This is a genomic window from Methylobrevis albus, from assembly GCF_015904235.1.
Lineage (GTDB): Bacteria > Pseudomonadota > Alphaproteobacteria > Rhizobiales > Pleomorphomonadaceae > Methylobrevis_A > Methylobrevis_A albus.
Map to the genome: position 1 here is coordinate 56,589 of NZ_JADZLT010000051.1, position 194,981 is coordinate 251,569.

Below are 194,981 nucleotides of genomic sequence, written 5' to 3' on the forward strand. Positions count from 1 at the left end.
TATTTCCACGTGCTGCGCCGCCAGCTGACCCGCGACTTCCGCAAGCCGCTGATCCTGATGACGCCGAAGTCGCTGCTGCGCCACAAGCGCGCGACCTCGAAGCTTTCGGAGCTCGGCGCCGACACCTCGTTCCACCGCCTGCTCTGGGACGACGCGCAGTCGAACCCGGACGCCGAGACCAAGCTCGTCGCGGACGACAAGATCCGCCGCGTCGTGCTGTGCTCGGGCAAGGTCTACTACGACCTCTACGAGGACCGGCTGAAGCGCGGCCTCGACGACGTCTACCTGCTGCGCGTCGAGCAGCTCTACCCGTTCCCGGCCAAGGCGCTGGTCGGCGAGCTCGGCCGCTTCCCGAACGCCGAGGTGGTCTGGTGCCAGGAGGAGCCCAAGAACATGGGCGCCTGGGCCTTCGTCGATCCCTACATGGACTGGGTGCTGCGCCAGACCGGCTCGAAGTCGCAGCGGCTGCGCTACGTCGGCCGTCCGCCGTCCGCCGCCACCGCCACCGGCCTGATGTCGAAGCACCTCGCCCAGCTGCAGGCCTTCCTCGACGAAGCCTTCGCCTGACCGGCGCGGCGGCCCGGTGTGGCCGCCGCCGTCCCTGACGACCATCCGCGCGCCGCGCGTCCCGAAAGAGAGCTGAAGACGATGGCTACCGAAATCCGCGTTCCGACCCTCGGCGAGTCGGTCTCCGAGGCCACCATCGGCCGCTGGTACAAGAAGGCCGGCGAGGCCGTGAAGGCCGACGAGCCGCTGGTCGAACTCGAGACCGACAAGGTCACGATCGAAGTGCCCGCGCCTGCCGCCGGCACCCTCGCCGAGATCGTCGTCGCCGACGGCGAGACGGTCGGCGTCGGCGCCCTGCTCGGCGTGATCGAGGCCGCCGGCGCCGCTGCAGCCCCCGCCCCGGCGGCCGCCAAGCCCGCCGCCGCCCCGGCGCCTGCCGCCCCGGCTGCGGCCCCGGCGCCCGCCGCGCCGGCTGCCAAGCCCGCCGCGACCACCATGCCGCCGGCCCCCGCCGCCGCCAAGCTGATCGCCGAGACCGGCGCCAGCGTCGAGGCCGGCTCGGGCAAGCGCGGCCAGGTGCTGAAGGAAGACGTGCTCGCCGCGATCAAGGCGGGCAGCGCCGCGCCGGCTCCGGCCGCCGCCGCCCCGGCCGCTCCGCCGCGCGCCGCGTCGGCGCCGGACGATGCGGCCCGCGAGGAGCGGGTGCGCATGACCAAGCTGCGCCAGACCATCGCCCGCCGCCTGAAAGACGCGCAGGCCACCGCGGCGATGCTGACCACCTTTAACGAAGTCGACATGACCAACGTCATGGCGCTGCGAGGCGCCTACAAGGACGTGTTCGAGAAGAAGCACGGCGTGAAGCTCGGCTTCATGGGCTTCTTCGTGAAGGCGGTGATCCAGGCCCTGAAGGACGTACCGGCGGTCAACGCCGAGATCGACGGCACCGACGTCGTCTACAAGAACTACTACCATGTCGCCGTCGCCGTCGGCACCGACAAGGGTCTCGTCGTGCCGGTGGTGCGCGACGCCGACCTCTTGTCGATCGCCGGCGTCGAGAAGGCGATCGGGGCGCTCGGCAGGAAGGCGCGCGACGGCCAGCTCAAGATCGACGACATGCAGGGCGGCACGTTCACGATCTCGAACGGCGGCGTCTACGGCTCGCTGATGTCGACGCCGATCCTCAACGCGCCGCAGTCGGGCATCCTCGGCATGCACAAGATCCAGGAGCGGCCGATGGTCGTCGGCGGCAAGATCGAGGCGCGCCCGATGATGTACCTCGCGCTGTCCTATGATCACCGCATCGTCGACGGCAAGGAAGCCGTCACCTTCCTCGTCCGCGTCAAGGAAGCGATCGAGGATCCGCAGCGCCTCGTGCTCGACCTCTGAGGGCCGCGGCGATGGAAGCCGGCGCGCTCGCCTCGCCGCTGCTGCCGCTGGTCGGCTGGAGCGTCGTCCTCCTGATCGTGCACGTGCTGCTGCAGTCCTCGGCGGCGACGCGCGAGTTCGGCCGGGCCTGGAACGCCGGACCGCGCGACGAGGCCCTGCAGCCCAAAAGCCCGCTCGCGGGCCGGGCGGCGCGGGCCTCGGCGAATTTCCGCGAGACCTATCCGGCCTTCCTCGGCCTCGCGCTCGCCCTCGCCGTTTCGGGCGAGGGCGGCGGCTGGGCTCTCGTCGGCGCCTGGACGTGGTTCGTCGCCCGCCTTGTCTACATCCCGCTCTATCTCGCGGGCATTCCCTATGTGCGCTCCCTCGTCTGGCTGGTCGCGATGGCCGGGCTCGGGATCATGTTCCTCGTGCTGGTGTTCTGACGCCGGCCCGTTCCGTGCGATCCCTGCGCGACACTGCGAAGTGGTGCCGCGGCCGGAACTCCGGCAGGATCGCGACGACAAACTCCCCTTCGGACCCGAAGAGACCCAAGAGGCTGAGATGTCCGCATATGATCTGATCGTCATCGGCACCGGACCGGGGGGCTACGTCTGCGCCATCCGCGCCGCCCAGCTCGGCATGAAGGTCGCCGTGGTGGAGAAGCGCAAGACGCACGGCGGCACCTGCCTCAACATCGGCTGCATCCCGTCGAAGGCGCTGCTGCACGCCTCCGAGCTGTTCGCCGAGGCCGGCCACGGCTTCAAGAAGCTCGGCATCGACGTCGGCACCCCGAAGCTCGACCTCGCCGCCATGATGGGCCACAAGGACGCGACGGTGGAGGCGAACGTCGGCGGCATCGCCTATCTCTTCAAGAAGAACAAGATCGAGCCCTTCATCGGCACCGGCCGCATCACGGCGCCGGGCCAGGTCTCGGTCACCGCCGAGGACGGCGGCGTGCAGGAGCTTTCCGCCAAGGCGATCGTCATCGCCACCGGCTCCGACGTCGCCGGCCTGCCGGGCATCACCATCGACGAACAGCGCGTCGTCTCCTCGACCGGCGCGCTCGCGCTCGCCGAAGTGCCCGAAAAGCTCCTCGTGATCGGCGCCGGCGTGATCGGCCTCGAGCTCGGCTCGGTGTGGAGCCGGCTCGGCGCCAAGGTCACCGTCGTCGAATATCTCGACCGCATCCTGCCGGGCATGGACGGCGAGGTCGCCAAGCAGTTCCAGCGCATTCTGGCGAAGCAGGGCTTCGACTTCCGCCTCGGCGCCAAGGTCACCGGCGTCGCGGAAGCCGACGGCGGCCTCGGCGTCACCGTCGAGCCGGCAGCGGGCGGCGAGGCCGAGACGATCGCGGCCGACGTCGTGCTGGTCGCGGTCGGCCGCAAGCCCTACACCGACGGCCTCGGCCTCGAGGAGGTCGGCGTCAAGCTCGACGGCCGCGGCCGCGTCGAGACCGACGGCCACTACAAGACCTCGGTCGATGGCATCTATGCGATCGGCGACGTCATCGTCGGCCCGATGCTCGCCCACAAGGCCGAGGACGAGGGCATCGCGCTCGCCGAGATCCTCGCCGGCCAGGCCGGCCACGTGAACTACGACGTCATTCCGGGCGTCGTCTACACCATGCCGGAGGTCGCCTCGGTCGGACGCACCGAGGAGGAGCTGAAGACCGCCGGCATCGCCTACAACGCCGGCAAGTTCCCCTTCACCGCCAACGGCCGCGCCAAGGCGACGCTGCACACCGACGGCTTCGTCAAGGTGCTGGCCGATGCCGAAACCGACCGCGTGCTCGGCGTCCACATCGTCGGCGCCGGCGCCGGCGAGCTGATCCACGAGGCGGCGGTCCTGATGGAATTCGGCGGCTCCGCCGAAGACCTCGCCCGCACCTGCCATGCCCATCCGACGATGTCGGAAGCGGTCAAGGAAGCCGCCCTCAACGTGGACAAGCGCGCGATCCACATCTGAGGGGGCTGCGGACGCTGCAGATCGTCGCTGCTGGAGTCCTCCGCCTATCAATGCGTCATCGCCGGGCTTGACCCGGCGACCCACTGGCACCGCTGCGGATGACGCGCCGGGGAGAAATAATTCAGCCAGTGTAAGCAGATAGAGCGCTGCGAGCGGCGCGGCCATTGGGTTGCCGGGTCAGGCCCGGCAATGACGGCGGAGGGGTATGGGCTGCGGCCGCAGGAGGCGGCAGCTTGAGGGACGTTGATGGCGGCCTGCCGCGTGGTGAGGCCGGGCCCCCTCCCTGTCCCTCCCCCGCTTCGCAGGAGAGGGGACGCAGGAGGATGGATCGCCGGACCAAATCACGCTTCGGTTCGGCGAAACCTTCGTGAGGAAAATGATCTATCGCCCATCGTCCCCTCTCCTACGAAGCGGGGGAGGGACAGGGAGGGGGCAGGCCGCACGGCACGGCAGTTGACAGGGGCTGCTGCACCTGAGCCGAACAGCCGTGGCTCGACCCCGCCCCTCACGCCCGGTCCCACTTCCGCAAGTAGGTCTCACAGATCTCCACCAGCCGCGCCCGGCCGAAGCTCGGGTCGTGGCCGGCGTGGACGATGCTGACGGGGAGTTGCATCAGGCGCTTCAGCGTCGCGGCATAGACGTCGAGGTCGGCGCCGGGGACGTTGTCGACCAGCGGGCCGTTGTAGATGACGTCGCCGGCAAAGAAGATGCCGGTTTCCGCCTCGAACAGGCCGATCGAGCCCGGCGAATGGCCGGGCACCAGCAGCACCTCGAACTGGCGGTCGCCGAGATCGACGATGTCGCCCTCCTCGAGGATCCGGGTCGGCTCGCAGCCGATGCGGCGGTAGCTCGCGATGTCGTAGCCGGCGTGGGGCAGGGCGGTGATCAGGTACTCGCCGAGCGGGTCGTAGCCGGCGTCGACGAAGCACTGGCGCAGCACGGGGTCGATCTCGGCCGAGATCAGCGTCGAGACGCCCTTGGGCACGCGCAGGTCGTCGGCCTCGATCCGGTGCACCCAGCGCTCGGCGAACTCGTGCGTCGCGCCGACGTGGTCGACGTGGGTGTGGGTCGCGAGCGCGATCACCGGCCGGCCGGGGGCGAGCGCGTCGATCAGCGGTTTCATCGGCACGATGCCCATGCCCTGGTCGATCAGCAGGTCGGCGTCGCGGCCGCGCACCAGCCACATGTTGGCCTGCTCGAGCCGGTCGACATAGGGCTCGAGGATCATCGTCAGCGTGTCGTCGACCACCGTGGTCTCGTACCAGCGTTCGGCGACGGGAAGCGTGGTCATGATGGTGTAGCTCCTGCCGTGCCGGGTGGCGCGGCGTGGTGGACGACGTCCGGCGCGCGGCCGGGCTCGAGGAAGGTAACGCGTTCGAACGGCCAGCCGGCGACGAACGCCCGCCAGGCGGCGCGGAACCCGTCGCGGGCGACCGCGTCGGCGAAGCCGGTGCGGAACCAGTGCGCGGCGCAGGCGGCGCCCGGCGCGTCAGGGTCGCGGTAGATGTAGGCCGAACCGACATAGGCGTCGCCCGCCCACAGGCTCCAGGCGAAGCTGGTAGCGATGCGGAACTCGCGCTCGTGCCAGCCGAGGTCGACGGCGTCGTCGTGCCGGGTCAGCCCGCGCGGCCAGTCGCCGCCGAAGAGGCCGAGAAGCTCGGCCTCGCTCTCGGTGACTGCGGCAAAATCCGGCTCGAGGTCGGCGAGGCCGAGCACGGCGAGCCGGATCCCGCCGAGCACCAGAGCCCGCGGCGCCTCGAACCCGGGCACGAGCGGCACGTGGCGCATCAGTCCTTCCGGCTTTCGGCGCCGAGCAGGCGCGGCAGGTCGCCGAACAGGCCGACGAGGCCGAAGACGACGAGGCTGGTGAGCAGGAAGAACACCGAGCCGACCGCCATCGCCGGCGTGAAGCCGCCGCGCAGCGAGTTCAGCATCTTGACGGGGAGCGTCTCCACCGAGAAGCCCGCCACCATGTAGGCGACGATGAACTCGTTGAGGCTGAGCACCATGGCAAAGCAGTAGCCGGCGACGATGTAGGGCAGCACCAGCGGCAGCACCACGGTGCGGAACACCTCCGACGGCCGCGCGCCCATCGTCGCCGCCGCATCGAGCAGCGAGCGATCGATGGCACTGAGGCCGACGCTGATCGTGACGAGCGGCATCGGCGAGAACAGCACGCCGTGCGCGAGGATGGTGTTCTCGATCTTGCCGACGTGGCCGAGCAGCGCCCAGAACAGCAGGTAGCCGATCGCGATGATCACGGGCGGCATCATGAACTGGATGCCGGAAACCAGCGACAGGAGCCGGGCATAGCGGCTGTTCGTCGCCCAGACCGCATAGGCGATCGGCAGCGCCAGCGCGCAGGCGACGAACGCCGACGAGACCGCGATGACGAGGCTGTTGCCGAAGGCGTTCATCCACGCCGTGTCGTTCAGGAAGTAGCCGTACCAGAGGAAGGTCGGGTTTTCCGGCGGGAAGACCAGCCGGCGCTTCTCGTTGAACGACACCGCCGAGACGACGAGGATCGGCAGCGCGAGATAGACCGCGACGAGGGCGAGGAACGCCCGCGCCCCCCACGGGCGGAGATGGGACAGCACAGCGTTCATCGCTTGCTCTCCCCGATCTTCGCCGACAGCAGCACCAGCGCGACGCTCACCACCATCAGCGCCATCGCCATCGCAGAGGCAAACGGCAGGTTGTAGACGGTGAACACCTGGTCGGTGATGTAGACGCTGACCGTCCAGTGCTCGGGCGAGCCGAGCTGGCTCGGCGTGACATAGGCGCCGAGCACGTAGACGAACACGAGCAGCAGCGAGCCGAAGATCGGGATCCGCATCACCGGCAGCACCACGGTGAGGAACTGCTGCCCGGGCCCGGCGCCCATCGTGCCCGCCGCCTCGGTCAGCGACCGGTCGAAGCGCGACAGCGAGGGATAGAACAGCAGGAACGTATAGGGCAGCACGAGATAGACGAGGGCGACCAGCACGGCGCCGAAGCCCGGCTGCAGCGAGATCGGGCTTTCGAGCAGGCCGACGACGACGAGGATCTTTGAGAGGCCAATGTTGCGCGACAGCAGCACCTGCCAGGCGAAGGCGACCAGCACCTCCGACAGCGACAGCACCGTCATCAGCCCGACCAGCCACAGCACCTGCACCCGGCGCGGCTGCCGGGTGACGAAATAGGTGAAGGGGAAGCCAATGGTGACGGCGATCACGGCGACCAGCGCCGAGAGCCACAGCGAATAGAACAGCACGCCGGCATAGCGCGGCTCGAGCAGGCGCAGATAGTGCGTCGCCTCGAAGCCCGGCACATAGCTGCCGCCGGGCACGTTTTCGGCGAGGCTGACGATGGCGAGCAGCACCAGCGGGGCGACGCCGAGCGGCCAGAGCACGGCGCTCGGCAAGATAAGCCCGGTCGGCCAGCGGCGCTTCGCCGGCTCGGCGGCGGGCGGCGCGGCAGCGGCGGCGACCTCAGCCATGACCGGCGAACACCCGGCAGGCGGCGGGGGGCAATTCGGCCGCGACCGCGTCGCCTTCCGAGAAGCCCGGCCATTCGCGCGGCGAGCAGCTGCCGACGAGGTGCAGGTCGCCGCCGTTGAGGTGGACCTCGACCTGCGAGCCGACATTGCGCACGAAGGCGACGTTGAGCCGGATCGCGTTCGCCGGCGCCGCGGTGGCGGCGTGCAGGCGCAGGCTTTCGGGGCGGATCGAGACGGTGACGTCGCGGCCGGCGTTCGCCGGCAGGGCGACGCCGGGGATCGCGGCCCCCTCGACGATGACGGCGCCGTCGCGGGCTTCGGCCTTGATCAGGTTGGTCTGGCCGATGAAGTCGGCGACGAACAGGCTGGCCGGCTCGGCATAGATGCGGCTCGGCGTGTCGATCTGCTCGATGGCGCCCTTGTTCATCACCACGATAAGGTCGGCCATGGTCATGGCCTCGCGCTGGTCGTGGGTGACGAGGATGGTGGTGATCTTCAGCCGCTTCTGCAGCAGCCGCAGTTCGACCTGCAGCGATTCGCGCAGCTTGGCGTCGAGCGCCGACATCGGCTCGTCGAGCAGCAGGAGGCGCGGTTCCTGGGCCAGCGCCCGGGCGATGGCGACGCGCTGGCGCTGGCCGCCGGAGAGTTTTGCCACCGGCCGGTCGGCGATGCCGGGCAGCTGGATCAGGTCGAGCAGCTGGGCGACCTTCTCGTCGCGCCGGCCGCGGTCGACGCCGGCGAGGCGCAGCGCATAGGCGATGTTGCCGCCGACGGAGAGGTGCGGGAACAGCGCCAGCGACTGGAACACCATGCCGAAGCCGCGCTCGTGCGTCGGCAACTGCGAGATGTCGCGGGTGCCGTGCAGCACGCGGCCGCCGCTCGCCTGTTCGAGGCCGGCGACGATGCGCAGCAAGGTGGTCTTGCCGCAGCCGGACGGCCCGAGAAAGCACACCAGCGCCCCTTCGGGCACGGTGAGGGAAACCTTGTCGAGCGCCCTGACCCCGCCGGGGTAGAGCTTCTCGACGTCTTCGATCCGAAGGTCGATCGCCATCCTTGCGCCTTTCGCTGCGCCGCCGCGGCACGGGCCGCGGCGGCGGGTTCGCGTCGAGACGGCTGATCAGGCGGTCAGCATCTTTTCCCAGGTCGACTGGATGAAGTCGGCCTTCTCGAGATAGACCTCGTAGGCCGGCACGATCGGCGTCTGCTCGGAGGAGACGGCGAGGAACTCCTCGTCGGTGAGGTCGGTCAGCGACTTGGCGACGAGCGGCGCGGTGCCGATCTTGCGGCTCATCAGCGCCTGGGTCGACGGCAGCGAGCAGAAGTTGATGAACTCGTGCGCCTCGGCCTCCTTGGTCGAGATCGACGACAGGCACCAGGAGCCGTAGTCGACGACGTTGCCTTCCTTCGGGAACACCGAGGCGACCGGGAAGCCTTCCGAGGCCATGATGCCGGTGACGTCGTGGTAGTACTGGCCGGCCACGACCTCCTCGTTCTGCATGGCGTTCTGCATCACGTTCTCGGCCTTCCACCAGATCTTCACGTTCGGCTTCAGCTCCGCGATCTTGTCGATCACGGCGATGATGCCCTCGTCGGTGCCGAGCGTCGCCGGGCCGTCGAAGAAGGTCTTGGCGGCGATGTCGATCAGGCGGCCGTCGTAGTTGGCGTACATGCCGAGCTTGCCGGCGAACTTCGGCTCCCAGAACTCGGCCCAGGAGGCCGGCGCCGGGGTCACCTGCTCGGTGTTGATGATCATGTTGACGTACCACGACATCGCGCCGACGCCGACGACGCCCGCGCCGCCGTCGAACAGGTAGAGCTTCTCGAGGTTCGAGGTGTTCGGCGCCTTGGTGAGATCGTAGGCCTTCAGCATGCCGATCTTCGAGGCACGGATCATCGCGATCTTGTCGTAGAGCGAGATGTCGGCCGGCACGGCGCCGGCCTTGGTCGCCTGCTCCATGGTGGTGAGCCAGGCCGAGGAGTTCGGCTGCGTCACCGATTCCACCGTGATGCCGGTCGCTTCCTTGAAGGCCGGGTAGACGTTGTCGATGAACGAGTTCTCGAAGTAGCCGCCGTAGGAGCCGACCTTGATCGTGCGTTCCTGCGCGATCGCCGGCATCGGGAAGGCCGCGGCCGCGGCGAGGCCGGCGCCGACCTTCAGGATGTCGCGGCGCGACGCCTTGCCTGTCAGGGCGGACGACGGGGACATGGACTTGTCGAACGTGGTCATGAGCCGTGCTCCTCAGGTCTCTTTTGAGAGGTCGTGTTGTCGGGCAGCTGTCGGCGCGAATGCGGGCATCGCGGGCAGTGCGGTCCGATTTCGTGCAGCAACGACCGTGCCAGCCCGGGCGAGCGGCCATTCCGATCGGTCCGGATCCGCCTGACGTCCCTGAGGGGGCATGATTTGTATGCAATAGCGGCAACGGCGCAAAAATTATGCTCAAACTTTGCGCCCGCTGAACGATTGATCAGGCGGAGGATCGACGGCAGACTGATGGAGTCCGGCGGAAAGACCGTCACGCCTCGCCAAACCGCCTCGCGCGGCCGGCGGCGTGGGCCGCGTTTTCGCGACACCGGCCGCGACCCGTGGGCGTCGCCCGGCCCCAACCATCGGAGAATTGCCGTGCAGACCGCACCCTTGCCGTCGTCGCCCGTCGACGTGACGGGCCTCAACCTGCCCGAAGACCAGCGCGCGCTCGTGTTCGAGGCCGCCACCCTGCCCGTGATCGACCTCTCCGGCCTCTATTCCGACGATCCCGCCGATGTCGCCCGCGTCGCCGCCGAGCTCGGCGCGGCCGGCAAGGGGGCGGGCTTCTTCTACATCATCAACCACGGCATCCCGCAGGCGCTGATCGACGACGTCTACGCCGCGTCGAAGGCGTTCCACGCCCAGCCGCGCGACTACAAGATGAACTATTACATCGGCAAGTCGACGCATCATCAGGGCTATGCGCCCCCGGAAGAGGCGTCGTCCAAGGCAAAGCCCGAGAAGAAGAGCTACCACGAGACCTACGACATCTCGTTCGACGCGCCGGCCGACCACCCCGACTATCTCGCCGGTTACCGCCTGACCGGGCCGCAGGTGTTCCCCGACCTGCCGGGCTTCCAGCCTGCTGTGAAGACCTACTACGAGGCGGTCTACCAGCTCGGTCGCAAGATGCTCGGCGCCTTCGAGGTGTTCCTCGAATTGCCCCCCGGCGAACTGCTGCAGCACGTCAACACGCCGACGTCGCAGCTTCGCCTGCTGCATTACGTCGAGAACAGCGCCCCGGCCGACGCCAACAACATGGGCATCGGCGCACATTCCGACTTCGAGTGCTTCACCATCCTCAACGTCAGCGGCCCCGGGCTGCAGGTGATGAACGCCGAGGACTACTGGGTCGCGGCGCCGCCGCTGCCCGGCACCTTCATCGTCAACATCGGCGACTGCCTCGAGGCGTGGTCGGGCGGCTTGCTGAAATCGACGCAGCACCGCGTCATCAACACCGGCCGCGAGCGCTTCTCGCTGCCGCTGTTCTTCGGCACCGACTACCACACCGTGGTGCAGCCGGTCGGCAAGTACGCCACCGAGGCGGCGTTCGAGAAGTACAAGCCCTTCGTCTCGGGCGAGCACCTGCTCGGCCAGACCATCGGCGGCTTCCGCTACCTGCAGGACCTCGTCGACGACGGCAAGCTGAAGCCGACCTTCTCGGTGCCCGACAGCAACCCCTTCGAGCGCGAGGCGAAGAAGATCGCCGTCTGACCGTAGCGGCCGTGAAAGGAGCCGCACGGCTCAGCCGCGCAGTTCCTCCGGCAGCGCCCGGACCTCGCCCTCGCACCACGGCAGCGTCGAGAGCATCACCCGCCAGCGGCCACCCGCCTCGGCGACGCCGTAGCTGATCTCGCAGTCGAGCAGGGCGGTGAGGGCCGCAACGTCGCCGGCGCTTGCAGCCCGCGCGACGGCGGCGGCAAAGTCGGCCGGCGGCGGGGCGGGGCGGCGGTCGATCGCGGTCATCACCCGGTCGCCGACGCGCACGGTGATGCGGCCGTCGGCCGCCTGGCCCGACGCGTCCGCCGGCAGCGGCCCGGCGATGTCCTGCCACCAGTGCTCGACATAGTCGGCGTGCAGGCCGCCTTCGACCAGTACGCGCCGTGTCCGCTGCCAGGTGCCCTTGTCGGGGCTGGCGCCGGGTGGATGGAAGTCGATCAGCCGGACCCAGCAGCAGGCGTCCGGCGTCCAGCGCAGCGTGCCGGCGAAGGCCTCCTGGGCGGCGAGCGCCGCGGCGGATGCGGAGTCGAGGTCCGCAAAGCCCGCTGGACGGATGGCCTTGCGGGCCGGGGGCACGCGGATGTCGGCAAAGAGGCGCCCGGCCTGCAGCCAGAGCACCTCGGTGCCGAGGTCGCCGCCGCCGTCCGGATACTCGATCGACAGCCGCCGCCACAGGCCGCGCAGGTCGGCGGGAACCGGGCTGTCGCGCCAGGCGGGGGTCGAAACGGGCATCGGTGGGGTCTCCGGGAGGCATATGGATCGCGGGGGCGAGTGATACGCCGGCTAAATGACAGGCGTTTTGCGGACCGGTAGGCCGGTCTCCCCGAAGCTCTAGCAAATCGCGGACCGATGGGAAGTGCCCCGGTTCGCTCGAAACCATCCCGGACCCGGACGAGGTCCGTATCGCCGGGGCAACAGGAGAGAAGACAATGGCAACCGTTCCGCCGCTGGGCGCAAAACCGATGCTGGTCGGCCGCACCGCGCTGATCGTCATCGACATCCAGAAGTCGGCCTTCATGCCGGGCGTCGACGTCGGCATTCCGCTGATGGACGGCTACACCGAGAACACCCGCCGCGGCCGCGTGGTGATCGACGCGGCGCGCGCCGCCGGCATCCCGGTCGTCTTCATCCAGGAAGCGCACCGGCCGGACTACGTCGACTTCGGGCGTGAACTCGACGGATCGGAAGTCGTGCACTGCCTCGAGACCGACGAGGGCACCGAGCTCGCCTCCGAGATCACCGGCTACCGCCCCGGCATCGACTATTTCATCCGCAAGCGCCGCTATTCGGCGTTCTACGGCACCGACCTCGAGATCCTGCTCAAGGGCCTGAAAGCCGAGACGCTGGTGCTGATCGGCGGCCTCACCGACGTCTGCGTCCACTACACCTTCGCCGACGCGCACCAGGGCGACTACTACACCCGCGTCGTCGGCGACTGTGTCGCCGGCTCCAGCCGGGCGGCGCACGAGGCCTCGCTCGCCGCGATGGAGTATCTGCAGACCGGCGCCGTCGTCGATGCCGAGACGATCGCGGCCGCCTTCGTCGGCACCGGGGCGCAGGTACGGCTGTCGGCCTGATCGCGCCGCGGCGCCGGCCGGGGACAACTGCCGGTCGCCGGGGCTTGACCGAGGCCCGCCGGTCTCCGCAGGCTCCAGCGGCGCCCGGCGATTCGCGGGGCCCTGGGGAGGAGCCTTGCGGATGCGGGCGATTGTGAACGCCGTCATCCTGTCCTGGGGATGGCGCCGCCTGATGCTGGCCTTCGTCGCCGGCGCCGTCTCGGCGCTGGCGCAGGCACCGATGAACCTTGCGCCGGTGCTGTTCCTCACCTTCCCCGTGCTGGTGCTGCTGCTCGACGGGGCGGTCGCCCCGGCCGGGCGGGGCGTCGCGCGGCTCCGGCCGGCGGCCGTGGTCGGCTGGTGGTTCGGCTTCGGCTATTTCCTCGCCGGCCTCTGGTGGATCGGCGCGGCCTTCCTTGTCGAGCCGGAGATCTTCGGCTGGATGATGCCCTTCGCGGTGGTGGCGCTGCCCGCCGGCCTCGCGATCTTCTGGGCCGCCGGCTGCGCGCTGGCGCGCCTCGTCTGGAGCGACGGCGCCGGCCGTCTGTTCGCGCTCGCCGCCGGGCTCACCGCCGCGGAATGGCTGCGCGGCCATCTCTTCACCGGCTTTCCGTGGAACCTGATCGGCCAGGCGTTCGGCGCCTTCGACGTCACGGCGCAGGCCGCCGCGCTGATCGGCGTCTACGGGCTGACGCTCGCCGGCTGCGTCGTGTTCGCCGCCCCCGTCCTCTTCATCGACCGCCCGGAGCAGCGCGGCCGCGGCCGCACGGCGATGCTGGCGCTCGCCGGCCTGCTCGTCGCGGCGAACCTCGGCTTCGGCCTCGTCCGCCTCGGCGGCGCGACCGAGCCGCCCATCGACGGCCTCAGCATCCGCATCGCCCAGCCGGCGATCGACCAGAGCCAGAAATGGTCGCCCGAGGGACGGCGCGAGGCGCTGGAGACCTATCTCGCGCTCTCCGAAAGCCACACCGGCCCGGACACGCTCGGCATCATGAGCTTCACCCATGTCGTGTGGCCCGAGACCGCGCTGCCCTTCTTCCTGACCGAGAGCCCCGAGGCGCTCGCGATGATCGCCGAGGCGCTGCCGCCCGGCACGCTGCTCGTCACCGGCGCGCCGCGCGGCGAGGGCGGCCCGGGCGGCCGGCGCTATTTCAACAGCGTCTACGCCCTCGACGACCAGGGCACCATCGTCGGCTCCTACGACAAGGCGCACCTCGTGCCCTTCGGCGAGTACCTGCCGTTTCCCGAACTGCTCAGCGCGATCGGGCTGCGCCAGCTCACCGAGGCGATCGGCGGCTTCACACCCGGCCCGGGGCCGCGCACCCTGTCGCGGCCGGGCGCGCCGCCCTTCGGCGTGCTGATCTGCTACGAGATCATCTTCCCCGATGCGGCGGTCGACCGCGCCAACCGGCCGGGCTGGATCGTCAACGTCACCAACGACGGCTGGTTCGGCACCACCTTCGGCCCCTACCAGCACCTCGCCCAGGCCCGGATGCGGGCGATCGAGGAAGGCCTGCCGGTGGTCCGCGCCGCCAACACCGGCATTTCCGCGATCATCGATCCCTACGGCCGCATTCTCTCGTCGCTCGGCCTCGGCGAGGCCGGCGTCGTCGACGGCGCCCTGCCGACGGCCCTGCCGCCGACGCCCTATGCGCGATTCGGCCGGCTGCTGTTTGTCGGTCTGTTCATCATGGTTCTGGTTGCCGCCGTCGCCGCCCGTGCACGCGGGCGTGGAACCGTTGACACGTTCTGAACCCCGGAGCCACAATCCGCGCGACGGCGCCGCCTGACTCAAGGTTGCGTCGTCGCCTGCCGGAAGCCGGCGCCCGATATCCCGCGAGCCTCGCAGCTCACGGGATGCCGGGCGTTGGCTGGTGAGATACCCGCACGATCAACGATGCGGAGCCACCACGGACCGCAGCCAGTCCGGCACCACCGGGCCGCCCCGGCCCAGCAAAGAGAAGAGAAGAATGGCCAGCAAGAAATCTCCCAACCCGATCGACATTCATGTCGGCAGCCGTGTCCGGCTCCGGCGGATGATGCTCGGTATGAGTCAGGAAAAACTCGGCGACGCACTCGGCATCACGTTTCAGCAGATCCAGAAATACGAGAAGGGAACCAATCGCGTCGGGGCCAGCCGGCTGCAGAACATCTCCACGGTGTTGAAGGTGCCGGTTTCCTTCTTCTTCGAGGACGCGCCGGGCGGCCAGGGCGAAGACGGCGGTTTCGCCGAGGCGCCCCGCTCCTACGTCGTCGATTTCCTGTCGAGCTCCGAGGGCCTTGCGCTGAACAAGGCGTTCGTGCGCATCGAGGACCCCAAGATCCGCCGCAAGGTGGTCGACCTCGTCCAGGCCCTCGCGGCCGGCGCCGACGAGGAGGAGTGACCCGGCCGCGCACCGTTGCCGGCTGCGCTTGATTCTTCTCTCAGGGCTTGCCAGAAGATTGCGCCGCTCCTCACCGGGCGGCGCAATCGTGTTTGCACCGGCGTTTCATAGAGGGGTCTCCCGATGTCCCGGCAAAACTACCTGTTCACGAGCGAATCGGTCTCGGAAGGCCATCCGGACAAGGTCTGCGACCGGATTTCCGACACCGTCGTCGACGCCTACCTCGGCGCCCAGCCCGAGGCCCGCGTCGCCTGCGAGACGCTCGCCACCACCAACCGCGTCGTCATCGCCGGCGAGGTGCGCGGCCCCGCCTCGATCACGCCCGAGGTGATCGAGGCGCTGACGCGCGAGGCGATCCGCGACATCGGCTACGAGCAGGACGGGTTCCACTGGGAGACGGCGAAGATCGAGGTGCTGCTGCACGCCCAGTCCGCCGACATTGCCGTCGGCGTCGACGCCGCCGACAACAAGGACGAGGGCGCCGGCGACCAAGGCATCATGTTCGGCTACGCCTGCAGCGAGACGCCGGAACTGATGCCGGCGCCGATCTACTACGCCCACCGCATCCTGAAGCGCCTGACCGAGGCCCGCAAATCCGGCGAGGCGGCGATGCTCGGCCCCGACGCCAAGAGCCAGGTGACGCTGCGCTACGAGGGCGGCGTCCCGGTCGCGGCGACGCAGATCGTGCTCTCCACCCAGCACCTCGACGAGAGCCTCACCTCCGAGGACATCCGCGCGATCGTCGCGCCCCATATCGAGGCGACCCTGCCGGCCGGCTGGATCACCCCCGGCACGATCTGGCACGTCAACCCGACCGGCAAGTTCGTCATCGGCGGGCCGGACGGCGACTGCGGCCTCACCGGCCGCAAGATCATCGTCGACACCTACGGCGGCGCGGCGCCGCACGGCGGCGGCGCCTTCTCGGGAAAAGATCCGACCAAGGTCGATCGCTCGGCCGCCTATGCCGCGCGCTACCTCGCCAAGAACGTCGTCGCCGCGGGCTTCTCCAACCGCTGCACCATCCAGCTCGCCTATGCGATCGGCGTCGCCGAGCCGCTGTCGGTCTACGTCGACCTGCACGACGGCGGCACCGTCGACCCGGCGAAGGTCGAGGCCACCCTGCGCGACGTGATGCGCCTGACGCCGCGCGGCATCCGCGAGCACCTCGGCCTCAACCGGCCGATCTACGCCCGCACCTCGGCCTACGGCCACTTCGGCCGCGCGCCGGAAGCCGACGGCGGCTTCTCGTGGGAGCGCACCGACCTCGTCGACGCCCTGCGTCGCGCGGTCGGCTGACCGGCGGATGTCCGGCGACGATCGTCCCGATGAGGCGGGCGCAGACGCCGGTGGGCCGCCGGCCCCCGGCTCCGCCTTCTACGGCCGGCGCAAGGGCCGGCCGCTGCGCAGCGAGCAGGCGGCGCGCTTCGACGACCTGATGCCGCGGCTGCGGCTGCCGCTCGAGGCGGCGACGCTCGACGATCTGAAGGCGCTGTTTCCGGGGGCGGTCGCCGCGGTGCGGCTCGAGATCGGCTTCGGCGGCGGCGAGCACCTGATCCACCGCGCGCTTGAGCGGCCCGACCTCGGCTTCATCGGGGTCGAGCCGTTCGTCAACGGCATGGCGAAAGTGCTGATGGAGATCGGCCGACGGGGGATCGAGAACATCCGCCTCGCCGGCGTCGACGCGACCGAGGTGCTGGACTGGTTGCCTGCCGGATCGCTCGAGCGGATCAGCCTGCTCTATCCCGATCCTTGGCCGAAGAAGCGGCATTTCAAGCGCCGCTTCGTCTCGCCGGGCAATCTCGACCGCTTCGCCCGCGTGCTGGTGCCGGGCGGGCTGTTTCACTTCGCCTCCGACATCGACACTTACGTCGACTGGACGCTGCGGCTCACCCGCGCCCATGCGGATTTCGCCTGGACGGCGCGAACGGCGGCCGACTGGCGGCAGCCCTTCGCCGGCTGGCCGGGCACGCGCTACGAGGCGAAGGCGCTGCGCGAGGGGCGCACCCCCGCCTATCTCGAGTTCCGGCGCCGCTGACGGCGCCGATGTTTCCGCGGGCCGGCCGATCGTGGCTCAGACCGGCTCGACCCGGGTGATGCGGAAGGTGTGCATCCGTCCGGCGTCGTCGGCGATCGAGACGTATTCCCCGATCAGGAAGCGCTCGGCGGCGAAGCGGAAGCCGGCCTCGTCGTCGTTGTCGCCGTCGCGATAGTCGAACACCCAGCGGTCGCCCGCGACATGGGCGAGCCGGCCGATGGCGTCCTCGCCGTCCGGCCGGAACCGGCGGACGCGGCAGCGCTCGGCGAAGCTGAGGGCGGCCTCGGCGTCGAGCTGGTCGTCGGGGCCGAGCGGCAGCACGAGATCATAGCCGAAACGCTCGTCACCCGCCGGGGCGCCGGGCTCGCGGGCGAGCTCGAGATGGATGTGATGGAGCCGGCTCGGGGCGGGCTGTGGCAATGCAGTCATGGCGGGACCTCCCTGGATGCGCGAGAGACGAACGCGGCGTGACGGCCTCAGTGGCCGCTGCGCCAGCTGAGCGCGGCGCGGTTGACGAAGCGCACGCGGCGCGCCTGCGGCAGGGCGATCAGGCCCTCGTGCTCGAAATGGCTGAAGCTGCGCGACACCGTCTCGATGGTGAGGCCGAGGTAGTCGGCGACGTCGAGGCGCGACATCGGCAGCTCGAAGCTGCCGCGGCCGCCGAAGCGGGTGTCCATCTCGATCAGGAAGGCGGCGAGCCGCTCCTGCGCGGTCTTGCGGCCGAGCAGCACGACGCGCTCGCGCGCCCGCTCGAAGCCGGCGGCGGCGTGGTGCCAGAGGTCGCGGCCGAGTTCGGGGTCGGTGGCGGCGCGGGCGAACAGCGCACTGCGCCGGACGAGCTGCACGACACAGTCGTCGACCGCTTCGGCCGCAAAGGCGTGCGTCGCGCCCATGTCGAGGCCGAAGACGTCGCCGGCGAGGTGGAACTCGCCGATCTGGCGGCGGCCGTCGGCGAACAGGCGCGTGGCGCGCACGCAGCCCGACACCAGCCGGTAGACGTAGTCGGCCGCGTCGTCCTCGGCGAAGATCTCCGCATTGCGCTCGAAATTCATGCGGGCGCCGCCGAGGCTGAGGAAGTCGCCGAGGCTGGTGCCGTCGTCGTGCGAGGGGGCGAGCGCCGGCCAGCCGGCCGCGGTGACGGCGGCGGGGCGCAGGCGGGCTTCGAGAACGGTGGCGTCGAGCATCGCGGCAGCCTCTCTGTTCGGGACCTGATCGTCGGCGCGGCTGGGATGCCAAGCGGCCGTTGCGATCTGGGTAAACCCGGACGGGAAGACCATCCATTCAGGTCTTGTCCCTAACGGAGAGCCCCTTACGGGGTATCCCGGAGGTGACGCGGCGCTCTGGTGGCTGCGGCGAAGGGCGGTTTCAGGCCGCGAAGGCGGCGATGGCGACCCCGGCGAGGGCGCCGCCGGCGACCGCCGCGTCGTGCAGCGCGAGGCGGCCGCGGGAGAGCCCCGCGACGACGGCGGTCGCCCCGACGGTGGCGAACGACCAGCCGGCGCCGACGAGGCCGAGCGCGAGACCGAAGCCCGCGCCTGTGGTGGCATGGATCCCGATCCCGGCGCCGGCGAGGGCGGCGAGCAGCCCGGCCGCGGCGATGGTCAGCGGCCCGACGCGGTCGGCGAGCGGCCCGGCGACCAGCGCCGGCGCATACATCGCGACGACGTGCCAGGCCATCGCGCCGACGATGCCGCCGGTGGCGATGCCGCAGCCGGCCATGCCGAGCGGCGCCGCCGCCATGCTGCCGGCCATGATCAGCCAGGCGCCGCTCGCGAGCGCCGTCGCTGCGGCGATGCGGCGCCCGGTCCCGGTGGTCCCGGTCGCGGAAGCCGCGTCCGGCGCCCCCTCGTCGACGCGCCAGACCGTCGGCGGCATCAGCGCGACCACCGCGATCGTCGCGACATGCGCCGCGGCGGCGAGCAGGGCGGAGCCGGCGTAGAGATAGGGAAAGCTGAGCGCCTCGGCGGCGCCGGCGAGCGTCGGCCCGGCAATCCCGGCGATCGCCCCGCCGCCGACCACCAGCCCGACGGCCCGGACGCCGCCGATGCGGCCGGCGACCGCGGCCGCGAGGTGGCGGTAGAAGAGGCCAAATCCTTGCGCGAGGCCGAGCCAGAACGCGCCGACGAGCACCATGGAATAGATCGTCTCGGTGATGCCGAGCGCGACGAGGCCGCCCCCGGCCGCGCCGAAGGCGGCGCCGAGGGCGAGGCCCTCGCGCCGGCCGAGGTGATCGACCAGCAGCGCCGCGGGCAGGCTGGCGACGGCGATGCCGACCAGCATCAGCGCGCTCGGCAGCAACAGCCAGGGGCCGTCCACCATCCGCAGCGCGGCGAGCGGCAGCAGGCCGGCGGCGAGCGCCTGCGACAGCGCCGAGAGGCCGAAGCCGAGCCCCAGCACCGCGACGAGGCGCGTCTCGGCCCGCCGCGTGCTCCCGCCATCCGCGGGGCAGGCGCAGAGCAGCCGGCCGCCGCGCAGCGCGCTGGCGGACAGGCTCATCGCGCCCTCAGGTCGTCGTCGGAGAGCATGCGCACCGCCGCGCCCTCCATGTCGTCGTACTGGCCGCCGCGCAGCGACCAGACGAAGGCGGCGAGCCCGGCGAGACCGAGGCCGAGGGCGAGCGGCACGAGGAACACGAGCACGTTCATGAGCGGATCTCCGCGGCAGCGCGGGGTGCGGACGAGGCGGCCGCCGCGGCCGGGCGCCGCGACAGGCGCAAGGCGTTGAGGGTGACGACCAGCGACGAGCCGGACATGGCGAGGGCGGCGACCAGCGGGGTGGCGTGGCCGGCGATCGCCACCGGCACGGCGACGAGGTTGTAGGCGAGCGCGAAGCCGAGGTTTTCGCGCATCAGCCGGCGCGCCCGGCGGCCGACCGCGATCGTCTCGGCGACGGGGCCGAGGCGGTCGCCGAGGAACACCGCGTCGGCGGCGGCCTGGGCGAGGTCGACGGCGGTGACCGGCGACAGCGAGGCGGCCGCGGCGGCGAGCGCCGGGGCGTCGTTCAGCCCGTCGCCGACCATGACGACGCTGCGCCCCTCGCGCTTCAGCCCCTCGATCGCGGCGATCTTGCCGGCGGGGGTGAGGTCGCCGCGCCACGCTTCGACGCCGAGGCGGCGGGCGATCGGGGCGACCGCGCTGCTACGGTCGCCGGAGAGGATCTGCACCGAAAGCCCCATGCGGCGCAGCCGCGTCACGGTCTCCTCGGCGTCGGGCCGCAGCATCTGGTGGATGCGGAGCACGGCGCGGCGCTCGCCCTTCTGCACCGCGATCAGCGAGGCGGTGGGGTCGCCCTGGCCGTCGCTGGCGCGCGGCGCGGGCGCCAATGCCTCGGCGCCGCAGAAGGCGAGGCTGCCGAGGCGCAGCATCTCGCCGTCCACCAGGGCGCTGACGCCGGCGCCGGGCTGCTCGGCGACGCCCTCATAGGGGATCGCCTCGGGGCCGATCGCCTGCAGGCCGCGGGCGAGCGGATGGCGGCTCGACAGCGCCAGCCGGCGCGCGACGGCGAGCAGGTCGGCGGGGACTTCGTGGGAATTCACCGGCTGCGGGTCGGGCAGCGTCAGAGTGCCGGTCTTGTCGAACACGACGGTATCGACGGTGGCGAGGCGCTCCAGCGCGTCGCCGGCATTGAGCAGCACCCCGGCGCGGAACAGGCGCCCGGCCGCCGCGACCTGCACCGCCGGCACAGCGAGCGCCAGCGCGCAGGGGCAGGTGATGATCAGCACGGTGATCGCGATCACCACGGCGTCGTGCAGGCCGATCCCGGCGAGCAGCCAGCCGGCGAGGGTGGCGAGCGCGGTGAGATGCACCACCGGCGCATAGGCGCGGGCGACCCGGTCGGCGAGGCGGACGTAACCCGCGCGCACCGCGCCGGCCCGCTCCAGCAGCCGCTCGATCTCGTCGAGCAGCGTCGCGCCGTCGGCGGCGGTGACGCGCACCGTCAGGCTGCCCATGTGGTTGAGGCAACCGGCATGCACCCGGTCGCCGGGGCCGACGCTGCGCCGGTCGGTCTCACCGGTGATCAGGCTCTCGTCGATCTCCGAGCGACCGTCTTCAATGAGGCCGTCGACGGCGATGCGGTCGCCGGCGCCGACCAGAATGCGGTCGCCGGTGACGAGCGCCCGCGTCGGCACCACGGTGACCGAGCCGCCGTCGAGGCGCTGGGCGGTCGGCGCGCGCAGCGCGGCGAGGTTGCCGGCGACCGCACGGGTGCGCCGCCGCATCGCGTGCTCCATGGTGCGGCCGAGCAGCAGGAAGAACAGCAGCATCACGGCGCTGTCGAAATAGGCGTGTTCGGCGTGGTTGATCGTCTCGACCACCGAGAGGCCGAGCGCCAGCAGCACGCCGAGCGAGATCGGCACGTCCATGTTGAGCCGGCCGCGCCGGATCGCCGCAAGCGCGCTGCGGAAGAACGGCTGGCCGGCGAAGGCCGCCGCCGGCAGCGCGATCAGCGCCGAGATCCAGTGGAAGAAGTCGCGCGTCTCGGGCGTGATATCGGTGGCGTTGCCCGACCACACCGAGACCGAGAGCAGCATGACGTTCATCGCCGCAAAGCCGGCGACGGCGAGCGCCGTCAGCAGCGTGCGGCTCTGGCGCGCCTCTTCGACCTCGGCCCGTCCGGCCTCGAACGGGTGGGCGCGGTAGCCGATGCGCTGCAGCCGGGCGAGGATGTCGGCCGGATCGAGCCGCCCCGGCTGCCATTCGACGGCGAGCCGGTGCGTGGTGAGGTTCAGCCGGGCGCCGACGATGCCGTCGAGATCGGCAAGGCCGCCCTCAATGTCGTCGATGCAGGCGGCGCAGGTGATGTTCTCGACGGCGAGGTCCATGTGCCGCGTGCCGCCGGGGCCCTCGGCGACGAAGCTCGACAGGTCCGTGCTGTGGGTGGGCGCGTCGGCCCCTGGATCTGCTCGCATCATGCCGGCCACCACCCCGGGCGCCACGGCGATCGTCATGGCAGCATCACCCGGTTTTCGGAGCGGAACACCGCCTCGCCGCCGCGCGACAGGCTGAGGCGCGCGATGCGCTGCCCGGCGCCGGCGGGGAGCTCCGCGACATAGCGGCCGGCGCCGTTTTCTTCGAGCGCGACGGTGACGTCCAGCCGGCGGTCGGCCGGGTGCTCGAACGTCACCGCCGCCTCGAGCCCCGCGAGCGGACTGCCCTCCGCGTCGCGGGAATCGACGACGACCGTGCGCGGTCCACCGGCCCGGCCGATTTCGAGCGAGACCTGCCAGTGCCGCTGCGCCTGCGCCGCCGCGGCGTCGACGTCGCTGGAAAAGGCGAGGCCGGCCTTGTAGGCGCTTTCGACCTCGACGCCGCCGAAGCTCGACAGCGCGTACTTCACGAGGAAGAAGTTCGCCGCGAAGATCACTCCGAAGAAGCCGAGCACGCAGGCGAGCACCATGCGGCCGGTGAGACGGCGGCCGGCGTGGCCGGGCCGCTCGCCCCCGGGAAGGGGCACGCGGGGGGCTTGCAGTTGGGTCGGCATGGCTCGGCTCCGCCTGTTCGGGCTGTCGAGGGTCATCTGGTCCGGAAGTTGTCGCCGGCCGTCGCTTGCTCCCCGGTGGTCAGGTTTTCTACAGCGACGGTGATCGGCACGACTTGATCCAGCGCAACGGTCGCCGCGGCCTCGGCGTGCAGCGACAGCACCATGCGCATCTCCCGGGTCTGGTCGCGGCCGACGGTGACGACCGGCACCCCGTCGAGGGTCTCGGCGCCGATCACCTCGACGCCGACCCCCGGCAGGCCGCCGACGACGATGCGCAACTGCGCCGCGGCGGTGGTCTTGTTGACGAGCCGCAGCGTGTAGCCGTTGCGCACGCCGCCGTCGGAGAGGCGGACGAACACCGGGTTGCGGTCGTGGATCACCGCGACGTCGGTGGTGGTACGGGTCGCGAGCGCCGTCAGCATCACCGCGCCGACGGCGACGATCAGCGCCGCATAGAGCACGGTGCGCGGACGCACGATGCGGCGCACCTCCGGCCGGCCCTCGATGCGCGCGCGCACGTTGAGCTCGGTGTCGTAGGCGATCAGCGCCGTCGGCCGGCCGACCTTCTCCATCACCGCGTCGCAGGCGTCGATGCAGAGGCCGCACTGGATGCAGTCGAGCTGCAGCCCGGCGCGGATGTCGACGCCGGTCGGGCAGGCGGCGACGCACTGGCCGCAGTCGACGCAGTCGCCGGCAGGCTGCGCGGCGGCGCGCGCCGCGGTCGCCTTCTTGAACGACATGCGCGGCTCGCCGCGGTCGTAGCGATAGGTGACGTTGAGCGCGTGCTCGTCGGTCAGCGCCGCCTGGATGCGCGGCCACGGGCACATGTAGGTGCAGACCTGCTCGCGCATGTGGCCGGCGAGGAAATAGGTCGTGCCGGTCAGCACCGCGATCCAGCCATAGGCGACCAGCGGCGCGGTGCCGGTGGCAAGCTCGGCGACCAGCGTCGGCGCGTCGGCGAAGTAGAGCACCCAGGCGCCGCCGGTCCACCAGGCGATCAGCAGCCAGATGCCGTGCTTGGCGGTGCGCTTGGCGAGCTTCTCCGCGCTCCACGGCGCCGCGTCGAGCAGCAGCCGGGCGCGGCGGTCGCCCTCCACCATGCGCTCGACGCCGAGGAAGAGGTCGGTCCACACCGTCTGCGGGCAGAGGTAGCCGCACCAGATCCGCCCGGCGACGGCGTTCATCAGGAACAGCGCCAGCGCGGCGAGGATCAAGAGGCCGGTGACGTAATAGAATTCCTGCGGCCAGATCTCGACGAAGAAGAAATAGAACCGCCGCGCCGGGAAATCGATCAGCACCGCCTGGCCGGGGGCATCCGCGCCACGGTCCCAGCGCACGAAGGGCAGCAGGTAGTAGATGCCGAGCGTCACCAGCAGCAGGACGGTCTTGATGCGGCGGAAGCGGCCGTGCACGGCGATCGGCTGGATCTTGCGCCGCGCGAAGTAGAGCGGGCCCTCGTCCGGGTCGCCGCCGTGGTCGGCGTTGCGGTGATCGATCTCGATGGTGGTGGTCATGGTCTTCGCAAGGCCCTTTCGGCCGAAAATCCCTCCCCCTCGTGGGGAGGGTGGCCCGGCCGAAGGCCGGGTCGGGAGGGGTCCAGCGGCGCCTCATGTCGCTGAGAGGCCGCACCCCTCCCGGCTCGCTACGCTCGCCACCCCTGCTTCGGAGCCACGGGTCTCCTCCGCCTGCTGCGCAGCCCCACAAGGGGGAGGGACTATGCCCGAGCCCCCTTGCCCCCTTACTCCCCGCCGCCGAAGGCATGCACGTAGACGACGAGCGACTTCACCGTCGCGTCGTCGAACCGGCCGCCCCAGGCCGGCATCACGCTGGCGCGGCCGTTGGTGACGCCGGCGGCGATGCTCGACTCGTCCGAGCCGAACAGCCAGATCGCGTCGGTGAGGTCGGGCGCGCCGACGTCGCGGTTGCCCTTGCCGTCGTCGCCGTGGCAGGCGGCGCAGTTGTCGGCAAAGACCTGCGCGCCTGCGGCGAGATCGGTCCCGTCCGGCACCTCCTGCCCCGACAGCGAGCGCACGAAGCGCGCGACCGCCGTGATGTCGGCGCGCTCGAGCAGGCCGTCGCGGCCGAAGGCCGGCATGTCGGTGATCCGGGTATCGGGATCGGCCGAGCGGATGCCGTGGCGGATGGTCGTCTCGATCGCCTCGAGCGAGCCGCCCCAGAGCCAGTCGTCGTCGTTGAGGTTCGGATAGCCCTTGGCGCCGCCGCCGCCCGCGCCGTGGCAACCGGCGCAGTTGTCGAGGAAGGTGGTCCGCCCCTGCGCCATGGCGAAGGCCTGCAGGGTCGGGTCGGTGCGGATGGCGGCGAGGTCGGCGGCGTCGATCTGCGCCGTCATGTCGCCGCGCGCCGCCTGCAGCGCCGCGACGTCGCTCGCCACCGCGCCGCGCGACGACCAGCCGATCACGCCGGCGGTGTGGCCGGTGATGAGCGGCCAGGCCGGATAGACGACCATGTAGCCGATGGCGAACACGATCGAGGCGTAGAAGCTCCACAGCCACCAGCGCGGCAGCGGCGTGTTGAGCTCGCGGATACCGTCCCACTCGTGGCCGGTGGTCTCGGTGCCGGTGACGTGGTCGACGGGTTTGTGATCATGGGCGTTCATCGGCTCAGTCCTCGCTAAGCGGCAGGCGGGCGGCTGCGTCGAAGCGGCCCTTCCGGGAGGGGGAGAGCGCGTAGGCGAGCACCACGAGGAAGACGCCGACGAAGTAGGCGAGGCCCCAGGTCTGCGCGAAGTGCGCGAGCATCATGTAGGTGTCGGACATGTCGAAGATCCCTTTCCCGAGCCTTCAGCGCAGGTTGGCCTTGTCGTCGTAGAGTTTGAAATCGACCAGGGTGCCGAGCATCTGCAGGTAGGCGATCAGCGCGTCGGCCTCGGTGATCCGGGTCGGATCGCCGTCGAAGTCGCGGATCTGCACCTTGGGATAGCGGGCCTCGAGGTCGCCCGGATCGGCGTTCGGATCGGCCTGGCGCCAGGCGTCCGCCTTGGCGTCGGCGACCATCGCGTCGTCGTAGGGCACGCCCAGCTTCGCCTGGATGGCGAGATCCTGGCCGAGGTAGTCGAGTTCCAGCGTGCGCTGGGCGAGCCAGGGGTAGGCCGGCATGATCGAGGTCGGCACCACGGCGCGCGGGTCGTCGAGATGCTCGCGCTGCCAGGCGTCGGAGTACTTGCCGCCGACGCGGGCGAGGTCCGGGCCAGTGCGCTTCGAGCCCCACTGGAACGGCCGGTCGTACATCGACTCGGAGGCCAGCGAGTAGTGCCCGTAGCGCTCGACCTCGTCGCGCAGCGTCCGGATCATCTGGCTGTGGCAGTTGTAGCAGCCCTCGCGGACGTAGATGTTGCGGCCGGCGAGTTCCAGCGGGGTGTAGGGCCGCATGCCCTCCACCTTTTCGATGGTGCTCTTCAGGTAGAAGAGCGGGGCGATTTCGACGAGGCCGCCGATGGCGATCACCACCAGCACGCCGATCAGCAGGATGATCGAGTTCTTCTCGAAGACCTGATGCTTCTTCCAGAGCGACATGGGGTGTTCCTCACTCGGCCGGGATGACGGCGGAGCCGACGACGGGGCGTTCGGCCTCCGCCGGCTCGACGGACGTGACCGTCCGCCACAGGTTGAAGGCCATCAGCAGGGCACCGGCGAGGAAAAGGACGCCGCCGAGCGCACGGATGATGTAGAAGGGATGCATCGCCTCGACGGTCTCGACGAACGAGTATTCGAGGAAGCCGAGCGATGTATAGGCGCGCCACATCAGGCCCTGCAGGATGCCGGCGACCCACATAGACGTGATGTAGAGCACGATGCCGAGGGTCGAGATCCAGAAGTGCCATTCGACGAGCTTCAGCGAATACAGCTGCTTGCGGTTCCAGAGCCAGGGAACCAGGCAGTAGATCGCGCCGAACGAGATGTAGGCGACCCAGCCGAGCGCGCCGGAATGGACGTGGCCGATGGTCCAGTCGGTGTAGTGGCTGAGGCTGTTGACGGCCTTCACCGACATCAGCGGGCCTTCGAAGGTCGACATGCCGTAGAAGGCGACCGACACCACCATCATGCGCAGCACCGGGTCGGTGCGCAGCTTGTCCCAGGCGCCCGACAGCGTCATCAGGCCGTTGATCATGCCGCCCCAGGAGGGCATCCACAGCATGATCGAGAAGGTCATGCCCAGCGTCTGCGCCCAGTCGGGCAGCGCCGTATAGTGGAGATGATGCGGACCGGCCCAGATGTAGAGGAAGATCAGCGCCCAGAAGTGGATGATCGACAGGCGGTAGGAATAGACCGGTCGCTCGGCCCGCTTCGGGATGAAGTAGTACATGATGCCGAGGAAGCCGGCGGTGAGGAAGAAGCCGACCGCGTTGTGGCCGTACCACCACTGCACCATCGCATCCTGCACGCCCGACCAGACGATGTAGGACTTCGGCGACCACAGCGACACCGGCAGCGCGGCGTTGTTGCCGAGGTGCAAGACGGCGATCGTCGCGATGAAGGCGAGGAAGAACCAGTTCGCGACATAGATGTGCGGCTCGCGGCGCTTCGCCAGCGTCGCCATGAAGACGAGGAAGTAGGTCACCCAGACGATGGTGAGGAAGAGGTCGGCGTACCACTCGGGCTCGGCGTATTCCTTGCCCTGGGAGATCCCGAGCAGATAGCCGGTGCCGGCGACGACGATGAAGAGGTTGTAGCCGAGCACCACGAACCAGGGCGAGAGATCGCCGGCGAGCCGGGCGCGCGAGGTGCGCTGCACGACGTAGAGCGAGGTCGCCAGCAGCACGTTGCCGCCGAAGGCGAAGATCACCGCTGAGGTGTGCAGCGGCCGCAGCCGGCCGAAGCTGGTCCACGGCAGGTCGAAATTCAGGATCGGGAAGGCGAGCTGAAAGGCGATCAGCACGCCGATCAGGAAGCCGGCGATGCCCCAGAACATCGACGCCACGGTCGCGAACTTGATCGGGCCGAGATTGTAGTTCGGGCGGCCGTCCGGCAGGACCTGCGGCACGGGCTCGGCGGCGCGCGCGCCATAGCGCTTGCCGATCGCATAGACCGAGCCGGCCGCCGCCAGCATGAAGACGACCGCGTGGAAGCCGTAGCCCGGATCCTGGGCCTTGCCGGCGATTACGAAGCAGAGCAGGGCGAGGAGGCCGGCAACGATGCCGAGCCCCGTTTCGCCCCAAGTCGGCTGCTTCCCCGACGAAAGAGAGTGTGCCATCAGCGCCGATCCCGATCGTATTGCAAGGATCCGGCAGCCACCGGATCCTCTCGTGGATTCCGCCGAGCATTAGGGGCGGCCGGCCACCGGCTCCTTGATCTGCGTCAAGCGCCCGGATCGGCGGCGGCAAGGGGCGGCCGCGCCGGCGAAATCCGGCAGCCGCCATCGCGCCGCCGCGAAGCGATCCTGAAATTCGCCGGAATCATCCTTGAAGAAAGCGAGTAACGGACCAGCCGTCCCGGCAAGTCCAAAAAACAGTTCACACCATCTTGAATTGGCGGCGCCCCGGGGCCACCTCGTTATTCGTGGATGTTCTAACGAGGGGATACGCGATGAGACAGTCATGCATGGTGAAACCCGGTTGGAGCCCGATGTCGATCGGACTTATGGTCCTCGGCTTCATCGTGTTCTGGCCGTTGGGTCTGGCAATGCTCGCCTATATTCTTTGGGGTGATAAAATGAACGGACGCTTCGCAACGGCCAAGGCGCGCTTCGATGACGTGACGCGCGACTTCGATTTCGGGCGCGGCACCGCCGCCCGCACCGGCAACGTCGCCTTCGACGAGTACCGCGAGCGCGAGCTCGCCCGGCTCGAGGAAGAGCGTCGCAAGATCGATGCGATGCGCAGCGAGTTCGACGAGTTCCTTCGCAACCTCCGGCGCGCGAAGGATCAGGAAGAGTTCGACCGGTTCATGGCGCGCCACAACAACGTCGGCGACACCCCCGCCTGAATTTCCCCATCTTCCTGACCTCCAGGCCCGGGAGGAGGCGCAAGCCTCCTCCCGGTGTCGTTTCCGGCCCCTGCGGCCGGGCGCAGTCCGGCCGATCGCCCGGTGGCCCGCGCCATCGCGTCCCGCGCCGTTCCCTTCCCCGCCGTCCCGCGCTAGCCTCGCGCCCGAGATGACTCGCGCACTCCCCCGCCTGATCGCCCGCCTCCGCCGCCCTGCGCCGCCGCGTGCCGCGCTGCCGGCGAGCCTTGCCGTCGAGATCGGCGGCGCCGCCGTGGAAGTGGCTCTGCGCGTCAATCCGCGCGCCCGCGCCTATACGCTGCGCCTGAAGCCGCCGGCACACGAGCCTGTGCTGACGTTGCCGTCGAACGGCACCCTCGGGCAGGCGCGCGCTTTCCTCGACCGGCACCGCGACTGGCTCGGCCGTCATCTCGCCGCCAAGCCGGCGCGGGTCGCCTTCGTGCCCGGCGCGCTGGTGCCGCTGCGCGGCGAGCCGCACCGCCTCGTCGCCTCCGGCCGGCTGCGCGGCACGGTGGCAGCCGGCATCGCCGAGGACGGGCCGATCCTCACCGTGCCTGGCGACGCCGGCACCCTCGACCGCCGCGTGCACGATTTTCTGCGCAAGGCCGCCCGCGCCGATCTCGAGGCCGCCGTCGCGCGCCATGCGGCGGCGCTCGGCAAGCGCCCGCGCAAGCTCACCCTGCGCGACACGGTCTCGCGCTGGGGCTCGTGCTCGTCGGCCGGCGACCTGTCGTTTTCCTGGCGCCTCATTCTCGCCCCGGGTTTCGTGCTGGATTATCTCGCCGCGCACGAGGTCGCCCATCTCGCCGAGATGAACCACGGGCCGGACTTCTGGCGCCATTGCGTGCGGCTCTGCCCGCGGACCGAGGAGGCCCGGGCCTGGCTGAAGGCGAACGGCGCCGCGCTGCATCGCTACGGCGCCTGACCGGCGGGGCGTTCCGCCGCCGGGGCGGGTGCCGGTCCTTCGGACCCGGCTGGCCCGCCGGCCGAGTTTCAGAGAAGTGGAGCATCCCGTGTCGCGTTCTCCCGTTCTCTTCGCCGCGACGCTGGTCGTCGCCGCCACCGCACTCGCCGCCGCCGACGGCAATCTCGCCGAGCGCACCCTCGCCGCCGCCGACCGCGCCCGCCTCGCGGACTTCGCCGCGACGCGGGACGCCGTGCTGGACGAGGTCCGCCCCGCCGTCGCGGGCGCCGACGCCCGCACCCTCGCGGCGGCGCTGGAGCCCGAGCCGCAGCCGATCCTCGGCACGGACCTGCGCGGCGACTATCGCTGCCGCACCCTGAAGCTCGGCGGGCCCCTGCCCTTCATCGCCTACGGCTGGTTCGACTGCGCGGTCGAGGACGACGACATCGGCTACCGGCTGGTGAAGACCTCCGGCTCGCAGCGCCTCGCCGGCCATTTCATCGACGCCGCCGACGACCGGCTGATCTACTACGGCGCGCTGCACTACGCGGACGAGCCGGCCAAGGCCTACGGCGACGATCCCGAGCGCGACCAGGTCGGCTACCTCTTCCGGACCGGCGAGGGCCGCTACCGGCTCGAACTGCCGCGCCCGCGCCTCGAATCGCAATTCGACGTGCTGCTGATCGAGCCCCGCTGACCAGGGGGCACCGGATCGCGCCTTTCGCCCGCTTGCCGCCCCGATGCGGGCGCGTCGCGCGCTTCGCCGCCTTGCAGCATCGGGGCGACGCACTATAAGTCGGTGCGTCTCGGGCGGGACGGCCGCGCGGGGCGGCCGGCGCGGGGCATGGCGGGAGCCGGCATGCAGGCGACGCGGTTCGACGTACTCACCATCGGCAACGCCATCGTCGACATTCTCGCCCGGGCGGAGGACGATCTCCTCGTCGCCGAGGGCCTCACCAAGGGCATGATGCGCCTCGTCGACGCCGGCCAGTCGGCGGCGCTCTACGCTCACATCGGCCCGGCGATCGAGGCGTCCGGCGGCTCGGCCGGCAACACCGCCGCCGGCCTCGCCTCGCTCGGTCTCGCCACCGCCTATATCGGCAAGGTCGCCGACGACCACCTCGGCGGCATCTTCCGCCACGACATCACCGCCCAGGGCGTCCACTTCGCGACGACGCCGCTGGTCGGCGGGGCGCCGACCGCGACCTCGATCATCCTGATCACGCCGGACGGCGAGCGCACCATGAACACCCACCTCGGCGCCTGCACCGAGCTCGGCCCCGCCGACATCGACGCGGCCGTCGTCGGCGCCGCCGGCGTCACCTATCTCGAGGGCTATCTCTGGGACCGGCCGAACGCCAAGGACGCCTTCCGCGCCGCCTGCGCCATCGCCCACGCCCACGGCCGCAAGACGGCGATGACCCTCTCCGACAGCTTCTGCGTCGACCGCTTTCGCGCCGAGTTTCTCGAGCTGATGCGCAGCGGCACCGTCGACATCGTGTTCGCCAACGACACCGAGCTGAAGGCGCTCTACGAGACGTCCAACCTCGACGGCGCCGTCGCGCTGCTCCGCGCCGACTGCGCGCTCGCCGCCGTCACCCTCGGCGCCGAGGGGGCGCTCGCGGTGACGCGCAGCGAGATCCACCACGCCCCCGCCTTCCCGGTCGAGCGCGTCGTCGACCTCACCGGCGCCGGCGACCAGTTCGCCGCCGGCTTCCTCGCCGGCATCGCCCGCGGCCTCGACCTCCGCGAAGCCGCCAGCCTCGGCTGCCTCTGCGGCACCGAAGTCATCGGCCACATCGGCCCGCGCCCGGCGGTGTCGCTGAAGGACCTCGCGGGGCAGTCGGGGTTTGTGATCTGAAGGGCTTTTGATGGCGGTGGTAGCGGAGAGGCTGTTACTCGTCCCGGCCGGTCCTCCGGACGGGCCACCCCTGCTCCGAAATCACGGGTCTCCTCCACCTGCTGCGCAGCCCCACGAGGGGAGGGATCCCGTCTCCCTTCCGCGTCCCCTCTGGCCGTCATCCCCGCGAAAGCGGGGATCCAACCATCCGCGCGTGAGGCGTTGGTCGAGGCGCCGGGGCATGGACCGCGAGTCCGCCCATGCGGTGAATTGGATCCCCGCTTTCGCGGGGATGACGGCGGAGAGGACGGGGGACGAGGCACCGCCATCACCCCTCCCGACCCCGCTCCGCGGGGCCACCCTCCCCACGAGGGGGAGGGATGGTGCTCCCCATCCGCTCTGCATCTGGGTCTAAGGCACGGATTCTACAGGGATTTCTGAGAAAACATCCCTCCCCCTCGTGGGGAGGGTGGCCCCGCGAAGCGGGGTCGGGAGGGGTCAGCAGCCTCTCCCCATAAAAAACCTCACCCCACCCAAACCCCCACCGCAATCGCCGCCAGCGCCACCGCCCCGACCCAGATCGCCGCCGTGCGCGAGCGCTCCGCCTGCGACCCGCGCCCCTCGTGCTCCACGGCGAGCCGCAGGGCGAGCGCGTCGGCGCGGGCGGCGAGCTCTGGCAGCGCCGCGGCGAAGCGCACGGCGCCTTTCAGGTCGCGGGCGGCGTCCTCGATCATGCCGCGGGGCCCGAGGTTGCGCTCGATCCAGGCGCGCACCACCGGCTCGGCGGTGCGCCACATGTCGAGCTGCGGGTCGAGCGTGCGGGCGACGCCCTCCACCACCACCATGGTCTTCTGCAGCATGATGAGTTCGGGCCGCGTCGCCATGTCGAACAGCTCGGTGACTTCGAAGAGCTGCGTCAGCAGCCGCGCCATCGAGATGTCCGCCGCTGTGTGCCCCTGCAGCGGCTCGCCGATCGCCCGCAGCGCCTGCGCGAAGCTCGCGACGTCGTGGTGTGCCGGAACATAGCCGGCTTCGAAATGCACCTCGGCGACGCGGACATAGTCGCGGGTGATGAAGCCGTAGAGGATTTCCGCGAGGAAGCGGCGCTCCTTGACCCCGAGCCGGCCCATGATGCCGAAGTCGACGGCGACGATGGTGCCGGACGGGTCGACGAAGAGGTTGCCCTGGTGCATGTCGGCATGGAAGAAGCCGTCGCGCAGCGCGTGGCGCAGGAACGACTGCATCAGCAGCGCGCCGAGCGCCGGCCCGTCGTGGCCGGCCGCCGCGATGCCGTCGAGGTCGGAGAGCTTCAGCCCCTCGATCCACTCCATGGTGACGACCGACTTCGACGACCGCATCCAGTCGACCGACGGCACCCGGAAGCTGGCATCGTTCGCGATGTTCTCGGCCATCTCCGACATCGCCGCCGCCTCGAGGCGGAAATCCATTTCGAGCGCCACCGAGCGGGCGAGCGTATCGACCACGGCGAGCGGCCGCAGCCGGCGCGAGCGCGCGTGGAAGCGCTCGACCAGCCGGGCGACGCGGTAGAAGCCGGAGAGGTCGGCGTTGAAGCGGGCGGCGACGCCGGGGCGCAGCACCTTGACCGCCACCGTGCGGCGGCTGCCGTCCGGCTCGGCGATCTCGGCCTTGTGCACCTGCGCGATCGAGGCGGCCGCGAGCGGCGGGCTGAAGCTCGTGAAGATCGCCTCGACCGGCCGGCCGAGCGCCGCCGCGATCTCGGCGCGCGCCGCTTCCTCGCCGAAGGGCGGCAGGTTGTCCTGCAGCGCGGTGAGCTGGCGCGCGAAGTCGCGCCCGACGAGGTCGGGCCGGGTCGCGAGGAACTGGCCGAGCTTGACGTAGGACGGCCCGAGCCGGTTCAGCGCCGTGGTCAGCCGTTCCGAGCCGCCGCGCCGCGCCGCGGCGCGGCGCTGGATCAGCGCCGCCAGCCGCACGGCGAGCCGGACGCCGAGCGGCACCGGTTCGGGCAGCGGCAGGACGGTGATCACCCCTTCGCGCGCGAGCACGTAGCCGGCGCGTGCCAGCCGCGCGAAATCGCCGAGCGCCATGCGCCGGTCCCTTCCGCTCAGATCTTGACGCCGACGTGGATCGCCGCCACGCCCGCCGTGAGATTGGTGAAGCCGACGCGGGCGAAGCCGGCGTCGCGGATCATCTGCGCGAAGCGCTCCTGGTTCGGGAAGCGGCGGATCGATTCGACGAGGTAGCGGTAGCTCTCCTCGTCGCGCGCCACGACCTTGCCCATCAGCGGGATGACCTTGAACGAGAAGAGATCATAGGCCTTGTCGAGGCCGGGCAGGTCGACCGCCGAGAACTCGAGGCAGAGGAAGCGCCCGCCGGGCCTGAGCACCCGGAACGCCTCGCTGAGCGCCTGGTCGATCCGCGGCACGTTGCGGATGCCGAAGGCGATCGTGTAGGCGTCGAAGCTCTGGTCTGGGAACGGCAACGCCTCGGCGTTGCCCTCGACGAAGTCGATGCCGGCGATGCCGCGCTTGTCGGCGCGCTCGCGGCCGACGGCGAGCATCGAGGCGTTGATGTCGACGACGGTCGGCACCGCGTGGCCGCCCGAGCGCTCGTGGATGCGGAAGGCGATGTCGCCGGTGCCGCCGGCGACGTCGATCACCCTGAACGGCCGCGGACCCTTGCGCGGCGGCGCGAGGCGCGAGACGAACGCGTCCTTCCACAGCCGGTGCATGCCCCCCGACATCACGTCGTTCATCAGGTCGTAGCGCCGGGCGACGTTGTGGAAGACGGCATCCACCATCTCCTGCTTTTCTGCGACGTCGACGTCGCGGAAGCCGAAACTCGCCGTCGATCGCTCCGTCTGGCCGGTCATCGCATCCATCTCCCTCGCAGCGTCCCGGGCGGCCGTGCAGTGCGGCACGGCCCGGGGCGACGGGCCGGACCATAGCCGAAGCCGTCCGGGCGCGCTATCTTGTCGGACGCGGCCGATCCGGCCGGATTGTTTCCGGAACGAGGCCGAAGCCCGACGCGATGCCCGAACTTCCCGAGGTCGAGACCGTGCGGCGCGGCCTGCAGCCGGTGATGGAGCAGGCGGTGATCCGCGCCGTGGAGCTTCGCCGCCCGGACCTGCGCTTCCCGTTTCCCGAAGGTTTCGCGGCCCGCCTCGCCGGCCGGCGGATCGCCGCGCTCGGGCGGCGGGCGAAGTATCTCGTCGCCGACCTCGACGACGGCGCCCACCTCGTCATGCACCTCGGCATGTCCGGCTCGTTCCGCTTCCGCACGGCGGCGGAGGCGCGCACGCTGGTGCCGGCGACCACCTATCATCTGAAGGAAAAGTTCGCCGCGCACGACCACGTCGTGTTCGCCTTCGAGGACGGCGCCGAGGTCACCTACAACGACCCGCGCCGCTTCGGTTACATGACGCTGGTCGAGGCGGGCGGCTTGCCGGCGCATCCGCTGTTTTCCGGCCTCGGGCTGGAGCCGACCGGCAACGCCCTCGGCGGCGCGGTGCTCGCCGCGCTGTTCGCCGGCCGGCGCACGCCGCTGAAAGCCGCGCTGCTCGACCAGCGCCTGATCGCCGGGCTCGGCAACATCTATGTCTGCGAGGCGCTGTTCCGCGCCGCCCTGTCGCCGCTCCGCCTCGCCGGCACGCTGACCGCCGCGGAGGCCGACGCCCTCGCTGCCGCGATCCGCGCCGTGATCCTGGACGCGATCGCCGCCGGCGGCTCGTCGCTGCGCGACTATGTGCAGGCGGACGGCCAGCTCGGCTATTTCCAGCACAGCTTCTCCGTCTACGGCCGCGAAGGCGCGCCGTGCCCGCGCTGCGGCGCCCCGATCCTGCGGACGGTGCAGTCCGGCCGCTCCACCTTTCACTGCGCGGTCTGCCAGACCTGACCGCCGCCCGATCCGCCGCCCAAGGCGGGGGAGGGCGACCGGCCCGCGCCCCGTCCTCGAAAACCGCTCTCCGGGAGATCCGATGCTCTTCGACACCATCGCCACCGAAACAACCGGCCGCGTCGCGCTGATCCGCCTCGACCGGCCGAAAGCGCTCAACGCGCTCAGCGACCAGCTGCTCACCGAACTCGGCAAGGCGCTCGACGCCTTCGAGGCGAACGACGGCATCGGCGCGATCGTGCTGACCGGCTCCGAGAAGGCGTTTGCCGCCGGCGCCGACATCAAGGAGATGGCGACGAAGGGCTTCGTCGACGCGCTCAACAGTGATTTTGCGGCCAAGGTCGACCGGGTCGCGCGCTGCCGCAAGCCGGTGATCGCGGCGGTCGCCGGTTTCGCCCTCGGCGGCGGCTGCGAACTCGCCATGGCCTGCGACTTCATCCTCGCCGCCGACACCGCCCGCTTCGGCCAGCCCGAGATCACCCTCGGCATCATGCCAGGCATGGGCGGCACCCAGCGGCTCACCCGCCTCGTCGGCCGCGCCAAGGCGATGGAGATGATCCTCACCGGCCGGATGATCGACGCGGCGGAAGCGGAACGCGCCGGCCTCGTCGCCCGCGTGGTGCCGGCCGACAAGCTGCTCGACGAGGCGCTCGCCGCCGCCGAAAAGATCGCCGACTTTTCGGCCCCGATCGTGCGGCTCGCCAAGGAGAGCGTCAACCAGGCCGAGGAAATGTCGCTCGCCGACGGGATCCGCTTCGAACGGCGCGTCTTTTATGCGATGTTCGCCACCGAGGACCAGAAGGAGGGCATGGCGGCCTTCACCGAGAAGCGCACGCCCCACTTCAATCACCGCTGAGGCGCCCCGGATCGGCGCCGGACCGCCGCCGGCCTTGCGCTTTGACGGTGAGCCGGCATTGACGCGCCGCGCCCCAGCGACTATAAGCGCGCACCGAAACGGGTGGCGACCTTGTCGCCGCCACGACCATACGTTCCACCCGACTGGACCGAACCGAGCGGCGCCCCGCGAAGGCTGGGCAGCGATGTTTCGTCCGGGCCGGGTCGCCAAGGCTCAAGGAAAGGCTCCTCGATGGCCAATACGACGTCGGCCAAGAAGGCCACCCGCAAGATCGAACGCCGCACGGCGCAGAACAAGGCCCGCCGCAGCCGCATGCGCGGCTTCGTGCGCAAGGTGGAAGAGGCGATCGCCGGTGGCGACCAGGCCGCTGCCGCCGAGGCCCTCAAGGCGGCGCAGCCGGAGATCCAGCGCGCGGCCAGCAAGGGCATCGTGCACAAGAACACCGCCTCGCGGAAGGTCTCGCGCCTCGCCGCCCGGGTGAAGGCGCTCGGCGCCTGACATCGGTCGCGATGGCGGGCGAAGGGTTGTCCGCAGCGCGGACTGAGGCGCCGGTTTTCCGCTACGCATAGAACGCATATCTCTGTCAGAGAGCCCGGCGCCCGTGCCGGGCTCTCTGCGTTTTCAGGCGCTTCGCCGGCTACCCTCTCTGCGCCGGCACTCGTCGGACATGTCAACAAATATCTTTTAAAATCAATGGCCTAGAGAATGGTCGGTTTTCTCTGGGCAGAATCGGGACGCTGCGAGACCGACGCCGCCGAAGTTTTTTCCTGCTGCGCAATCATGGCATCCTGTGTGACCGCAAGGACGCACATTCGGGAATCCACAGGTCCCGCAAGGTGTTCGCTCCACCCTCCCGGCGCCTGTGGACATCCTCCGGCCGGTCCGGCCCCGCGGCGTTAACGAGTCGTCAACTTTCCCGTCTTGCCGCTGGGCGGCGGCCTATGTATCTTCGGAACCAAGATGGACGGGCGGCAAGAAAACGCACGATCAGGTCAGTCACTTCCAGGGTAGAACAAGGTTTCTCGGTCAAGGCCGAAGTAGATCGGGTTTCCAAGGAACAAGGCGACCGGCAGTCCGGAAGACATGGTGGCGGCGACGGCCAGAGGTCGTGCCGCGCCGATCAGTGTCTTCGTTCCCAGACATTCGCAACTTACGGGGCGGCCGGAGTGCTTCCGGTCGAGGTTCAGTCATGGTTGAAGACCGGCGACCCTATGCAGGCGACATCGATGTCGCCGACCTGTGGGCGCAGCTTCAGGCCGGCACGGGGGCGGTCCTCGTCGACGTCCGGACCAGGGCGGAATGGGCCTTCGTCGGCGTGCCGGATCTCGGCAGCGTCGGCCCCGCGCCGGTGCTCGCCGAATGGCAGCGCTATCCGGCGATGGACCGCGCGCCCGAATTCGTCGCCGAGGTCGGCGCCGAACTCGACCGGCGCGGGGCGGCGCCGGGTAGCGGCACGCCGGTGTACTTCCTCTGCCGGTCGGGCGCGCGCAGCGCCGCGGCAGCGGCGGCGATGACGGCGGCGGGCTACGGCCCCTGCTTCAACGTCACCGACGGGTTCGAGGGGCCGGTCGGCCCCGATGGTCATCGCGGTACGGTCGGCGGCTGGAAGGCCGCGGGCCTGCCCTGGAAGCAGTCCTGAGGCGCAAGGCACGCCGGGACGGCCGCGAGTTTCTTCAGTGAACGAGTGCGTAGGCAAGCAGCGTCGGCACCGAATGCGGTCCGGGCGAGGGATTTTTTTCTGCCGGCTCAGGGATCGGCAGGGGCCGGCTGCGCGTCCTCGACAGGGGAGGCGCTGCCGGTGAGGGCAACGGGCTGACGCGCCCGGCGCCGAAACGGGGAAGGCCCGGTTCTTGCGAGACCGTTCTCGCAAGGCCCGGGTCCTGGGTGACGGCCGGACCTTCAAGGCAGGTCCGGCTCCGGTCACGGATGCCCGAACGGGGATCCGCGCACCGGGACGACGGATGGACATGGGATGCACGGTCCCGGCGCGTGGCGGACGCGCGGGTGGTCGGTGCAGGGCACTCAAGGAGGCTTCTATGGCGGGCACGGAACTCTACGGCAGCGAACAGGAACCGGCCCGGGGCGGCGACGGCGACGCCTGGGCGCGGGTTCGTTCCCGGCTGAAGGCCGAGCTCGGCGACGAGGTGTTCTCCTGCTGGTTCGCGGGCATGAACCTCGAGGCGATCGAGAACGGCACGGTGACGCAGTCCGTGCCGAGCCGCTTCCTGAAGTCGTGGATCTCCACCTATTACCGCGACAAGCTCACCGCGCTCTGGCAGGCCGAGAGCGGCCAGGTGCGCAAGATCGAGGTCGTGGTGCGCACCGCCGCCCGCAGCCGCACCGACGCCGTGGTCGAGGCCGCGCCGAAGCTGCCGCTGCGCGCCGTCTCGCCGCGGGCCGACGAGCCGCGCGGCGAGGCCAAGGTGATCCGCCCGGCCTCGTTCGCCGCCGCGGCGCCCGCCCCCGCCACCACCTCAGCGATCGAGGACGCCGCCTCGCCGCTCGACAGCCGCTTCACCCTCGGCACCTTCGTCGAGGGCGCCTCCAACCGCTTTGCCCTCGCCGCCGCCCGCCAGCTCGCCGAGGGTCCGCGCGCCAGCGGCGTCTCCTTCAATCCGCTCTTCGTCCACGCCGCCGTCGGCCTCGGCAAGACGCATCTCCTGCAGGCGATCGCCAACGAGATCCGCGAGAAGCGCCCCGAGGTGAAGGTGCTCTACCTCACCGCCGAGCAGTTCATGTACCGCTTCGTGCAGGCGCTGCAGAGCAATTCGGCGATCGCCTTCAAGGACGCCCTGCGCGGCATCGACGTGCTGCTGATCGACGACGTGCAGTTCCTGCACGGCAAGCAGCTGCAGCAGGAATTCTGCCACACGGTGAATTCGCTGATCGACGGCGCCCGCCAGGTGGTGGTCGCGGCCGACCGGCCGCCGATCGAGCTCGAAACCCTGGACGAGCGCGTCCGTTCGCGCCTCGCCGGCGGCCTGCTGGTCGAGATCGGCGCCCCGGACGCCGCGCTGCGCCGCGCCATCGTCGAGCGCCGCATCGAGATCGCGCGCCTGCAGCATCCGAACTTCACCGTGCCGGAGGAGGTCTCGGACTACATCGTCCGCAATATCGCGACCTCCGGCCGCGACCTCGAGGGCGCGGTGACGCGTCTGCTCGGCCACAACCAGCTCACCGGCGCGCCGATCTCGCTCGCCATGGCGGAAGTGACGCTGAAGGACCTCATCCGCGGCACCGACCAGCGCAAGGTCAAGATCGAGGACATCCAGCGCGTCGTCGCCAAGCACTACAACGTCTCGAAGCAGGACCTCTTGTCGAGCCGGCGCACCCGCTCGATCGTCTGGCCGCGCCAGATCGCGATGTTCCTTGCCAAAACCCTCACCCTGCGTTCGCTGCCGGAGATCGGCCGCCGCTTCGGTGGCCGCGACCACACCACCGTGCTGCACGCGGTGCGCAAGGTCGAAGGCCTCGTCGCCACCGACGAGGCGCTGGCCCAGGACATCGAGATCCTGCGCCGCATGCTGGACAACTGAGGGCGAAGTTCAGGCCGATCTGCCTTCGCGGCTGCCGCCGCGTGAGGGCTTTCAGCGACGGCCCTCCGGGCCGCTCAAGATGCGGACCTGGCCAAATCCAACAGCCGTTGCCCTCCGTCATCGCCGCGCTTGAGCGACGGCCGTCCGGAGAGAGGTCCGAGCGACCGGCGGTCGCCCGGTTTTCAGCCTCACTCCCGTCATCACCGGCCTTGAGCCGGTGACCCACTCGCCTTCCTGAACGGGGTGGCGTTTGCGATGGAATTATTCAAATAAACCAGACTCTTGGCTCGAACCATGCCGCACGGCTATTGGGTCGCCGGGTCAAGCCCGGCGATGACGATCGAGAGGGGGTTCATCGGAGCCGAAGTCCGGCGGGTCAAGCCCGGCACAGGACGACGGCGGGGGTGAAAATGCGGGGCGGGCATCAGGTCCGCTACCCTTCGCCCATGGCCCACTCCCCCTACTGCGACACCGCCGCCGTGTGGTCGGTCTCGAGCCGGAGCGCCGCGGCCATCAGGGCGCGGGTGTAGTCGGACTTCGGCGCCGAAAACACCTCCGCCGCCGGGCCGCTCTCTTCCACGATGCCGCCGCGCATCACCACCACGTCGTTGGCGAGCGCCTTCACGACGCGCAGGTCGTGGCTGATGAAGAGATAGGCGAGGCCGTGCCGCTGCTGCAGGTCGCGCAGGAGGTCGACGACCTGGGCCTGCACGCTCATGTCGAGCGCCGAGGTCGGCTCGTCGAGCATGACGAACTTCGGCTCCAGCACCATCGCCCGGGCGATCGCGACGCGCTGGCGCTGGCCGCCGGAGAACTCGTGCGGATAGCGGTGGCGCGACTCCGGGTCGAGGCCGACCTCCTCCAGCGCCTTGACGACGCGGCGCTCGCGCTCGGCGGCGGGAAGGTCCGGCGCGTGCACGGAGAGCCCCTCCTCGATGATCTCGCCGATCGCCATGCGCGGGCTGAGCGAGCCGTAGGGGTCCTGGAACACGATCTGCATGTCGCGGCGCAGCGGCCGCATCGCCTTGACGTTGAGCCCGCCGAGCTCGCGGCCGAGGAAGACGATCCGCCCCTCCGACGAGATCAGCCGCATCATCGCGAGGCCGAGCGTCGTCTTGCCCGAGCCGGATTCGCCGATGACGCCGACGGTCTGGCCGGCGCGCACCGTGACGTCGATGCCGTCGACCGCCTTGATGTGGCCGACGGTGCGGCGCAGGAAGCCGCGCTTGATCGGGAACCAGACCTTGAGGTCTTTCACCTCCATCACCACCGGCGCGCTGGCGTCCGACAGCGGCGGCTCGCCCTTCGGCGCCGCGGCGAGCAGCTTCCGCGTATAGGCGTGCTGCGGCCGGGCGAACACCTCGGCGGTCGGGCCGGTCTCCACGATGCGGCCGGCGGTCATCACCGCGACCTTGTCGGAGAAATGCTCGACGATGCCGAGGTCGTGGGTGATGAAGAGGATCGCCATGCCGCGGCGCGCCTGGATCTCCTTCAGGAGCCGCAGGATCTGCGCCTGCACGGTGACGTCGAGCGCCGTGGTCGGCTCGTCGGCAACCAGCAGGTCGGGTTCGTTGGCGAGCGCCATCGCGATCATCACGCGCTGGCGCTGGCCCCCGGAGAGCTGGTGCGGATAGGCGTCGAGCCGGCTTTCGGGATCGCGGATGCCGACCTCGGTGAGGAGTTCCAGCACCCGCGCGCGGATCTCCCGCGTGCCGAGCCCGCCGTGGATGCGCAGGATCTCGCCGATCTGCCGCTCGATGGTGTGCAGCGGGTTGAGCGAGGTCATGGGTTCCTGGAACACCATGGTGATCTCGTTGCCGCGCACCTTGCGCAGCTCCTCCTCGTCGGCGGCCAGCAGGTCGCGGCCCTTGAAGAGGATGCGCCCGCCCGGATGCGAGGCGGAGGGATAGGGCAGCAGCTTCACCACCGACAGCGCCGTCACCGACTTGCCGGACCCGGATTCGCCAACGATCGCCAGCGTCTCGCCGCGCTCGAGCGTGAACGACACCCCGTCGACCGCCACCATGGGCGGCGCGTCCGGCCGGGAGAAATGCACGGAAAGATCCTCGACGACGAGGAGAGGCGTGGTCATCCGGCGTCTCGCAGCAACTGATCGACGGTCTCGATCGTGGGAAGGAGGGGCGACAGGCCGAGTTTGCCGGCTATCGTGGCGGCGCGGGTATCGGCGCTCAGGAACACCTCGGCTCCGGCGATGAGCGCGGTCGCGAGATGAACGGCGTCGGGTAGTTTCAACGCCGCGAAACGGGCGCGCAGCAGGGCGGACTCCATCAGCACATGCCGATCGACGGTCCGCACCTCGACGCCCGGCGTAGCCCCGAGGAAGGTCTCGTAGAGCTTGACCAGCCCGCGTGCCCGCGCGTCTTCGGGATCGGTCTCGGTCGCCTTCAGCGGCCCGACGAGAACTTCGGCAAGGGTCAGTTCGCTCGTCACGAGGCCGGGCGCCTGCGTGATCGCGAGCGTGCGGAGGCGGCGCGACACCATGCCGTCATCCTCGAACATGGCAATGACGACGTTGCTGTCGACATAGATGGCCATCCGCCGTCAATCGTCCCACTCGTCGCGCAGCGCCCGCACCCGCGCGACAGCCTCGTCGATGGTGATATGGCCAGTCCGGGGACGCCGATCGAAGAGTTCGGTCAAGCTCGGCCGCGGCCCATCCCGCCGCGCGCCGAGCAGCCCGTAGCGTTCGAGTGTCGCCGTGAGTTCGGCATGCACTGCTGCCGCGCTCTGTCCCGGCGCATCGCCAGTGACGCTCGCCGCGGGCGCGACCTCCGCCACGGTCACCAGCACGCGGTGCTCGGGATCGATGTCGCCGCGGAGATCCTCCGGCAGTGCGCCGGCGAGCATTTCCTTTGCGATGATCCTGTTCACGGCCGCATCCTCCTCGCCTGGCGGCAGTCTACCACGCGCATCCCCGGCCTGGCACGCGGAGCGCCGGCGCTCACGAGCCCCGTCATCGAAACGTCTTGCGCGGGTCGAACGCGTCGCGGACACCTTCGCCGACGTAGATCAAGAGGCTCAGCATCGCGGCGATCACCACGAAGCCGGAGAGGCCGATCCACGGCGCCTGCACGTTGTTCTTGCCCTGGTTCAGGAGTTCGCCCAGCGACGGCGAGCCGGGCGGCAGGCCGAAGCCGAGGAAGTCGAGCGAGGTCAGCGTCGTCACCGAGCCCGACAGCACGAAGGGCATGAAGGTGAGCGTCGCCACCATGGCGTTGGGCAGCACGTGGCGCACGATGATGGTGCGGTTGCGCACGCCGAGCGCCCGGGCGGCGCGGACATATTCGAAATTGCGGGCGCGCAGGAACTCCGCCCGCACCACGCCGACCAGCCGCGTCCAGGAGAAGAGCAGCAAGATGCCGAGCAGGATCCAGAAGCTCGGCACGAAGATCGAGGCGATGATCAAGAGGATGTAGAGCTCGGGCAGCGAGGTCCAGATCTCGATGAAGCGCTGGAACAGCAGGTCGGTCCAGCCGCCGAAATAGCCCTGGATCGCGCCGGCGGCGACGCCGATCACCGAGGAGACCACGGTGAGGATCAGGCCGAACAGCACCGAGATGCGGAAGCCGTAGATCAGCCGGGCGACGATGTCGCGGCCCTGGTCGTCGGTGCCGATCCAGTTCCAGTTGCCGACCGTGCAGTTGATGTCGTCGACGCCTTGCGGATAGCGGGCGCAGCGATCCTCCTTGGACATCATCCACGACGGCGGCGCCGGCGCCGGCACCGGCAGCTCGTTGTTGACCGTGCGGTAGGAGTAGCGGATCGGCGGCCACAGCATCCAGCCGTTCGCCAGCACCTCGTCCTGGATGAACGGGTCGCGGAAATCGGTCACGGCGAGGAAGCCGCCGAACTTCTCCTCCGGATAGTCGATCGTCGCGGGAAACAGCAGTTCGCCCTTGTAGGAGGCGAGCAGCGGTCGGTCGTTGGCGATCACCTCGGCAAAGAGGGTGAGCACGAACAGGATGCTGAAGATCCACAGCGAGACATAGCCGCGGCGGTTCGCCTTGAAGTTCTGCCAGCGGCGCCGGTTCATCGGCGACAGCGCAAAGCGCCGCCGCGGCGAACCGCCGGGGGCGGTGCGGGGAAGCGCGTCGGCGGGCGAAGCGTGCGGGACGGCGGGAGCGGAATTCGGCGCGTCCATCGGCTCAGACCTCCCGGCTCTCGAAGTCGATGCGCGGATCGATCCAGGTGTAGGTGAGGTCGGAGATCAGCGAGATGACGAGTCCCATCAGCGAGAAGATGTAGAGCGTCGCGAACACGACCGGATAGTCGCGGTTGACGACCGATTCGAAGCCGAGCAGGCCGAGGCCGTCGAGCGAGAAGATCTGCTCGATCAGCAGCGAGCCGGCGAAGAACGACGAGATGAAGGCGGCCGGGAAGCCGGCGATCACCAGCATCATCGCGTTGCGGAACACGTGACCGTAGAGCACCTGCCGCTCGCCGAGCCCCTTCATCCGCGCCGTCAGCACGTACTGCTTGCGGATTTCCTCGAGGAACGAGTTCTTGGTGAGGAAGGTCGTGGTGGCGAACGCCGACAGCACCATCGCGGTGATCGGCAGCGCGAGGTGCCAGAAATAGTCGAGGATCTTCTCCGGCCAGGAGAGGCTCGCCCAGTTGTCCGAGGTGAGGCCGCGCAGCGGGAACCAGTCGAAGAAGCTGCCGCCGGCGAACAGGATCACCAGCAGCACCGCGAACAGGAAGCCCGGCACGGCATAGCCGATGATGATCACCCCCGAGGTCCACGCGTCGAAGCGCGAGCCGTCGCGCACCGCCTTGCGGATGCCGAGCGGGATCGAGATCAGGTAGGAGATCAGCGTCATCCAGATGCCGAGCGAGATCGACACCGGCAGCTTCTCGGCGACGAGGTCGAGCACTTCGATGTCGCGGAAGTAGCTGCGGCCGAAATCGAAGGTGAGATAGTTCTTCAGCATCAGCAGGAAGCGCTCGTGCGCCGGCTTGTCGAAGCCGAATTGCCGCTCGAGCTCGGCGATGAAGGCGGGGTCGAGCCCCTGCGCGCCGCGATAGCGCGAACTCATCGCGTCGCCGCCGGGCGCGCCGCCCGGCTGCGCGCCGGCGAAATCGCCGCCGCCGCCGGAAAAGCGCTCGGTGGCCGACACGTCGGTGCCCTGCAGCTGCGCGATCACCCGTTCGACGGGGCCGCCGGGCGCGAACTGCACCGCGACGAAGCTCACGGCCATGATTCCGAGCAGCGTCGGGATCATCAGGAGGATGCGGCGCAGGATATAGGCGGCCATGGGGCTCCTTCGGCCTTGTCGTTCTCGAGGACGGCGCCCTCCGGCGCCGGGTCCGAATCGCTAAAAGAGCAATAGCACGCGCCGCCGCGCCGCAAGAGCCGGTCTCGTCGCCGCGCCGGACCCGTCAGGCGCGGGGAGATCACCCCGGCCGCCTCAGAGCCTGCGCCTCAGAGCCCGCGCCCCAGCGCCTCCGCCTTCGGCCGGTCGAGCCACCAGGTCTCCAGCACGGCGCGGCCATAGGGCGGCTTCACCGGCGGCCGGCCGTAGACGTCCCACCACGCAAACCAGTTGGTCGCCTTGTACCACTGCGGCACCCAGACGTGCATCGCGCGCAACACCCGGTCGAGCGCGCGCGTCGCATGGGTGAAGTCGTCGCGCGTCGTCGCCTCGACGATCAGGGTCAGCAACTCGTCGACGGCCGGGTCGGCGACGCCGGCGAGATTGTAGGAGCCCGGCTGCGCCGCGGAGGCCGAGCCGAAGAACTGGCGGATGAAGCCGTCGGGATAGAGCGGCGTCGAGAAGCGGCCGACCAGCATGTCGTAGTCGAAGTCCCGCTTGCGGGAATTGTACTGCGCCGCGTCGACCACCCGGTAGGTGGCGGTGACGCCGAGCAGCTCGAGGCCGCGAATGAAAGCGTTGTGGTGCGCCTCGAACGAATTGTCGTCGTCGAGGAACTCGATAGTGAACGGCTCGCCGGAAGGCAGCAGCATGCGCCGGCCCTCGCGCCGGCACCCGGCGGCGACGAGCAACTCGTTCGCTGCCTGCAGCACCGGGCGGCGGTCGCGGCCGGTGCCGTCGCTCGCCGCCGGCACGAAGGCCTCGCCGAAGGCGGCGTCCGGAATGCGGCCGCGGAAGCGCTCCAGGATGGCGAGTTCCTCCGGCCCCGGCGTGCCGACGGCCTTCAGCGGCGAGTTCTCGAAAAACGAGTGCGAGCGCTGGTAGCTGCCGAACATGATGGTCTTGTTCGCCCACTCGAAGTCGAACACCATCGCCAGCGCTTCGCGCACGCGCGGGTCGGAAAACTTCGGCCGGCGCATGTTGAAGTACCAGCCCTGGCCGCCGGCCGGGGTGCCGTCCGGCACCTCGTCGCGCTTGACCTTGCCCTCGTTCAGCGCCGGAAAGTCATAGTCGCGCGCCCAGATCCGCGAGGTGAATTCCTCGCGGAAGGTGAGATCGCCCTTCTTGAACGCCTCGAACGAGGCGACGCGGTCGCGGTAGTAGTCGTAGCGCACGACGTCGAAGTTATAGGCGCCGCGGAAGGCCGGCAGGTCCGCGCCCCACCAGCCCGTGACGCGGTCGAAGCTGATCGAGCGGCCGAAGGAGAAGTCGCGCACCTTGTAGGCGCCCGAACCGAGCGGCGGCGTCGACAGCGCACCGCGGAAGTCGCGCCCCTGCCACCAGGTGGCGGAGAAGATCGGCACGCCGGCGGCGAGCGTCAGCGCGACGCTCTTGCTCGCGGTCTCCGCCAGCACGGCGCGTACGGTGTGCGGGTCCTCGGCGGCGATCTCGGCGACGAGGCCGAGTTCCATGGCGATGTTCGGATGCCCGTCGCGGCGCAGCGTCTCGACCGAGAACACCACGTCGGTGGCGGTGATCGGCGAGCCGTCGTGGAAGGTCGCCTCGGGGCGCAGGAAGAAGCGATAGGTCCTGGCGTCCTCCGAGACCTCGATCTCGCGCGCCAGCGCCGGATAGAGGCTGTCGGGCTCGTCGAGCGCGCCGGCCATCAGCGTCGTGAACGTCATGCCCATGCCGAGCGCGCCGTCGCCCTGCAAGACGTAGTTGTTCAGCGTGTTGAAGGTGATCGGATTCTGGTTGTAGAGCCAGCTCGACGTCTGCAGCACGATGGTGCCGCCTTTCGGCGCGTCCGGGACGACATAGTCGAAATGCGGAAAATCGGCGGGATACTTGAGGTCGCCGAAGAACGACAGCCCGTGGCTGCGCCCGGCGCCGGCCTGTACCGGGCGGGCAGGGAAGAGCCCCGTGCCCGCCAGCAGCAGCGCCGCCCCGGCCTTCAGCACCGCGCGCCGGGTGCCGGGAAGGGCGCTGGCCGCCCCGCGACCGATGATCGCCTGCTGCGTCTCGCTGTCCGACGTCATCGACACTCCTGATCCGCTGGGGCCCGGCGGTGGCCCGTGCCCCGCGACCGCGCCGCACCATGACCACCGTCTTCACTATCTGCGGCATGGCGGCGGAGTTGCAAGGGCGGGGAACCGGTCTCGTCGCCTGCCGGTCCCGCCAACCGGTCGCGCGGAGATATCCGGCAAGTCCCCCCCTCCCTGTCCCTCCCCCTCGAGGGGGGAGGGGACGACCACATGACCGCTCGACCGGGCGGGGAGGGGAGCGGCTATTTGGCTCGGACTCGCATTCCCCTCCCCCCTCGAGGGGGAGGGTCAGGGAGGGGGGGACTCACCGCCCATTCCGCGCTCTCGAATCCCTCATCGACACGCAAGACCCGTCGGCGATGTCCCGGAACGCCCGCCGCCCTTACCCGTCCTGCCCGCCCCGCCAGCCGTCGATCACCTCGAGAAACACCGCCCCATACCGCTTCAGCTTCTCGTCGCCGACGCCGCTCACCGTGCGCATTTCGGCCAGCGTCCGCGGCTGGACCGCCACCATCGACCAGAGCGCCGCATCGCCGAACACGACATAGGCCGGCACCGCCTGTTCGCGGGCGAGCGCCGCGCGGATCTCGCGCAGCTTTTCGAACAGGGCGGCCTCCGGCGTGCCGGCGTCGGCCTCGGGCGCCGTGCCGCCGCGGCGGCGGTCGCGCCGGGCGGGGGCGCGGGCGGCGCGTAGCATCACCGGCCGCTCGCCCTTCAGGATCTCGCGCGCGCCCTCCTCCAGCCGCAGCGCGCCGAACGCCTCGTGGTCGACGCCGACGACGCCGAGCGAGACGAGCTGGCGCAGCACAGAGCCCCAGCCCTTGGCGTCCATCTCCCCGCCGACGCCGAAGGTCTTCAGCTTGTCGTGGCCGAAGCGCACCACCTTTTCGGTCGGCTTGCCCATCAGCACGTCGGCGACGTGGCCGGCGCCGAAGCGCTCGCCGGTCCGCACGATCGCCGAGAGCAGCTTCTGCGCCGCCACCGTGCCGTCGAAGCGCTCGACCGGCTCGCGGCAGGTGTCGCAGTTCATGCAGTGGCCGGGATGCGCCTCGCCGAAGTGGCGCAGGATCGCCTGGCGGCGGCAGTCGCAGGTCTCGCAGATGCCGATCAGCGCCTCGAGCTTCGCCCGCTCGACGCGCTTCACCGTGTCCGGAGCACTGCCTTCGTCGATCATCCGGCGCCGGAGCAGCACGTCCTTGGTGCCGAACACCATGAAGGCCTCGGCCGGCAGCCCGTCGCGGCCGGCGCGGCCGGTTTCCTGGTAATAGGCCTCGACGCTGGAGGGCAGGTCCATGTGCGCGACGAAGCGCACGTCCGGCTTGTCGATGCCCATGCCGAAGGCGACGGTGGCGACCAGCACCAGCCCGTCCTCGCGCAGGAAGGCGTTCTGGTTCGCGGCGCGGATGCGGCCGTCGAGCCCCGCGTGATAGGGCAGGGCGCGGATGCCCTTGGTGGTCAGCCACTCCGCCGTTTCTTCGACCGAGCGCCGGCTGAGGCAATAGACGATGCCGCTCGCGCCCTTGTGGCGGGCGAGGAAGTCGATCAGCTGCCGGCGCGGCTCGGCGCGCTCGGTGATGGTGTAGCTGATGTTCGGCCGGTCGAAGCTCGATTCGAAGATGCGGGCGTCTTCGAGCCGCAGCGAGCGGACGATGTCCTCGCGGGTGCGCGGATCGGCCGTGGCGGTGAGCGCGATGAGCGGGATGTCCGGGAACAGCTCGCCGAGCCGGCCGAGCCCGGCGTATTCCGGGCGGAAGTCGTGCCCCCACTGGCTGACGCAGTGTGCCTCGTCGATCGCGAACAGGGCGATGTCGATGCCGGCGAGGAAATCGAGGAAGGCCGGGGTGAGCAGCCGCTCGGGCGTCACGTAGAGCAGATCGAGCGCCCCGTCGCGGGCCGCGTCGCGCACGGCATAGGCCTCGTCGGCGCCGAGCCCGGAATGCAGCGCCGCCGCGGCGACGCCGGCCTGGCGCAGCGCCTCGACCTGGTCGTGGATCAGCGCGAGCAGCGGCGAGACGACGATGCCGACGCCGTGCCGGCAGATCGCCGGGATCTGGAAGCAGAGCGACTTGCCGCGCCCGGTCGGAAACAGCACCAGCGCATTGCCGCCGCCCGCCACATGCTCCACTACCTCGCCCTGCAGCGGGCGGAAGGAATCGAAGCCGAACACTTCCTTCAGCACGGCCTTCGGGCTGCGTCGCGCCGTCGTCGTCCCGGACGGGTCCGGGTCGGCGCGGCGGGCAAGCGGGGTCGATGCGGTCATGGGCTCGCTTCGTCAGGAGGCGGATCGGCGCCGGGGCAAGGGCGCCGGACGCGGCGCGACCTTAGAGCCATTTCGGACCCAAGGGAATCGCAGCGCGGGAGCGGGGCCGCGTCGTCCCCGGCTTTGCGCCCGCCGCACGCCGCGGCCGGCCCCGCGCCCGACCTGCCGCGCGCGGCCAGTCGATCCGCAGATCTACGCATGGCGGCGAGTGGAGGCCGGGTCATCCCGGGCGCCGCCACAGTCCAGCCGGCGCGAGACGCCTTGCTATCGCCCCATTTCGACCGCTAGTCTGTCAAGACAAAGGGCCTGTCGGGGCACTATAGGCTCTTCGGAGGGATACATATGCTTGGACGGCTCCTGCTGACGGTGGCGATGACCACCGGTTACTGCCAGCTTGCGTCCGCCGCGCAACCGTCTGATCCTGCTCCTGAAATTGCCGCCGTGGCCGAGAAGGCCGACCTGCCCGAGATGGCGGACGGCGTGCCGCTGCCCACCGCCCGTCCCGTCCATACCGTGGTCGCCGTGCTCGGCCCGGATCCGGCCGTGGTTGCGGGGGCGAGCGCCCGAATTGTGGCAGCGAGCCTCACCCCCGTGCGTGCGGCCGCCGCTGTCGACAGCGCTGCCGAGGGCGAAGTCGCTGCGCTGGCAGTCGGTGTTCCCGTGCCGCGCCCGGCCCCGGCGCGTGCCGCCGCCGATCCGGTGGTGACGGCCGCGATCCCGGTCGAGCCCGCTGCAAATCCCGTGGAGACGGCCGCGCCTCCGGCCGAGTCCGCCGCGCCGGTCGCCACCGCAGCGCCCGCCGCCGTCGAAGCCGCCCCGGCCGCGATCGCGCTGGCGCCGGCGCCCGCCACCGAGGCGCTGCCCGGCGTCGCCGTGCCGGCCGATGCCGATGCCAGCAGCGGCCACGAGGCCGCCGCCGCCGCGCAGTCCGAACTCGGCAAGGTCGCCGAAGCCGCCACCCCCGGCAGCGGCAAGCCCGATCTCGACCGCCTCATCGCCGCCTATGCCGACGAGCACGACGTGCCCGAGGCGCTGGTGCGCCGCGTCGTCAAGCGCGAGAGCAACTTCAACCCCGCCGCCTACAATTCCGGCAACTGGGGCCTGATGCAGATCCGCCACGGCACCGCCAAGGCGATGGGCTATCGCGGCCCGGCCAAGGGCCTGCTCGACGCCGAAACCAACCTCGCCTATGCGGTGAAGTACCTCGCCGGCGCCTACAAGGTCGCCCGCGGCAATGCCGACCGCGCGGTGCGGCTCTACGCCAGCGGCTACTACTACGAAGCCAAGCGCATGGGCCTGCTCGAGGAAACCGGCCTCAGGGGCGGGGCCGCCGCCGCCCCGGTGCAGACGGTCAGCGCCATCGCTGGCGGCATGTACTGACCGACGCCAGGCCTCCCAACTTCTGATCCTGCTTCCGGCCGCGGTCGACACCGGCGTGCGCCGCAACGTGCCCGGACGGGCGTGGCCGCCAGTCCGCCTACATGATCCGGTGCGGGATCGACGGCTTCGGCTCCAGCCGCGCCCAGTCGGGCCAGCCGACGTAGCGCTCGATCCCGACGATGGCGAGGCCGAGGGCCCCGATCACCACGACCATCATGATCCGGCGCCGCGACGGTGGCCGGCGGATCCAGATGGCCATGCGCAGCAGCAGGCGTTCGATGCTCATGGCGCCTCAATTGGGGGTCCAGGTAGGCTCGTACAACGGTCCGCATATGCAGATTGCATCGCGGGAGTTCCGGCGTCGGGTGCGCGGGCTGAAACGTCTGTGGCCCCCGGGGCCGGTCAGGTCCGGTCCGGGGGCCGAACGATATCGACGTCCTGGAATTCCATCCCGGTCAGCCCGTTCTGCTCCACGATGCGCTTGAAGTCACCATTGCAGAAGACGTCGTAACTGGTCTTCATTGGGCCACTGATCTTGAAGATGGGGGGAAACTCGAACGAGTTTTTGACCTTGAAGCCATACTCGTAGATCTGGCTGATGGTTCCGGTGTCCAGTCTGCGGAATCGCGATCTCCCTTCATCGAAGCAATCGACATAGACGAGGGGGAGATAGAAAACGAATCGCCTGCGAGCGACGTCGAGATAAATGTAATCTCCGAGGATCGCAATTGTCTCGGAGAACAGGCCCCATGCTCGCTCCGAGAAAACCACCGCTCCATAGAAGAAAAATGGCATATCGGGAATTTCAAGTTTCTTGTAACGATCAAACTTGAATTCTCGCCCGGATCTCACGATGTCGAATACTTGACGCAGGTCGAAAAGAGGTTTTTCTTCGACCGGAATGATGGAACGGACGTCGGTGCAGCGCCGCATGCGGTAGGCCTCTTGCGTACCCAACAGAAAACTCCACGGCCGATGGGCGGAAACCGGCCCAAGATGGTCGCCGCTCTCCAGGTTAGCTGTCGCGCAACTTAGTCCATTTCCTTCGCAGAAAACCCATCCGCCGCGATGACACATCCGCAAAGAACGCACCGTTGCGGCGGCGCCGTCATCCATCTGTCAGCTTAGGCGACTAGACCGCCGTCGCGGCCGGACGCAAGGGGCCCGGCGGCCGGAGTGTTTCGGGCAGCGACAGATCCGGGCTAGCGTGCCGTCCGGATCAACGTGGCCGTTGCCGCACCGCCGCCGCCCGGCAGCGCCAGCCCATCCTCTGGACTCCATACGACTGGAACAGCATCGATGAAGATTACGGTCGTCGGCACCGGCTATGTCGGCCTCGTCTCCGGGGTCTGTTTTTCGGAGTTCGGCTTCGACGTCACCTGCGTCGACGTCGACGCCACCAAGATCGCCAGCCTCTCGGCTGGCATGGTGCCGATCTACGAGCCCGGCCTCGAAGAGATGATGCAGCGCAACGTCGAGGAGGGCCGGCTCTCCTTCACCACCGACCTCGCCGCGGCGGTGGCGGCGGCAAGCGTGGTCTTCATCGCGGTCGGCACGCCGTCGCGCCGCGGCGACGGCGAGGCGGATCTTTCCTATGTCTATGCCGCCGCGCGCGAGATCGCCCGCAACATGCAGCCCGAGACGGTGGTGACGATCAAGTCGACCGTCGTCGTCGGCACCTGCCGCGCCGTGCGCGACATCATCGCGGCGGAGCGGCCGGGCGTGCCGTTCTCGGTCGCCTCCAACCCGGAGTTCCTGCGCGAGGGCGCGGCGATCGAAGACTTTCTGCGCCCCGACCGCGTCGTGGTCGGCGTCGACGACGAGCGCGCCAAGCTGCGGATGCGGCGGGTCTACCGGCCGCTCAACCTGCGCGAAACGCCGATCCTGATCACCTCGTTCGAGAACGCCGAGCTGATCAAATACGCCGCCAACGCCTTCCTCGCCATGAAGGTGACCTTCATCAACGAGGTCGCCGACCTCTGCGAGAAGGTCGGCGGCAACGTGCAGGAAATCGCCCGCGGCATCGGCCTCGACAACCGCATCGGCTCGAAGTTCCTCCACGCCGGCCCCGGCTTCGGCGGCTCGTGCTTCCCGAAGGATACCCGCGCGTTCGCCGCCACCGGCCGGAAGGCCGGGGCGCCGCAGCGGCTGATCGAAGAGGTGATCGCGATCAACGAGGCGCGGAAAGCCGACATGGCCGCCCGGGTGCTTGCCGCGCTGCCCGAGCCGGCGAAGTCTACCGTCGCGGTGCTCGGCGTCGCCTTCAAGCCCAACACCGACGACGTGCGCGAGGCACCGAGCCTCGCCGTGATCGGCGACCTCCTCGCCGAGGGCGTTTCGGTGCGGGCGCACGATCCCGAGGCGATGGCCCAGGCCGCCCCGCTGCTGCCCGGCGTCGCTTGGTGCGACAGCCCCTACCAGGCCGCCGAGGGCGCCGACGTGCTGGTGATCCTCACCGAGTGGAACGCCTACCGCATGCTGAACTTCGCGACCCTGAAGACCGTCATGGCCGGCCGCCTGATCCTCGACCTCCGCAACATCTACAAGCCCGACGACATCGCCGGGACGGGGTTTTCGTATCGCTCGGTGGGGCGGCCGACGCTGGAGGGGTGAGGGGCTGCGGGATTTTCGGCGCCTGGCCTGGCGGCGAGCCCCCTGCCTCCCTCGCGAGGGGGGAGGGGACGACTTTCGCACTGCATCGGCAATCCCCCGCTCGAGGGGGAGGATCAGGCAGGGGGAGCCGGCCGGGGAGCGCAAACAGCGCCGAGCGACCTCCTGTTCCGATCAGCGACGCGTCATTGAGCGAGCCGTGATCGCTGCCGCCGGGTGTCGCGCCGGACGAGGTCGCATGGTGTCCTGTCGGGTCAGCGAAGTCCGAGAGACGGGGGTTCTTGCCCCGAATGGGGGGATCGCGTTGCAGGAACCTTCAGGTTGTGAAAATATGCATGAGGCACAATTTATACTAGCGGTTCTCATTGCGGGATCGGAGTTGGATCATGCTCTGCAATTTCCTTGGTCCGAGAAAAGCCGATTTGTCGGCGATACCCCATCGTGCGTTTGAACGGATTTCCAGAATAGTTTTTCTGATGATGCTGTCCGTCATGCTTCATATGACGGAGGCAGCTGCAGCTCCTCCATGGAATGATGACATAAGCGCTGCATACAACATCAGAGCAAACTTGAAATATTTCTCTGGGACGATTGATCAGGCGACGATCGAGGCGGGCGAGCCGGGTTTTGAAAATGGCGAGGCTGCGAACCGAAGCGTCTGGTTCAAGCATCGGGCTCGTGCCGACGGCTATCTGGTCCTGATCTCCTTCACGAATGGCGACTTTTCTCGAACCGGCCCCGGCGTCGGGATCGACGTCTTCAACGGACGCTCCTTCAGGCCTTCCGACCGCATCGTATCGGCGTTCCCCGAGGACTTCCTTTCCAGCATCAAGGTCTCTCGGGTCATGGTCCCCGTTGTGGCGGAGCAGCTGATCTATATCAGGGTAGCTGCCGTCGGACCGGCGAGTACGGTCGGATTTGCGTTTCACATCATTCACACCGACGACGAGGGAGACATTATTCTGCTCCCGATCAGAAGCCATGCGATTGGAACGCAACCGTTACTTCTCCATGGCGAAACCGACTGCTGCGTCTTTGGAAATTTTTGGCCTGTGTTCGCTTTGGTCAACATGACGACCCGGCCGGCTGTCATCAGTTATGCAAAGTATGATTTGCCGACCTCGGCCGTTTACCGCGGTGGTGACCAGATACCGCCCCGGGGCGAGTCGCGGCCGGGCCTGCAGTCGCTCACACTCGGTTGGAATTCGGACAATGTGCGCCGCGGCCAGTCGGGAACCTGGAACTACAAATTTGTGGCGCATGTGACGATGGGGGCCTTGTCCAAACGTCTCGCCGTTGCGATTCCGCTGATCCGATCGCGCACGGATCAGGCAAGGGTGACAACGAGGGCGGACAATACCTTCATCCTTGCGACCCTCGGCAACACCGCGCGCGGCGAGATACACGTGACGAACACGAGCCAGCACATGGCGAAGGGGTGCCGATTCATCAGGGCGCGCGTCGGTCCCGCGGCTTACTTTGCGCCGACCGAGTTCCGGTGGCGTCGTAAGACACCGCCGTCGCCCATCAACGCTGCGGTCGATATTCCGGCGGGCGCCACACGAACATTCGAAATCCTGCTGAATACGAATTTCACCGGATATGCCTTCGGCGCGAAGTTCGACTTCGCATGCGAGAACGCGCCGAACCTCTGGATGAATGCTCCGGCCTTCTCCATCACGTCACTGCCGTGATGGAGCCGCGGCGGAGCGACAGCTGATCGCTGTGTCGTCGAGGTTGGCGTAGCCCCCCTCACACCACCAGCACGTCCCGCCTGAGCTCGTACAGCATCACCCCCGTCGCGATCGCGAGGTTGAGGCTGTCGGCGTGGCCGGCCATGGGTCTTGGCGAGGACGTCGCAGGCGCCGGCGAAGCGGTCCGAGAGGCCGGTCTGTTCGTTGCCCATCAGGACCACGGATCGCATGCTGAACTTCGCGACCCTGTAGACCGTCATGGCCGGCCGGCTGATCCTCGACCTGCGCAACATCTACAAGTCCGACGACATCGCCGGGACGGGGTTTTCGTATCGCTCGGTGGGGCGGCCGGCACTGGAGGGGTGAGGGGAGCTTGTTAGCGTGCCTATGCAGTAAAACTTGGGGGCGTTGGCGAAATCGCCTGAGATAAATACGTATTGCAGCTTTAATCAATATCAGAGAGTAATTGGTACCGACGTGCGAAGAGGCGCGAGAATATTCGTGCTGGACGTGATCGGCATCGGAATTTTTGATGGAGCGCATTCGATTCTTGGAGGCTGATATGAACGCGGAATGGAATTTAAACGAGGGTGACCATTTTTTCGAAAAATCCGTGTCGAAACTCAAGATATTCCTGTCAGCGCTCTTCTGGTTTTCAGCTTGTTATTTTATCTTATCATTTGGTGCCTCCGCCGCGTTACTGAACGATGGGATCAATAGTGCGATCGCCATAAAAAGTAACCTCAAGTATATTGCGGGAACGACGGTCGGGGCGACGGTTGAAGCGGGCGAGCCGGATTTCGAGAACGGCGAGATCGCCTACAATAGTGTCTGGTACAAATACAGGGCAACGAATGATGGATATCTAGTCATTCTTTCCTTCGCGGCTATCAATATAGGTTTAGACGTCTTCGATGGCCCGTCATTTGATCCAAGACATCGATTGGTTTCCGGATTTCGTGAAAATATACCGGGCTTCCCGAGTTCGGTTATAAGATTGCTGACTCCAACGGTTGTTGGAGAAGTTCTCTATATTCGGGTCGCCAATCCCGGTAATACGTCACAGCATCAATTTGGGATCTATTTTCAGCAAACGGGTCAAGATGGAGAAATCTTGGTTATCCCGTTCAGGTCCGCGTGGGCGCCAATGCCTCCATCAATGATCTCTGGTGAATCAGCGGGCCCTATTTTTGCAAATTTCCAGCCAAACTTCATCTACATCAATACGATGCGGAGTGCTGGAAATATTACAGATGCTGGATTTGATATGCCTACCGCCAATGTGCGTCTTTCGGGAGCACGATTACAGGGGAGATCTTCAACCAAACCAGGCGTGCAATTTGGATCCTTGTTATGGGACAACAGCGCGCGTCGGAATGAGATCGGTACCTGGAATTATACGTTTCTCACGAAGATTCGCGTCGGATCAGCGTCGTACAGATTCGGATTTCGTATCCCGCTGTCGCGTTGGAGGGACCGCCAAGTGCAACTAGCACTATCCTCTGAAACTGAAAGGGTGAACGCACTTCTCGGACAGACCGCAAGGCTCGTGGTCTCCGTCAACAACCCATCTGGTGTCTTGGCCAAAAACTGCCAGTTGCTGCACTTCAGAAGCCCCTCGGGCTACGTCCGTCCCTACGAAGTTCGATGGCGGAGGCTGCTTCCGCTCGGAGTGATGAATGCGCCGATAGATATTCCAGCGCGTTCAACCCGGCAGATTGAGATCTTCATCAACACAAATTTTATCGGAGAAGCTAGGCGGCACACGCCATTTTTTGAGTGCGAGAATTCCTCACATAGTCATCAAATATTTCCACAAATAACGATCTATTCCCGCCCCTGATTAGCGTGTCATGTGCGGACAGATCTGGACCTGACGCAAAGCCCGAACGCAGCAGGTAGGGTGAGCGTCGATCTGGGGAATTCAACCTGGCAGAAAAGGCATCTAAAATAAGAATGCCGTCTGCTGGCGTTTAGCAAGATTGCCAATGGCGGCTAAGTTCAATTCCTTGAAAGGGTAGTGAAGCCGTAGATCGGCTAGACCACCAGCACGTCTCGCCTGAGCTCGTACAGCATCACCCCCGTTGCGATCGCGAGGTTGAGGCTGTCGGCGTGGCCGGCCATGGCGATCTTGGCGAGGACGTCGCAGGCGCCGGCGAAGCGGTCGGAGAGGCCGGACTGCTCGTTGCCCATCAGGAGCACCGTCGCCTCCGGCGAGGCGATCCGGCGCCAGTCGGTGGTGCCGGAGAGATGCGTGCCGACCATGCGCACGCCGGCCTTCGCCTTCCAGCCGAGGAACTCGTCGATGCCGGTGCGCACCAGCGGCACGTGGAACAGCGAGCCCATCGTGGCGCGCACGGCTTCGAGCGAGAACGGGTCGCAGGTCTCGCCGATGATGATGACGCCCTTGGCGCCGACCGAATCGACCGTGCGGATCACCGTGCCGAGGTTGCCGGGATCCTTGACGCCTTCGAGCGCCACCCAGACGTCGCCGGCGGCGAGGCGCACCGCGGAGAGCGGCGTCAGCTTCTGGCGGAAGGCGCCGACCACCATCTGCGGGTTGTCGCGCCGGGTGATCTTGCCGAGCACCGCCTCGTTGACCTCCAGCACCATGCCGCCGCGGGCCTTGACGGCGGCGGCGGTCTGCATCACCCGCGCCTCCTGCCGGCCGCGGGCGGCGTAGCAGATCGTGTCGATCGGCCACTGCTCCTCCAGCGCGTCGGTGACGAGCTTCAGCCCCTCGCCGAGGAACAGCCCGGTCTCGTCGCGGTGCTTCTTCATCTGCAGCGCGCGCAGGTTCTTCACCAGCGGATTGGTCAGGCTGGTGACCTGGTGCACCGCACCGCCGAACTTCACGGGGTCGCTCATGTCGCACTCCAGCGCGAGAACATCGAGGTCGAGAGCGCCCGGCCCTTGCCTGTCCCAAGGCCGGCGCCAGCGCCGCTTTCGCGCAGCACCAGTTCGCCCGATTCCAGCCGGCCACCGAGATCGCCGAACACGTCGCCCATCAGCTCGTGCGAGGCGAGGAACGAGGCGCGGATCGAGTAGGCGGTGAGGATCACGAAGGCCGGTCGCGGCGAGAGGATCTTGCGGCAGAGGTCGAGCATGTGCGGCAGGTCGTCGAAGAGGTTCCACACCTCGCCGTCCGGGCCGCGGCCGAACTTCGGCGGATCGAGCACGATCGCGTCATAGCCGGCGCCGCGGCGCACCTCGCGCTCGCAGAATTTCACCGCGTCGTCGCAGATCCAGCGGATCGGCAGCGCGTCGAGCCCGCTCGTCGCCTGGTTCTCGCGCGCCCAGCCGATCGCCTTCTTCGAAGCGTCGACATGGGTCACCTCGGCCCCGGCGGCGGCGGCCGTCAGCGAGGCGAGGCCGGTGTAGCCGAAGAGGTTGAGCAGCTTCAGCGGCCGCCCGGCGTCCCGGATCCGCGCCGCGGCCCAGTCCCAGTGCACCTGCTGCTCGGGGAAGACGCCGACATGGCGGAACGCGGTCAGCCGGCAGACGAACTCGGCCGGGCCGTAGCGCATGGTCCAGGTCTCGCCGGTGCCCGGCGCCTGGCGCCAGCGGCCGGGGCCCTCCTCGTCGACGTCGCCGGTGAAGGCGGCGCCGGCGGCGGCCCAGGTCTCGGGCGACAGCCGGCGTGCGCCCATCGCCTGCGGCTCGGGGCGCACGATGGTCAGCCCGCCGTAACGCTCGAGCTTCTCGCCCTCGCCCATGTCGAGCAGGGCATAGTCGTCCCAGCCCGTGGTCTCGAGCAGCGTGCCGATGGTCTCGCTTGCGGTGCGGGGCCCGCGCGGGCGCGGCGGCGGCCGCTTCGGCGGCGCGGCGGCGGCGGGCTTGGCCGCGCCACGTGGCCGGCCGGCGGCCTCCACGGGGCGTGGTGCCGCCGCGGGCTCCGCCGGACGCCGGGCGCCGTGGTCGGGCGCCTTCTGGCGCGGCTCGGCGCGGGCAGAGGCGGCGGCGGGCTTCGGCGAGCGCGCGTCGCTGCGCCGCTCGTCCGCCTTGGCCCCGCGCGGTTTTGCCCCCGTCGGTCCGGCGGTCTTCGGGCGGCCGTTGCTCGGCGGGCGGGACGGGGGGCGGCGGCTCAAGGGTTCTCTCCGAACGCCGGACCGGCCGGCATTCGCCCTTCCTTAGCCGATGCGCCGGCGCATTTCACCCCCGCGCCGCGCACCGGATGGCGGCGCGCGCGGCGTGGCTCATTCGCCGGCGGCCGAGCGGCGACGCTCGCGCGCCTCGGCGGCGTAGAACTCGCGCTTCGCCTGGTACATCAGGATGTCGGCGCGCTTCACCGCGAGTTCGATGCGCTCGCCGGCCCGCGCGGCGGCAGCGCCCATGGAGAGGCTGAGCGGCATGCCGGGGTAGAACTGGTTGTTGAGCTCGATCAGCTTGTCGATCTTGTCCAGCACCAGCTTGGCGTCGCGCTCGTCGGTGCCGGGCAACAGCAGGGCGAACTCGTCGCCGCCGATGCGCGCGGCGCAGTTCGGCCGCGTCACCGCCTCGTTCAGCACCTCGCCGATGCGGCGCAGCAGCTCGTCGCCGGCGGCGTGGCCGAGCTGGTCGTTGGCGGCCTTGAGACCGTTGAGGTCGGCGATGACCACGGTGACCGGGAACGGCCCCTTGCGCTCCAGCCGGTTGAGCTCGTCGACATAGAACGACCGGTTGTAGAGCTTGGTCAGCACGTCGTGCTTGCCGAGATATTCGAGATAGGCCTCGGCCTTCTTGCGCGCCGTGATGTCGGTGAGCGCCACCTGCACCAGCGACCAGGTCTGCTCGTGCCCGGGCAGCACCGAAAACTGCAGGTGGACGTGCAGTTTGTCGCCGGTGAGGGCGTAGTTCACCACCTCGCGCTGCTGGAACAGCTTGCCGTTCCAGAGGTCGACCAGCTGCTCGCGGAAATGGCTTTCCATGTCGTCGCGGAACACGTCGCCGAGCCGGCGCAGCAGCGTCGGCTTGTCGGGGGCGGCGAACAGCTCCAGCGTATGGCGATTGACGTCGAGGACGCGGATCTCGCTCATGCAGCGCGAGACGAACTCCGGGTGCACGTCGGTGAAGACGCGGAAGTCGGTGATGCCCTGGTCGCGCACCTCCTCGATCAGCTGGCGGACGCGGCTGAAGTCCTCGACCCACAGCGACACCGGCGAATGCTCGAACAGGCCGCGGGCATAGGTTTCGCTCGCCGCCTGGCGCCGGCGGGCCTCCTCGCGCTCGCTGACGTCCTCGGTGGAGATCAGCACGCGGTCCCAGCGCGCCTCGTGGCCGGGCAGGATCGTGGCTTTCAGCTGGATATCGAGCCGGCGGCCGGAAATCGTGTAGTTGACGGCGTTGCTCGTAAAGCTCGACGCGCCCGACCAGAGCTGCACCAGCTCCTCGATGTGGGTCGTCAGCATGTCCTGGCTGAACACCTTGTCGAGGCTGGCGACGAGGTGGTCGAGGCTGTCGGCGCCGAAGAGGCTCAGCGTGCGCCGGTTGACCTTGATCAGGCGGATGCGGGCCGAACAGGCGGCGACCCGGCTGGAGTCTTCGGCGAGAAAGGCCCGCAGGTCCTTGACGCCCTCGGCGCGCCAGCCGTCGAGCAGCTCGCGTACGCCGCTGTAATCCTCGAGCCAGAGGGCCACCGGCGCGAGTTCGAACATCTCGGCGTCGTCGCCGGGGGCCGCCCCCAGTGCGGAAACCGGGGGGACGATCGCGATGGGCTGCTGCATGGTCACCTCAAGCGGGAACCGGGCCGCACCTCGGGCGCGCGGGCGCCGGGTCGATCGTTCCCTGAACATATACGCCAAAAACGCGTGGCGGTTCCATCAAGCTAGGTTGTGCCATGCGCCTGATGCAAGGCATCCGTATCTTCGCGGATGGTGCCTCATGCTAGTGCGAATTGGGTAACCAGATCGTCAACGGACATCCGGCGGCCGCACCGCCGCGTCCGTGCGCGCCGGGGCGGCTGGAAACACGCCCGACATCGGCACGAATCCGGGCAGGCGGCGCACCCGGTCGGTCCAGCGCCGCACCGCCGGATAGTCGATCCGGCCGATGCCGCCCTCCTCCGAAAGGAGGACGTCGGGCAGGCAGGCGACGTCGGCGATCGTGGCGTCGGCGCCCGGCACCAGCCAGTCGTCGCCGGCCCGCTCGGCGAACCAGAGATGCTCGTCGAGCCGGCGAAACTCGCGGTGCGCCGCGGCGCGCAGGGCCGCGGCGTCGGCGGGAACGAAGAAGTTCTCGTGCAGCCGCGCCGCCCCGGCGCTGGCGCCGAGCGATTCGGCGACGGCGAGCCAGCGGTCGGTCTCGGCCCGGCGCAACGGATCGCGCGGATACCAGCGCCCCGACGGATCGCGGGTTTCGGCGAGATGGCGCAGGATCGCGGTGGGCTCGTCGACGACGCGGTCGCCGTCGGCGAGCGCCGGCACCCGGCCGGCGGCGCTGATCCGCCGATAGGCATTGGCTTCGTGCTCGCGCCCCGGATAGACGTCGATCGGCACCGAGACATGGGCGAGCCCGAGCAGGGCGAGCATCAGGCGCGCCTTGTAGCAGTCGGCCGAGAGTTCGAAGTCGTAGAGCGTGAGGCTGGGCGGCATGGCGGGTCCGGGCTGACGGGTCGGTTCGGAACGATGCGGCGCCGGCGCGACGTCAGGCGGCGAGGCGCCCGTCGAAGGCGCGCCGCGCCTCCTCGACCGCCGGCTGGTTGGCGTCGGCCCAGCGCACGAGCTCGCGCAGCGGTCCGAGCAGCGTGGTGCCGAGCGGTGTCAGCGCATATTCGACGCTGGGCGGCGTGGTGGGGAACACCGTGCGGCCGATCAGCCCGTCGCGCTGGAGCTCGCGCAGCGTCTGGGTCAGCATGCGCTGCGAGATGTCGGGCAGCGCGCGGCGCAGTTCACCGAAGCGGTGCGGCCGGCCGGCGAGGGTGATCACGATCAGCGTGCTCCACTTGTCGCCGAGCCGGTCGAGCACGGTGCGGATCGGGCAGGCGGCGAGGTCGGGATAGCGTTGCTTCCAGGCGGTCATGCCGGCCGAAAGTTCACCCGCCGGGGTGGCGGCGGCGGTGAATCCCGCGTCCGCGGCGGTCGCAGCGCCGACGTCGGAGCGGAGGGTGGTTCCCTCGCTGTTACCATGTCCCATGAAACTGCCTCCTTTACGCCGGCGCCCTGATCTCCGATGTAGACGTGGTCTCGAAAAGAGACCAGCACTTTTTCGGGCGCCATGCCCGGCGACCGGCCGTCCGGCGCCGGGATCCGCCAGCAACGAGGACCAGACCCGATGACCGAAACCCTCACCCTGTTCGTCACCGGCGCCGGCGGCCATTTCGGCCGCCGTGTCGTCGATCTGCTGCTCGAGAAGGGCGGCGCGACGATCGTCGCCGGATCGCGTGATCCGGGCAAGCTCGCCGGCCTCGGCGCCGCCGGCGCCGAGCTGCGCAAGGCCGATTTCGACGACGCCGCCTCGCTCGATGCCGCTTTTGCCGGCGTCGACCGCCTGCTGATCGTCTCGACCGACGCGCTCGGCCAGCCCGGGCTGCGCCTCGCCCAGCACCGCGCCGCGGTCGACGCCGCGGTCCGCGCCGGCGTGCAGCACATCGTCTACACCTCGATGCCGCAGCCCGAACCCGGCAATCCTGTGCTGTTCGCGCCCGATCATTACGGCACCGAACAGGCGATCGAGGCATCCGGCATCCCCTTCACCATCCTGCGCAACAGCTGGTACGTCGAAAACCTCTACGGCGTGCTGCCCGGCCTGCTCGCCTCCGGCACCTGGTACACCTCGGCCGGTGACGGCCGCACCGCCTTCGTCTCGCGCGACGACCTCGCCGCCGCCGCCGCGGCCGCGCTGCGCGATCCGCCCGCCGGCAATGTGCGGCTGACCCTCACCGGCACTGCCGCCCTCACGAACCGCGAGATCGCCGCGGTCGTCACCGACGTGTTCGGCAAGCCGGTCACCGTGGTCGACGTCGACGACGCGGCGCTCGCCGCCGGCATGGCCGCGGCCGGCCTGCCCGATTTCCTGATCCCGCTGCTCGTCTCCTTCGACGCGAACACGCGCGCCGGCGGCCTTGCCGAGGTCACCGACGCCATCGAGCGCCTCACCGGCAGTGCGCCGGCGAGCCTCGAGACGGTGCTGCGCCGCGACGCGGCAGGGCTCGGCCTCGGCGGCTGAGCCGCGCGTCGCCGTCGCCCCGCGGCGGTCTCCCGCACCGGCCGGCCCGGCTTTTGCGTCGCACTCGGCCATTGAGCCGGGCGATGCCGGTTGTTAAACATCGCGCGGATGTTCGAACAACTGCGCCGGCGCTCGCCGGGCGGGGGCGGCGCCCCGGGCTGGGGTCCGGCGGGTGCGGGGAGGGATGAATGGCGGAATTCGGTGCGGATCCGGGGATGCTGGGTCTCTGGATCGGGGCGATGGTATTCGCCGGCATTCTCGGCGGGCTGCTCGCCGGCCTGCTCGGCGTCGGTGGCGGCATCGTCATCGTGCCGGTGCTCTACCATGTCCTCGCCGGCTTCGGCGTCGACGAGACGCTGCGCATGAAGGTGGCGGTGGCGACCTCGCTCGCCACCATCATCGCCACCTCGGCGGTTTCGGTGCGCAGCCACCACCGGCGCGGCGCCATCGATTTCGCGCTGCTGAAGACCTGGGGCATCCCGATCTTCATCGGCGTCGTCATCGGCAGCCTCGTCGGCGGCAGCGTCGACGGCCGGGTGCTCACCCTCGTCTTCGCGGTGGTCGCCCTCTTCGTCGCCGCCAACATGCTGCTGCGGAAAGAGGGCTCGAAGCTCTACGACGGCTTCCCGAACCGCATCGTCGCGGCGATCAGCGGTCTCTTCGTCGGCGTCATTTCGGCGATGATGGGTATCGGCGGCGGCACCTTGAGCGTGCCGATCCTCAGCACCTTCGGCTTCGACATCCGCCGCGCCGTCGGCACCGCGGCGGCGATCGGCTTCATCATCGCGATCCCCGGCACCATCGGCTACATCCTCACCGGCCTCGGCGTGCCGGGCCGGCCGCCGTTCTCGCTCGGCTACCTCAACTTCGCCGCCGCGGCGGCGCTGGTGCCGCTCACCATGGCGACGGCGCCGCTCGGCGCGAAGCTCGCCCACACCATGCCGCGCCGGGCGCTGCAGCTCTGTTTCGCCGTCTTCCTCGGCCTCACCTCGCTCCGGATGTTCATGGACCTGCTCTGAGCCCGCTGGCCGCGACACCGGTCTGCGGCACCGGTGAATGGTCCCGGTCGTCGGCAGGGTCTTCAATCCGGCCGGATCGCGTCCTATGACTCTGGCAGGGTGCCGCTTTGCGGCGCCGCAGCCGGGGAGGGGCGGGCGCCGGTGGACGCACGCTGGATCATCGAGGCGAAGTTCGAGCCGCCGCGCGGCTGCCGGCGGCAGATCGAGCGTCGCCGCATCTTCGCGCGCCTCGGCGAGGGCGATCCCGATCCCGTCGTGGTGCAGGCCGCGGCGGGCTTCGGCAAGTCGACCCTGCTCGCCCAGTGGGCGCAGGAACTCGGCCTCGCCGGCGGCCGCGTCGCCTGGCTCAACCTCGACGAGGAAGACCGCGCCGCCGAGCCCTTCGCCGCCTATGTCGCCGAAGCGCTGCTGCGCGCCGTGCGCGAGCCCGGTGCCGGCGCGCCCGGCCCCCACCGCGGCGCGGCCGGCCTGCTCTCCGGCCTGCCGCCGAAGGCGGCGCTGGCGGCGGCGGCGAACGAGGTCGCCCGCAGCGGCCGCCGCGTCACGCTGATCCTCGACGACTACCACCGCGCCGAATGCGAGGGCGTCGACGCCCTGCTGCGCGGCCTGCTCGAACGGCCGGCGCCGGGGCTGCGCATCGTGGTGGCGAGCCGCACGCTGCCGCGGCTCGGCCTCGCCCGCCTCAAGGCCGAGGGCCGGATCTGCCTCGTCACCGACCGTGACCTCCGCTTCAACGACGGCGAGACCAGCCTGTTCTTCACCGCCGAGTCGGCCGCCGAATCGAGCGCCGACCCGGCCGACTGGGCCGCTTTCGCGCGGCTCGCCGAAGGCTGGCCGGTGGCGCTGCAGTTCGCCCGCATGTGGCTCGGCGAAGGCGGCCGGCTCGGCGCGCTCGGCGCCGCGTCCGAGGCGAGCGACCTCGGCGCCTATCTCTCCGAGCAGGTGTTCTCGGCGCTGCCCGCCGACCAGCGCGCCTTCCTGCTCGCCACCGCCTCGCTCGATTTCGTCTCGGAAGACCTCGCCGCGGCGATCGGCATCGCGCAGCCCGGCCGCATGCTGCAGGAGATCGCCCGCTCCGGCCTGCCGCTCGCCGTGCTCTCGCGTGAGCCGCTGCGCCTGCGCTGCCACCACCTGCTGCAGGATTTCCTCGTCGCCCGGGCGCGCGCCGAGGGCGTCGACCTCGGCGCGGTGCACCGGCGCGCCGCCGGCTGGTTCGCCGCGGCCGGCGATCTCGGCTCGGCCGTGCGCCATGCGCTGGCCGGCGACGATCCGGCCCACGCCGCGGCGATCATCGAGGCGGCGGGCGGCTGGCGCCTCGTCTACCGCGGCCACGGCCACCTCGGCGCCATGCTGATCGAGGTGCACCGGCTGCTCGGAGCGGCGGCGGACCGGCTGCCGGCGCTCGGCCTCGGCGCCGCCGTCGTCTGTGCCAAGCGCGGCGACCTGCCGGCGGCCAACGCCCTCTTCCGCAAGGTGGCGGACGGCGACCCGCCCGCGGCGGGGCGCAGCGCCGACGACCTCGCCATCATCGACGCGCTGATCCGGCTCTACTGCGACCAGCCGATCGGCGAGGCGGCGCTCGCCGCCCTCACCGATCTCACCGCCCGGCTCGGCGACGACGACCCGATCGGCCGGGCGCTCGCCACCAACCTCGTCGCCTATTTCCAGCTGCAGAACGGCGACTTCCCGCGCGCCCGCCGCTTCGGCGAGCGGGCGATCCAGCATTTTCGCACCGCCGGGGCCGAGTTCGGCGAACTGCACCTCTACGTCCACGTCGGCGGCGCGGAATTCGCCAGCGGCAACCGCGCCGCGGCCGAGGCGACCTACCGCACCATGGCGGCCCGCTGCGGCCGCGTGCTCGGCGAGGACAGCGATCTTGCCGCCATCGCCGGCGTGCTCGAGGCCGAGGCGCTGTTCGAGACCGGCGACACGATGGCGGCGCGCGCCCGGCTGGTGCCGGCGCTGGCGCGGATCGAGGCCGCCGACGGCTGGTTCGACGTCTTCGCCGCCGGCTATCTCACCGCAGCCCGGCTCGATCTCGCCGAGCACGGCGCGCCGGCCGCCTATGCCGCGCTCGGCCGCGGCCTCGCCACCGCCGAGCGGCGCAGCATGCACCGGCTGACCCGCCTGCTCTCCGAGGAGACGGTGCGGATCGCGACCCTCGCCGGCGACCTCGGCCGCGCCCGCGAGATGGCCGGCCGCCTCGGCCTGCCGATGACGCGGGACGCGCCATTGCCGGCGCCGGTCTCGGCGGTGCGCGGCGACGGGCCCGCCCTCAGCGCCGTCCGCCTGCTCATCGCCGACCGCCGGCCGCAGGCGGCGCTCGCGCTGATCGAGGCGGCGAGCCGGCAACTCCACGCCGGCGCCGCGCCCTTCGCCCGCCGCATCACCGCGCGGTTGCTGCAGGCGGTGGCGACCGCCGCGATGGGCGAGACGGCCCGGGCGGAACTGCTGGTCGCCGGCGCGCTGCGCCTCGCACATGGCGAAAACTTCGTCCGCACCGTGCGCGGCGAGGGCGACCGGGTCGAGACCCTCGCCGCCGCCGCGGTGCTCGCCGACCCCGCGCTCGGCCGCATCGCCGCGCGTTTCTTCGGGCCGGCGGACGCTCAGGTCGCCGGCGGGTTGCCGGAGACGCCCGCGGCCGGATCCGGTCCCGGCGACCCGCCGCTCTCGGGGCGCGAGCGCGAGGTGCTGCTGCTGCTCGCCGAGGGGCTCAGCAACAAGGAGATCGCCCGCCGGCTCGGCGTCGACCCGAACACCGTGAAATACCATCTGAAGCGGCTGTTCTCGAAGCTCGGCGTCGAGCGCCGCACCCGCGCCATCGTCCGCGCCCGCAGCTTCGGCCTGATCGACTGAAGCCGTCGCTGAAGGCCGGGGCCTACCCGAACGGGTAGGTGTGCTTTTTTGCCGGCTACCCGCCGCAGCCGTTGTCGTCGCCCGCCGCTTGGGGTCTGCTCAGGCCTCGGATGCGAGGGACGGGAGCGACATGACGATCGCGCAGACGGTTCCGGCGGGAAGCGGCACGGCCGGCGGCAGCGCCGCCGACGCGGTGACGCACGAGGTGATCACCGGCAAGCTGCTCGCCACCGTCGACGAGATGGCGATCGTGCTCGCACGCGCCTCGATGAGCCCCGTCGTCTACGAGGTGCTCGATTTCGCCTGCGGCATCTGTGACGCCGCGGGCGACCTCGTCGCCCAGACCAACGGCATCACCATCTTCACAGGCACCTTCTCGCACCAGGTCCGCTTCCTGCGCGCGCGCTTCGGCGCCGACATGGCGCCCGGCGACACCTTCCTCACCAACGATCCCTTCGAGGGCGGCACCCACGCCTGCGATTTCGCCATCGTGCGGCCGATCTTCGCCGAGGGCGCCATCGTCGGCTACGGCATCGCCGTCGCCCACCTGCTCGACGTCGGCGGCGCGGTCGCCGGCAGCCTGCCCCCTGACGCGACCTCGGTGTTCCAGGAAGGGCTGCGGCTTTCGGGCGTCCGCCTCACCCGCGGCGACCGCCTGATCGACGACATCGTCCGCATCATCACCGAGAACGTCCGCCTGCCGCAGCTCGCCATGGGCGACGTCAACGCCGAACTCGCCGCCGTGCGCATCGCCGAGCGCCGCCTCGGCGAGACCATCGAAAAATACGGCGCGGCGGCGGTGCAGCGCACCTTCGGCCGGCTGATCGCCACTAGCGAGGCGCGCGCCCGCGCCGTGATCGCCGCGCTGCCCGACGGCGACTACAGCGCCACCGACGTGATCGACGGCGACGGCGCCACCGAGGCGCCGATTCCGGTCTGCGTCACCGTGCGCATCCGCGGCTCGGAGATCGAGGCCGACTTCACCGGCTCCAGCCCCGCCCGCGCCGCGCCGATCAACTGCAGCCGCGGCGCGCTGACCTCGGCGGTGAAGACGGTGATGAAGGCGCTGGTCGCCCCGCAGGAGCCCTCCAACGAAGGCTGGTTCCGGCCGCTCACCGTCACCGCCCCGCCGGGCACCGTGTTCACGGCCGAAAAGCCGTCGCCGACCGGCTGGTACTACGAGGGCGCGGCGATGGCGTCGGAGCTCGTCTGGAAGGCGCTGGCGCCACTCGCGCCGCAGCGGTTCCCGGCCGGCACCTACATGAGCCTCTGCGCCACCTACATCGCCGGCTCCGGCCCGGATGGGCTCTTCGTGCACATCGAGCCGCAGAACGGCGGCTGGGGCGCGACGCGGCACCGCGACGGCGCCAGCGGCATGATCGCGATCACCGACGGCGACACCTACAACTATTCGGTCGAGCTGCTCGAGGCGAAGTTCCCGCTGATGGTCACCCGCTACGACTTCAACGTCGAGGACGGCACCGGCGCCGGCGAACACCGCGGCGGCTTCGGCCTCGTCCGCGACTACGAGATCGAGACCGACGACGCCGTGCTCTACGGCAGCTTCGGCCGCACCGCGACCCGGCCCTGGGGCGCCGAGGGCGGCGAGGCCGGCAGCCTCAACGGCATGGAGGTGCGCCGCGGCGGCAGCGCGCGCCGGCTGACCCGTCCGGCCCGTTTCCAGCTGCAGCGCGGCGACCAGGTCAGCATCGTCACCGGCGGTGGTGGTGGCTGGGGCGCCCCGCAGGGCCGCGATCCCGAACTCGTCGCGCGCGACGTCCGCGACGGTCTCGTCTCCGTGGCGCTCGCCCGCGACACCTACGGCGTCGTCGTCGACCCGGCGACCGGCCGCCTCGATGCCGCGGCGACCGCAGAGCTGAGGAGCGCCCGATGACCCGCATCGCGACCGACGCCGGCGGCACCTTCACCGACCTCGTCGCCTTCGACGAGTTGACCGGCGCGATCCAGGTCGGCAAGGCGCTCACCACGCCGCGCGACCCCTCGATCGGCGTCGTCGACGCCATCGCCCAGGCCGAGGAGGAGGGGCTCGCCACCGCCGAAGCGACGCTGTTCGTGCACGGCGGCACCACGGTGATCAACGCCATCACCGAGCGCAAGGGCGTCGCCACCGCGCTGGTGACGACGCGCGGCTTCCGCGACGTCATCGCCATCGGCCGCGGCAACCGGCCCGACCTCTACAACCTCCATTCCGAACCGGCGCAGCCCTTCGTGCCGCGCCACCTGCGTTTCGAGGTCACCGAGCGCATGGATGCCCGCGGCGAGGTGCGCATCGCCCTCGACCACGACGATCTCGCCGCCGTCGCCGACCGCATCGCCGCCTCCGGCGTCGCCGCCGTCGCGATCCTGTTCCTGCACTCCTACGTCAACCCCGAGCACGAGCAGGCCGCCGCGCGCTTCCTGCGCGAGCGCCTGCCCGGCGTCGCCGTGGCGGCGAGCCACGAGGTGTCGCGGCAGTGGCGCGAATACGAGCGCAGCAACACCGCGGTGCTGTCGGCCTACGTACAGCCGATCATGGCGCGCTACCTCTCCAACCTCGCCGATGCGCTCGGTGGCCGCGGCATCGACTGCCCGGCCTACTGCATGCAGTCGAGCGGCGGCCTCGCCAGCTTCCCGAGCGCCGTTGCGGCGCCGCTGGTGCTGGTGGAAAGCGGCCCGGCCGGCGGCGTCGCCGGTGCGGCGCGGGTCGGCGAGGCGCTCGGCGAGCCCGACATCCTCTACCTCGACGTCGGCGGCACCACCGCGAAATGCTCGCTGGTCAGCGGCGGCCGCCCGGTGCTGAAACCCGACTACAAGCTCGAATGGTCGCGGCTGAAGCCGGGCTACCCGGTACAGATCCCCGTCGTCGACATCGTCGAGATCGGCGCCGGCGGCGGCTCGATCGCCTGGATCGACCCGGCCGGCGCGGTGCAGGTCGGCCCCGAAAGCGCCGGCTCCGATCCCGGCCCCGCCTGCTACGGCCGCGGCGGCACCCGGCCGACCGTCACCGACGCCAAGCTCCTCACCGGCGTCATCGACGCGGAGGGCTTCGCCGGCGGCCGCATCCAGCTCGACGTCGCCGCCGCCGAGCGCGCCTTTGGCCCGATCGCCGCGCATCTCGGCGTCGACGTGGTCGCGGCGGCCGAGGCGGTGATCCGCCTCGCCGAAGCCAACATGATCAACGCGCTGAAGCTCGTCACCATCCAGCGCGGCCACGACCCGCGCGACCTCACCATGGTGGTGAGCGGCGGCGGCGGGCCGATGCACGCCGCGACCCTCGGCCGCGAACTCGGCGTCCGCCGCACCGTGATCCCGCGCTACGCCGGCCTGTTCTCGGCCTGGGGCATGCTGACGGCCCGCCCGCGCATCGACATGAGCCGCACCCGGCTGATCGCGCTCGGGCCGGACGCGATGCCGCGCGTGCAGGCGGTGTTTCTGGAGCTCGCCTGCGAGGCGGCCACCGCCTTCGGTGTCGCGGCGGAGGCCCTCATCGCCGACCGCACCATCGAGATGCGCTACCGCGGCCAGGAGCACGCGGTGGCGACGCCCTATGCCCCCGGCGAGAGCCTCGCCGCGCTGCTGGAATCCTTCCACGCCGCGCACGAGAAGGCCTACACCTTCCGCCTCGACGACACCCCGGTCGAACTCGTCACCTTCCACCTCGCCGCCGAGCTCGAAACCCCGCGCGTCGGCCTGCCCGACATCTCCGCCGAGACCACCCTCGCCGAGGCCGCCTGCGGCAATCGTCCGCTGATCGGCGCCGACGGCCGACTTGCGCCCGCGCCGGTCTATACCCGCGACCTGCTGCCCCCCGGCGCGGAGATCGCCGGGCCGGCGCTGATCGAGGAGGCGACCACGACGACGCTGGTGCTCGCCGGCCAGACCGCGCGGATCGACCGCTACGGCCTGATCTCGATTGCCGAGATCCCGAGCGCCGAAAATCCCGGCACCGAGCGCGACGACCGGGAGGCGGCGGGATGACCACGCCGGCGGCGATCGAACTCGATGCGGTGAGCAAGGTCTATGGCGGGCGCAGCGACGTGCCCGTCGTCGACACCGTGTCGCTGACGATCCCCGCCGGGTCCTTCGTCAGCCTGCTCGGGCCGTCGGGTTCGGGCAAGAGCACCATCCTGCAGATGATCGGCGGCTTCACCGCGCCGACCTCGGGCCGCATCCTGTTCTCCGGCGAGGACGTCACCGGCCTGCCGCCGGAACGCCGGCCCTGCAACACGATCTTCCAGGACCTCGGCCTGTTTCCGCACATGACGGTGGCCGGCAACGTCGGCTACGGCCTCACCTTGCGCGGCGAGCCGGCCGCGCGGCGGGCGACCAAGGTCGAGGCGATGCTCGGCCTCGTCGATCTCGCCGGCTTCAGCGGGCGCCGCATCCATCAGCTGTCCGGCGGCCAGCGCCAGCGTGTCGCGCTCGCCCGCGCACTGGTGCTCGAGCCCTCGGTGCTGCTCCTCGACGAGCCGCTCACCGGCCTCGACGAGCGGCTGCGCCAGCAGCTCCGCGACGAGATCGGCCGCCTGCACCGCCGGCTGGGCGCGACCTTCCTCGCCGTCACCCACAATCAGGACGAGGCGCTGGCGCTCAGCGACGTCGTCGCGGTGCTGCGCGCCGGCCGCATCGAGCAGATCGGCTCGCCGCGCGAATTGTTCGAGCGCCCGGCCAACGCCTTCGTCGCCCGCTTCGTCGGCGCCGACGCCACCATCAAGCCGCAGGCCGTGGAGCCCGGGGCGGAGAGCTGGACCGCCATCGTCGGCGACCGCCGCATCGCCTGCACGCCGCCGCCGCGCCGCGCCGACGCCGGTGGCTACGTCGTCGCGCTGCGCCCCGAGCGCATCCGCGCCGCCGGTCCCGGCGAGACCGGCGACCTCGGCCCCGTCGACGTCGTCGCCGCGACCTACAAGGGCCGCGACGTCGAGGTCGAGACCCGGCTCGGCGACGGCCAGACGCTGAAGTTCCTCGTGCCCGTGCACGGCGGCGCCGCGCCGCCTTCGCCTGGCGCGCGCATCGACCTCGCCTGGACGCCCGACCGCGCGCTGCTGGTGGCCGAGACCCGCGCCGCGGAGGCGTGAGACGAACCCGATCGCCGCCGCGGGCCTCCACCCGGAGTGCACCGCGCGGCGAGGATGACTGAGGCGGCGCAGACCGCCGGACCGGCCGGGCGCGGGACGTCCGGCCTTCGGATGACCAAAAAGGGGACAGCGGACATGAGCAAGCGGAACGACTTCTCCGGCGGCCGCGCCGCCTACGACCCGGCGATGACCCGCCGGCAACTTCTCCAGCGCTCGGCGCTCGCGGCCGGCGCGCTGTCGCTCGGCTCGCTCGGCGGGCTGAAATCCGCCTTCGCCGCGACCGGCGAGATCAACTTCTGGGCCTCGGCGACCCTCGACATCGAGGCGGCCGGCTGGGAGACCTTCGGCGCGGAAAGCGGCCTCGACGTCGTCTTCACCGACAACGGCAACGACCCCGGCCCGGTGGTCGCCCGCCTCGCCGCCGGCAACGCCGGCGAGCTCTTCGACGTCGCCGGCCTGCAGGGCGGCAGCGAGAAGGAACTCGCCAAGCAGGGCCTGATCGCGCCGTGGGATCTGTCGAAGCTCAAGAACTACGACGGCGTCTGGCAGTGGGCGAAGGACATCCCGTACCTGACCCACGAAGGCGAGGTCTACGGCATCCCGACCGTGATCAACGCCGACTCGATGATCGCCCTCGAGGACCGCGTCGGCATCGTCGACAGCTACGGCGTCATCTTCGACCCGAAGCTGAAGGGCAAGACCGCGATGGAGGACGCCTGGATCAACAGCGCGATCTTCACCGCGATGTACCTGAAGGAATCCGAGAACGCCCCGATCGGCGAGCCCGGCAACCTGACGCCCGACGAACTCGGCCTCGTCATGGAATTCCTGATCAAGCACAAGCGCGACGGCCAGTTCCGCACCTTCTGGAGCGGCTGGGAGCAGGGCGTGCAGCTCGTCGCCGACGAGGAAGTCTGGGTGATGACCGGCTGGGAGCCGATCGTCTACGCCGCCCGCGAGCGCGGCATCAAGACCTACTACGCCGCGCCGAAGGAAGGCTACGAGGGCTGGGGCAACAACACGGTGCTGATCAAGGGCGCCGTCGACCGTGGCCTCTCCGACGCCGCCCACGCCTTCACCGACGCCCTGCTCGCCGGCTACTACGGCTGCCAGCTCGGCGCGATGCGCGGCTACTGTGTGCCGACCGACGCCAACGTCGCCTATGCCGAGGCGCACCCGGACGCCTTCGACAAGGCGAAGGTGTCGGAGCTCGCCGAGCACGTGAAGAAGAAGTTCGCCGGCAAGGTCTACTGGCAGAACACGCGGCCCGACAACTTCCAGCTCTACGAGGAGTGGTGGCAGAAGCTGCGCAACGCCTGAGCGCGGCCGGGCCTTCCTGAACGACGACCACCGCCCCGGACCAAGCGCCAGCGGATCGACCGGGGCCAGGGCGAAACCGACGTGCGGGCAGCGTGCACCGGCTTCGCCTGGAACCCGGCCGGAGCAGGGCGAACCGCCCGCCCCGGCCGGGCGAGTTTTTTTCAAGAACGCGGCGCCGGCCGGCACCCGGCACCGCGGCGATGCGGCCCGGCCGCCGGCCGTCATGCGAGGATCCGTTGACGCAAGTTGAAGCCAGCGCCCGCCCGCGACGTCCGGGCCTTCCCCGCCCGCCGCTCGCCGCCCTGCCGGCGGCGCTGCTCGTCGTCGGCCTCGGCCTCGCGCCGCTGGCGCTGATCGCCTTCTGGAGCTTCTGGCGTTTCGATCCGGCGACCTACTGGATCACGCCGGACTATACGCTCGCCTCCTACGCCGCCCTGATGGACACCGGCCGCCTGCCGGTGCTGCTGCGCACCCTCGGCCTCTCCGCGCTGACCGCGGCGCTGGCGACCCTGCTTGCCCTGCCGGCCGCCGCCGTGATCGGGCTGATGAGCGGGCCGCGCAAGGCGGCGGTGCTGATCGCCCTCTTCACGGTGCCGTTCTTCACCAGCGCGCTGATCCGGGCGTTCGCCTGGCGGCTGGTGCTCGGGCGCAACGGCGCCATCAACCAGACGCTGGTCGCGGCGGGCCTGATCGACGAGCCGCTGGAATGGCTGCTGTTCTCGAACTTCGCGGTGATCGTCGGCATGCTCGCGGCCTACCTGCCGTTCGCCGTGGTGCCGCTGGTGCTCGCCTTCGGCCGTATCGAGCCCTCGGTGATCCGCGCCAGCCAGGATCTCGGCGCCGGCTTCTGGACCACCTTCCGCCGGGTGATCCTGCCGCTGGTGCTGCCCGGCGCCGTCGCCGGCTTCCTCTTCGTCTTCGTCGTGGCGCTCGGCACCTCGAGCGAGATCCAGCTGCTCGGCGGGGCGGGCGATTCCAGCATCTCGATCATGATCAACGACGTGATGCGCGTGGTGAACTTCCCGCTCGCCTTCGCGATCGCCACCGTGGTGGTCGCAGTCGCCGTCGCGGTGCTGCTCGTCGCGGTGCGCTTCTTCCGCCTCTCGAAGCTGTTCGAGGATCTCGGCACATGAGCGCCGGCAACGCCTCCGGCGGCATCATTCCGGGCGCGACGGCAGGCGCGCGGCCGCTGTTCTGGGCGGTGACGCTGCTCGGCCTCGCCCTCGTCTACGCGCCGGCGGTCTATCTCCTCGCCGCCTCGCTCAACCCCGGCCGCCAGCTCGGGCTGGTGCCGCCGTCCGAATTCAGCCTCGTCTGGTATCAGGCGCTCGGCGGCGAGCGCCGGCTGCTCGCGGCCCTCGTCGAAAGCCTCTGGATCGGCCTCGCCACCGCCGTGGTCGCGACCCCGGCCGGGCTCGCCGCCGCGCTCGCCTACCGCGCGCTGCAGCGCGGCCGCGGCGCCTTCTTCCTGTTTTTGATGTTCGCGCTGTTCGTTCCCGGCACCATCCAGGGCCTCGGCCTGTCGGTGGTGTTCAAGCTCGTGGCGGTCCGGCCCGGCTGGCTGGCGGTGGCGGCGAGCCACGTGCTCTGGGCGCTGCCGTTCGCCTTCACCGTCTCGTTGATGGGCCTCGCCGCCGTGAAGCCGAGCATGGAGAAGGCGGCGCGCGATCTCGGCGCCGGCCCGTGGCGCACCTTCGCCGACGTGATCTTCCCGCTGGTGCGCGGCGCCGTCGTCTCCGCCTTCGTGTTCTCGTTCCTGCTCTCGTTCAACGAATACGCCCGCGCCTACTACCTCGTCGGCCGCCAGAACACGCTGCCGCTGCACATGTTCGGCGCGATGAACGCCGGCACCTCGCCCACGATCTACGCCTTTTCCGGCCTCGTGCTGTTCGGCTCGATCCTGATCGTCGGTCTGCTCGGCCTGATGATGGGGCGCCGCCGCGGCAGCTGAGATCGGACGACAGGCGTCAACGCCCTTGCCGCGGCCGTCCCGCCGCCGCAAGCTCTCCGGCATCGCCCGTCCCCAGAAGGACCGTCATGCCCCGCATCCTCCCCGGCGATCAGGCCATCGATCCGGCCTCGCCCTACGGCACCGAAACCGAGATGCCGTTCTCCGGCGTGCGCAGCTTCCTGCGCCGCCGCTACACCCGCGACCTCGCGGGCGCCGACTATGCGGTGATGGGCATTCCCTACGATCTTTCGACCTCCGGCCGGCCGGGCGCGCGGCTCGGGCCGGAGGCGGTGCGCCGGGCCTCCTCGCTGATGTCGTGGGGCGAAGTCTGGCCGTGGGACTTCGACCCCTTCGACCGCCTCGCCGTCGTCGACATCGGCGACGTGTTCTACCGCCGCGGCCAGCCGGACGAGATGCTGAAAGCCGCGGAGGCGCAGGCGCGCTTCGTGCTGGACGCCGGCTGCCGCCTCGTCACCATCGGCGGCGACCATCTCGTGACGCTGCCGCTGCTGCGCGCCCACGCCGCCGTGCACGGCCCGCTCGCGCTGATCCAGTTCGACGCGCACCGCGATACGGCCAAGTCGCATTTCCTCGACCACGGCACCTTCGTCCACCACGCCATGCAGGAAGGGCTGATCGATCCGGCGCGCTCGATCCAGATCGGCATCCGCACCTGGTACACCCACGACGACCCGATCACCGTGCTCTACCGGCCCGACGTGCGCCGGCTCGGGGCCACCGGCGTCACCGAGGAAATCCGCCGCGTCGTCGGCGCCGGCCCCGCCTACCTCACCTTCGACATCGACTGTGTCGACCCGGCCTTCGCGCCCGGCACCGGTACGCCGGTGGTCGACGGGCTGACGCCGCCGGAGGTGTTCGACGTCATCCGCGCGCTCGGGTCTCTCGACATCCGCGGCATGGACCTGGTCGAGGTTTCGCCGCCGTTCGACGCCGGCGAGGTGACATCCCTCTTCGCCGCGGCCGTCATCCTCGAGCATTTCTGCGCCGTCGCCGCCGGCCGGCCGGATCGGCGGCACGCGGCGCACGGCCCGGCGGAAGGCGGCGACTGATCTTGTCCGGACCGACGCTGACCATCGATCTCCAGAAGCTCACCGCCAATGCGCGGCTGCTGGTCGGCCGCTGCGCCGCCGCCGGCCTGTCGGTGATGGCCGTCACCAAGGCCACCTGCGGCGCGCCGCAGGTGGCGCGGGCGCTGCTCGCCGGCGGTGCCACCTCGATCGGCGAATCGCGCATCGAGAACGTGCAGCGGCTGCGCCGCGGCGGCATCGTCGCCCCCGTCACCATGCTGCGCATCCCGTCGGTGTCGGAGGCGGCCGCCGTGGTCGAGTGGTGCGACGCCAGCCTCAATTCCGAGGCGGCGGTGATCGACGCGCTGTCGCAGGCCGCGGTGGAAGCCGGCCGGGTGCACGACGTCGTCGTCATGGTCGAGCTCGGCGACCGCCGCGAGGGGGCGGCGGTGGACGACGTCGGCCCGCTCGCCGAGCGCGTCGCGGCGTTGCCCGGCCTGCGCCTCGCCGGGCTCGGGACCAACTTCATGTGCGCGAGCGGCGTCTATCCCTCGCTGAAGGCGCTGGACCTCTTGGCGCGCACCGTCGAGGACGTCGAGGCGCGCTGCGGCTTCCGCCTGTCGGTGGTCTCCGGCGGCAATTCCTCGCTGCTGCCGCTGCTCGACACCGCGCGGCTGCCGGCGCGGATCGACAACGTCCGCCTCGGCGCCTCGCTGCTGATCGGCGAGAACAGCTGGACCGGCGGCCCGCTGCCGGGCCTCGCCACCGACGCCTTCCTGCTCGAGGCCGAGGTGGTCGAGGTCAAGGTGAAGCCGTCGCTGCCGGAGGGTGAGACCGGCCGCGACGCCTTCGGCGAGCGGCGCAGCTTCGTCGACCGCGGCCCGCGCCGCCGGGCGATCGTCAACCTCGGCCGCCTCGACATCGACCCCGCTGGCCTGCGCCCGCACGAGGCCGGCATCGAGGTGGTGACCGCCTCCAGCGACCATCTGATCCTCGACGTCACCGAAACCGCCGAGACCGGCGACGGCGCCGTCATCGGCGCGGTCGGCAGCCGCATCGCCTTCGAGATGGACTATGCCGCGCTGGTGCGCGGCATGCTGTCGCCCTACGTCGCGAAAACCGTCCTCGTCGCCGGCGGCGGCGCGGCGCCGGAGCGCCGTGTCGAAGCGCTGATGCCGGCGGACATCACGGCAGCCGCCGCCACCGAGGCCTTCGCCGAAACGCTCGCCGAAATGGGCTATGCGGCGGCGATCACCCCGCTCGCCGACGCGCCGGAGAGCGAGGCGGCGATCGTGGCGGCGCTCGGTGCGCGCGCGGTGCCGCTGCTGGTGGTCGCGGACCGCACCGGCCTGTCGCCCCTGTTCGCCGCGCTCGCCGCCGGCGGGGCACGGCTCGGCCTGCTCTGGCTCGACGCCCGCGCCAGCGCCGACCCGGACGATGCGGGCGAGGCCGGCGTGCTTGCCCGGGCGCTCGCCGGCGGCGCCGTGGCGATGCCCGAGGCGACGGTGCTGGTCGGACTGCAGGGCGCGTCGCGCGCCGAGCAGCGCTTCGTGCGCGACCACCAGCTGCTCGCCCTCACCATGGAGGATGTCGACCTGCTCGGCGTCCGCGAGGTGATGCGCCGGGCGATCGGCAAGGCGAGCGAAGCCACCGACGGCATCGTGCTCGTGCTGCACGCCAGCGCCGCCAAGGGCATGGGGGCGGCCTCCGGCGACAGCGGCCTCAGCTACCGCGAGTGCTCGCTGGCGATGGAGATGGCCGCCGCCAGCGGCCACCTCGCCGCGCTCGCCCTCACCGGCCTCGGCGACCGCCCGTCGCCGGCCGCCGCCGACGCCGCCTTCGGCTACCTCGCCAGCGCGCTGGGAAAACGCATCCTCGGCGCCTGACGCTCTGTCCCAAGCGGCGCGGCCTGCGTGACAAATCCGACATCATCCGGACAATCGAAAATCCGGTCCGTCCTGCACTTCCCATCGGCACGTCTCGAATTCCCCGTTTCCGGCGCCAAGGTGGCGATCCGGCTTTCACGCCGCGATCGAAGCTCGGCGCTGGACAGGCGTGGCCGCAGTCCCTATTGTCCGGACATATAACGTGACGCTTCGGCGTCGGAGAAGAGCAGACCGGGAGACAGTCCAGATGAAGCAGATCGAAGTCGCCGTGATCGGCACCGGATGGTGTGGCGGTATCCGTGCCGTGACGCTGTCGCGTTCGGCGCTCGTCGACAAGCTGCACATCTGCGAGATCCGCCCGGAGCGGCTCGCCGAGGTGAAGGCGATGACCAACCCGGCGACCGCGACCGCCGACTATCAGGACATCATCCGCAACCCGGCGATCGAGGTCGTCTACATCTCGACGACACCCGAGCACACGCATTTCCCGATCGCCCGCGACTGCCTGAAGGCCGGCAAGAACGTGCTGCTGGAAAAGCCGATCGCGCTGGAAATGTGGGAAGCCGACGAGCTGATCGCGATCTCGCGCCGCAACAACGTCAAGTTCACCATCGGCTACTCGCAGCGCTTCAACCCGAAGATCGCCTACGCCAAGAAGAAGATCAACGACGGCACGCTCGGCAAGGTCGTCAACGTCATGGTCAGCCGGCACCTGTCGCGCAGCCTAGGCAAGAAGATCGCCTCGCGCGTCAAGCTGTCGCCGGCGGCGATGGAATCGACCCACGATCTCGACTTCGTGTTCTGGCTGCTGGAGCCGGCAAAACCCATCCGCGTCTATTCGCAGGGCTCCTACGGCTACATGCAGGCGGTGAACGGCTCCTACGACTGCATGTGGACCACCGTCACCATGGACAACGGCATGCTGGTCGTCGTCGGCGGCGGCTGGAACCTGCCCCCGAGCTATCCGAACTACTGCGCGACCTGGATCGAGATCACCGGCACCGAAGGCTCGTTGATGCTCGACGACACCCAGCGCGACAACTGGCTCAACACGGTGAAGGACGGGACGCAGTACCCGATGTCGACGATGCCAGGCGAGCAGGTCGACCACGTCTTCGCCGGCCAGATGGGCCCCGAGACGATCCACTTCCTCGAATCGGTGATCCTCGACCGGCCGGTGATGGTGGAGCCGGAGCACGCCCGCCTCGTGATGCAGGCCTATACGGCGGCGGATCTCTCGGCCGAGATCAACGAGCCGGTCGACCTGCCGCTCAGCAACCAGTCGATCGCCGCGATCAACGACATCAAGACGGCGAAACTCGCCACCGCCTGACCGTGGGGGTGAGGGAATCGGATCGTATCCAAGCCGGTTCGTCATGGTCCCGCATGGGGTGTCTCGGTGAGGCCACGGCGGCGGCGCGCGCAACATCCCTCCCCCTTGTGGGGAGGGTGGCGAGCGCAGCGAGCCGGGAGGGGTAGCGGCCTCTCAGCGACTTGAGGCGAGGCCGCAACCCCTCCCGACCCGGCCTGCGGCCGGGCCACCCCTGCTACGGAGCCACGCGTCTCCTCCGCCTGCTGCGCAGCCCCACAAGGGGGAGGGACGCGCCAGCCACGACGGCCTCGAACCGTCGCCCGCCCCACCCCGCCGTTGCCATCTTCGCCCCCTTGCCGCCATATGGCGCCATGGCACCCGGCAAGACCTATTTCCACCTGCACCTGATCTCCGACTCGACCGGCGAAACGCTGCTCACCGTCGGGCGCGCGGTCTCCGCGCGCTACGAGAACATCGCGCCGATCGAGCACGTCTACCCGCTGGTGCGCACCTCGCGGCACCTCGAGCGGGTGATCCAGGACATCGAGGCGGCGCCCGGCATCGTGCTCTACACGATCGTCGAGCGCGAACTCTCGGAGCGGCTGGAGCGGGCCTGCCGGGCGGTGAGCCTGCCGTGCGTCTCGGTGCTCGAACCCGTCGTCGACGTGTTCCGCCGCACGCTGAACCTGCCGATCAACGACCGTGTCGGCGGCCAACACGCCCTCGATGCCGGCTATTTCGCCCGCATCGATGCGCTCGACTTCTCGCTGACCCACGACGACGGCCAGCTGCCCGCCGATCTCGAGACCGCCGACATCATCATCATCGGCGTCAGCCGCTCGTCGAAAACGCCGACCAGCATGTACCTCGCGATCAAGGGCCTGCGCGTCACCAATCTGCCGCTGGTGCCCGGCGTGCCGCTGCCCGAGGCGCTGAAGACGGTGAAGCGGCCGCTCGTCGTCGGCCTCGTCGCCAGCGCCGAGCGCATCCAGCACATCCGGCAGAACCGGGTGCTATCGTTCAACCCGACCGACCACGCCACTGACTACGTCGACCGCGCGGCGATCGTGCAGGAGATCGCGATGTCGCGCCGGATCTGCCTCGAGAATTCCTGGCCGATGATCGACGTCACCCGGCGCTCGATCGAGGAGACCGCGGCGGCGATCCTTGCGCTCTACAGCCAACATCGCTACGGCAAGGACCGCCAATTGTTCGACGTCTGACCGACCCGGCGTCCCCCCTGTCCGCCGCTCCGCCCCGCCCCTGGCCCCCCGGGCCAGACCGGCCGACCGCAAAGGCCCGCCGCATGACTCTCGTCCTCGCCTCCAACAGCCAGGCCCGCGCCGCGCTGCTGACCCACGCCGGCCTGATCTTCGAGCGCGTCGCCGCCGAGGTCGACGAGCGCGCGGTGGAGATGACGCTGGAAGGGACGGGGGCTGGACCCGACGACGTCGCCCAGGTGCTCGCCGACGTGAAGGCGATCGACGTCTCCGCCCGCCACCCGGGAGCGCTGGTGATCGGCGCCGACCAGACGCTGTCGCTGCGCGACCGCCGGTTCCACAAGCCGTCCGACATGGACGCCGCCCGGCGCCAGCTCTCGGCGCTCGCCGGCGAGACGCACGTGTTGAGCTCGGCGGTCTCCTGCGCCCGCGGCGGCGAGGTGGTCTGGCGCCATGTCGCCCAGGCGCACATGACGATGCGGCCGCTGTCGCCGGGCTTCATCGCCCATTATCTTGCCGTCGCCGGCGACAACGTGCTGAAGAGCGTCGGCTGCTACCAGCTCGAAACCATGGGCATCCAGCTGTTCGACACCGTCGACGGCGACTATTTCACCATCCTCGGCCTGCCGCTGCTGCCGCTGCTCGGCTTCCTGCGCCGCGAAGGGATCCTCGAGACATGACGACCACCGAGCACGCCATCCCGCAGACCGAGACGACCGCCGGCCCGCGCGCGGCGATCCTCGGCTGGCCGATCGCGCACTCCCGCTCGCCGGTGATCCACGGCTTCTGGCTCGCCGAGCACGGCATCGCCGGCACCTACGAGCGCATCGCCGTGCCGCCCGAAGAGATTGCCGCCTTCCTCGCCGCCTATCCGGAAAAAGGCCTCGTCGGCGGCAACGTCACCGTGCCGCACAAGGAGGCGGCCTACCGCGCCACGGCCGGCCGCACCGACGCCATCGCCACCCGCCTCGGCGCCGTCAACACGCTGTGGCTGGAGGACGGCCGGCTCTGCGGCGGCAACACCGACGCGCACGGCTTCGTCGCCAACCTCGACGAGGGCGCCCCGGGCTGGGACGCCGCCCCCGGCCCGGCCGTCGTGCTCGGCGCCGGCGGCGCGGCGAAGGCGGTGCTGTTCGGGCTGGAATCGCGCGGCTTCGGCCCGATCCACCTCGTCAACCGCACCCGCGCCCGCGCCGAGGACGTCGCGGCGATCTTCCCCGGCACCGTCCGGGCCGCCGGCTTCGACGACCTGCCGGCGCTGCTGCCCGATGCCCGGCTCGTCGTCAACACCACCTCGCTCGGCATGGTCGGCCAGCCGCCGCTCGAGATCGACCTCGCGCCGCTCGCCGCCGACGCCCTCGTCACCGACGCGGTCTACGTGCCGCTGGAGACGCCGCTGCTCGCCGCGGCGCGCGCCCGCGGCCTCGCCACCGTCGACGGCCTCGGCATGGTGCTGCACCAGGCGGTGCCGGGCTTCGAGCGCTGGTTCGGCCTGCGCCCCGCCGTGACGCCGGCATTGCGCGCGCGCCTGCTCGCCGACATCGGCGGATGAGCCGGGGAGGCCCGCGATGATCGTGCTCGGCCTCACCGGTTCGATCGGCATGGGCAAATCCACCACCGCGGCGATGTTCCGCGCCGCCGGCGTGCCGGTGCACGATGCCGACGCGGCGGTGCACCGGCTCTACGCCGGGCCGCTGGCAGAGAAAATCGAAGCCGCCTTTCCCGGCACCGTCCGGGACGGCGCCGTCGATCGGGCGGCGCTCGGCGCCCGCGTGCTCGGCGATGCCGCCGCGATGGCGCGGCTGGAAGCGATCGTCCATCCGGCGGTGCGCGCCGAGGCTGCCGCCTTCCTCGCCGCAGCCGAAGAGGCCGGCGCCGCGGTCGCCGTGCTCGATATCCCGCTGCTGTTCGAGACCGGGCGCGACGCCGAGGTCGACGCCATCGTCGTCGTCACGGCGCCGGCCGAGGTGCAGCGCGCGCGGGTGCTCGCCCGGCCGGGCATGACGGCGGAAAAATTCGCCGCGATCCTCGCCCGCCAGACGCCGGACGCAGACAAGCGCCGCCGCGCCGATTTCCTGGTCGACAGCAGCGCCGGCCTCGCCGCCGCCGAGGCCGAGGTCGCGGCCATCCTCGCCGCCGTCGCCGCCGGCCGGGTGACGCCACGCCGCGCCGCGGCGCCGGCAGTTGGGGACGACGGCGACAGTGCGCCGGCAAAGCACCCCGCCGAGGGTTGAGCCGGGCCGTCCCGGCTGGCAAGGTCCAGGCGAGACCGGACATCCGGTCGGCAGCAGCAGGCGGACCTTGAACGACATGCGCGAGATCGTGCTCGATACCGAGACCACCGGCCTCGATCCGAAGACCGGCGACCGCCTCGTCGAGATCGGCGCCGTCGAGCTCGACAATCTGTTCCCGACCGGCAAGGTGTTCCACGTCTACATCAACCCCGACCGCAGCGTGCCGAAGGAAGCCTTCGCCGTGCACGGGCTGTCGGATGCCTTCCTCGCCGACAAGCCGCGCTTCGACGATATCGCCAGCGATTTCGTCGCCTTCGTCGGCGACGCGCGCCTCGTGATCCACAACGCCCAGTTCGACATGGGCTTCATCAACATGGAGCTGAAGCGCTCGGGCCGGCCGTCGATCCCCGACAGCCAGGTGCTCGACACGCTGACGCTGGCGCGGCGCAAGCACCCCGGCGCCCCGGCGAGCCTCGATGCGCTCTGCAGTCGCTACGGCATCGACAATTCGCATCGCACCCGGCACGGGGCGCTGCTCGATTCCGAATTGCTCGCCGAGGTCTACATCGAGCTGCTCGGCGGCAAGCAGGCCGACCTCGGCCTCGTCACCGCCGCCGTCGCGGCGGGCCGCGCCTCGGCGGCCGCCGGCGTCCGCGCCCGCCGCCGGCCCGAGCCCTTGCCGCCGCGCCTCACCGAGGTGGAAATCGCCGCCCACGTCGCCTTCGTCGCGACGCTCGGCGAGGCCGCGATCTGGAAGGAGTGGCTGCCGCAGCCGGAGCCGGTGGCAGCGGCCGTGGCCGAGGCGGGCTGACGCGCGATCCGGCATCGACATCTCGGGCTCGCGAGAGCCTCAGACGGCGAGGGCGTGCCGCTTTTCGACGCCGCGGTCGAGGTAGCTGTCGAACACCGCCGCGACATGGCGCACCAGCGGGCGATGCTCCGGCGGCACCGTCACCTTCTGCCCGTCGATCGCGACGAGGCCGGTCGCGGCGAGGTCGTGCAGCGCGTCGATCTCCGCTGCGAACACCGACGTCTCCCGGCCGAAGCGCGCGGCGATGGCGCTAAGGTCGACGGCGAGGTCGCACATCACCGCCTCGATCGCCGCGGCGCGCAGCCGGTCGTCGGGCGAAAACGCGATGCCGCGCACCACGGGCAGGCGGCCGGCGGCGATCGCCGCGAGATAGGCCGGCGTCGCCGGCTCGTTCTGGGCATAGCCGCCCGGCGTGCGGCTGACCGACGAGGCGCCGAAGCCGATCAGGGCGGGCGCGTCGTCGGTGGTGTAGCCCTGGAAATTGCGGTGCAGCCGGCCGCCCTGCAGCGCGCGGGCGAGGTCGTCGCCAGGCTTTGCGAAATGGTCGATGCCGATCGCCACCAGTCCGGCGGCTTCCAGCATCCGGCCGGCGACCGCCGCCTGCTCCAGCCGCTCGGCCGGACCGGGCAGGGCGGCTTCCGGGATCAGCTGCTGGTGCCGACGCATCCACGGCACATGCGCATAGCCGAAGAGGGCGACCCGGTCGGGATCGAGCTGCAGTGCAAGGCGCACGGTCTCGGCGATCGACGCTGCGGTCTGGTGCGGCAGGCCGTAGACGAGGTCGAGATTGACCGAGCGCATGCCCGCGGCGCGGAGTTCCGCGGCGGCGGTCGCCGTCACCTCGAAGCTCTGTCGCCGCCCGATCGCCGCCTGCACCACGGGATCGAAGTCCTGCACGCCGAGGCTGGCCCGGGTGAAGCCGAGCCGGGCGAGATGGGCGGCGAGACCGCTGCGCAGCGTGCGCGGGTCGATCTCGATCGCCGTCTCCGCCGCATGGGAGAGATCGAAGGCGGCGCCGAGCGCCTTGAACAGCCGGTCGAGATCGGCATCGGAAAGCAGGTCCGGCGTGCCGCCGCCGAAGTGCAAGTGCCGCACCGGCAGGCGGCGGCCGATGATCGCGGCGACGAGGGTGATCTCCTCGATCAGCGCATCGACATAGCCGGCGATCGGCCGGTAGCTGTTCACGACGCTGGTCTGGCAGCCGCAGTAGGTGCACAGCGCGGCGCAGAACGGCACATGGAGGTAGAGCGACACCGCCGTGCCGTCAGGCAGCGCCGCGAGGCGCTCGCGCTGCACCGCGCCGTCGACGGCGGCCGAGAAATGCGGCGCGGTCGGATAGCTCGTATAGCGCGGCAGGCGCTGGTCGAGCGCGATCGCGGGGCGGACGGTCATCGGCGGCGTCTCCGGGCTGGACGGCATGTCGGCGAAACCTGCCCGCCGGGCCGCGATGCCGCCTTGATCGAGGTCAAGCGAAAGGCTGCGGATGGCTGCGCCGCGGCATCGGCGGTTTGCAAGCGCCGGACGGCTTGCTAAAGGAGGCAGCGGAAGGCCGGCGCGATCCCCGGCCCGCGGAGAGCCCATGCGCACGGCGACGATTGCCCGCAAGACCAGCGAAACCGACATCACCGTCACCGTGAACCTCGACGGCAGCGGCGTCGCCGACATCGAGACCGGCGTCGGCTTCTTCGACCACATGCTGGCGCAGGTCGCGCGGCACGGGCTGATCGACCTCACCATCCGCGCGAAGGGCGATCTCCACATCGACGACCACCATACCGTCGAGGACGTCGGCATCGCGCTCGGCAAGGCGGTGCTGCAGGCGCTCGGCGACAAGAAGGGCATCACCCGCTACGCCGACGTGCACCTGCCGATGGACGAGGCGCTCACCCGCTGCGCCATCGACGTCTCCGGCCGGCCCTATCTCGTGTTCCGCGCGCCGTTCGCGACGCCGAAGATCGGCGGCTTCGACACCCAGCTGGTCGAGGAATGGTTCCGGGCCTTCGCGATGAACGCCGGCATCACGCTGCACGTCGAGACGCTCTACGGCGGCAACGACCACCACATCGCCGAAAGCTGCTTCAAGGCGCTGGCGCGCGCCCTGCGCCGTGCACTGGAGATCGACCCGCGCCAGGCCGATCGCATTCCCTCCACCAAGGGCGCATTGTGAGCACGGCTGTGGCCGGCGCCGCGTGGCCGCGGCCCGGCCGGGGAGGTGATCGATGAAGCTCTATACCGTGCACCTGCCGCCGGAAACGCCGGCCGCGAAGGCCGCCGACAAGGCGCTGTTCATCCGCGACGGCTTCTCGTGGTTCGCCCTCGTGCTGCCGTTCGTCTACGTGCTCTGGCACCGGATGTGGTGGGTGCTGCTCGGCGTTGTCGCCGCCGCGGGCGCGATCGAGGTCGCTGCCCGCGCGGCCGGCCCCGCCGCCGGCACGATCCTCTCGATCGTGTTCGCGCTGGCGTTCGCCACCGAGGCGAACGGCCTGCGCCGCTGGACGCTCGCCCGCAAGGGCTGGCGCTACGCCGGCACCACGGTCGGCGGCTCGCTGGAAGAGGCCGAACGCCGCTTCTTCGAGACCGGCGTCCCAGCAGCCGCCACCGGACGGCCGCTGCCGGCGCCCGCCCAGGCCGCGCCGCGCCCGGGCCTTGCCGCCCGCGATTCGATCATCGGCCTCGGCCCGGGCTTCGCCGGCTCGGCGCGCCCGGCCCGCTGACGGCCGCCGGAGATTTTCGAGAGATCATGACTGTCGCCATCATCGACTACGGCTCCGGCAACCTCCGCTCCGCCTCGAAGGCGTTCGAGCGCGCGGCGCGGGACATCGGCTATGCCGGCGCGGTGGTCGTCACCGCCGATCCCGACGTCGTCGCCCGTGCCGACCGCATCGTGTTGCCCGGCGTCGGCGCCTTCGCCGACTGCCGCCGCGGCCTCGGCGCCGTCTCGGGCATGACCGAAGCGCTGACCGACGCCGTGCTCGGCCGCGGCCGCCCGTTCTTCGGCATCTGCGTCGGCCAGCAGCTGATGGCGGGGCGCGGGCTTGAGAAGGAGACCACCGAGGGTCTCGGCTGGATCCCCGGCGACGTCACGCTGCTTCGCCCGTCCGACCCGGCGCTGAAGGTGCCGCACATGGGCTGGAACACCATCGACCTCACCGACGCCGGCGCGGCGCATCCGGTGCTCGCCGAGCTCTCCACCGGCGAAACCGGGCTGCACGCCTATTTCGTGCACTCCTACCATCTCGCGGCGGTCGACCCGGCGCACGTCCTCGCCCGCGCCGACTACGGCGGGCCGGTGACGGCGATCGTCGGCCGCGACACGATGATCGGCACCCAGTTCCACCCCGAAAAGAGCCAGCGCCTCGGCCTCGGCCTGATCGCGAACTTTCTCGCCTGGGCGCCGTGACGGCGCCGCCGGTCGCCCGGAGCGCGCCGTCCACTTGCCGCGCGGCAGGCCTGCGCGCCGGCGCGGCGTCGCGCCACCGGCCGGCGGCCGCCGCTGCCGACGCCGGGTCCGCTCTTGCCGGCCGCACCATTCCTCCGATGCCCCGCCGGCCGTGAAGGTGACCCGATGATCCTCTATCCCGCGATCGACCTGAAATCCGGCCAGTGCGTGCGCCTGAAGCTCGGCGACATGGCCGAGGCCACCGTCTACAACGACGACCCGGCCGCGCAGGCGCGCGCCTTTGCCGAGCTCGGCTTCCCCTGGCTGCACGTCGTCGACCTCGACGGCGCCTTCGCCGGGGCCTCGCAGAACGGCGCCGCGGTCGACGCGATCCTCAAAGCCACGTCGATGCGGGTGCAGCTCGGCGGCGGCATCCGCGACCGCGCCGCGATCGAGGCCTGGCTGGAGAAGGGTGTCGCCCGCGTCATCCTCGGCACCGCGGCGCTGCGCGATCCGGATCTCGTGCGCGACGCGGCCTGCGCCCACCCCGGCCGCATCGTGGTGGGCATCGACGCCCGCGGCGGCCGCGTCGCCGTCGAGGGCTGGGCGGAATCCTCCGACCTCTCGGCGATCGACCTCGGCCGAAAGTTCGAGGACGCCGGCGTCGCCGCCATCGTCTACACCGACATCGACCGCGACGGCATCCTGAAGGGCCTCAACATCCCCTCGACGCTGGAGCTCGCCCGCGCCGTCTCGATCCCGGTGATCGCCTCGGGCGGCCTCGCCTCGATCGCCGACGTCGAGCGCCTGCTGGAACCCGACTGCGCCATCCTCGACGGCGCCATCACCGGCCGCGCGCTGTATGACGGCCGGCTGGACGCGCGCGAGGCGCTAGCGTTGATCGCGGCCGCAGCCTAAACGCCGCGGCTCGCCTCAAAACGGCTGCCGCGACCGGATCGCCGCCGTCAGCGTGCCCTCGTCGAGGTAGTCGAGTTCGCCACCCACCGGCACGCCGTGGGCGAGGCGGGAGACTTTCAATGGCAGGCCGGCGAGTTGGTCGGTGACGTAGTGGGCGGTGGTCTGGCCGTCGACGGTGGCGTTGACGGCGAGGATGATCTCCTTCACCTCGGGCCCCGCGGCGCGGGCGACGAGGCCGGCGATGGCGAGGTCGTCGGGGCCGACGCCGTCGAGGGCGGACAGCGTGCCGCCGAGCACGTGGTAGCGGCAGTCGACCGCGCCGGCGCGCTCCAGCGCCCAGAGATCGGCGACGTCCTCCACCACCACGATCACCGAGCCGTCGCGGCGCGGATCGGTGCAGACGAAGCAGGGATCGGCGGTATCGACGTTGCCGCAGGTGCGGCAGGTCGTGACCTTCGCCGCCGCCGTCGCCATCGCCTCGGCGAGCGGGATCAGCAGCAGCTCCTTCTTCTTGACGAGCTGCAGCGCCGCGCGCCGCGCCGACCGGGGCCCGAGCCCCGGCAGGCGCGCGAGCAGCTGGATCAGCCGCTCGATCTCGGGGCCGGTGACGCGCCGCGCCGCCATCAGGGTCTCGCTTTCGAAAGTTCGGGACGGGAAATCAGAACGGCAGCTTGAGGCCGGCCGGCAGGTTGAAGCCGCCCGTCACCGCCTGCATCTTCGCCGCCACCGCCTCGTCGAGCTTGGCGCGGGCGTCGGCGTGCGCCGCGACGATCAGGTCCTCGAGGATCTCCGCCTCGTCCGGGTTGAGCAGCGAGGGGTCGATGGCGAGGCGGCGCAGGTCGCCCTTGCCGGCGAGCGTCACCTTGACGAGGCCGGCGCCCGAAGCGCCCTCCACCTCGATCAGCGCGATCTCGGCCTGGGCCTCGCCGATCTTCGCCTGGATCTCCTGCGCCTGCTTCATCATCTTGCCGAGATCGCCGAACATGGCCGTTCTCCGTCGTTTGAGGGGCGGCGGTCCGCCCGGTTGCAGCGTGCGTCTCGCCGTCAGTCGTCGTCGAGGTCGCGGAACATCGCGTCGAGGTCGTAGGCGTCGGGGTCGAAGCCGTCGGCGCCGTAGTCGGGCGGCAGCGGGCCGTCGCCGGGAGCGCCGAGGCCGGGCAGCGGCTCGTCGAGCACCGAGCGCACGTCGACGATCTTGGCGCCGGGGAAGCTCGCGAGGATCGCGGAGACGAGCGGATCGGCGCGCGCCTCGTCTTCCAGGCTGCGCTTCTGCGTCTCGCGCCGCTCCTGCACGGTGGCGGCGCCGTCCTCGCGCGAGACGGCGACGATCCAGCGCCGGCCGGTCCATTCGGTCAGCTTGCGGCCGAGCTCGCCGGCAAGGTTCGGCCCGGCGCCGGGGCCGGGGTTGATCTCGATGCGGCCGTCCTCGTAGCGCACCAGGCGCACGTGCCGCTCCAGCGCGACTTTGAGGCCGATGTCGCGCCGGGCCGCGGCGAGCGCGATGACGTCGTCGAAGGCGGCGAGCACCGGCGCCTCGGCCGGCCGCGGCGCCGCCGCCGGATCGGGCGCGAGCCGGGCGGTTGCGCCGGCCGGTGCGCCCGCGGGGGTCGGCAGCGAGCGAAGTTGCGGCGCGCGGGCGGTCGTCGCCCCGGTCGACGCGGCGGAGGCACCGCCGCCACTACTGCCGCCGGGCGCGGCCGGGCCGCGGCCGGGGGCTGCGCCGCCGCGCATGTCGGCGAGCGCCTTCAGCGCCTCGTCGGGCGTCGGCAGGTCGGCGGCATAGGCGATGCGCACCAGCACCATCTCGGCGGCGGGCAGCGGCCGCGGCGCGGTCTGCACCTCGGCGATGCCCTTCAGCAGCATCTGCCAGGCGCGCGCCAGCACGCGGACGGGCAGGGTGCCGGCGAAACTCCGGCCGCGCTCGCGCTCGGTCTCGGTCAGCGAGGGATCGTCGGCGCTCGCCGGCACCAGCTTGGTGCGCGTCACGAGGTGAGTGAAGGCGGCGAGGTCGGAGAGCACGACGGCCGGGTCGGCGCCGGTGTCGTACTGGTCGGCGAGTTCGCCGAGCGCCCCGGCGATGTCGCCCTTCATCACCATCTCGAAGAGGTCGATGACGCGGCCGCGGTCGGCGAGGCCGAGCATGGCGCGGACCTCGGCGCCGTCGACGCGGCCGCCGCCGTGGGCGATCGCCTGGTCGAGGATGGTGAGCGAATCGCGCACCGAGCCTTCGGCGGCGCGCGCGATCAGGGCGAGCGCCTCGTCGTCGACGACGACGTTCTCGGCGGCGGCGATGCCGGAAAGGTGCTTCACCATCAGCCCGGCGTCGACGCGGCGGAGATCGAAGCGCTGGCAGCGCGACAGCACGGTGATCGGGACTTTCCGGATCTCGGTGGTCGCGAACACGAACTTCACGTGCTCCGGCGGCTCTTCCAGCGTCTTCAGCAGCGCGTTGAACGCCGCCGTCGAGAGCATGTGCACCTCGTCGACGATGTAGACCTTGTAGCGGGCCGAAACCGGCTTGTAGCGCGCGGCATCCGTGATCTCGCGGATGTCGGAGACGCCGGTGTGCGAGGCGGCGTCGATCTCGATCACGTCGACGTGCCGGCCCTCCATGATGGCGCGGCAGTGGATGCCGAGTTCCGGCATCGCCACCGACGGGCCGGAGGCGCCGCCCTCGACCTCGTAGTTGAGCGCGCGGGCGAGGATGCGGGCGGTTGTGGTCTTGCCGACACCGCGCACGCCCGTCAGCATCCAGGCCTGCGCGATGCGCCCGGTGGCGAACGCGTTCGACAGCGTCTGCACCATCGGCCCGTGGCCGATCAGGTCGTCGAAATTCGAGGGGCGGTATTTGCGGGCGAGGACGCGGTAGCCGGCGGCGGGTGCGCCCGGCGTCGCCGCGGCACGGGCCTCGCCGGGCATGGTCGGCGAGCCGGTTCCAGCGGTGTCCAGCGGCCCGGCTGCGCCGGCGTCGTCGTCAGCCGTCACGGCGGCACTCCCGGCTCGTCCGTCGATCTCCGCCGGCACCGCCACGAAAGCGGAGCCCCCGGCCTCATGGCCGCGGGCCTGAAGCCGGCGCTGGCGGAAGGGTGGGAGGCTGACCTGTGACCCGAGCCAGGGCTCGTTGGGGCTGCTTCCTTCCGGACCTGACCCGGTTGGCGAGTGGCACGTCCACCGCCAACCTCCCGACCCTCATATCTCAGCGCCGGACCCCGATTGCAAGAGGCTTGTCCTCGAACCCCGCGGCGTCGATCCCGCGCCCCGCTGGACGCGTCCCGCCGCGGGCGCTAGGAAAGCCGGAGAAACTTCCCCCCGCCGGCCATCCGCCGGAACCCTTGCGAGCCCCCATGCTGAAAGCCCGCGTCATTCCCTGCCTCGACGTCAAGGACGGCCGCGTGGTGAAGGGGGTCAACTTCGTCGACCTGCGCGATGCCGGCGACCCGGTCGAGGCCGCCGGGGCCTATGACGCCGCCGGGGCGGACGAGCTCTGCTTTCTCGACATCACGGCGAGCCACGAGGCGCGCGGCACCCTGATCGACGTCGTCGAGCGCACCGCGGCGCTGTGCTTCATGCCGGTGACGGTGGGCGGCGGCGTGCGCACGGTGGAGGACATCCGCACCCTGCTGCTCGCCGGTGCCGACAAGGTGTCGATCAACTCGGCCGCGGTGAACGACCGCAGCTTCGTCGGCCGCGCCGCCGACAAGTTCGGCGACCAGTGCATCGTCGTCTCGATCGACGCCAAGCGCGTCTCGGGCGCGGGCGAGGCGCCGCGCTGGGAGATCTTCACCCACGGCGGCCGCAAGGCGACCGGCATCGACGCCGTCGATTTCGCCCGCGACGTCGTCCGCCTCGGCGCCGGCGAGTTGCTCGTCACCTCGATGGACCGCGACGGCACCAAGTCGGGCTTCGACATCGCGCTGACCCGCACCATCGCCGACGCGGTGCACGTGCCGGTGATCGCCAGCGGCGGCGTCGGCACGCTCGACCATCTCGTCGAGGGCGTGCGCGACGGCCATGCGACGGCGGTGCTCGCCGCCTCGATCTTCCACTTCGGCACCTTCTCGATCCCTGAAGCGAAAGCCCACATGGCCGCGGCGGGTATCCCGGTCCGCCTCGACGAGGCCGGCGAGCTCGGCGCGGCCTGACACGCCACGGCGAGACGGGCCAAATTGTCCGCACATTGCAGTGCAGCACGTCGCCACGTGCGCACTGCGGCAATCGGCGGGCGGACCCGGATTTCATTTTAACGGCTTTGGGTCTAGGAGTCGTCGCGAACGCCCGCAGGACTTGCGACGAATGAACAATTTCTCTCTGGAAGACCTCGAGCGCATGATCGCCGAGCGAGCGGCCGGGGGCGATCCCGCGTCCTATACGGCCAAGCTCGTCGGCAGGGGCCTGCCGAAGTGCACCCAGAAGCTCGGCGAGGAAGCGGTGGAGACGGTGATCGCCGCGCTCTCCGGCGACCGCACCGAGATCACCAAGGAAGCGGCCGACCTGCTCTACCACCTCCTCGTGGTGCTGATGGTCACCGGCGTCCCGCTCGCCGACGTGCTCGCCGAACTCGAAAGCCGCACGGTGCGGACCGGGCTCGAGGAAAAGGCGGCGCGCAAGCCCGTCTGACGCCGCCACCCGCCACCCCGCACCAAGGACCTTCGACGGCCGGCATGACGACACCTCGCCCCGCCCGCCGCCAGAACGCCCGCCCGCCGAAGGGAACGGACGCGATGGACCAGTTGAACCCGCCGCTCGCCGATCCCCGGATCTCGCCTTACCGGACCTACACCAAGGCCGAATGGGCGGACCTGCGGCAGGGCATGCCGATGACCCTCGACGTCTCCGACCTCGGCCGGCTGCGCAGCCTCGGCGACCCGCTGTCGATCGACGAGGTGGCGATGGTCTACCTGCCGCTGTCGCGGCTGCTGTCGCTCTACGTCGAGGCGACGCAGGGGCTGCACAACGCCACCCAGCGCTTTCTCGGCCAGACCGAGCGCAAGATGCCCTTCGTCATCGGCATCGCCGGCTCGGTCGCCGTCGGCAAGTCGACCACGGCGCGCATCCTCAAAACCCTGCTGGCGCGCTGGCCGTCCAGCCCGCAGGTCGACCTCGTCACCACCGACGGCTTCCTGCTGCCGAACGCCGTGCTGAAGGCCGAAGGGCTGATGGAGCGCAAGGGCTTTCCGGAGAGCTACGACCTGCCGTCGCTGCTCGCCTTCCTCTCGGCGATCAAGGGCGGCGAGCCGCAGGTGCGCGCGCCGGTCTATTCGCACCTCGTCTACGACGTGGTGCCGGGCGAGGAGGTCGTCGTCGACCGCCCCGACATCCTGATCCTCGAGGGTCTCAACGTGCTGCAGACCAGCCGGCTGCCGAAGGACGGCAAGGCGGTGCCCTTCGTGTCGGATTTCTTCGATTTCTCGATCTACATCGACGCGCCGGAGGCCGATCTCCGCAGCTGGTACATCGACCGCTTCATGCGCCTGCGCCAGACCGCCTTCCGCGACCCGCGGTCCTATTTCGCGCGCTACGCCGAGATCTCCGAGGAGGAGGCGACCAAGGTCGCGACCGGCCTCTGGGAGCGCATCAACCTCGTCAACCTCACCGACAACATCCTCCCGACGCGGCCCCGCGCGGACCTCATCCTCGGAAAGAGCGGCACCCACGGCATCGACACGGTGATGCTGCGAAAGCTGTGAGGGGGGGTAGGTTGCGGCAGCGCCGCACCCCCTCATCCGGCCTTCGGCCACCTTCTCCCGCAAGGGGAGAAGGGACTATCTGCAAGACCTTGAATTAGTTACGTTCCCCTGCGCCTGCGGCTCCTTCCCCTTCTCCCCTTGCGGGAGAAGGTGCCCGAAGGGCGGATGAGGGGGCCAGCCTCTCCGCAACCACCAAACTCAGTCCACCTTCTCGGGCTTGCGCAGCCGCTCCGCATGCGCGGCGATCGACTCCAGCGTCGCCTCGACCGCGTCGAACCAGCCGGTCTCGCGGAAGCGGGCGCGGCCGTGTTCGTTGAGGCCGCCGCGGGTCTCGTGGTGGGCGGGATCGACCGTCTCACCGGCGGCGAGCGCCTGCAGCGTCACCTCGGCGAGGCCGTCGTACATCGAGCGGACGTAAGCCGTGGCGGCGTCCTCGGCCATGCCGCGCTTCAGGAGCCAGGCGACGACGCGGTTCTGCATCTCGTAGTGCGACGACATCAGCGCGCTGGCGATGCCGATCGCGTGCAGGTCCGCCTCGCGCGTCGCCACCACGAGGTCGCCGAGGCCGGAAAACAGGTCCTCGACCACCGGGTTTGCCGGATATTGCACCACCGGCCCCTTGCGGAAGCGGATCGGCGGCAGCGGGTTGACGCGAACGACGGCGGCCGCGGGCGCCACCGCCGCGCGCACCACGTCGAGCGGCACGCCGGCGAGGAAGCTCACCACGGTCTGGTCCTCGCGGAACGGCAGCCCGGCGGTCGCCTCGCCGAGTTGGTTCGGCCGCATGCCGAGGAAGACGACGTCGCTTCCCTCGACCACCGCGGCGCTCGACGCCGCCCGGGTGACGTCGGCATGGGCGGCGGCGAGCGCCGTGGAGATCGCCTCCGAGCGCGGCGAGACGAGGATCGCGACGCGGCCGGCGTGCGTCTCCTCGAGGCCGCCGATCACGGCGGCGGCAAGCGTTCCGGTGCCGACGAATCCAAGGCGCAGCATCAGTCAGTCCTCCTCTTGAGGCGAGGGATGGGGTAAAGGGGTCCGGAGACGGGGAAATGCGACAGGCCGGGCGCCGGCTCAGTCGCTCGCGTCGCCCTCGCCGCGGATCCAGCGGCGGAACTCGGCGACGGCGGGCTTTTCGGAGAAGTCGTGGCTGGTGAGGAGGTGAAACCCTTCGCCGGTCTCGATGTCGACGTCGAACGGCCGCACCAGACGCCCGGTGCGCAGGTCGTTCTCGACGAGGAGCTGGCTGGCGAGCGCGACACCCTGGCCCTGCACCGCGGCGTCGAGCATCAGCCCGGAATCGTTGAAGTAGAGCGTCTCGTCGAAGCTGACCCCGGCGATGCCGGCGGCGGCGAACCAGGCCGCCCAGAGGCTGGAATTCACCACCTGCAGCAGCGTGTGCTTGGCGAGATCGCGCGGGCTGACGATCACCGGGTCCTCGCGCAGCAGCGACGGGCTGCACACCGCGAACAGCCGGTCGCGCCCGAGCTTTTCCACCCGGGCGTTCGGCCAGTTGCCGTGGCCCCAGCGGATCGCGACGTCGATGTCCTGGCGGTCGAAGTCGACCGGATCGTTCGAGGCGAGCAGGGTGATCTTGATCTGCGGATTGAGCTGCATGAAGCGCTTCAGCCGCGGCACCAGCCACCGCGAGGCGATCGCCGGCGGGGCGTTGACGCAGAGCACGGTGGGCGCCTTCGGGTCGGCGATGCGGTCGCAGGCGCGGGCAAGCAGCGACATCGCCTCGCCGACGGCGCTGGCGAGCGCGGTGCCCTCGCGGGTGAGTTCCATCCGCCGCGGCATGCGGCGGAACAGGCGCACATCGAGCAGGTCCTCGAGCTGGCGGATCTGCTGGCTGACGGCCGACTGGGTGACGCAGAGTTCCTCGGCGGCGGCGGTGAAGTTGCCGTGGCGGGCGGCGGCGTCGAACACGCGGAACAGGTTGACCGGCGGCAGCCGCATGCTCCGGCGCCCGCCGCTGCCGTCGGAGCCGGCGGGCGCCGGCGCCGCATCGTGCTCCTCGCTGCCGAGGCGCGTCACGTCGCCGGATTTCATGCCGCGTTCCTCATGCCGCTTCCCTGTTCTCCACGGCTGTCATGTCCCGCCCCTCACGCCGCATCCTTGAGGTCGACGTTGCGCAGGTCCACCAGCCCCTCGAGCTGGGGGATCACGTCGCAGCCGAAGCGCTCCATCGAGGCGAGCGTCTCGCGCCGGCCGATGCCGGCAAAACCCATGAAGCAGGAAAGATGCGTCGGCTGCAGCGCGCCGAGTTCCTCGGCGAGCTTCTCGGCGCAGTAGTCGGCCGGGCCGATCACCGCGTTCTCGAGGAAATCGTCGAGCGGCGGCTCGTCGTTGAGCGGCATCAGCCGGAGGAACGGCCCGTCGCGGCTCGGCTGCACGGTCGAGAAGGAGACCGCGGCGCGGGCGAGGTCGCGCACGCACTGCGCGGCATGGCGGGCGTCCTCGGCGTCGTCGGTGACGTAGATGTAGCGCTGCACCGCGAGCGGCATCGTCGCCGGATCGCCGCCCGCCGCCTGCCAGTGCTGGCCGATCTCGTCGCGCGTCGCGGTCGCGGCGGCAAGGCCGCGGTGGCCGAAGCTCATGAACGGCGTATGGCCGCCGCGCGCCATCCGCGCGATCAGCGCGGGATGGCTCGAGGCGACGAAGGTATCGGGCATCGCGAGGCCGAACGGGCGCATCGAGAGCTCGGTGCGCGGCACGCGGTAGTGCGCGCCGGAAAACTCCACGACGCCGGAGGTCAGCCCCTGCTCGAGGATGGTCCAGGCTTCCATCATCCGGGCGTGGCGCTCGCCGGGATCGACGCCGAAGCGGTCGAACTCGTGCGGCTGGTATCCACAGCCGAGCCCGAGCGCGAGGCGGCCGCGGGTCAGCAGGTCGGCGAAGGCCGCCTCCTGCACGAGGCGCAGCGGATCGTACAGCGGCAGCGCCAGCACGGCCGGGCCGAGGCGGATATTGCGCGTCTCGGCGGCGCAATGCGTCACCATCAGCAGCGACGACGGGCAGATCGAGTGATTGGTGAAGTGGTGCTCGGCGAACCAGGCGACGTCGAAGCCGAAATCCTCGGCCATCTTCACCGCGTCGATCGTGGTCTTCAACACGGACGCCGGCGACGTGTTGCGGTCGTAGAGGCCCATCAGGTTGAAAAGCCCCAGCTTCGCCATCACGTCCTGCTCCGCGGCCGAGAGGGCGCCTGGCCCTCTCGCGTTCAAATTGCTTCACCTTCCCAAAGCATAGGCGCCGATCGCGCGGGACCGCAAATTAGTGCTGCTAATGCGGCCCTTAGCCCACCTTCCGCCGCGCCCCGGCAGCGTCTGCGCTTATCGGGATATCAGAATTCATCGTTTGCCGGCTCCGATCCCGGTCGGTGACACTGCTTAACGAAAAGCACGGACCCGCCGCCGGCTCCTCCCGGGAGACCCGGACGGCGACGACCGGCGGCGCAATCCCGGCGCGGGGCGGGACCGAGCGAGGGGCATTCCGATGCAAGGCAAGATGGTCATCGTCACGGGCGGCGGCAGCGGGCTCGGCCGGGCCGTAGCGCTGGCACTGGCGACCGCCGGGGCGTCGGTCGCGATCGTCGAGCTCGACGCTGCCGCGGCGTCGGCCGTGGTGGCCGAGATCGAGGCCGCCGGCGGCGCGGCCTTCTCCGTCATCGGCGACATCACCACTCGCGAGAGCGCCGCGGCGCTGGTCGACGCGGCGGTGGCGAAGGCCGGCCGCATCGACGGCCTCTGCAACTGCGCCGGCGTCTATCCGCGCAAACCCATCCTCGACATCTCCGACGCCGACTGGGACTTCAGCTTCTCGGTCAACGTGCGCGGTCTCTACGATGTCTCCATCGCCGTCATCAAGCACATGCAGGCGGCCGGCGGCGGGCGGATCGTCAACGTCGCCTCGATCGACGCGCTGAAGGCGCATCCGAAGAACGCCCACTACGCCGCGATGAAGGCGGCCGTGGTCAGCCTGACGAAGAGCATGGCGCTCGCTTGCGCCCCCGACAACATCCTGATCAACGGCGTCGCCCCGGCCGGCATCGCCACCGAAAAGGCGAAGGCCGCCGGCTTCCTGCCGGAACTCGCGGCCCAGACCGCGCTCGGCCGCGCCGCCGAGCCGGACGACGTCGCCGACGTCATCGTCTTCCTTCTCTCCGACAAGAACCGTTACATGGTCGGTGAGACGGTGGCGATCAGCGGCGGCTACTTCATCGCCTGAGTGCGTCCGGTCCTGCGCCGGACGGCGCGGGGCAGGGGGTTCAACCACCAAAACGAAAAGTATCCGTCATGCATTTCGGTCTCTTCAACCTCATGGGCCTTCGCGACAATCCCGGCGGCGTCGGCGGTGTCATCGAAGACACGCGCACGATGGTGCGGCTCGCCGAGGACATCGGCTTCGAGATCGCGTGGTTCGCGGAGCATCATTTCACCAACTACTCGGTGAGCGTGTCGCCGCTGATGATGGCCGCCCACATGGCCGGCCTCACCAGCCGCATCCGTCTCGGCGCCGGCGTCGTCGTGCTGCCGCTCTATCACCCGATGCGCGTCGCGCAGGAGATCGCCCTCCTCGACCAGATCTCCGGCGGCCGCGCCGTGCTCGGCGTCGGCACCGGCTACCAGGCCTACGAGTTCGAGCGCTACGGCGCCGACGTTGCCAAGAAGACCGAGATATTCCTCGAATACTGGTCGATCGTCGAACAGGCGCTGACCGAGGGCCGCGCCGCCTTCGACGGCCAGTACATCCAGATCCCCGAGGCGGTGTTCACCGTGCGCCCCGTGCAGCGGCCGCTGCCGCCGATCTACTGCACCTCGCCGCATCCCCCGATCCTGAAGGCGATCGCGAAGTGGGGCGGCATGCCGTTCATCACCGCCGGCTGGCGCGGCTCGAAGGCCCTCGTCGGCATCGCCGGCCAGGTCCGCGACGCCTGGGAGAAGGCCGGCCTCGACGGCGCGACCATGCCGGTGGCGCTGCAGCAGTACGTCCACATCACCGACAGCGCCGACGAGGCGATGGAGGCGGCCGAACGCGCCCGCTACGTCGGCCGCATGGTCTACGGGCTGCGCTCCAACGTGCTCACCCTCGACGGCTCGTTCGTCCAGGCGGCCCCGTTCCCGGACGAGCCGCCGCTCGAGACCTTCCGCGACAACCTGCTGATCGGCGACGCCCATCACGTCGCCGAGCGTCTCGTCGAGGAGATCCGGGCGCACAACCCGGTGCACTACAACTGCTTCTTCCAGTTCGGCGACATGCCCGTCGCCCGCGCCCGCCGCTCGCTGGAGCGCTTCGGCGCCGAGGTGCTGCCGCTGGTCGAGAAGGCCGTCGGCCCGCTGTCGGAGATCGGCCGCCGCGCCGCTCCGATCGCCGCCGAGTGAACGACACCGCGCGGCGGGCCGGGGGCGGCCCGCCGCGCGGAGGACGATTTTCCGCAACCGGTAACGATGCGGCCGCGCGAACGGCCGCACATCACCACGCAGAGGGGTAAGACCATGACCAGAACGCTTGCCTGTACCGCTGCCCTCGCCGCGTCGCTGCTCGCGACCTGCGCCTTCGCCGCCGAGACGCTCGGCCCGGTCACCGACGAGATCGGCGTCGTCAAGATCACCAAGGGCGACCCGATCCTGATCGGTGGCTACTCGTCCCAGTCGGGCGGCGACACCAACCAGGGCATCGACGAGTTGCGCGGCGCCGAACTCGCCATCCTCGACAACGAGGGCACCGTACTCGGCTTCGAGGTGCAGCTCCTCGGCGAGGACGCCCAGTGCACCGCCGAGGGCGGCCAGACCGCCGCCACCAAGATCGCCGGCAACCCGCAGGTCGTCGCGGTGATCGGACCGACCTGCTCGTCCGGCGCCCGCGCCGGTGCGCCGATCCTGTGGAACGCCGGCATGCCGAGCGTCGCCTTCGGCGCCACCGCGCCGGCGCTCACCGCCGCCGACCGCCCGGACGGCTTCAAGGGCTTCCTGCGCGTCGTCCCGAACGACCTGCTCGGCGCCGACTTCACCGCCACCTACGCCTTCGAGAACCTCGGCGTGAAGACGGCCGCCACCATCCACGACGGCAGCCCCTACACCGAGCAGCTCGTCCGCGCCTTCGAGAAGGACTTCACCGAACTCGGCGGCACCATCGTCTCCAGCGAGGCGGTCTCGCCGACCGACACCGATCTGCGCCCGGTGCTGACCCGCATCTCGACCAAGAAGCCGGAACTGATCTTCACCCCGGTGTTCACCTCGACGGTCGGCTTCCTGCTGCGCCAGAAGACCGAGATCACCGATCTCGCGGGCACCCAGGTGATCGGCGGCGAGGGCGTGTTCAGCGCCAACGTCATTGAGGCGGCCGGCCCGAACGTCGTCGGCCTGCGCATCGTCGGCCCGTCGACCGACCTCTTCTCCGACCGCTTCCCGGTCTTCGTCGAGGCGTTCAAGTCGGAGTTCGGCGAGGCCCCGGTCGGCGGCTTCAGCGCCTACGGCTACGACAGCATGCTCCTGACGCTGAAGGCGATCGAGACCGCCGGCAAGACCGACGACGAGGGCAACCTCTACATCGGCCGCAAGGCGCTCTACGACGCGATGATGGCGACCAAGGACCTGCCGGCGCTCACCGGCACGCTCGCCTGCGACGAGTTCGGCGACTGCAGCGCCGCCACCTACGCGATCTGGGAATTCGTCAGCGACGACGCCTCCACCTTCGCACCGGGCGAAAACCCGAAGCGGGTCTACCCGTGACCGCCGCCGCCATCTCGGCGGCGGTTCGGAACCGGACGGCGGACTGGTGGCGGCGGTCGATCTGGGTCGACCATCTGATGCTCGCCATCCGCGTCGTCGTCGCGGTTCTGGTGCTCTGGGGTCTCGCCGGCGGCATTGCCGCCGGCACCTACTCCGCCGCCAACTTCGCCTCCTTCGCCATGTTCGGCCTGACCATCGGCAGCGTCTACGCGCTCATCGCGCTCGGCTACACCATGGTCTACGGCATCCTCAGGATGATCAACTTCGCCCACGGCGACGTCATGATGGTCGGCTCCTTCGCCGGTCTCTTCGCCGCGAGCAGCCTGTCCGGCGCCGGCCTCACCAACGACGCCCCGCTGATCGCGCTGCCGCTGGTGCTCGCCGCCGGCATGGCCGTCGGTGCGGCGGTCTCGGTCGCGATCGAGCGCGTCGCCTATCGGCCCTTCCTGCATGTGCGCTCGCTTGCGCCGCTGATCTGCGCCATCGGCCTCTCCTTCGTGCTGCAATATGGCGCCCGCGGCCTGTTCGGCACCCGCAACCGCGCCTATCCGGGCTTCGGCTGGATGGAGGGCACGGTGCAGGTCGCCGGGCTGACGATCCCGATCCCGCAGATCGTCGCCTTCGGCGCCGCCCTGGTCGTGCTCGCCGGCCTCCTCGCCATCGTGCGGCTGACGCCGCTCGGCAAGGCGATGCGGGCGGTCTCGGAAGACCGTGACGCCGCCGCCCTCGTCGGCATCGACGTCTCGCGCACCATCGTCTTCACCTTCGCCATCGGCGGGGCGATGGCGGGCGTCGCCGGCGTGCTCTACGCGCTGGTCTTCAAGCAGATCACCGTGTTCATGGGCTTCTTCCTCGGCATCAAGGGCTTCGCCGCGGCCATCCTCGGCGGCATCGGCAACCTCGGCGGCGCCATGCTCGGCGGCCTCGTGCTCGGCCTCGCCGAAGCGCTCGGACCCGCCCTGCTGCTCGAGGGCTACGGCCTGCCGGCGCCCTATCAGCTGAAAGACGTCATCGGCTACGGCATGCTGGTGCTGATCCTGATCTTCCGTCCCCAGGGCCTGCTCGGCGAGCGGCTCGCGGCCAAGAGGGCGTGACGCCATGTCGTTCAACGTCGTCACCTCCTCCTTCCGCGTCGTCCGGCGCGAACGCGAAGCCGGCGCCGAGGCGCTGCGCATCGGCCTGATCGCCGGTGTCGCCGCGGTGCTGTTCTGCCTAATCGGCGCCTATGTCGCCCTCGACAAGCGCGACGTCGTCGAAGGCGTCGCGAGCTTCGCCGCGGTGGCGCTCGCCGCCATCGCCCTCGTCGCCGGCTACACGTCCGCGGCGACGGCGAACCGCCAGGGCCGCACGCCGCGCCGCGCCGTGCTGCTCGCCGGCGGCGCCGGCCTCGCCGTCGGCGCCTGCCTCGCGCTGATGGTGCTCGCCACCACCAACCTCGGCATCCGCACCATCCTCGTCGCCGCCTCGCCGGCCCTCGTCCGCGCGCTCACCTTCGGCACCACGGCGGGCTCGTCCGGCCAGATATTCCTGCTGCTCGCCGCCGGCTTCGGCCTCGGGGCGATCGGCGGGGCGCTCGCCACCCTGGTGCCCGAGCGGCTGCGCCGCGCCATCATCCGCGGCGTCTTCGTGGTGATCTTCGCGGGCCTTTTCCGCGACGTCTTCTTCAGCATCGCCTCGAACCTGCCCGGCGGCGTCGACCGCATGATCTACGGCTCGGCCGGGATCCGGCTCTGGCCGGCGATCCTGCTGTTCGCCGCCGTCGTCGCCTGGACGATCCTCCGCGCGGCGGCCGGCAAGCCGTCGGCGGCCCGCACCGGCGGCCGCTCGAAGCTCAGCATCGTGCTGCTCGTCGCCACCGTGCTGGTGCTGCCGCTGATCACCTCCGACTTCGTCGCCCAGGTGGCGATGCTGGTCGCGCTCTACATGCTGATGGGCATGGGCCTCAACATCGAGCTCGGCCTCGCCGGCCTCGTCGACCTCGGCTTCGTCGCCTTCTTTGCGGTGGGCGCCTACACGGTGGCGCTGCTCTGCTCGAACGGCCCGCTCGCCATCGCCGACGTGTCGTTCTGGGTGGCGCTGCCGGTGGCGATCGTGCTCGCGGCGGTGTCCGGCCTCGTCTTCGGCCTGCCGGTGCTGCGCGTGCGCGGCGACTACCTCGCCATGGCGACGCTCGGCCTCGGCGAGATCGTCCGGGTGCTGGTGCTGTCCGACGCGCTCGCCCCCGTTCTCGGCGGCTCGCAGGGCATCATCGAGATCGACCGGCCGGTACTCGCGGGAATCTCGCTCAACACCCCGGCCGAACTCTATTATCTCGCGCTGATCCTCGCCGGCGCCGTCGCCTTCATCTCCTGGCGGCTGCAGCATGCCCGCATCGGCCGGGCGTGGCTGGCGATCCGCGAGGACGAGGACGTCGCGCAGGCGCTCGGCATCGACCCGGTCGCCTCGAAGCTCGTCGCCTATTCGGTCGGCGCGGCCTTCGCGGGCGCCGCCGGCGCGGTGTTCGCGGTGCTGGTCGGCTCGGTGTTCCCGCACTCGTTCCAGCTGCTCGTCTCGATCAACGTGCTGGCGATCCTCGTCATCGGCGGCCTCGGCAGCCTGCCGGGCGTGCTCGTCGGCGCGATGGTGCTGATCGGCCTGCCGGAGCTGCTGCGCGAGTTCGGCGAGTTCCGCTACCTCTTCTACGGCGTCGCCTTGGTCGCGATGATGCACATCCGGCCCGAGGGCCTCTGGCCCGCCGAATCCACCAAGCGGGAGATGGCCGATGCCTGAGACCAGCCTTCCGCCCCCGTCGTCCGCCGCCGCGCCCCTGCTCGAGGTGCGCGGCCTCTCCAAGCGCTTCGGCGGCGTCGCCGCCATCCGCGACGTCGACCTCACCGTCGCCCCCGGCAGCGTCCACGCCGTGATCGGCCCGAACGGCGCCGGCAAGACCTCGGTGTTCAACTGCATCTCGTCCTTCGTGCAGCCGACCAGCGGCACCATCCGTCTGGACGGCGAGCGCATCGACGGCCTGCCGGCCCACGTCGTCGCCCGCCACGGCGTCGCCCGCACCTACCAGAACGTCCGCCTGTTCCCCGGCATGACGGGCCTCGAAAACGTCCTCGTCGGCGCGCATCGCACGCTGTCGGTGCCGGGCTGGCAGGCGGTATTCGCGACGCCGCGGTTCCGCCGCGAGGAAGCCGCCGCGCGCGAGAAGGCGATGGCGATCCTCGAATTCGCCGGCGTCGCCCACCACGCCGGCACGCTCGCCCGCCACCTCGCCTATGGCGACCAGCGCCGGCTGGAAATCGCCCGCGCCGTCGTCGCCGGGCCGAAGCTCCTGCTGCTGGATGAGCCGGCGGCCGGCATGAACCCGGCCGAGGGCGCCGGGCTCGTCGAACTCATCCGCCGCATCCGCGCCGAACTCGGCATCACCGTGGTGCTGATCGAGCATCACATGCGCGTCGTGATGGCGATCGCCGACCGCATCACCGTCATCGACCGCGGCGCGGTGCTCGCCGAAGGCACCCCGGCCGAGATCCAGGCCGACGACAGCGTCATCGCCGCCTATCTCGGCACCCGCCGCGACACGCCGGCGGAAGCCGCCGCCGAGGACGCCAGCGACGCCGGCGCCGGCGCGAAAACCGGAATGAAGGCGGTGCGCGCATGAGAACCCTCGACGTCCGCGACCTCACCGTCGCCTATGGCGCGATCTCCGCCGTCCGCTCGGCGAGCTTCACCGCCGCCGCCGGCAAGATCACCGCCGTCGTCGGCGCCAACGGCGCCGGCAAGACCACCGTGCTCAACGCGATCTCCGGCCTGCGCGACGTGCGCGCCGGCCGTATCGACATGGACGGCCAGGACATCGGCGCGCTGCCGCCGCACGAGCGCGTCCGCGCCGGCATTGCGCAGGTGCCGGAGGGCCGGCGGCTCTTCGGCCGCATGACGGTGGCGGAAAACCTCGAGATCGGCGCCTTCGTGCGCCAGGACCGCGCCAAGGTGCGCCAGGACATCGAGCGCATCCTCGTGCTGTTCCCGCGCCTGAAGGAGCGCTATCGCCAGCTCGCCGGCACGCTGTCGGGCGGCGAGCAGCAGATGGTGGCGATGGGCCGGGCGATGATGGCCGACCCCTCGGTGCTGCTGCTCGACGAGCCGACCATGGGCCTCGCGCCGCAGATCGTCGACCTCGTGCTGGAAGCCGTGCAGGCAATCAACGCGCAGGGCGTCACCGTGCTGCTCGTCGAGCAGAACGCCTACCGGGCGCTCGAGATCGCCGACCAGGCCTTCGTGCTCGAAACCGGCGAAGTGACGCTCTCGGGCAGCGGCGAGGAGCTGCTCAGCCATCCGCGCGTGCGCAGCGCCTACCTCGGACACGACGCATGACCGCCGTCCTCCGCCCCGCGCCGCGGCCCACCGCGGCCCCCGTGTTGCCGACTCTCGATCAGGTTTCCGCCATGGCATCCTCTCCGCTCGACGTCGGGCAGACCGTCGACATCCCCGCCTTCCGCGCGGCGATGCGCGAACTCGCCGCCGGCGTCACCATCGTCACCGCCGGTGACGGCGACGGCCGCCGCGGCCTCACCGCCACCGCCGTCTGCTCGGTCTCGGTCGAGCCGCCGACGCTGCTTGCCTGCATCAACCGCGCGACCGAAGGCCATGCGGCGATCGCCGCCGGCGGCGCCTTCTGCGTCAACGTCGTCGCCGCCGAGCACCGTGTCCTCGCCGACCGCTTCGCCGGTCGCGACGGCGCCCGCGGCGCCAGCCGCTTCGACGTCGGCGACTGGGACAGCCTCGAAACTGGCGCCCCGGCGCTCGGCGATGCGCTGGCGGTGTTCGACTGCCGCGTCGTCGAGACCATCGAGTGGGGTACCCACACGATCTTCATCGGCGCCGTCGTCGCGACGCGGACCCGTGAACCCGTTGCCGACGCCGACCCCGGCGCGCACGGGCTCGTCTACCGCGCCGGCGCCTTCGCCGTCGCCTGAGCCTTCGCCGACCACTGTCCGGAAACCCGCGTCAGGAGCCCGCCATGCCCGATCTCGACGGCCGCGTCACCATCATCACCGGGGCCGGCTCCGGCATCGGCCGCGCCATGACGGAGGCCTTCGTCGCCGCCGGCGCGCGCGTCTTCGCCGTCGACCTCAGCGCCGAGCGTCTCGCCGAGACCGCGGACGCGATCGCGGCGCCCGACGCGCTGAAGACCCACGTCGCCAACGTCGCCGTCGAGGGACCGATCGTCGGCATGCTGGAGGCCTGCGCCGCCGCCTTCGGGCCGGTCGAGGTGATCTGCAACAACGCCGGCATCCTCGACCGCATGGCCCCCGTCACCGAGACCGACGACGCGCTGTGGCAGAAGGTGCTCGACGTCAACCTGACCGGGCCGTTCCTCGTCACCCGCGCCGCCCTGCCGGCGATGCTGGAACGCGGCAGCGGCATCTTCGTCAACACCTGCTCGATCGCGAGCTTCCTCGGGGGGCGGGCGGGCTTTGCCTATACCGCGACCAAGCACGGCATCCTCGGCCTCACCCGCGCCGTCGCGGCCGAATACGGCGACCGCGGCATCCGCTGCAACGGCATCGCGCCGGGCTCGGTGAAGACCAACATCTCCCTCGACATGAACATTTCGGACGCCGGCATGGCGCTGCGCCAGAAGGGCCTCGCCACCCGGCCGCCGCAGGCGACGGGCGCCGACATGGCACCGGTGGCGGTGTTCCTCGCCTCGGAGGCCGCGCACTACATCAACGGTACCTGCATCGTCGCCGATGCCGGCTGGACGGCGTACTGAGCCGATGGTGAAGCGCCTGCAGACCTGCTGGGTGGTCGCGGCCGAAACGGCGGCGAGCCGCGCCTTCTACGAGGACCTGATCGGCCTCGAACCGGCGTTCGCCGACGGCGAGCGCTGGGTGCAGTACCGCGTCGGCGGCGCGAGTTTCGCGATCGGCGCCCCGGGCGAGCACGTGCTCGGCGCGGCCGCGGTCGGCGGCGGCGCGGTGCCGGTGTTCGAAGTCGAGGGCCTCGACGCACAGCTCCTGAAACTGGAGGCCGCCGGCGCCGACGTGCTGTCGCTGCGCGACATGGGCCCGCACGGCCGGGTGCTCAGCCTGCGCGATCCCGCCGGCAACGTGGTGCAGCTCTTCGAGCGCGCCCCCTGAGGCGCGCCCGAAGAACAGGTGGCCGTCAGCCGAGCGTCACGGCCTCGCCGCTTTCCGCCGATTTGACGATCGCCTCGAGGATGGCGATGTTGCCGAGCTTCTCGGCGTCGGTGAACGGATAGGTGCCCCGGCCCGCCGCCGCGTCGGCAAAGAGGTCGAGGTTGGCGCGCACCGTGTCGGTCCAGTCGTATTCCGTCGTCACCGGCTGCTGCCCGGTGCGCATCACGGTGAGCGTCGCCGAGCCGACGGTGTCCGGATGGCTCTCGTTGCGGAACTCGGCCCAGGCGTCGGTGCCGAACACGGCAAAGCGCAGGTAGAGCGGCGTATAGAGCGTCGCGTTGAGATAGGTCAGCGGCCCCGAGGCGTGGCGGCAGATCACCGATACCACGTCGCCGTTCTCGCCTTCGAGCACCCGGTGCGCCGTCGCCGCATAGACGCTGACGGCGGGGCCGAACAGGTTCACGAAGGCGTCGGTGAGGTGGATACCCATCGCGGTCATGCCGGCAGCGGGCGATTCCTTCTTCGAGCGGCGCCAGTCGGTGGGCGGCACGTTGATCAGCTTGTCGTGGCTGAAGGCGGCCTCGGCGTGCATGATCGTGCCGAGCTCGCCGGCCGCCACCATGCGGCGGAGCTCGACCATCGCGAGCTCGAAGCGCCGCTCGTGGCCGAGGCCGAGGGTGACCCCGGCGTCGGCGCAGGCCGCCACCATCGCCTCGGCGTCGGCGAGGGTGAGCGCCAGCGGCTTCTCGCAGAAGACGTGCTTGCCGGCCCGTGCCGCGGCTTCCACCTGCGGCCGGTGTAGCGTGTTCGGCGTCGTCAGGATGATCGCGTCGATCTCGGGATCGGCCAGCACCTCGTCGTAGCTCGTCGTGAGCTTCAGCCCGTTCGCCGCGGCGAACTCGGCGTGCGGTTCGACGCGGAGTTCCACCGCCGTCACCACCCGGAGCTTGTCGGAGGCCGCCATCCGCTGGACGATCGTCTTGCCCCACCACCCGAGGCCGAGGATTGCTGCGCGCATCATGTCGACGTTTCCTTTTGTGTCTTGTTGATTGCCGGGTGCCGCCCGGAACTGGCGAACGTCAGCCGATCCGGGCCGCCGGGGTCGCATAGTCGACGTTCTGGCCGCCGTAGCGCCGCACGCGCACGTTCGCCTGCTCGGCATGGCCGAGGAAGCCCTCGAGCACGCAGAGCCGCGAGCAGTAGCTGCCGATCTCGGCACTCGCCGCATCGCTGGTGATGCGCTGGTAGGTGCAGGTCTTCAGGAACTTGCCGACCCAGAGCCCGCCGGTGTAGCGCGCCGCCTTCTTGGTCGGCAGCGTGTGGTTGGTGCCGATCACCTTGTCGCCGAAGGCGACGTTGGTGCGCGGTCCGAGGAACAGCGCGCCGTAGTTGCGCATGTTGGCGAGGAAATAGTCCGGATCGGCGGTCATCACCTGGACATGCTCGGAGGCGAGGCGGTCGGCTTCGGCGACCATCTCGTCGATGCTGTCGCAGACGATGACCTCGCCGAAATCGCGCCAGGCGGCGGCGGCGATCTCGGCGGTGGGCAGGATCGTCAGCAGCCGCTCGATCTCGGCCATCGTCGCGCGGGCGAGCTTCTCGGAGTTCGTCAGCAGGATCGCCGGCGAGGTCGGGCCGTGCTCGGCCTGGCCGAGCAGGTCGGTGGCGCAGATCTCCGCGTCGACGGTCTCGTCGGCGATCACCAGCGTTTCGGTCGGGCCGGCGAACAGGTCGATGCCGACGCGGCCGTAGAGCTGACGCTTGGCTTCCGCGACGAAGGCGTTGCCGGGGCCGACCAGCATGTCGACCGGGGCGACCGTCTCGGTGCCGATCGCCATCGCCGCGATCGCCTGCACGCCGCCGAGCACCAGGATCTCGTCGGCGCCGGCAAGATGCATCGCCGCGACGATCGCCGGATGCGGACCGTTCTGGTAGGGCGGAGCGGCGGCGACGACGCTCTTCACACCCGCGACCTTGGCGGTGACGACGCTCATGTGCGCCGAGGCGACCATCGGGTATTTGCCGCCGGGCACGTAGCAGCCGACGCGCTCGATCGGCACGTTCTTGTGGCCGAGCACCACGCCGGGCAGCGTCTCCACCTCGAGGTCGGTGATGCAGGCGCGCTGCTTTTCCGCGAAGTTGCGCACCTGCGCCTGGGCGAAGCGGATGTCGTCGAGGTCGGACTTCGAGACCTTGGACAGCGCCGCCTCGATCTCGGCCGGCGACAGCCGGAAGCTTTCCGGCGACCAGTTGTCGAAGCGCTCCGAGGCGCGCCGCACGGCGGCGTCGCCGCCGCTCTCGACGTCGGCGAGCAGGCCTTCCACGGTGGCGCGGACTTTTGCGTCGGCGTCGGCGCGCTCGGCTTGCGAACGCGCCGTCTTCAGATGGCGTGCCATGGTGCTTCCTCCCTGGTGGACCGCTGGCGCGGGCGATACCGGCCAGTCTGCCACGGCCGGACCGGTTCGGTGCGCGCCCTGCGCCCGCGGTTTCGGCTCTTCGTTATTTATCGAGTGAAAACCTTCGGGCGGCCCGGTGTCAAGGCGTGCGGGGCTTGATTGTCAGGACAAATCGATTTATTTATCGATCGATAATTTCCGGGGAGGAAACGATGCCGGCGATCGGACTCAACCATTTGTCGATCGGCGCCCGCGACGTCGACGAATCGGTGCGCTTCTATGTCGAGATGTTCGGCATGGAGCTGATCCCGACCTATAATTTCGGCTTCCGCACGCAGTATCTCGCCTGCGGCGACCAGCAGCTGCACATCTTCGCGCTGCCCGACGCGGTGCCGCACTACCAGCACTTCGCGATCGACGTCGACGACTTCATGGCCGTCTACGACCGCGCCAAGGCCGCCGGCCTGATCGACCACGCGACCTTCGGCAACGGCGTCAACGAGATGCCCGACGGAACCGTGCAGCTCTACCTGCGCGACCCCGGCGGCAACCTCGTCGAGATCGACTGGCCGGACGTTTCCACCCTCGACGTCGCCCGCATCCCGGAGCTGAAGCGTCTCGCCGACCGCTTCGAGCAGACCGGCGAGAACCTCGAGGCGACGCTCTACCGCGCCCGCCGCCGCACCGGCGGCTGACCGCTCCGTTCCGACCATTTGAAGCCGAAGGAAGCCGCCATGGCCGAAGCCCTCGCCGCCCGCACCGCGGACCTCGCCGCGCCCGCGACGCTGCGCTCCAGCGACGACGTCGCCGTCCGCCATGCCGCGCTGCTCGAGGCGGCCCGCGCCTTGGCGCCGGTGTTCGCCGCCCGTGCCGGAGAGGCGGAGGAGCTGCGCCGCCTGCCGCCCGACAGCGAACGCGACCTGCACGCGAGCGGCCTCTACCGCATGCTGCAGCCGCGCGCGCTCGGCGGCGCCGAACTCGGCTACGAATGCCTGATCGACATCGGCGCCGCCGTTGCCGCCGGCTGCGCCGCCACGGCCTGGAACCTCACCAACCTCGGCAGCCATCACTGGATGCTGGCGATGTTCCCCGAAGCGGCGCAGGACAAGATCTGGGGCGAGAGCCGCGATACGCTGATCGCCTCGTCCTTCGTGTTTCCCGCCGCCAAGGTCCGCCGCGTCGCCGGCGGCTACGAGGTCTCCGGCCGCTGGCCGTTCTCCTCCGGCGTCGACGTCTCGACCTGGAACATGCTCGCCGGCATCGTCCGCGAGGAGGGAGAGGCACCCGAGCACCGCATCTTCCTGCTGCCGCGCGAATCTTACGAGATCGTCGACACCTGGCACGTCGTCGGCCTCAAGGGCACCGGCTCGAAGGACGTCGTCTGCGAGGGCGTGTTCGTGCCCGAAGACTTCACCGTCGCAGCGAGCGCGCTGAAGGGCGGCGAGACCCCCGGCAGCGCTCGCCACCCGGCGCCGCTCTACCGCCTGCCGGTGTTCGCGCTGTTTCCGGCGATCCTCTCCGGCGTCGGCCTCGGCAATGGCGAGGCGGCGCTCGACGCCTACGTCGGCGAGACCCGCCAGCGCACCGCGAGCTACACCGGCGCCCGGCTCGCCGACCTGCAGAGCACCCAGATCCACATCGGCTCGGCGGCGGCGAAGCTGTCGCATTCCCGGCGCACCATGTTCGGCCTCTGCACGGACGCGATGCGCGACGCCGAGCGCGGCCACATCCCCGATATTGTCGCCCGCCAGGCCTGCCGCCGCGACCTCGCCTACGCGACCCGGCTCGCGACCGAGGCGGTGGACGAGATCCATGCTGCCTCCGGCGCCGCGGCGCTGTTCCTCGCCGGCGCCCAGCAGCGCCGCTTCCGCGACGCCCACGCGATCACGGCCCATATTGCGTTCAACGCCGACATGGCCAACGCTGCCTATGGCCGCGTCGCGCTGGGGCTGGGCAGCGACAATCCCGTGGTCTAGTGGATCGCGTGGCGGCAGGGCAGGGACGGGCATGGCGGATAGCAGGGCGAGCGACGGCGATAGCGACGACATGGTCCCCGCGCCGCGCCGGCGCGCCCGCGTCCGCCCCGAGGAGCGCTATGCCGAATTCGTCCGCACCGCGGTCGAGCTGTTCTCGGAGGAGGGCTTCGAGGCCGGCACGCGCGAACTCGCCCAGCGCCTCGGCGTCACCCAGCCGCTGATCTATCGCTATTTTCCGAGCAAGGACGACCTGATCGCCGCGGTCTACCGCGAGATCTACGAGAACCGCTGGAAAAGCGCCTGGCGCACCGGGCTCGAGGACGAGAGCGTGCCGATCCGCACCCGCATGCTCGCCTTCTACACCGACTACAGCGACACGATCTTCACGCCGGAATGGCTGCGCATCTATCTCTTCGCCGGCCTGCGCGGCGTCGACATCAACCGGCGCTATGCCGGTGCGGTCGAGCGCGAGGTGCTGCGGCCGATCGCGGCCGCCGCGCGCCGCGCCATCGGCCTCGATCCGGCGGACGACCTTTTGCCCGAGGAGGTCGAGCTGTTCTGGACCCTGCACGGCGGCATCTTCTATTATGGCGTGCGCGAGATCGTCTACGGCTTCGAGATGCCGGTCGACCGGGCGACGATGATCGTCAACGCTGTCGACACGTTTCTCGGCGGCGCGACCGCGGTGCTCCGCCGGATCCAGGCCGACCATGCCCCCGCCGGCGCCGGCTTGCGACCAAAGAGCGGATAGTTTCGAACATCTCGTCATTGATTGAAACTCATCGACGCGCCATGATCGGTGGAGCCGGCGGCGAAGCGTTGCCGGCGCTACACGGAAAGAGTGCGCCTTGTCGATCCGGACCCACGCCGCCGCCCCGCAGGAAGTCGACGCGAGCACGCTCGGCGTCGAGGTCTATGCGCGACTGCGCCGCGACCTGATCGCCGGCCACCTGCAGCCGGGCGAGCGCCTGCGCTTCCGCCAGCTCAGCGCCGCATACGGCATCGGCATCGCGCCGCTGCGCGAGGCGCTGTCGCGGCTCGTCTCCGAGCATCTCGTCCACTTCGAGGGTCACCGCGGCTATACGGTGGCGCCGATGTCGCTCGAGGACCTCTACGACCTCTGCGCCCTGCGCACCGAACTCTCCTGCAAGGCGCTGCGCCAGTCGATCGAGCGCGGCGACGCCGACTGGGAGGCGGAGATCCTCGCCGCCCTGCACCGGCTGGAGCGCAGCGCCATCCCCGGCTCCGTCACCGACCGCAAGGTCGCCGACGAGTGGGAGCAGCGCCACGACCGCTTCCACCGCAGCCTGATCGCCGCCTGCAACTCGCCCTGGCTGCTGCACTTCTGCGACGCGCTCTCCGACCACTTCCAGCGCTACCGCCGTGCGGTGATCGTCGAGATCTCCGGCTCGGCCGAACTGACGGCGAAGATCCGCGAGCAGCACCGCTCGATCGCCGAGGCCGCCGTCGACCGCAACGCCGAGCTCGCCACCGACATCCTCGCCCGCCATTTCCAGGGCAGCGTCGAGATCGTCGCGCGCAATTACCAGGCGATCACGCGCAGCGTTACCGCGGTGAAGCCGGAAAAGGTCGCCGGCTAGTCGGGAAAACCGACGCGGGCGGTCATTCGCCGGTCGTTGCACCGACGTGCAGGTCTCCGTCGGTATTTGACCGGACAAGCGGATTGACAGACTCCGGATGTTCGAACATTCTCAATAATAAGAAACATGCACGGAACGTGCGAACGGGATCGCGCGCGGGCTCCGCCCGCCGAACGGTTCCGCGCTCCGTGCCAGGGAGGACCGAAATGACCGCTGCAGCCGATACCAATCCCGCCCCCGCCGGCACGACGAAGACCGCCGGCGCCTTCAAGGCCGGCGACGGCGCCTACCTCTTCGACCTCGCCAACCTCGACAAGATCGACGCCGGCACGGGCTATTCCTCCGCGCACGGCTCCGTCGTCGAAGGCGAGCGGATCCAGGTCGGCCTGATCAACAAGGCGCGCGGCACTGGCGCGCGGCCGCATTCCCACCCGAACGAGCAGTGGAACTACGTCATCAAGGGCCAGCTCCGCGTGTTCATCGAGGGCGAGGAAGAGCGCATCGTCGGCCCCGGCACGCTGATCTATTTCCCGGCTAACAAGGTCCATTCCACCGTGGCGCTGCCCGACGAGGACGTCGTGTTCTTCGTCGTGAAGGACCTGTCGCACGGCATCATCGGCATGGCGGCCGACGGCTCGATGGCCGGCCCGCACTATGACGAAGGCTTCGCGCCCAAGGCCTGAGCGGCCCGGCGCCGAAATCCGTCCGGACAGCGAGACCGACGCCCGAAGCAGGCGCCGGCCGACCGGACGGCGGGAGACGGCGACGGCTTCTGACCGTCGTCACCGACAACGGAGAGGAAACCCAATGAAACACGTCGTCGCCGGCCTTGCGGCCGTCGCGCTTTCGGCTGTCGGCCATGTGGCCGTGGCCGAGGCCGCCTATCCCGAGCGCCCCATCGAACTCGTCTGCTCCACCTCGCCCGGCTCCACCGCCGCGCAGTGGTGCCAGCTGATGGCCCAGATCCTCGCCAAGCCCGACGTGCTCGGCGTGCCCGTCAACGTCTCGTTCAAGGGCGCCGGCTCGGGCAACGAGGCGGCCGTCTACGTCCGCGGCCAGCCCAACGACGGCTACGTCATCCTCCACTCCAACGCGAGCTGGAGCGGCTACATGAACCTGCCGACCTTCGAGGCGAAGCCCGAGGACTTCGAGTTCCTCGCCCGCGTCGAGAAGTTCGTCTACGCCCTTGCGGTCCAGGAAGGCGGCAAGTACGCCTCGTTCGAGGACGTCGTCGCCGACGCCAAGGCCAATCCCGGCACCATCGCGGTCGCCGGCAACAAGATCGGCTCGATCCACCACAAGCACATCATCTCGGCCTTCACGGCGGCCGGGGCCGAGGTCAACCACATCCCCTACGAAGGCTCGGGCGACGCCGTGCGCGACCTGCTCGGCGGCCACCTGCCGGTCGGCCTCGGCTCGATCGGCCAGCTGCAGCCGCACGTCGAGGCCGGCAAGCTGAAGCCGATCGTCGTGCTCAACGAAGAGCGCGTCGCCGCGATGCCGGACGTGCCGTCCGTGCGCGACCTCGGGCTCGACTACCCGATCTCGCACCAGTGGCAGGGCATCTTCGTCAGCACCGGCATGCCGGCCGAGGTGAAGACCCGCCTGCGCGACGCCTTTGCGAAAGTGGTCGCGAGCCCCGAGTACGCCGAGTACCTGAAGACCAGCCCGCACGTCGAGGCGTCGTTCGACGCCGACGAGGAGGCGCTCAAGGCGTCCTTCGACGCCGAGCTCCAGGACTACCGCGCCTTCATGCAGGCGAACGGCATCCTCTGATCGACCGACCGTCGACCGTCCCCGCCCGGGTCCGCCCGGGCGGGACTTCCGTCCGCGCGGCTCCGCGCGGCGTGCAACGGCTGCTCGAGACAAGCAGAGGGCGTCCGCCATGATCGAAATCCGTCTCCGCACTGCGGAAATCGTCACCGCCATCCTGCTGCTGCTCGGCTGCGCGTTCCTGTTCTGGAACACCTTCTCGCTGCCGCCGTCGCCGATGCGCGGCTATCCGGGCGCCGGCTTCATGCCGCGGCTGATCCTCGGCTACACGGCGGTGTTCATCGTGTTCTGGCTGGCGCGCCGCGTCCGCGCCGACGGGCGGGACGAGCCGGCGGAACCCTTCGAGCTGCGCGCCTATCTCGTCACGCTCGCCTCCGTGTTCGGCTTCGTGCTGCTGCTCGGCACCGCCGGCTTCGAGGCGGCGTCCTTCGCGGTGCTGCTGGCGCTGCTCGGCCCGCGCATGGGCAACTGGCTGCTCGCCGCGGCGGTCGCCGCGGGGACGACGCTGATTCTCTGGGCGGTGTTCGTGCTGTTCCTGAACGTGTCGCTGCCGGTCGCTTTCCTCCCCCGCTTCATTTCATTCTGAGGACCCGGCCATGGGCGTTCTTCTCGACAGCTTCGGCCCGGCCCTCTGGCTGGTGCTGTCCCCGACCAACCTCGTGATCATGGTGCTCGGCATCATCGCCGGCACCATCCTCGGCGCGCTGCCGGGCTTCGGCGCCGCGCAGGCGCTGGCGCTGATGTTCCCGTTCACCTTCGGCATGACGCCGGAAGCCGGCGTGCTGTTCTTCATCGCGATCTATGCCGCCGCCGAATACGGCGGCTCGATCCCGGCGATCCTGATCCGCACCCCCGGCACCAGCGCCGCCGCGATCACCGTGCTCGACGGCTATCCGATGGCGCGTGCCGGCAAGGCGAGCCGGGCGTTGAAGATCTCGCTCTACACCGGCGTCGTCGGCAGCATCGCGTCGAGCTTCATCTTCCTGTTCGCCGCCTCGGGCCTCGCCTGGATCGGGCTGCAGTTCGGTCCGAGCGAGATGTTCGCCGTCGGCATCTTCGGCCTCTCGGTGATCGGCAGCTTCTTCGGCGACAGCCCGGTGAAAGGCTTCGTCGCCACCGGCATCGGCCTGTTCCTCGCCATGATCGGCAGCTCCGGCTTCAGCGGCCTGCGCTTCACCTTCGGCCAAGCCTCGCTGCTCGACGGCATGCCGCTGATCGTCGTCATCATTGGCTTCCTCGCCATGCCCGAGGTGTTCCGCCTGATGGCGGCGCGCCGCGGCGACGACCCCGAGGTCGCCAGCCTCGGCGGCGAGAACCGCGAGGCGAACCACGTCGGCCTCAAGGTGATGCGCAAGCTGGTGCCGACCATGGTCCGCAGCACGCTGATCGGCACCGCGGTCGGCGCGATCCCCGGTCCGGGCGCCACGGTGTCATCGCTGCTCGCCTACAGCGAGGAAAAGCGCTTCTCCAAGCACCCCGAGAAGTTCGGCACCGGCATCGACGAGGGCGTCGCGGCGCCCGAGACGGCCAACAACGCCGTCGTCGCCGGCTCGCTGATCCCCTCGCTCGCCCTCGGCGTGCCGGGCTCGGGCGCGATCGCCATCCTGCTCGGCCTGCTGATCAGCAAGGGCATCGTGCCCGGGCCGCTCCTGTTCCAGCAGAACGGACCGCTGGTGATGGCGGTGTTCGCCGGCCTCATCGTCTCGGCGGTGCTGATGCTGGTGGTCGGCATCGCCGGCGTGCGCGTCTTCGCGCTGGTCGCGAGGGTGCCGCGCTACATGCTGGCGCCCTTCGTGCTGATGCTGCTCGTCATCGGCACCTACGCCTACCACAACTATGCCGCGCACATCGTCATCGCGATCCTGATCGGCGCCTTCGCCTACTGGCTCGAGACGATCCGCGTGCCGGTGATCCCGATCGTGCTCGCCTTCGTCATGGCGCCGATCATCGAGGCCAACCTCAACCGCGCCATGGTCATCCACGGCGGCGACCTCAGCTTCGCCCTGACCCGTCCCATCACGCTCATCATCCTCGGCCTCGCCGTCCTCTCCATCGTGCTCGGCTTCTTCCGCGCCCGGCGGGCGCGGCACGAGAGCGCCGCAGCCAAAGAAAACCTGGGAGAAACCCCTTGAAGATCGACCTCGCCCGCGGCCTGCGCCTGATCGGGCACGACCTCCTCGCCGGCTACGGCGGCATCGGCGAAGGCATGTCGATCCAGGCGGCCCGCGACGGCCGCCGCATCCTCTGGCTCGCCCACGAGGGCCCGCCGAAGAACTTCACCGGCGTCGACGTCACCGACCCGCGCAAGCCCCGCGTGGTGGCGCAGACCGAGCTGCCGCACGGCCGTGTCCGCTCCAATTCGCTGGAGACCGTCGGCGACCTGCTCGCCGTCGCCTACCAGACGCTGGAGCCCGGCCTTCAGCCGGCCGGCATCGAGATGTTCGACATCTCCGATCCGGAAAACCCGAAGTCGATCAGCTTCTTCGACTGTTCCGGACCTTATTCGCGCGGCGTGCACCAGCTCTGGTTCGTCGACGGCGAGACCATCCACTGCGCCGCGGGCGCGGCCGACTTCACCCCGCGCAACCAGCTCGACGACCAGCCCTACCGCATCATCGACGTGCGCGATCCGACCCGGCCGACCGAGATCGGCCGCTGGTGGATGCCCGGCACCGCCGAGGGCGACGAGGCGCCGCCGCCCGAGCGGCTGAAGATCGACAGCGGCTTCCGCGGCCACAACACCAACGTCTATCCGGAGCGGCCCGACCGCTGCTACCTCGGTTACATCGACGGCGGCGGCTTCATCATGGACATCTCCGACATGTCCCGGCCGAAGCCCGTGGCGGCGTTCAACCCGAACCCGCCGTTCCCCGGCTTCACCCACACCGTGATGCCGCTGTTCAGCCGCGAACTGCTCGTCGTCACCCACGAGTGCGTGCTCGACGACGGCGCCGACTGGCCGAAGCTGACCTGGCTGGTCGACGCGCGCCGCGAGGACAACCTCGTGCCGCTCAGCGTGCTGCCGATGCCCTCGGTCGAGGAATACGGCCGCAAGGGCGGGCGCTACGGCTGCCACAACGTGCACGAGAACCCGCCGCGCGACACGGCGCTGCGCTCCGACACGCTGATCTTCGCCTCGCTGTTCAACGGCGGCGTGCGCGTCTACGACACCACCGATCCGCTGCAGCCGAAAGAGGTCGCGGCCTTCGTGCCCGGTGCGCCGGAAGGCTCGCGCGTGCCGGCGGTGCAGATCAACGACGTCTATGCCGACGAGAACGGCATCGTCTACTGCGCCGACCGGCACACCGGCGGGCTCTATATCCTCGAGCTCGACATCTGATCGCGGTCGGAGACGGGGGACGGACGCGTGCCGGCCCCCGCTCCGGCCCCCGATCCGGCCCATGTGCCGGCCGCAGCAAAGGCGATTGCCATGACCGACCCCCGCCCGATCGACGTCACGCTGCTCACCGGCTTCCTCGGCAGCGGCAAGACCACGCTGCTGAACAACCTGCTGCGTGATCCCGGCATGGCGGACACCGCCGTCGTCATCAACGAGTTCGGCGACGTCGCGATCGACCATTTGCTCGTCGAGAGCGCGATCGAGAACGCCGTCGTGCTGCAGAGCGGCTGCATCTGCTGCACGGTGCGCGGCGACCTCGTCGACACCCTCGGCGACCTCGAGGGCAAGGCCGCGCGCGGCGAGTTGCCGCCGTTCTCGCGCGTCGTGATCGAGACGACGGGCCTCGCCGACCCGACCGCCATCGTCCGCATCTTCGCCGAGGAACCGACGCTCGCCGGCCGCTTCCGGCTGCGCGCCGTGGTGACCACGGTCGACGCCGTCAACGGCGCCGGCCAGCTCGACCGCTTCAACGAGGCCGGGCGCCAGGCGGCGCTCGCCGACGTGATGGTGCTGACGAAGTCCGACCTCGCCGGCGAGACGGCCGCCACCGACCTCAAGGCCCGGCTCGCCCGGATCAATCCCGGCGCGTCGATCCTCACCGTGGTGCACGGCGCGCTGTCGCCGGAGGCGCTGTTCGCCGAGGTCGCCCACCCACTGGCGGACGGCGAGGCCGGCGTCGGCCGCTGGCTCGGCCTAGACGCCTTCGCCCCGCTGGCGCCGACCCCGGGCGCCCACGTCCATCACGGCGACCACGGCCACGATCATGGCTCCGGGCACGATCACGGCCACGATCATGCGCATGGCGATCATGGGCACGACGACCACGCCCATGCCGACCATCACGACCACGCGGCGGCCGTGGCGCCGTCTGGAATCGACGCCCACGGCGATGCGCCGAGCCGGCACGACGCCGCCATCTCGTCCTTCGCCGTGATACTGGACGATCCGATCGAGCGCACCGCGCTGGAGCGCTGGCTCGCTTCCATCATGTCGCTGCGCGGCAGCGACCTCCTGCGCATGAAGGGTATCGTCGCCGTGCGCGGCCTCGGCGGCCCGGTGGTGGTGCACGCCGTCCAGAACGTCGTCCACCCCCCGCTCCGCCTTGCGCGCTGGCCCGACGCCGACCACCGCACCCGCATCGTCTTCATCACCCAGAACATCCCCAAAGCCGCCCTGCAGCGCAGCCTCGAGGTGCTTGCGGCGGAGGCGGTGGGGTAGGGACGGAGGGCAGAGGGCAGAGGGGCGCCAGACCTCACCGCTGGTCCCTTCCCCATCCGTCGTCTTTGCCGGGCTTGACCCGGCAACCCACTCGCGTTGCCGCTTGCCGCGATCGATGTCGCGGAACGGAACGAGCACCCCGCGCGACCGATCCTTGCTGCGCGGCCATTGGGTCGCCGGGTCAAGCCCGGCGAAGACGACGGAGGGTGAATGCTGGGTGGCCGCCGCCATCGCTGTTGCATCCAGCGCAGCTGACCAGCGACCATGGGGCAGGGCGTTCCATCGACTCGCGATCTACGGGCAATGCCCCAGACCTCACCGCTCGTCCCTTCCCCATCCGTCGTCTTTGCCGGGCTTGACCCGGCAACCTACTCGCCGCTCCGCTTGCCGCAATCGATGTCGCTGAACGGAACGAGCTCCCCGCGCGACCAATCCATGCTGCGCGGCCATTGGATCGCCGGGTCGAGCCCGGCGAAGACGACGGAGAGGTGGATGCTCGGCCGCCGCCATCGCTGTCGCATCCAGCGCGGCTGACCAGCGACCGTGGGGCAGAGAGTTCCATCGACTCGCGATTCACGGGCAACGCCTCAGACCCCACCGCCCTTCGCTCCCCTTTCGATCGTCTTTGCCGGGCTTGACCCGGCAACCTACTCGCCCCTCCGCTTGCGGTGGGCGATCCATCTGCGCGGAACGCCCAGCGCGACCGATCCTTGCGGCGCGGCCATTGGGTCGCCGGGTCGAGCCCGGCGAAGACGACGGAGAGGTGGATGCTCGGCCGCCGCCATCGCTGTCGCATCCAGCGCGGCTGACCAGCGACTGTGGGGCAGGGAGTTCCATCGACTCGCGATCCACGGGCAATGCCCCAGACCCCACCGCCCTTCGCTCCCCTCTCGTTCGTCTTTGCCGGGCTTGACCCGGCAACCTACTCGCCCCTCCGCCTGCGGTGGGCGATCCATCTGCGCGGATCTCCCCGCACGACCGATCCCTGCTGCGCGGCCATTGGGTCGCCGGGTCGAGCCCGCTCCCGCCCGGTTCAGCCAACCCCAAGGGCCGGCGCCCCCGGCCTCGTCCTTCGAGACAGCCGCTTCGCGGCTTCCTCAGGATGAGGCCTCCGTGAATTTCTCTTCAATTGCAAACGCTTGTCCTTTTCCCTCATCCTGAGGAAGCCGCGGAGCGGCTGTCTCGAAGGGCGAGGGAAAAGCCGGGGCGCCGACGCAACACACGTGCCCCTGTCCGGATCCGGCGGGGTGATCCTCGATCACCGCCGCCTGCGTTGCCGCACCCGGCGACCCTAGCCGCGCCGTGCGCCGCAATCCCCGCCTACCCCTCCCGCTCCAGCCTCGCGATCCCCAGCCGATCCGCCAGCCCGTCCAGCACCTTCGCCAGCGGGGCGGGGATCGGGATGCCGTCGCGGGTGCGTTCCGTGATGCGGCTCGCGCGCGCCTCGCCGGGCAGGCGCACCGGCGGCCAGCCGGGCAGGGCCTTGGCGGCGCGGAAATCTGCGATGTGGCGGTCGACGTCGGCGCGGAACGTCTCAAGCGGCAGGAACCGCGCGACGTCGATCACCACGACGAAATGGCCGGTGTTGGTCTCGGTGGCGCGGTCGGCGTTGAAGTCGACCACGTCGCGGCCGAAGGCGGCGCCGTTCAGCGTGCCGGCGAGCAGGCCGAGCGCGAAGGCGATGCCGCTGCCCTTGTAGCCGCCGATGGGGAGCAGCAGGCTGCCGGCGACGCCGGCGGCGTCGACCACGGGGGCGCCGGTCGCAGGGTCGACCAGCCAGCCCTCGGGAATCGGCCGGCCGTTCATCAGCTGCGCCTTCACCGTGCCGTAGGAGACGACGGTGGTGGCGATGTCGAGAATGACGTCGGGCTCGGCGCCGGCGGGAATGCCGAAGGCGATCGGGTTGGTGCCGAGCAGCGCCTCGGCGCCGCCCCAGGGGGCCATGTGGTTGGAACTCGCCACCACCGAATAGATCGCCGCCATGCCGGCTGCCGCCGGTCCCTCGACGTAGAGCGCCGCCGGGCCGGCGTGGTTGGAGCGGCGCACGCCGACCCAGCCGATGCCGGTTTCCTGTGCCATCGCCATCGCCGTCTCCACGGCCCGGCTCATCACGAGGTGGCCGAGGCCGTTGCCGCCGTCGATCAGCGCGACCGAGGGCGCGGTGCGGTTGGTCACGATCTCCGGCCGCGGTGCCATGCCGCCCGCCTCGATCCGCTCGACGTACATCGGCAGCCGGAAGATGCCGTGCGCGTCGGCGCCGGACAGGTCCGCCCGCGTCATCAGCCGGCCGGCGGTCGCCGCATCGGCCTCGGTGAAGCCGACTTTCGCGAAGGCGTCGGCGATGAAGCGGGTGGCGGCGGCCTCGGTCGCCCGGGCGACGGCCGGGCGAGCGGCGGGCTGGGTCTCGCTCATGAAAATCGTTCCTTTTGGTCAGGTCCGGTTCCGCCGGCCGCCATGCCCTGACCGGGCCAATGCTGCAAATGCGAGGGCATCGCCACCGCACCTGCGAGCAAGACGCGGAGCGCAGAGGCGCCATGCGGTTCAAGCTGTTGATCGAAAGATAAATCTGCGATACCGCACTGCAGCATCATCACGCGAAGACCGGAGCTGTCATGTCCGACGTCACCACTTTCCGCAGCGACGCCCTCCCGGCCGGCTCCACGCTCTATGGCCGCGTGCGGCCGCTGATGAGCCTGATCGCCGCCGCCTTCCAGGCTGCGACCGCGCTCGACCAGCGCCGCCTGCCGGAGCGCCGCGCCCTCGAGACGCTCGGCCTCGACGCCGACCGCGTCGCGGCGATCCGCTTCCGCTGAGGCGACCGCGGCGGCATCGGCCGCCGCGATCCCTCCGCCCGGCCGCTCACACGGCATTTTTCATCTGGGCTTCGCGGATCCGGCGACGGGTCTGCATCTGCTTGCGCATGCCGAACACCAGCAGCGCCAGCGCGACGAGCATGATCGTCGCGGTGATCGGCCGAGAGAAGAACTGCACGAAGCTGCCGTCGTGGAAGTTGAGCCCGATGCGCAGGTTGCGCTCGAACTCGCTGCCGAGGAACACGCCGAAGGCGGCCGCGGCGGTGGAATAGCCGTAGCGCAGCATGAAGTAGCCGACGACGCCGGCCACCATCGCGACCCCGACGTCGAGCGCCTTGGTGTTGATCGAATAGGTGCCGAGCACCACCATCGCCAGCGCGATGACGATCACCACCTGCCGGTTGAGCATCACCGCCTTCAGCATCAGCGACGCCATCTGCCAGCCGACGGCGAGCAGGATCACCGTCGACGCGAGCAGGCCGGCGATCGCCGCGTAGAGCAGCTCCGGCGCTCTGACCACCATCAGCGGCCCGGGCACGAAGCCCTGCACGGTGAGGGCGGCGAGCAGCAGCACCATCGAGCCCGACACCGGGATGCCGAGGCCGAGGGTCGGGATCAGCTCGCCGGAGTTCGACGCGTTCTGCGCCGCCTCGTTGGCGCCGATGCCCTCGATCGAGCCGCGGCCGAACTCCTCCGGCTTCTTCGAATGCATCTGCGCCACCTGGTAGGCGATCATCGCCGCCGGGGTCGCGCCCGCGCCGGGGATCGCGCCGACGAAGGTGCCGACCGTGGTGCCGCTGATCATCGCCGGTACGGCCGGGCGGATCTTCGACCACTTCGGGAAGCGCGAGGCGCCGATCTTGCCCGAGAGGTCGTCCCACAGGAACACCTGCCGCGCCGAGCGGAACAACTCGCTGACCGCGAGCAGGCCGATCACCAGCGCCACCGGCTCGATGCCGGAGCGGAAGTCGCGGAAGCCGAAGTCGAAGCGCGGGGTGAGGTTCATCGGGTCGAGCCCGACGAGGCCGAGCGAGATGCCCAGCGCGCCCGCCATCAGGCCCTTGACCACGTTGTCGCCGGTGAGGCTGACGAGAGCGACCATGCCGAGGAAGTAGAGCGCGAAGATCTCGGGGTAGCTGAAGAAATACGCCATCCCCATCAGCGGCACGACCAGCATCACGAACATCAGGATGCTGACCAGCTGCCCGCCGAGCGCCGCGACGAAGGAAACGCCGAGCGCGAGGCCGCCTTCGCCGCGCTTGTGCAGCGTGTGGCCGTCGATCACGGTAAGGATCGCCGCCGGATTACCCGGGATTCCCATCAGGATCGCCGGGATCGAGTTGCCGTAGCCGACGCCGACCGAGATCGCGAGCAGGAAGGCGACGCCGTGGATCGGCGTCATGGCGAAGGTGAACGGCAGCACCAGCCCGTAGGCGAGGGTCGTCCCGACGCCGGGCATGGCGCCCGAGGCGACGCCGAACATCGTCCCGGCCAGCACCAGCAGCCAGACCCAGGGGTCGGCGAGCTGGCTGACGCCACCGACGAGTGGAACCAGGAAGTCCATCTTTGTTGACCTTTTCCTCGGCCGCGCCGCCCCGGCGCGGCCGGGCGGGCGTCCATACTGTCCAAGGTTAGAGACCGGCCGGCGACGTGCTCGGGCCGGCGCTATGCCGTCAGAGGTTGATCCAGCCGAGCTCGCGGAAGAGATCCGTCAACGGTCCGACCCCGATGCGCACGTTGAGGACCTGCGCGAAGATCACGTAGAAGAAGGCCGTGAAGATCACGCCGATGCTGGCGGTGACGGCGTAGTTGCGCTGGTTCAGCACGTAGAGCGACGCGACGATGTAGATCGGCGTCGTGATCAGGTAGCCGAGCGGGCCGAGCAGCGCGACATAGGCGAGGTTGACGCCGATGAGCGAAAAGGCGCGCCGGGCGGAGGCGGGATAGGCCTCTTCGTCGGCGGTGCCTTCGGGGGCGATCATCGGGTTCGCCGACAGGCGCCAGTGGCGCGCGCGCTGCAGGGCGATGAACAGCCCGCCGCCGGCGAGCATGGCGCCGCAGACATAGAAGAACATCCGTGGCCCGACCGGATCGCGATAGAGGCCGATGCGGATGTTGCCGGCATTCCAGATCATGAAGAGGCCGAGCGCCGCGAAGGCGAGCGCGACGGCGGTATCGATACGGCGGTCCATGGGTCAGCTCCCGACGGTACGGACGGTCGGGCCGGCCACCCGAGGATGACCGGCCCGTCTTGGCGTCGGAGGCTTACTTCTGGTCGCCCCAGTAGATGCCGAGTTCCTTGAAGATCGGCAGCACCTTGTCGTAGCCGGTCTGGGCATGCTCGCGCGACTGCTCGCGGTTGAACTCGATCGGCGTCAGGCCGGAGATCTGCATGCGCCGCGCCTGATAGTCCGGATCGGCCCCGGCCTTCGAGAACAGCTCGAACAGCCAGGCGGCGTGCTCGGCCGACACGTCCGGCGAGACGGCGATGGTGCGGGTCTGGTCGAACGGATCGTCGGTCATGCCGAGCGAACCGGCGCTCGGCACCTTGTCCCACGGCGCCGGGAAGGCGTCGGCGCCCGAGCCCATCAGCACCTCGACGCGGTTGGCGTCGAAGTGCGGCGTCAGCACGTCGACCGGCGACACGGTGATGTCGCCTTCGCCGGAGGCCACCGCGAGCGCGCGCTCGGTCGGGTTGCCGCCGATGATGTCGTTGACGGTCACGCCGAGGTGGCGCAGCCACACCCGCATCGCCGCATCCTGGCCGCCGCCGGGGCCGCCGGTGATGTGGCGGACGGTGCCCGGATTCGCCTTGGCGTGGGCGACGAATTCCTCGAGCGTGTCGCCCCAGGGCGCGTCGGCGCGCTGGATCAGCATGAACGGCACCTGCTCGGTGGCGATGATCGGGTTGAAGTCGTCGAAGGTGACGCCGGTCATCTCCTCGATGTCGATCGCCACCATGTCGATCACCGCGTCCGGCTGCGTCAGCACGTAGGCGATGTAGCCGTCGCTGGCGAGCGCGCCCTGGTCCTTCAGCCAGGCGATGCCTTCCCAGGTGCCGAAGTTGGTGAAGTCGACGCGGTGCTCGACGATGACGCGCTGCGGCGAGATCTTCGAGGCCTGCTCGGCGATCTGGTTCGCATAGACGCTATCGGTCGAGCCCGGCTCGTCGATCACCAGCAGCACGATCTGCTTGTTGGGAAAGCCGTCGGCGAGCGGTGCGAGCTTCTCGGCCGACTGGGCCGAGGCGGCGGCACCGGCGCCGGCGACGATCAGCGCGGCGAGGCCGCAGCGCGCGGCGCCGGCCATCAACTGTCGGCGGGTCCGTGTCCACATGTTGGTTTCCTCCCATGGAAACGCCCGGTTGCGGGCGTCCTTGCCTTTGCGGCTTTTCGATCGAGGAACGGCTCGATCAACCGATCTTGCGCAGCGGCTCCCGCTGGGAAATCGAGAACAGGTCGGCGGCGTTGCTGCCGAGGATGGCCGACTGCTCGTCGGCCGAGAGGCTGGCGCAGCCCTCGACGAAGTCGACCGGGTAGGGCTCGCCCATGTCGGCGGGATAGTCGCTGCCGAGCACGACCTGGCCGGGGCCGACCATGTCGACGAGGTAGCGCAGCGCCCGCTCGTTGTGGGTGATCGTATCGAACCAGCAGGCGCGGACATAGTCCGACGGCAGCTTGGCGAGGCCGGTCGCCTCGGGGCGCACCTCCTGGCCGTGGTCGAGCCGGCCGACGCCGAGCACGCCGTAGCCGCCGGCGTGGGCGAAGCAGGTCTTCAGCGTCGGCAGCTTGTCGAAAATGCCGCCGAAGATCAGCGAACCGAGGCAGACCGCGGTCTCCAGCGGATTCCCGATCAGGTTCGAGAAGTGATAGCGCTTCAGCCAGCTGTCGGCGCGCCCGCGCGCGGGGTGAAAGTAGAGCACCGCGCCGAGCTCGGCGGCGGCCGAGAGCACCGGATAGAGGCTCTCCTCGTCCCAGTTGGCGCCGTTGACGTTGGTGCCGATCATCACGCCCGGGAACCCGAGGTCGCGCACGCAGCGCTCGAGTTCGGCGACCGAGGCGGCGGTATCCTGCAGCGGCAGGTAGCCGAGGCCGGCGAAGCGGTCCGGCTGGCTGGCGACGAGTTCGGCGAGGTCGTCGTTGGTGGTGCGCGAGAAGGTGACCGCGTCGGCCGACGACAGGCCGTACCAGTAGAGGGTGGGGCTGATCGACAGGATGTGCACGTCGACGCGGCGCGCGTCCATCGAGCCGAGCCGCGCCTCCGGCGTCTCCAGCGGCGTCGGCCACGGGATTTCCTGCGAGACGGCGCCGACGGTGGAGGTGATCTTGCCGCGGGCGTTGCGGCCGAACTGGATGCCGTTCCAGAGCTCGCCGCGCGAGGCCGGCTCGATGGCACTCTTCGGTACGAAATGGGTGTGGGTATCGATGACGAGCGGTTTGCCGGGCAACGTGCTGCCTCCCTTTTGTCGCTCCGGTCCCGCGTCCGGATGCCGATTTCGGGGGCCGCACGTCGTACGGTCTCCGCGGGCCGGCGGGGCGGTGAAGCGCCTCTTCGTCCGGACATGGGGGAAAGCTTAAGCGACAAGCCGCGCTGAGCGCAAGAGTATGTCTGGACAAATAACGCAGGGTTCGATCATCGGCGTTATTTTTGAACATCCGCGTCGAAACGATCGACGTTGCCGCTGCACGGCGGGCGGATGGCGGATCCATGCGGGTGCGGCGCGGCGGGCGGCGGCACGGGGCGGGCCCATCCGCGGCGCGGCCGGGGCTCAGCGCCGCTCGAACTCGATGTTGAGCGAAAAGCGGTTTTCCGGATGCACCGAATAGGTGACGAGGAAGATCGCCCCGTCGGCGCCGCGGTAGCGGCGCAGGATGATCAGCGCCGGATCGCCCTCGTGCGCCACCAGCGGCGCGGCGAGCGCCGCGGTGATGTGGCTGACGAAGATCTCGATCTGGGCATGGGCGGCGCGGTGGCCGAGGTGTTCCTCGATCTGGCGCACCAAGGGCGCGCCGGTCGGGTTCGGCAGGTCGAGCGCCGCGGCGAACTTCGGGATGACATAGGCGTCGAGCCAGGCGATCGGCGCCTGCGAGGAACGCGACAGGCGCAGCGCCCGGAGCCGCATCCAGGTCTGGCCCGGCTTCGATTTCAGCATCAGCGCCTGTTCGGCGGTCGCCTCGACCTTGTCGACGCTGATCGGCTGGCGGTAGGTCTCGGAGGGATACTGAAGCAGCTCCTCCATCGAGCTCAGCGTCTGCACGAAGGCCTCGCGCCGGCGGCTGGCGACGACGATGGTGCCGACGCCGGGCCGGGCGTCGATCATCCCCGCCTCGCGCAGCCCGGCGAGCGCCTGGCGCACCGTGAAGCGGCTGACGTCGAAGCGGGCGCAGAACTCGTGCTCGGTCGGCAGCCGGGCGCCAAGCTTGTGCACGCCGGTCTCGATCTCCTGGCGCAGGATCGCCTCGATCTCGGCATAGCGGGCGGCCTGCCCGGAGGCGCCGCGTTTCGGGCCCTGCTCGTCTGTGTCGCCCCGCGTCATCCCCGTCTCCCCGTAGGCCGGCGGTCGGACGTCAGCCCCTCTCGTTCGTTGCGTAGGCGCCGGACCCGGGCAAGTCAATCGGACCCGCCGCCGCGTGCCTCCGTGCCATCCTCGCCGCCGACCCGGCGCCGGATCGCGCGGATCACCGCGGCGTTGTCGAGGTCGCCGTCGCCGGCGGCGATCGCCTCGGCCATCAGTGTGCCATAGAGCGCGGCAAACGGCAGCCGGTCGCCACCGGTGGCGGCGATCAGCGCGAAATCCTTCGCCGACTGCACGATCCGCCCCTGCGGCGCGAACCGTCCTTCCACCATCATCCCGCCCTTGATGTCCATCACCTGCGAATAGGCCGCCGACCCCTTCGCGGCCTCGAGGAAGGCGGCCGGGTCGAGGCCGAGCCGCTCGGCGAGCACGAGGCCCTCGGCGAGCGCCGCCCGGTTGAGCCCGAGCACGAGGTTGATCGCGAGCTTGGTGCGGTTGCCGTCGCCGAGCCGCCCCACCTCGATGGTGCGCCCGGCGATCGCGGCGAAGAGGTCGGCCTGCGCCGCGACGGCGTCCGGCGCCCCGGCGGCGAGGATCGTCGCCGTGCCGCCGGCGAGCTGGCCGCTGCTGCCCGAGATCGGCGCCTCGACCACGGCGGTGCCCGCGGCGGTCGCCGCCGCGCCGATGTCGGCGATGCGGTCCGGGTCGCAGGTCGTCATCACCACCGCGGTGCGCGGCCCGGCGGCGCCGGCGGCGGCGAGCACCTCGGCCACCTGCGCCGTATCGAACACCGCGACGACGACGCGGCCGGAGCGGCGCCAGAGATCGGCGAGGTCGGTCGCGACCGCGCCCCGTTCGGCGAAGGCCGCCCGTTTCGCCGGGTCGACGTCGTAGCCGATGAGCGTGAAGCCCGCGGCGGTGAGCCGGCCGGCGACCGCCGTGCCGATCAGGCCGAGCCCGGCGATGCCGACGGTGCCCTCCGGCGCGCCGCTCACGACGCCGCCCCCGCCGGCTCGGCGATCGCGGCATAGCGCTGGTAGAGCCGGGAAAAGTCCTCGTCGCCGAAGCCGGCGGCGCGGGCGCGCTCCAGCACGTCGCGGGTCAGCCGCCCGAACGGCGCCGGCTGCCCGAGCCGCTCGGCGAGCTCGACCGCCATGCGCAGGTCTTTCAGCAGGGTCGAGACGTAGGAGCGCGCATCGAAGCGGCCGCTGAGGATGTGGTTCGGAAAGCGCACCTCGCTGACGAAGCTGCGCGCGTTGCCGGCGTTGAGCACGTCGACGACGGCGGCAAGGTCGAGCCCGGCGTGTTCCGCCACCCGGCAGCCCTCGCAGGTGGCGAGGAAGGTGGTGTGCAGGATCATGTTGTGCACGAGCTTCATGGTCTGGCCGCTGCCGACCGGGCCGAGCCGGAAGGTCTTTGCCGCAATCGCCGAAAGCACCGGCGCGCAGCGGGCGACCACGGCCTCGTCGCCGCCCATCATCAGCGTCAGCCGCCCGGCATCGGCCCCCGCGGCGCCGCCGGTCATCGCGGCGTCCATGTAGGCATAGCCGGCGGCCTCGGCTTCCGCGGCGAGATCGAGCGTCGCCGCCGGATCGGAGGTGGTGAGGTCGACGAGCACGGTGCCCGGCCGCGGGCGTGCCGCGAACAGGCCGTCCGGACCTTCCGCCACCGCGCGGATCTCGCGCGTCGAGGGGACGCAGAGCAGGATGACGTCGGAGCGCTGGACGAGTGCAACGCCGGCGACGTTCGCGACCTCGCCCGACAGCTCCGCCGCGGCGAAGGCCGTCGGCACCGCGTCGCACGCCGCGCCGAGCAGGCCGAGCCGGTCGAGATTGCGCGCCATGCCACGGCCCATCTGGCCGAGGCCGATCAGGCCGACACGCCGGGCGAGCGGGTCGGCATCCGCCGCCGGTCCCGTGTCGATCTTGGTGTCCGAGGCGTGCATGGCGGTCTCCGTACTGGCGAGGCCCGAAGTTCGCCACGGGCGGGTTTTATTGTCCAGACAAATTTTGTATGGACAAAGACATGTCGATCGCATTCGCTGCGCGAGTGACGGCATGCGTGACGGTCATCGGTGACGGGCACGGGCGACAGGAGATGGCGATGCGGCTGCGGATGGGCGGATATCAGGGCGAGGCGTCGGTGCACACGCGCGCGGCCCGCGAACTCGGCGCGGCGCTGGCGGCGGACGGCGGGCCGGAGCTCGATCTCATCGCCGATGTCACGGCCGCGGGCCGCAACGCTACCGATCTCTTCACCATGGTCGAGGGCGACGAACTCGACCTCTGCTATTTCGCGTCGAGCTACCTCGTGAAGCGCGTGCCGAACCTCGCCGTGTTCGACCTGCCGTTCCTGTTCGCCGACCGGCTGGCGCTCCATGCCCGCCTCGACGGCGATCTCGGCGCCCGGCTCGGCCGCGACATCGCCGCGGCGACCGGCTTCGAACTGCTCGGCCTCTGGGACAACGGCGCCCGCCACTTCACCAACCTGCGCGGCCCGATCCACCGGCCGGACGACTGTGCAGGCCTGCGCATCCGCACCATGGACAGCGCCCTGCACCAGGCCGCCTTCCGCAGCCTCGGCTTCGAGCCGGTCTATATCGACGTGAAGGACTATCCCGCCGCCGTCCGCGCGAAAGACGTCGAGGCGCAGGAGAACCCGCTCACCAACACGGTGAACTTCGGCGTGCACGAAACGCACGGCCATCTGTCGCTGACCGGGCATTTCTGCGGCGTGACGCTGGTGCTCGGCAACCGCGCCCGGCTCGACGAAGCGGCCGGCGGCCCGTCTCGCGCCGCGCTTCGCGCAGCGATGCGGCAGGCGACGGAAGCACAACGCGGCTTTGCCGCCGCGGTCGACGCAGAGTGCCTCGACAAGCTGGTGGCGGCGGGCGTCGCCGTGGTCGGACCGGACGCGATCGATTTCGCCGCCTTCCGGCAGGCAACCGCCGGCGTCGTCGCGGACGCGGCCGCCGCGATCGATCCCGAAGTGCTGGCGGCGGCCGGCCTCGCACCGGCCGCCTGAACCGGCGAGCCGCCTCAGCTGCCGCCGGTCAGCGCCACCGGCCAGCTCTCGCTGAAGCGGGCGCCATCGGTGTCGACCATCTGCGCGGTGAGGTCCGGCGCATCGTTCGGGGCGCGGTAGGAGACGCGCACGCTCGGGTCTTCCGACAGCGAGATGCCCCCGACGACCTTGAGGATCGAAGCATCGCCCTGCGTCAGGGTCAGTTCGTCGACGTAGCGGGCGTTGATGTAGAGCAGGGTGACGTAATGCATCTGCATGCCGGTGTAGTTCGGATGCCGCACCCGGATCTCCGCCTCGCGGCGGGCCGAGCCGCCGGCGGCCCCCGGCAACTGCGTCAGGTCCATGTCGCCGAGATGGGCGATCGCCACTTCCGGGCGCTCCACCGGCCGCGCCGAGCAACCACCCGACGCCTTCACGAAGCCTTCCGCCATGTGCAGCGAGCCGTCGTCGAGTTCGGCAACCGCATGGACGCGCGAGTAGCGGTTGACGCGGATGCGGGTCTCGATCCGGTCGATCGCGGCCTTCTCGCCGAGATGAAACACGGCCGCGAGCGGCACCGGATTCTCGTCGACGAGCAGCGAGATCCGCTCGATGCGCCGGGTATCGCCGGGCGGCAGCCGCAGCGCCAGCGTCACCGGCACCGAGCCTGGATCCTGCGCCCGGCCGGGCGCGTCGAGCGTGATGAGATTGCCGCCGGTGGCGATCGGCCGGTCGCCGAAGAACGCGGTCGCGAGCTCCGACCAGATCAGGTCGGCTTCCTCGGCGCTCCAGGCCGCGGCCGGCCGCACGCCGAGCAGCGATCCGGCGAGGAGGCCGGCGGACATCATCAGCGCGCTGCGCCGGGTGGCGGTGGCGCGCGCTGCGGGGCGGAAGTCGTCTGGGGCTCGGCTGGTCAAGATGCGTTCCCTCCGGGGGCGGCTCTGCGTCCGCTCGTCATGCGTCCAGAATAGCGCGTTTCCGCCGTTCGGCGAAGATGTCGTTTCGGCGGAGGAGGACGTGGTCAATACTGCGGACGGCCCCGATGAGACGATAGGCCACATATCTCAAGGAAGCATTTTGTTGCGGCGCGGTCGCGTGTAGTGTGTGCGTTGCACCATCGCCGTTGTTTTCCGGAGTCGATGACCGATGACCGCCGTCCGCCCCCGCCGCAGCGTGCTCTACATGCCGGGCTCCAACGCCCGCGCCCTCGACAAGGCGCGCAGCCTCGCCGCCGACGCGCTGATCTTCGACATGGAGGATGCGGTCGCCCCGGACGCCAAGCCCGAGGCGCGCACAATCATCGACGCGGCGCTGCGCGACGGCGGCTACGGCGGCCGCGAGATCCTGATCCGCATCAACGGCCTCGCCACCCAGTGGGGCCGCGACGACCTCGCCGCCGCCGTCGCGTCGCGCCCCGATGCCGTGCTGGTGCCAAAGGTCTCCAGCGCCGAGGACCTCGAGCGCATCTCCTTCGAGATGCGCCGGCTCGGCGCCCCGGCCGAGATGAAGGTCTGGGCGATGATCGAGACGCCGCTGGCGATCCTGAGCTTGCGCGAGATCGCGAGCTTTGCGGCACGCCCCGGCAGCCGTCTCGCCGGCTTCGTGCTCGGCCTCAACGACCTCGCCAAGGAGACCGGCGCGCAGTTCGTGCCCGGCCGCGCGCCGATGCTGCCGTGGATGATGATGGCGCTCGCCGCCGCCCGCGCCTTCGGCCTCGTGGTGCTCGACGGCGTCTTCAACGACATCTACGACGAGGAGGGCTTCGCCGCCGAATGCCGCCAGGGCCGCGAATTCGGCTTCGACGGCAAGACGCTGGTGCACCCCAAGCAGATCGCCCCCGCCAACGCCGCCTTCGTGCCCTCGGTCGAGGAGATCGAGTGGGCCCGCGTCATCGTCGACACCTTCAACCGGCCGGAAAACGCCGACAAGTCGGCGATCAAGATCGACGGCCGCATGGTCGAGCGGCTGCACGCCGAGATGGCGGCGAAGACGCTGCTGCTCTCGGACGCGATCCGGCGCACCGATTCGCTGGCGCTTGCGAGCTGATGCGCCGCGGCTGCGGCCGCCGCTTCGGCACTCGCGCATACGGGTATCGCTTTGAAACGCTTCCGGTCGGCCGCGGATGCTGCTAGATCGCGCGGTCAGACGTTCGACGAGCGACCGGCCCGCCCGGGACTCCGAAGCCGTCGGCCCCCAGCGTCAGCCCCGGACCCGCCATGCGCCTCTATCGCTTCCTGACCGGCCCCGACGATGCCGCCTTCTGCCACCGTGTCACCGCGGCGCTCAACGCCGGCTGGGAACTCGCCGGCCCGGCGACGATGACCTTCGACAGCGCGCTCGGACGGGTCATCTGCGGCCAGAGCATCGTCAAGGACGTGCCCGGCACCGACTACGAACCGTCGATGAAGCTGTCCGACTACTGACGCCTGACGCCTTACTGCGCGGCGCTCACGCGCCGGCGCCCGGCTGCGCGGCGAGTTGCGCCGTGAAGGCGGCGGCCGGCATCGGCTTGCCGAACAGGTAGCCTTGCGCGAAATGGCAGCCGGCGGCGGCGAGGTGGGCTGCCTGCTCCGCCGTCTCAACGCCTTCGGCGATCACCTCGAGGTCGAACTTGCGCCCGAGCGACAGGATCGCGGCGACGATCGCCGTGTCGCTGCCGTCGGCGCCGACCTGGCCGACGAAGCGCCGGTCGATCTTCAGCCGGGTGAGCGGAAACTGCTTCAGAAGGCTGAGCGACGCATAGCCGGTGCCGTAGTCGTCGAAGGCGATGCCGATGCCGAGGTCGCGCAGCGCCCCGACCCGGGCGGCGAGCGCCGGGTCGTCGACCAGCGCCACCTTCTCGGTGATCTCGATCTCGAGGCCGGCCGGCTCGAGCCCGACCTCGGTCAGCGTCGCGGTGATCGCTTCGACGATGCCGGCGGTGCCGAGCTGCGCCTCGAACAGGTTCACGGCGATCGTGAAGTCGGGCACCAGCCGCCGCCAGGCCACCGCCTGCCGGCAGGCTTCGCGCAGCACGAAGGCGCCGGCCGCCCCGGCGTGCGGGCTCGCCTCCAGCGCGTCGATGAAGGCGGCGGGGCTGAGCAGGCCGCGCTCGGGATGGCGCCAGCGCAGCAGTGCTTCGGCCGAGCGGATGCGGCCGTCCGGCAGCGACACCTGCGGCTGGTAGAACACCTCGAACTCGCTGTCGGCCAGCGCGCGCTCGAACTCGCGCTTCAGCGCCCGGCGCTCGTCGTTGTGCCGGCGCAGCGCGAGGTCGAAGACGAAGCTGCGTCCGCCGCCGGCGAATTTCGCGCGATTGAGCGCGAGGTCGACGTTGGCGATCAGCTCGGCCGGCGTGGTGCCGTGCTCGGGCGCCCGCACGAGACCCGCCGAAGCCGGTGACCCGATCGGGACCCCGCCGACGTCGACGGGTATTGCCAGCATCGCCCGCGCCGTCTCCCCGAAGGCGTCGTCGATGTCGTCGCCGGGGCTGCGCGGCACGAAGATCGCGAACTCGTCGCAGCCGATCCGGGCGACGGTGAGCGCCGGATCGTCCGACAGCGCTGCCGCCACCTGCCGCAGCCGCACGGCGACGCTGCGCAGCAGTTCGTCGCCGATATCCGGCCCGTGCAGGTCGTTGACGTCCTTGAGCCCGTCGATGTCGATCAGGCAGAGGTCGCCGGCGCGGCCGGCGTCGAGGACCGAACTCATGCGCTCAAACAGCAGCGTCCGGTTCGGCAGCATGGTGAGCTGATCGAAATGGGCGAGCTGGTGCAGCCGCTCCTCGTTGCGCCGGCGCTCCGAGCCGTTGCGGATCACCGCGCCGAAGGCCGGCTCGTCGCCCTCCTGCCACATGGTCAGCGACATCTCGATCGGGAAGGTGCGTCCCGTCGCGGCGTTGAGCCCGACCACCTCGACCACGGTGCCGACGATCCGCGTCGGCGCGCCGCGCCGCATGCGGTCGATGCCGGCGGCATGGGCACCGCGCATCGGCTCGGGCATGATGATGTCGAGCGAGGCGCCGATCGCCCGCTCCGCCGGCAGTCCGAACAGCGCCTCGGCGGCGGCGTTGAACAGGGTGATCCGCCCGGCGCTGTCGGCGCAGATGACCGGATCGGTCGCCGCGGTGACGAAGGCCGCCACCCCCGTCGCCGGCAGCGGCCGGACGATCCGTCGGTTAGCGGTGGTGCGGCTCGCGCCGCCGCCGGCGTCGCGCATCCGCCAGCGCCCGCCGCCGGCCGCCTTCGCCTCGTAGAGTGCAGCGTCCGCCTCCTTCAGCAACGTGTCGCCATCGGCGGCGCACGGTGGCACGGTCGCGACGCCGACGCTGGCACCGGTGCGGACGCTGGCGCCGTTGACGAGGAACGGCTCGCCGAGATCGGTGATGATCCGCGTGGCGACGTCGGCCGGCGAGCGCGCGAGGTCGCGCTGCAGCAGCACGAACTCGTCGCCGCCGAGCCGGGCCGCGAGATCCTCCGGTGCCGTGATCGCGCGCAGCCGTTCGGCCACCTGCTCGAGCAGCCGGTCGCCGCCGCTGTGGCCGAGGCTGTCGTTGACCGGCTTGAAGTTGTCGAGATCGAGATAGTGCAGCACCAGCGGCGCCCCGCCGTGGCGATAGGCGGCGAGCGCGGCCTCCAGCGCTTCGCCGAACCGCGTCCGGTTGGCGAGGCCGGTGAGCGGATCGTGGTGGGCGAGATGGAGGATGCGGGCTTCGGCCTGCGTGCGCTCGGTGACGTCGACCACGGCGATGAGTTGCAGCCCGCGGCCGTCGTCGGGCAGGGCGCAGCTGAACAGCAGCACGTCGCGCTCCGCGCTCACCGCGCCGATCTGGCGCCACACCTGCTTGCCGGCGCAGGGCTCGGCGAGCCGGGCGAGCCGGTCGTTGATCAGCGACCGCTCGGCGGCGATGTGGAGTTCGTCCAGCGTGGTCGCCATCAGGTCGGCGCGGCTGCGGCCATAGAAGGCGAGCGCCGCGTCATTGGCGGCCGAAATCGCCAGCGACGGCGTCTCGACGAGCAGCATCGGCACCGGGTTGCTGTCGAACAGCAGCCGGAACGACGCCTCGCGCTGCTTGAGGTCGGTGATGTCGATGCGCATGCCGATCGCGCCGCCGTCCTTGGTCCGGCGGTCGTCGTGGCGCACCCAGCGCCCGTCGCGCATCTCCTGCTCCTCCTGCGAGGCGGGCAGGGCGTGCTTGCGCATGCGCTCGGTGAGCCAGCTCTCGCTGTCGTCGATCTGCTCCGGCGCGAGGCCGCTGGCGATGCTGACCTTCAGGATGTCGATGAAGGCGGCGCCGGGGCGCAGGTGCCCGGCGATTTCCGGATAGAGCGCCGCATAGGCGTCGTTCCAGAGCACATAGCGGTCCTTGTCGTCGAAGACGCAGACGGCCTGGGGCAGGGTCTCGACGATGTCGCGCAGCCGGATCTCGGCGGCGCGCGCCTCGGCGAGCGCATCCGCCGCCTGCCGCGCCATGTCGGCGACGATCGCCTCGTGCCCGCTCGCATCCGTCAGCGGGCGCAGCGCGAGGCCGGTCAGCGGCTCGGGTCCCTGGGTGATCGGCCAGACGGTGGCCTCGACGAGGATCGGGCAGTCGCCCGGCCGCGCCAACATGGCCGCGCGGACGCCCGTGCCGAGCGGAAGGGCCAGCCCGTCGACCACCGCGGTCACGGCGGTGCCCGTCACCTGTCCGCCGAGCGCCACGAAGGCCGCGTTGGCGAACACGATCCGGCCTGCCGCATCGACGGCGAGGGTAGCGATCGGCAGCGCCGCGAACGCCGCGAGAAGGGGCGTTCCGGTCGGGTCCGGGCCTATGTCGGCTCCGGTCCGCGGCAGATGCAGCATCGTCGTGCTCTCCCGCGCGGGGTCGTCGAACAGCGGTGCGCCACTCGCTTCCCTTCATCTCTTGCGCGATCATTGCGCGTAAAGATTGACGAAGTGGAAGCGATCGCGGGAAACATCTAGCTATATGGAAGCGATCTGGTCGATCGTCGGCGCTCGTGGCGGACGGGGCAGGCCGGCGGTGGACAGCGCCACGCTTCCATGCGAGGTGAAGGCGATTGCGCCGGTGCGCCGGCAAACAGACCGGATCGCCGAAGATGCCGCCGACCGCCGCCCCCGAAATCAAGATCTGCGGGCTCTCGACGCCCGAGACGCTGGCGGCGGCGCTCGCCGCCGGGGCCGATCTCGTCGGCTTCGTCTCGTTCCCGCGCAGCCCGCGCCACGTCGGGCTGGACGCGATGGCGACCCTCGCGGACGCCGCGCGCGGCCGTGCCGGCATCGTCGCGCTCACCGTCGATGCGGACGACGCGGCGCTGGACGCCCTCGTCGCGGCGGTCCGTCCCGATATCCTGCAACTGCACGGCCATGAGACGCCGGAGCGCTGCGCCGCGGTGCGCGCGCGCTTCGGCGTATCCGTCATGAAGGCGCTCGGCATCGGCACGGCGGCGGATGTTTCGGCGGTCGCGAGCTTTGCCGGCGCCGCCGACCGGCTGCTGCTCGATGCGAAGCCGCCGAAGGACGCGAGCCGGCCGGGCGGTCTCGGCGCGACCTTCGACTGGTCGCTGCTGGAAGACCTTGACCCCGCCCTCTCCTTCATGCTTTCCGGAGGGCTCGATCCGGACAACGTCGGTGCGGCGATCCGCCGGGTGCGCCCGGCCGGCGTCGATGTTTCCTCCGGTGTCGAGACGGCGCCGGGCGTCAAGTCCGCCGCCCTGATCGCCGCCTTCGTCGCCGCCGCACGGCGGGCCTTCGCCGGAGAACCGGCCGGGGTCGCCTGACGTAGAGGACGGCGGGCGGCGCCGCGCGAGGCGGCACGAGGCTGGGACAGGCGTTCCGGCGAGGACGATACGGCAAGGACGAGACAGATGGCGGGCGCGACTGCGAAGCTGAACTCCTACCGGACCGGTCCGGACGAACGCGGCCATTTCGGCAGCTTCGGCGGCCGCTTCGTCGCCGAGACGCTGATGCCGCTGATCCTCGAGCTCGAGGCGGCCTATACCGAGGCGAAGGCGGATCCCGCCTTCCACGCCGAACTCGCCGACCTGCACACCCACTACGTCGGCCGGCCGAGCCCGATGTACTACGCCGAGCGGCTGACCGAGCACCTGCGCGAGAAGGCCGGCGGCAAGGGCGGCGCCAAGATCTACTTCAAGCGCGACGAGCTCAACCACACCGGCAGCCACAAGATCAACAACTGCCTCGGCCAGATCCTGCTCGCCAAGCGCATGGGCAAGACGCGGATCATCGCCGAGACCGGCGCCGGCCAGCACGGCGTCGCCTCCGCCACCGTCTGCGCCCGCTTCGGCTTCCCCTGCGAAGTCTACATGGGGGCCACCGACGTCGAGCGGCAGGCGCCGAACGTGTTCCGCATGAAGCTGCTCGGCGCCGAGGTGCATCCCGTCACCGCCGGCCACGGCACGCTGAAGGATGCGATGAACGAGGCGCTGCGCGACTGGGTCACCAACGTCGAGAGCACCTACTACCTGATCGGCACCGCCGCCGGCCCGCACCCCTATCCGGCGATGGTGCGCGACTTCCAGTCGATCATCGGCACCGAGGCCCGCGCCCAGATCCTCGAGATGGAGGGCCGGCTGCCCGACGCCATCGTCGCCTGCGTCGGCGGCGGCTCCAACGCCATCGGCCTGTTCCATCCCTTCCTCGACGACGAGACGGTGGCGATCTACGGCGTCGAGGCCGGCGGGCACGGGCTCGACGTCTACAACGGCCACGCCGCGTCGCTGACCGGCGGCCGCCCCGGCGTGCTGCACGGCAACCGCACCTATTTGCTGCAGGATGCCGACGGGCAGATCCTCGAGGGCCATTCGATCTCGGCCGGCCTCGACTATCCGGGCATCGGGCCGGAGCATTCCTGGCTGAAGGATTCCGGCCGCGTCACCTACGTGCCGGCGACCGACCGCGAGGCGCTGGAGGCATTCCAGCTGCTCACCCGCACCGAGGGCATCATCCCGGCGCTGGAGCCGGCACATGCGCTCGCCCATGTCGCGAGGCTCGCCCCGACCATGGACCGCGACCAGATCATCGTGATGAACCTCTGCGGCCGCGGCGACAAGGACGTGTTCACGGTCGGCAAGCTGCTCGGGTTCGATCTCTAGGAGACGGCCGCCATGCCGCATATCACCGTGCAGATGTTCCCCGGCCGCAGCATCGAGCAGAAGCGCGCGCTGGTCGCGGAGCTGACCCGCACCACCTGCGCCGTGCTCGGCTGCGGCCCCGGCGCGGTCTCCATCATCCTGTCGGACGTCGCCCCGCACGACTGGGCGGAAGCGGGCGTCCTCTACTCCGATGCCAAGGCGCAGCCAAGCGAATGACCCCCTCCACCAGCCGAGACCCCCATCCCGCGGCGCGCCCCGCGACCCGCATCGACGTCCGCCTCGCCGCCGTCGCCGCAGAGGGCCGGCCGGCGCTCGTCACCTTCATCACCGCCGGTGACCCCGACTACGACACCTCGCTCGCCATCCTGAACGGCCTGCCCGCCGCGGGCGCCGACGTGATCGAGCTCGGCATGCCGTTCTCCGATCCGATGGCCGAGGGGCCGCCGATCCAGGCCTCGACGCTGCGCGCGCTCAACGCCGGCCAGACCATGCTCCGCACCCTCGACATGGTCCGCGCCTTCCGCGCCCATGACGCGGCGACGCCGATCGTGCTGATGGGCTACTACAACCCGATCTACATCTACGGCGTCGACCGCTTCCTCGCCGACGCCAAGGCCGCCGGCGTCGACGGCCTGATCGTCGTCGACCTGCCGCCGGAAGAGGACGAGGAGCTCTGCATCCCGGCGCTCGCCGCCGGGGTCAATTTCATCCGCCTCGCGACGCCGACCACCGACGACAAGCGCCTGCCGGCGGTGCTCGCGAACACCTCGGGCTTCGTCTATTACGTCTCGATCCTCGGCATCACCGGCACCGCCTCGGCGGACGCGAGCCGTGTCGGCGACGCCGTCGCCCGCATCAAGCGCCACACCGACCTGCCGGTGATGGTCGGCTTCGGCGTCAAGACGCGCGAGCACGCCCGCAGCATGGGTGCCGAAGCCGACGGCGTCGTCGTCGGCTCGGCGCTGGTCAACGCCGTGCGCGACAGCCTCGACGCCGAGGGACGCGCCACCGCCGCCACCGTCGGCGCCGTCACCGCGCTCGTCGCCGACCTCGCCGTCGGCGTGCGCGAGGCGCACGTCGCCGCCTGAGCCGCGCCCAGACCAGGTCTTGGCCTGGTCCTGGCCCGGTCCTCGCCCGGTCCCGGCGCATCGCTCCCGCGCGGCACCCGCAACCCCGCGGCGGGACGCGTCCCTCGACCGCGGCGCGGCTTTGCGCTAGGGAAAGCGGGAACCGGCGCCCCCGCCCGGGCAGCCTTGCCTTGTGATGGCCATGATCGCGGCCGATGCCGATGGGGCCTGCTGCCGAGATGGATCGAAAGGTCACCGCTTGAACTGGATCAACAACGTCGTCCGCCCGAAGATCAGGTCGCTGCTCGTCAAGCGCGACGTGCCCGAGAACCTCTGGGTCAAGTGCCCCGAGACCGGCGAGATGGTGTTCCACCGCGACCTCGAGGCCAACCAGTGGGTGATCCCGAAGTCGGGATACCACATGCGCATGCCGGCGCTGCGCCGGCTGCAGGCGCTGTTCGACGACGGCGACTTCGAGACGATCGCGCTACCGCCGGCCGCCGCCGACCCGCTGCGCTTCCGCGACGAGAAGCGCTACATCGACCGCCTGAAGGACGCCCGCCTGAAGACCGGCCGCGATGACGCCGTGCTTGTCGGCGCCGGCACCCTCGACGGCATCCCCGTCGTCGCCGGCGTGCAGGATTTCGAGTTCATGGGCGGCTCGCTCGGCATGGCCGCCGGCGAGGCGATCATCACCGGCATGATGGAAGCGGTCGAGCGCCGCACGCCCTTCATCATGTTCTGCGCCTCCGGCGGCGCGCGCATGCAGGAGGGCATCCTCTCCCTGATGCAGATGCCGCGCACCACGGTGGCGATCGAGGCGCTGCGCGAGGAGAAGCTGCCCTATATCGTCGTGCTCACCAACCCGACCACCGGCGGCGTCACCGCGTCCTACGCCATGCTCGGCGACGTCCATATCGCCGAGCCGGGCGCGCTGATCTGCTTTGCCGGGCCGCGCGTCATCGAGCAGACGATCCGCGAGAAACTGCCCGAGGGCTTCCAGCGCTCCGAGTATCTGTTCGAACACGGCATGGTCGACATGGTCGTGCACCGGCACGAGATGCGCGAGACGCTGTCGCGGCTCTGCCGCCTGCTGACGAAGTCGGCCGTGGTGACCGAGGACGCGGGCATGATGCCCGAACTGGTCGATCCGGTTCCCGCGCCCGCGCCGGCCGGCCCGTGACCGGACCCGGCCGGAGGGGCCCGCGCCGCGCCCCGGGAGCGCGCTGAGCGATGACCGATACCCTCGAGATCCTCGAGCGGCTCGCGGCGCGCTGGCCGAAGGGCTACGACCTGTCGCTCGGCCGCATCGAGCGGCTGCTCGCCGCGCTCGGCGACCCGCACCTCCGGCTGCCGCCGGTGATTCACGTCGCCGGCACCAACGGCAAGGGCTCCACGGTCGCCTTCCTGCGCGCCATCCTCGAGGCGGGCCAGGCGCGGGTGCACACCCATACCTCGCCGCATCTCGTCCATTTCAACGAGCGCTACCGGCTCGCCACCGGACCCGGCGCCAGCGCCTTCGTCGCCGACGCGCCGTTTGCCGAGGCGCTCGCCCGCGCCGAGGCGGCGAACGGCGATGATGCGATCACGCTGTTCGAGTTGCTCACCGCCGCCGGCTTCCTGCTGTTCTCCGAACACCCCGCCGACTACGTGCTGCTCGAGGTCGGCCTCGGCGGCCGTTTCGACGCGACCAACGTCATTCCGGCGCCGCTCGTCTCCGTCGTCACCTCGATCTCGCTCGACCACCAGGCCTATCTCGGCGACACCGCTCCGGCGATCGCCTTCGAGAAGGCCGGCATCTTCCGGCCCGGCCGCCCGGTCGTCACCAGCCCGCAGGGCTTCGAGGGTGTCGTCGAGGTGTTCGAGGGCGTGGCGAAGCGCGTCGGGGCGCCGCTGTTCGTCGGCGGCCAGGACTGGTCGGTGCACGAGGAGCACGGCCGCCTCGTCTACCAGGACGGCGCCGGGCTGCTTGACCTGCCGCGCCCGCGCCTCGCCGGCCAGCACCAGTTCGTCAACGCCGGCACGGCGATCGCCGCCCTGCGCCACGCCGGCGTCGCGCTGCCGACGGCGGCGATCGAGGCCGGCCTCGACACCGTCGACTGGTCGGCCCGGCTGCAGCGGCTGGCGGTCGGCCCGTTGACCAGTCTCTCGGTGCCCGGTTCCGAGGTCTGGCTCGACGGCGGCCACAACGCCGGCGCCGGCGAGGTCGTCTCGGCGGCGATGGCCGATCTCGAGGACCGCGTCGCGCGGCCGCTGTTCCTCGTCGCGGGCATGCTGAACACCAAGGATCCGGTCGGCTTCTTCGCGCCGTTCCAGGGCCTCGTGCGCCACGTCTTCACCGTCCCGATCGAAAGCTCCGACGCCGGCTGGCCCCCCGAGGCGCTGGCCGAGGCGGCGATCGCGGCCGGCCTCTCGGCGCAGCCGGCGGCGAGCGTCAGCGACGCCCTCAGCCAGGTCGCCGCCGAGTGGCGCTTCGAGACCCCGCCGCGCATCCTGATCTGCGGCTCGCTGTATCTTGCCGGCGCGGTGCTCGCCGAAAACGGCCAGGCGCCGGTCTGACCGCGCGGCGGGGCCGAAACTCGCCGCCCAACCCGTGTATCCGCCCGCCTGAATCCCCATATCCGGCCGAGCCGCCTCGTGGCGACCTGCCGCGGCGCAGCAATTGCGACCAATCGACGCCGTGGCGGTGACCTGCTACATCAGCGATCCCGGTTCCAGACCCAAGGAATTGTGCTGCAATGACTTCGAAGCTCGACCAACTGCGCGCCATGACGACCGTCGTCGCCGACACCGGCGATATCGACGCGATCCGGCGCCTGCAACCGGTTGATTGCACGACCAATCCGACCCTTGTCCTGAAGGCGATCGCGCTGCCGGCCTATGCAGAGCTCGTCGACGAGGCCGTCGCCTGGGGCCGCTCGCAGGGCGGTGACCGCGACGCGGTGGTGGCGGCAATCGGCGACCGGCTCGCCGTCGCCGTCGGCGCCGAACTCTCGAAGCTCGTGCCCGGCCGCGTCTCGACCGAGGTCGACGCCGACCTCTCCTTCGACACCGAGGCCTCCGTCGCCAAGGCGCGCGCGATCCTCGCCGGCTACGACGAACTCGGCGTGCCGCGCGACAAGATCCTGATCAAGCTCGCCTCGACCTGGGAGGGCATCCGCGCCGCGGAAATCCTCCAGAAGGACGGCATCGACTGCAACATGACGCTGATCTTCAGCCTCGCCCAGGCTGTCGCCTGCGCCGACGCCAAGGCGTTCCTGATCTCGCCCTTCGTCGGCCGCATCCTCGACTGGCACGTCGCGGCGGAAAAGCGCAGCTTCACCGCCGAGGAGGATCCGGGTGTCCTCTCGGTGCGCGAGATCTACGCCTACTATAAGGCCTACGGCATCGACACGGTGGTGATGGGCGCGTCGTTCCGCTCCGCCGGCGAGATCGAGGCGCTCGCGGGCTGTGACCGGCTGACCATCTCGCCGGCGCTGCTCGACGAACTTGCCGCCGACACCGGCGAGCTGACCCGCAAGCTCTCGCCCGAGAGCTACGGCACGGCGCCGGCGCGGGCGAGCTTTGACGAGAAAGCCTTCCGCTGGGCGATGAACGAGAACGCCATGGCGACCGAGAAGCTCGCCGAGGGCATCCGGGGCTTTGCCAAGGACCTGCGCGGCCTGCGCAAGCTGGTCGCCGAACGCCTGGTCTGAGACCCGGCGCGCCGCGGCGCCGCGCTGTCACGACGGATTGAAGCCGAGGGCGGCCGGGAAACCGGCCGCCCTCGTTGCCTGTGGGGCCGGTTGATCCTACCTATGGTCCTGCAGCAAGTTGCGTCCGGTGTCATGCCGGGCCGCTGATCCGGGGGAGCTCAGTCGAGAGGCATGTTCGGTTTCCTGTTCCGCACCATCGGCCTCGTCCTGCTCGTCGCCTCCTTCGTCGCCCTGATCGCCGACGGCGTGCGCTCGGTCGCGGCCGAGCGCCTGGTGCTGACGCCGCTCGGCGCCACCTGGTACGCGCTCGACCCGAGCTCGCTCGGCCTCGCCCAGGCGGTGGTGCAGCGCTACGTCGCCGCCTTCGTCTGGGACCCGGTCATCCAGACCGTGCTGCTCTGGCCGACGTTTGCCGTCGGCGGCGTGTTCGCTCTGCTCCTGATGGCGCTCGGCCGCCGCCGCCGCCCGCGCCGCGTCGAAGCCTGATCCCGCGCCGGTTTTCGATCGCGCGCCGGTCCGGTGCGACCACTTCGCCCGGCGCGTGACCCGATTTTCTCGAAGAAGGAGGACCCGACGATGTTCCTCGCCGACATGCTGAACCGCAAGCTGAAGCTGCCGACCGCCGCCGAGGCACTGCCCGGCCGCGCCACCGCGCTGCCCACCGCCGAAACCCACTTCGTCAACGGCCAGCCGCTGAAGGGCCCCTATCCGGAGGGCTGCGAGAGCGTCGTGCTCGGCCTCGGCTGCTTCTGGGGCGCCGAGCGCAAGTTCTGGACGCTGCCGGGCGTGCACGTCACCGCCGTCGGCTACATCGCCGGCCTGACGCCGAATCCGACCTACCAGGAGGTCTGCTCCGGCATGACCGGCCACAACGAGGTGGTGCTGGTGGTGTTCGATCCGGCGAAGGTCTCGCTCGAAAAGGTGCTCGCCACCTTCTTCGAGAGCCATGATCCGACGCAGGGCATGCGCCAGGGCAACGACAGCGGCACCCAGTACCGCTCCGGCATCTACGTCACCGGCGCCGGCCAGCAGCAGGTCGCGGAAGCCGCGCGCAGCGCCTATCAGGACGCGCTGGCGAAGGCCGGCGTCCGGCGGACGATCACCACGGAGATCCTGGAGGCCGGGCCGTTCTACTTCGCGGAAGCCTACCACCAGCAGTACCTCGCCAAGAACCCGAACGGCTACTGCGGCCTCGGCGGCACCGGCGTCTCCTGCCCGCTGCCGACCGGCGTCGCCGCGACCGCCTGACGGTCGCTCGGCCGGCCTGCGACGACGCGGGCCCCTCGCGAAGGGGCCCGCGGTGTCGTATCACCGCGGTCACCGGCGCGGCCGAACCCCGCCGCGCGTTCCCCACCTTCTGACCCGGAGGCCCCCCTTTGCCGCACGTCCGTCCCAAGATCCTCGTCTTCGCCGGCTCCACCCGCGGCGGCTCCTACAACGCCCAGCTCGCCGCCCTCGTCGCCCGCAGCCTCGCGACGCGCGACGTCGACGTCACGCTGATCTCGCTCGCCGACTATCCGATGCCGCTCTACAACGGCGACCTCGAGGCCGCCGAGGGCGTGCCGGAGGCCGCGAAAAAGCTGAAAGAGCTGTTCGTCGCGCACCAGGGCGTCTTCATCGCCAGCCCCGAGTACAACGCCTCGGTGACGCCGCTGCTGAAGAACACCCTCGACTGGGTCAGCCGCGTGCGCCCGGACAAGGACAAGGCCCCGACGCCGTTCAAGGGCCGGGTCTTCGCCGTCGGTGCCGCCTCCAACGGCACGCTCGGCGGCATCCGCAGCCTGATCCAGATCCGCCAGATCCTCGAACTCGGCCTCGGTGCGCTGGTGATCCCCGAGCAGATCTCGGTCGCCGGCGCCGCGACGGCGTTCGACGAGCAGGGCGGGCTCAGCAATCCCCGGGCGGCCAGCCTGCTCGATGCGATGGCGAACCGGCTGGTGGAGGAGGCGTCGCGCTACGCGGTGTGAGGGGTTCTATACGAGCGCTGGGTGATGCAGCCGGCGCCGTTACCCCTCCCGACCCGGCTACGCCGGGCCACCCCTGCTACGGAGCCGCGGGTCTCCTACGCCTGCTACGCAGCCCCACAAGGGGGAGGGATGAGCGTGGCCGAGAGGAAAACGTATTTTGCTGGCGCGGCTTAGTCGCATCGAATCCCCCCCCCCCTCGTGGGGAGGGTGGCTCGGCGTAGCCGGGTCGGGTGGGGTCCACGGCCTCACCGCAAACTCAGCCCCCGCAATCCCCCGAAACCCTCACTTCTTCCCCGGCGACACCCGCATCCATGGCCGTGTCCCAGCCGGCGGTTCGTCGCGGAAGGCCGGCTGGTAGTAGCGCGTCACTTCCGGGTCCTTGCCCTCGACGAGCAACCGCCGCGTCGGGCCGTGTGCGACCTCGAAGCTGTCGAAGCCGACGCGGCGCATCAGGCCGATCTGGTCGATGAGCACGTTGCCGACCGCGCGCAGCTCGCCGGCAAAGCCCCACTTCGAGCGCAGCAGCGTCGCGTAGGAATAGGCGCGCCCGTCGTTGTACTTCGGGAACGCCAGCGCGATCGCCGCGAGGCGGTCGACGAAGGGGGCGAGGTCGTCGATCTTCGCGCCGGGCTCGACGGTGACGCCGAGCGGGCGGTTGTCGCCGGCGAGGCTGCCGGCCTCGGCGAGGAAGCGGGCGAGCGGCAGGAACACCTTGCCCTCGGCCGGCACCGCCTCGTCGTCGCCGAGCGGGCGCCAGTCGTCGGGCTGGAACGCCGTGCCGCGCCAGACGTCGCGGGCGGGCGCCGGAGCGGTGGCGCCGGTCGGGGCGGCGGTGGTCGGGTCAGCCGTCGTCATGAAGATCCTCTGTGGAAGTCCGCGCCCGGCGGCGGGTCATGCGTCCGTCGTCATGGCACGAAAGCCGCGCGAAGGCGACCCGCCCGCGCGTCTCAGATGCCGCTGCCGTCCGCCTGGCGGCCGACGAGGCCGAGGTGGATGCCGCATTCGGTCTTGGCCTGGCCGCGCCAGCGCCCGGCGCGCGGGTCCTCGCCCGGCGCGACGCGGTCGGTGCAGGGCATGCAGCCGATCGAGAGGAAGCCGTCGGCGACGAGCGGGTGCGCCGGCATCGCGTGGCGCACGCGAAATGCCTCGACATCGGCCGACGTCCAGCCGGCGAGCGGGTTGATCTTGATCCGCGCCCCTTCGGCCTCGAACAGCGGCAGCCTGGCCCGCGTCTCGGCCTGGAAGCGCTTGCGGCCGGTGAACCAGGCCGAGAACCCCTCCATGGCGAAGGCGAGCGGTTCGACCTTGCGCACCGCGCAGCAGGCGTCGGTGTTGTGCATCCAGAGCGCGCCGTGTGGATCGGCTTCCGCGAGGCGCACCGGCGACGGCCGCACCGTGCGCACGTCGGTGAGGCCGAGATGCTCGATGAGCCGGTCGCGGTAGCGCAGCGTCTCGCCGAACAGCTTGCCGGTGTCGAGGAACACCACCGGGGCGCTGCGGTCGACGTCGGCGACGAGCTTCAGCAGCACCGCGGAATCGGCGCCGAAGCTCGACACCAGCGCGACTTCGCCGGGAAACAGCCGGGTGAGCGAGGCCGCGACCACGTCCTCGGCCGCGGCGCCGTCGAATTCGGCCGACAGCGAGCGGGCGAGATCGGCGGCGGCGATGGCGGGATCGGTGACGAGATCCAGCGCGCGGATCTTCTCAAGCGCCATAGAGCGCCTCCTTGAACGGTGCGTCGCCGACCCTGCGATAGGTGGCGAGGAACGGCTCGTCGGCATCGGTGCGCACGGCGAGATAGGTATCGACGACCTTCTCGACCGCATCGACGATGTCGTCGCTGCCGAAGCCGCGGCCGACGATATTGCCGACCGAGGCGGTCTCGTCGGGCGAGCCGCCGAGGGTGATCTGGTAGAATTCCTCGCCGCGGCGATCGACGCCGAGGATGCCGATGTGGCCGACGTGGTGGTGGCCGCAGGCGTTGATGCAGCCGGAGATCTTGATCGACAGCGGGCCGATCTCGGCCTGCCGCGCCGGGTCGCCGAAGCGCTCCGACAGCCGGCTCGCGACCGGGATCGAGCGGGCATTGGCGAGGGCGCAGTAGTCGAGGCCCGGGCAGGCGATGATGTCGGTGATCAGCCCGGCGTTGGCGGTGGCGAGCCCCAGCGTCTTCAACTGGGCATAGACCGCCGGCACGTCGTCGAGCGCGACGTGCGGCAGCACCAGGTTCTGCTCGTGGCTGACGCGGATCTCGTCGAAGGCGTGGGCCCGGGCGATGTCGGCGACGAGGTCCATCTGGTCGGCCGAGGCGTCGCCCGGAATGCCGCCGATCGGCTTCAGCGAGATGGTCACCGAGGCGTAGCCCGGCACCTTGTGCGGGTGCAGGTTGACCTCGGCAAAGCGCGCGAGTTCCGGGTCGGCGCCCGCGGCCGCCTCCAGCACGGCGCTGGTCGCCGGGCGGGCCGGCAGGTCCGGCATCGCGAAATAGGCCTCGATGCGGGCGACCTCCTCGGCGGGCAGCTTCAGCGCGCCGTCCTTGATGCGCTCGAACTCCGCCTCGATGTCCTGCTTCAGCACCTCGATGCCGGTCTCGTGCACCAGGATCTTGATGCGCGCCTTGTACTTGTTGTCGCGGCGCCCGTAGAGGTTGTAGATGCGCAGGATCGCGTCGGTGTAGGCGATGAGGTCCGCTTCGGGCAGGAACTCGCGCACCTCGCGGGCGATCATCGGCGTGCGGCCCTGGCCGCCGCCGACGAAGACGCCGAAGCCGATCTCGCCCTTGTCGTTGCGCCGCACCTCGAGGCCGATGTCGTGCACGCGGATCGCCGCGCGGTCATGGGCGGCGCCGGTGACGGCGATCTTGAACTTGCGCGGCAGGTAGGAAAACTCGGGGTGGATCGACGACCACTGCCGAAGGATCTCGGCATAGGGCCGCGAATCGGCGATCTCGTCCTGCGCCGCGCCCGAAAAATGGTCGGCGGTGACGTTGCGGATGCAGTTGCCGGAGGTCTGGATGGCGTGCATCTCGACTTCGGCGAGCTCGGCGAGGATCGCCGGCACGTCTTTCAGCGCCGGCCAGTTGTACTGGATGTTCTGCCGGGTGGTGAAATGGCCGAAGCCGCGGTCGTAGTCGCGGGCGATGCGGCCGAGGCGGCGCAGCTGCGCGGAATTCAGCGTGCCATAGGGGATCGCGACGCGCAGCATGTAGGCGTGCAGTTGCAGGTAGACGCCGTTCATCAGCCTGAGCGGCCGGAACTCGTCCTCGGTCATGTCGCCGGCGAGACGGCGGTACACCTGGTCGCTGAACTGGCTGACGCGCTCGTTCACGAAGCCGGCGTCGAATTCGTCGTAGCGGTACATGGCGGCGGGTCTTTCGGATCAAGGGTCAGGGGCTGCGGCGCGGGCAGGCGGGGTGCTAGCCGATCTGGCGCACGTCCCAGGGGCGCAGGTCGGGGCGATAGTCCGACTTCACGGTCGGCCCCTCGGCCCGGATGCGCTCGCGCAGGCGCAGCGGCACGACGTGGCCGGCCTCGGCCTTGACGTCGATCAGGGCGACGTCGACCACGACGCAGTTGGCGAAATCGCGCATCGCCGCGGCGAAGGCGGCTTCCGACGCGGCGTCGTCGCCGAGCACCTCGGCGGCATCGACGGCCTCGACCCAGCTGCCGCCCGGTCCGCGAAATACGACGACCCCGTCGATGAGACGGTTGCCGGTGACGATCTGCTGCATCGAAACTCAATTCCCGTTGCGGGGCGCGCCCTTGACCGGGCCGCCGTTCGCCGCCGGACCCGTCGTGATACGGACAGTTCGGCAGGCATGGAGATAAAGGAAGCGCCGCCGGTCTGCGGCGACTCTCGTTCCAAATCCGTCAATGAACGGAGAAAAGATTTCTAGAGGTGGTCTAATCAACGCAACCGCGGATTATTTTTCCACTGAATCGTCACGGCGGATGAATTCATTCCCGGCTGATCACCCGAGTGTGAGCCCGGAGGTCGCGATCCAGCCGAGCCCGTCCTCGGTGCGGCCGCGCGGCCGATACTCGGCCCCGACGAGGCCGGCATAGCCCGCCGCCACCAGAGCATCGAGCACGAAGCGCAGATTGACCTCGCCCTGATCGGGCTCGGCGCGCGCGGGCACGCCGGCGACCTGGACGTGGCCGATCAGGTCGACGCAGTCGGCGAGCCGGGTGACGAGGTCGCCGCCCATGATCTGCAGATGGTAGAGGTCGGCCATGATCTTCACCGCCGGGCTCGACAGCGTGGCGGCGACGGCGACCGCCTCTTCCAGCGTCGAGAGGAAGTAGTTCGGCGCGTCGCGCCGGTTGATCGGCTCGATCAGCAGCGTCAGCTTCTGCTTCTCGGCGATCGCGGCGGCATGGCGGAGGTTCGCGATGTAGGTGCCGATCGCCCCGCCGTGCTGGTCGTCGGCGACGTTGCCGGCGAGCACATGGATCATCGGGCAGCCGAGCGCCGTGGCATACCGGACGGCGAGGTCGAAGGCGGTTCTGAATTCGGCCTCGCGGCCTGCCACCGCGGCGAGGCCGAAGTCGCCGGCCGCCTTGTCGCCGACCGGCATGTTGAGCCCGGTGAGCTTCACCCCGGCCGCCGAGATCGCCGCCTGCAGCGTCTCGACCGGGAACTCGTACGGCCAGTGGCACTCCACGGCCCCGAACCCCGCCTTCGCCGCCGCTCCGAAGCGCTCCAGGAACGGCTGTTCGGTGAACATGAAGGAGATGTTGGCGGTGAGGCGAAGCGGCATTCGCAACTCGAGCTGGAGATACGCGTGCTGGTCCCTACGACGGAATCGGCGGCAACGCAACGCAGCCGCGTGCAGGGGCGCTCCCGAGAGTGAAATCGTAGCCTATTGCGAATGGCTTCCGCTCATCCGCCGCGCCTCACCGGTCGGCTCAGTCCTCTTGGCCTTCGGGACGATCACTGGCTTGCTGCTGCGGGGAAGACCCTCCGGCCTGCTGCTTTTCGACTTCGCCCGCGAGTTGACTGTAGAGCGATGTCATGACGAACGCAGTAAATGCGATCGCATAGACGGTTGCGAAGATTCCAACCTTACCGATTTTGCGCCGGTATATGATGCGCCAAAGCATAAATAGAATGACACATGAAATGACAATCAAAACAAAAGCAACCGCGTTCTTCGAAAACGCGGAAAGGAACATAAGGAAAGACTGAATAATGAAAGAAACTACCAAGAAAATATAGTTGGCAATAAAACCTATCGGAGCCGCTATCGCGAGTGCTGCAACGAGTATGATGCAGAATACGGCCCACTCAATGGGGTGGAATTGTTTGAATCTGGGGCGCTTGTTGGCATCCAAAATCTCGGTCCATTTCCGTCTTTCGCTGGCGACGAACACGCCGAAGACGATCGGAGTCGTTGTCCACGGATAGCTTTGCACCGCGTCTGTCGTTGCGCCGAGAACGCCTGTGAGAAGGCCGAGGACCGCGTCGAGTGTGGAGCCTATATCCATGCTGCACCCCTCTGTGGGCTGACCATGCGCTGCCCAATTCGACAGGCAAGGCACCTGCCACCATACTGGACGTACGATGACAATGCACGGATAAATTGAAAATGAGCTGATGTCTTGAAGAAAACAACCGGAGGAGGTGACGACGTCGTCCGTTGAGCAATGGGGTCCGTCCCCGATTGCCGGGCGCGGTCAGCCCTTAGCCATCTCCGCCTTCTTCGCCTTCAGCGCCGCCCGCACCTTCGCGGCATGGCCCTCCTTCACCACCTGCCGGGCGCGGCCGAAGGCCATGGCGTCGGCGGGGACGTCGCGGGTGATCACCGAGCCCGCGGCGGTATAGCCGCCGTCGCCGACCGAGACCGGGGCGACGAGGGTGGTGTTGGAGCCGACGAAGACGCCGGCGCCGATCACGGTACGGCTCTTGAACACCCCGTCGTAGTTGCAGGTGATGGTGCCGGCGCCGATGTTCGAGCCGGCGCCGATCGAGGCGTCGCCGATATAGGTGAGGTGGTTGACCTTGGCGCCGGCGCCGATGTCGGCGTTCTTGATCTCCACGAAGTTGCCGATGTGCGCACCCGCGGCGAGATCCGCGCCCGGGCGCAGCCGCGCATAGGGCCCGATCGTCGCCCCGGCGCCGACCCGCGCGCCTTCCAGATGGCTGAAGGCGCGGATCACGGCGCCGTCTTCCACCGTGACGCCGGGGCCGAACACCACGTTCGGCTCCACCACCACGTCGCGGCCGAGCACGGTGTCGTGCGCGAAGAACACGGTCTTGGGCGCGGCGAGCGTCGCCCCGGCGAGCATCGCCGCCTGCCGCCGCTCGGCCTGGAACACCGCCTCGGCGGCGGCGAGCTGCACCCGGTCGTTGACGCCGGCGACCTCGTCCGCGCCCGACAGCACGACGGTGGCGGTGAGACCCGCCGCGCCGGCAAGTTCGATGGCGTCGGTGAGATAGAACTCACCCTTGGCGTTGGCGTTGCCGATCCGGTCGAGCAGCGCCGGCAGGTGTTCGCCGCGAAACGCCATCAGCCCGGCGTTGCAGCGGCGGATCGCCTTCTCCTCCGGGCCCGCGTCCTTTTCCTCGACGATGCGCGCGAGGCGGCCGCCGTCCTCGACCAGCCTTCCGTAGCCGGTGGGGTCGGCAGGCTCGAAGCCGAGCACCGCGACGTCGGCGCCGTCGGCGAGCGCCGCCCGCAGCGCGGCGATGGTGGCGGGGCGGACCAGCGGCGTGTCGCCGTAGAGGATGACGACGTGCGCGGCGCCTGCCTCCAGCGCGGGGCGCGCCGCGAGCACGGCGTGCGCCGTGCCGCGCCGTTCGGCCTGCTCGAACACGGCGGCGTCGCCGGCGGTGCGGGCGAGGTGGCCGCGCACCGTGTCGGCGCCGGCGCCGATCACCACGGCGAGCCTGTCGGCCCCGGCGGCACGGGCGGCGGCGATGACGTGGTCGACCATCGGCAGCCCGCCGACGGCGTGCATCACCTTCGGCAGCGCCGACTTCATGCGCGTGCCCTCGCCCGCGGCGAGGACGACGGCGAGGCAGGCGGCGGTGTCGGTCATCGGGGGCTCATCTGCTGGCGCTTGGGCGGGGCGGCGGTCGGCACATTTGCCGGAACGGCGCTCCGCCGGTCAAGCCGCGCCGGTGGCCATCGGCCGGGGCAGGGCGCGCGCATGGCAGCCGTTGGCGCGGGAACAGCGACGCGGCGCCGGGTGTTTGCGCCATGATGCGTTGCACCACCGGCATCGCCGACGCTACTGTCGGACGAGTTCGGGCGCCTGCGGCGCGGTTCGACGAGACAACAGCGGGCGCGCCGCGGCGCGAAGCCGAGCGAGGATCTTCATGGACGTTGCAGTGGAAGCCGCCCCGGCGCTGGACGCCGGCCGGGTCGCCGATGCCGACTGGTGGCGCGGCGCCGTCATCTACCAGATCTATCCGCGCAGCTTTCAGGATTCCAACGGCGACGGCATCGGCGATCTCGCCGGCATCACCCGCCGTCTGCAGCATATCGCCGATCTCGGCGCCGACGCGGTCTGGCTGTCGCCGTTCTTCAAGTCGCCGATGAAGGATTTCGGCTACGACGTCTCCGACTACCGCGACGTCGATCCGATCTTCGGCACCCTCGCCGACTTCGACGCCCTCGTCGCCGAGGCGCACCGGCTCGGCCTCAAGGTGATGATCGACCAGGTGATGTCGCACACCTCGGACCAGCATCCGTGGTTCGTCGAGAGCCGGTCGTCGAAGACCAATCCGAAGGCTGACTGGTACGTCTGGGCCGACGCCAAGGCCGACGGGACGCCGCCGAGCAACTGGCTGTCGGTGTTCGGCGGCTCGTCGTGGGAGTGGGACACGCGGCGCTGCCAGTACTACCTGCACAACTTCCTGACCTCGCAGCCCGACCTCAACTTCCATAATCCGGACGTGCAGGACGCGCTGCTGGACGACGTGCGCTTCTGGCTCGAGCGCGGCGTCGACGGCTTCCGCCTCGACACGGTGAACTACTACTTCCACGACCGCGAGCTGCGCTCGAACCCGCCGGCGATCAGCGGCTACCGCGGCAACGATGCGCCGGCCGTGAACCCCTACGGCTACCAGGACCACCTTTACGACAAGAACCAGCCGGAAAACCTCGACTTCCTGCGCCGCTTCCGGTCCCTGCTCGACGAGTATCCGGGTTCGACGGCAGTCGGCGAGGTCGGCGACGGGCCGCGCTCGATCGAGATCATGGCGGCCTACTCGTCCGGCGGCGACAAGCTGCACATGTGCTACACCTTCGACTTCCTCGGCGACGGCTACGGCCGCGACTTCTTCGGCACCACGGTGGCGCGCTTCGAGGAAGGCTCGCAGGGCGGCTGGCCGTGCTGGGCGTTCTCCAACCACGACGTCGTGCGCCACATCACGCGCTGGAAGGGCTTTTCCGCCGACCAGCCGCGTCTCGCCAAGGTGATGGCGAGCCTGCTCCTCTCGCTGCGCGGCTCGGTCTGCCTCTACCAGGGCGAGGAACTGGCGCTCACCGAGGCCGACATCGCCTACGAGGATCTGGTCGATCCCTACGGCATCCGCTTCTGGCCCGAATTCAAGGGCCGCGACGGCTGCCGCACGCCGATGGTCTGGGAGGGCGGCGTCGTCAACGGCGGCTTCTCCAACGGCAAGCCCTGGCTGCCGGTGCCGACCGAGCACCTGACCAAGGCCGTCGACCAGCAGGTGGGCGACCCGGCCTCGGTGCTCTCGCACTACCGGCGCTTCCTCGCCTTCCGCAAGGCCGAGGCGACCCTCGTCAAGGGCGACATCACCTTCTACGACACCACGCACGAGACGATCGCCTTCCTGCGCAAGGCCGGCAACGAGGCGATGCTCTGCGTCTTCAACCTCTCGGAAGATCCGGTCCGCTTCGTCCTGCCGGAAGACCTCGCGATCGCCCCGGTCGACGGTCTCGGCTTCCACAGCCATGTGGAAGAGAACGAACTGGTGCTGGAGGGCATCGACGCGCTGTTCGCGCGGGTGGGGTGAGGGTTTTTGGAGGCGGTGCCGTGCCGTGCGGCCTCCCCCCTCCCTGTCCCTCCCCCGCTTCGCAGGAGAGGGGACGATGGGGGATGGGACTTTTGCAAAACGAACGTTGCGCCGGGCCGAAGCGCTGTTGACGACGGTGCTCTTTCCTCCTGCGTCCCCTCTCCTGCGAAGCGGGGGAGGGACAGGGAGGGGGAGGCCGCACGGTAAACCCCCCTCAATTCCCCATCGTCGACCGGTGCGCCCAGCCCGTCATCCGCCGCTCGATCCAGGCCATCAGCGCGTACATCGCGATGCCCTCCACCGCCAGCATCATCAACCCGGCGAAGACCAGCGGCACGTTGAACTGGCTCTGCGCCGAGCTCATCATGTTGCCGAGGCCGTAGTTCGACGCCACCGTCTCGCTCACCACCGATCCGACGAAGGCGAGGGTGATCGCGACCTTCAGCGAGCCGAAGAAATACGGCATCGAGCGCGGGATGCCGACTTTGAGCATGATGTCGAGCTTCTTCGCGCCGAGCGCGCGCAGCACGTCCTCGGTCTCGGGCTCGATGGTGGCGAGGCCGGTCGCGACGTTGACGACGATCGGGAAGAACGAGATCAGGAAGGCGGTGAGCACCGCCGGCACCGTGCCGATGCCGAACCAGATGACGAGGATCGGCACCAGCGCCACCTTGGGGATGGCGTTGAAGCCGATCATCAGCGGGTAGAGCCCGGCGTAGATCGTCTTCGACCAGCCGACGAACAGGCCGATGCCGAGGCCGGCGACGATGGCGAGCGCAAAGCCCAGCGTCGTCGTATAGAGCGTCTGCAGCGAGTTCTTCCAGATCGGCGACCAGTATTGCACGATCGCCTGAAACACCCGGGTCGGCGCCGGCAGCAGCGTCGGCGGCAATTCGAACAGCCGCACCGCGGCTTCCCAGATCACGAACAGCCCGAGCGTATAGAGCCAGGGCGCGAGGCGGATCCAGTTGATCCGCGCCTTCGGCCGCGGCAGCGCGGCGGCGGGCACGGGCGGCGCGGCGGGAGGAACGGCGGCGTCGGTCATGCGGCGGCCCTCGCGCTGGCGATCTCGCCGTGCAGCGTCTGCACCATGTCGTTGAAGGCGCCGTCGTAGAGCAGCGACAGCTCGCGCGGCCGGGCGAACGGCACCGTGTGCTCGGAGATGATGCGGCCCGGCCGCGCGCTCATCACGAAGATCCGGTCGGCCAGAAACACCGATTCGCGCAGGTCGTGCGTCACCAGCACGATCGTCACGCCCTGCTCGGCGTGCAGGTCGCGGATCACGCACCAGAGTTCCTCGCGGGTGAAGGCGTCGAGCGCGCCGAACGGCTCGTCGAGCATCAGGAGGTCCGGCTCGTGGATCAGCGCCCGGCAGAGGTTGGCCCGCTGCTGCATGCCGCCGGAGAGCTGCCAGGGGAACTTCGACCCGAAGCCCTTCAGCCCGACGGTTTCGAGCAGGTGCTCGGCCTTTTCGACATATTCGCGCTTGTGGCGGCGCAGCCGCTTGCGGTGGCGCTCGACGATCTCGAGCGGCAGCAGGATGTTCTCCAGCGTCGTGCGCCACGGCAGCATGGTCGGGTTCTGGAACGCCATGCCGACGATCGACACCGGCTCGGTCACCTGTCGGCCGGCGACGATGACGACGCCGGACTGCGGGATGTGCAGCCCGGTGACGAGTTTCATCAGCGTGGACTTGCCGCAACCGGACGGGCCGACCACGGCGCAGAAATCGCCCTTGGCGATCTTCATGTTGAGGCCGGCGACGGCGAGAGTGCCGTCCGGCCCGCCGTAGCGCATGTCGACGTTGTCGATCGAGACGAGAGGCGACATCGGCGTCTCCGGCTGGCGGCCGGGGAAGGGGCCCCGGCCGCGCGGATCAGGGTGTCTCGGGGGGGCTCAGGGCAGCAGGCGCTCTTCCTTCGGCGGCAGGAAGCTCGCGTCGAAGACGCGCTCCGCGGCGACGTTGCCCTTGAGGCCCATCGAGATCTTCAGCGTCTCGATCGAGGCGGCGAGGCGGTCGGGATCGATGCCGCCCATGCCGTTTTCCACCACGTACGGCGTCTTGATGTTCATCGCGATCGCCATCTTCAGCCGCTCTTCCTCGATCTCGGGGCTGAGCGTCTCGTTGCGCGCGATCACCGCCGCGACGCCCGCCGCCGGGTCGGCGACCGCGTCGGCGAAGCCCTTGGCGAGCGCCTTCAGGAAGCCCTTCACCGCGTCGGGGTTCTCAGCGGCGAAGTCCGTGTTCACCAGCACGCTGTTGCCGTAGAGGTTGAGGCCGTGCTCGGCCATCAGGATCGTCGCGATGTCGTCGTCCGGCACGCCCTGCGCCTTGAGGTTCAGGATCACCGAGAAGGCGAAGCCGAACACCGCGTCAACGGCGCCCTGCGCCAGCATCGGCTCGCGCACCGGGAAGCCGATGCTCTCGATGGTGATGGCGCTGTCGTCGATGCCGGCGACCTGCTTGAACGCCGGCCACTGCGCAAACGCGCCGTCGGGCGGCGGCGCGCCGAGCTTCTTGCCCTCCAGCGACTTCGGATCCTCGGTGATGCCGAGCGCCTTGCGCCCGACGACCGCAAACGTCGGCCGCTCGTAGACCATCATCACGGCCGAGATCTTCTGCTCCGGGTCCTCGTCGAGGAACTTGATCAGCGAGTTGATGTCGCCGAAGCCCATCTGGTAGGCGCCGGTCGCGACCCGCGGGATCGCCTCGACCGAGCCGTTGCCCGAATCGATGGTGACGTTCAGCCCCTCGGCCTCGAAGTAGCCCTTGTCGAGCGCGAGCAGGAAGCCCGCCGCCGGCCCTTCGAACTTCCAGTCGAGCGTGAACTTGATGTCGGTCGCCGCCAGCGCCGGGCTGAGGCTGGTGCCGAACCCCAGTCCCGCCACCACGGCCGCAGCCGCCAGAGAGAAGTGCCTGCGAGTCAGCATGTTTCCACCCTCGTGCTTGATCTGGCCCCATTGAAGAGAAGCCGGCAGCCGCGCGCAAGCGGAAATGATACGAAAACGGGCAACATTCTTTCCTGCTCAAAAGATGGACGGTCGAAACGTCGAGGCGCCGGACCGGGCGCCTGCGGCCCCACTCCCGCATCGCAACAGTCCGAAACGCAGATTGATTTCGCCAGCGTGGTGATCCCGCATTAAGACTAGCCGGGCCAGATCGCCAACTGGCGGGTGTTTTCGGGGAAGATCGCTTCATGTGTGGAATCGTCGGCGTCGTCGGCAATGAGGCTGCGGCTCCGCGGCTGGTGGCATCGCTGCGGCGGCTCGAATATCGCGGCTATGACAGCGCCGGCGTCGCGACGCTGGAGGACGGCCACATCACGCGCCGCCGCGCGGAAGGCCGCCTCGCGGCGCTCGCCGACAAGCTCGACCGCTCGCCGCTCGCCGGGTTTGTCGGCATCGGCCACACCCGCTGGGCGACCCACGGTGCCCCGACCGAGCGCAACGCCCATCCGCATGCGGTTGCCGGCGTCGCGGTGGTCCATAACGGCATCATCGAGAATTTCCGCGAGTTGCGCGACGGGCTGATCGCCCGCGGCCGCCGCTTCGAGAGCGACACCGACACCGAGGTCGTCGCCCACCTCGTCGGCGTCGAGCTCGAGGCCGGCCGCGATCCGGTCTCCGCCGTCGGCGCCGTGCTGCCGAAGCTCACCGGCGCCTTCTCGCTCGCCTTCCTGTTCGAGGGCCGCGACGACCTCATCATCGGCGCGCGCCGCGGCAGCCCGCTCGCCGTCGGCCACGGCCGCGGCGAGATGTTCCTCGGCTCCGACGCGATCGCGCTCGCCCCGTTCACCGCCCGCGTCACCTATCTCGACGACGGCGACTGGGTCGTCGTCACCCGCGAAGGCTGCACGATCCGCGACGAGACCGGCAAGGTGATCACCCGGCCGATGCAGATGAGCCAGGCCTCGGCGCTGCTCGTCGAAAAGGGCAACCACCGCCATTTCATGGCGAAGGAGATCCACGAGCAGCCCGAGGTGATCGGCCACACCCTCGCCCGCTACGTCGATTTCGCCGCCGAGACCACCCGGCTGCCGGCCGACCTGCCGTTCGACTGGCGCGACCTGAAGCGCGTCGTCATTTCCGCCTGCGGCACCGCCTATCTCTCCGGGCTGGTGGCGAAATACTGGTTCGAGCGTTTCGCGCGCCTGCCCGTCGACATCGATATCGCCTCGGAGTTCCGCTACCGAGAGATGCCGCTCGACGCGGACGGCCTCTCCATCGTGATCTCCCAGTCCGGCGAGACCGCCGACACGCTGGCGGCGCTGCGCTACTGCAAGGCGCAGGGGCAGACGGTGGCGGCGATCGTCAACGTGCCTGAATCGACGATCGCCCGCGAAAGCGACGTGATCTTCCCGACGCTTGCCGGCCCCGAGATCGGCGTCGCCTCCACGAAGGCGTTCACCTGTCAGCTCACGGTGCTCGCAGCCCTCGCCATCGCCGCCGGCCGGGCCCGCGGCACGCTGTCGGCCGAGGACGAGCGGGCGCTGGTGCACGGCCTCAGCGAAGTGCCGCGGCTTGCCGCCGAGGCGCTGCGGCTGGAGCCGCAGATCGAGGGCCTCGCCAAGATCCTCGCGAAAGCCCCCGACGCGCTCTACCTCGGCCGCGGCACCTCCTATCCGCTGGCGCTCGAAGGCGCGCTGAAGCTGAAGGAGATTTCCTACATCCACGCCGAGGGCTATGCGGCGGGCGAACTGAAGCACGGGCCGATCGCTCTCATCGACGAGACGATGCCGGTCATCGTCATCGCGCCCTACGACCGCATCTTCGAGAAGACCGTCTCGAACATGCAGGAAGTGGCGGCGCGCGGCGGCCGCATCATCCTCTTCACCGACGCCCGCGGCGCCGACGAGGCGGGCGAGGCGGCGGAGGTGACAATCGTGCTGCCGGACATGCCGGCCGCGGTGACACCGATCGTCTATGCCATCCCGATCCAGCTGCTCGCCTATCACACCGCCGTCTTCATCGGCACCGACGTCGACCAGCCGCGCAATCTCGCGAAATCGGTAACGGTCGAGTAACCATTCGGTCGCAACCATCGGATGCGGCGGCGAGCCCGTCGCTCCGGATGGACGCGACCTCATGAGCAGGCAACGCTGGGCGCCCGACGACGAGGGCCCGCGCATCTTCCCGACCGGCGCCGCGAAAGCGGACGACCGCGGCGGGATCGGCGCGCTCGTGCTCTGGATCAACCACCGCATCACCCGCGTCCGCCGGGGCGAAGCCGACGCCGCCGACGGCCTGCGCCTCGTCGCCGACGCCATGCGCGCGCGGCTGGACAAGCCGGACCGCTGAGGCGGGTGTCGCCGGGGAAGAGATGAGGGTTTGGGGCATCGCAGCTGAGGCTGAGTTTGCGGTAGCGCCTTACCCCTCCCGACCCCGCTCCGCCGGGCCACCCCTGCTCCGGAGCCGCGGGTCTCCTCCGCCTGCTGCACAGCCCCACAAGGGGGGATGTTTTCCTGGCACGGCCGTGCGGTGATCGAATCCCTCCCCCTCGTGGGGAGGGTGGCCCGGCGTAGCCGGGTCGGGAGGGGTAACGGCGCCGGCCGCATCCCACTTACGCCCGCCTAAACCCTTCACACCGCGTCAGGCCGAAAACACTTCGTTGACGACGCGTCGCATTCACATAAAGAAATCTTTATATCATTATTGCCGTCCGGGGCCGGCTTGCCTATAACACCGGCAACGGCCGGCTCTGTGCCGGCGACGATCCGAGGAGAGGCCCGAAATGCCCGTCGCCACCGAATATCACGTCAAGGACATCTCCCTCGCCGGCTGGGGCCGCACCGAGATCGAGATCGCCGAGGTCGAGATGCCGGGCCTGATGGCCGTGCGCGAGGAATTCGCAGCTTCGCAGCCGCTGAAGGGCGCCCGCATCGCCGGCTCGCTGCACATGACGATCCAGACCGCCGTGCTGATCGAGACGCTGGTGGCGCTCGGCGCCGACGTCCGCTGGGCCTCGTGCAACATCTTCTCGACCCAGGACCACGCCGCCGCGGCCATCGCCGCCGCCGGCATCCCGGTGTTCGCCGAAAAGGGCGAGACGCTGGAAGAATACTGGACCTACACCGACCGCCTGCTCGACTGGGGCAACGGCGAGACGGCGAACATGATCCTCGACGACGGCGGCGACGCCACCATGCTCGTCCTGATCGGCGCCAAGGCCGAGACCGACCCGTCGGTCATCGCCAGCCCGAAGAACGAGGAAGAAGAGTACTTCTACGCCACCATCGCCAAGCGCCTCGCCAAGACCCCCGGCTTCTATTCGAAGGTCAAGGCGAACATCCGCGGCGTTTCCGAGGAGACGACGACCGGCGTGATGCGGCTCTACCAGCTGCAGGAGAAGGGCGAACTGCCGTTCCCGGCGATCAACGTCAACGACAGCGTGACGAAGTCGAAGTTCGACAACAAGTACGGCTGCCGCGAGAGCCTCGTCGACGCGATCCGCCGTGGCACCGACGTGATGATGGCCGGCAAGGTCGCCGTCGTCTGCGGCTACGGCGACGTCGGCAAGGGCTCGGCGCAGTCGCTGTCGGGCTCCGGCGCCCGCGTGCTCGTCACCGAGATCGACCCGATCTGCGCGCTGCAGGCGGCGATGGACGGCTACGAGGTCGTGACGCTGGAAGAGGCCGCCCCGCGCGCCGACATCGTGGTGACGGCGACCGGCAACAAGGACATCGTCACCATCGAGCACATGCGCCGCTTCAAGGACATGGCGATCGTCTGCAACATCGGCCACTTCGACAACGAGATCCAGGTCGCGGCGCTGAAGAACCTCAAGTGGCGCAACGTCAAGCCGCAGGTCGACCTGATCGAGTTCCCCGACGGCAAGCGCATGATCCTGCTCTCCGAAGGCCGCCTCGTGAACCTCGGCAACGCCACCGGCCATCCGAGCTTCGTGATGAGCGCCTCGTTCTCGAACCAGACCCTCGCCCAGATCGAACTCTGGACCCGCGGCTCGACCTACGAGAACAAGGTCTACGTGCTGCCGAAGCACCTCGACGAAAAGGTCGCCGCCCTGCACCTCGCCAAGCTCGGCGCCAAGCTCACCGTGCTCACCGACGACCAGGCCGCTTACATCGGCGTCAAGCAGACCGGCCCGTTCAAGTCCGAGCAGTACCGCTACTGAGGCGGGTTTTCTCCGGATCCCGCCTTCGGGCGGGATCCCGCTTCGGCGCGCACGGCTGTGGCCGGCGCGCCCGAGGGGAGAGCCTCGGCCGGCGCGATCTTTCACCGAGCGGCCGACGTCCCCAGCCTCCCCGCCCTTGCAGCCCAGCCCTGCGCCTCCCCGGCTTGGCAATCTCGGAAAATCGGGTCTGACTGACCGCGACTGCACTTCTGCCGCAGTTTGAGTCTCCTGTGCGGCCCACCCGGCGCCTGACCGGAGCCGAACCGGGAAAGCCCGATGTCCGAAGCCTGCCTCGACCGTCCCGCCGCCGACGCTGCTGCGGAAGCCGCCGCGCCGCCGACGCGCATGGCCGTCGCGCTGGTGCTGCTGGCGCTCGCCGTCGGCGGGTTCGGCATCGGCACCGGCGAGTTCGCCATCATGGGCATCCTGCCCGAGATCGCCCGCGGGCTCGGTGTTTCGGTGCCCGAAGCGGGCTATGCGATCACCGCCTACGCGGTCGGCGTCGTGATCGGCGCGCCGGTGATCGCGGTGCTGTCTGCCAAGCTGCCGCGGCGCACGCTGCTCGTCGGGCTGATGGTGATCTTCGCCATCGGCAACGCCGCGAGCGCGATGGCGCCCGATTTCGAGAGCTTTGTCTTCATCCGCTTCCTCACCGGCCTGCCGCACGGCGCCTATTTCGGCGTCGCCGCCCTCGTCGCCGCCTCCATGGTGCCGGTGCACCGCCGCACCCAGGCGGTCGGCACGGTCATGCTCGGCCTCACCATCGCAACATTGGTCGGCACGCCGATCGCGACGTGGTCGGGCCAGGCGCTGAGCTGGCGCGCCACTTTCGCCGCCGTCGGCGCGATCGGGGCGCTCACCGTGGTGTTGATCGCGATCTACCTGCCGCGCGACAAGGTGGCGGCCGGGGCGAGCGCGCTGCGCGAACTCGGCGCCTTCCGCCGCCGCCAGGTCTGGCTGACGCTCGGCATCGGCGCGGTCGGCTTCGGTGGCCTGTTCAGCGTGTTCAGCTACATCGCCCCGACCGCGACCGAGGTCGCCGGCATGGCGCCGTCGTCGGTGCCGATGCTGATGGCCCTCTTCGGCGGCGGCATGGTCGCGGGCAACGTCGTCGGCGCCTGGCTCGCCGACCGCGCCCTGATGGGCACCATCGGCGGGGCGCTCGTCTGGTGCGGCGCCGTGTCGACGCTGTTCTGGCTGACGGCGGAGTATCCGGTGATGGTCGGGCTGTGCTCGTTCCTCGTCGGCTGCTCGGTGGCGATCGGCCCGGCGCTGCAGACCCGGCTGATGGACGTCGCCGCCGACGCGCAGACGCTGGCCGCCGCCCTCAACCACTCCGCCTTCAACATCGCCAACGGCCTCGGCGCCTGGCTCGGCGGCGTCGCCATCATCGGCGGCTACGGCTATGCCGCCACCGGCTGGGTCGGCGCGCTGCTGGCGCTCGCCGGCCTCGTCGTCTTCACCGTCGCCGTCCTCGACAGCCGGGGTCGCCCGAGCCCGACCCGGTAGCCGGAGCCGGGTGCGAAAGCGCGGTGCCAAAGCCGGGTGCAGGGCGGCGGCGCGCGCCTGCCGCGCGAGGCAAGCGGCGATTTCGGCTTTTCCACACGGCAATATCCGACAGGGACTCTTTGAGCCTCCGGCCGAAGCGGCTATTTTCGACTGATTCGGAGCGGCGGCCGCGGGTGACGGTGCGGCTCGCGATCCTGGGGCACATCAATCATTCGAGGGGAACGGGCGATGCCGGAGCTCTGCCGGAAAGGGAGAGGGATTCTGGATTCCGCCAAGCGCCGCCTCGTCTTCGCTGCCACCACGGCCCTGTCGACGATCACGCTCCCCCTCGCAGCGGGGGCGCAGGCGCTGGAACCGGTTCCCGTCGGCTCGTATCAGGTCGATTCCTTCGGCGTCGCATGGTTCGCGGCCCTCGTCGGCTCGCTCGGCTTCGCCGTGGTCAGCGCCTTCGTGCTGATCCGCGCCCGCGGCCGCGACGAGCGCGAGCTCGCGCGGTTGAAGCAGGAGAACGCCGAGCTGAAGCTCGCCGCCGACCGCGCCGAGGCGGCGCTGGGTGCCGAGGACCAGCGCACGGTGATCTGGTCGGCGCCGGGCGCCGCGCCGCACGTTCTCGGCGCGCTGCCCGAGGACGCCCGCTCGCCGCGCAAGCGCTCGAGCTTTCTCGCCTTCGGCACCTGGCTGACCCAGTCGGCGACGCAGCGGCTCGAAGCCCGCATCGCCGCGCTGCGCGAGCGCGGCACCGGCTTTGCCGAAGTGCTGGAGACGCAGGGCGGCACCCTCGTCGAGGCGAACGGCTGGGTGTCGGGCTCGCGCGCCGTGGTGCGCTTCCGCAACCTCAGCCACGAGCGCCGCGAGGCCGTCGGCCAGGCGGCGCGCGCCAGCGACCTGCAACGCGACCTCGCCGTGGTGCACGGCCTGCTCGACGCGCTGCCGATGCCGGCCTGGCTGCGCGACGGCGAGGGCCGCCTCGTCTGGATCAACAAGGCCTATGCCCGCGCCGTCGACGCGCGCAGCCCGGCCTGGGTGCTCGCCGAGGGGCTGGAGCTCCTCGACAGCGCCGCCCGCGAGGCCGTCGCCCGCCAGCGCACCAGCGATCCGGTGTTCGAGAAGCGCCTCTCGGTGGTCGCCGCCGGCGCCCGCCGCGTCTTCGACGTCGTCGATGCGGCCTGCGAGTTCGGCAGCGGCGGCATCGCCACCGACGTCAGCGAGCTCGAGAAGGTGCAGTCGGAACTCCGCCGCACCATCGAGAGCCACGCCCGCACCCTCGATCAGCTCGCGACCGCCGTCGCGATCTTCGGACCCGACCGGCGGCTGCAGTTCTACAACGCCGCCTACCGCGGCCTCTTCGGCCTCGACATCAACTTCCTCGAGGCCGCCCCCGACGACGGCGCCGTGCTCGACCAGCTCCGCGCGCTGCGCAAGATCCCCGAGCAGGCCGACTACCGCGGCTGGCGCCGCGACATGCTCGCCGCCTACCAGTCGCTGGAAGCGCGCGAATCCTGGTGGCACCTGCCGGGCGGCCAGACCCTGCGCGTCATCGCCAATCCACATCCCTCTGGCGGCGTCACCTATGTCTACGAGAACGTCACCGAGCGGCTCGACCTCGAAAGCCGCTACAACGCGCTGATCCGGGTGCAGGGCGAAACTCTCGACCACCTCGGCGAGGGCGTCGCCGTGTTCGGCTCCGACGGCCGGCTGCGGCTGTGGAACCCGGCGTTCGCCGCGATGTGGCGCATCGGCGACATGGACCTGGCGGCCCGGCCGCACGTCAACGACATCATCGCCCGCTGCGCCCGGCTGCACGACGAGACCGCCGTCTGGGACAAGGTCCGCATGACGGTCGCCGGCGTCACCGAAACGCGCGAGCGCATCGGCGGCCGGCTGGCGCGGCCCGACGGCAACGTCGTCGATTTCGCCACCGTGCCGCTGCCCGACGGCGCGACGCTGGTGACCTTCGCCAACGTCACCGACAGCGTCAATGTCGAGCGGGCGCTGGTCGAGAAGAACGAGGCGCTGGAAGAGGCCGACCAGCTGAAGAACGCCTTCATCCAGCACGTCTCCTACGAGCTGCGCTCGCCGCTGACCAACATCATCGGCTTCGCGCAACTGCTCGCCGACGAGAAGATGGGCACGCTCAACGTCAAGCAGCGTGAGTATGCCGGCTACATCATGAGCTCGAGCGGCGCGCTGCTCACCATCATCAACGACATCCTCGACCTCGCCACCGTCGACGCCGGCATCATGGATCTCGAGCTCGGCGAGGTCGAGATCGGCGCCACCGTGGCGGCTGCCGCCGCCGGCCTGCGCGACCGGCTCGAAGAGGCGCACATCCGGCTCGAGATCGACGTCTCCGGCGCGCCGGGCACCTTCGTCGCCGACGAGAAGCGCGTCCGGCAGATCCTGTTCAACATCCTCTCCAACGCCATCGCCTTCTCCAACGACGGCGGCCGCGTCTCGCTCAACTGCCGCCGCGAGGGCGACGAGGTGGTGTTCGTGGTGCGCGACGACGGCCGCGGCATCCCGCAGGACTACCTCGACGCTGTGTTCGACCGCTTCGAAAGCCGCACCGCCGGGGCGCGCCGGCGCGGGGCGGGGCTTGGGCTATCCATTGTCAAAAGCTTCGTCGAGCTGCACGGCGGCCGCGTCATCGTCGATTCCGTCGAAGGCCGCGGCACCACGGTGACCTGCCGGCTGCCGGCCGCGCCGAGCTTCGGCGACCCGTCCCTGACGCAGGCGGCGGAGTGAGCGCGCCGTGAGCGAGCCGCCGGTCCCGGCCGCCGGTGGCGACGATGCCGGCGACGCAGCGGTCCTCGTCGACCGCGTGCTGTCCGGCGAGGCGGCGACACGGTGCTTCGCCGACGACATCGCGGCGATCCTCGGCGCCGGCGACTGCCTCTGCCTTTCGGGCGACCTCGGCGCCGGCAAGACCACCTTCGCCCGCGCGCTGCTCAGGGCACTCGCCGCGGATGCGGCGCTCGAGGTGCCGAGCCCGACCTTCACCCTGGTGCAGCCCTACGACCTCGCCCGGTTTCCCGTCGCCCACTTCGACCTCTACCGCATCGGCGACGCCGCAGAACTCGCCGAAATCGGCTTCGACGAGGCACTCGGCGCCGGCGTCGCGCTGATCGAATGGCCGGAACGCGCCGAAGAGGCGATGCCGGCGGGCGCGCTCTGGCTGCGCTTCGATATCGCCGACGCCGGCGCCGCCCGCCGCGTCCGCCTCGCCACCCGCCGCCCGGAACGCTGGGCCCGGCGGCTTGAATCGACCGCCGCCGCCCGCGCGCTCACCGAGCGGGCCGGCCTCGGCGGCGCGGCGCGGCGCTGGCTGCAGGGCGACGCCTCGAGCCGCTCCTATGAACGCATCATGCATAACGAGCGCTCCGCCGTGTTGATGTCGTGGCCGGCACCGGCCGAGACGCCCGCGACGTCCGCCGCCCGCGCCTATGCCGCGACCGCCCATATCCAGAGCGATCCCGCCGCTTTCGTCGGCGTTGCCGAGGGCCTGCGCCGGCACGGCTTCGTCGCGCCGGAGCTGCTCGGCGCCGACCCGGCGGCGCGGCTCTACCTCTTCTCCGATCTCGGCAGCCTGCCCGTCGTCGAAGGCGGCGCGCCGATCGCGGACCGCTATCTCGCCGCCGCCGAACTCCTCGCCGATCTCGCCCTCGCCGAGCTGCCGGACGCCGTCGACCTCGGCGACGTCTTCGGCGACGGGACACGGCATCGCCACGTCGTGCCGCCCTACGACCATGCGGCGCTCGCCATCGAACTCTCGCTCTTCACCGAGTGGTGGATTCCGCACCGGCACGGCCGGCCGGCGACGGAGGATGAACGCGCCGAATTCGAAGGCCTCTGGGCACCGCTGGTTGATCGCCTCGTCGCCGCCGAGCCGGTCTGGGTGCTGCGCGACTTCCATTCGCCGAACCTGCTCTGGCAGCCGGCAGGAGAGGGCCGGCGGCGGCTCGGGCTCGTCGATGTGCAGGACACGGTGATCGGCCCGTCCGCCTACGACCTCGCCTCGCTCGCCTACGACGCCCGGGTCGACGTCCCCGCGGATCTCCGGGCCGCGATCATCGACACCTACCTCGCCGCCCGCGCCGCTGCGGGGCGCCCGGTGGACCGGGACGCCTTCGTCGCCGAGTTCCACATCGCGGCGGCGCAGCGCCTCACCAAGATCTTCGGCGGCTTTGCCCGCCTCGCCCGCCGCGACGGCAAGCCCGGCTATCTCCGCCACGTCCCGCGCCTCGAAACCTACCTGCGCGAGGCGCTCGCCGATCCGGTTCTCGCCGGGCTTTCGCTCTGGTATGAACGGCATCTGCCGGGCGCCTGAGACGCCCGGCCCCCGATTTCCCGGGCGCCCCGTGCCCGCCAGCGGATCGATCCGACACCGATGCCCACGGTATCCGAGACCACATCAGACACTGAGTTTCCGGCGAAGACCCCGCGCAAGGCGATGGTGCTCGCCGCCGGCCGCGGCAAGCGCATGCGGCCGCTGTCGGCGACGACGCCGAAGCCGCTGATCGAGGTGCGCGGCCGCGCGCTCGTCGACCACGTGCTCGACCGGCTGGTCGAGGCCGGCGTCGAGACCGCGGTGGTCAACGTCCACTACCTCGCCGACCTCGTCGAGGTGCACGTCCTGAAGCGCACCGCCCCGGCGATCATCATCTCCGACGAGCGCGACCGGCTGCTCGACACCGGCGGCGGCGTGGTCAAGGCGCTGCCGCACTTCGGCGACGAGCCGTTCTACCATCTCAACTCGGACTCGATCTGGATCGAGGGCATTCGCCCGAACCTCGCCATGCTCGCCGAGCACTTCGACGCCAGCCGCATGGACATGCTGCTGCTGCTCGCCCCCACCGTCAGCAGCGTCGGCTACGACGGCGTGGGCGACTTCGTCATGGACAAGGACGGCCGCCTCGCGCGCCGGCCCGAACGCGACGTCGCCCCCTTCGTCTACGCGGGGGCCGCGATCATCCATCCGCGCATCTTCGAGGGCGAGACGGTGGCGCCGTTCTCGCTCAACCGCTTCTTCGACGCCGGCATCGACGCCGGCCGCCTGTTCGGCCTGCGCATGGACGGCATCTGGCTGCACGTCGGCACGCCGCAGGCGATCGGCGAGGCGGAAGCCTCGATCGCCGCCAGCGCGGCATGAGCGAGGGTGCCGCGCCCGGCGGCGCGGCACCGCGCGTCTTCACGATTCCCCCCGGCGCCGACTTCCTTGGTGAACTCGCCGCCGCCCTCGTCGACGGCCGGCTGATCCCCGGCCTCGATCCGCGCGCCGACCCGCTCGCCTTTTCCGCCGTCACCCTGTTGTTGCCGACCCGCCGCGCCGCCCGCGTCCTGCGCGGCCGCCTCGTGGCGGCGCTCGGCGGCGACGGCACCGGCATCGCCGCGATCCTGCCCGTGATCCGCCCGATCGGCGACATCGACGAGGACCTCGACGCCTTCGACCCGGATGCCGGCGAGGCGATCGGCGAGGCCGCCGACGCGCTCGACCTGCCGCCCGCGATCGGCGAGGCGGAACGCATCCTCGGCCTCGCGCGGCTGATCGCGAGCTGGCGCGACCGGGTCGCCCCCGCGCTCACCCTGACGCCGTCCGGCGCGCCGATCCGGCTGCCGAGCTCGCCGGCCGATGCGGTGCACCTTGCCCGCGATCTCCTCCGCCTCATCGACCAGGCCGTCACCGAGGAGGTGCGCTGGGACAGGCTCGCCACCATCGTGCCCGCCGAGCACGCTGCCTGGTGGCAGATGACGCTGACCTTCCTCGAGATCGCCACCGCCGCCTGGCCGGCCTATATCGCCGAGCGCGGCCTGATCGAGCCGGCCGAGCGCCGCCGCCGCCTCGCCGAGCGCTTCGCCGCCCGCCTCGCCGGTGGCCATGCGCATGGGCCGGTGATCGCCGCCGGCTCGACCGGCTCGATCCCGACCACCGCGCGCATCCTCGCCGCCGTCGCCCGGCTGCCCGCCGGCGCCGTGGTGCTCCCGGGCCTCGATGGGCATCTCGACGACGCCACCTTCGCCGCCATCGCCCCCGAGGTCGGCGACGAGGTGGCAGGCCATCCGCAGGCGGCGCTCGCCCGGCTGCTGCGCACCATCGGCATCGACCGGGCCGATGTCCTGCCGCTCGCCGCCGTGCCGCCGCTCGCCGACCTGCGCGAGCGCGTCGTCTCTGCGGCGCTGTGCCCGGCCGAGGCCACCGACGGCTGGGCCGCCTTCCGCGACGCCGCCGGTGCCGACACCATCGCGGCGGCGTTTGCCGGCGCGACCTTGATCGCCGCGCGCACCCCGGCCGAGGAGGCGCTGGCGATTGCGATCGCGCTGCGCGAAACCGTGGAGACGCCGCGCCTGACTGCAGCGCTCGTCACCCCCGACCGCGACCTCGCCCGCCGCGTCTCGATCGAACTCGCCCGCTTCGGCCTCGCCGTCGAGGATTCCGCCGGTGCGCCGCTCGACACCACGCCGCCCGCCGTGCTCGCCCGCCTCGCCGCCGAGACGGTCTTTGCCGGCTATGCTCCCGAGACGCTGCTGTCGCTGCTGAAACATCCGCTCACCCGCCTCGGCCTGCCGGTCCCCGCCGCCCGCCAGGCGGCGCGGGCGGTCGAGATCGCGGCCCTGCGTGGGCCCCGCCTGTTGCCCGGCACCGCGGCGCTGGTCGCAGCGCTCGAGGCGGCGCTGGTGCGCTTCGAGGATCCCGAGGCGCGCATCGCCCCGGCCTTGCGGCTGCTCGGGCCGGAGGGCGTCCGCGCCGGCCTCGACCTCGCCCGCCGCCTCGCCGCGGCGCTGGCGCCGCTGGAGGCGGCGGCGATGGGGTCGGCGCTCCCGGTCGGGCGCTGGATGGAGCTGCATCTTTGCGCGCTGCGCGCCCTCGCCGCCGACGAGGCGGGCGACGACCGCGCCCTCTTTGCCGGCCACCCCGGCGAAGCGTTTGCCGCCTTCGTCGTCGGCTTCCTCGACGCCGAGGCGACCGGCCTGCCGGTCGAGGCTGGCGAGTATCCCGCCGTCTTCGCAGCATTGCTCGCCGGCCGTCCGGTGCGCCGGCCGGCGAGCGGCGAGACGCGCGTCTTCATCTGGGGCACGTTGGAAGCGCGCCTGATGCATGTCGATCGCATGATCCTCGGCGGCCTCGTCGAGGGGCAGTGGCCCGCCGCGACTGAGACCGGACCGTGGCTGTCGCGGCCGATGCGCACGGCGCTCGCCTTCGGCGCCCCGGAGCGCCGCGTCGGTCTCGCCGCGCATGATTTCGCCATGCGCTGCGGCGCGGGCGACCTGATCGTCACGTTTCCTGAAAAGCAGGGCGGCGCCCCGACCGTGCCGAGCCGCTGGCTGCAGCGGCTGTTCGCGGTGCTCGGCGCGGACACCGTCGCCGGTCTTCGCCGCCGCGGCGACCGCTTCCTCGGCCTCGCCCGCCGCATCGACGAGGCACCTGAAGTGCCGCGGGCGCGTCGCGCCGCCGGCCGGCCACCGCTCGCTGACCGCCCGAGCCGCATCAACGTCACCGACGTCGAGACCTGGATCCGCGACCCTTACGCGCTCTACGCCCGCCGCATCCTGCGCCTGGAATCGCTGGAGCCGCTCGGCCGCCTGCCGGACATCGCGGCGCGCGGCAGCGTCATCCACGACGCCCTCGCCGAGTTCGCCGCCACCTGGACCGGCCCGTTCGACGCGTCCGCAATCGCCGCGCTCACCGCGATCGGCGCGGAAAAATTCGCGCCGCTCCGGCTCTATCCGGAAGTGCACGCGCTGTGGTGGCCGCGCTTTTGCGAAATCGCCCGCTTCGTTGTCGAGAGCTTCGAGGCCGAACGCCCGCTTGGCGCCCGGCGCCTGCCGGAGGTGACGGGCGCGTTTGAGTTCCTCGTCGGCACGGAACCGTTCCTGCTCACCGGCCGCGCCGACCGCATCGACCTCGACCCGGACGGCAGCGCCGTGCTGATCGACTTCAAGACCGGCACCCCGCCGTCGGCGAAGCAGATCGGCACGCTGATGCGCCCGCAGCTGCCGCTCGAAGCCGCGATGCTGGCGGCCGGCGCCTTCGAGGGCCTGCCGCCGGCGACCGCTTCCGCCCTGCTGCACGTCGTGCTGAAGGGCTACGCCGGCCGCGACAAGATCGAGGTGTTCGACGGCTACAAGCCGAAGGACCAGCCGGCGCAGGATCTCGCCACCGTGGTCGCCCGCGCCATGCAGCAGCTCGCCGGCCTCGTCGCGCTCTATCGCAACCCCGAGCAGCCCTATCTCTCGCGCACCCGCGTGCTGCTCGGCCGCCAGCGCGACATGCCCTACGACCACCTCGCCCGCACCCGCGAGTGGACCACCGCCGGGGACGAGGAGGACGCGGAATGAGCGCGCCCGTCGCCCCCCGCCGCGAGGTGCCGGCCGAAACGCGCGCGAGCCAGCGCGCCGCGACCGACCCCGGCGCCTCGGCCTGGGTGTCCGCCAACGCCGGCTCGGGCAAGACCTACGTGCTGTCGCGCCGGGTGATCCGGCTGCTGCTCGCCGGCGTCGACCCCGGCCGCATCCTCTGCCTCACCTTCACCAAGGCGGCGGCCGCCGAAATGGCGAACCGCGTCTTCGAGGTGCTCGGCGCCTGGGCCGTCGCGCCCGATGCGGAGCTCGCCGCCGAGATCGCCGCGCTGGAAGATCGCCAGCCCGACGCCCGCCGTCTCGCCGCGGCGCGGCGGCTGTTCGCGAAGGCGCTGGAAACCCCCGGCGGCCTGAAGATCCAGACCATCCACGGCTTCTGCGAGGCGCTGCTGCAGCGCTTTCCGGTCGAGGCCGGCATTCCCGGCCGCTTCACCGTGCTCGACGAGCACGCCGCCGAGGCGCGGCTGACGGATGCCCGCGCTGCCGCGGTGATCACGGCGGCGACGCATCCGACGAGCCCGATCGGCCGCGCCTTCGCCCTGCTGCTGCCGGCTGTCGGCGACGACGAGATCGAGAAGGCGCTGACCGGCATCGTCGCGGCACGCGACCGCTTCGCCCGCTGGCGCGCCCGCTATCCGGATCTCGGCGCCGCCTTTGCGGCGCTCGAGACCGAACTCGGCGTCGCGGGCGTGACCCCTGCCCACGTCACCGCCGAGATGGCGGAAAGCCAGCATCTGCCGGACGGCCACCTCGCCGAGCTCGTCGCCGGTCTCGCCGCCGGCTCGGCGCTCGACCAGGGCGTCGCCGCCCGCGCCGCCGCCGTGCTGGCGGCGACGGGCCCGGACGCCCGCGCGGCGGCCCGGCTCGCCCTCGTGCTCACCGCCAAGGACGAGCCGCGCAAGGCCGACAAGTTCGCGACCAAGGCGGCCCTTGCCCGCTTCCCCGACCTCGAAGGCCGCGTCGTCGCCGAGCAGGACCGCCTGATGGCGCTCGCCGAGCGGCGCGCCGCCGCCGTCACCGCCGAGCGCACCGCGGCGATCGCCACCATCGCCGCCCATGTCGTCGACCGCTACGAGGCCGGCAAGCTCTCGGCCGGCGTGCTCGATTTCGAGGACCTGATCGTGCGCAGCGCCGCGCTGCTGTCCGCCTCCGACGCGGCGGCCTGGGTGCACTACAAGCTCGACCAGGGCATCGACCACGTCCTCGTCGACGAGGCGCAGGACACCAGTCCGCGCGCCTGGGAGGTGGTCGCGGTGCTCACCGGCGAGTTCTTCGCCGGCGAAGGCGCCCGGCCCGGCGTGCGCACCGTGTTCGCCGTCGGCGACGAGAAGCAGTCGATCTATTCCTTCCAGGGCGCGGCGCCGCATCTCTTCGACGCCGAGCGCCGGCGGCTGCGCAAGGTCGCGACCGAGGTCGGCGCCGGCTTCAACGAGATCCGGCTGCAGCTCTCGTTCCGCTCGGTCGCCGACGTGGTGCGCGCGGTCGATACGATCTTCGCCGCCCCCGACGCCCACGCCGGGCTTGCCGCCGGCGGCGGCGCGCCGGTGCACGAGACGATCCGCAGCAGCGAGGCCGGCCATGTCGAGCTCTGGGACGAGACCGAGCCCGCCACCGACGCCGAGCCGGAGAACTGGTACGATCCGCTCGACGAGATCGCGGCCGAGAGCGCCGAAAGCCGGCTCGCCCGCCGCATCGCCCGCACCGTGCGCGGCTGGATCGACGCCGCAGCTCCCGTGGGCGACCGCGCGGGCGGCACGCGGCCGATGCGCGCCGGCGACGTGCTGGTGCTGGTGCGCAAGCGCGGCGCCTTCCTCGAGGCGATGACGCGCGCGTTCCAGGAGGCCGGCGTGCCGGTCGCCGGCGCCGACCGGCTCGACGTGCTGCGCCACATCGCCGTGCTCGACCTCATCGCGCTCGCCCGCGTCGCGCTGACGCCCGAGGACGAGCTGTCGCTCGCCGCCCTGCTGAAATCGCCGTTGATCGGCCTCGACGAGGCGGCGCTCTACCGCATCGCGCACGGCCGCCGCCGCGGCCTGTTCGAGGCGCTGCGAACCGCCGCCGACACCGATGCCGACGCCCACCTCGCCTTCAGCCGCCTCGCGCGCTGGCGCGCCCACGCCGACACCGTCGACGCCTACGGCTTCTTTGCCGCCGTGCTCGCGGAAGGCGGCGGCCGGCGCGCCTTCCGCGCCCGCCTCGGCGACGAGGTCGACGACATCCTCGACGCCTTCCTCGATCTCGTCCGCGACGTCGGCCGCGACCGGGTGCCGACGCTGGAAGCCGTACTCGCCTTCGCCGCGGCGAGCCGGCACGAGGTGAAGCGCGAGGTCGACCGCCGCCGCAACGAGGCGCGGATCATGACCGTGCACGGCGCCAAGGGGCTGGAGGCGCCGGTGGTGTTCCTCGTCGATCCGGGCTCCGCCCCGGCGAGCGCCAGCCACCGGCCGGCCCTGCTGCCGCTCCATGCCGATGACGAGACCGCGGCAATGGTCTGGGTGCAGAAGAAGCCCTATCCGCCGGTCGTCGACGCCGCGGTTGCCGCCTACCGCCAGCGGGCGGAGGAGGAATACCGCCGGCTGCTCTACGTCGGCCTCACCCGCGCCGAGGACCGCCTCGTCGTCTGCGGCATCAAGCCGGGCAAGGCGTCGCCCGGCCGCTGGCATACGCTCGTCGCCGCGGCGCTGACCGCCGATCCGGCGCGGCTGGAGCCGCTTTTTGGCGAGGGCGGCGAACAGAACGGCTGGCGCTGGCGCACGGCGGCGCCCGCCGCCGAGGCGCCGACGCCTGCAGTCGCGGCGGCCGACGTGGCGGATTTGCCGCCTCTGCCGGACTGGCTGCGGCGCCCGGCGCCGCAGGTCCCCGCCGAGGCGGTGCTGAACCCCTCGGCCGCCGAGGCGGCGCTCGCCGAGATCGAGGCGAAGGACCGGCCCGAGCCCTATCCGGCGCGCCATGCGCTCGACGCCGCGCGCGCCGGCGACGGCGCGGCGCTGGTCCGCGGCAAGCTGCTGCACCGGCTGCTCGAAATGCTGCCCGGCCTGCCGCCGGACGGCCGCGCCACCGCCGCGGCGCGCTTTCTCGCCCGCGCGGGTGCGGGGCTCGCCGCCGCCGTCCGCGAAAACCTCGCCGCCGAGGCGCTCGCCGTGCTCGATCACCCGGACTTTGCGCCGGTCTTCGCCCCCGGTGGCCGCGGCGAGGTACCGATCGCCGGGCGGCTGATGCTCGCCACCGGCCGCCCCGTCGCCGTCTCCGGCCAGATCGACCGGCTGGCGGTGACCGACGACCGCGTGCTGATCGTCGACTTCAAGACCAATCGCCCCGCGCCGGACGGCGTGCCCGAGCCCTACCGGCTGCAACTCGCCGTTTATGCCGCGCTGCTCGCCCGGCTCTATCCCGGCCGGCGCATCGAGGCCGCCGTGCTCTGGACCGACGCGCCGCGTCTCGAGCCCGTCGATCCCGAGTTGCTCGCCGCCGACATCGCCCGGCTGTTCCAGGCCGGCGCGTAGCCGGATCGAAACCGCGCCGATCCCTGCCGCGCGCAGGCCAGCCCTGCCGTGCGGGCAGGGTCACCTTGACGCTGTCGGCGGCCCTTCCTACGTTCCATTTCGAAGATGCGATCGACTCGGCAGCCTCCGCCGCCGGGCGCGCCGCATGGGCGTTCCGGATCGCAGCCGAGGATTTTTTCAGATGAGCAACACCGTCAAGGTCACCGATACCTCCTTCGACGCCGACGTGATCGGCGCCGGCCAGCCCGTCGTCGTCGATTTCTGGGCCGAATGGTGCGGCCCCTGCCGCATGATCGCCCCGGCGCTCGAGGAGATCGCGACGGAGATGGAGGGCAGTGTCACCATCGCCAAGCTCGACATCGACAACAACCAGAACACCGCGATCCGCTACGGCGTCCGCTCGATCCCGACCCTGATCCTGTTCAAGGACGGCCAGCCGGCCGCGATGAAGGTCGGCGCTGCGTCGAAGACGGACCTGAAGAACTGGATCAAGAGCGCGATCTGAGGATCGGGTTCGGGTGTGGAATTGAAGAGGCCGGGGATTTTCCCCGGCCTTTTTTTGTTGTGATAGGGCAGGGCCTTACCGTGTTGCCTCCCCCCTCCCTGTCCCTCCCCCGCTTCGCAGGAGAGGGGACGCAGGAGGTTAGGTCACCTCTATCGACAGCACTCCGCTTCGGCGCGGCCTTCGTTGTGCAAAAGCCCCATCGCCCATCGTCCCCTCTCCTGCGAAGCGGGGGAGGGACAGGGAGGGGGGAGGCCACACGGCACGGCTCCCTACCGCCCCCGCGCCCGATACCGGATCGTCTCGAACCGCATCCTGAGCGTGTCGACCAGCAGCAGGCGCCCCACCAGCGGCTCGCCGATGCCGCAGACGAGCTTGATCACTTCCATCGCCTGCAGGCTGCCCATGATGCCGGGCAGGGCGCCGACGACGCCGGCTTCGGCGCAGGTCGGCACGGTGCCGGGCGGCGGGGGGGCGGGGAAAAGGTCGCGGTAGCCTGGGTTGGGCCGGCCGTCGTCGCCGGTCGCATACGGCATCAGCACGGTGAGCGAGCCGTCGAAGGTGCCGATCGCCGCCGTCACCAGCGGCCGGCCCACCGCCGCCGCGGTGTCGGCGAGCAGGTAGCGCGTCGAAAAATTGTCCGACCCGTCGACGACGACGTCATAGGCGGCGACCAGCGCCGCCGCGTTGCCGGCATCGAGGCGGACGGCGTGGGTCTCGACTGCCACATGCGGGTTGATCCGCACGACGGCCTCCGCGGCGCTCTCCACCTTCGGCCGGCCGATCGCCGCGGTGTCGTGGATCACCTGCCGCTGCAGGTTGGAGAGCGACACGTCGTCGTCGTCGACGAGGCCGAGCGTGCCGACGCCGGCGGCGGCGAGATACTGGATCGCCGGCGCGCCGAGGCCGCCGGCGCCGACGATCAGCACCCGCGCCGCCTTCAGCTTCTGCTGCCCCGGCCCGCCGATGTCGCGCAGCACGATGTGGCGCGCGTAGCGCGCGATCTCCGGCCCGGACAGCGGCGGGGTCGTCACGGCGGCGGGCTCCGTCACAGGATGAAGCGGCTGAGGTCGGTGTTCTTGGCGAGGTCGCCGACGCCGCCGCGCACATAGCCGCCGTCGATCGTCACCGTCTCGCCGGAGCGGTCGGTGGCGGTGAACGAGATCTCGTCGAGCACCCGCTCCATGATCGTCTGCAGCCGCCGGGCGCCGATGTTCTCGACGCTGGAGTTCACCTCCACCGCGATGTCGGCGACCGCGTCGATCGCGTCGTCGGTGAAGACGAGGTCGAGCCCCTCGGTCTTCATCAGCGCGATGTACTGCGTGATCAGGCTCGCCTCCGGCTCGGTCAGGATGCGGCGCATGTCGGCGCGGGTCAGCGGCTTCAGCTCGACCCGGATCGGCAGGCGGCCCTGCAACTCGGGCAAGAGGTCCGAGGGCTTTGCGACGTGGAAGGCGCCCGACGCGATGAAGAGGATGTGGTCGGTCTTCACCGCGCCGTGCTTGGTCGACACCGTGGTGCCCTCGATGAGCGGCAGCAGGTCGCGCTGCACGCCCTCGCGGGAGACGTCGCCGCTGGCGCGGCCCTCGCGGGCGCAGATCTTGTCGATCTCGTCGAGGAAGACGATGCCGTTGTTCTCCACCGCCTGGATCGCCTCGGCGACCAGTGCCTCCTGGTCGAGCAGCTTGTCGCTCTCTTCCGAGATCAGCAGCTCGTAGCTTTCCTTCACGGTGGTGCGGCGGGTCTTCTTCTGGCCGCCCATCATCTTCGACATCATGTCGTTGAGGTTCATCACCCCGACCGAGCCGCCCGGCATGCCGGGGATCTCGAAGCTGGACGGGCCGCCGCTCACCGTCAGCTCGACCTCGATCTCCTTGTCGTCGAGCAGGCCGGCGTGTAGGCGCTTCCTGAAGCTGTCGCGCGTCGAGGGGCTCGACGCCGCGCCGACGAGGGCGTCGAGCACGCGCTCCTCGGCCTGCGCGTGCGCCTTGGCGCGCACGTCCTTGCGCTTCTTCTCGCGCACCAGCTGGATGCCGACCTCGACGAGGTCGCGGATGATCTGCTCGACGTCGCGGCCGACGTAGCCGACCTCGGTGAACTTGGTCGCCTCGACCTTGATGAACGGCGCCCCGGCGAGCTTCGCCAGCCGGCGCGAGATCTCGGTCTTGCCGACGCCGGTCGGGCCGATCATCAGGATGTTCTTCGGCAGCACCTCGTCACGCAGCGTGCCGGTGAGCTGCTGCCGGCGCCAGCGGTTGCGCAGCGCGATCGCCACGGCGCGCTTGGCGTCCTTCTGGCCGACGATGTAGCGGTCGAGTTCGGAGACGATCTCGCGGGGGGAAAAATCGGTCATGGGGCGGGATCCGGGAGCGGGGACAGCGTCCTGAGACGCGCGGGAAGCGGAACGACCGCGAGCACGGCGCGGCGCGTCGCGCGCCAGCCGACGCCGAGCAGCACGACGAAGGCGCCGAGGGCGAGCAGGGTGGCGATCACCGCCGTCGCCTCGTCGGTAGTGGCGGTGTTGAACACGAAGGCGAGCGCCGCGCCGAAATAGCCGAGCACGGCGACGAGCGGCGCGCGCCGGTCGAGCACCACGGCGACGAAGCCGAGCGCCAGCACCAGCGCGAACACGATGGCGACGTCGGCGGCCGACTGCGCCGGTCCGCCGATGGCCAGCGCCGCCGCCGCGTGCACCACCAGCGGCGCGGCGATCAGGTGCAGCCAGAAGGCGGTGTCGGCGCGGGTGGTCCGCCGGCGCGGATCGGCGAGGTCATAGGCGACGGCGGCGGCGAACACCGCGAGGCCGGCGACCAGCATCACCCAGAAATGGTACTCGAGCACGATCCGGGGCGCCGCGAGCGCGACGAGATAGACGGCGAGCCCGATCAGCGTCAGCGCCAGCACCGCGACCGCGAACGGCAGCCCGAAGCGCCAGCGGAAAGCCACGGCGACCAGCACCGCCGAAATCGCCGCGATCAACGCCGTATCGGCGACCGAGCCGGGCCTGACGACCGCCACCGGATCCGCCGGCGAGAGCGCGAGGCAAACGGCGGCGACGGTGAACACGACCACGGCGAGGTTCAGCGCCATGCTCGGCAGCACCAGCCGGCGCCGGCGGGTGAGATATTCGGCGAGCCCCCAGGCGGCGAGCGCCGCGCCGAGCGCGACGCCGGTGCGCAGCAGCGCCTGCTCCGGCTGGTCGATCACGACCACCGAAAAGGCGGCGGCGAGGCCGAGCAGCACGATGCCGATGGTGATGAACACGTCGTGGAAGCCGCGCGCGAAGCGCACGCCTTCGTCGCCCGGCGTCTCGACCACCTCGCCACGCTGGCGTTCGAGGAAGACAATCAGCCGGCCGGCGCTTTCCGCGTCGATGACGCCCGCGGCGACCGCGGCCTCGAGGTTCTCACGCTGCATCGAGGCTCTCCAGCACGACGTTCTCGTTGGTGTAGACGCAGATCTCGGCGGCGATCTTCATCGCCTCCAGCCGGCACAGGTAACGATCGGTGCGCCAGTCTTTTGCGATCGCGACCGCCGCGCACCTGGCGTCCTTCTGGCCGACGATGGAGCGGCCGGGTTCGGAGACGATCTCGCGAGGAGAAAAAATGGTCATAGGGCGGAATCCGGAAGCGGGGACAGCGTCCTGAGACGCACGGGAAGCGGAACGACGGTGAGCACGGCACGGCGCGTGGCGCGCCAGCCGGTGCCGAGGAGGACGATGAAGGCGCCGAGGGCGACGAGCGTCGCCACGATCACGGCATCGCTGCCACTGCCCTGCGACGAGCCAAAAATCTGGTTGAGTGCGACGCCGAAATATCCGAGCACCGAAACCAACGGTGCCCGCCGGTCCAGTACCACCGCGACCAGAGCAAGGATGACGACGAGGCCGATTACCAGGACGGCATCACCAGGTGTTTGAGGAAGACCTCCGACCGTGATCATGATCAGGCCGTGCACCATCATCGGTGCGGCCAGGAGATGAAGCCAGAAGGCCATGTCTGTCCGCAGACTGCGCCTGTGCGGATCCGAGACGTCGAGAACGACAGCGCAAGCAAAGACCGCCAATCCGCTTGCGAACAGGAAATGAAACACATACTGCCCGATCAACTCGGGCTGCCAAGTGGCAAGGATGAAAAACGCAGACGCGACCGACGAAGCCGCTAGCGTTGCTGCCGCGAACGGAACACGGAAGCGCAGGAGAAACGCCGCGGAACCAAGTGCGCTGCCAAATGCGGTCGCGAGCGATATGTAGTTATCTCCGAGCATGGTTCGCAAGACGGCATCGCTATCTGCCTGTAAAGGAAAAATATTGTACGCTATCATAAATATATTTATCGCGAGGCCTGTAAGGTAAACAAATACAATAGTAACAATAATGCTGGTCAACCAAAGACGCCGTTTGCGAACCAGATACTCTGCAAGCAACCAGAATCCCCCTGCCTCGAGGGCAGCAACTATCGCGGTTGAATAGGGATCAGGCGGCGAGAGGAATTCGAGCGCGATAAGCGCCGCCACGCCGAGCAGCACGACGCCGATAGCGATGAACACGTCGTGGAAGTCGCGCGCGAATCGCACGCCTTCGTCGCCCGGCGTTTCGACCATCTCGCCACGCCGGCGCTCGAGGAACACGATCAGCCGGCCGGCGCTTTCTGCGTCGATGACGCTCGCGGCGACAGCGGCCTCGAGATCCTCACGCTGCATCGAGGCTCTCCAGCACGACGTTTTCATTGGTGTAGACGCAGATCTCGGCGGCGATCTTCATCGCTTTCCGCGCGATCGTCTCGGCGTCGGTGTCGGTGTCGACGAGGGCGCGCGCGGCGGCGAGCGCATAGTTGCCGCCCGAGCCGATCCCCATCACGCCGCCCTCCGGCTCCAGCACGTCGCCGGTGCCGGTGAGCACCAGCGAGACGTTGGCGTCGGCGACCAGCATCATCGCCTCCAGCCGGCGCAAATAGCGGTCGGTGCGCCAGTCCTTCGCGAGTTCCACGGCGGCGCGGGTGAGCTGGCCGGGATACTGCTCGAGCTTCGCCTCCAGCCGCTCGAACAGCGTGAAGGCGTCGGCGGTCGCGCCGGCAAAGCCGCCGATCACGCTGCCGCCGGCGAGGCGGCGCACCTTGCGCGCGGTGTGCTTGATCACGGTGGCGCCGAGCGAGACCTGGCCGTCGCCGGCGATCACCACCTTGCCGCCCTTGCGCACGGTGACGATCGTCGTGCCGTGCCAGACCGGCATGGCGGAGGAATCCTGGCTCATCATGTCTCCGTTTCGGGGAGGGCGGATGCGAAGCAGTGCATCCGGCGCGGCACGCGCGGGATCGATCGGGGCGGCCGGGCGAGGCGGGGTGCCGCGGCGGTCGTCTGGCGCTTTATGTAAGCGGACGGGCGGGCTATGCAAACCGCCTGATCCGCGCGGCGCGCAACGCCGCCATACCTGTCGCCATCGCCCCACCGCGGGTCGCCGCCGGCGGTCGCCCGTTGCCTCGAGGACTCCCGCATGCTTCGCCTTTTCATCTTCGGTGCCGGCTATTCGGCGAAGGCCGTCGCCGCGCGGCTCGGCGGCGCGGCCGACTGGATCGGCGGCACCACCCGCGATGCGGAGAAGGCCGCGGAGCTTGCGCGCCTCGGCATCGAGCCCTTCGTCTTCGACGGCACGGCGCCGGCGGCGGCGCTGCGCCCGGCGCTCGCCCGCGCCACCCACCTCCTCGTCTCGATCGCTCCCGACAGCGGCGCCGACCCGGCCCTCGCCCAGCACCGGGCCGACATCGCGGCGGCCGCCGAGCTCTCCTGGATCGGCTATTTCTCCACCGTCGGCGTCTATGGCGACCACGGCGGCGGCTGGGTCGACGAGACGACGCCGACGCAGCCGGTGAGCCGGCGCTCGAAGCTCCGCGTCGAGGCCGAGGAAGCCTGGCGCGAGTTCGCGGACGCCCGCGGCCTGCCGCTGTCGCTGATCCGGCTGTCGGGCATCTACGGCCCCGGCCGCAACGGCTTCGTCAATCTCGAGCGCGGCCGCGCCCGCCGGCTGGTGAAGCCGGGGCAGGTGTTCAACCGCATCCACGTCGAGGACATCGCCCGCTTCACGGTCGCCGCACTCGAGCAGCGCCACGACGGCGTGCTCAACGTCACCGATGATGAACCGGCCCCGCCGCAGGACGTCGTCGCCCGTGCCGCCGAGATCATGGGCGTCGCGGCGCCGCCGGAGCAGGATTTCGATACCGCCGAGCTCTCGCCGATGGCGCGCTCGTTCTACGGCGAGAACAAGCGCGTCTCCAATGCCGCCACCAAGCGCGCGCTCGGGCTGGAGATGGCTTACCCGACCTACCGCGAGGCGCTGGCGGCGCTCTGGGCCGAGGGCACCTGGCGTGACGGCGCCCCGCGCTCGGCAATCGGCGAGGGCTGACGCCGCGGGCATCAGGGAACTGACCGACAGGAGGGACGGGGACATGATCAGGGTGGTGATCGCCGGGGCGACCGGCTGGGTCGGCAAGGCGCTGGTGGCGGCGGTGACGGCTGCGCCGGACCTCGAAATCGTCGGTGCGGTGGCGCGCACTGCCGCCGGCGCCGATGCCGGCATCGCCACGGGCCTCGCGCCGCTCGGCGTCACGGTGCACGCGACGCTCGCCGAGGCGCTGGCGATACCCTCCGACGTCGTCGTCGACTACACCAAGCCGAACAGCGTCAGGGCCCACGCGCTGGAGGCGCTCGCCGCTGGCCGCCATGTGGTGATCGGCACGTCGGGGCCGACCGCCGAGGACTACGACGAGATTGACGCTGCCGCCCGTGCCGCCGGGCGCGGCGTCTTCGCCGCCGGCAATTTTTCGGTCACGGCGGCGCTGATGAAGCGGTTTGCGCTCGAGGCGGCGCGCTACGTCGCCGACGTCGAGGTGATCGACTACGCCTCGGCGAAGAAGCCGGACGTGCCGTCGGGCACCGCGCGCGAACTCGCCGAGGCGCTGGGCGCGGTCCGCTCCGCGCCGACGACCCGGCCTGTCGCCGACATCTCCGGCCCGAAGGAGGCCCGCGGCGCGGCGATCGGCCGGCCGACGGCGGTGCAGGTGCATTCGGTGCGATTGCCGTCCTTCGTGCTCGCCTGCGAGGCGCTGTTCGGCGCGCCCGACGAGCGCCTCGTCATCCGCCACGAGGCCGGCAGTTCCGCCGCGCCCTATGTCGCGGGCACGCTGCTCGCCGTCCGGCGGGTCGCCGAAGCCCCCGGCCTGCGCCGCGGCCTCGACATGCTGATGGACTGACCCGGGCTGGACCGGCGGTTCGGCGCGGCAGGACGACAAGTCCGAAAACGAAGAAGGCCGCCACGGACGATGTCCGGGCGGCCTTACTCGAATTGGTTCGCCGCTGCGGCGGACGCGCGGCGGAGTTTGCGAGGCGTTACTCGGCCGGGGTGACCTCGACCTCCGGCACCTCGATGGTCTTCGTCTCGGTGGTGACGTTCACGTCGCCGGTCTTCACCTCGTATTCGGGCAACTGACCGGGATCGCGCACCGTCACGTCGATGTCCGGCAGCCGGCCGGCCTGGATCTGCTCCACCGTGATCACGTTGGTCATGATGAGCACGCCGATCGCGATGGCGGCGCCGAGCAGGAGAAACACGAACGCACGCATGGTGGTCTCCGTATCTGGAGAGGGATGATCCCTCGAAACCTGTCCGCCGCGGGGGCGGTCGATGCGCATCAACGCGGCGAGGCCGGAGAAGGTTCCGGGCCCGCTCTGCCGGCGCTTTTCCCCGCGTCCGATCCCGGCGCCGGCCGGACGCGGCTCGCCGAACCCCGGCGCCCGTGGCGCCGGGATCATCTCGCAGGCGCGATGCTGCAGTGCGTTCAGTATTGGTGTTTAGTGCGCGGCACGGCAAAATGTGCGAGGCCGAGGTATACCGCATTTGGTATAGATCACAACATTATGATTATAATGCATTTTCGGGGATGGACTCCAATCCGCGCCGGAGTGATGTCGGCGCTGCGGGTCGCTTGACATGTTTAGTAATCCAGCTTTTACTCGACACCGGATCCAAGAGACGGGGCCTTGAACCCGCCTGATCCTCTGGGGAAACGCCGCTATCCGATCTGCCGGTCTTCGCGACGACGCTGCCCGCCCCGCGGGTGCGCGAACGGACACGCACGCCCGCAGCCCGGTCGCAGAAGGGGAGGACACATCGCATGAAGACGTTGTTGGCATCCGTCGGGGCCGTCGGGATTCTGGCGGCGGCACTCGCCGTCCCCGCCACGCCCGCCGCCGCGCAGGGCAAGACGCTGACGCTGTGCTGGGCCGCATGGGACCCGGCGAACGCGCTGGTCGAGCTCTCGAAGGATTTCACCGCCCAGTCGGGCATCGAGATGAAGTTCGAGTTCGTGCCGTGGCCGAATTTCGCCGATCGCATGCTGAACGAGCTCAACTCCAAGGGCCAGCTCTGCGATCTGCTGATCGGTGATTCGCAGTGGCTCGGCGGCTCGGCCGAGAACGGCCACTATGTGAAGCTCAACGAGTTCTTCGAGGCCGAAAACATCTCGATGGACGACTTCCTGCCCGCCACCGTCTACGCCTATTCGACCTGGCCGAAGGGCCAGCCCGAATACTGGGCGCTGCCGGCGATGGGCGACGCGCTCGGCTGGACCTACCGCAAGGACTGGTTCGAGAACCCCGAGATCGCCGCCGAGTTCAAGGAAAAGCACGGCCGTGACCTCGCCCCGCCGAAGACGTGGGACGAGCTGAAGGAGATCGCCGAGTTCTTCCAGGGCCGCGAGATCGACGGCAAGACGGTGTACGGCGCGGCGATCTTCACCGAGCGCGGCTCGGAAGGCATCACCATGGGCGTCACCGCGTCGCTCTACTCGCACGGCTTCGCGTACGACGACCCCGCCGGCTCCTACAAGATGGACGGCGTGGTGAACTCGGCCGACGCCGTCGCGGGCCTCGAGGCCTACAAGGCGCTGTTCGATTGCTGCACCCCGCCGGGCTACACCAACTCCTACATGCAGGAGGGTCTCGACGCCTTCAAGTCGGGCCAGGTGGCGATGCAGATGAACTGGTTCGCCTTCTTCCCCGGCCTCTACAAGGACGAGCAGGTCGGCGGCGACAAGATCGGCTTCTTCGTCAACCCCGGCCAGAAGGTCGAAGCCTCGACCCTCGGCGGCCAGGGCATCTCGGTGGTGTCCTACTCGCAGAACCGCGACGAAGCGCTGCAGTACATCAAGTGGTTCGCCACCGCCGACGTGCAGAAGAAGTGGTGGTCGCTCGGCGGCTATTCCTGCCACCGCGCGGTGCTGGAAGATCCCGGCTTCGCCGACACCGCCCCGTTCGCGGCCAACTTCCTCAACGCCATGGGCAACGTGAAGGACTTCTGGCAGGAGCCGGCCTACGCCGACCTGCTGCTCGCCATGCAGAAGCGCACCCACGACTACATCGTGGCCGGCCAGGGCACGGCACAGGAAGCGCTCGACGCGCTGGTGGCGGACTGGACGGAGACCTTCGAGGAAGAAGGCAAGATGTGAGGTGACGGGGGAGGGGTGGGCCGCTTGCGCCGCGCTGTCCACCCCCTGCCGCCGACCCCAACGCCCCCTGAAAATCCCGGAACCCGCCTCATGAACGACACCTCGACCGTCCGCCGCCTCGCGACCCGCGCGGCCGAAGCGACGCCGCCGCCGGTGGTTGCCCGGGTTGGCGGGCTCGGCGACCGGGCGATCGCCTGGCTGTTCATCGCGCCGACGATCGTGCTGCTGCTCGCGATCAACATCTTTCCGCTGATCTGGACGATCTATCTGTCGTTCACGAATTTCCGCGCCAACCGGCCGAACGCCGCGGTCGAGTGGCTCGGCACCCGCTGGTACACCAGCATCCTCACCGATCCCGACATCTGGGCGGCGATGCAGGTGACGGCGCGCTTCGTGGTCGCGACCATCGTGATCCAGACCGTTCTCGGCTTCCTGCTCGCCGTGCTGATCGACAAGAAGTTCCGCGGCCACGGCTTCTGGACCACGCTGATCCTCTTGCCGATGATGCTGTCGCCGGCGGTCGTCGGCAATTTCTGGACCTTCCTGTTCCAGCCGCAGATCGGCCTCTTCAACTACGCCGTCAGCTTCGTCACCGGCCTGCCGCCGTCCTCGTTCCAGATGCTCGGCGACGTCAGCCTGGCGCCGTGGGCGATCGCCATCGTCGATACGTGGATGTGGACGCCCTACGTGATGCTGATCTGCCTCGCCGGGCTGCGCTCGATCCCCGACTACATCTACGAGGCGGCCGAGGTCGACCGCGCCTCGAAGTGGCGGCAGTTCTGGTCGATCACGCTGCCGATGGCGCTGCCGTTCATCATGCTCGCGGTGCTGTTCCGCGGCATCGAGAACTTCAAGATGTTCGACATGGTGAACCTGCTCACCGGTGGCGGACCCGGCTCGACCACGGAAGTCGCCTCGATCTCGCTGAAGCGCGAGGCCTTCGAGAAGTGGCGCACCGGCTACTCCTCGGCATTCGCCATCATTCTCTTCGTCACGGTGTTCGGCCTCGCCAACATCTACGTGAAGGCCCTCAACCGCGTGAAGCAGAGGTGAGCGCCATGGCCGCCGGCATCTCCACCGCCCATTCCGTCGTCGAGCCCTCGCCCCTGGTGCGCCGCATCGCCGGCGCCGTGGTGATCCTCTACGCCCTGATCACGATCGTGCCGCTGATCTGGATCGGCCTCACCTCGCTGAAATCGCCGCCGGATTCGATCTCCTACCCGCCGAAGATCCTGTTCGAGCCGACCCTCGAGGGCTACTGCAACCTCTTCACCACTCGCTCGCGCCAGACCGCGGAGTATCTCCAGGGCCTGCCGGCGGCCTCGGGCCGCTGCGAGGAGATCGCCCGCCAGCGCTCGATGGTGGTGGTCGGCGCGTCCAACTTCGTGCCGCGGTTCTGGAACTCGGTGATCATCGCCTTCGGTTCCACCTTCTGCGCCGTCACCCTCGGCACGCTGGCGGCCTACGGCTTCTCGCGCTTCAAGGTGCCGCTGAAGGACGACCTTCTGTTCTTCATCCTGTCGACGCGCATGATGCCGCCGATCGCCGTCGCGATCCCGATCTTCCTGATGTACCGCGAGCTCGGCCTGTCCGACACCAAGCTCGGGATGATCCTGCTCTACACCTCGGTCAACGTCTCGCTCGCCGTCTGGTTGCTGAAAGGCTTCATCGACGAGATCCCGCGCGAATACGAGGAAGCGGCGATGATCGACGGCTACAGCCGGCTGCAGGCCTTCGTGAAGGTGGTGCTGCCGCAGGCGACCACCGGCATCGCCGCCACCGCGATCTTCTGCCTGATCTTCGCCTGGAACGAATACGCCTTCGCCGTGCTGCTGACCTCGGGCACCGCGCAGACCGCTCCGCCGTTCATCCCGATCATCATCGGCGAAGGCGGCCAGGACTGGCCGGCGGTCGCCGCCGCCACCACGCTGTTCCTGATCCCGATCGTCGCCTTCACCATCCTGCTCAGGAAGCATCTCCTGCGCGGCATCACCTTCGGAGCGGTGCGCAAATGACGACCCGGCCCGACCCCATCCCCGGCGCCGCGGACGGCGACCCCGCCCCGCGCCGCCGCATCTTCCGGCGCGGTCCCTGGGAGAATGCTGCCACCGGGCTGATCGCCCTCGGCGTCATCATGCTGATGCAGCCGTTCTCGATCGAGCTCTATTCCTGGTCGTTCGCCACGACGCTCGCCGGCACGGTGATGTTCATCGTCGTGTCGAAGTTTCCGGAGTGACGCCATGGCCGAAATTCGCGTCGAACATCTGCGCAAGGCCTTCGAGAGCTTCGTCGCCGTCGAGGATTCCACCTTCACCGTCGCCGACGGCGAGTTCTTCGTCATGCTGGGACCATCCGGTTGCGGCAAGACGACGACGCTGCGGATGATCGCCGGGCTGGAACTGCCGACGTCGGGCACCATCCTGCTCGGCGGCGAGGACGTCACCTTCAAGCGGGCGCGCGAGCGCGACATCGCCTTCGTGTTCCAGCTCTTCGCGCTCTATCCGCACATGAACGTGCGCGCCAACATCGCCTTCCCGCTGAAATGCGAGGGCCTGCCCGGCGCCGAGATCGGCGCGCGGGTGGAAGAGGCCGCGCGGATCCTGCGCATCTCGCACCTGCTCGACCGTTCCGTCTCCGGCCTCTCCAGCGGCGACCGCCAGCGCGTCGCGCTCGGCCGCTCGATCGTGAGGAAGCCGCTCGCCTTCCTGATGGACGAGCCGCTCGGCGCGCTCGACACGGAACTGCGCGAGGCGATGATCCATGAGCTGCGCGCCCTGCACGACCGGCTCGGCGCCACCACGGTCTACGTCACCCACGACCAGCTCGAAGCCATGGCGATGGCCGACAAGATCGCGGTGATGAACCGCGGCATCATCGAGCAGTTCGGCGCGCCGCGCGACATCTACGACCGGCCGGCGAGCCTGTTCGTCGCCGACTTTATCGGCCAGCCGTCGATGAACCTGATCGACTTCCGGGCGAGCCTCGCGCCCGGCGCCTCGGAACTCGCCCTCGGCGGCGCCCGCGTCGCGATGCCGGAACTGCGCATGGGCTGCCCGGAGCGCGACCTCGTGCTCGGCGTGCGGCCCGAGGGCGTGCGCCTCGACGATGCGAGCCCGCTGCGCGGCGAGGTGTTCGGCGCCGAATACCTCGGCACCACGCAGATCGTCACCGTCACGACCGCGCACGGCGCGGTGCGCGCGCGGCTGCCGGCGTCGCTGAAGGTGAACGCCGGCGAGCCGGTCGGCCTGTCGTTCCGCCCGGAAAAGCTCTCGATCTTCGACCGCGCCAGCGGCCGGGCCCTGCCGAGCGCGCTGCACGACATTCCCTACGCGCCGCGCCCGAGCTCGATCAAACATGCGGGAGGCCTGCATGGCTGACGTGTCGATCCGCAATGTCACCAAACGCTTCGGCGACACCACCGCCGTGTCCGACCTCAGCATCGACATCGCCGACGGCGAGTTCATCGTGCTGCTCGGGCCGACGGGGGCGGGCAAGACGACGACGCTCCGGCTGATCGCCGGCCTCGAGGCGCCCGACGCCGGGCGGCTGTCGATCGCCGGCCGCGACGTGACCAAGGCGCCGCCGGCGGCGCGCGACGTTGCCTTCGTATTCCAGCAGTATTCGCTCTATCCGCACCTCTCGGTCTACGACAACCTCGCCTTCCCGCTGCGCTCGCCGATCCGGCCGATGGCGAAGGCGGCGATCGACGCGAAGGTCCGCACCATCGCGGCGATGCTGAAGATCGAGGACAAGCTCGCCAACAAGGCGACCAAGCTCTCGGGCGGCCAGATGCAGCGCGTCGCCATCGGCCGGGCGCTGGTCCGCGATCCGGCGATCTACCTGATGGACGAGCCGCTGTCGTCGCTGGATGCCAAGCTGCGCGCCGATCTGCGCCTCGAGCTGAAGCGCATCCAGGCCGAACTCGGCGCGACCATCCTCTACGTCACCCACGACCAGACCGAGGCGATGACGATGGCGAGCCGCATCGGCGTCATCGACCGCGGCCGGCTGGTGCAGATCGGCACGCCGCGCGAGATCTACGAGAACCCGTTCAACGCCTATGTCGCGCAGCGGCTCGGCCAGCCGGCGATCAACCTCGTCGACGCCGGGCTGTTTCCGGACCTCGCCATCCCGCAGCGCACGGCGACGCTCGGGCTGCGCACCGAGCACGTCGCGATCGCCCGCGTCGGCGGCGCCGCACGCGGCGAGGGCCGCGGCCTCGTCCGCCGCGTCGAGCATCTCGGCGACCAGAACCACATCCACGTCGAGCTCGACGGCACGCCGCTGGTGCTGCTCGCCGACGCGGACTCCGACATCGGCGCCGGCGACCGCGTCGACGTCCGGCCGGAGCGGCCGCTGTTCTTCGACCGCGAAGGGGCGCGGCTCTGACGCAAGGGGCCGGTTGGGACCAATGGTAGCAGGCGGCGAAACGGCGGCGACGGCCGCGCCGGGACATGCTCCGATCGCGCTTCACCGGCGACGGACCACGCAACGGGCATCGGGGAGGGACTTTTGATGACGGCAGCGATCCTCGACACGGCGGCGCTCGGCACGGCCGAAGGCCGCGCGGCGCTGATCGCGGCGGTGGCGGCCGTGGTGATCGCGGCGGCGGACGAACTCACCGCGCTCGACCAGGCGATCGGCGACGGCGACCACGGCGCGAACATGAAGCGCGGCTTTGCCGCCGTCGCCGAGGCGGCGCCGACCTTGGCCGAAAAGCCGTGGCCGGACCTCCTCAAGGGCGTCGGCACCACGCTGGTGATGAAGGTCGGCGGCGCCTCCGGCCCGCTCTACGGCACGCTGTTCATGGAACTCGGCAAGCATCTCGGCACGGCGCCGGACCGGGCAGCGCTGACGGAGGCCTTCGGCCGCGCGATCGAGGCGGTGAAGGCGCGCGGCAAGGCGGAGCCCGGCCAGAAGACCATGCTCGACGTGCTGATCCCCGCGCACGCGGCGCTCGCCGCCGGCGCCGACGCGGCAACGGTGAAGGCCGAGGCCTTCGCCGCGGCTGACCGGACCGTGCCGATGCTGGCGACGCGCGGCCGCGCCTCCTTCCTCGGCGAACGCTCGATCGGGCACATGGACCCCGGCTCGCGCTCGTCGTCCTTGATCATCGCGGCGCTCGCCGACGCGCTTTCCGCCGGCTGAGCCCGGCGCGGACATAAGCCAACAGCCCGCGTCGCCGGACGACGCGGCCAGGGAGATCATGCGGGTGGCCAACGTCGGGATCGTCATCGTTTCGCACTCACCGAAAGTCGCCGAGGGGGCGGCCGACATGGTTCGCCAGATGGTCGGCGACAGCGTGCCGCTCGCCCACACCGGCGGCGACCCGGACGGCGGCCTCGGCACCGACTTGGCGCGCATTCTCGAGGCGATCGAGGCGGCGTGGTCGGAGGCCGGCGTCGTGGTGCTGGTCGATCTCGGCGGCGCGGAGACGAATTCCGAGATGGCGATCGAGATGCTGGACGAGGACCGCCGCGGGCGCGTCGTCGTCTGCAACGCCCCGGTGGTGGAGGGCGCGGTGATCGCCGCGACCGAGGCCTCCGGCGGCTCGTCGCTCGAGCTGGTAAAGCGCACCGCCGAGGAACTCTATGCCTGACGGCAGCGCGCCGGACGGCAGTCGTATCCGGCCGGAAGGGGCGCCGCTGGCGGGCGCACCGGCCCTCGCATCAGGTGGCCAGTCGATCGAGGACAGCATGCCGACCGAAGACACCCTTTCCGGCGCCGCGACGCTCGCCAACCAGGCGGGCCTGCACGCGCGCCCCGCCGTCAAGCTGACCCAGCTCGCCAAGAGCTTCGCGAGCCGCACCGAATTCGCGGTGGCGCCCGACGGCCCGTGGATCGACGCGAAGAGCCCGGTCAAGGTGATGCGGGTCAAGGCCGCGAAGGGAGAGACCCTGCATTTCCGGGCGAGCGGCCCCGACGCCGAGGCGGCGCTCGCCGCGCTGCTCGCCCTCGTCGACGCCAAGTTCGACGAGGAGTGACGCCATGAACGCCCGCGGCAGCGCCCCGACGACCTCCGCCGCGCTGGTGCTCGCCGGCCGTTCGGCGGCGCCGGGGCTCGCCGCCGGCCGCATTGCGCGGATCGCGGGTCCGAAGGTCGCGGCGCGGGCGCCGTCCGCCGCCGGTGATCCTGCTGCCGAAGCCGCGCGGCTCGCCGCCGCCGTCGCCGCCGCGCTCGCCGCGCTCGAGGCGCTGGCCGCCGCCGCCGAGGGCGACGCGGCCGACATCCTCGCCTTCCAGGTGGCGATGCTCGCCGACGACGCGCTCACCGAAGGCGCCTTCGCCGCGGTCGCGTCCGGCGCGCCGGCGGAGACCGGCTGGAGCGCGGCGCTCGACGCCGAAATCGAGGGCTACGCGGCGGCCGACGACGAATATTTCCGCGCCCGTGCAGCCGACCTCGCCGACATCCGCGACCGGGTACTTAGCCGGCTATCCGGCGCCGAGGACGCGCCACCTCCCGCCGGTGCCATCCTCGTCGGCGACGACCTCACGCCGTCGAAATTCCTCGCCGCCGACTGGTCGGCGGGCGGCGGCATCGTGCTCGCCGCCGGCTCGCCGGCCTCCCACGTCGCCATGCTGGCGCGGGCGCGCGGCGTGCCGATGGTGGTCGGCGTCGGCGACGTCGGCGCGGCGGCGGACGGCGCCGAGGCGCTGCTCGACGGCGACGCCGGCACGCTGACCCTCAGTCCCGGCGACGCCGAGCAGGCGGCGTTCCACGCCCGCCGCGATGCCGCGGCCGTCGCCGGCGCCGCGGCCGAGACGCTGCGCTTCCGCCCCGCCGTCACCGCCGACGGCGAGCCGGTGCGGGTGCACGTCAACCTCGCCGATCCGGAAGAGCTCGCCGGCCTCGACCCGGCGCAGTGCGACGGCGTCGGCCTGGTGCGCACCGAATTCCTGTTCCACGCCGGCCGCGGCCTCCCCGACGAGGCGGCGCAGCTCGCCGTTTACCGACGGATCCTCGCCTGGGCGGCCGGCCGCCCCGTCACCTTCCGCACCCTCGACGCCGGCGGCGACAAGCCGATCCCCGGCCTCACCATCGACGGCGAGAGCAACCCGTTCCTCGGCTTGCGCGGCCTGCGCCTGTCGCTCGCCTATCCGGACGTGTTCCGCACCCAGCTCCGCGCACTCTGCCGCGCCGCGGTGGACGGGCACGCGCGGGTGATGCTGCCGATGGTGACGGTCCCGGCGGAACTCGCCGCCGCGGCGGTGATGCTCGACTCCGTCGTCGCGGATCTCGCCGCCGAAAACTTGCCGCACCGCCGCCCGCCGCTCGGCATCATGGTCGAGGTGCCGGCGGCGGCGCTCGCCGCCGAGAGCTTTGCCGCCGACTTCTACTCGATCGGCTCCAACGACCTCACCCAGTACACGATGGCCGCCGCGCGCGACGTCGGCGCGGTGGCGCATCTCTGCGATGCCGGCAGCCCGGCCGTGCTGCGCCTCGTCGCCGCGACGGTCGAGGCGGCCGCGGCGCGTGGTGTCGAGGTCTCGCTCTGCGGCGACGCCGCCGCCGATCCGGCGCTGGTGCCGCTGCTGCTCGGCGCCGGGCTGCGCTCGCTGTCGGTCGCGCCCGTCGCGGTCGCCCGCACCAAGGCGGCGATCGCGGGCTTTTCCCGGCATCCCCCGCCATGACCGCGCCCCTGCTCGCGGACGGCGCGGCCCCGCCCGTCGCCGCCTACAAGACCATCCTGCGCGAGGTGATCGATCGCCGCCCCTCCGGCATGCGCCGGCGGCTGTCGATCGCGCTCGGCAAGCACCGCTCCTTCGTGACGCAGATCACCAACCCGGCCTATGCGGTGCCGATTCCGGCGCAGCATCTCGCGACGATCTTCGAGGTCTGCCATTTCGCGCCGCACGAGCGCGAGGCCTTCCTCGTCGCCTATGCCCGCGCCCATCCCGGCCGGCGGCTCGCGCCCGCGCCGGTGGCGCAGGGGCGCAGCCTGACGATCGCCGTGCCCGACTTCGGCGACCCGGTCCGCAACGCCGCCTTCGACCGCATCGTCGCCGACACCGCCGACCGCCTCGCCCGCTTCGCCGAGGACCTCGGCTGACGCGGCCGCGCTGCCATCACGACACCACCCCGGGGGAAACAAGAATGAAAAAATTCATCAACGCCGTCGACGACGTGCTCGCCGAAAGCCTCGACGGCCTCGCCGCGATGCACAGCGACATCCTGGAACTCGGGCCGGAGCGGAAGTTCATCCACCGCCGCGCGTTCACCCCCGGCAAGGTCGCGCTGCTCTCGGGCGGCGGCTCCGGCCACGAGCCGATGCACGGCGGCTTCGTCGGCACCGGCATGCTGGACGTCGCCTGCCCGGGCCACGTCTTCACCTCGCCGACCCCCGACCAGATGCTGGAAGCGGCGAGCGCCGCCGACACCGGCGCCGGCGTGCTCTTCATCGTCAAGAACTACGAGGGCGACCGCATGAACTTCGCCATGGCGGCGGAGATGGCGGACGGCCCGGTCGAGACCGTGGTCGTCGACGACGACGTCGCGGTGGAGAACTCCACCTGGACCACCGGCCGCCGCGGCGTCGCCGGCACGGTGGCGGTCGAGAAGATCGTCGGCGCCGCGGCCGAGCAGGGCCGCGACCTCGCCGCCCTGAAGCGCCTCGGCGACGCCGTCAACGCCCGCACCCGCTCGATGGGCGTCGCGCTGACCTCCTGCACCGTGCCGGCCGCTGGCAAGCCGACCTTCACCCTTGGCGACAACGAGATGGAAATGGGCGTCGGCATCCATGGCGAGCCCGGTCGCCGCCGGGTTGCGCTCGCCTCCGCCGCGGAGATCGCCGAGGAACTCACCGGCGCGGTGCTGAAGGATCTCGACGCCGCCCCGGGCACCCCGGCGCTGCTGCTCGTCAACGGCTTCGGCGGCACGCCGGCGATGGAACTCTACCTGATGGCCGGCCTCGCCCGGCGCATCGCCGAGGCCGCCGGCGTCCGCCCGGTCCGCTTCCTCGTCGGCAACTACGTCACCTCGCTGGAGATGGCCGGCTGCTCGATCACCCTGTCGCTGCTCGACGACGAGACGATGGCGCTTTGGGACGCGCCGGTTCACACCGTATCGCTCAGGTGGTGAGGGCGGGCGGCGCGCGCGGGGGCCGTTCCGCGCGTCTTTGTCATCTGGCGCTCCCGCACGACTCTCCGCGCGACGTCTTAGGATGGGCGCGCGGCGGGACAACTGTGGTAATTCGGTCATCACCTCGGACTTGTTCACCGTTTCGATAGCGGCACTTGTTACCCAAGGTTGCTGCCCCCTCGAGGCTTGAATACCGTCCTGAGGGTGTGAGCGGTTGCCGCAATCGATATGGGTGTGAACGTTGGCCAAGAAGAGTATCGAGCCAGAGTTCCCCTCGAAGGATGCGATCCACCTCTACGGCGCGTTGAGTTTCCTGTATTTTCGCTCGCCGCGGCATCGTGACTGGCCGTTTCATGCGATTCGCCGCGTGATCCAGCCACCGATCGACCTTCAGCAGGTCAAGATATTCTATCAGGATGGTATACCGCGCGGCGCGGTGACATGGGGTCTTCTCGGCGAGGACGCCGAGCGCCGGGTCATGGCCAATCAGATGCTCGAGCCTGCGCAATGGCGGTCGGGCAAGAGCTTCTGGCTGATGGACGTGCTGGCGCCCTACGAGCAGGGCAGCGCCGTCCAGATCATCCGCTGGGTGAAGAAGAATCTGCCGGACTCGATCGATCGGTTCCGGTTTGCCCGCATCGGCGCGGACGGCGCGCCGAAGCGGATCGTGGAATCACGGCGTCTGCGCGGGGCCTCGTGGGGCGCGCGGGTCTTGTCGGATCTGGCTTGAGGGGAACAGGGCATGGGCAACGGCATAAATCTCAATGCAATGAATGGGGCGGATTCGGTTTCCAGCGGCCCCGAGGGCGATAGCCAAGACAACTTCGTCTACAACGTCGATGTGTCTCCCGGCGAGACGGTGACGCTGACGGGCAACTGGGATAACATTACTAATGGAGACGGGGCGTTCAACTCAGACAACGGTAGTTACGCGACGACCAATGGCCCCGATTTCGGAACGTTCTCGCTGGATCCTGCCAGCGGCGCGATGAGCTGGACCTTCACCTATGACGAACTCATGGCGAATGGCGGTCCGGACTCGATCATCTTCAACGTCTCCGGACAGGACTTCCTTGATGAGGAGGACATCGACACCGTCACCGTCAACATCACCTGTTTCGTCGGCGGCACGCTGATCGCGACCCCGGCTGGCGAGGTGCCGGTGGAAAGCCTTGCCATCGGCGATCTGGTGCTGACGGCGGACGGGCGCGCGGTGCCGGTGAAGTGGATCGGCCGGCAGACGATCGCGAACCACGTGTTCCTGTCCGACCGCATGCGCCCGGTGTGCATCGCCGCCGGTGCGCTGGGCAGCGGCGTTCCCCACACCGACCTCTATCTCTCGGCCGACCACGGCATGATCGTCGACGGGCTGGTGGTGAACGCCGGCGCGCTGGT

178 protein-coding genes, 1 other RNA gene and 1 pseudogene (1 of these 180 only partly in view) are annotated in these 194,981 nt (G+C 70.4%); 108 read left to right on the plus strand and 72 right to left on the minus strand.

What is annotated here, in order from left to right; all coding sequences use genetic code 11:
* The 4 genes from I5731_RS12735 to lpdA form a co-directional block, all read left to right on the plus strand.
* On the plus strand, positions 1–567 hold the 3' end of the coding sequence (locus I5731_RS12735; protein WP_197311784.1) for a 2-oxoglutarate dehydrogenase E1 component. It extends 2,412 nt beyond the left edge of the window; 567 of the gene's 2,979 nt are visible here — the last part of the coding sequence; its start codon lies beyond the left edge, outside the window; its stop codon occupies positions 565–567.
* A gap of 81 nt (positions 568–648) precedes the next feature.
* The gene (odhB, locus tag I5731_RS12740) at positions 649–1,893 is read left to right on the plus strand and encodes a 2-oxoglutarate dehydrogenase complex dihydrolipoyllysine-residue succinyltransferase (RefSeq protein ID WP_197311785.1); all 1,245 of its coding nucleotides are present in this window, start codon (positions 649–651) and stop codon (positions 1,891–1,893) included.
* A gap of 11 nt (positions 1,894–1,904) precedes the next feature.
* A complete protein-coding gene (locus tag I5731_RS12745) occupies positions 1,905–2,315 on the plus strand; it encodes an MAPEG family protein (protein ID WP_197311786.1) in 411 nt (136 codons plus the stop codon).
* Between the two features lie 118 nt (positions 2,316–2,433).
* Positions 2,434–3,837: a dihydrolipoyl dehydrogenase gene (gene lpdA / locus I5731_RS12750; RefSeq protein WP_197311787.1), complete on the plus strand. Its 1,404-nt coding sequence runs from the start codon at positions 2,434–2,436 to the stop codon at positions 3,835–3,837.
* Between the two features lie 505 nt (positions 3,838–4,342).
* Here the strand turns inward: lpdA and I5731_RS12755 are convergent.
* From I5731_RS12755 to I5731_RS12780, 6 genes are all read right to left on the minus strand, one after another.
* Entirely contained in the window at positions 4,343–5,128 is a 786-nt protein-coding gene (locus tag I5731_RS12755) for an MBL fold metallo-hydrolase (protein WP_197311788.1), read from the minus strand.
* A complete protein-coding gene (locus tag I5731_RS12760) occupies positions 5,125–5,625 on the minus strand; it encodes a hypothetical protein (protein ID WP_197311789.1) in 501 nt (166 codons plus the stop codon). Before I5731_RS12760 ends, I5731_RS12755 begins: the two co-directional genes overlap by 4 nt.
* Entirely contained in the window at positions 5,625–6,443 is an 819-nt protein-coding gene (locus I5731_RS12765; RefSeq protein ID WP_197311790.1) for an ABC transporter permease, read from the minus strand. The genes I5731_RS12760 and I5731_RS12765 overlap by 1 nt, the downstream gene beginning before the upstream one ends.
* Entirely contained in the window at positions 6,440–7,315 is an 876-nt protein-coding gene (locus tag I5731_RS12770; RefSeq protein ID WP_197311791.1) for an ABC transporter permease, read from the minus strand. Before I5731_RS12770 ends, I5731_RS12765 begins: the two co-directional genes overlap by 4 nt.
* Complete coding sequence (locus I5731_RS12775) at positions 7,308–8,366, minus strand: ABC transporter ATP-binding protein (RefSeq protein WP_197311792.1); 1,059 nt, start codon at positions 8,364–8,366, stop codon at positions 7,308–7,310. The genes I5731_RS12770 and I5731_RS12775 overlap by 8 nt, the downstream gene beginning before the upstream one ends.
* Positions 8,367–8,432: 66 nt before the next feature.
* Positions 8,433–9,542 (minus strand): ABC transporter substrate-binding protein, encoded by a 1,110-nt coding sequence (locus I5731_RS12780; protein WP_197311793.1) that lies wholly within the window; start codon positions 9,540–9,542, stop codon positions 8,433–8,435.
* Between the two features lie 393 nt (positions 9,543–9,935).
* Here I5731_RS12780 and I5731_RS12785 point away from each other — a divergent pair, with 393 nt between their 5' ends.
* Positions 9,936–11,054, plus strand: a complete 1,119-nt coding sequence (locus tag I5731_RS12785) for an isopenicillin N synthase family dioxygenase (RefSeq protein ID WP_197311794.1) — start codon at positions 9,936–9,938, stop codon at positions 11,052–11,054.
* A 30-nt stretch (positions 11,055–11,084) separates the two neighbouring features.
* On the opposite strand, the gene I5731_RS12790 is transcribed toward I5731_RS12785, so the two are convergent.
* Positions 11,085–11,792 (minus strand): hypothetical protein, encoded by a 708-nt coding sequence (locus I5731_RS12790; protein ID WP_197311795.1) that lies wholly within the window; start codon positions 11,790–11,792, stop codon positions 11,085–11,087.
* Positions 11,793–11,989: 197 nt separating this feature from the next.
* Here I5731_RS12790 and I5731_RS12795 point away from each other — a divergent pair, with 197 nt between their 5' ends.
* From I5731_RS12795 to trmB, 5 genes are all read left to right on the plus strand, one after another.
* On the plus strand, positions 11,990–12,637 hold the full coding sequence (locus tag I5731_RS12795) for a cysteine hydrolase family protein (RefSeq protein ID WP_197311796.1): 648 nt from the start codon (positions 11,990–11,992) through the stop codon (positions 12,635–12,637).
* A gap of 121 nt (positions 12,638–12,758) precedes the next feature.
* Positions 12,759–14,369, plus strand: coding sequence for an apolipoprotein N-acyltransferase (gene lnt / locus I5731_RS12800; protein ID WP_197311797.1), 1,611 nt, complete (start codon positions 12,759–12,761; stop codon positions 14,367–14,369).
* A 217-nt stretch (positions 14,370–14,586) separates the two neighbouring features.
* Entirely contained in the window at positions 14,587–15,000 is a 414-nt protein-coding gene (locus I5731_RS12805) for a helix-turn-helix domain-containing protein (RefSeq protein WP_197311953.1), read from the plus strand.
* Between the two features lie 123 nt (positions 15,001–15,123).
* Positions 15,124–16,296 (plus strand): methionine adenosyltransferase, encoded by a 1,173-nt coding sequence (gene metK, locus I5731_RS12810; RefSeq protein ID WP_197311798.1) that lies wholly within the window; start codon positions 15,124–15,126, stop codon positions 16,294–16,296.
* Positions 16,297–16,303: 7 nt separating this feature from the next.
* Positions 16,304–17,035, plus strand: a complete 732-nt coding sequence (gene trmB, locus I5731_RS12815) for a tRNA (guanosine(46)-N7)-methyltransferase TrmB (protein WP_197311799.1) — start codon at positions 16,304–16,306, stop codon at positions 17,033–17,035.
* A 36-nt stretch (positions 17,036–17,071) separates the two neighbouring features.
* Here trmB and I5731_RS12820 read toward each other — a convergent pair whose 3' ends face one another.
* The 11 genes from I5731_RS12820 to ccoN form a co-directional block, all read right to left on the minus strand.
* Positions 17,072–17,464, minus strand: coding sequence for a hypothetical protein (locus I5731_RS12820; protein ID WP_197311800.1), 393 nt, complete (start codon positions 17,462–17,464; stop codon positions 17,072–17,074).
* Positions 17,465–17,511: 47 nt separating this feature from the next.
* Entirely contained in the window at positions 17,512–18,219 is a 708-nt protein-coding gene (locus I5731_RS12825; protein WP_197311801.1) for a helix-turn-helix domain-containing protein, read from the minus strand.
* A gap of 181 nt (positions 18,220–18,400) precedes the next feature.
* A complete protein-coding gene (locus I5731_RS12830; RefSeq protein WP_197311802.1) occupies positions 18,401–19,531 on the minus strand; it encodes a hypothetical protein in 1,131 nt (376 codons plus the stop codon).
* A complete protein-coding gene (gene ccoS, locus I5731_RS12835) occupies positions 19,528–19,680 on the minus strand; it encodes a cbb3-type cytochrome oxidase assembly protein CcoS (protein ID WP_197311803.1) in 153 nt (50 codons plus the stop codon). Before ccoS ends, I5731_RS12830 begins: the two co-directional genes overlap by 4 nt.
* The gene (locus I5731_RS12840) at positions 19,677–21,944 is read right to left on the minus strand and encodes a heavy metal translocating P-type ATPase (protein ID WP_197311954.1); all 2,268 of its coding nucleotides are present in this window, start codon (positions 21,942–21,944) and stop codon (positions 19,677–19,679) included. The genes ccoS and I5731_RS12840 overlap by 4 nt, the downstream gene beginning before the upstream one ends.
* A gap of 35 nt (positions 21,945–21,979) precedes the next feature.
* The gene (locus I5731_RS12845; protein WP_197311804.1) at positions 21,980–22,516 is read right to left on the minus strand and encodes a FixH family protein; all 537 of its coding nucleotides are present in this window, start codon (positions 22,514–22,516) and stop codon (positions 21,980–21,982) included.
* A gap of 32 nt (positions 22,517–22,548) precedes the next feature.
* A complete protein-coding gene (gene ccoG, locus I5731_RS12850; RefSeq protein ID WP_197311805.1) occupies positions 22,549–24,030 on the minus strand; it encodes a cytochrome c oxidase accessory protein CcoG in 1,482 nt (493 codons plus the stop codon).
* A 224-nt stretch (positions 24,031–24,254) separates the two neighbouring features.
* The gene (gene ccoP, locus I5731_RS12855; protein WP_197311806.1) at positions 24,255–25,133 is read right to left on the minus strand and encodes a cytochrome-c oxidase, cbb3-type subunit III; all 879 of its coding nucleotides are present in this window, start codon (positions 25,131–25,133) and stop codon (positions 24,255–24,257) included.
* Between the two features lie 4 nt (positions 25,134–25,137).
* The gene (locus tag I5731_RS12860; protein WP_197311807.1) at positions 25,138–25,293 is read right to left on the minus strand and encodes a cbb3-type cytochrome c oxidase subunit 3; all 156 of its coding nucleotides are present in this window, start codon (positions 25,291–25,293) and stop codon (positions 25,138–25,140) included.
* A gap of 24 nt (positions 25,294–25,317) precedes the next feature.
* Entirely contained in the window at positions 25,318–26,049 is a 732-nt protein-coding gene (gene ccoO, locus I5731_RS12865) for a cytochrome-c oxidase, cbb3-type subunit II (RefSeq protein WP_197311808.1), read from the minus strand.
* Positions 26,050–26,059: 10 nt separating this feature from the next.
* Entirely contained in the window at positions 26,060–27,727 is a 1,668-nt protein-coding gene (gene ccoN / locus I5731_RS12870; protein ID WP_197311809.1) for a cytochrome-c oxidase, cbb3-type subunit I, read from the minus strand.
* A gap of 332 nt (positions 27,728–28,059) precedes the next feature.
* Between ccoN and I5731_RS12875 the strand changes: the two genes are divergently transcribed.
* The 4 genes from I5731_RS12875 (at position 28,060) to I5731_RS12890 (ending at position 31,241) form a co-directional block, all read left to right on the plus strand.
* Positions 28,060–28,458, plus strand: a complete 399-nt coding sequence (locus I5731_RS12875; protein ID WP_197311955.1) for a DUF2852 domain-containing protein — start codon at positions 28,060–28,062, stop codon at positions 28,456–28,458.
* A 169-nt stretch (positions 28,459–28,627) separates the two neighbouring features.
* Positions 28,628–29,401 (plus strand): M48 family metallopeptidase, encoded by a 774-nt coding sequence (locus tag I5731_RS12880; RefSeq protein WP_197311810.1) that lies wholly within the window; start codon positions 28,628–28,630, stop codon positions 29,399–29,401.
* Between the two features lie 88 nt (positions 29,402–29,489).
* Positions 29,490–30,077 (plus strand): DUF4893 domain-containing protein, encoded by a 588-nt coding sequence (locus tag I5731_RS12885; RefSeq protein ID WP_197311811.1) that lies wholly within the window; start codon positions 29,490–29,492, stop codon positions 30,075–30,077.
* A 162-nt stretch (positions 30,078–30,239) separates the two neighbouring features.
* Positions 30,240–31,241, plus strand: coding sequence for an adenosine kinase (locus I5731_RS12890; RefSeq protein ID WP_197311812.1), 1,002 nt, complete (start codon positions 30,240–30,242; stop codon positions 31,239–31,241).
* Between the two features lie 503 nt (positions 31,242–31,744).
* On the opposite strand, the gene ubiB is transcribed toward I5731_RS12890, so the two are convergent.
* Both ubiB and ubiE read right to left on the minus strand, forming a co-directional pair.
* Positions 31,745–33,286 (minus strand): 2-polyprenylphenol 6-hydroxylase, encoded by a 1,542-nt coding sequence (ubiB, locus tag I5731_RS12895; protein WP_197311813.1) that lies wholly within the window; start codon positions 33,284–33,286, stop codon positions 31,745–31,747.
* A 17-nt stretch (positions 33,287–33,303) separates the two neighbouring features.
* Positions 33,304–34,071 (minus strand): bifunctional demethylmenaquinone methyltransferase/2-methoxy-6-polyprenyl-1,4-benzoquinol methylase UbiE, encoded by a 768-nt coding sequence (ubiE, locus tag I5731_RS12900; RefSeq protein ID WP_197311814.1) that lies wholly within the window; start codon positions 34,069–34,071, stop codon positions 33,304–33,306.
* 158 nt (positions 34,072–34,229) lie between these two features.
* On the opposite strand from ubiE, the gene mutM reads away from it, so the two are divergent.
* From mutM to dnaA, 5 genes are all read left to right on the plus strand, one after another.
* Positions 34,230–35,093: a bifunctional DNA-formamidopyrimidine glycosylase/DNA-(apurinic or apyrimidinic site) lyase gene (gene mutM / locus I5731_RS12905; RefSeq protein ID WP_197311815.1), complete on the plus strand. Its 864-nt coding sequence runs from the start codon at positions 34,230–34,232 to the stop codon at positions 35,091–35,093.
* Positions 35,094–35,175: 82 nt separating this feature from the next.
* A complete protein-coding gene (locus I5731_RS12910; RefSeq protein WP_197311816.1) occupies positions 35,176–35,949 on the plus strand; it encodes an enoyl-CoA hydratase in 774 nt (257 codons plus the stop codon).
* 231 nt (positions 35,950–36,180) lie between these two features.
* Positions 36,181–36,447: a 30S ribosomal protein S20 gene (rpsT, locus tag I5731_RS12915; protein WP_197311817.1), complete on the plus strand. Its 267-nt coding sequence runs from the start codon at positions 36,181–36,183 to the stop codon at positions 36,445–36,447.
* A 691-nt stretch (positions 36,448–37,138) separates the two neighbouring features.
* On the plus strand, positions 37,139–37,588 hold the full coding sequence (locus I5731_RS12920) for a rhodanese-like domain-containing protein (protein ID WP_197311818.1): 450 nt from the start codon (positions 37,139–37,141) through the stop codon (positions 37,586–37,588).
* 397 nt (positions 37,589–37,985) lie between these two features.
* A complete protein-coding gene (dnaA, locus tag I5731_RS12925) occupies positions 37,986–39,485 on the plus strand; it encodes a chromosomal replication initiator protein DnaA (RefSeq protein ID WP_197311819.1) in 1,500 nt (499 codons plus the stop codon).
* A 460-nt stretch (positions 39,486–39,945) separates the two neighbouring features.
* Here the strand turns inward: dnaA and I5731_RS12930 are convergent, their stop codons facing one another.
* The 7 genes from I5731_RS12930 to recQ form a co-directional block, all read right to left on the minus strand.
* Positions 39,946–41,577, minus strand: coding sequence for an ABC transporter ATP-binding protein (locus I5731_RS12930; protein WP_197311820.1), 1,632 nt, complete (start codon positions 41,575–41,577; stop codon positions 39,946–39,948).
* The gene (locus I5731_RS12935; protein ID WP_197311821.1) at positions 41,574–42,041 is read right to left on the minus strand and encodes a type II toxin-antitoxin system VapC family toxin; all 468 of its coding nucleotides are present in this window, start codon (positions 42,039–42,041) and stop codon (positions 41,574–41,576) included. Before I5731_RS12935 ends, I5731_RS12930 begins: the two co-directional genes overlap by 4 nt.
* Before the next feature lie 6 nt (positions 42,042–42,047).
* Complete coding sequence (locus I5731_RS12940) at positions 42,048–42,377, minus strand: hypothetical protein (protein WP_197311822.1); 330 nt, start codon at positions 42,375–42,377, stop codon at positions 42,048–42,050.
* 82 nt (positions 42,378–42,459) lie between these two features.
* Positions 42,460–43,539 carry an ABC transporter permease gene (locus tag I5731_RS12945; protein WP_235981782.1) on the minus strand — a complete coding sequence of 360 codons (1,080 nt, stop codon included), beginning with the start codon at positions 43,537–43,539 and terminating at the stop codon, positions 42,460–42,462.
* Between the two features lie 112 nt (positions 43,540–43,651).
* Positions 43,652–44,761: a microcin C ABC transporter permease YejB gene (locus I5731_RS12950; RefSeq protein WP_197311824.1), complete on the minus strand. Its 1,110-nt coding sequence runs from the start codon at positions 44,759–44,761 to the stop codon at positions 43,652–43,654.
* A 167-nt stretch (positions 44,762–44,928) separates the two neighbouring features.
* On the minus strand, positions 44,929–46,857 hold the full coding sequence (locus tag I5731_RS12955) for an extracellular solute-binding protein (protein ID WP_197311825.1): 1,929 nt from the start codon (positions 46,855–46,857) through the stop codon (positions 44,929–44,931).
* Positions 46,858–47,245: 388 nt separating this feature from the next.
* Positions 47,246–49,123, minus strand: a complete 1,878-nt coding sequence (gene recQ / locus I5731_RS12960) for a DNA helicase RecQ (protein WP_197311826.1) — start codon at positions 49,121–49,123, stop codon at positions 47,246–47,248.
* A gap of 342 nt (positions 49,124–49,465) precedes the next feature.
* On the opposite strand from recQ, the gene I5731_RS12965 reads away from it, so the two are divergent.
* Positions 49,466–50,503, plus strand: a complete 1,038-nt coding sequence (locus I5731_RS12965) for a lytic transglycosylase domain-containing protein (protein WP_197311827.1) — start codon at positions 49,466–49,468, stop codon at positions 50,501–50,503.
* 97 nt (positions 50,504–50,600) lie between these two features.
* Here I5731_RS12965 and I5731_RS12970 read toward each other — a convergent pair whose 3' ends face one another.
* Positions 50,601–50,789, minus strand: a complete 189-nt coding sequence (locus I5731_RS12970; RefSeq protein ID WP_197311828.1) for a hypothetical protein — start codon at positions 50,787–50,789, stop codon at positions 50,601–50,603.
* Between the two features lie 116 nt (positions 50,790–50,905).
* Positions 50,906–51,619 carry a hypothetical protein gene (locus I5731_RS12975; protein WP_197311829.1) on the minus strand — a complete coding sequence of 238 codons (714 nt, stop codon included), beginning with the start codon at positions 51,617–51,619 and terminating at the stop codon, positions 50,906–50,908.
* Positions 51,620–51,802: 183 nt separating this feature from the next.
* Between I5731_RS12975 and I5731_RS12980 the strand changes: the two genes are divergently transcribed.
* Positions 51,803–53,116 carry a UDP-glucose dehydrogenase family protein gene (locus I5731_RS12980; protein WP_197311830.1) on the plus strand — a complete coding sequence of 438 codons (1,314 nt, stop codon included), beginning with the start codon at positions 51,803–51,805 and terminating at the stop codon, positions 53,114–53,116.
* A 383-nt stretch (positions 53,117–53,499) separates the two neighbouring features.
* Positions 53,500–54,807, plus strand: coding sequence for a hypothetical protein (locus I5731_RS12985; RefSeq protein WP_197311831.1), 1,308 nt, complete (start codon positions 53,500–53,502; stop codon positions 54,805–54,807).
* A 58-nt stretch (positions 54,808–54,865) separates the two neighbouring features.
* Here the strand turns inward: I5731_RS12985 and I5731_RS19800 are convergent.
* Positions 54,866–55,022: pseudogene (locus tag I5731_RS19800) on the minus strand (TrmH family RNA methyltransferase); the annotation flags it as partial.
* A gap of 317 nt (positions 55,023–55,339) precedes the next feature.
* On the opposite strand from I5731_RS19800, the gene I5731_RS12990 reads away from it, so the two are divergent.
* Positions 55,340–56,650 (plus strand): hypothetical protein, encoded by a 1,311-nt coding sequence (locus I5731_RS12990; protein ID WP_197311832.1) that lies wholly within the window; start codon positions 55,340–55,342, stop codon positions 56,648–56,650.
* Positions 56,651–56,844: 194 nt separating this feature from the next.
* Here the strand turns inward: I5731_RS12990 and I5731_RS12995 are convergent, their stop codons facing one another.
* The 5 genes from I5731_RS12995 to I5731_RS13015 all read right to left on the minus strand — a co-directional run bounded on the left by I5731_RS12995 (position 56,845) and on the right by I5731_RS13015 (position 61,803).
* The gene (locus I5731_RS12995; RefSeq protein WP_197311833.1) at positions 56,845–57,675 is read right to left on the minus strand and encodes a TrmH family RNA methyltransferase; all 831 of its coding nucleotides are present in this window, start codon (positions 57,673–57,675) and stop codon (positions 56,845–56,847) included.
* Positions 57,672–58,895, minus strand: a complete 1,224-nt coding sequence (locus I5731_RS13000; RefSeq protein WP_197311834.1) for a class I SAM-dependent methyltransferase — start codon at positions 58,893–58,895, stop codon at positions 57,672–57,674. The genes I5731_RS12995 and I5731_RS13000 overlap by 4 nt, the downstream gene beginning before the upstream one ends.
* A 108-nt stretch (positions 58,896–59,003) precedes the next feature.
* Positions 59,004–60,509, minus strand: a complete 1,506-nt coding sequence (locus tag I5731_RS13005; RefSeq protein ID WP_197311835.1) for a sensor domain-containing diguanylate cyclase — start codon at positions 60,507–60,509, stop codon at positions 59,004–59,006.
* A 186-nt stretch (positions 60,510–60,695) separates the two neighbouring features.
* Complete coding sequence (locus I5731_RS13010; RefSeq protein ID WP_197311836.1) at positions 60,696–61,376, minus strand: glutathione S-transferase family protein; 681 nt, start codon at positions 61,374–61,376, stop codon at positions 60,696–60,698.
* A 52-nt stretch (positions 61,377–61,428) separates the two neighbouring features.
* Positions 61,429–61,803: a winged helix-turn-helix transcriptional regulator gene (locus I5731_RS13015; protein WP_407941843.1), complete on the minus strand. Its 375-nt coding sequence runs from the start codon at positions 61,801–61,803 to the stop codon at positions 61,429–61,431.
* 252 nt (positions 61,804–62,055) lie between these two features.
* On the opposite strand from I5731_RS13015, the gene I5731_RS13020 reads away from it, so the two are divergent.
* The 17 genes from I5731_RS13020 to dnaQ all read left to right on the plus strand — a co-directional run bounded on the left by I5731_RS13020 (position 62,056) and on the right by dnaQ (position 83,664).
* Positions 62,056–62,949: an SDR family oxidoreductase gene (locus I5731_RS13020; protein WP_197311838.1), complete on the plus strand. Its 894-nt coding sequence runs from the start codon at positions 62,056–62,058 to the stop codon at positions 62,947–62,949.
* A gap of 188 nt (positions 62,950–63,137) precedes the next feature.
* Positions 63,138–63,968 (plus strand): sulfite exporter TauE/SafE family protein, encoded by an 831-nt coding sequence (locus I5731_RS13025; protein ID WP_235981775.1) that lies wholly within the window; start codon positions 63,138–63,140, stop codon positions 63,966–63,968.
* Between the two features lie 141 nt (positions 63,969–64,109).
* Positions 64,110–66,824 (plus strand): LuxR C-terminal-related transcriptional regulator, encoded by a 2,715-nt coding sequence (locus tag I5731_RS20030; protein ID WP_197311839.1) that lies wholly within the window; start codon positions 64,110–64,112, stop codon positions 66,822–66,824.
* A 130-nt stretch (positions 66,825–66,954) separates the two neighbouring features.
* The gene (locus tag I5731_RS13035; RefSeq protein WP_197311840.1) at positions 66,955–68,718 is read left to right on the plus strand and encodes a hydantoinase B/oxoprolinase family protein; all 1,764 of its coding nucleotides are present in this window, start codon (positions 66,955–66,957) and stop codon (positions 68,716–68,718) included.
* Positions 68,715–70,802 carry a hydantoinase/oxoprolinase family protein gene (locus tag I5731_RS13040; protein WP_197311841.1) on the plus strand — a complete coding sequence of 696 codons (2,088 nt, stop codon included), beginning with the start codon at positions 68,715–68,717 and terminating at the stop codon, positions 70,800–70,802. Before I5731_RS13035 ends, I5731_RS13040 begins: the two co-directional genes overlap by 4 nt.
* Positions 70,799–71,902 carry an ABC transporter ATP-binding protein gene (locus I5731_RS13045; RefSeq protein WP_197311842.1) on the plus strand — a complete coding sequence of 368 codons (1,104 nt, stop codon included), beginning with the start codon at positions 70,799–70,801 and terminating at the stop codon, positions 71,900–71,902. Before I5731_RS13040 ends, I5731_RS13045 begins: the two co-directional genes overlap by 4 nt.
* Positions 71,903–72,037: 135 nt before the next feature.
* Positions 72,038–73,222, plus strand: a complete 1,185-nt coding sequence (locus tag I5731_RS13050; RefSeq protein WP_197311843.1) for an ABC transporter substrate-binding protein — start codon at positions 72,038–72,040, stop codon at positions 73,220–73,222.
* 236 nt (positions 73,223–73,458) lie between these two features.
* The gene (locus I5731_RS13055) at positions 73,459–74,355 is read left to right on the plus strand and encodes an ABC transporter permease (RefSeq protein ID WP_235981777.1); all 897 of its coding nucleotides are present in this window, start codon (positions 73,459–73,461) and stop codon (positions 74,353–74,355) included.
* Positions 74,352–75,173 carry an ABC transporter permease gene (locus I5731_RS13060; protein WP_197311845.1) on the plus strand — a complete coding sequence of 274 codons (822 nt, stop codon included), beginning with the start codon at positions 74,352–74,354 and terminating at the stop codon, positions 75,171–75,173. The genes I5731_RS13055 and I5731_RS13060 overlap by 4 nt, the downstream gene beginning before the upstream one ends.
* An 86-nt stretch (positions 75,174–75,259) precedes the next feature.
* Entirely contained in the window at positions 75,260–76,243 is a 984-nt protein-coding gene (gene speB, locus I5731_RS13065; RefSeq protein WP_197311846.1) for an agmatinase, read from the plus strand.
* A gap of 2 nt (positions 76,244–76,245) precedes the next feature.
* Entirely contained in the window at positions 76,246–78,087 is a 1,842-nt protein-coding gene (locus I5731_RS13070) for an alanine racemase (protein ID WP_197311847.1), read from the plus strand.
* Positions 78,088–78,334: 247 nt separating this feature from the next.
* A complete protein-coding gene (locus I5731_RS13075; protein WP_197311848.1) occupies positions 78,335–79,420 on the plus strand; it encodes a Gfo/Idh/MocA family protein in 1,086 nt (361 codons plus the stop codon).
* A 350-nt stretch (positions 79,421–79,770) separates the two neighbouring features.
* Positions 79,771–80,622, plus strand: a complete 852-nt coding sequence (locus I5731_RS13080; RefSeq protein ID WP_197311849.1) for a pyruvate, water dikinase regulatory protein — start codon at positions 79,771–79,773, stop codon at positions 80,620–80,622.
* An 83-nt stretch (positions 80,623–80,705) separates the two neighbouring features.
* Positions 80,706–81,299, plus strand: a complete 594-nt coding sequence (locus tag I5731_RS13085) for a Maf-like protein (RefSeq protein ID WP_197311850.1) — start codon at positions 80,706–80,708, stop codon at positions 81,297–81,299.
* Complete coding sequence (locus tag I5731_RS13090) at positions 81,296–82,171, plus strand: shikimate dehydrogenase (protein ID WP_197311851.1); 876 nt, start codon at positions 81,296–81,298, stop codon at positions 82,169–82,171. Before I5731_RS13085 ends, I5731_RS13090 begins: the two co-directional genes overlap by 4 nt.
* Before the next feature lie 16 nt (positions 82,172–82,187).
* Complete coding sequence (gene coaE, locus I5731_RS13095; protein ID WP_197311852.1) at positions 82,188–82,853, plus strand: dephospho-CoA kinase; 666 nt, start codon at positions 82,188–82,190, stop codon at positions 82,851–82,853.
* Between the two features lie 67 nt (positions 82,854–82,920).
* Complete coding sequence (dnaQ, locus tag I5731_RS13100) at positions 82,921–83,664, plus strand: DNA polymerase III subunit epsilon (RefSeq protein WP_268926575.1); 744 nt, start codon at positions 82,921–82,923, stop codon at positions 83,662–83,664.
* A gap of 39 nt (positions 83,665–83,703) precedes the next feature.
* Here the strand turns inward: dnaQ and hemN are convergent, their stop codons facing one another.
* Positions 83,704–85,056 carry an oxygen-independent coproporphyrinogen III oxidase gene (hemN, locus tag I5731_RS13105; RefSeq protein ID WP_197311854.1) on the minus strand — a complete coding sequence of 451 codons (1,353 nt, stop codon included), beginning with the start codon at positions 85,054–85,056 and terminating at the stop codon, positions 83,704–83,706.
* A gap of 187 nt (positions 85,057–85,243) precedes the next feature.
* Here hemN and hisB point away from each other — a divergent pair, with 187 nt between their 5' ends.
* The 4 genes from hisB (at position 85,244) to hisA (ending at position 87,961) form a co-directional block, all read left to right on the plus strand.
* Positions 85,244–85,831 (plus strand): imidazoleglycerol-phosphate dehydratase HisB, encoded by a 588-nt coding sequence (gene hisB / locus I5731_RS13110; protein WP_197311855.1) that lies wholly within the window; start codon positions 85,244–85,246, stop codon positions 85,829–85,831.
* Positions 85,832–85,883: 52 nt separating this feature from the next.
* On the plus strand, positions 85,884–86,378 hold the full coding sequence (locus I5731_RS13115) for a DUF2628 domain-containing protein (RefSeq protein ID WP_197311856.1): 495 nt from the start codon (positions 85,884–85,886) through the stop codon (positions 86,376–86,378).
* A gap of 26 nt (positions 86,379–86,404) precedes the next feature.
* A complete protein-coding gene (hisH, locus tag I5731_RS13120; protein ID WP_197311857.1) occupies positions 86,405–87,064 on the plus strand; it encodes an imidazole glycerol phosphate synthase subunit HisH in 660 nt (219 codons plus the stop codon).
* 165 nt (positions 87,065–87,229) lie between these two features.
* On the plus strand, positions 87,230–87,961 hold the full coding sequence (hisA, locus tag I5731_RS13125) for a 1-(5-phosphoribosyl)-5-[(5-phosphoribosylamino)methylideneamino]imidazole-4-carboxamide isomerase (RefSeq protein WP_197311858.1): 732 nt from the start codon (positions 87,230–87,232) through the stop codon (positions 87,959–87,961).
* A gap of 15 nt (positions 87,962–87,976) precedes the next feature.
* Here hisA and recR read toward each other — a convergent pair whose 3' ends face one another.
* The 4 genes from recR to ffs all read right to left on the minus strand — a co-directional run bounded on the left by recR (position 87,977) and on the right by ffs (position 91,145).
* Complete coding sequence (gene recR, locus I5731_RS13130) at positions 87,977–88,585, minus strand: recombination mediator RecR (RefSeq protein WP_197311859.1); 609 nt, start codon at positions 88,583–88,585, stop codon at positions 87,977–87,979.
* A gap of 34 nt (positions 88,586–88,619) precedes the next feature.
* Positions 88,620–88,946, minus strand: coding sequence for a YbaB/EbfC family nucleoid-associated protein (locus I5731_RS13135; RefSeq protein ID WP_197311860.1), 327 nt, complete (start codon positions 88,944–88,946; stop codon positions 88,620–88,622).
* A 59-nt stretch (positions 88,947–89,005) separates the two neighbouring features.
* Positions 89,006–90,880, minus strand: a complete 1,875-nt coding sequence (locus I5731_RS13140) for a DNA polymerase III subunit gamma/tau (protein ID WP_197311957.1) — start codon at positions 90,878–90,880, stop codon at positions 89,006–89,008.
* A 166-nt stretch (positions 90,881–91,046) separates the two neighbouring features.
* An RNA gene (gene ffs / locus I5731_RS13145) (signal recognition particle sRNA small type) lies at positions 91,047–91,145 on the minus strand.
* A 160-nt stretch (positions 91,146–91,305) separates the two neighbouring features.
* Here ffs and hisF point away from each other — a divergent pair.
* From hisF to coaA, 3 genes are all read left to right on the plus strand, one after another.
* On the plus strand, positions 91,306–92,103 hold the full coding sequence (gene hisF / locus I5731_RS13150) for an imidazole glycerol phosphate synthase subunit HisF (RefSeq protein ID WP_197311861.1): 798 nt from the start codon (positions 91,306–91,308) through the stop codon (positions 92,101–92,103).
* A 151-nt stretch (positions 92,104–92,254) separates the two neighbouring features.
* Positions 92,255–92,578, plus strand: coding sequence for a phosphoribosyl-ATP diphosphatase (locus tag I5731_RS13155; RefSeq protein ID WP_197311862.1), 324 nt, complete (start codon positions 92,255–92,257; stop codon positions 92,576–92,578).
* Positions 92,579–92,682: 104 nt separating this feature from the next.
* Positions 92,683–93,648: a type I pantothenate kinase gene (gene coaA, locus I5731_RS13160; protein ID WP_197311863.1), complete on the plus strand. Its 966-nt coding sequence runs from the start codon at positions 92,683–92,685 to the stop codon at positions 93,646–93,648.
* A 198-nt stretch (positions 93,649–93,846) separates the two neighbouring features.
* On the opposite strand, the gene I5731_RS13165 is transcribed toward coaA, so the two are convergent.
* The 3 genes from I5731_RS13165 to I5731_RS13175 all read right to left on the minus strand — a co-directional run bounded on the left by I5731_RS13165 (position 93,847) and on the right by I5731_RS13175 (position 96,824).
* Positions 93,847–94,641 carry an NAD(P)-binding domain-containing protein gene (locus I5731_RS13165; protein WP_197311864.1) on the minus strand — a complete coding sequence of 265 codons (795 nt, stop codon included), beginning with the start codon at positions 94,639–94,641 and terminating at the stop codon, positions 93,847–93,849.
* 78 nt (positions 94,642–94,719) lie between these two features.
* Entirely contained in the window at positions 94,720–95,697 is a 978-nt protein-coding gene (gene gcvA / locus I5731_RS13170) for a transcriptional regulator GcvA (protein ID WP_197311865.1), read from the minus strand.
* 53 nt (positions 95,698–95,750) lie between these two features.
* Positions 95,751–96,824: an LLM class flavin-dependent oxidoreductase gene (locus tag I5731_RS13175; protein WP_197311958.1), complete on the minus strand. Its 1,074-nt coding sequence runs from the start codon at positions 96,822–96,824 to the stop codon at positions 95,751–95,753.
* A gap of 319 nt (positions 96,825–97,143) precedes the next feature.
* On the opposite strand from I5731_RS13175, the gene I5731_RS13180 reads away from it, so the two are divergent.
* From I5731_RS13180 to I5731_RS13225, 10 genes are all read left to right on the plus strand, one after another.
* Positions 97,144–97,875, plus strand: coding sequence for an SDR family NAD(P)-dependent oxidoreductase (locus I5731_RS13180; protein ID WP_197311866.1), 732 nt, complete (start codon positions 97,144–97,146; stop codon positions 97,873–97,875).
* Between the two features lie 68 nt (positions 97,876–97,943).
* Entirely contained in the window at positions 97,944–99,029 is a 1,086-nt protein-coding gene (locus tag I5731_RS13185; RefSeq protein ID WP_197311867.1) for an LLM class flavin-dependent oxidoreductase, read from the plus strand.
* 114 nt (positions 99,030–99,143) lie between these two features.
* Complete coding sequence (locus I5731_RS13190; protein ID WP_197311868.1) at positions 99,144–100,379, plus strand: branched-chain amino acid ABC transporter substrate-binding protein; 1,236 nt, start codon at positions 99,144–99,146, stop codon at positions 100,377–100,379.
* On the plus strand, positions 100,376–101,473 hold the full coding sequence (locus I5731_RS13195; protein WP_197311869.1) for a branched-chain amino acid ABC transporter permease: 1,098 nt from the start codon (positions 100,376–100,378) through the stop codon (positions 101,471–101,473). The genes I5731_RS13190 and I5731_RS13195 overlap by 4 nt, the downstream gene beginning before the upstream one ends.
* Before the next feature lie 4 nt (positions 101,474–101,477).
* Positions 101,478–103,148: a branched-chain amino acid ABC transporter permease gene (locus I5731_RS13200; protein ID WP_197311870.1), complete on the plus strand. Its 1,671-nt coding sequence runs from the start codon at positions 101,478–101,480 to the stop codon at positions 103,146–103,148.
* The gene (locus I5731_RS13205) at positions 103,141–104,025 is read left to right on the plus strand and encodes an ABC transporter ATP-binding protein (protein ID WP_197311871.1); all 885 of its coding nucleotides are present in this window, start codon (positions 103,141–103,143) and stop codon (positions 104,023–104,025) included. Before I5731_RS13200 ends, I5731_RS13205 begins: the two co-directional genes overlap by 8 nt.
* The gene (locus I5731_RS13210; RefSeq protein ID WP_197311872.1) at positions 104,022–104,738 is read left to right on the plus strand and encodes an ABC transporter ATP-binding protein; all 717 of its coding nucleotides are present in this window, start codon (positions 104,022–104,024) and stop codon (positions 104,736–104,738) included. Before I5731_RS13205 ends, I5731_RS13210 begins: the two co-directional genes overlap by 4 nt.
* A 71-nt stretch (positions 104,739–104,809) precedes the next feature.
* The gene (locus I5731_RS13215; protein ID WP_197311873.1) at positions 104,810–105,340 is read left to right on the plus strand and encodes a flavin reductase family protein; all 531 of its coding nucleotides are present in this window, start codon (positions 104,810–104,812) and stop codon (positions 105,338–105,340) included.
* Positions 105,341–105,384: 44 nt separating this feature from the next.
* A complete protein-coding gene (locus tag I5731_RS13220) occupies positions 105,385–106,140 on the plus strand; it encodes an SDR family NAD(P)-dependent oxidoreductase (protein ID WP_197311874.1) in 756 nt (251 codons plus the stop codon).
* Between the two features lie 4 nt (positions 106,141–106,144).
* Positions 106,145–106,507 (plus strand): VOC family protein, encoded by a 363-nt coding sequence (locus tag I5731_RS13225; protein WP_197311875.1) that lies wholly within the window; start codon positions 106,145–106,147, stop codon positions 106,505–106,507.
* Positions 106,508–106,532: 25 nt separating this feature from the next.
* Here the strand turns inward: I5731_RS13225 and I5731_RS13230 are convergent, their stop codons facing one another.
* Complete coding sequence (locus I5731_RS13230) at positions 106,533–107,528, minus strand: Gfo/Idh/MocA family protein (protein ID WP_197311876.1); 996 nt, start codon at positions 107,526–107,528, stop codon at positions 106,533–106,535.
* 58 nt (positions 107,529–107,586) lie between these two features.
* Entirely contained in the window at positions 107,587–108,903 is a 1,317-nt protein-coding gene (gene hisD / locus I5731_RS13235; protein WP_197311877.1) for a histidinol dehydrogenase, read from the minus strand.
* A 212-nt stretch (positions 108,904–109,115) separates the two neighbouring features.
* Here hisD and I5731_RS13240 point away from each other — a divergent pair, with 212 nt between their 5' ends.
* From I5731_RS13240 to I5731_RS13285, 10 genes are all read left to right on the plus strand, one after another.
* Positions 109,116–109,598, plus strand: coding sequence for a VOC family protein (locus tag I5731_RS13240; protein WP_197311878.1), 483 nt, complete (start codon positions 109,116–109,118; stop codon positions 109,596–109,598).
* Between the two features lie 39 nt (positions 109,599–109,637).
* Complete coding sequence (locus I5731_RS13245; RefSeq protein WP_197311879.1) at positions 109,638–110,879, plus strand: acyl-CoA dehydrogenase family protein; 1,242 nt, start codon at positions 109,638–109,640, stop codon at positions 110,877–110,879.
* A gap of 31 nt (positions 110,880–110,910) precedes the next feature.
* A complete protein-coding gene (locus tag I5731_RS13250) occupies positions 110,911–111,630 on the plus strand; it encodes a TetR/AcrR family transcriptional regulator (protein WP_197311880.1) in 720 nt (239 codons plus the stop codon).
* 97 nt (positions 111,631–111,727) lie between these two features.
* Entirely contained in the window at positions 111,728–112,480 is a 753-nt protein-coding gene (locus I5731_RS13255) for an FCD domain-containing protein (RefSeq protein ID WP_197311881.1), read from the plus strand.
* Positions 112,481–112,686: 206 nt separating this feature from the next.
* Entirely contained in the window at positions 112,687–113,163 is a 477-nt protein-coding gene (locus I5731_RS13260) for a cupin domain-containing protein (protein WP_197311882.1), read from the plus strand.
* Between the two features lie 124 nt (positions 113,164–113,287).
* Positions 113,288–114,256 carry a Bug family tripartite tricarboxylate transporter substrate binding protein gene (locus I5731_RS13265; protein ID WP_197311883.1) on the plus strand — a complete coding sequence of 323 codons (969 nt, stop codon included), beginning with the start codon at positions 113,288–113,290 and terminating at the stop codon, positions 114,254–114,256.
* 109 nt (positions 114,257–114,365) lie between these two features.
* Entirely contained in the window at positions 114,366–114,839 is a 474-nt protein-coding gene (locus I5731_RS13270) for a tripartite tricarboxylate transporter TctB family protein (protein WP_197311884.1), read from the plus strand.
* Between the two features lie 10 nt (positions 114,840–114,849).
* A complete protein-coding gene (locus I5731_RS13275; protein WP_197311885.1) occupies positions 114,850–116,385 on the plus strand; it encodes a tripartite tricarboxylate transporter permease in 1,536 nt (511 codons plus the stop codon).
* On the plus strand, positions 116,382–117,593 hold the full coding sequence (locus I5731_RS13280) for an LVIVD repeat-containing protein (protein ID WP_235981778.1): 1,212 nt from the start codon (positions 116,382–116,384) through the stop codon (positions 117,591–117,593). Before I5731_RS13275 ends, I5731_RS13280 begins: the two co-directional genes overlap by 4 nt.
* A gap of 90 nt (positions 117,594–117,683) precedes the next feature.
* On the plus strand, positions 117,684–118,871 hold the full coding sequence (locus I5731_RS13285) for a CobW family GTP-binding protein (protein ID WP_197311886.1): 1,188 nt from the start codon (positions 117,684–117,686) through the stop codon (positions 118,869–118,871).
* A 1,320-nt stretch (positions 118,872–120,191) separates the two neighbouring features.
* Here I5731_RS13285 and I5731_RS13290 read toward each other — a convergent pair.
* Positions 120,192–121,283 carry an Ldh family oxidoreductase gene (locus I5731_RS13290; RefSeq protein WP_197311887.1) on the minus strand — a complete coding sequence of 364 codons (1,092 nt, stop codon included), beginning with the start codon at positions 121,281–121,283 and terminating at the stop codon, positions 120,192–120,194.
* 200 nt (positions 121,284–121,483) lie between these two features.
* Between I5731_RS13290 and I5731_RS13295 the strand changes: the two genes are divergently transcribed.
* A complete protein-coding gene (locus I5731_RS13295) occupies positions 121,484–121,684 on the plus strand; it encodes a hypothetical protein (protein WP_197311888.1) in 201 nt (66 codons plus the stop codon).
* A 46-nt stretch (positions 121,685–121,730) separates the two neighbouring features.
* On the opposite strand, the gene I5731_RS13300 is transcribed toward I5731_RS13295, so the two are convergent.
* From I5731_RS13300 to I5731_RS13330, 7 genes are all read right to left on the minus strand, one after another.
* Positions 121,731–123,248, minus strand: coding sequence for a tripartite tricarboxylate transporter permease (locus tag I5731_RS13300; RefSeq protein WP_197311889.1), 1,518 nt, complete (start codon positions 123,246–123,248; stop codon positions 121,731–121,733).
* Between the two features lie 109 nt (positions 123,249–123,357).
* Positions 123,358–123,876: a tripartite tricarboxylate transporter TctB family protein gene (locus I5731_RS13305; protein WP_197311890.1), complete on the minus strand. Its 519-nt coding sequence runs from the start codon at positions 123,874–123,876 to the stop codon at positions 123,358–123,360.
* Between the two features lie 73 nt (positions 123,877–123,949).
* Complete coding sequence (locus tag I5731_RS13310) at positions 123,950–125,020, minus strand: Bug family tripartite tricarboxylate transporter substrate binding protein (protein WP_197311891.1); 1,071 nt, start codon at positions 125,018–125,020, stop codon at positions 123,950–123,952.
* Positions 125,021–125,096: 76 nt separating this feature from the next.
* The gene (locus I5731_RS13315) at positions 125,097–126,131 is read right to left on the minus strand and encodes an amidohydrolase family protein (protein WP_197311892.1); all 1,035 of its coding nucleotides are present in this window, start codon (positions 126,129–126,131) and stop codon (positions 125,097–125,099) included.
* Between the two features lie 321 nt (positions 126,132–126,452).
* The gene (locus I5731_RS13320) at positions 126,453–127,220 is read right to left on the minus strand and encodes a GntR family transcriptional regulator (protein ID WP_197311893.1); all 768 of its coding nucleotides are present in this window, start codon (positions 127,218–127,220) and stop codon (positions 126,453–126,455) included.
* Positions 127,221–127,294: 74 nt separating this feature from the next.
* On the minus strand, positions 127,295–128,194 hold the full coding sequence (locus tag I5731_RS13325; protein ID WP_197311894.1) for an NAD(P)-dependent oxidoreductase: 900 nt from the start codon (positions 128,192–128,194) through the stop codon (positions 127,295–127,297).
* On the minus strand, positions 128,191–129,144 hold the full coding sequence (locus tag I5731_RS13330; protein WP_197311895.1) for an NAD(P)-dependent oxidoreductase: 954 nt from the start codon (positions 129,142–129,144) through the stop codon (positions 128,191–128,193). The genes I5731_RS13325 and I5731_RS13330 overlap by 4 nt, the downstream gene beginning before the upstream one ends.
* Before the next feature lie 80 nt (positions 129,145–129,224).
* Between I5731_RS13330 and I5731_RS13335 the strand changes: the two genes are divergently transcribed.
* Complete coding sequence (locus tag I5731_RS13335; RefSeq protein WP_197311896.1) at positions 129,225–130,223, plus strand: TRAP transporter substrate-binding protein; 999 nt, start codon at positions 129,225–129,227, stop codon at positions 130,221–130,223.
* Between the two features lie 14 nt (positions 130,224–130,237).
* Here I5731_RS13335 and I5731_RS13340 read toward each other — a convergent pair whose 3' ends face one another.
* Positions 130,238–131,119, minus strand: coding sequence for a quinoprotein dehydrogenase-associated SoxYZ-like carrier (locus tag I5731_RS13340; RefSeq protein WP_197311897.1), 882 nt, complete (start codon positions 131,117–131,119; stop codon positions 130,238–130,240).
* Between the two features lie 229 nt (positions 131,120–131,348).
* Between I5731_RS13340 and I5731_RS13345 the strand changes: the two genes are divergently transcribed.
* On the plus strand, positions 131,349–132,248 hold the full coding sequence (locus tag I5731_RS13345; protein WP_197311898.1) for an HpcH/HpaI aldolase/citrate lyase family protein: 900 nt from the start codon (positions 131,349–131,351) through the stop codon (positions 132,246–132,248).
* A gap of 170 nt (positions 132,249–132,418) precedes the next feature.
* The gene (locus tag I5731_RS13350; protein ID WP_197311899.1) at positions 132,419–132,625 is read left to right on the plus strand and encodes a DUF1737 domain-containing protein; all 207 of its coding nucleotides are present in this window, start codon (positions 132,419–132,421) and stop codon (positions 132,623–132,625) included.
* A 25-nt stretch (positions 132,626–132,650) separates the two neighbouring features.
* On the opposite strand, the gene I5731_RS13355 is transcribed toward I5731_RS13350, so the two are convergent.
* The gene (locus I5731_RS13355) at positions 132,651–136,022 is read right to left on the minus strand and encodes a diguanylate cyclase domain-containing protein (protein WP_197311900.1); all 3,372 of its coding nucleotides are present in this window, start codon (positions 136,020–136,022) and stop codon (positions 132,651–132,653) included.
* A 254-nt stretch (positions 136,023–136,276) separates the two neighbouring features.
* Between I5731_RS13355 and I5731_RS13360 the strand changes: the two genes are divergently transcribed.
* The 10 genes from I5731_RS13360 to I5731_RS13405 all read left to right on the plus strand — a co-directional run bounded on the left by I5731_RS13360 (position 136,277) and on the right by I5731_RS13405 (position 145,021).
* Positions 136,277–136,957 carry a phosphoribosylanthranilate isomerase gene (locus tag I5731_RS13360; protein WP_197311901.1) on the plus strand — a complete coding sequence of 227 codons (681 nt, stop codon included), beginning with the start codon at positions 136,277–136,279 and terminating at the stop codon, positions 136,955–136,957.
* A gap of 87 nt (positions 136,958–137,044) precedes the next feature.
* Positions 137,045–138,292, plus strand: coding sequence for a tryptophan synthase subunit beta (gene trpB / locus I5731_RS13365; RefSeq protein ID WP_197311902.1), 1,248 nt, complete (start codon positions 137,045–137,047; stop codon positions 138,290–138,292).
* A gap of 12 nt (positions 138,293–138,304) precedes the next feature.
* Entirely contained in the window at positions 138,305–138,508 is a 204-nt protein-coding gene (locus I5731_RS13370; RefSeq protein ID WP_197311903.1) for a 4-oxalocrotonate tautomerase, read from the plus strand.
* Complete coding sequence (gene trpA / locus I5731_RS13375) at positions 138,505–139,380, plus strand: tryptophan synthase subunit alpha (protein WP_197311904.1); 876 nt, start codon at positions 138,505–138,507, stop codon at positions 139,378–139,380. The genes I5731_RS13370 and trpA overlap by 4 nt, the downstream gene beginning before the upstream one ends.
* A 238-nt stretch (positions 139,381–139,618) precedes the next feature.
* Positions 139,619–140,542 carry an acetyl-CoA carboxylase, carboxyltransferase subunit beta gene (gene accD / locus I5731_RS13380; protein WP_197311905.1) on the plus strand — a complete coding sequence of 308 codons (924 nt, stop codon included), beginning with the start codon at positions 139,619–139,621 and terminating at the stop codon, positions 140,540–140,542.
* Between the two features lie 50 nt (positions 140,543–140,592).
* Complete coding sequence (locus I5731_RS13385; protein ID WP_197311906.1) at positions 140,593–141,918, plus strand: bifunctional folylpolyglutamate synthase/dihydrofolate synthase; 1,326 nt, start codon at positions 140,593–140,595, stop codon at positions 141,916–141,918.
* Positions 141,919–142,097: 179 nt separating this feature from the next.
* Positions 142,098–143,054: a transaldolase gene (gene tal / locus I5731_RS13390; RefSeq protein WP_197311907.1), complete on the plus strand. Its 957-nt coding sequence runs from the start codon at positions 142,098–142,100 to the stop codon at positions 143,052–143,054.
* Between the two features lie 171 nt (positions 143,055–143,225).
* Positions 143,226–143,540 carry a hypothetical protein gene (locus I5731_RS13395; RefSeq protein WP_197311908.1) on the plus strand — a complete coding sequence of 105 codons (315 nt, stop codon included), beginning with the start codon at positions 143,226–143,228 and terminating at the stop codon, positions 143,538–143,540.
* Between the two features lie 90 nt (positions 143,541–143,630).
* On the plus strand, positions 143,631–144,302 hold the full coding sequence (msrA, locus tag I5731_RS13400) for a peptide-methionine (S)-S-oxide reductase MsrA (RefSeq protein WP_197311909.1): 672 nt from the start codon (positions 143,631–143,633) through the stop codon (positions 144,300–144,302).
* Between the two features lie 128 nt (positions 144,303–144,430).
* On the plus strand, positions 144,431–145,021 hold the full coding sequence (locus I5731_RS13405; protein WP_197311910.1) for an NADPH-dependent FMN reductase: 591 nt from the start codon (positions 144,431–144,433) through the stop codon (positions 145,019–145,021).
* Between the two features lie 282 nt (positions 145,022–145,303).
* Here I5731_RS13405 and I5731_RS13410 read toward each other — a convergent pair whose 3' ends face one another.
* The 7 genes from I5731_RS13410 to glmU form a co-directional block, all read right to left on the minus strand.
* Positions 145,304–145,876: a DUF934 domain-containing protein gene (locus I5731_RS13410; protein ID WP_197311911.1), complete on the minus strand. Its 573-nt coding sequence runs from the start codon at positions 145,874–145,876 to the stop codon at positions 145,304–145,306.
* A 92-nt stretch (positions 145,877–145,968) separates the two neighbouring features.
* Positions 145,969–146,736, minus strand: a complete 768-nt coding sequence (locus I5731_RS13415; RefSeq protein ID WP_197311912.1) for a phosphoadenylyl-sulfate reductase — start codon at positions 146,734–146,736, stop codon at positions 145,969–145,971.
* Positions 146,726–148,381: a nitrite/sulfite reductase gene (locus tag I5731_RS13420; protein WP_197311913.1), complete on the minus strand. Its 1,656-nt coding sequence runs from the start codon at positions 148,379–148,381 to the stop codon at positions 146,726–146,728. The genes I5731_RS13415 and I5731_RS13420 overlap by 11 nt, the downstream gene beginning before the upstream one ends.
* 55 nt (positions 148,382–148,436) lie before the next feature.
* Positions 148,437–148,751 carry a DUF2849 domain-containing protein gene (locus tag I5731_RS13425; protein ID WP_197311914.1) on the minus strand — a complete coding sequence of 105 codons (315 nt, stop codon included), beginning with the start codon at positions 148,749–148,751 and terminating at the stop codon, positions 148,437–148,439.
* A 240-nt stretch (positions 148,752–148,991) separates the two neighbouring features.
* Positions 148,992–149,780 (minus strand): hydroxypyruvate isomerase family protein, encoded by a 789-nt coding sequence (locus I5731_RS13430; RefSeq protein WP_197311915.1) that lies wholly within the window; start codon positions 149,778–149,780, stop codon positions 148,992–148,994.
* Positions 149,781–149,928: 148 nt separating this feature from the next.
* Positions 149,929–150,507, minus strand: a complete 579-nt coding sequence (locus tag I5731_RS13435) for a hypothetical protein (protein ID WP_197311916.1) — start codon at positions 150,505–150,507, stop codon at positions 149,929–149,931.
* A 189-nt stretch (positions 150,508–150,696) separates the two neighbouring features.
* The gene (glmU, locus tag I5731_RS13440) at positions 150,697–152,061 is read right to left on the minus strand and encodes a bifunctional UDP-N-acetylglucosamine diphosphorylase/glucosamine-1-phosphate N-acetyltransferase GlmU (RefSeq protein WP_197311917.1); all 1,365 of its coding nucleotides are present in this window, start codon (positions 152,059–152,061) and stop codon (positions 150,697–150,699) included.
* 280 nt (positions 152,062–152,341) lie between these two features.
* Here glmU and bglA point away from each other — a divergent pair, with 280 nt between their 5' ends.
* A complete protein-coding gene (gene bglA, locus I5731_RS13445) occupies positions 152,342–154,009 on the plus strand; it encodes a beta-galactosidase BglA (protein WP_197311918.1) in 1,668 nt (555 codons plus the stop codon).
* Between the two features lie 214 nt (positions 154,010–154,223).
* Here bglA and I5731_RS13450 read toward each other — a convergent pair whose 3' ends face one another.
* From I5731_RS13450 to I5731_RS13460, 3 genes are all read right to left on the minus strand, one after another.
* A complete protein-coding gene (locus I5731_RS13450) occupies positions 154,224–155,054 on the minus strand; it encodes an ABC transporter permease (protein ID WP_235981779.1) in 831 nt (276 codons plus the stop codon).
* The gene (locus tag I5731_RS13455; RefSeq protein WP_197311919.1) at positions 155,051–155,839 is read right to left on the minus strand and encodes an ABC transporter ATP-binding protein; all 789 of its coding nucleotides are present in this window, start codon (positions 155,837–155,839) and stop codon (positions 155,051–155,053) included. Before I5731_RS13455 ends, I5731_RS13450 begins: the two co-directional genes overlap by 4 nt.
* A gap of 66 nt (positions 155,840–155,905) precedes the next feature.
* Positions 155,906–156,940: an ABC transporter substrate-binding protein gene (locus I5731_RS13460; protein WP_197311920.1), complete on the minus strand. Its 1,035-nt coding sequence runs from the start codon at positions 156,938–156,940 to the stop codon at positions 155,906–155,908.
* A gap of 266 nt (positions 156,941–157,206) precedes the next feature.
* Here I5731_RS13460 and glmS point away from each other — a divergent pair, with 266 nt between their 5' ends.
* The 10 genes from glmS to trxA all read left to right on the plus strand — a co-directional run bounded on the left by glmS (position 157,207) and on the right by trxA (position 175,013).
* Positions 157,207–159,033, plus strand: a complete 1,827-nt coding sequence (gene glmS / locus I5731_RS13465) for a glutamine--fructose-6-phosphate transaminase (isomerizing) (RefSeq protein ID WP_197311921.1) — start codon at positions 157,207–157,209, stop codon at positions 159,031–159,033.
* Positions 159,034–159,094: 61 nt separating this feature from the next.
* Positions 159,095–159,307, plus strand: a complete 213-nt coding sequence (locus I5731_RS13470; RefSeq protein ID WP_197311922.1) for a hypothetical protein — start codon at positions 159,095–159,097, stop codon at positions 159,305–159,307.
* Between the two features lie 433 nt (positions 159,308–159,740).
* Complete coding sequence (gene ahcY / locus I5731_RS13475; RefSeq protein WP_197311923.1) at positions 159,741–161,141, plus strand: adenosylhomocysteinase; 1,401 nt, start codon at positions 159,741–159,743, stop codon at positions 161,139–161,141.
* A gap of 276 nt (positions 161,142–161,417) precedes the next feature.
* A complete protein-coding gene (locus I5731_RS13480; protein ID WP_197311924.1) occupies positions 161,418–162,650 on the plus strand; it encodes an MFS transporter in 1,233 nt (410 codons plus the stop codon).
* Positions 162,651–162,878: 228 nt separating this feature from the next.
* Positions 162,879–165,395, plus strand: coding sequence for an ATP-binding protein (locus I5731_RS13485; protein WP_197311925.1), 2,517 nt, complete (start codon positions 162,879–162,881; stop codon positions 165,393–165,395).
* Positions 165,396–165,402: 7 nt separating this feature from the next.
* The gene (gene tsaE, locus I5731_RS13490; protein WP_328838799.1) at positions 165,403–166,977 is read left to right on the plus strand and encodes a tRNA (adenosine(37)-N6)-threonylcarbamoyltransferase complex ATPase subunit type 1 TsaE; all 1,575 of its coding nucleotides are present in this window, start codon (positions 165,403–165,405) and stop codon (positions 166,975–166,977) included.
* Between the two features lie 60 nt (positions 166,978–167,037).
* Complete coding sequence (locus I5731_RS13495; protein ID WP_197311926.1) at positions 167,038–167,799, plus strand: nucleotidyltransferase family protein; 762 nt, start codon at positions 167,038–167,040, stop codon at positions 167,797–167,799.
* Positions 167,796–170,984, plus strand: a complete 3,189-nt coding sequence (gene addB, locus I5731_RS13500) for a double-strand break repair protein AddB (RefSeq protein WP_197311927.1) — start codon at positions 167,796–167,798, stop codon at positions 170,982–170,984. Before I5731_RS13495 ends, addB begins: the two co-directional genes overlap by 4 nt.
* Positions 170,981–174,508, plus strand: a complete 3,528-nt coding sequence (addA, locus tag I5731_RS13505) for a double-strand break repair helicase AddA (RefSeq protein ID WP_197311928.1) — start codon at positions 170,981–170,983, stop codon at positions 174,506–174,508. Before addB ends, addA begins: the two co-directional genes overlap by 4 nt.
* A gap of 181 nt (positions 174,509–174,689) precedes the next feature.
* The gene (trxA, locus tag I5731_RS13510; RefSeq protein WP_197311929.1) at positions 174,690–175,013 is read left to right on the plus strand and encodes a thioredoxin; all 324 of its coding nucleotides are present in this window, start codon (positions 174,690–174,692) and stop codon (positions 175,011–175,013) included.
* Positions 175,014–175,282: 269 nt separating this feature from the next.
* Here the strand turns inward: trxA and moeB are convergent, their stop codons facing one another.
* From moeB to hslV, 6 genes are read right to left on the minus strand one after another with little or no spacing between them, the layout of a single operon-like run.
* Positions 175,283–176,044 (minus strand): molybdopterin-synthase adenylyltransferase MoeB, encoded by a 762-nt coding sequence (gene moeB, locus I5731_RS13515; RefSeq protein WP_328838802.1) that lies wholly within the window; start codon positions 176,042–176,044, stop codon positions 175,283–175,285.
* A 14-nt stretch (positions 176,045–176,058) separates the two neighbouring features.
* On the minus strand, positions 176,059–177,363 hold the full coding sequence (gene hslU, locus I5731_RS13520; RefSeq protein WP_197311931.1) for an ATP-dependent protease ATPase subunit HslU: 1,305 nt from the start codon (positions 177,361–177,363) through the stop codon (positions 176,059–176,061).
* Positions 177,360–178,427, minus strand: coding sequence for a DUF2339 domain-containing protein (locus I5731_RS13525; protein WP_197311932.1), 1,068 nt, complete (start codon positions 178,425–178,427; stop codon positions 177,360–177,362). The genes hslU and I5731_RS13525 overlap by 4 nt, the downstream gene beginning before the upstream one ends.
* On the minus strand, positions 178,417–178,623 hold the full coding sequence (locus I5731_RS20105; RefSeq protein ID WP_456238111.1) for a hypothetical protein: 207 nt from the start codon (positions 178,621–178,623) through the stop codon (positions 178,417–178,419). Before I5731_RS20105 ends, I5731_RS13525 begins: the two co-directional genes overlap by 11 nt.
* Positions 178,620–179,711: a hypothetical protein gene (locus I5731_RS13535; RefSeq protein WP_197311933.1), complete on the minus strand. Its 1,092-nt coding sequence runs from the start codon at positions 179,709–179,711 to the stop codon at positions 178,620–178,622. Before I5731_RS13535 ends, I5731_RS20105 begins: the two co-directional genes overlap by 4 nt.
* Entirely contained in the window at positions 179,701–180,261 is a 561-nt protein-coding gene (hslV, locus tag I5731_RS13540) for an ATP-dependent protease subunit HslV (RefSeq protein WP_328838804.1), read from the minus strand. Before hslV ends, I5731_RS13535 begins: the two co-directional genes overlap by 11 nt.
* Before the next feature lie 240 nt (positions 180,262–180,501).
* On the opposite strand from hslV, the gene I5731_RS13545 reads away from it, so the two are divergent.
* Both I5731_RS13545 and dapB read left to right on the plus strand, forming a co-directional pair.
* A complete protein-coding gene (locus tag I5731_RS13545; protein ID WP_197311934.1) occupies positions 180,502–181,407 on the plus strand; it encodes an SDR family oxidoreductase in 906 nt (301 codons plus the stop codon).
* Between the two features lie 43 nt (positions 181,408–181,450).
* Complete coding sequence (gene dapB / locus I5731_RS13550; RefSeq protein WP_197311935.1) at positions 181,451–182,254, plus strand: 4-hydroxy-tetrahydrodipicolinate reductase; 804 nt, start codon at positions 181,451–181,453, stop codon at positions 182,252–182,254.
* 136 nt (positions 182,255–182,390) lie between these two features.
* Here the strand turns inward: dapB and I5731_RS13555 are convergent, their stop codons facing one another.
* On the minus strand, positions 182,391–182,624 hold the full coding sequence (locus tag I5731_RS13555) for a hypothetical protein (protein WP_197311936.1): 234 nt from the start codon (positions 182,622–182,624) through the stop codon (positions 182,391–182,393).
* Positions 182,625–183,175: 551 nt separating this feature from the next.
* On the opposite strand from I5731_RS13555, the gene I5731_RS13560 reads away from it, so the two are divergent.
* From I5731_RS13560 to I5731_RS13625, 14 genes are all read left to right on the plus strand, one after another.
* Positions 183,176–184,507 (plus strand): ABC transporter substrate-binding protein, encoded by a 1,332-nt coding sequence (locus I5731_RS13560; protein WP_197311937.1) that lies wholly within the window; start codon positions 183,176–183,178, stop codon positions 184,505–184,507.
* 90 nt (positions 184,508–184,597) lie between these two features.
* Complete coding sequence (locus I5731_RS13565) at positions 184,598–185,560, plus strand: carbohydrate ABC transporter permease (protein ID WP_197311938.1); 963 nt, start codon at positions 184,598–184,600, stop codon at positions 185,558–185,560.
* Positions 185,561–185,565: 5 nt separating this feature from the next.
* Positions 185,566–186,522 (plus strand): carbohydrate ABC transporter permease, encoded by a 957-nt coding sequence (locus I5731_RS13570; RefSeq protein ID WP_197311939.1) that lies wholly within the window; start codon positions 185,566–185,568, stop codon positions 186,520–186,522.
* The gene (locus tag I5731_RS13575) at positions 186,519–186,743 is read left to right on the plus strand and encodes a hypothetical protein (RefSeq protein WP_197311940.1); all 225 of its coding nucleotides are present in this window, start codon (positions 186,519–186,521) and stop codon (positions 186,741–186,743) included. Before I5731_RS13570 ends, I5731_RS13575 begins: the two co-directional genes overlap by 4 nt.
* 4 nt (positions 186,744–186,747) lie before the next feature.
* Positions 186,748–187,884: an ABC transporter ATP-binding protein gene (locus I5731_RS13580; RefSeq protein WP_197311941.1), complete on the plus strand. Its 1,137-nt coding sequence runs from the start codon at positions 186,748–186,750 to the stop codon at positions 187,882–187,884.
* Entirely contained in the window at positions 187,877–188,896 is a 1,020-nt protein-coding gene (locus tag I5731_RS13585; RefSeq protein ID WP_197311942.1) for an ABC transporter ATP-binding protein, read from the plus strand. The genes I5731_RS13580 and I5731_RS13585 overlap by 8 nt, the downstream gene beginning before the upstream one ends.
* 126 nt (positions 188,897–189,022) lie before the next feature.
* Positions 189,023–189,655 carry a dihydroxyacetone kinase subunit DhaL gene (dhaL, locus tag I5731_RS13590; protein WP_197311943.1) on the plus strand — a complete coding sequence of 211 codons (633 nt, stop codon included), beginning with the start codon at positions 189,023–189,025 and terminating at the stop codon, positions 189,653–189,655.
* Between the two features lie 58 nt (positions 189,656–189,713).
* Positions 189,714–190,106, plus strand: coding sequence for a dihydroxyacetone kinase phosphoryl donor subunit DhaM (gene dhaM / locus I5731_RS13595; RefSeq protein WP_197311944.1), 393 nt, complete (start codon positions 189,714–189,716; stop codon positions 190,104–190,106).
* A complete protein-coding gene (locus I5731_RS13600; protein WP_407941842.1) occupies positions 190,099–190,491 on the plus strand; it encodes an HPr family phosphocarrier protein in 393 nt (130 codons plus the stop codon). The genes dhaM and I5731_RS13600 overlap by 8 nt, the downstream gene beginning before the upstream one ends.
* 4 nt (positions 190,492–190,495) lie before the next feature.
* Positions 190,496–192,139, plus strand: a complete 1,644-nt coding sequence (gene ptsP / locus I5731_RS13605) for a phosphoenolpyruvate--protein phosphotransferase (protein ID WP_197311945.1) — start codon at positions 190,496–190,498, stop codon at positions 192,137–192,139.
* Positions 192,136–192,558, plus strand: coding sequence for a hypothetical protein (locus I5731_RS13610; protein WP_197311946.1), 423 nt, complete (start codon positions 192,136–192,138; stop codon positions 192,556–192,558). Before ptsP ends, I5731_RS13610 begins: the two co-directional genes overlap by 4 nt.
* A 44-nt stretch (positions 192,559–192,602) precedes the next feature.
* Positions 192,603–193,586, plus strand: coding sequence for a dihydroxyacetone kinase subunit DhaK (dhaK, locus tag I5731_RS13615; protein WP_197311947.1), 984 nt, complete (start codon positions 192,603–192,605; stop codon positions 193,584–193,586).
* Positions 193,587–193,827: 241 nt separating this feature from the next.
* The gene (locus I5731_RS13620; protein WP_197311948.1) at positions 193,828–194,316 is read left to right on the plus strand and encodes a toxin-activating lysine-acyltransferase; all 489 of its coding nucleotides are present in this window, start codon (positions 193,828–193,830) and stop codon (positions 194,314–194,316) included.
* A 12-nt stretch (positions 194,317–194,328) separates the two neighbouring features.
* Positions 194,329–194,981, plus strand: a 653-nt coding sequence (locus I5731_RS13625; RefSeq protein WP_197311949.1) for a Hint domain-containing protein, incomplete at its 3' end; no start/stop codon positions are given.

What these genes read in the sequence shown, in the direction of transcription:
- odhB (WP_197311785.1), top strand. Translation starts at nt 649, where the DNA reads ATGGCTACCGAAATCCGCGTTCCGACCCTCGGCGAGTCGGTCTCCGAG.
- I5731_RS12745 (WP_197311786.1), top strand. Translation starts at nt 1,905, where the DNA reads ATGGAAGCCGGCGCGCTCGCCTCGCCGCTGCTGCCGCTGGTCGGCTGG.
- lpdA (WP_197311787.1), top strand. Translation starts at nt 2,434, where the DNA reads ATGTCCGCATATGATCTGATCGTCATCGGCACCGGACCGGGGGGCTAC.
- I5731_RS12755 (WP_197311788.1), bottom strand. Translation starts at nt 5,128, where the DNA reads ATGACCACGCTTCCCGTCGCCGAACGCTGGTACGAGACCACGGTGGTC.
- I5731_RS12760 (WP_197311789.1), bottom strand. Translation starts at nt 5,625, where the DNA reads ATGCGCCACGTGCCGCTCGTGCCCGGGTTCGAGGCGCCGCGGGCTCTG.
- I5731_RS12765 (WP_197311790.1), bottom strand. Translation starts at nt 6,443, where the DNA reads ATGAACGCTGTGCTGTCCCATCTCCGCCCGTGGGGGGCGCGGGCGTTC.
- I5731_RS12770 (WP_197311791.1), bottom strand. Translation starts at nt 7,315, where the DNA reads ATGGCTGAGGTCGCCGCCGCTGCCGCGCCGCCCGCCGCCGAGCCGGCG.
- I5731_RS12775 (WP_197311792.1), bottom strand. Translation starts at nt 8,366, where the DNA reads ATGGCGATCGACCTTCGGATCGAAGACGTCGAGAAGCTCTACCCCGGC.
- I5731_RS12780 (WP_197311793.1), bottom strand. Translation starts at nt 9,542, where the DNA reads ATGACCACGTTCGACAAGTCCATGTCCCCGTCGTCCGCCCTGACAGGC.
- I5731_RS12790 (WP_197311795.1), bottom strand. Translation starts at nt 11,792, where the DNA reads ATGCCCGTTTCGACCCCCGCCTGGCGCGACAGCCCGGTTCCCGCCGAC.
- I5731_RS12795 (WP_197311796.1), top strand. Translation starts at nt 11,990, where the DNA reads ATGGCAACCGTTCCGCCGCTGGGCGCAAAACCGATGCTGGTCGGCCGC.
- lnt (WP_197311797.1), top strand. Translation starts at nt 12,759, where the DNA reads ATGCGGGCGATTGTGAACGCCGTCATCCTGTCCTGGGGATGGCGCCGC.
- I5731_RS12805 (WP_197311953.1), top strand. Translation starts at nt 14,587, where the DNA reads ATGGCCAGCAAGAAATCTCCCAACCCGATCGACATTCATGTCGGCAGC.
- metK (WP_197311798.1), top strand. Translation starts at nt 15,124, where the DNA reads ATGTCCCGGCAAAACTACCTGTTCACGAGCGAATCGGTCTCGGAAGGC.
- trmB (WP_197311799.1), top strand. Translation starts at nt 16,304, where the DNA reads ATGTCCGGCGACGATCGTCCCGATGAGGCGGGCGCAGACGCCGGTGGG.
- I5731_RS12820 (WP_197311800.1), bottom strand. Translation starts at nt 17,464, where the DNA reads ATGACTGCATTGCCACAGCCCGCCCCGAGCCGGCTCCATCACATCCAT.
- I5731_RS12825 (WP_197311801.1), bottom strand. Translation starts at nt 18,219, where the DNA reads ATGCTCGACGCCACCGTTCTCGAAGCCCGCCTGCGCCCCGCCGCCGTC.
- I5731_RS12830 (WP_197311802.1), bottom strand. Translation starts at nt 19,531, where the DNA reads ATGAGCCTGTCCGCCAGCGCGCTGCGCGGCGGCCGGCTGCTCTGCGCC.
- ccoS (WP_197311803.1), bottom strand. Translation starts at nt 19,680, where the DNA reads ATGAACGTGCTCGTGTTCCTCGTGCCGCTCGCCCTCGGCCTCGGTCTC.
- I5731_RS12840 (WP_197311954.1), bottom strand. Translation starts at nt 21,944, where the DNA reads ATGCGAGCAGATCCAGGGGCCGACGCGCCCACCCACAGCACGGACCTG.
- I5731_RS12845 (WP_197311804.1), bottom strand. Translation starts at nt 22,516, where the DNA reads ATGCCGACCCAACTGCAAGCCCCCCGCGTGCCCCTTCCCGGGGGCGAG.
- ccoG (WP_197311805.1), bottom strand. Translation starts at nt 24,030, where the DNA reads ATGACCACCACCATCGAGATCGATCACCGCAACGCCGACCACGGCGGC.
- ccoP (WP_197311806.1), bottom strand. Translation starts at nt 25,133, where the DNA reads ATGAACGCCCATGATCACAAACCCGTCGACCACGTCACCGGCACCGAG.
- I5731_RS12860 (WP_197311807.1), bottom strand. Translation starts at nt 25,293, where the DNA reads ATGTCCGACACCTACATGATGCTCGCGCACTTCGCGCAGACCTGGGGC.
- ccoO (WP_197311808.1), bottom strand. Translation starts at nt 26,049, where the DNA reads ATGTCGCTCTGGAAGAAGCATCAGGTCTTCGAGAAGAACTCGATCATC.
- ccoN (WP_197311809.1), bottom strand. Translation starts at nt 27,727, where the DNA reads ATGGCACACTCTCTTTCGTCGGGGAAGCAGCCGACTTGGGGCGAAACG.
- I5731_RS12875 (WP_197311955.1), top strand. Translation starts at nt 28,060, where the DNA reads ATGAGACAGTCATGCATGGTGAAACCCGGTTGGAGCCCGATGTCGATC.
- I5731_RS12880 (WP_197311810.1), top strand. Translation starts at nt 28,628, where the DNA reads ATGACTCGCGCACTCCCCCGCCTGATCGCCCGCCTCCGCCGCCCTGCG.
- I5731_RS12890 (WP_197311812.1), top strand. Translation starts at nt 30,240, where the DNA reads ATGCAGGCGACGCGGTTCGACGTACTCACCATCGGCAACGCCATCGTC.
- ubiB (WP_197311813.1), bottom strand. Translation starts at nt 33,286, where the DNA reads ATGGCGCTCGGCGATTTCGCGCGGCTGGCACGCGCCGGCTACGTGCTC.
- ubiE (WP_197311814.1), bottom strand. Translation starts at nt 34,071, where the DNA reads ATGACCGGCCAGACGGAGCGATCGACGGCGAGTTTCGGCTTCCGCGAC.
- mutM (WP_197311815.1), top strand. Translation starts at nt 34,230, where the DNA reads ATGCCCGAACTTCCCGAGGTCGAGACCGTGCGGCGCGGCCTGCAGCCG.
- I5731_RS12910 (WP_197311816.1), top strand. Translation starts at nt 35,176, where the DNA reads ATGCTCTTCGACACCATCGCCACCGAAACAACCGGCCGCGTCGCGCTG.
- rpsT (WP_197311817.1), top strand. Translation starts at nt 36,181, where the DNA reads ATGGCCAATACGACGTCGGCCAAGAAGGCCACCCGCAAGATCGAACGC.
- I5731_RS12920 (WP_197311818.1), top strand. Translation starts at nt 37,139, where the DNA reads ATGGTTGAAGACCGGCGACCCTATGCAGGCGACATCGATGTCGCCGAC.
- dnaA (WP_197311819.1), top strand. Translation starts at nt 37,986, where the DNA reads ATGGCGGGCACGGAACTCTACGGCAGCGAACAGGAACCGGCCCGGGGC.
- I5731_RS12930 (WP_197311820.1), bottom strand. Translation starts at nt 41,577, where the DNA reads ATGACCACGCCTCTCCTCGTCGTCGAGGATCTTTCCGTGCATTTCTCC.
- I5731_RS12935 (WP_197311821.1), bottom strand. Translation starts at nt 42,041, where the DNA reads ATGGCCATCTATGTCGACAGCAACGTCGTCATTGCCATGTTCGAGGAT.
- I5731_RS12945 (WP_235981782.1), bottom strand. Translation starts at nt 43,539, where the DNA reads ATGAACCGGCGCCGCTGGCAGAACTTCAAGGCGAACCGCCGCGGCTAT.
- I5731_RS12950 (WP_197311824.1), bottom strand. Translation starts at nt 44,761, where the DNA reads ATGGCCGCCTATATCCTGCGCCGCATCCTCCTGATGATCCCGACGCTG.
- I5731_RS12955 (WP_197311825.1), bottom strand. Translation starts at nt 46,857, where the DNA reads ATGACGTCGGACAGCGAGACGCAGCAGGCGATCATCGGTCGCGGGGCG.
- recQ (WP_197311826.1), bottom strand. Translation starts at nt 49,123, where the DNA reads ATGACCGCATCGACCCCGCTTGCCCGCCGCGCCGACCCGGACCCGTCC.
- I5731_RS12965 (WP_197311827.1), top strand. Translation starts at nt 49,466, where the DNA reads ATGCTTGGACGGCTCCTGCTGACGGTGGCGATGACCACCGGTTACTGC.
- I5731_RS12970 (WP_197311828.1), bottom strand. Translation starts at nt 50,789, where the DNA reads ATGAGCATCGAACGCCTGCTGCTGCGCATGGCCATCTGGATCCGCCGG.
- I5731_RS12975 (WP_197311829.1), bottom strand. Translation starts at nt 51,619, where the DNA reads ATGGATGACGGCGCCGCCGCAACGGTGCGTTCTTTGCGGATGTGTCAT.
- I5731_RS12980 (WP_197311830.1), top strand. Translation starts at nt 51,803, where the DNA reads ATGAAGATTACGGTCGTCGGCACCGGCTATGTCGGCCTCGTCTCCGGG.
- I5731_RS12985 (WP_197311831.1), top strand. Translation starts at nt 53,500, where the DNA reads ATGCTCTGCAATTTCCTTGGTCCGAGAAAAGCCGATTTGTCGGCGATA.
- I5731_RS12990 (WP_197311832.1), top strand. Translation starts at nt 55,340, where the DNA reads ATGGAGCGCATTCGATTCTTGGAGGCTGATATGAACGCGGAATGGAAT.
- I5731_RS12995 (WP_197311833.1), bottom strand. Translation starts at nt 57,675, where the DNA reads ATGAGCGACCCCGTGAAGTTCGGCGGTGCGGTGCACCAGGTCACCAGC.
- I5731_RS13005 (WP_197311835.1), bottom strand. Translation starts at nt 60,509, where the DNA reads ATGCAGCAGCCCATCGCGATCGTCCCCCCGGTTTCCGCACTGGGGGCG.
- I5731_RS13010 (WP_197311836.1), bottom strand. Translation starts at nt 61,376, where the DNA reads ATGCCGCCCAGCCTCACGCTCTACGACTTCGAACTCTCGGCCGACTGC.
- I5731_RS13015 (WP_407941843.1), bottom strand. Translation starts at nt 61,803, where the DNA reads ATGACCGCCTGGAAGCAACGCTATCCCGACCTCGCCGCCTGCCCGATC.
- I5731_RS13020 (WP_197311838.1), top strand. Translation starts at nt 62,056, where the DNA reads ATGACCGAAACCCTCACCCTGTTCGTCACCGGCGCCGGCGGCCATTTC.
- I5731_RS13025 (WP_235981775.1), top strand. Translation starts at nt 63,138, where the DNA reads ATGGCGGAATTCGGTGCGGATCCGGGGATGCTGGGTCTCTGGATCGGG.
- I5731_RS13035 (WP_197311840.1), top strand. Translation starts at nt 66,955, where the DNA reads ATGACGATCGCGCAGACGGTTCCGGCGGGAAGCGGCACGGCCGGCGGC.
- I5731_RS13040 (WP_197311841.1), top strand. Translation starts at nt 68,715, where the DNA reads ATGACCCGCATCGCGACCGACGCCGGCGGCACCTTCACCGACCTCGTC.
- I5731_RS13045 (WP_197311842.1), top strand. Translation starts at nt 70,799, where the DNA reads ATGACCACGCCGGCGGCGATCGAACTCGATGCGGTGAGCAAGGTCTAT.
- I5731_RS13050 (WP_197311843.1), top strand. Translation starts at nt 72,038, where the DNA reads ATGAGCAAGCGGAACGACTTCTCCGGCGGCCGCGCCGCCTACGACCCG.
- I5731_RS13060 (WP_197311845.1), top strand. Translation starts at nt 74,352, where the DNA reads ATGAGCGCCGGCAACGCCTCCGGCGGCATCATTCCGGGCGCGACGGCA.
- speB (WP_197311846.1), top strand. Translation starts at nt 75,260, where the DNA reads ATGCCCCGCATCCTCCCCGGCGATCAGGCCATCGATCCGGCCTCGCCC.
- I5731_RS13075 (WP_197311848.1), top strand. Translation starts at nt 78,335, where the DNA reads ATGAAGCAGATCGAAGTCGCCGTGATCGGCACCGGATGGTGTGGCGGT.
- I5731_RS13080 (WP_197311849.1), top strand. Translation starts at nt 79,771, where the DNA reads ATGGCACCCGGCAAGACCTATTTCCACCTGCACCTGATCTCCGACTCG.
- I5731_RS13085 (WP_197311850.1), top strand. Translation starts at nt 80,706, where the DNA reads ATGACTCTCGTCCTCGCCTCCAACAGCCAGGCCCGCGCCGCGCTGCTG.
- I5731_RS13090 (WP_197311851.1), top strand. Translation starts at nt 81,296, where the DNA reads ATGACGACCACCGAGCACGCCATCCCGCAGACCGAGACGACCGCCGGC.
- coaE (WP_197311852.1), top strand. Translation starts at nt 82,188, where the DNA reads ATGATCGTGCTCGGCCTCACCGGTTCGATCGGCATGGGCAAATCCACC.
- hemN (WP_197311854.1), bottom strand. Translation starts at nt 85,056, where the DNA reads ATGACCGTCCGCCCCGCGATCGCGCTCGACCAGCGCCTGCCGCGCTAT.
- hisB (WP_197311855.1), top strand. Translation starts at nt 85,244, where the DNA reads ATGCGCACGGCGACGATTGCCCGCAAGACCAGCGAAACCGACATCACC.
- I5731_RS13115 (WP_197311856.1), top strand. Translation starts at nt 85,884, where the DNA reads ATGAAGCTCTATACCGTGCACCTGCCGCCGGAAACGCCGGCCGCGAAG.
- hisH (WP_197311857.1), top strand. Translation starts at nt 86,405, where the DNA reads ATGACTGTCGCCATCATCGACTACGGCTCCGGCAACCTCCGCTCCGCC.
- hisA (WP_197311858.1), top strand. Translation starts at nt 87,230, where the DNA reads ATGATCCTCTATCCCGCGATCGACCTGAAATCCGGCCAGTGCGTGCGC.
- recR (WP_197311859.1), bottom strand. Translation starts at nt 88,585, where the DNA reads ATGGCGGCGCGGCGCGTCACCGGCCCCGAGATCGAGCGGCTGATCCAG.
- I5731_RS13135 (WP_197311860.1), bottom strand. Translation starts at nt 88,946, where the DNA reads ATGTTCGGCGATCTCGGCAAGATGATGAAGCAGGCGCAGGAGATCCAG.
- I5731_RS13140 (WP_197311957.1), bottom strand. Translation starts at nt 90,880, where the DNA reads ATGCCCGGCGAGGCCCGTGCCGCGGCGACGCCGGGCGCACCCGCCGCC.
- hisF (WP_197311861.1), top strand. Translation starts at nt 91,306, where the DNA reads ATGCTGAAAGCCCGCGTCATTCCCTGCCTCGACGTCAAGGACGGCCGC.
- I5731_RS13155 (WP_197311862.1), top strand. Translation starts at nt 92,255, where the DNA reads ATGAACAATTTCTCTCTGGAAGACCTCGAGCGCATGATCGCCGAGCGA.
- coaA (WP_197311863.1), top strand. Translation starts at nt 92,683, where the DNA reads ATGGACCAGTTGAACCCGCCGCTCGCCGATCCCCGGATCTCGCCTTAC.
- I5731_RS13165 (WP_197311864.1), bottom strand. Translation starts at nt 94,641, where the DNA reads ATGCTGCGCCTTGGATTCGTCGGCACCGGAACGCTTGCCGCCGCCGTG.
- gcvA (WP_197311865.1), bottom strand. Translation starts at nt 95,697, where the DNA reads ATGAAATCCGGCGACGTGACGCGCCTCGGCAGCGAGGAGCACGATGCG.
- I5731_RS13175 (WP_197311958.1), bottom strand. Translation starts at nt 96,824, where the DNA reads ATGGCGAAGCTGGGGCTTTTCAACCTGATGGGCCTCTACGACCGCAAC.
- I5731_RS13180 (WP_197311866.1), top strand. Translation starts at nt 97,144, where the DNA reads ATGCAAGGCAAGATGGTCATCGTCACGGGCGGCGGCAGCGGGCTCGGC.
- I5731_RS13185 (WP_197311867.1), top strand. Translation starts at nt 97,944, where the DNA reads ATGCATTTCGGTCTCTTCAACCTCATGGGCCTTCGCGACAATCCCGGC.
- I5731_RS13190 (WP_197311868.1), top strand. Translation starts at nt 99,144, where the DNA reads ATGACCAGAACGCTTGCCTGTACCGCTGCCCTCGCCGCGTCGCTGCTC.
- I5731_RS13200 (WP_197311870.1), top strand. Translation starts at nt 101,478, where the DNA reads ATGTCGTTCAACGTCGTCACCTCCTCCTTCCGCGTCGTCCGGCGCGAA.
- I5731_RS13205 (WP_197311871.1), top strand. Translation starts at nt 103,141, where the DNA reads ATGCCTGAGACCAGCCTTCCGCCCCCGTCGTCCGCCGCCGCGCCCCTG.
- I5731_RS13210 (WP_197311872.1), top strand. Translation starts at nt 104,022, where the DNA reads ATGAGAACCCTCGACGTCCGCGACCTCACCGTCGCCTATGGCGCGATC.
- I5731_RS13215 (WP_197311873.1), top strand. Translation starts at nt 104,810, where the DNA reads ATGGCATCCTCTCCGCTCGACGTCGGGCAGACCGTCGACATCCCCGCC.
- I5731_RS13220 (WP_197311874.1), top strand. Translation starts at nt 105,385, where the DNA reads ATGCCCGATCTCGACGGCCGCGTCACCATCATCACCGGGGCCGGCTCC.
- I5731_RS13225 (WP_197311875.1), top strand. Translation starts at nt 106,145, where the DNA reads ATGGTGAAGCGCCTGCAGACCTGCTGGGTGGTCGCGGCCGAAACGGCG.
- I5731_RS13230 (WP_197311876.1), bottom strand. Translation starts at nt 107,528, where the DNA reads ATGATGCGCGCAGCAATCCTCGGCCTCGGGTGGTGGGGCAAGACGATC.
- hisD (WP_197311877.1), bottom strand. Translation starts at nt 108,903, where the DNA reads ATGGCACGCCATCTGAAGACGGCGCGTTCGCAAGCCGAGCGCGCCGAC.
- I5731_RS13240 (WP_197311878.1), top strand. Translation starts at nt 109,116, where the DNA reads ATGCCGGCGATCGGACTCAACCATTTGTCGATCGGCGCCCGCGACGTC.
- I5731_RS13245 (WP_197311879.1), top strand. Translation starts at nt 109,638, where the DNA reads ATGGCCGAAGCCCTCGCCGCCCGCACCGCGGACCTCGCCGCGCCCGCG.
- I5731_RS13250 (WP_197311880.1), top strand. Translation starts at nt 110,911, where the DNA reads ATGGCGGATAGCAGGGCGAGCGACGGCGATAGCGACGACATGGTCCCC.
- I5731_RS13260 (WP_197311882.1), top strand. Translation starts at nt 112,687, where the DNA reads ATGACCGCTGCAGCCGATACCAATCCCGCCCCCGCCGGCACGACGAAG.
- I5731_RS13265 (WP_197311883.1), top strand. Translation starts at nt 113,288, where the DNA reads ATGAAACACGTCGTCGCCGGCCTTGCGGCCGTCGCGCTTTCGGCTGTC.
- I5731_RS13270 (WP_197311884.1), top strand. Translation starts at nt 114,366, where the DNA reads ATGATCGAAATCCGTCTCCGCACTGCGGAAATCGTCACCGCCATCCTG.
- I5731_RS13275 (WP_197311885.1), top strand. Translation starts at nt 114,850, where the DNA reads ATGGGCGTTCTTCTCGACAGCTTCGGCCCGGCCCTCTGGCTGGTGCTG.
- I5731_RS13285 (WP_197311886.1), top strand. Translation starts at nt 117,684, where the DNA reads ATGACCGACCCCCGCCCGATCGACGTCACGCTGCTCACCGGCTTCCTC.
- I5731_RS13290 (WP_197311887.1), bottom strand. Translation starts at nt 121,283, where the DNA reads ATGAGCGAGACCCAGCCCGCCGCTCGCCCGGCCGTCGCCCGGGCGACC.
- I5731_RS13295 (WP_197311888.1), top strand. Translation starts at nt 121,484, where the DNA reads ATGTCCGACGTCACCACTTTCCGCAGCGACGCCCTCCCGGCCGGCTCC.
- I5731_RS13300 (WP_197311889.1), bottom strand. Translation starts at nt 123,248, where the DNA reads ATGGACTTCCTGGTTCCACTCGTCGGTGGCGTCAGCCAGCTCGCCGAC.
- I5731_RS13305 (WP_197311890.1), bottom strand. Translation starts at nt 123,876, where the DNA reads ATGGACCGCCGTATCGATACCGCCGTCGCGCTCGCCTTCGCGGCGCTC.
- I5731_RS13310 (WP_197311891.1), bottom strand. Translation starts at nt 125,020, where the DNA reads ATGTGGACACGGACCCGCCGACAGTTGATGGCCGGCGCCGCGCGCTGC.
- I5731_RS13320 (WP_197311893.1), bottom strand. Translation starts at nt 127,220, where the DNA reads ATGACGCGGGGCGACACAGACGAGCAGGGCCCGAAACGCGGCGCCTCC.
- I5731_RS13330 (WP_197311895.1), bottom strand. Translation starts at nt 129,144, where the DNA reads ATGCACGCCTCGGACACCAAGATCGACACGGGACCGGCGGCGGATGCC.
- I5731_RS13335 (WP_197311896.1), top strand. Translation starts at nt 129,225, where the DNA reads ATGTCGATCGCATTCGCTGCGCGAGTGACGGCATGCGTGACGGTCATC.
- I5731_RS13345 (WP_197311898.1), top strand. Translation starts at nt 131,349, where the DNA reads ATGACCGCCGTCCGCCCCCGCCGCAGCGTGCTCTACATGCCGGGCTCC.
- I5731_RS13350 (WP_197311899.1), top strand. Translation starts at nt 132,419, where the DNA reads ATGCGCCTCTATCGCTTCCTGACCGGCCCCGACGATGCCGCCTTCTGC.
- I5731_RS13355 (WP_197311900.1), bottom strand. Translation starts at nt 136,022, where the DNA reads ATGCTGCATCTGCCGCGGACCGGAGCCGACATAGGCCCGGACCCGACC.
- I5731_RS13360 (WP_197311901.1), top strand. Translation starts at nt 136,277, where the DNA reads ATGCCGCCGACCGCCGCCCCCGAAATCAAGATCTGCGGGCTCTCGACG.
- trpB (WP_197311902.1), top strand. Translation starts at nt 137,045, where the DNA reads ATGGCGGGCGCGACTGCGAAGCTGAACTCCTACCGGACCGGTCCGGAC.
- I5731_RS13370 (WP_197311903.1), top strand. Translation starts at nt 138,305, where the DNA reads ATGCCGCATATCACCGTGCAGATGTTCCCCGGCCGCAGCATCGAGCAG.
- trpA (WP_197311904.1), top strand. Translation starts at nt 138,505, where the DNA reads ATGACCCCCTCCACCAGCCGAGACCCCCATCCCGCGGCGCGCCCCGCG.
- I5731_RS13385 (WP_197311906.1), top strand. Translation starts at nt 140,593, where the DNA reads ATGACCGATACCCTCGAGATCCTCGAGCGGCTCGCGGCGCGCTGGCCG.
- tal (WP_197311907.1), top strand. Translation starts at nt 142,098, where the DNA reads ATGACTTCGAAGCTCGACCAACTGCGCGCCATGACGACCGTCGTCGCC.
- I5731_RS13395 (WP_197311908.1), top strand. Translation starts at nt 143,226, where the DNA reads ATGTTCGGTTTCCTGTTCCGCACCATCGGCCTCGTCCTGCTCGTCGCC.
- msrA (WP_197311909.1), top strand. Translation starts at nt 143,631, where the DNA reads ATGTTCCTCGCCGACATGCTGAACCGCAAGCTGAAGCTGCCGACCGCC.
- I5731_RS13410 (WP_197311911.1), bottom strand. Translation starts at nt 145,876, where the DNA reads ATGACGACGGCTGACCCGACCACCGCCGCCCCGACCGGCGCCACCGCT.
- I5731_RS13415 (WP_197311912.1), bottom strand. Translation starts at nt 146,736, where the DNA reads ATGGCGCTTGAGAAGATCCGCGCGCTGGATCTCGTCACCGATCCCGCC.
- I5731_RS13420 (WP_197311913.1), bottom strand. Translation starts at nt 148,381, where the DNA reads ATGTACCGCTACGACGAATTCGACGCCGGCTTCGTGAACGAGCGCGTC.
- I5731_RS13425 (WP_197311914.1), bottom strand. Translation starts at nt 148,751, where the DNA reads ATGCAGCAGATCGTCACCGGCAACCGTCTCATCGACGGGGTCGTCGTA.
- I5731_RS13430 (WP_197311915.1), bottom strand. Translation starts at nt 149,780, where the DNA reads ATGCCGCTTCGCCTCACCGCCAACATCTCCTTCATGTTCACCGAACAG.
- I5731_RS13435 (WP_197311916.1), bottom strand. Translation starts at nt 150,507, where the DNA reads ATGGATATAGGCTCCACACTCGACGCGGTCCTCGGCCTTCTCACAGGC.
- glmU (WP_197311917.1), bottom strand. Translation starts at nt 152,061, where the DNA reads ATGACCGACACCGCCGCCTGCCTCGCCGTCGTCCTCGCCGCGGGCGAG.
- bglA (WP_197311918.1), top strand. Translation starts at nt 152,342, where the DNA reads ATGGACGTTGCAGTGGAAGCCGCCCCGGCGCTGGACGCCGGCCGGGTC.
- I5731_RS13450 (WP_235981779.1), bottom strand. Translation starts at nt 155,054, where the DNA reads ATGACCGACGCCGCCGTTCCTCCCGCCGCGCCGCCCGTGCCCGCCGCC.
- I5731_RS13455 (WP_197311919.1), bottom strand. Translation starts at nt 155,839, where the DNA reads ATGTCGCCTCTCGTCTCGATCGACAACGTCGACATGCGCTACGGCGGG.
- I5731_RS13460 (WP_197311920.1), bottom strand. Translation starts at nt 156,940, where the DNA reads ATGCTGACTCGCAGGCACTTCTCTCTGGCGGCTGCGGCCGTGGTGGCG.
- glmS (WP_197311921.1), top strand. Translation starts at nt 157,207, where the DNA reads ATGTGTGGAATCGTCGGCGTCGTCGGCAATGAGGCTGCGGCTCCGCGG.
- I5731_RS13470 (WP_197311922.1), top strand. Translation starts at nt 159,095, where the DNA reads ATGAGCAGGCAACGCTGGGCGCCCGACGACGAGGGCCCGCGCATCTTC.
- ahcY (WP_197311923.1), top strand. Translation starts at nt 159,741, where the DNA reads ATGCCCGTCGCCACCGAATATCACGTCAAGGACATCTCCCTCGCCGGC.
- I5731_RS13480 (WP_197311924.1), top strand. Translation starts at nt 161,418, where the DNA reads ATGTCCGAAGCCTGCCTCGACCGTCCCGCCGCCGACGCTGCTGCGGAA.
- I5731_RS13485 (WP_197311925.1), top strand. Translation starts at nt 162,879, where the DNA reads ATGCCGGAGCTCTGCCGGAAAGGGAGAGGGATTCTGGATTCCGCCAAG.
- I5731_RS13495 (WP_197311926.1), top strand. Translation starts at nt 167,038, where the DNA reads ATGCCCACGGTATCCGAGACCACATCAGACACTGAGTTTCCGGCGAAG.
- addB (WP_197311927.1), top strand. Translation starts at nt 167,796, where the DNA reads ATGAGCGAGGGTGCCGCGCCCGGCGGCGCGGCACCGCGCGTCTTCACG.
- addA (WP_197311928.1), top strand. Translation starts at nt 170,981, where the DNA reads ATGAGCGCGCCCGTCGCCCCCCGCCGCGAGGTGCCGGCCGAAACGCGC.
- trxA (WP_197311929.1), top strand. Translation starts at nt 174,690, where the DNA reads ATGAGCAACACCGTCAAGGTCACCGATACCTCCTTCGACGCCGACGTG.
- hslU (WP_197311931.1), bottom strand. Translation starts at nt 177,363, where the DNA reads ATGACCGATTTTTCCCCCCGCGAGATCGTCTCCGAACTCGACCGCTAC.
- I5731_RS13525 (WP_197311932.1), bottom strand. Translation starts at nt 178,427, where the DNA reads ATGCAGCGTGAGAACCTCGAGGCCGCGGTCGCCGCGGGCGTCATCGAC.
- I5731_RS20105 (WP_456238111.1), bottom strand. Translation starts at nt 178,623, where the DNA reads ATGACCATTTTTTCTCCTCGCGAGATCGTCTCCGAACCCGGCCGCTCC.
- I5731_RS13535 (WP_197311933.1), bottom strand. Translation starts at nt 179,711, where the DNA reads ATGCAGCGTGAGGATCTCGAGGCCGCTGTCGCCGCGAGCGTCATCGAC.
- hslV (WP_328838804.1), bottom strand. Translation starts at nt 180,261, where the DNA reads ATGAGCCAGGATTCCTCCGCCATGCCGGTCTGGCACGGCACGACGATC.
- I5731_RS13545 (WP_197311934.1), top strand. Translation starts at nt 180,502, where the DNA reads ATGCTTCGCCTTTTCATCTTCGGTGCCGGCTATTCGGCGAAGGCCGTC.
- dapB (WP_197311935.1), top strand. Translation starts at nt 181,451, where the DNA reads ATGATCAGGGTGGTGATCGCCGGGGCGACCGGCTGGGTCGGCAAGGCG.
- I5731_RS13555 (WP_197311936.1), bottom strand. Translation starts at nt 182,624, where the DNA reads ATGCGTGCGTTCGTGTTTCTCCTGCTCGGCGCCGCCATCGCGATCGGC.
- I5731_RS13560 (WP_197311937.1), top strand. Translation starts at nt 183,176, where the DNA reads ATGAAGACGTTGTTGGCATCCGTCGGGGCCGTCGGGATTCTGGCGGCG.
- I5731_RS13565 (WP_197311938.1), top strand. Translation starts at nt 184,598, where the DNA reads ATGAACGACACCTCGACCGTCCGCCGCCTCGCGACCCGCGCGGCCGAA.
- I5731_RS13570 (WP_197311939.1), top strand. Translation starts at nt 185,566, where the DNA reads ATGGCCGCCGGCATCTCCACCGCCCATTCCGTCGTCGAGCCCTCGCCC.
- I5731_RS13575 (WP_197311940.1), top strand. Translation starts at nt 186,519, where the DNA reads ATGACGACCCGGCCCGACCCCATCCCCGGCGCCGCGGACGGCGACCCC.
- I5731_RS13580 (WP_197311941.1), top strand. Translation starts at nt 186,748, where the DNA reads ATGGCCGAAATTCGCGTCGAACATCTGCGCAAGGCCTTCGAGAGCTTC.
- I5731_RS13585 (WP_197311942.1), top strand. Translation starts at nt 187,877, where the DNA reads ATGGCTGACGTGTCGATCCGCAATGTCACCAAACGCTTCGGCGACACC.
- dhaL (WP_197311943.1), top strand. Translation starts at nt 189,023, where the DNA reads ATGACGGCAGCGATCCTCGACACGGCGGCGCTCGGCACGGCCGAAGGC.
- dhaM (WP_197311944.1), top strand. Translation starts at nt 189,714, where the DNA reads ATGCGGGTGGCCAACGTCGGGATCGTCATCGTTTCGCACTCACCGAAA.
- I5731_RS13600 (WP_407941842.1), top strand. Translation starts at nt 190,099, where the DNA reads ATGCCTGACGGCAGCGCGCCGGACGGCAGTCGTATCCGGCCGGAAGGG.
- ptsP (WP_197311945.1), top strand. Translation starts at nt 190,496, where the DNA reads ATGAACGCCCGCGGCAGCGCCCCGACGACCTCCGCCGCGCTGGTGCTC.
- I5731_RS13610 (WP_197311946.1), top strand. Translation starts at nt 192,136, where the DNA reads ATGACCGCGCCCCTGCTCGCGGACGGCGCGGCCCCGCCCGTCGCCGCC.
- dhaK (WP_197311947.1), top strand. Translation starts at nt 192,603, where the DNA reads ATGAAAAAATTCATCAACGCCGTCGACGACGTGCTCGCCGAAAGCCTC.